The organism is Paenibacillus barengoltzii G22, assembly GCF_000403375.2.
GTDB lineage: Bacteria > Bacillota > Bacilli > Paenibacillales > Paenibacillaceae > Fontibacillus > Fontibacillus barengoltzii.
Genome location: NZ_KE159653.1, coordinates 1,030,617 through 1,244,538, shown reverse-complemented (window position 1 = coordinate 1,244,538; position 213,922 = coordinate 1,030,617). Strand labels below are relative to the sequence as shown.

172 protein-coding genes, 1 pseudogene and 2 riboswitches (1 of these 175 running past the window's edge) are annotated in these 213,922 nt (G+C 52.9%); of the genes and pseudogenes, 117 read left to right on the top strand and 56 right to left on the bottom strand.

Annotated elements, in window-relative coordinates:
• Positions 1-140: 140 nt before the first annotated feature.
• The 3 genes from glgP to C812_RS13935 all read right to left on the bottom strand — a co-directional run bounded on the left by glgP (position 141) and on the right by C812_RS13935 (position 3,548).
• Positions 141-1,757, bottom strand: a complete 1,617-nt coding sequence (glgP, locus tag C812_RS13945; protein WP_016313296.1) for an alpha-glucan family phosphorylase — start codon at positions 1,755-1,757, stop codon at positions 141-143.
• 182 nt (positions 1,758-1,939) lie between these two features.
• Positions 1,940-2,533 (bottom strand): SLOG family protein, encoded by a 594-nt coding sequence (locus C812_RS13940; RefSeq protein WP_016313295.1) that lies wholly within the window; start codon positions 2,531-2,533, stop codon positions 1,940-1,942.
• A gap of 502 nt (positions 2,534-3,035) precedes the next feature.
• Positions 3,036-3,548, bottom strand: coding sequence for a hypothetical protein (locus tag C812_RS13935; protein WP_016313293.1), 513 nt, complete (start codon positions 3,546-3,548; stop codon positions 3,036-3,038).
• Positions 3,549-3,704: 156 nt separating this feature from the next.
• Between C812_RS13935 and C812_RS13930 the strand changes: the two genes are divergently transcribed.
• Together C812_RS13930 and C812_RS21545 are read left to right on the top strand one after the other, a co-directional pair.
• Positions 3,705-4,691, top strand: coding sequence for a Gfo/Idh/MocA family protein (locus C812_RS13930; RefSeq protein ID WP_016313292.1), 987 nt, complete (start codon positions 3,705-3,707; stop codon positions 4,689-4,691).
• A 22-nt stretch (positions 4,692-4,713) separates the two neighbouring features.
• On the top strand, positions 4,714-5,883 hold the full coding sequence (locus C812_RS21545; RefSeq protein ID WP_016313291.1) for an SEC-C metal-binding domain-containing protein: 1,170 nt from the start codon (positions 4,714-4,716) through the stop codon (positions 5,881-5,883).
• Positions 5,884-5,959: 76 nt separating this feature from the next.
• Here the strand turns inward: C812_RS21545 and C812_RS13920 are convergent, their stop codons facing one another.
• Positions 5,960-8,266 (bottom strand): helix-turn-helix domain-containing protein, encoded by a 2,307-nt coding sequence (locus C812_RS13920; RefSeq protein WP_016313290.1) that lies wholly within the window; start codon positions 8,264-8,266, stop codon positions 5,960-5,962.
• Between the two features lie 357 nt (positions 8,267-8,623).
• Between C812_RS13920 and C812_RS13915 the strand changes: the two genes are divergently transcribed.
• From C812_RS13915 to C812_RS13885, 8 genes are all read left to right on the top strand, one after another.
• Positions 8,624-9,586, top strand: coding sequence for an ABC transporter permease (locus C812_RS13915; RefSeq protein ID WP_016313289.1), 963 nt, complete (start codon positions 8,624-8,626; stop codon positions 9,584-9,586).
• A gap of 18 nt (positions 9,587-9,604) precedes the next feature.
• Complete coding sequence (locus C812_RS13910) at positions 9,605-10,510, top strand: carbohydrate ABC transporter permease (RefSeq protein ID WP_016313288.1); 906 nt, start codon at positions 9,605-9,607, stop codon at positions 10,508-10,510.
• A gap of 40 nt (positions 10,511-10,550) precedes the next feature.
• The gene (locus C812_RS13905; protein ID WP_016313287.1) at positions 10,551-12,200 is read left to right on the top strand and encodes an extracellular solute-binding protein; all 1,650 of its coding nucleotides are present in this window, start codon (positions 10,551-10,553) and stop codon (positions 12,198-12,200) included.
• Between the two features lie 66 nt (positions 12,201-12,266).
• Positions 12,267-13,706: an alpha-L-fucosidase gene (locus C812_RS13900; RefSeq protein WP_016313286.1), complete on the top strand. Its 1,440-nt coding sequence runs from the start codon at positions 12,267-12,269 to the stop codon at positions 13,704-13,706.
• A gap of 58 nt (positions 13,707-13,764) precedes the next feature.
• Entirely contained in the window at positions 13,765-13,896 is a 132-nt protein-coding gene (locus C812_RS22960) for a hypothetical protein (protein WP_279626226.1), read from the top strand.
• A 91-nt stretch (positions 13,897-13,987) separates the two neighbouring features.
• Positions 13,988-15,034, top strand: coding sequence for a carbohydrate-binding family 9-like protein (locus C812_RS13895; protein ID WP_157274728.1), 1,047 nt, complete (start codon positions 13,988-13,990; stop codon positions 15,032-15,034).
• A 6-nt stretch (positions 15,035-15,040) separates the two neighbouring features.
• Complete coding sequence (locus tag C812_RS13890; protein WP_016313284.1) at positions 15,041-17,671, top strand: transglutaminase domain-containing protein; 2,631 nt, start codon at positions 15,041-15,043, stop codon at positions 17,669-17,671.
• 65 nt (positions 17,672-17,736) lie between these two features.
• Complete coding sequence (locus C812_RS13885; RefSeq protein ID WP_016313283.1) at positions 17,737-18,774, top strand: glycoside hydrolase family 18 protein; 1,038 nt, start codon at positions 17,737-17,739, stop codon at positions 18,772-18,774.
• A 188-nt stretch (positions 18,775-18,962) separates the two neighbouring features.
• Here C812_RS13885 and C812_RS13880 read toward each other — a convergent pair whose 3' ends face one another.
• Positions 18,963-19,187 carry a hypothetical protein gene (locus C812_RS13880; protein WP_016313282.1) on the bottom strand — a complete coding sequence of 75 codons (225 nt, stop codon included), beginning with the start codon at positions 19,185-19,187 and terminating at the stop codon, positions 18,963-18,965.
• Positions 19,188-19,369: 182 nt separating this feature from the next.
• On the opposite strand from C812_RS13880, the gene C812_RS22870 reads away from it, so the two are divergent.
• The gene (locus C812_RS22870; RefSeq protein ID WP_009224658.1) at positions 19,370-19,714 is read left to right on the top strand and encodes a DUF1492 domain-containing protein; all 345 of its coding nucleotides are present in this window, start codon (positions 19,370-19,372) and stop codon (positions 19,712-19,714) included.
• Positions 19,663-19,887, top strand: a complete 225-nt coding sequence (locus C812_RS13870) for a hypothetical protein (protein WP_016313281.1) — start codon at positions 19,663-19,665, stop codon at positions 19,885-19,887. The genes C812_RS22870 and C812_RS13870 overlap by 52 nt, the downstream gene beginning before the upstream one ends.
• Before the next feature lie 153 nt (positions 19,888-20,040).
• Here the strand turns inward: C812_RS13870 and C812_RS13865 are convergent, their stop codons facing one another.
• Genes C812_RS13865 through C812_RS13855 form a run of 3 tightly spaced genes read right to left on the bottom strand, consistent with a single transcriptional unit; the run spans position 20,041 to position 21,661 of the window.
• Positions 20,041-20,634 (bottom strand): DUF4825 domain-containing protein, encoded by a 594-nt coding sequence (locus C812_RS13865; protein ID WP_016313280.1) that lies wholly within the window; start codon positions 20,632-20,634, stop codon positions 20,041-20,043.
• Entirely contained in the window at positions 20,631-21,308 is a 678-nt protein-coding gene (locus C812_RS13860; RefSeq protein ID WP_016313279.1) for a permease prefix domain 1-containing protein, read from the bottom strand. Before C812_RS13860 ends, C812_RS13865 begins: the two co-directional genes overlap by 4 nt.
• Positions 21,305-21,661: a PadR family transcriptional regulator gene (locus C812_RS13855; protein WP_016313278.1), complete on the bottom strand. Its 357-nt coding sequence runs from the start codon at positions 21,659-21,661 to the stop codon at positions 21,305-21,307. Before C812_RS13855 ends, C812_RS13860 begins: the two co-directional genes overlap by 4 nt.
• 425 nt (positions 21,662-22,086) lie before the next feature.
• Here C812_RS13855 and C812_RS13850 point away from each other — a divergent pair, with 425 nt between their 5' ends.
• The 7 genes from C812_RS13850 (at position 22,087) to C812_RS13820 (ending at position 31,245) form a co-directional block, all read left to right on the top strand.
• Positions 22,087-22,626 (top strand): DUF6273 domain-containing protein, encoded by a 540-nt coding sequence (locus C812_RS13850; protein WP_244268320.1) that lies wholly within the window; start codon positions 22,087-22,089, stop codon positions 22,624-22,626.
• A 622-nt stretch (positions 22,627-23,248) separates the two neighbouring features.
• Positions 23,249-24,277 carry a LacI family DNA-binding transcriptional regulator gene (locus C812_RS13845; protein ID WP_016313275.1) on the top strand — a complete coding sequence of 343 codons (1,029 nt, stop codon included), beginning with the start codon at positions 23,249-23,251 and terminating at the stop codon, positions 24,275-24,277.
• Between the two features lie 352 nt (positions 24,278-24,629).
• Positions 24,630-26,051 carry an ABC transporter substrate-binding protein gene (locus tag C812_RS13840; protein ID WP_036625185.1) on the top strand — a complete coding sequence of 474 codons (1,422 nt, stop codon included), beginning with the start codon at positions 24,630-24,632 and terminating at the stop codon, positions 26,049-26,051.
• A 149-nt stretch (positions 26,052-26,200) separates the two neighbouring features.
• Positions 26,201-27,286 (top strand): carbohydrate ABC transporter permease, encoded by a 1,086-nt coding sequence (locus C812_RS13835; protein ID WP_416285459.1) that lies wholly within the window; start codon positions 26,201-26,203, stop codon positions 27,284-27,286.
• The gene (locus C812_RS13830) at positions 27,286-28,383 is read left to right on the top strand and encodes a carbohydrate ABC transporter permease (protein WP_016313272.1); all 1,098 of its coding nucleotides are present in this window, start codon (positions 27,286-27,288) and stop codon (positions 28,381-28,383) included. The genes C812_RS13835 and C812_RS13830 overlap by 1 nt, the downstream gene beginning before the upstream one ends.
• Entirely contained in the window at positions 28,380-30,785 is a 2,406-nt protein-coding gene (locus C812_RS13825) for a glycoside hydrolase family 65 protein (protein ID WP_016313271.1), read from the top strand. Before C812_RS13830 ends, C812_RS13825 begins: the two co-directional genes overlap by 4 nt.
• Before the next feature lie 268 nt (positions 30,786-31,053).
• Positions 31,054-31,245, top strand: coding sequence for a hypothetical protein (locus C812_RS13820; RefSeq protein WP_016313270.1), 192 nt, complete (start codon positions 31,054-31,056; stop codon positions 31,243-31,245).
• Between the two features lie 139 nt (positions 31,246-31,384).
• On the opposite strand, the gene C812_RS13815 is transcribed toward C812_RS13820, so the two are convergent.
• The 4 genes from C812_RS13815 to C812_RS13800 all read right to left on the bottom strand — a co-directional run bounded on the left by C812_RS13815 (position 31,385) and on the right by C812_RS13800 (position 36,054).
• Entirely contained in the window at positions 31,385-32,416 is a 1,032-nt protein-coding gene (locus C812_RS13815; protein WP_016313269.1) for a Gfo/Idh/MocA family protein, read from the bottom strand.
• A gap of 19 nt (positions 32,417-32,435) precedes the next feature.
• On the bottom strand, positions 32,436-33,545 hold the full coding sequence (locus tag C812_RS13810; RefSeq protein ID WP_016313268.1) for a Gfo/Idh/MocA family protein: 1,110 nt from the start codon (positions 33,543-33,545) through the stop codon (positions 32,436-32,438).
• A gap of 8 nt (positions 33,546-33,553) precedes the next feature.
• Positions 33,554-34,402: a sugar phosphate isomerase/epimerase family protein gene (locus tag C812_RS13805; RefSeq protein WP_016313267.1), complete on the bottom strand. Its 849-nt coding sequence runs from the start codon at positions 34,400-34,402 to the stop codon at positions 33,554-33,556.
• A gap of 485 nt (positions 34,403-34,887) precedes the next feature.
• Positions 34,888-36,054, bottom strand: a complete 1,167-nt coding sequence (locus C812_RS13800) for a Gfo/Idh/MocA family protein (RefSeq protein WP_016313266.1) — start codon at positions 36,052-36,054, stop codon at positions 34,888-34,890.
• A 222-nt stretch (positions 36,055-36,276) separates the two neighbouring features.
• Here C812_RS13800 and C812_RS13795 point away from each other — a divergent pair, with 222 nt between their 5' ends.
• From C812_RS13795 to C812_RS13785, 3 genes are all read left to right on the top strand, one after another.
• Entirely contained in the window at positions 36,277-37,104 is an 828-nt protein-coding gene (locus C812_RS13795; RefSeq protein ID WP_016313265.1) for an AraC family transcriptional regulator, read from the top strand.
• A 113-nt stretch (positions 37,105-37,217) separates the two neighbouring features.
• Positions 37,218-38,093, top strand: a complete 876-nt coding sequence (locus C812_RS13790; RefSeq protein WP_016313264.1) for an AraC family transcriptional regulator — start codon at positions 37,218-37,220, stop codon at positions 38,091-38,093.
• A gap of 101 nt (positions 38,094-38,194) precedes the next feature.
• On the top strand, positions 38,195-38,683 hold the full coding sequence (locus tag C812_RS13785; RefSeq protein WP_016313263.1) for a low molecular weight protein-tyrosine-phosphatase: 489 nt from the start codon (positions 38,195-38,197) through the stop codon (positions 38,681-38,683).
• 102 nt (positions 38,684-38,785) lie between these two features.
• Here the strand turns inward: C812_RS13785 and C812_RS13780 are convergent, their stop codons facing one another.
• Positions 38,786-39,679 carry a carbohydrate ABC transporter permease gene (locus tag C812_RS13780; protein ID WP_016313262.1) on the bottom strand — a complete coding sequence of 298 codons (894 nt, stop codon included), beginning with the start codon at positions 39,677-39,679 and terminating at the stop codon, positions 38,786-38,788.
• Between the two features lie 21 nt (positions 39,680-39,700).
• On the bottom strand, positions 39,701-40,687 hold the full coding sequence (locus C812_RS13775) for an ABC transporter permease (protein WP_425270085.1): 987 nt from the start codon (positions 40,685-40,687) through the stop codon (positions 39,701-39,703).
• Positions 40,688-40,941: 254 nt separating this feature from the next.
• Here C812_RS13775 and C812_RS13770 point away from each other — a divergent pair, with 254 nt between their 5' ends.
• From C812_RS13770 to C812_RS13750, 5 genes are all read left to right on the top strand, one after another.
• On the top strand, positions 40,942-42,549 hold the full coding sequence (locus C812_RS13770; RefSeq protein ID WP_016313260.1) for a response regulator transcription factor: 1,608 nt from the start codon (positions 40,942-40,944) through the stop codon (positions 42,547-42,549).
• The gene (locus C812_RS13765; protein ID WP_016313259.1) at positions 42,527-44,353 is read left to right on the top strand and encodes a cache domain-containing sensor histidine kinase; all 1,827 of its coding nucleotides are present in this window, start codon (positions 42,527-42,529) and stop codon (positions 44,351-44,353) included. Before C812_RS13770 ends, C812_RS13765 begins: the two co-directional genes overlap by 23 nt.
• A gap of 148 nt (positions 44,354-44,501) precedes the next feature.
• The gene (locus C812_RS13760) at positions 44,502-46,139 is read left to right on the top strand and encodes an ABC transporter substrate-binding protein (RefSeq protein WP_016313258.1); all 1,638 of its coding nucleotides are present in this window, start codon (positions 44,502-44,504) and stop codon (positions 46,137-46,139) included.
• A 171-nt stretch (positions 46,140-46,310) separates the two neighbouring features.
• Complete coding sequence (locus tag C812_RS13755; protein WP_016313257.1) at positions 46,311-48,410, top strand: alpha-galactosidase; 2,100 nt, start codon at positions 46,311-46,313, stop codon at positions 48,408-48,410.
• A gap of 2 nt (positions 48,411-48,412) precedes the next feature.
• Entirely contained in the window at positions 48,413-50,521 is a 2,109-nt protein-coding gene (locus C812_RS13750; protein WP_016313256.1) for an alpha-galactosidase, read from the top strand.
• Positions 50,522-50,741: 220 nt separating this feature from the next.
• Here the strand turns inward: C812_RS13750 and C812_RS13745 are convergent, their stop codons facing one another.
• Positions 50,742-56,225 (bottom strand): S8 family serine peptidase, encoded by a 5,484-nt coding sequence (locus tag C812_RS13745; protein ID WP_016313255.1) that lies wholly within the window; start codon positions 56,223-56,225, stop codon positions 50,742-50,744.
• A 486-nt stretch (positions 56,226-56,711) separates the two neighbouring features.
• A riboswitch (glycine riboswitch) is annotated at positions 56,712-56,837 on the top strand.
• Between the two features lie 164 nt (positions 56,838-57,001).
• On the opposite strand from C812_RS13745, the gene sdaAB reads away from it, so the two are divergent.
• Both sdaAB and sdaAA read left to right on the top strand, forming a co-directional pair.
• A complete protein-coding gene (gene sdaAB, locus C812_RS13740) occupies positions 57,002-57,673 on the top strand; it encodes an L-serine ammonia-lyase, iron-sulfur-dependent subunit beta (protein ID WP_016313254.1) in 672 nt (223 codons plus the stop codon).
• 17 nt (positions 57,674-57,690) lie between these two features.
• On the top strand, positions 57,691-58,572 hold the full coding sequence (gene sdaAA, locus C812_RS13735) for an L-serine ammonia-lyase, iron-sulfur-dependent, subunit alpha (protein WP_016313253.1): 882 nt from the start codon (positions 57,691-57,693) through the stop codon (positions 58,570-58,572).
• Between the two features lie 143 nt (positions 58,573-58,715).
• Here the strand turns inward: sdaAA and C812_RS13730 are convergent, their stop codons facing one another.
• Entirely contained in the window at positions 58,716-60,122 is a 1,407-nt protein-coding gene (locus tag C812_RS13730) for an MFS transporter (protein ID WP_016313252.1), read from the bottom strand.
• 139 nt (positions 60,123-60,261) lie between these two features.
• On the opposite strand from C812_RS13730, the gene C812_RS13725 reads away from it, so the two are divergent.
• The 9 genes from C812_RS13725 to C812_RS13685 all read left to right on the top strand — a co-directional run bounded on the left by C812_RS13725 (position 60,262) and on the right by C812_RS13685 (position 69,025).
• Positions 60,262-60,600: an ArsR/SmtB family transcription factor gene (locus tag C812_RS13725; protein ID WP_016313251.1), complete on the top strand. Its 339-nt coding sequence runs from the start codon at positions 60,262-60,264 to the stop codon at positions 60,598-60,600.
• 75 nt (positions 60,601-60,675) lie between these two features.
• On the top strand, positions 60,676-61,440 hold the full coding sequence (locus C812_RS13720; protein ID WP_016313250.1) for an SDR family NAD(P)-dependent oxidoreductase: 765 nt from the start codon (positions 60,676-60,678) through the stop codon (positions 61,438-61,440).
• Between the two features lie 41 nt (positions 61,441-61,481).
• Entirely contained in the window at positions 61,482-62,363 is an 882-nt protein-coding gene (locus C812_RS13715; protein WP_016313249.1) for a nucleotidyltransferase domain-containing protein, read from the top strand.
• Between the two features lie 170 nt (positions 62,364-62,533).
• Positions 62,534-63,298, top strand: a complete 765-nt coding sequence (locus C812_RS13710) for a methionine ABC transporter ATP-binding protein (RefSeq protein ID WP_085278450.1) — start codon at positions 62,534-62,536, stop codon at positions 63,296-63,298.
• 17 nt (positions 63,299-63,315) lie between these two features.
• Positions 63,316-63,984 (top strand): methionine ABC transporter permease, encoded by a 669-nt coding sequence (locus tag C812_RS13705; RefSeq protein WP_036625446.1) that lies wholly within the window; start codon positions 63,316-63,318, stop codon positions 63,982-63,984.
• A 17-nt stretch (positions 63,985-64,001) separates the two neighbouring features.
• Positions 64,002-64,871, top strand: coding sequence for a MetQ/NlpA family ABC transporter substrate-binding protein (locus tag C812_RS13700; protein WP_016313246.1), 870 nt, complete (start codon positions 64,002-64,004; stop codon positions 64,869-64,871).
• Between the two features lie 108 nt (positions 64,872-64,979).
• The gene (locus tag C812_RS13695; protein ID WP_016313245.1) at positions 64,980-66,266 is read left to right on the top strand and encodes a glycoside hydrolase family 18 protein; all 1,287 of its coding nucleotides are present in this window, start codon (positions 64,980-64,982) and stop codon (positions 66,264-66,266) included.
• Between the two features lie 106 nt (positions 66,267-66,372).
• Positions 66,373-66,529: riboswitch (FMN riboswitch) on the top strand.
• Between the two features lie 135 nt (positions 66,530-66,664).
• Complete coding sequence (locus tag C812_RS13690; RefSeq protein WP_244268319.1) at positions 66,665-67,681, top strand: DMT family transporter; 1,017 nt, start codon at positions 66,665-66,667, stop codon at positions 67,679-67,681.
• 168 nt (positions 67,682-67,849) lie between these two features.
• Entirely contained in the window at positions 67,850-69,025 is a 1,176-nt protein-coding gene (locus C812_RS13685; RefSeq protein WP_016313243.1) for a GGDEF domain-containing protein, read from the top strand.
• Between the two features lie 57 nt (positions 69,026-69,082).
• Here C812_RS13685 and C812_RS13680 read toward each other — a convergent pair whose 3' ends face one another.
• Positions 69,083-71,218, bottom strand: a complete 2,136-nt coding sequence (locus C812_RS13680; protein ID WP_016313242.1) for a glycoside hydrolase family 52 protein — start codon at positions 71,216-71,218, stop codon at positions 69,083-69,085.
• Between the two features lie 156 nt (positions 71,219-71,374).
• Here C812_RS13680 and C812_RS13675 point away from each other — a divergent pair, with 156 nt between their 5' ends.
• On the top strand, positions 71,375-72,409 hold the full coding sequence (locus C812_RS13675) for an AraC family transcriptional regulator (RefSeq protein WP_016313241.1): 1,035 nt from the start codon (positions 71,375-71,377) through the stop codon (positions 72,407-72,409).
• A 42-nt stretch (positions 72,410-72,451) separates the two neighbouring features.
• Positions 72,452-74,161 carry an alpha/beta fold hydrolase gene (locus C812_RS21540; protein WP_016313240.1) on the top strand — a complete coding sequence of 570 codons (1,710 nt, stop codon included), beginning with the start codon at positions 72,452-72,454 and terminating at the stop codon, positions 74,159-74,161.
• Between the two features lie 637 nt (positions 74,162-74,798).
• On the opposite strand, the gene C812_RS13665 is transcribed toward C812_RS21540, so the two are convergent.
• Positions 74,799-75,725 (bottom strand): transposase, encoded by a 927-nt coding sequence (locus C812_RS13665; RefSeq protein ID WP_016313239.1) that lies wholly within the window; start codon positions 75,723-75,725, stop codon positions 74,799-74,801.
• Positions 75,726-76,237: 512 nt separating this feature from the next.
• Here C812_RS13665 and C812_RS13660 point away from each other — a divergent pair.
• From C812_RS13660 to C812_RS13650, 3 genes are all read left to right on the top strand, one after another.
• The gene (locus tag C812_RS13660) at positions 76,238-77,023 is read left to right on the top strand and encodes an amino acid ABC transporter substrate-binding protein (protein ID WP_016313237.1); all 786 of its coding nucleotides are present in this window, start codon (positions 76,238-76,240) and stop codon (positions 77,021-77,023) included.
• A gap of 86 nt (positions 77,024-77,109) precedes the next feature.
• A complete protein-coding gene (locus C812_RS13655; RefSeq protein WP_016313236.1) occupies positions 77,110-77,769 on the top strand; it encodes an amino acid ABC transporter permease in 660 nt (219 codons plus the stop codon).
• A gap of 12 nt (positions 77,770-77,781) precedes the next feature.
• On the top strand, positions 77,782-78,531 hold the full coding sequence (locus C812_RS13650) for an amino acid ABC transporter ATP-binding protein (RefSeq protein ID WP_016313235.1): 750 nt from the start codon (positions 77,782-77,784) through the stop codon (positions 78,529-78,531).
• A gap of 80 nt (positions 78,532-78,611) precedes the next feature.
• On the opposite strand, the gene C812_RS13645 is transcribed toward C812_RS13650, so the two are convergent.
• Positions 78,612-80,423, bottom strand: coding sequence for a stalk domain-containing protein (locus C812_RS13645; RefSeq protein ID WP_016313234.1), 1,812 nt, complete (start codon positions 80,421-80,423; stop codon positions 78,612-78,614).
• A gap of 184 nt (positions 80,424-80,607) precedes the next feature.
• Between C812_RS13645 and C812_RS13640 the strand changes: the two genes are divergently transcribed.
• Positions 80,608-81,786 (top strand): SGNH/GDSL hydrolase family protein, encoded by a 1,179-nt coding sequence (locus C812_RS13640; RefSeq protein ID WP_016313233.1) that lies wholly within the window; start codon positions 80,608-80,610, stop codon positions 81,784-81,786.
• Between the two features lies 1 nt (position 81,787).
• The gene (locus C812_RS13635) at positions 81,788-83,794 is read left to right on the top strand and encodes a GTP-binding protein (RefSeq protein WP_016313232.1); all 2,007 of its coding nucleotides are present in this window, start codon (positions 81,788-81,790) and stop codon (positions 83,792-83,794) included.
• A gap of 18 nt (positions 83,795-83,812) precedes the next feature.
• Here the strand turns inward: C812_RS13635 and C812_RS13630 are convergent, their stop codons facing one another.
• The 4 genes from C812_RS13630 to C812_RS13615 all read right to left on the bottom strand — a co-directional run bounded on the left by C812_RS13630 (position 83,813) and on the right by C812_RS13615 (position 88,367).
• On the bottom strand, positions 83,813-84,916 hold the full coding sequence (locus C812_RS13630) for a Ger(x)C family spore germination protein (RefSeq protein WP_016313231.1): 1,104 nt from the start codon (positions 84,914-84,916) through the stop codon (positions 83,813-83,815).
• Entirely contained in the window at positions 84,909-85,991 is a 1,083-nt protein-coding gene (locus tag C812_RS13625) for a GerAB/ArcD/ProY family transporter (protein ID WP_016313230.1), read from the bottom strand. The genes C812_RS13630 and C812_RS13625 overlap by 8 nt, the downstream gene beginning before the upstream one ends.
• Before the next feature lie 9 nt (positions 85,992-86,000).
• Entirely contained in the window at positions 86,001-87,467 is a 1,467-nt protein-coding gene (locus C812_RS13620; RefSeq protein ID WP_036625439.1) for a spore germination protein, read from the bottom strand.
• Between the two features lie 177 nt (positions 87,468-87,644).
• On the bottom strand, positions 87,645-88,367 hold the full coding sequence (locus C812_RS13615) for an HAD family hydrolase (RefSeq protein WP_016313228.1): 723 nt from the start codon (positions 88,365-88,367) through the stop codon (positions 87,645-87,647).
• Positions 88,368-88,568: 201 nt separating this feature from the next.
• On the opposite strand from C812_RS13615, the gene C812_RS13610 reads away from it, so the two are divergent.
• From C812_RS13610 to C812_RS13600, 3 genes are all read left to right on the top strand, one after another.
• Entirely contained in the window at positions 88,569-90,326 is a 1,758-nt protein-coding gene (locus C812_RS13610) for a sensor histidine kinase (protein WP_016313227.1), read from the top strand.
• Positions 90,323-91,120: a response regulator transcription factor gene (locus C812_RS13605; protein ID WP_016313226.1), complete on the top strand. Its 798-nt coding sequence runs from the start codon at positions 90,323-90,325 to the stop codon at positions 91,118-91,120. The genes C812_RS13610 and C812_RS13605 overlap by 4 nt, the downstream gene beginning before the upstream one ends.
• A 137-nt stretch (positions 91,121-91,257) precedes the next feature.
• A complete protein-coding gene (locus C812_RS13600; protein WP_016313225.1) occupies positions 91,258-92,589 on the top strand; it encodes an extracellular solute-binding protein in 1,332 nt (443 codons plus the stop codon).
• Positions 92,590-92,650: 61 nt separating this feature from the next.
• Here the strand turns inward: C812_RS13600 and C812_RS13595 are convergent, their stop codons facing one another.
• Positions 92,651-93,574, bottom strand: a complete 924-nt coding sequence (locus C812_RS13595; RefSeq protein WP_016313224.1) for an AEC family transporter — start codon at positions 93,572-93,574, stop codon at positions 92,651-92,653.
• 226 nt (positions 93,575-93,800) lie between these two features.
• Between C812_RS13595 and C812_RS13590 the strand changes: the two genes are divergently transcribed.
• A complete protein-coding gene (locus tag C812_RS13590; RefSeq protein ID WP_016313223.1) occupies positions 93,801-94,661 on the top strand; it encodes a GNAT family N-acetyltransferase in 861 nt (286 codons plus the stop codon).
• Between the two features lie 4 nt (positions 94,662-94,665).
• On the opposite strand, the gene C812_RS13585 is transcribed toward C812_RS13590, so the two are convergent.
• Both C812_RS13585 and C812_RS13580 read right to left on the bottom strand, forming a co-directional pair.
• Positions 94,666-95,127, bottom strand: a complete 462-nt coding sequence (locus C812_RS13585; protein ID WP_016313222.1) for a threonine/serine exporter family protein — start codon at positions 95,125-95,127, stop codon at positions 94,666-94,668.
• 28 nt (positions 95,128-95,155) lie between these two features.
• Positions 95,156-95,914 (bottom strand): threonine/serine exporter family protein, encoded by a 759-nt coding sequence (locus tag C812_RS13580; protein WP_016313221.1) that lies wholly within the window; start codon positions 95,912-95,914, stop codon positions 95,156-95,158.
• Positions 95,915-96,106: 192 nt separating this feature from the next.
• Here C812_RS13580 and C812_RS13575 point away from each other — a divergent pair, with 192 nt between their 5' ends.
• Both C812_RS13575 and C812_RS13570 read left to right on the top strand, forming a co-directional pair.
• Entirely contained in the window at positions 96,107-97,171 is a 1,065-nt protein-coding gene (locus C812_RS13575; RefSeq protein WP_016313220.1) for a GGDEF domain-containing protein, read from the top strand.
• An 82-nt stretch (positions 97,172-97,253) separates the two neighbouring features.
• Entirely contained in the window at positions 97,254-99,239 is a 1,986-nt protein-coding gene (locus C812_RS13570; protein ID WP_016313219.1) for a methyl-accepting chemotaxis protein, read from the top strand.
• A 58-nt stretch (positions 99,240-99,297) separates the two neighbouring features.
• Here the strand turns inward: C812_RS13570 and C812_RS13565 are convergent, their stop codons facing one another.
• Positions 99,298-99,594: a hypothetical protein gene (locus C812_RS13565; protein WP_016313218.1), complete on the bottom strand. Its 297-nt coding sequence runs from the start codon at positions 99,592-99,594 to the stop codon at positions 99,298-99,300.
• 248 nt (positions 99,595-99,842) lie between these two features.
• Here C812_RS13565 and C812_RS13560 point away from each other — a divergent pair, with 248 nt between their 5' ends.
• The 6 genes from C812_RS13560 (at position 99,843) to C812_RS13535 (ending at position 110,500) form a co-directional block, all read left to right on the top strand.
• Positions 99,843-100,847: a LacI family DNA-binding transcriptional regulator gene (locus C812_RS13560; RefSeq protein ID WP_016313217.1), complete on the top strand. Its 1,005-nt coding sequence runs from the start codon at positions 99,843-99,845 to the stop codon at positions 100,845-100,847.
• Between the two features lie 158 nt (positions 100,848-101,005).
• Entirely contained in the window at positions 101,006-102,349 is a 1,344-nt protein-coding gene (locus C812_RS13555) for a glycoside hydrolase family 30 protein (RefSeq protein WP_016313216.1), read from the top strand.
• 36 nt (positions 102,350-102,385) lie between these two features.
• Entirely contained in the window at positions 102,386-105,619 is a 3,234-nt protein-coding gene (locus C812_RS13550) for a hypothetical protein (protein WP_016313215.1), read from the top strand.
• Positions 105,620-105,752: 133 nt separating this feature from the next.
• A complete protein-coding gene (locus C812_RS13545; protein ID WP_016313214.1) occupies positions 105,753-106,904 on the top strand; it encodes a winged helix-turn-helix domain-containing protein in 1,152 nt (383 codons plus the stop codon).
• Between the two features lie 88 nt (positions 106,905-106,992).
• Positions 106,993-108,120 carry an MFS transporter gene (locus C812_RS13540; protein ID WP_016313213.1) on the top strand — a complete coding sequence of 376 codons (1,128 nt, stop codon included), beginning with the start codon at positions 106,993-106,995 and terminating at the stop codon, positions 108,118-108,120.
• 460 nt (positions 108,121-108,580) lie between these two features.
• Positions 108,581-110,500, top strand: coding sequence for a sensor histidine kinase (locus tag C812_RS13535; RefSeq protein WP_016313212.1), 1,920 nt, complete (start codon positions 108,581-108,583; stop codon positions 110,498-110,500).
• Between the two features lie 43 nt (positions 110,501-110,543).
• On the opposite strand, the gene C812_RS13530 is transcribed toward C812_RS13535, so the two are convergent.
• From C812_RS13530 to ytaF, 3 genes are all read right to left on the bottom strand, one after another.
• The gene (locus C812_RS13530) at positions 110,544-110,789 is read right to left on the bottom strand and encodes an NHLP leader peptide family RiPP precursor (protein ID WP_009226249.1); all 246 of its coding nucleotides are present in this window, start codon (positions 110,787-110,789) and stop codon (positions 110,544-110,546) included.
• Between the two features lie 97 nt (positions 110,790-110,886).
• On the bottom strand, positions 110,887-111,828 hold the full coding sequence (locus C812_RS13525; RefSeq protein WP_016313211.1) for a hypothetical protein: 942 nt from the start codon (positions 111,826-111,828) through the stop codon (positions 110,887-110,889).
• Positions 111,829-111,956: 128 nt separating this feature from the next.
• Positions 111,957-112,574 (bottom strand): sporulation membrane protein YtaF, encoded by a 618-nt coding sequence (gene ytaF, locus C812_RS13520; RefSeq protein ID WP_009226251.1) that lies wholly within the window; start codon positions 112,572-112,574, stop codon positions 111,957-111,959.
• Between the two features lie 160 nt (positions 112,575-112,734).
• On the opposite strand from ytaF, the gene C812_RS13515 reads away from it, so the two are divergent.
• Complete coding sequence (locus C812_RS13515) at positions 112,735-112,962, top strand: twin-arginine translocase TatA/TatE family subunit (RefSeq protein ID WP_009226252.1); 228 nt, start codon at positions 112,735-112,737, stop codon at positions 112,960-112,962.
• Positions 112,963-113,101: 139 nt separating this feature from the next.
• Here the strand turns inward: C812_RS13515 and C812_RS13510 are convergent, their stop codons facing one another.
• Positions 113,102-114,061, bottom strand: coding sequence for an MraY family glycosyltransferase (locus tag C812_RS13510; protein WP_028539018.1), 960 nt, complete (start codon positions 114,059-114,061; stop codon positions 113,102-113,104).
• A 201-nt stretch (positions 114,062-114,262) separates the two neighbouring features.
• On the opposite strand from C812_RS13510, the gene C812_RS13505 reads away from it, so the two are divergent.
• Both C812_RS13505 and C812_RS13500 read left to right on the top strand, forming a co-directional pair.
• Positions 114,263-114,643 (top strand): DivIVA domain-containing protein, encoded by a 381-nt coding sequence (locus C812_RS13505; RefSeq protein WP_016313209.1) that lies wholly within the window; start codon positions 114,263-114,265, stop codon positions 114,641-114,643.
• 257 nt (positions 114,644-114,900) lie between these two features.
• Positions 114,901-115,365 (top strand): Dps family protein, encoded by a 465-nt coding sequence (locus tag C812_RS13500; protein WP_016313208.1) that lies wholly within the window; start codon positions 114,901-114,903, stop codon positions 115,363-115,365.
• A 68-nt stretch (positions 115,366-115,433) separates the two neighbouring features.
• Here the strand turns inward: C812_RS13500 and C812_RS13495 are convergent, their stop codons facing one another.
• Positions 115,434-117,131, bottom strand: coding sequence for a methyl-accepting chemotaxis protein (locus C812_RS13495; protein ID WP_016313207.1), 1,698 nt, complete (start codon positions 117,129-117,131; stop codon positions 115,434-115,436).
• Between the two features lie 155 nt (positions 117,132-117,286).
• Here C812_RS13495 and thpR point away from each other — a divergent pair, with 155 nt between their 5' ends.
• Entirely contained in the window at positions 117,287-117,856 is a 570-nt protein-coding gene (thpR, locus tag C812_RS13490; RefSeq protein ID WP_016313206.1) for an RNA 2',3'-cyclic phosphodiesterase, read from the top strand.
• Here the strand turns inward: thpR and C812_RS13485 are convergent.
• Complete coding sequence (locus C812_RS13485) at positions 117,853-119,034, bottom strand: MGDG synthase family glycosyltransferase (RefSeq protein ID WP_016313205.1); 1,182 nt, start codon at positions 119,032-119,034, stop codon at positions 117,853-117,855. The genes thpR and C812_RS13485 overlap by 4 nt on opposite strands.
• A 319-nt stretch (positions 119,035-119,353) precedes the next feature.
• Between C812_RS13485 and C812_RS13480 the strand changes: the two genes are divergently transcribed.
• From C812_RS13480 to C812_RS13450, 7 genes are all read left to right on the top strand, one after another.
• Positions 119,354-119,941, top strand: a complete 588-nt coding sequence (locus C812_RS13480) for a TetR/AcrR family transcriptional regulator (RefSeq protein WP_016313204.1) — start codon at positions 119,354-119,356, stop codon at positions 119,939-119,941.
• A gap of 55 nt (positions 119,942-119,996) precedes the next feature.
• Positions 119,997-122,186, top strand: coding sequence for a YhgE/Pip domain-containing protein (locus C812_RS13475; protein ID WP_016313203.1), 2,190 nt, complete (start codon positions 119,997-119,999; stop codon positions 122,184-122,186).
• A gap of 508 nt (positions 122,187-122,694) precedes the next feature.
• Entirely contained in the window at positions 122,695-127,293 is a 4,599-nt protein-coding gene (gltB, locus tag C812_RS13470) for a glutamate synthase large subunit (RefSeq protein ID WP_036625437.1), read from the top strand.
• 235 nt (positions 127,294-127,528) lie between these two features.
• The gene (locus C812_RS13465; RefSeq protein ID WP_036625435.1) at positions 127,529-129,247 is read left to right on the top strand and encodes an ABC transporter ATP-binding protein; all 1,719 of its coding nucleotides are present in this window, start codon (positions 127,529-127,531) and stop codon (positions 129,245-129,247) included.
• Positions 129,244-131,115 carry an ABC transporter ATP-binding protein gene (locus C812_RS13460; RefSeq protein ID WP_016313200.1) on the top strand — a complete coding sequence of 624 codons (1,872 nt, stop codon included), beginning with the start codon at positions 129,244-129,246 and terminating at the stop codon, positions 131,113-131,115. Before C812_RS13465 ends, C812_RS13460 begins: the two co-directional genes overlap by 4 nt.
• A 266-nt stretch (positions 131,116-131,381) precedes the next feature.
• Positions 131,382-132,296, top strand: coding sequence for an ABC transporter ATP-binding protein (locus tag C812_RS13455; protein ID WP_016313199.1), 915 nt, complete (start codon positions 131,382-131,384; stop codon positions 132,294-132,296).
• Positions 132,289-133,059 (top strand): ABC transporter permease, encoded by a 771-nt coding sequence (locus C812_RS13450; RefSeq protein WP_016313198.1) that lies wholly within the window; start codon positions 132,289-132,291, stop codon positions 133,057-133,059. Before C812_RS13455 ends, C812_RS13450 begins: the two co-directional genes overlap by 8 nt.
• Positions 133,060-133,154: 95 nt before the next feature.
• On the opposite strand, the gene C812_RS13445 is transcribed toward C812_RS13450, so the two are convergent.
• Both C812_RS13445 and C812_RS13440 read right to left on the bottom strand, forming a co-directional pair.
• Positions 133,155-133,568 (bottom strand): bactofilin family protein, encoded by a 414-nt coding sequence (locus C812_RS13445; RefSeq protein ID WP_016313197.1) that lies wholly within the window; start codon positions 133,566-133,568, stop codon positions 133,155-133,157.
• 32 nt (positions 133,569-133,600) lie between these two features.
• On the bottom strand, positions 133,601-134,599 hold the full coding sequence (locus tag C812_RS13440) for a M23 family metallopeptidase (protein ID WP_016313196.1): 999 nt from the start codon (positions 134,597-134,599) through the stop codon (positions 133,601-133,603).
• Between the two features lie 181 nt (positions 134,600-134,780).
• Here C812_RS13440 and cls point away from each other — a divergent pair, with 181 nt between their 5' ends.
• Complete coding sequence (gene cls, locus C812_RS13435) at positions 134,781-136,211, top strand: cardiolipin synthase (protein ID WP_016313195.1); 1,431 nt, start codon at positions 134,781-134,783, stop codon at positions 136,209-136,211.
• Between the two features lie 34 nt (positions 136,212-136,245).
• On the opposite strand, the gene ligD is transcribed toward cls, so the two are convergent.
• Complete coding sequence (ligD, locus tag C812_RS13430) at positions 136,246-137,145, bottom strand: non-homologous end-joining DNA ligase (RefSeq protein ID WP_016313194.1); 900 nt, start codon at positions 137,143-137,145, stop codon at positions 136,246-136,248.
• A 212-nt stretch (positions 137,146-137,357) separates the two neighbouring features.
• Between ligD and C812_RS13425 the strand changes: the two genes are divergently transcribed.
• The gene (locus tag C812_RS13425) at positions 137,358-138,305 is read left to right on the top strand and encodes an ATP-dependent DNA ligase (protein WP_016313193.1); all 948 of its coding nucleotides are present in this window, start codon (positions 137,358-137,360) and stop codon (positions 138,303-138,305) included.
• A gap of 49 nt (positions 138,306-138,354) precedes the next feature.
• Here the strand turns inward: C812_RS13425 and ku are convergent, their stop codons facing one another.
• The gene (ku, locus tag C812_RS13420; RefSeq protein WP_016313192.1) at positions 138,355-139,332 is read right to left on the bottom strand and encodes a non-homologous end joining protein Ku; all 978 of its coding nucleotides are present in this window, start codon (positions 139,330-139,332) and stop codon (positions 138,355-138,357) included.
• Between the two features lie 696 nt (positions 139,333-140,028).
• Here ku and tsaE point away from each other — a divergent pair.
• From tsaE to tsaD, 4 genes are read left to right on the top strand one after another with little or no spacing between them, the layout of a single operon-like run.
• Positions 140,029-140,529, top strand: a complete 501-nt coding sequence (tsaE, locus tag C812_RS13415; RefSeq protein WP_036625433.1) for a tRNA (adenosine(37)-N6)-threonylcarbamoyltransferase complex ATPase subunit type 1 TsaE — start codon at positions 140,029-140,031, stop codon at positions 140,527-140,529.
• Positions 140,526-141,386: a tRNA (adenosine(37)-N6)-threonylcarbamoyltransferase complex dimerization subunit type 1 TsaB gene (tsaB, locus tag C812_RS13410; RefSeq protein ID WP_016313190.1), complete on the top strand. Its 861-nt coding sequence runs from the start codon at positions 140,526-140,528 to the stop codon at positions 141,384-141,386. The genes tsaE and tsaB overlap by 4 nt, the downstream gene beginning before the upstream one ends.
• A gap of 18 nt (positions 141,387-141,404) precedes the next feature.
• Positions 141,405-141,911, top strand: coding sequence for a ribosomal protein S18-alanine N-acetyltransferase (gene rimI, locus C812_RS13405; RefSeq protein WP_036625180.1), 507 nt, complete (start codon positions 141,405-141,407; stop codon positions 141,909-141,911).
• Positions 141,905-142,945 carry a tRNA (adenosine(37)-N6)-threonylcarbamoyltransferase complex transferase subunit TsaD gene (gene tsaD, locus C812_RS13400; protein WP_016313188.1) on the top strand — a complete coding sequence of 347 codons (1,041 nt, stop codon included), beginning with the start codon at positions 141,905-141,907 and terminating at the stop codon, positions 142,943-142,945. Before rimI ends, tsaD begins: the two co-directional genes overlap by 7 nt.
• A 71-nt stretch (positions 142,946-143,016) precedes the next feature.
• Here tsaD and C812_RS13395 read toward each other — a convergent pair whose 3' ends face one another.
• Together C812_RS13395 and C812_RS13390 are read right to left on the bottom strand one after the other, a co-directional pair.
• Entirely contained in the window at positions 143,017-143,502 is a 486-nt protein-coding gene (locus tag C812_RS13395; RefSeq protein WP_016313187.1) for a bactofilin family protein, read from the bottom strand.
• Positions 143,503-143,505: 3 nt separating this feature from the next.
• Positions 143,506-144,525: a M23 family metallopeptidase gene (locus C812_RS13390; RefSeq protein WP_016313186.1), complete on the bottom strand. Its 1,020-nt coding sequence runs from the start codon at positions 144,523-144,525 to the stop codon at positions 143,506-143,508.
• 220 nt (positions 144,526-144,745) lie between these two features.
• Here C812_RS13390 and C812_RS13385 point away from each other — a divergent pair, with 220 nt between their 5' ends.
• The 4 genes from C812_RS13385 to C812_RS13370 all read left to right on the top strand — a co-directional run bounded on the left by C812_RS13385 (position 144,746) and on the right by C812_RS13370 (position 147,976).
• Positions 144,746-145,840 (top strand): ParM/StbA family protein, encoded by a 1,095-nt coding sequence (locus C812_RS13385; protein WP_016313185.1) that lies wholly within the window; start codon positions 144,746-144,748, stop codon positions 145,838-145,840.
• Between the two features lie 296 nt (positions 145,841-146,136).
• On the top strand, positions 146,137-146,550 hold the full coding sequence (locus C812_RS13380) for a DUF6157 family protein (RefSeq protein ID WP_016313184.1): 414 nt from the start codon (positions 146,137-146,139) through the stop codon (positions 146,548-146,550).
• A gap of 46 nt (positions 146,551-146,596) precedes the next feature.
• Complete coding sequence (locus tag C812_RS13375) at positions 146,597-147,145, top strand: pyridoxamine 5'-phosphate oxidase family protein (RefSeq protein WP_016313183.1); 549 nt, start codon at positions 146,597-146,599, stop codon at positions 147,143-147,145.
• Between the two features lie 21 nt (positions 147,146-147,166).
• The gene (locus C812_RS13370) at positions 147,167-147,976 is read left to right on the top strand and encodes an AAC(3) family N-acetyltransferase (protein ID WP_016313182.1); all 810 of its coding nucleotides are present in this window, start codon (positions 147,167-147,169) and stop codon (positions 147,974-147,976) included.
• Between the two features lie 15 nt (positions 147,977-147,991).
• Here the strand turns inward: C812_RS13370 and C812_RS13365 are convergent, their stop codons facing one another.
• Complete coding sequence (locus C812_RS13365; protein WP_016313181.1) at positions 147,992-148,345, bottom strand: winged helix-turn-helix transcriptional regulator; 354 nt, start codon at positions 148,343-148,345, stop codon at positions 147,992-147,994.
• A gap of 254 nt (positions 148,346-148,599) precedes the next feature.
• Here C812_RS13365 and C812_RS13360 point away from each other — a divergent pair, with 254 nt between their 5' ends.
• The gene (locus C812_RS13360) at positions 148,600-149,139 is read left to right on the top strand and encodes an NAD(P)H-dependent oxidoreductase (RefSeq protein WP_016313180.1); all 540 of its coding nucleotides are present in this window, start codon (positions 148,600-148,602) and stop codon (positions 149,137-149,139) included.
• 101 nt (positions 149,140-149,240) lie between these two features.
• Here the strand turns inward: C812_RS13360 and C812_RS13355 are convergent, their stop codons facing one another.
• From C812_RS13355 to C812_RS13340, 4 genes are all read right to left on the bottom strand, one after another.
• Entirely contained in the window at positions 149,241-149,591 is a 351-nt protein-coding gene (locus C812_RS13355) for a rhodanese-like domain-containing protein (RefSeq protein WP_016313179.1), read from the bottom strand.
• Positions 149,592-149,639: 48 nt separating this feature from the next.
• Positions 149,640-150,584: a cysteine synthase A gene (gene cysK / locus C812_RS13350; RefSeq protein WP_016313178.1), complete on the bottom strand. Its 945-nt coding sequence runs from the start codon at positions 150,582-150,584 to the stop codon at positions 149,640-149,642.
• A 161-nt stretch (positions 150,585-150,745) separates the two neighbouring features.
• Positions 150,746-151,627 (bottom strand): hypothetical protein, encoded by an 882-nt coding sequence (locus C812_RS13345; protein ID WP_016313177.1) that lies wholly within the window; start codon positions 151,625-151,627, stop codon positions 150,746-150,748.
• A gap of 547 nt (positions 151,628-152,174) precedes the next feature.
• Positions 152,175-154,142 carry an ABC-F family ATP-binding cassette domain-containing protein gene (locus tag C812_RS13340; protein WP_016313176.1) on the bottom strand — a complete coding sequence of 656 codons (1,968 nt, stop codon included), beginning with the start codon at positions 154,140-154,142 and terminating at the stop codon, positions 152,175-152,177.
• A 264-nt stretch (positions 154,143-154,406) separates the two neighbouring features.
• Here C812_RS13340 and C812_RS13335 point away from each other — a divergent pair, with 264 nt between their 5' ends.
• The 11 genes from C812_RS13335 (at position 154,407) to C812_RS13285 (ending at position 165,841) form a co-directional block, all read left to right on the top strand.
• The gene (locus tag C812_RS13335) at positions 154,407-155,084 is read left to right on the top strand and encodes a 5-formyltetrahydrofolate cyclo-ligase (RefSeq protein ID WP_016313175.1); all 678 of its coding nucleotides are present in this window, start codon (positions 154,407-154,409) and stop codon (positions 155,082-155,084) included.
• Positions 155,071-155,535: a cyclic pyranopterin monophosphate synthase MoaC gene (gene moaC / locus C812_RS13330; RefSeq protein WP_036625173.1), complete on the top strand. Its 465-nt coding sequence runs from the start codon at positions 155,071-155,073 to the stop codon at positions 155,533-155,535. The genes C812_RS13335 and moaC overlap by 14 nt, the downstream gene beginning before the upstream one ends.
• Positions 155,536-155,670: 135 nt before the next feature.
• On the top strand, positions 155,671-156,156 hold the full coding sequence (locus C812_RS13325; protein WP_009226288.1) for a MogA/MoaB family molybdenum cofactor biosynthesis protein: 486 nt from the start codon (positions 155,671-155,673) through the stop codon (positions 156,154-156,156).
• Positions 156,157-156,324: 168 nt separating this feature from the next.
• Positions 156,325-156,546 (top strand): twin-arginine translocase TatA/TatE family subunit, encoded by a 222-nt coding sequence (locus tag C812_RS13320; RefSeq protein WP_016313173.1) that lies wholly within the window; start codon positions 156,325-156,327, stop codon positions 156,544-156,546.
• 107 nt (positions 156,547-156,653) lie between these two features.
• The gene (tatC, locus tag C812_RS13315) at positions 156,654-157,412 is read left to right on the top strand and encodes a twin-arginine translocase subunit TatC (RefSeq protein WP_016313172.1); all 759 of its coding nucleotides are present in this window, start codon (positions 156,654-156,656) and stop codon (positions 157,410-157,412) included.
• Positions 157,413-159,099: 1,687 nt separating this feature from the next.
• Positions 159,100-159,381: a co-chaperone GroES gene (gene groES / locus C812_RS13310; protein ID WP_016313170.1), complete on the top strand. Its 282-nt coding sequence runs from the start codon at positions 159,100-159,102 to the stop codon at positions 159,379-159,381.
• A 57-nt stretch (positions 159,382-159,438) separates the two neighbouring features.
• Positions 159,439-161,058: a chaperonin GroEL gene (groL, locus tag C812_RS13305; protein WP_016313169.1), complete on the top strand. Its 1,620-nt coding sequence runs from the start codon at positions 159,439-159,441 to the stop codon at positions 161,056-161,058.
• Positions 161,059-161,300: 242 nt separating this feature from the next.
• On the top strand, positions 161,301-162,290 hold the full coding sequence (locus C812_RS13300; RefSeq protein WP_016313168.1) for a Gfo/Idh/MocA family protein: 990 nt from the start codon (positions 161,301-161,303) through the stop codon (positions 162,288-162,290).
• Between the two features lie 38 nt (positions 162,291-162,328).
• Positions 162,329-163,363 (top strand): AraC family transcriptional regulator, encoded by a 1,035-nt coding sequence (locus C812_RS13295; RefSeq protein ID WP_016313167.1) that lies wholly within the window; start codon positions 162,329-162,331, stop codon positions 163,361-163,363.
• Positions 163,360-164,448, top strand: a complete 1,089-nt coding sequence (locus tag C812_RS13290; protein WP_016313166.1) for a Gfo/Idh/MocA family protein — start codon at positions 163,360-163,362, stop codon at positions 164,446-164,448. Before C812_RS13295 ends, C812_RS13290 begins: the two co-directional genes overlap by 4 nt.
• A 421-nt stretch (positions 164,449-164,869) precedes the next feature.
• On the top strand, positions 164,870-165,841 hold the full coding sequence (locus tag C812_RS13285) for an ABC transporter permease (protein ID WP_016313165.1): 972 nt from the start codon (positions 164,870-164,872) through the stop codon (positions 165,839-165,841).
• On the opposite strand, the gene C812_RS13280 is transcribed toward C812_RS13285, so the two are convergent.
• Positions 165,842-167,464, bottom strand: coding sequence for a response regulator (locus tag C812_RS13280; RefSeq protein WP_016313164.1), 1,623 nt, complete (start codon positions 167,462-167,464; stop codon positions 165,842-165,844).
• A 53-nt stretch (positions 167,465-167,517) separates the two neighbouring features.
• Positions 167,518-169,347, bottom strand: coding sequence for a cache domain-containing sensor histidine kinase (locus C812_RS13275; RefSeq protein ID WP_016313163.1), 1,830 nt, complete (start codon positions 169,345-169,347; stop codon positions 167,518-167,520).
• Between the two features lie 223 nt (positions 169,348-169,570).
• Between C812_RS13275 and C812_RS13270 the strand changes: the two genes are divergently transcribed.
• The 6 genes from C812_RS13270 to C812_RS13245 all read left to right on the top strand — a co-directional run bounded on the left by C812_RS13270 (position 169,571) and on the right by C812_RS13245 (position 177,732).
• On the top strand, positions 169,571-170,914 hold the full coding sequence (locus tag C812_RS13270; protein ID WP_036625428.1) for an ABC transporter substrate-binding protein: 1,344 nt from the start codon (positions 169,571-169,573) through the stop codon (positions 170,912-170,914).
• Positions 170,915-171,013: 99 nt separating this feature from the next.
• Positions 171,014-171,952: a carbohydrate ABC transporter permease gene (locus C812_RS13265; protein ID WP_009226434.1), complete on the top strand. Its 939-nt coding sequence runs from the start codon at positions 171,014-171,016 to the stop codon at positions 171,950-171,952.
• A 12-nt stretch (positions 171,953-171,964) separates the two neighbouring features.
• A complete protein-coding gene (locus C812_RS13260; RefSeq protein WP_016313161.1) occupies positions 171,965-172,804 on the top strand; it encodes a carbohydrate ABC transporter permease in 840 nt (279 codons plus the stop codon).
• Positions 172,805-172,838: 34 nt separating this feature from the next.
• The gene (locus C812_RS13255) at positions 172,839-174,704 is read left to right on the top strand and encodes a DUF2264 domain-containing protein (protein ID WP_016313160.1); all 1,866 of its coding nucleotides are present in this window, start codon (positions 172,839-172,841) and stop codon (positions 174,702-174,704) included.
• Between the two features lie 42 nt (positions 174,705-174,746).
• Positions 174,747-176,567 carry a heparinase II/III domain-containing protein gene (locus tag C812_RS13250; RefSeq protein ID WP_016313159.1) on the top strand — a complete coding sequence of 607 codons (1,821 nt, stop codon included), beginning with the start codon at positions 174,747-174,749 and terminating at the stop codon, positions 176,565-176,567.
• Between the two features lie 22 nt (positions 176,568-176,589).
• Entirely contained in the window at positions 176,590-177,732 is a 1,143-nt protein-coding gene (locus C812_RS13245; protein WP_016313158.1) for a glycoside hydrolase family 88 protein, read from the top strand.
• 102 nt (positions 177,733-177,834) lie between these two features.
• Here C812_RS13245 and C812_RS13240 read toward each other — a convergent pair whose 3' ends face one another.
• Complete coding sequence (locus C812_RS13240; protein WP_016313157.1) at positions 177,835-178,725, bottom strand: helix-turn-helix transcriptional regulator; 891 nt, start codon at positions 178,723-178,725, stop codon at positions 177,835-177,837.
• 115 nt (positions 178,726-178,840) lie between these two features.
• On the opposite strand from C812_RS13240, the gene C812_RS13235 reads away from it, so the two are divergent.
• The 12 genes from C812_RS13235 (at position 178,841) to C812_RS13180 (ending at position 196,244) form a co-directional block, all read left to right on the top strand.
• Positions 178,841-181,294: a glycoside hydrolase family 31 protein gene (locus tag C812_RS13235; protein ID WP_016313156.1), complete on the top strand. Its 2,454-nt coding sequence runs from the start codon at positions 178,841-178,843 to the stop codon at positions 181,292-181,294.
• Positions 181,291-182,712: a family 43 glycosylhydrolase gene (locus C812_RS13230; protein WP_016313155.1), complete on the top strand. Its 1,422-nt coding sequence runs from the start codon at positions 181,291-181,293 to the stop codon at positions 182,710-182,712. Before C812_RS13235 ends, C812_RS13230 begins: the two co-directional genes overlap by 4 nt.
• Before the next feature lie 151 nt (positions 182,713-182,863).
• Positions 182,864-183,847 carry an ABC transporter permease gene (locus tag C812_RS13225; RefSeq protein WP_016313154.1) on the top strand — a complete coding sequence of 328 codons (984 nt, stop codon included), beginning with the start codon at positions 182,864-182,866 and terminating at the stop codon, positions 183,845-183,847.
• Positions 183,848-183,863: 16 nt separating this feature from the next.
• A complete protein-coding gene (locus C812_RS13220) occupies positions 183,864-184,745 on the top strand; it encodes a carbohydrate ABC transporter permease (RefSeq protein ID WP_016313153.1) in 882 nt (293 codons plus the stop codon).
• A 63-nt stretch (positions 184,746-184,808) separates the two neighbouring features.
• Complete coding sequence (locus C812_RS13215) at positions 184,809-186,380, top strand: extracellular solute-binding protein (RefSeq protein WP_016313152.1); 1,572 nt, start codon at positions 184,809-184,811, stop codon at positions 186,378-186,380.
• Positions 186,381-186,513: 133 nt separating this feature from the next.
• Complete coding sequence (locus C812_RS13210) at positions 186,514-188,265, top strand: sensor histidine kinase (protein ID WP_016313151.1); 1,752 nt, start codon at positions 186,514-186,516, stop codon at positions 188,263-188,265.
• Positions 188,246-188,986 (top strand): response regulator transcription factor, encoded by a 741-nt coding sequence (locus C812_RS13205; RefSeq protein WP_016313150.1) that lies wholly within the window; start codon positions 188,246-188,248, stop codon positions 188,984-188,986. Before C812_RS13210 ends, C812_RS13205 begins: the two co-directional genes overlap by 20 nt.
• Complete coding sequence (locus tag C812_RS13200; protein ID WP_016313149.1) at positions 188,983-191,079, top strand: glycoside hydrolase family 36 protein; 2,097 nt, start codon at positions 188,983-188,985, stop codon at positions 191,077-191,079. The genes C812_RS13205 and C812_RS13200 overlap by 4 nt, the downstream gene beginning before the upstream one ends.
• Before the next feature lie 33 nt (positions 191,080-191,112).
• Positions 191,113-191,958 (top strand): amidohydrolase family protein, encoded by an 846-nt coding sequence (locus tag C812_RS13195; protein WP_016313148.1) that lies wholly within the window; start codon positions 191,113-191,115, stop codon positions 191,956-191,958.
• A gap of 4 nt (positions 191,959-191,962) precedes the next feature.
• Positions 191,963-192,928, top strand: coding sequence for an aldo/keto reductase (locus C812_RS13190; protein WP_016313147.1), 966 nt, complete (start codon positions 191,963-191,965; stop codon positions 192,926-192,928).
• Positions 192,925-193,944 carry a zinc-binding alcohol dehydrogenase family protein gene (locus C812_RS13185; protein WP_036625160.1) on the top strand — a complete coding sequence of 340 codons (1,020 nt, stop codon included), beginning with the start codon at positions 192,925-192,927 and terminating at the stop codon, positions 193,942-193,944. Before C812_RS13190 ends, C812_RS13185 begins: the two co-directional genes overlap by 4 nt.
• A 44-nt stretch (positions 193,945-193,988) precedes the next feature.
• Complete coding sequence (locus C812_RS13180; protein WP_016313145.1) at positions 193,989-196,244, top strand: glycoside hydrolase family 95 protein; 2,256 nt, start codon at positions 193,989-193,991, stop codon at positions 196,242-196,244.
• 89 nt (positions 196,245-196,333) lie between these two features.
• Here the strand turns inward: C812_RS13180 and C812_RS13175 are convergent, their stop codons facing one another.
• Complete coding sequence (locus C812_RS13175) at positions 196,334-197,239, bottom strand: ArsR/SmtB family transcription factor (protein WP_016313144.1); 906 nt, start codon at positions 197,237-197,239, stop codon at positions 196,334-196,336.
• A 187-nt stretch (positions 197,240-197,426) separates the two neighbouring features.
• Here C812_RS13175 and C812_RS13170 point away from each other — a divergent pair, with 187 nt between their 5' ends.
• Together C812_RS13170 and C812_RS13165 are read left to right on the top strand one after the other, a co-directional pair.
• Positions 197,427-198,923 carry an alpha-N-arabinofuranosidase gene (locus C812_RS13170; RefSeq protein ID WP_016313143.1) on the top strand — a complete coding sequence of 499 codons (1,497 nt, stop codon included), beginning with the start codon at positions 197,427-197,429 and terminating at the stop codon, positions 198,921-198,923.
• Positions 198,924-198,929: 6 nt separating this feature from the next.
• Positions 198,930-199,202, top strand: a complete 273-nt coding sequence (locus C812_RS13165; protein ID WP_016313142.1) for a DUF6171 family protein — start codon at positions 198,930-198,932, stop codon at positions 199,200-199,202.
• A gap of 85 nt (positions 199,203-199,287) precedes the next feature.
• Here the strand turns inward: C812_RS13165 and C812_RS13160 are convergent, their stop codons facing one another.
• The gene (locus C812_RS13160; protein ID WP_016313141.1) at positions 199,288-199,959 is read right to left on the bottom strand and encodes an SOS response-associated peptidase; all 672 of its coding nucleotides are present in this window, start codon (positions 199,957-199,959) and stop codon (positions 199,288-199,290) included.
• Between the two features lie 472 nt (positions 199,960-200,431).
• Here C812_RS13160 and C812_RS13155 point away from each other — a divergent pair, with 472 nt between their 5' ends.
• From C812_RS13155 to C812_RS13145, 3 genes are all read left to right on the top strand, one after another.
• A complete protein-coding gene (locus C812_RS13155; protein WP_016313140.1) occupies positions 200,432-201,517 on the top strand; it encodes a stalk domain-containing protein in 1,086 nt (361 codons plus the stop codon).
• A 145-nt stretch (positions 201,518-201,662) separates the two neighbouring features.
• Positions 201,663-202,460, top strand: coding sequence for a patatin-like phospholipase family protein (locus C812_RS13150; protein WP_016313139.1), 798 nt, complete (start codon positions 201,663-201,665; stop codon positions 202,458-202,460).
• A gap of 36 nt (positions 202,461-202,496) precedes the next feature.
• Positions 202,497-202,940 (top strand): ASCH domain-containing protein, encoded by a 444-nt coding sequence (locus tag C812_RS13145; RefSeq protein WP_244268318.1) that lies wholly within the window; start codon positions 202,497-202,499, stop codon positions 202,938-202,940.
• A gap of 4 nt (positions 202,941-202,944) precedes the next feature.
• Here the strand turns inward: C812_RS13145 and C812_RS21910 are convergent, their stop codons facing one another.
• The 4 genes and pseudogenes from C812_RS21910 to C812_RS13130 form a co-directional block, all read right to left on the bottom strand.
• Positions 202,945-203,121, bottom strand: a complete 177-nt coding sequence (locus tag C812_RS21910) for a YjfB family protein (RefSeq protein ID WP_016313137.1) — start codon at positions 203,119-203,121, stop codon at positions 202,945-202,947.
• A 246-nt stretch (positions 203,122-203,367) separates the two neighbouring features.
• Positions 203,368-204,309: a glycine betaine ABC transporter substrate-binding protein gene (locus C812_RS13140; RefSeq protein ID WP_016313136.1), complete on the bottom strand. Its 942-nt coding sequence runs from the start codon at positions 204,307-204,309 to the stop codon at positions 203,368-203,370.
• Between the two features lie 15 nt (positions 204,310-204,324).
• Positions 204,325-205,156: pseudogene (locus C812_RS13135) on the bottom strand (ABC transporter permease); the annotation flags it as partial.
• Positions 205,116-206,363 carry a quaternary amine ABC transporter ATP-binding protein gene (locus tag C812_RS13130; RefSeq protein WP_016313134.1) on the bottom strand — a complete coding sequence of 416 codons (1,248 nt, stop codon included), beginning with the start codon at positions 206,361-206,363 and terminating at the stop codon, positions 205,116-205,118. The gene C812_RS13130 and the pseudogene C812_RS13135, both read right to left, overlap by 41 nt.
• Positions 206,364-206,710: 347 nt before the next feature.
• Between C812_RS13130 and C812_RS13125 the strand changes: the two genes are divergently transcribed.
• The gene (locus C812_RS13125) at positions 206,711-207,268 is read left to right on the top strand and encodes a GbsR/MarR family transcriptional regulator (RefSeq protein WP_016313133.1); all 558 of its coding nucleotides are present in this window, start codon (positions 206,711-206,713) and stop codon (positions 207,266-207,268) included.
• A 75-nt stretch (positions 207,269-207,343) separates the two neighbouring features.
• On the opposite strand, the gene C812_RS13120 is transcribed toward C812_RS13125, so the two are convergent.
• The 3 genes from C812_RS13120 to C812_RS13110 all read right to left on the bottom strand — a co-directional run bounded on the left by C812_RS13120 (position 207,344) and on the right by C812_RS13110 (position 211,619).
• Positions 207,344-209,809 (bottom strand): alpha/beta hydrolase family protein, encoded by a 2,466-nt coding sequence (locus C812_RS13120; RefSeq protein WP_016313132.1) that lies wholly within the window; start codon positions 209,807-209,809, stop codon positions 207,344-207,346.
• A gap of 251 nt (positions 209,810-210,060) precedes the next feature.
• Positions 210,061-210,306, bottom strand: a complete 246-nt coding sequence (locus tag C812_RS13115) for a hypothetical protein (RefSeq protein WP_036625158.1) — start codon at positions 210,304-210,306, stop codon at positions 210,061-210,063.
• Entirely contained in the window at positions 210,264-211,619 is a 1,356-nt protein-coding gene (locus C812_RS13110; RefSeq protein ID WP_016313131.1) for an amino acid permease, read from the bottom strand. The genes C812_RS13115 and C812_RS13110 overlap by 43 nt, the downstream gene beginning before the upstream one ends.
• 252 nt (positions 211,620-211,871) lie before the next feature.
• Here C812_RS13110 and C812_RS13105 point away from each other — a divergent pair, with 252 nt between their 5' ends.
• From C812_RS13105 to C812_RS13095, 3 genes are all read left to right on the top strand, one after another.
• A complete protein-coding gene (locus tag C812_RS13105; protein ID WP_127576765.1) occupies positions 211,872-212,807 on the top strand; it encodes an ABC transporter permease in 936 nt (311 codons plus the stop codon).
• Positions 212,808-212,826: 19 nt separating this feature from the next.
• Positions 212,827-213,720 (top strand): carbohydrate ABC transporter permease, encoded by an 894-nt coding sequence (locus C812_RS13100; protein WP_016313129.1) that lies wholly within the window; start codon positions 212,827-212,829, stop codon positions 213,718-213,720.
• Between the two features lie 82 nt (positions 213,721-213,802).
• Positions 213,803-213,922: the 5' end (the start) of an extracellular solute-binding protein gene (locus C812_RS13095; protein ID WP_016313128.1), read on the top strand. The gene runs 1,572 nt beyond the window's last position; only the first 120 of its 1,692 coding nucleotides appear in the window; the start codon lies at positions 213,803-213,805; the stop codon falls past the right edge of the window.

The window sequence follows — 213,922 nt, the reverse complement described above, 5'->3', positions numbered from 1 at the left end:
CATCATCCACCGGCAGCCTCCGCGGCTCTCACCACGTTAGCACATCATCCACCCGCAGCCTCCGTTGCTCTCGCCACGCTCACGCATCATTCACCCGTAGCATCTGCCCCTCTCGCCGCGCTTACCACCGCGTTCGCCTTTCACCGCATATACAGCTTCTGGTAATACTCTTTCAGCATCCGCTTGGTGGAGAATGCCTCGCGGGTCGTTTCGATGCTGCGCCTCATCATCTGCACCCAGCGGGGGCGGTCCTTGTAGTAGGTTGGCACGACCCGGTTGAACAGCGTGTCGTAGAGCGCTGCGCTGTCATGCCGGTCCAGCTCGTTCGGGTCGGCTGACTCGAAGCCGTCGCCGATCTGCCAGCCGTTCTCGCCGTCCAAGCAGGCTTCCGGCCACCAGCCGTCAAGGGTCGAGCAGTTCAGCACGCCGTTGATGGCGGCTTTCATGCCCGAGGTGCCGCTCGCTTCCAGCGGCCGGCGCGGGTTGTTGAGCCAAACGTCCGCGCCGCGGGTCAGTTTGGCGCCGATCGTCATATCGTAGTTTTCCAGGAACACGACGCTGCCCGGATACCGTTTCATCATTGCCACCAGGTTGCTGACGATCCGCTTGCCCGTTTCATCATTCGGATGAGCTTTGCCGGAGAAGACGAGCTGGATCCGTCCTGATTCAAGATAAGGAGAGATCAGGTCCGGCCGGGAAAAGATCAGGTCGCTGCGTTTATACGGTGCAGCCCGGCGCGAGAACCCGATCAGCAGCCGCTCCGGGTTCAGCTCCACTCCCGAGCGCTCGCGGATCAAATCGATCAGCTCGCGCTTTAACTCCATGTGGACGGCCCATAGATCGCCGCCCTCGTCATAAGCGCGGAGCATCCGCGGATCGGACCACGTCGGCAAGTGGATCGCGTTGGTGATCCCGATGATCTCTGAGCGACCAGCCACGTCCTTCCACATGCGGTTTGCGGTCTCCGCATGCAAGGCGGCTACCGCATTGGAACGGCGTGCGAGCCGCAGACCAGCAACGGTCATGTTAAACGGGTTGCCGCCAATCCGCTCCATCTGGTCGCGGCTTAACCCGTTGTAGGCAGACATCGTCTCCAGCAGATCCAGCCCATGGGCTTCATTGCCTTCCTTAACCGGCGTATGCGTCGTAAAGACGACGGATTCACGGGTATTCCGCCAAGCCGATTCGAAGGTGAATCCGGCTTGCATTTTTTCGCGAATCAGCTCCGTGGCGGCCAAGACCGCATGCCCCTCGTTGAAATGGTACACCTCTACCGGGATGTTCAGTGCGCGAAGCGCCTTTACGCCTCCGATACCCAGCACAATTTCCTGGGCAATTCTTTCCTCACCGAAGCCGCCGCCATACAAGCGGGCGGTAATCCAGCCGTTCCTGCTGCCCGGGAGGTCGGTATCAAGTAAATAGAGCGGATTATTGCCAAACTGTTCGGTTTTCCACACTTTGCAAGGAACTTCGGTATTTTTGATCGTCACCGTGACGGTAATGCCGGTGTCCTCCAGAAATTCATACTCATGATCGGTAAACGTATCGTAAGGCCGTCCATTCTCACCGATTCGCTGGTCGGTATATCCTTGCTTCCACTTGATTCCAATGCCGACGAGGGGAGCGCTGATGTCTCTGGCTCCTTTGATGAAATCGCCGGCGAGGATGCCTAGTCCTCCCGCATACATTTTAAAATCGGAATGAAGACCGTACTCCATGCTGAAATAAGCAACGGTAGGGAGTTGCCTTTCGCCCATGGGAATACCTCCTTTGATATGCAAACGTCGTGTTGCACTGAAAGCGATTTACGCTATTAGTGTAGTCCGAAGGCGGGCGGAAGGTGACTGAAGGGGGCGCTTAAGCGCGTGAGAGCGAGAGGGAGGCGGCGGGAGTAGAGGGCTGCTGAATGCTTTACTATCCGGCAATGCATCCAATCATATTAAGCAGGACCCAAATCATCCGGGGACAGATCGCTGTCAACGTAAGCCCGATCCTGTTCTTCGTTGGCGATCGCTTGAATTTCTTCGGAGCCGATGTTGATGTAGACGTAACCGTCCTGGGCTTGCTTCTTTAAGGCTCGTTCCTTAAAATATTTCGGACTTGCCTCGCCCGCCTCCTCATCATAAACGAGCAGAATGCCGTCAGTCTTGCGGAACAGCAGCTCGTCCCGGCCCGTAAACTGCCAAGGACCAAGGTATCCCTCCTTACTTGCGGCTGCGTAATGGTCGACCTGGCGCAGAATTTGCGAATAGTAGTCCTTTTTCTCGTCGCTCCATTTCTCTTCTTGACGGCTGTAGGCGGTGATGATCGAGCATTTCAGCTGAGGATACCGCTTCTTCAACTCAATAACAGCTTCGCAAGCCCACAGATCCACGCCGTATTGGCCAGGGGTAATGACCCATTCTAACCCTTCTTCGAGCAAGGGAATGAGGCGATTGATCATCGCTTGGCGGATATAGGGAATGCCAGGATGCTTCTGGTTGAAGATACCGAGCTCATGGGCGCGGTAACCGGTGACAAGCAGATTTTTCAAATTAATAACTCCTTAACATAAGTTGATCCTAGTGCCGATCACGGCCACGTAACGTATTATACCTTGCTTTTCTTAACCGGCAAAAACAAAAACACCGCTTCGCGCAGGAGGAAGACCTCACTGGCTCGGCGGTAGATGTTTGACATTCACCATATACGGGATCAGGCAGGTCGCCCAAGCCCATGGCAGCGGTTACAAGAAGCGTGACGAATTAACCGTGAATCGAGAGTAGGGTAAACACGGTGTAGAACACCGCATAAAAAACACCTAATCCTACAATCCATAGAAAAGCGTTGCCTTTCAATTTCTCCGGTTGCCACATGAGGATTCGCTCCTTTACGTTACACTGGACTTACAAATGTGAACAAATTGTGTCTGACTTAATTATTGAACATTTTGTGTCAAAAATCAAACAATTTATTGAACAAATTCAATTTTTTTTTGAAAATCAACAAAAAACCATGCCCCGTAGGGCATGGTCGGTCATTTGAGTTTTCTGTTATTATCCTTTAAATGGAGAAAAGCCTTCCTCCGCCAAATACTCCCCGGCTTCCTCACGGGTTTCGAAAGCCATCTCCAGGCTTAATCCGGAGTAGATATACCACAAATCATCCTCATATTTGAGTGTCAGCTTCTCGCCTTTGTTATTCACCCAGATCCCCCCGGTTGAGGTGTTGTGCGAGGAACCGTCTGTCGCTCCCGAGTGAGCAGGGGATGAAACGCTGTCTTCGTCCTTTCGGGCGGACAAAGAGGCAATGGACGCTTCGACCAGGCGACGTAACTCCGGCTCTGCCATGTCCCGGATATTTACGAATCCTTTGGCATCGGTCTCATACCCGTCCAGCAGCCCGGCGTATACAAAACCGTTCCCGTTGGGGTGCAGGTGGTAGACGACGGTTTTTTTATCATAAACGCTGCCTTCATAGTGGAAATTTACCCGGCCCAGCGATACGTTTCTTTGCTCCAACTCAGGGAATGATTTGAAAATTTCCAGTTTCTGATCAAATGTCAGCATGCGGCCCAACCTCTCAATTGGCGATATTACGGGGCTTGTCCTTCCCGCGTCTATTGATTATAGCATATCGGACTCTCCAATTCGTGCCGTTTCCCGATTGGGGGGTTAGCAGGTATAATGGATGGAAGATGAATCGAGCAAAGGAGGAAGGAATGAATGGGAGAGGCGACGATCAAGTGGGGAATTTTAGCGGCCGGGGGAATTGCCGGATCGTTTGCGGGGGACTTGGCGCATGCGAGCAACGGCGAAGCTTATGCCATCGGTTCGAGAAATTTGGAGAAGGCCAAGGCGTTTGCTGAGAAATTTGGGATTCCTAAAGCGTATGGAAGCTATGAGGAACTGGTCGCCGACCCCGAGGTCGATGCCGTCTATGTCGCTACACCCCATCCTTATCATAAGGAAAATGTGTTGATGGCACTGCGCGCGGGAAAGGCCGTCTTATGCGAGAAGCCGTTTACGGTTAATGCTGCCGAATTGGAAGAACTGGTTGCCTATGCCCGTGAACACAAGCTGTTCTTGATGGAAGCGATGTGGACGCGATTCCTGCCGGTCATCCGCCGGGTGCGGGAATGGCTGGCGGCTGGACGGATCGGCGAAGTGCGCATGGTGAAGGCGGACTTTGGTTTTCGCGCGGGCTGGGATCCGGCCGGAAGGCTGCTGAACCCCGAGCTTGGCGGCGGGGCGCTGCTGGACGCCGGGATCTACCCGGTTTCCTTTGCGTCGATGGTGCTGGGACCGCACCCGCAAACCATTCAGAGTACGGCGCATATCGGGGAAACTGGGGTCGATGAGCACTTCTCCGTATTGTTGACCTATGAAAATGGGGCTGTCGCTTCTTTGAACGGCGCCGTACGGTTGGCGATCGGCAACGATGCTTATATTCATGGAACGAACGGCAAGATTTACATTCCTGGGTTCCTTAATGCGACCACGGCCACGTTGTATGTCGAGGGGGAAGAGCCTGAGACCGTAACCGATGATCGGACTTTTCGAGGTTATGCCTATGAGGCGGAAGCCGTCGGTCAGGCCCTGAACGCCGGGTTGACTGAAAACAGCGACATTTCGCTCGATGAATCGCTGGCCATCCTGCGCTTGATGGATCAGATTCGCGGGCAATGGGGGCTGAAATATCCGTTTGAATGAAATGAAGAAGGAGTAGTTTTAGATGACTGATCAGACGAACCAACTGCTAGAGGAGAACAATATTAAGCATGCGATGATTGGCGAGGTGATGCATCGACTTACGGACATCTTGCCGAGCCTGACCAAGACCCGGCTGGCTGCATTGGCTGCCGTGTATAGTGTCTCGGGCCGCTCGAAGATGAAGAAGGAGGAGCTGGCTGCTGCCGTTCAAGCAAGCATTGAACATCCCGAATCGCTGGAGGTCGCTTTATTAAATAGCAGACCAAAGGAATGGGAGCTGTTCACCTCGGTGTTGGATGGATCCTATCAACCAAACAACGCAACACCTTTCGGATACTATTATTACTTCCTGGATCGCGGCTTGCTGTTTACGTTTTTCAGCGAGAACCAGTTGCACCTGGTGATTCCCGATGAAGTGAAGGCGGCCTTCCGGAAGCTGGATCAACCGGCTTTCCGGCAGGCGCTGGAACGAAGCCATCGGATCTACAATTACTTGATGGCGGCGATTAATCTGTATGGAATCATCGAACCCGTGAAGCTGACGGAGATCTATAACAAGCAGAACAGCCAGGCGTCCATTACGGAAGAGGAATTGCTTCAACAGCTGAACCAATTTCTGCTACGGACGGATCAGTATTTTGAGCTTCGTCAGGGCTATATCGCCTCTTTGGATATGGAAGACAAGGAGTTTGAAGATCTTCAGGGGAAAGTGCAAGGCAAACCTTACTATGTACCGGAGGCGCATGAGCTGCTGAAATATGCGGATCAAGACTATTTTGAAATGACTCCGCAACTGACGGCGTTGCGGGAGTTTGTGACGAAGGAGTTTCATTTGGATGCGGAAAGCGCCGAGTATTTAGTGGACGACATTCAGCTCGGTTGTTCGATGGAAGCCTCCTTGCAGGACCTGATCTATGAATTCGAGCGTCGCGATCTGAGCTTTGCGTCGCAGAAGCAGGCACAGCAAGCGGTAGCGCTCATTGGCGACGTATATGATCACACCCGGATGTGGTCCAATGCTGGACACACGTTGGACGAGCTGCGCCGGATGCAGAATCCTTCCGGAAGCTCACTAGAAACACCTTCCATTCGCGGATATGTCGTGAAGCAAGCCCGATCGAACAAGATCGGCCGCAACGAACCGTGCCCTTGCGGAAGCGGTTTGAAGTACAAGAAATGCTGCGGGAAATAAAATACAAGCGTCAATACAAGAAGGCTGCCTAAGCACTCAAGCTCAGGCAGCCTTCTTTACATTTGGGAACACTGTTTTATCCGACATCAACGGATTCCGAAATTGCTGGTTCGCTGGATTCCACCTGGGAGTACAGCTTGCGGTACTGACCAGGAGTTAAGCCGGTTTCCTTCTTAAACTTGCGGATGAAGTTAGGCGTATCGAGGTAGCCGACCCGCTGAATAATGTCCTTCAGTGGATCGTTGGTGGACGTCAGATCGTTCATCACCGCCATCATCCGTTTTTGCCAAATATATTGGACGAAATTGATCCCCATCTGGTCTTTGAAGGAGCGGCTGAAATGGGATACCGAAATCGAATATTTGCAGGAGATGGCCTCCAGACTTAACGAGTGATCCATATAATTGCTGTCGATGTAAGCGATAATTCGATCCATCAGGGAATGTTCTTCTTTGCGTTCGTTATGCAGCGCCAACTCGCAAATCCGTGAAGCAAGACTAAGGAAATGACGCTCTAATTCTTGCAGAGAATTAAACGCATCAGAGCTTGGAATTTCGTAGGTCCAATCGCGAATCTCCATCTCCATGCCTGTTCGCAGAATCGTATTCAGGATGTCAAAGCTGATGCAACGCTTCATCTCGACGGACAGCTCCGGATTTTGCAATACCTTCATCGACTCGCCGATCGTTTGGGCGGCCACCTCGTAGCTGCCTTGCTTTAAGCTTTGGGACAGCTTCAGCAGCTCGTTCTTTGGTACCCAAGACGTTTCTCCTGCCACATGGGACAGTTTTTCGAAGTAGGTGATGCTGCCGTGCCCGGTAAACATCCGCGATTCAAACGCCGAGCAGGCTTCAATAAACGATTGGTTCAGTTGATCGGGATCGTTGTAATAAGTACCTACACCGATAGCGGGGTCGATCCTGAACTGCTCCAGCAGATTATCGTGGATGCGGTGGACGATCCGGCGGAATTGGTCGGGACCAGACATGGATTCAAGCTTGTCAAAGCCAACGATCAGAGCGATTTGTCTAGGCTTTGGCAGCTCCACGCTGTAAAGGCACGCGCTGTATTCAGGAATTTCCGCCTTCGCCAGCCGCCCGATCATCTCCTGCCAATCGTGGCTGTTCAGACGGCTCTTCGCCGCTTCATCCCGGCCGATCACCATGGCGAAATAATGAGCTTTGTTCAGATTGATCTCCAGCGAGTTTAACAGCTCCGGCATCAGGCTGCGGGCGTTCCCGTATTTGAGAAGCATCAATAGAAAATGATTGCGTGCATACGGCTCCTGCAGATCGGCACGCGAGCTGTATTCCTGCAGCGCTGTACGGATGCGGTCCAGTTCGTTGCCCGCTTTGCGCGGTTTGGCCTCCAGTACGCCGGGTTTCGATTTGGAATCGGCAAACTTGACGAGGTCAAGAATCGGATGAAGCTGACGCCGCGCCAAGATGAGAGCCGCCAAGGTGCCGACGACGGTCAGCACAGCCAGCAGCAGGGCCATTAAGCTGCGCAAGTGCATTACGCTGTCAAGGAATTGCGAGCTTGGCATCAAGGTGACATACTCCCAGCCGTTGGTATCTGATTTGACCGAAACCACGGAATGCGATACCCCGCCTAATTCGATGCTGTGGATCCCTGTTGAAAGCGCAACCAATTGTTGCAGGTCCGATCCCTGAAGCGGCTGATCTTGATTGTTCTTGGATGCCATGACACGACCATGGTTATCAAAAATATAAGAAGAGCCTTCATAGTTGCCAAGAATCGTATCAATCAGTCGGGTCATTTCCGTTTTAGGGATCAAGTACATTAAGGTCCCGTGCGGGTTCGGGTTGTTAGGTGTAATCGGAACGAGATAAGCCAACACCGACTGTTGGATCGTTCCGTTCTGGTTCAGCATCTCGGTGGAGTGAATGACAGGAAACTTGGTGGAATTCAATTCCTCAACCAGTGCTGGACCGTCCCAGTTCAGAAAATGATAATGATCGTGGAAAACATCCAGACTTGTCATCCCGGCGGTGGAATATATCCTCTCATCGCCATGGAAGTATAGGAACATTTCCCCGATGATTGGGCTGGTCGCCTTGTAATTTTTGAGCGCATTAATCGCCTCTAAGCTGTAATACGGGTCATGCACGCGATAACGGGCCAGTTGATCGTCATAGGCAACCCGCGAAGCGATATCGCTGAGCTGCTGGACATGGCTGTCCACGATCGTCTTGGCCTGCGTCAACTGGTTCAGATGGGATTGTTCGATTTCGGAGCGGAGATTGCGGACCGCGCTGTTATAGATGAAGACCGATAACAATGCAAGTGGAACCAGCAGCATGAACAAGTAAGACCAGGTGTATTTTTGAAAAAGCTTAGACTTGAAGTAATTCAGCTTCACGTTACGTCTGCCCCCTCACCCGCTCTATTTATTTTTTTATATAAAATGTAAAGGAGTTTGCCGAATAACGCAAGGGAGGAAAGTAGCGGGACCCGCTGATGTTAACATGTTATTTTTGCTTGGCAATACTTGCTCTCTGGCTTTTTTCGGCGTAGATCGCGGAATGGGCCGCAAAAAAATACACATTTCAGCCATTCATTCAGGACAAGTATGTGTTAAGTTAATTTACATGAAAAGATATGAAAATCAATCAATTTGTTAAATTTGCCACGGCGATTTGTGGTCGCGAAGTAAAATGACATATTTACGAATGCTCGGCGCCCCGATTACACTTCAGAAAAAAAGGAGGAGTCGCCGATGCAGAAAAGCGCACCAACCGCGATCGACACCAGGCCTATAACCCAAATCGCAACCAAAAGAAAACTCAGGACAAAAATCCTCCGGAATTGGCAATTGTACATTTTTATCGCACCTGCATTATTAAGTATTTTGATCTTTAGCTACGTGCCGATGTACGGGATTCAAATCGCTTTTAAAAACTTTATTCCCGTAAACGGAATTTTGGGCAGTCCATGGGTGGGCTTCGATCACTTTGTCCGTTTCTTTAATTCTTATTATTTCTGGGATCTGCTGTGGAACACGCTGGGGATCAGCTTGTACGGGCTGGCGGTCGGGTTCCCGCTCCCGATTATTCTAGCGTTAGCATTTAACGAAGTGAAGGACGGCTTCTTCAAAAGAACGGTTCAGACCGTAACCTATGCACCACACTTTATCTCGATGGTTGTTATGGCGGGGATGATCATTACGTTCCTGACGCCTTCCACAGGGATGATCGTGAACTTGATTGAAGCGTTTGGCATTAAGCCTCCAGATTTCTTGTCCGATCCTCGCTGGTTCAAAACTGTATATGTGTTGTCTGACGTATGGCAAGGAACCGGCTGGGGCACGATCATTTACTTAGCCGCATTAACCGGGGTTGATCCGGGGCTTCATGAAGCGGCGATTCTGGATGGGGCATCGCGTATGCAGCGGATTCGGTACATCAATATTCCGGCGATTCTGCCCACCATTACAATCCTGATGATTCTGAATATGGGGAGTCTGCTCGGCGTTGGGTTCGAGAAAATCCTGTTGCTGCAAAACCCGCTGAACATGGAATCCTCCGACGTCATCTCGACGTTCGTCTACCGGTCAGGCTTGCTGGATGCGCAGTACAGCTTCTCCACGGCGGTTGGCTTGTTCAACTCGGTTGTTAACGCGATATTACTTGTCACCGTCAATCAGATCGTTCGGCGCGTCAGTGAAAACAGCCTATGGTAGAAGAAAGGAGTGGGACATGTGGTATCGGCAATTAAGGAAACTCGGCGAGATCGTATTTTTCTAGCATGTAACTATCTGTTTTTGTTCCTGGCGCTGGTCATCGTCGCCTATCCGATCATTTACATCATCAGCGCCTCTGTCAGTACCCCGAAATACGTCTCTTCCGGGGAAATGTGGTTATGGCCGATGGGCCTTACCTTTGAAGGATATGAACGGGTGTTCCGGGATCCGCAAATCTGGACCGGCTACGGGAACACCATTCTCTATACCGTTGTAGGTACGCTGGTCAACCTGGCGGTGACCATCCCGGCCGCCTATGCGCTCAGTCGGAAAGATTTTGTTGGGCGGAATCTGTTTATGGGGATTTTTATGGTCACGATGTTCTTCAGCGGTGGTTTGGTACCGACCTATTTGCTCATTAAGGATTTGGGCATGGTCAACACGATGTGGGCTTTAATCCTACCGGGGGCCACCTCCGTTTGGAATTTGATTGTATGCCGGACGTTCTTCCAATCCAATATCCCCAAAGAGCTCCAGGAGGCCGCAGAAATCGATGGATGCAGTAACTTCCGGCTGTTCTTTCAAATTGTGTTGCCTTTGTCGACTTCGATTATTGCAGTAATGGCCTTGTTCTTCGGGGTAGGTCATTGGAACAGCTACTTTTCAGCCATGATTTACTTGAATGATGATGCAAAATATCCGCTTCAGCTTGTGCTGCGGCAAATTCTGGTCCTGCAGGAGATGTCGGCGCAGACCGGTTCGATTGATGCTGCTACTGCCACCGCCTTGAATAACCGGGCGGAAGTGGCCGCACTGGTTAAATACGCAGTGATTATTGTAGCGACGCTGCCGGTCATTGTCGTATATCCGTTCCTGCAACGCTATTTTGTGCAAGGTGTCATGATCGGTTCCGTTAAGGGATGATCTTGCCATACATTTAAATATTCAAAAGGAGGATTCATTCATGCAGAAGCTAAAAAGACGTGGAGCGCTAGCTTTAAGCTTGCTCCTGCTGGCCTCGTTGCTGGCAGCCTGCGGTTCGTCCGGCAATTCGGGCAACACGGCAAGTAATTCAGGGAATGGGGCGAACTCGGGAACGAACGCTGCCACTTCCGAACAATCGGAAGAAGTGAAGGGCGTTAAGAAAGAGGGATTCCCTATCGTCGATGAGCCGCTTACGCTGACGATGCTGGCTCCGGATGCCGGGATGGCGGATTGGAGCACGATGCCCGTAGTCCAAGAGATGGAAAAGCTGTCGGGGATCAAAGTGGAATTCCAAACGGCTCCTATCGATAGCTTCAGTACGAAGAAAAACCTGGTGTTCGCCAGCGGCGACCTGCCAGATGCGCTGTACGCAGCAGACATTACCCCTGCGGAACAAGTCACCTATGGCAGCCAAGGGATTCTGATTCCTCTGGAGGATCTGATCGACAACTACGCTCCTAACTTGAAGAAGATCCTCGATGAGAACCCAGACATTCGTAAGAACATTACGACGACGGATGGACATATTTATGCCCTGCCGTTCATTGATACCGCAGCAGTATGGTATCGCGGTCCGATGTGGTATAACGGTAAATTCTTGAAGGCGTTAAATGCGGAAGAGCCTAAGACCACGGAAGAGCTCTACACCTATCTGAAACGGGTGAAGGAAGAGGATCCGAACGGGAACGGCAAAGCGGATGAAATCCCGCTCTCGTCCGTAAAACTGGACGACCTGCGGATGTTCTTCTTCGGGTTCTGGGGGATGTATGACACGACCATCTATGCCGATAAGGAAGGCAAAGTGCATTATGCACGACAAGAAGAAGGCTATAAAGAGTATTTGACCTTTATGAACCGCCTGTGGAAGGAAGAACTGCTGGATCACGAGACGTTCTCGCAAACCGATGATCAGAAGAAAGCCAAAGGGAAAAATAACCAGGTTGCTCTGTTCAGCGACTATCATCCATATTTCACGCTCGGCGGGGAGCCAAGTGATGAGCATCCGCTGATGACTCCGGTAGCAAGTGATATTGCAGGTACGCCGGTTTATGGTAAGCATCCGGGCATGTCGGCCAACGGAACCTTCGCGATTACGAAGAGCAACCCGAATCCGGCAGCGACGATGCGTTGGATCGATTATCAATACAGCTATGAAGGCTCCACTTTGTGGACGCAAGGTCCTGAAGGACTGTTGTGGCAGTACAAGGATAAAGAGAACAAAGTGAAGGAATGGTTGCCGGTACCGGATGGCAAAGACCGTGAAGAGTATCGCGGAACGATTACACCAAACTACGGTATTTTGACACCGGGCGTCAACCTGAGCGAATTGACGAATGGCCTCAAGACAGAATTTGACGAATGGATTGAAAAACAAACGCAAGAGAAGCTGGCTCCGATCGGCAAACCGCCGTTCCCGAACGCCTTCCTGACGACCGATGAGCAATCCGAGGTGTCTGCGTTGCTTTCTGACTTGAATACGTATGTAACGCAAATGGAAGCGAAGTTCGTTACGGGCCAAGAATCGCTTGATAACTGGGATAAATACATCAGCCAGCTGAAGAAAATGGGCAGCGATCGCGTTGCCGAAGTATACCAAGCGGCTTATGACCGTTGGAATCAAGCCAGCTAAGCCAATGGCAGATATGGTAGCAAGTTCAAATCAATAAATCTATCGGACCGAGACAAGGAGGCATCCATGAGCGAGAAGGAAATCGCGTATCAGGAGCCGTCGGCCGAGCCGCAGAAGGCGCCCTCCGAGGCGCCTTTTGCAGCTGAACCGGCTGTGGAGCAAGGTGTGCACAATTACAGCAGTGAACAAAACTGGGTGAGACCGGAAGATCCGCTCCTCCTCGAGCGGCTGGAATGGTTCCAGGATCAGAAGCTGGGCCTGATGATGCACTGGGGGCCGTACTCCCAGCTTGGCCTGGTGGAGTCCTGGGCGCTCAGCGATGAGGACGGAGACTGGTCTCGCAACGACATTGACTGGATTGATGACATGGAACGGTTCAAACAAGAATATTTTGATTTGAATCGTACGTTTAATCCGATCCGATTTCAGCCCGAGTTATGGGCCAAAGCGGCAGCGGATGGCGGGTTCAAGTATTTAACGTTTACGACCAAGCATCATGACGGATTTTGCATGTGGGACACCCATACCACCAACTACCGGATCACCGGGCCGGATTGTCCGTTCCATATGCACCGTTATGCGGATATTTGCCGGGTGCTGTTCGATGCGTTTCGTGCCGAAGGATTGGCGATCTCCGCTTATTTCTCCAAAGCGGATTGGCATACGCCGTATTACTGGGCACCGGGCATGGAACGGGGCAGCAGAATGTGGCGCGGACCTTCGTATGACCCGAAGCAGTACCCTTGGCTGTGGGAGCAATTCGTTCAGTTTACCCATGCGCAAATCATGGAGCTGATGACGCGGTATGGCCGCATCGATATGTTATGGCTGGACGCCGGGTGGGTAAATGCCCGCCGCAATCAGGACATTCGACTCGGCGAAGTGGTGGAGAAGGCACGGCAAATCCAACCTTGGTTGTTGACCGCGGACCGCACGGTGGGCGGGCCATACGAGAACCTGATCACCCCCGAGCAAACTGTGCCGGAGCGGCCGCTCACCGTTCCTTGGGAGAGCTGCATCACGATGGGGCATTCCTTCTCGTTCAGCTTTAACGACAGCTATAAATCTGTCCGCGAACTGGTGCATCTGCTCGTCGAAATCGTCGCCAAAGGCGGCAATCTGGCGCTTAACGTCGGGCCGCAGCCGGACGGAAGGCTGCCGAAGCCGGCGCTGGAACGAATGAAAGGGTTAGGCGAGTGGCTGAAGGTGTACGGCGAAGCCATTTACGGGACACGGATCTGTGAGCCGTATGCTTCCGGGAACATTTACTTCACTCGCAAGGGAGAGACAAGATACGCCTTGATGCTGGTGCAAGAAGGCGCGGAGATCATTCCGGAGGAAGTGCTTCTGCCGCTTTCCGCTTCCGGCATAAACCGAATTGACCTGGTCTGCGGCGCCGAAGCCTTGGACTTCCGCCCATCTGCGGAGGACGGCGTGGCGGTGCGCTTACCCGATGCCGCGCGGCAAGGGGAGACCCCGATCGCGATCGTGCTGCGCATTCGGTGATTCGCGGGGGGGCTTTTTGCCTCTCTAGACGCTGCGCGCGCGAGGGAGGGAAGCCGCCTTGCGAGATTTGCGTCGTAACGGACCTGAAAGACCTTATTTGCTGGAAAAGATGTCAATCCACAATGTAACGGACTGGAGAGCCGTTATCCGCTTGGAATGGGCTGAATTGATGGTCCAAACCGCCAAATAAGGTCGACTGGGTCCGTTAGATGCTGATAACTGGGATTTTCATCGAAATAACGGCGCTGAGGTCCGTTAGCGTAAGGAGGGAGAAAACGATGGTGAATTACAGCGAGGTGCCTGAACCTTCAATCGAATTTGCACCCAAAACCTATATCTGCAAGCGGGCCGCCGGGCCGCTTGTCCTGGACGGACGGATCGACAAGCCGTTCTGGGACGCCGCGGCATGGACGGACGACTTCGTGGATATCGAAGGCGATGTACGGCCCAAGCCAAGCAAACGGACGCGGGCGAAAATGCTGTGGGATGACGAATATTTCTACGTGGCAGCCGAAATGGAAGAGGACGAAATTTGGGCGACGCTGACGGAACGAGATTCGGTGATTTTCCATGACAACGACTTTGAAATCTTTATCGATCCAGATGGCGACAGCCACCTGTATTATGAATTTGAAATCAACGCCCTGAATACAGTATGGGATTTGTTATTGGTCAAGCCTTACCGGGACGGTGGACCGCCGGTGAACGGCTGGGACATTCACGGACTGCGCACGGCTGTATATATCGATGGGAAGTTAAACGATCCGACGGCACAGAATCGACGGTGGAGCGTGGAGGTAGCCCTCCCGTGGGCCGCGCTGCGCGAATGTGCGCCGGAGGGGCGTCCGCCGATGCCGGGGGAGTTCTGGCGGGTGAATTTTTCCCGGGTCGAATGGCGAGTCGAGGTGCAAGACGGCCGCTACGTCAAGCAAATCAACCCGGAGACCGGGAAGCCTTACCCCGAGGACAACTGGGTATGGTCTCCGCAGGGCATCATTAACATGCATTATCCCGAGCTGTGGGGGTATGTGGTTTTTGCGGACGAGGGAGCCGATGCGGGTGATGGATCTAAGGCTTTCCCGCTGCCGCAGGACGAATATATCAAATGGGAGCTGCGCCGGTTGTATTATCGCCAGCGAAGCTATTATGCCCGTCATGGCCGTTTTACGACGGAACTTACAGAGCTCGTAAGTGCGGAAGAAAAGGATGTGCTGCGCATTCAGCCGACGGTTGAGGCCGCGAGCAGAAGATTTGAGATTTCCGCGCCAGCATCGGACGGCAAGGGGATCTATTATATCCGGGAAGACGGAAAACTGTGGAAGGAGTGAGCATGGATGAGCGTGGAGACACCGGTGTTTTCGTTAAGTGAACAGGAGCTGGAGCAGATGGAACGCAAGTTTGCGGACATCCGAAAGCTCGCCCAGGGCCGGGAGAAGGAGTTGTTTGGCGTTTTTGACGGCCCGTTAACGGCTGAAGAGACGTGGGCATTAAAATTTCTGTATGTGCATATGCCGCTGAACGATTTGGCCGATTATGACGGCACGTTTTTCTTAACTCATGTTCGTCAGGCGCTGGCTATCCGTAAGCAGGTACCTTGGGGCGACCGGGTGCCGGACTACCTGTTCTTGCATTTCGTGCTTCCGGTCAGAGTGAACACCGAGAACCTCGAGGATTTCCGTGACGTCATTTATGCGGAACTGGGACCGCGGACGGCAGGATTATCGATGGCGGAGGCGATTCTCGAGGCGAATTATTGGTGTCATGAAAAAGCGACCTACATCGGCAGCGACTTGCGCACGTTGTCGCCGATCGGAATGATTCGCAACGCACGCGGGCGCTGTGGCGAGGAATCCACGCTGGCGGTTGCGGCGTTGCGCAGCATCGGCATTCCGGCGCGGCAGTGCTACACGCCGCGTTGGGCGCACTGCGACGATAATCACGCTTGGGTCGAGGCATGGGCAGACGGCAAATGGCATTATATCGGCGCTTGCGAGCCGGAGGCGCGTCTGGACCAAGGTTGGTTCAGCGGTCCGGCACGACGGGCGATGCTGGTGCATACCCGCGTCCCGGCCACCTATACTGGGCCGGAGGAAATTACCGTCAAGAGCGGCCCGTATGCCGAGCTGAACCTGCTGGCGAATTACGCGCCAACCCGGACCATCGCCGTGGAGGTGCGGGAGACGGACGGCACGCCGGCGGTTGGGGCTAAGGTGCAGTTCCAACTGTACAACTATGCCGAGCTCTTCCCGCTGGCTGAGCTGATCACGGATGAGCATGGCGAAGTTCGGTTCACGACCGGTTACGGGGATCTGATCGTTCGGGCCGTGCGTGACGGGGCTTGGGGGCAGCGGAAGATCCGAATCGCGGACGGTGACCGGTTCGAGGTCGTATTAAGCAAAGCGGTTGGAGAGCAGCCGGTTGACAGCGAGGATTTCGAGCTGGTGCCTCCGCCGGAGTTGGACGGTCCGGAGTCTGAACCGCTCCCTGTGGAAAAGTTACAGCGGCATGAAGAACGCGTGGCCGAAGGGGCTGCCTTGCGCCGGGCATATGAAGAGACGTTCTTGACAGAGGAAGATGCCAAACAACTCGCTGCCCAGCTTGAGCTGCCGGCCGACCGGGTATGGAAAGTGCTGGAGCCTGCTCGCGGCAACAGCCGGGAAATCGCTGCTTTCCTGGAGGAGCGCGTTCCGGAACATGGTGAATGGCCGCTGCTTCTGCTCGAAAGCCTGCGGGAGAAAGATTTAACCGATACGATGCGCGAGACGCTGACTGACCACTTAACCGGATCGTTGCCGTGGAAGGATTCGTACGATCGGGAGTTGTTCGTTACGTACGTGATGTGCCCGCGCGTTTTGTTTGAGATGATCACCCCTTACCGGACGGCGCTGCAGTCTCAATTTACCGAAGCAGAGATCGAAGCTTATCAAGCCGATCCTTCCCGACTTGTTCAGTTCCTGAATGAAGGCTGGAAGGTGCATATGGGGCCGGGGAACCTGCGCGGCAAAGCAGGACCTCTTGGCACATTCCAGCTGCGGATTGCGGATCAAGGCGCGCTGGACATTCTGTTCGTCGCATTATGCCGGAGCCTTGGCATTCCGGCAAGGCTGCATCCGAACGAGTTGAAGCCACAGTATTATGCGGCGGGTACTTGGGTGGATGCAGCAATCGGAAGCGTACCCGAAGAACAGGCTGCGGACGCTGATGTCCGTACCGGCCAGCTGGTGCTTCGGCGCGAAGCGGATGGCGAAACAGACGCACCAAACGCCTCTTATATGGAGAACTTCACGATCGCGCGGTTGGAAAATGGGTTCTATAAAACGCTGCTGTACCCGCACGGCAAATCCGATGTGTACGATACAGCGTTTGATGTTGAGCCGGGCGATTACCGGATTACCTCGGGCGTGCGGCTGAAGGACGGCACTGTGCTGGGACGGCTGACGTACTTCCGGGTGGCGGAGCAAGAGCAGACTGAGGTGACGCTGACCTTCCCAGCCCCATCACGGCATATCCCGGTGTACGGATCGCCGGATCCCAAGACGCCGCTATGGAAAGCCGATGGGACAGAGACAACGCTGGGGGCGCTGTGCCAAGGTCCGCGCGGCGCCATGATCGCTTGGTTGGAGCCGGAGCGGGAGCCATCGAAGCATCTGCTGCGTGAAACAGGAGAACTCGCGGAAACGTTTGACGCTTTGGGAATCCCGGTTGTTTTTGTCCTTGGGCGTGAGGAGGACTCACCGGCTCCTGCCATCCCTGAAGCTGCTGCAGGATTGCCGAATCGCGCGGTGTTTGCCGGCGATCCCGGTCACAGGGCGCTGCGCCGGTTCACGGATGCCGGCATCCGGTTAGGGAGCGGAGGGTTCCCGCACCTATTTGTCCTGGACCCAGAAGGGAACGTCCGTTACGTGCAATCGGGTTATAAGCCGGGAAGCGGCAAGGAAGCACTTCAAATTTTAAGCGATTTGTAACTGTGTATGAGACGATTAACTCAGGTTGGCGCGGGCGGCCGCGCCAGCCAAGGGAGGAGCACCAAATGAGCCGGAACTATGTGGTGGCGGGCTACGTTAGCGATCGCCACCTCCCTGAACTGAAGAAGGAAGAACTGAAGAAGCTGACCCATATCAACATCGCCTTTGGCCATGTACGTGAAGACCGGATTCAAACGGGACATCTGCAAAACTTAAAATTATTGCCCGAACTCAAACGGGAGAATCCTGACCTGACGATCCTGCTGTCTGTTGGCGGCTGGAGCGCCGGCGGCTTCTCGGAGGCTGCTTCAACGGAAGCCGGGCGGCAGGCCATGGCCGAGTCGGCGGTTCGCGCCGTTACGGAATATGCGCTTGACGGGGTCGACCTGGATTGGGAGTACCCTTGCTATGCCGAGGCGGGGATTGCCGCCAGCCCGGACGACAAGGCGAATTTTACGTTGCTGCTGCGGACGATGAGGGAGGCGCTCGATCGGCAAGGCGAACGGGATGGCCGCCGCTATTGGCTGACAATTGCTGCCGGAGCAGACCAATATTATATTGACGGTACGGAAATGGCCGAGGTCCAGCGTTACCTCGATTTTGTCCAGTTGATGACGTACGACATGCGCGGCGGTTTCCAGACGTTGACCGGGCATCACACCAACCTGTACACCGGAACCGGGGACCTCTTCCGCATCAGCGTTGACGCCTCGGTGAACCTGTTTGTTCGGGCCGGGGTGCCTAAGGAGAAAATCGTCATCGGCGCAGCGTTTTATTCGCGTATGTGGAAGGACGTACCGAACGTGAACCGCGGGTTGTATCAAATGTCCCCTGGATCGGGCGGGTACGGCCCAGATTTTACGGAATTAGCCGCTGAGTATATCGATCGCAACGGATTTGTCCGTTACTGGGATGAGGAAGTGAAAGCGCCGTATCTGTTCGACGGCCAAACGTTTATCTCCTATGACGATGAAATGTCGATTCGCTGCAAATGCGATTATGTGAAGGCCCAAGATTTGGCCGGCGTGATGTTCTGGGAGTATGGCTGCGATCGGACGCACCGGCTGCTTGATGCCCTGTACCAAGGGTTACAATCATCGTAAGGGACAATCCTGAACGTTTCCAGCCCGCAAAAAGCCTCATGCTTCGTGAACCTTGAACCAAAAGGATCGCGAGCAGCATGGGGCTTTTTGTGATGACATCAAACGTTCTAACTTTGCCGGGCCCGTCATAGATATAAATAGGGGTGTTTTTACCCGCAACTGCGGTACAACCTTAGGCCTGAGGATTTTCACAGTTTCCTAGATTCTTTACTGCTGGAGGCTCCTGAGGTCTGTCGATCTTCGCCCAGAATATCATCCAGCCGCTGTACTTCTTCGGAGAGAGCCTGCAAGGAAGCCTCGATGTTGCCCAATTTATCGCCAACGGTTTGCAGCACATATTTGATCAGGATGAAGCAAAGTGTGACAGGAAAGCCAACATTCGCAACCAACGACACAATATCTGCAACCTGCATAATGGGTACCTCCTTGAACTTTTTATTGGGCCCTTCACTATATGGGGAAAAAAAGTTCGTCTTAGTACAACCAAATTCTAGAAAAAATGTTATAATCATTACTACTTATATAATTATGGTTGTATAACCCCCTTGAAAATTTCCCTATACATAGAAGATGAAAATGAAAGGGGGAGGTAGTTTTGAAGGAACAACATACCGTGTACGAGCAATATCGGAAAGAAGTTTATCGTATTGCATGGAGGGTTCAATACAGAGCGAGAGTCGTCAGAAAACGGGAATGTTCATTCAATGGAGTCGAGCCGGCCGTAACCTGCTTCACCTCATCTTCTGATAACAAAATTGTTGTGAGACAGCTGATCAATGCGCTTCCTTCTACGACGGGAAAAACGATCATCTCCAAAATCTATTTACAGGACAAAACGGAGGGGGAAGTCGCCCGCGAGTTGAATATGAGTCAGCAAGGGGTGAACAAATGGAAACGAAAGATGATCAAAGAGTTATCCCGGATGATGAAGAGTTCCTGAGTTTGCTTCAAAAAGCAAGGGATAACGATCCCGATGCGACGTTAAAGTTAATCGAGCTGTTTAAAGGCGATATTGTGCATATAAGCAAGTATATTCATATGTCCGAAGAGGACGCCGTTTCCGACATCATTCTCGAGTTCCTGGAGATGATTAAGAGGCGGGAAGAGAAGTAATGAGTATACCTCAGAAAGTCGGTCAGGAAGTTCACTCCTGATCGACTTTTTATTTTTTTGAGATCTGGTTGTGAATGCGGCATCCGATTTTCCCTTATAGATGAGTGTGTTTAGAAGGGCTTTATGAGAGAAAAGCATTGGGAGAAGGAAGCGTTAAACCGATAGAGTCTCAGACTCATGAAACAGTTCCTGAAATGCTTGCCGCGTGTATTCCCGATCTGTCAGCTTGTTTTGCACCGCAGCTTGCCATGTGGCAGAGTTGGTGGTTAAAGAAGAAAACTGATCAACGCCGTACCAGTGCAGCAGTTCTTCACGCGTTACACGGTAGGCCGCTGAACCTTGGTTGAAAATCACAGCCTCCAGGTTATCGATATAAGCAAAAGCTGCCGTGGCGCTGTATAAATACGCGCGATCGCGATCGGCTTCCGCCATCGGCACCGAAAAATCCAGATTCACTTGCACCGTGAACTCATCTGGATCAAGGGCAAAAGAACGAATGGGTCCCACCGGGAGTGACTGAAAAAGTCCGGATACCTTGGCCGCATTGCCCATGTAAGGCGTCGCGAAAGAGGCTGTACGGGTAATGTCATGGGTTAACGGATTGTTTTGCGCTTCGTTGTAGAGCGCCTCCTGCTGATCCTGGCGGGGAAGTGCCACGCCTTCTACCACACCTAAGCATACGAATCCGGCGATGAGCAGAACGAAAATTCCGATGTTCCAACGTTTGATGCTTTGTCTTGTTGTCATGCTTCCCAATCACCTACTTCATGTTTTGTCATTAACGAAGCGCTGAGCTGGAACGCCAGCGGAATCCAAATCGTGAGAAACGGCTTGGCGTATTGAATGCCCAGTTGTGCAAACTGATACGGACCGCCGATCTTCACTTGATAGCCATACCAGATATTGCTCCCGAACCGGAGGGCGGTAATCGCAAGCAAGGTAATCAGAATGAACAGGCCCCACAGCAGCCACACGATCCGGCTTCGCCGCCGGGCCGCCGCGAGATGTCGAGGAGCTGTTACCTCAAGCGCTCGGCCGCGCCATGCAAAATGCAGCACGAGATATAGGAGGCCAAGAACCAGAACGAAGCCCAGAAGGAAGAAACTTAAGGGTGTGCGTTCGATCAAACGTAATGGTATGGTGAAGATCCACAGCATGATGGCTAAAAACAGCGACTTTTGCATCCATTCCAATCGATAACGGTTGACATAGATCAGCGGCTGCTCGTCAATCAGCCCGTCGATGCGGGTGAAGCTGGACGTTGCCGTCCGGACGGCCTGTTCGTAATCCATCCCGCCAGCCATGAGATCGGCGACTTTGGCTTCCAGATTGCTGATGATTTCCTCTTTCATTTCACGATTGCGCCGAGTCGCCGGATAGCCGGCAAATAAACGATCCACGTGGTTATGCAACGAATTCATGATGGGAATCCCTCCTGTTTCTCGATCAGAACGTCGATGATTTCGCGGGACAATTTCCATGCTGCCAAATTGGCTTTGTAAACCTCGACTCCCGCAGGGGTGACATGGTAATATTTGCGCCGACCGCCCAAGCTGCGATCTTCGCCCCAATAGGACTCGATCAACCCCTGGGCCTCCAATCGCTTTAGGCTGGTGTAGAGCGACGGTTCTTTTAATTCGTAACGTCCTTGGCTGATGGAGGAAATGGATTTCATGATCTCATACCCGTAGTTATCTCCCTCTAGCAGGACCCGGAGAATAATGGTATCGATATGGCCGCGGATCAAATCCCGGCTGATGGCGCTGTCGTTCACTTTGGTTCACCTCTTTCGAAACAATGTAATACATATTACTATGTGTGTCAAGGTAGTTGGTGTCAGGTTACTTGGTCACGCGATTGCGGCGTAATGGGCATCTAGGTTACGAGAACCACGAGGTTGCTAATTTTCTAGGGTCGCAGGAAAGCTTGGATTTGGCTTAAGTTACTGTCTTTTTCGTTGTTTCATGGGTTCGTTGTTGCGGCATCCCTGGGAAAATGTTGTAAAATAGATAGACTGATGAGAGGAGGAAAGTTGGTTATGGAGGGGAATCCTCAATCTGCGTCGACGCTGCTAAATCATGACATACAGCCAGGAGAACAGATGACCTTTGGCTCGTATCCCCATTTCATTTCGCCGATGGAACGGTTCAGCCGATCGTATGGCGGGTTCTCCAAAATACGGGCGATGAGTTGTTCTTGTTGAGTGAAGAGATATTGGACTGCAAGCGATATCACGGGAAAAGCAAGGACGTCGCGTGGCGGGATGCCGTCGACATCTCCTGGAGTGACTGCGATTTACGGCAGTGGTTAAACGAGGAGTTTTTCACTATGGTCTTTAGCCCGGAGGAGCAAGCATTGATCAAGCGGACTTGTTGTACAGATAACGGGGAAGGCTGCCCGGACACGGAGGACAATGTGTTTCTGTTGAGTGTTCCAGAGGTCAAGGCTTTCATCGCAAGCCTTGGCAAGGCCTGGCTGACTACTGTAGGGACGGATTATGCGAAATTGAAGAAGCCTGACGGCTGCAGTCTTTACGTCTATGACAAAGGCGAAGAAGCCAATTATGTGCTGCGAAACGGCCAGAAGCTGGGCTGTTCCTGGTGGTGGCTGTGCACGCAGGGCAATCAACCTTCGCGCGCTCACTTTATCGGTCCGGGCGCCAGCATCCGCAGTTATGCCAACGTCAGTCTAGCACGGGATGGGGTGCGGCCTGCGGTGAAGTTGAGTATGTTCAAGTAGACTGGCGTTAGTTTGATCACTGGCGGCTGGCAAAAAGACTTAACGGAACATACTGCCCTATTTGGCATGACTGCAGCTGTTTGGAACTTCTAACGGAATCAGATGACGTTATATGGCTCGAATCGGCTAGTACGGGGGGATTTTATGTCCAATAACGGCCTCGCGTTCCGTTAGAACGGGAAATGGTGCGGGAAATGAACTTTAGCGTCATCTGGTTCCGTTAGAACACACACGAGGGAGATCCGACAGCCCTAGGAATGGAATCCCGAATACACTGCAATTGACCCATCCGTTGGGAAAACGCTCATTGGGGAGTGCTAGTGCTAACAGCACCAGCCGGACTCAACGGGATAATGGCGAGAGAAGGGCGGACGTACAGTTGGTGGATTCAACGGGATAATGGTGAGAGAAGGAGCGGACGTACAGTTGGTGGATTCAACGGGATAATGGTGAGAGAAGGAGCGGACGTACGGATGGTGAATTCAACGGGATAATGGTGGAAAAGGGGCAGTACAGGCTTTGGTCCCCCTAGGATTGTAAGCGCTTCAAAAAAACTCTTGTCATCCCCAAAGTCCCTTGTTATAATCGCATTGAAAAGCTTTTCAAACCGAGGATGCCAACGATGAACAAAAACAAAAGCAAACCAACGATCCGTGATGTTGCTAAAAAGGCGGGGGTCTCCATCAGTACGGTTTCGCGCGTCATGAACGCGCCGGCTACAGTGGTGGAGAGCAAGCGAAAGCGCGTGCTGGCGGCGATCCAGGAATTGAATTACCAGCCGAACGCTTTTGCCCGCGGACTGATTTACAAGAAGTCTTTTACCTTAGGATTGTTAATTCCCGATATTGAGAACATGTATTACGCGGGAATGATCCGGGGAATGCAGGATGCCTGCAACAAGCTGGGGTACAGCCTGATGATCTGCAACACGGACCGTGATAAGGAGCGGATGTTGTCGTATATCGATACGTTTCATGAGAAGCAGGTGGATGGGATCGTATTTGCAAGCGACAAAATGTTTCCGGAGTACTACGAGAAACTGATCGGTTGCCGCATCCCTTGTGTCATGGTGTCATCCCATTCGGACGAATACGATATTCCGTGCGTCGAAGTTGACGACGAGGCTGCAGCTTATGACGCAGCCGTTTACCTTATCGAGCTTGGTCATCGCCAAATCGGTATGATTGGCTTTAATCACAACAATTCCATTTCTGGCCCGCCGCGATTCGCCGGGTTTGTTCGGGCCATGAAGGAATACGGACTGACATCGAATATTGAACACGTGAAATTTGCCAGTCACTATTTTGAGCATGCGTATCAGGCGGCACACGAGCTGTTTACTGAGCATCCTGATTTGACCGCGGTGTTCTGCGTAGCCGACGAATTTGCCATGGGGACGATTTCGTATCTTCGAGACCGACACATTCTCGTCCCGGGGCAGGTGTCCGTCATTGGCTTTGACAATCACCGAATGGCAAGCATGTATATCCCTAAGCTGACCACGATATCCCAACCTATCTATGATCTTGGCCACCGTGCCGCAGAGAAGCTGCATGAACTGCTAACTACCGGGAGTGTGGCGGTGCCCAGAGAGATTCTCCAACACAAGCTGATCGTCAGAGAATCCTCGCGGGAAAGAGCCACGATTTAACCAAGTAATTACACACACAACGCAACAAACACACAACGTTACAACATACTCAGAACGCAATACAACTCACACATCGCAACACAACACACGTAATAGAAACTACTCACACATTCCAACACCATCACCATGAACAATAGTTGAACAGAATTATGAAAAGCTTTTCAAAAAAACGGAACATTCCGGCTGGGCAGGTCATACATTTATACCAAAATGAAAACGGATACATTCCTATTTTTATCGTTGCTTGTTGTTGAAAGGCTTGATTAAGGGGGTGATTCGCCGAAAGCGAATAAGGGTCAGTCAGACCTAAGATGGTTGTTCCTAAATCATATCGAAGGGGATGAAAGGGTCAATGAAAAAAAGATCAAAATGGAGTTCTTTATTGCTCGTGAGCGGGTTATCGTTCACACTTCTCCTCAGCGCCTGCGGCGGAGGGAACAATGCGGCAAACAATGAACCGGCAGCTCCGGCGAATACGGGGACCACGGGACAGAACACAAATGATACTGCCGCAACCAATGACAGTTCTTCCACTGGCTCTCCGCTCGAGCTGGCGTTGAAAGGTGAATATAAAGGGACGAAAGTGACGATGTTTGGCCCGTTCGTAGATGCTGACCAAGTGAAGTTCGAGACCAGCATCAAAGAGTTCGAAGAGAAAACAGGGATCGATATTCAATACGAGGGCTCCAAAGAGTTCGAAGCGACCATTAACGTCCGTGTAGACGGCGGCAACGCCCCTGACATCGCGGACTTCCCGCAACCGGGTCTGCTGGCTGCCGTGGCCAAGACCGGTAAGGTCATCGATCTGAACAACATTCTCGATCAGGAGAAGCTGAAGGCGAACTACAACCAAAGCTGGCTCGACATGGCGACGATGGAAGATAAGGATGGCAAGCAAATCATGGCGGGCGTTTGGAACCGCAGTAACGTAAAGAGCCTGGTATGGTATCCGAAGAAGCAATTTGAGGAAGCGGGTTATACCATTCCACAAACTTGGGATGAGCTGATGGCACTGACCGAGCAAATCGCTAAGGACGGCGACACCGCTTGGGGGATCGGTATCGAAAGCGGTGCGGCGACAGGCTGGCCGGCTACCGACTGGGTAGAAGACATCATGCTCCGCACGACTTCGCCGGAAAACTATGATAAATGGGTTAGCGGCGAACTGCCGTTCACTTCCCCTGAAGTGAAGCATGCTGTTGAAGTGATGTCAGAAATCTGGATGAATCCAGATTACGTATACGGCGGCACGAAGTCGATCGTCACGACCGCATTTGGGGATTCGGCGTTGCCGATGTTCGACAACCCGCCGAAAATTTGGCTGCATCGTCAAGCGAACTTTATCACCAGCTTCTTCCCGGAAACGGCGAAGATCGATGAAGACTACGACTGGTTCTACCTGCCGCCGATCGACGAGCAATACGGGAAGCCGGTGCTGGTAGCTGGCGATATCTACGCGATGTTCAACGATCGTCCTGAGGTTCGTGCGGTTATGGAATTCTTTACAACGGGTGAATCGATCAAATCGTGGGTACAATCCGGCGGCGTGATCGCTCCGATGAACGATGCTTCGCTTGACTGGTATACTTCCGAAGCCGATCGTCGTATGGCTCAACTTGTGCAAGAAGCGACGACGCTGCGTTTTGACGGCTCTGACCTGATGCCGGGTAAAGTAGGTGCCGGTACCTTCTGGAAAGGCATGACCGACTACGTGAGCGGTACGTCCACACTGGATGAAGCGTTGGCGCAAATTCAGGAAGGCTGGAACAACTAAGTCAATTCTGAACTGCGATCTAAACGATAACTGAAGCACCGCGGAGGGGCGCGCGAGCCGAAACGTGGGTTCCGGCACACACGCCCCTTCCTTTTTCATCCATTAAGCTGGTTCAAGATGTAACGCTCACAAACCATTTAGGAGGGGTCATGATGAGTTCAGAGGCCAAGCGAATCGTCAGCCTGAGGGCCGTGCTCTTCACCCTGATCGTTCTGGTTGCGAATGCTGCCGGACACGGCCTGATCTTCCGCTTCTTCCGCGACTCGACGCTGAATCCGCTGCTGACTGCGATCTTCGCTGTTTTATGGGGCGTGCTCGGCGTGTACTTGCTATTTTATACCTTTAACTGGGCGGTGGAGCAGTATCCGGAGCAAGTGCGTCGGAAGGTGTTGCCGTATATTTTCATCGGTCCGGCCGTAATTTTGCTGGGCTGGCTGCTGGTGCTGCCAGCCGTTCGGACGTTGTATTTGAGCTTCTTTAACGCTTCATCGGAGAAATTCGTTGGGCTCGCCAACTATGCGGCGATCTTTACCGATAAGCTGATGGGAACGGCGCTGCGCAACAACCTGTTGTGGGTATTCCTCGGCACGCTTGCTTGCGTCGCGCTTGGGCTGCTGATTGCCATCCTTGCTGACCGCAGCAGCTACGAGAAGATTGCCAAGTCGATTATTTTTATGCCGATGGCGATCTCGTTTGTGGCCGCAGGTGTCATCTGGAAGTTCGTTTATTATTATCAGCCCGGCGACCAGCAAATTGGTCTGCTTAACGCTATCGTCACTGCTTTCGGAGGAGAAGCGCAAGCCTGGACCAGCATGCTGCAGCCGTGGAACAACCTGTTTCTAATTCTGATCCTGATCTGGATGCAAACCGGGTTCGCCATGGTGATTTTCTCTGCGGCGATCAAAGGCGTCCCGGAGGATATTTTGGAAGCGGCGCGTGTAGACGGGGCCGGTGAGATTAAAATCTTTTTCCAGATCATCATCCCGTATATCTCAGTGACGATCTTGACGGTGACGACAACCATCATCGTGTTTACGCTCAAAATTTTCGACGTAGTCATGGTCATGACTGGCGGACAATACGGGACCGAAGTAGTGGCCACGCAGTTCTATCGGCAATTCTTCATGTACCGTAACTTCGGGTACGGGTCCACGCTGGCGATCGTCTTGCTGATTGCTGTCACACCGGTCATCTTCTTTAATCTGCGGCAGATCCGCAAGCAGGGGGGATTCTAATGGCGGGTACGAAATTGCGTAAGCGCAAACGCGGTAAAACGATCGTTAATCTCGTTCTCGGCCTCATCTGCTTGGTGTGGCTCATCCCGACGCTGGGATTGCTGATCTCATCTTTCCGTCCGGCGGCAGACATCTTGCAAACCGGTTGGTGGAACGTGTTCCCGCACAAGGCATGGACGAACGCGGAGACGATTCAGCTTTCCAAAGATATCGATTTGCGTGAACCGATTGAAGTGAACGGGGAAACCTACAGCGACGATGAACTGAAAGCCGGGGTTGTGAAAGACGGACAACGGATGATCTGGGAAAATCGCCGGGCCCGTACGATTAACGTTCAGGAGCAGGGCTGGGAGTTCAAACCAGCGTTGACGTTGGAGAATTATAAAAACGTGCTGTCCGGTAAGGAATACAAGCTGAAGCTCGCCGACGGCAGCGAATCGATTCAGAGAGGGACCGGGTTGTCCCAGGCATTCTGGAACACGCTGACGATCGCCGTTCCGGCCACGGTGATTCCGGTGCTAATCGCTTCATTTGCCGCCTATGCGTTTGCTTGGCTGAGATTCCCTGGCCGCAAAACCCTGTTTGTGGTGATCATCGCGATGCTGGTGATTCCGCTGCAGGTTGCGCTGATCCCGGTGCTGAAGGATTATACTGCGCTGGGCTTAAACGGCAGCTACTTGGGGATCTGGCTGGCGCATACCGCCTTTGGTTTGCCGCTTGTCACGTACTTTATGTATAACTTCATCAGCCAGCTGCCCAAAGATTTGTTTGAGTCAGCCTTTATCGATGGCGCGAACCATTTTACGATCTTCTCCCGGCTGATCCTGCCGTTGTCAGTGCCGGCACTCGCTTCGATCGGGATCTTCCAGTTCCTGTGGGTCTGGAACGACTATCTGGTATCGCTGATCTTTATCGGCAACCAGCCAAGCGTACAGGTGATGTCGATGAAGATCGCCGATCTCGTAGGTTCAAGAGGCAACGATTGGCATTTGCTGACGTCCGCTGCATTTATTTCAATGCTGATGCCGCTCGCGATCTTCTTCCTCCTGCAAAAGTACTTTGTTAGAGGGCTTATGGGAGGCTCGGTGAAAGGATGAACGAGCAGTCAAATGAGCATACGGAGAATCTGTCTCTCGATCCGGGGTGGAATCTGATCGAGGAGGCTTACGACGAGAAAGACAATCAGCGCATGGAGAGCTTGTTTTCCTTAGGCAATGGATATTTTGGAATGCGCGGTTATTTTGAGGAGGGGTACCACGGTAAGAAAGGAGCCTCGGTGCGGGGCAACTATGTGAACGGATTTTATGATACCGCACCGATCCATTATCCGGAGGGGGCGTACGGGTATCCGACCGAAGGCCAGGCAATGCTGAATGTGACGGACGCCGGGATTATCCGGCTGACTGTGGAGGGCGAATCTTTTCATCTGAACCAGGGACAGGTGCTGGTTTACCGAAGAGTGTTGGATATGCAAAACGGTGTGTTGCACAGGCTGGTGGAATGGGAATCCCCAGCCGGGCACCGCGTGCGGATTGAGATCCGCCGCCTGGTGTCGTTAACTCATCGGCACCTGGCGGCGATCCGCTATGAGGTGACGGCGCTGAACTTCGCCGGCACCGTCTCGATCTGCTCGGCGATGGACGGAGACATCGCCGAGGCGGAAGGGGCGGCGGACCGGGGCGGGGACCCCCGCCTGGGGGCGCGCCGCACGGAGCCCAGCCTCCTGTTCGAGGAGGCGGGGAGCGACGGGCGCGGCGGCGGCTGGCTGAAGCAGCGCACGCGGCGCAGCCGCTTCGCGCTGCTGACGGCGGTGAGCCACCAGCTGGAGCTGCCGCCGTCAGCCGCGTTCGGCCTGTCGGAGCAGCAAGACGGGCCGTGGTTTTCGGTGCAGTACGACGTGTCGCTGCGCCAAGGGGAGAAGGTGTCGCTGAGCAAGTTCATCAGCGTTCATACGTCCCGGGATACCCGGGAGGAAGAGCTGCGGATGCGAAGCGCGGAAGAGCTGCGCTTGGCCGTCAGCCGCGGCTTTGACGGACTGGCCAAGGAGCAGCGCGCTTACCTGGACGCGTTCTGGCACCGCGCCGACGTGGAAATTGCTGGTGATCCCGCGCTCCAGCAGGGGCTGCGGTTTAACGCGTTTGGCCTGCTGCAGTCGGCCGGTCGCGACGGCAGAACCAGCATGGCCGCGAAGGGGCTCACCGGCGAAGGGTACGAAGGGCATTATTTCTGGGATACCGAAATGTACGTACTGCCCTTCTTCACCTTCACGACGCCGGAGATCGGCCGGGCCTTGCTGGAGTTCCGCTACCGCACGCTGGAGCAAGCGCGGCAGCGGGCGCAGGTGATGTCGCAGCGGGGCGCGCTGTATCCGTGGCGAACGATCGGCGGCGAAGAGAACTCTGCCTATTTCCCGGCAGGCACCGCCCAGGCGCATATCAACGCCGATATCGCGTACGGCATCCGCCAATACGTCCAGGCGACGGGGGACGAGGATTTTCTCGTGCGCCAAGGCGCGGAAATCTTGTTCGAGACGTCGCGATTCTGGGTGGATCTGGGCCATTATAACCAGGCCCGTGGCGGCGCCTTCTGCATCGACGGCGTGACCGGGCCGGATGAGTATACCGCGTTGGTGAACAACAACGCCTATACAAATCTTATGGCCCGCGAGCACCTGCGCTATGCCTGTGAGACGGCGAAGCTGCTGCGCGAGCGATACCCTATGGAATACGCCCGGCTGGCGCGGGAGATCGGTCTTACCGAGGAGGAACTCTGCGAGTGGCAGCGGGCGGCGGACAAGATGTACGTCCCGTATGATTCGGAATTGGGGATATACGCGCAGGATGATACATTTTTGTCCAAGCAGAAATGGGATTTCGCTGGCACGCCACCCGAAAAATACCCATTGATGCTCCACTATCACCCGCTTGTGATTTACCGCCATCAGGTGCTGAAGCAGGCGGATCTGGTGATGGTGTTGTTTTTGCTGAGCGAGCAGTTTTCGACCGAGGAGAAAATCCGCAACTATCGGTATTACGAACCGCTGACCACGCATGATTCGTCGCTGTCGCCATGCATCCATAGCATCGTTGCCGCCGAGATTGGCGATCTGAAGGCGGCATACGACTACTTCAGCCGGACGGTGCGGATGGATCTCGATGACGTGAACGGCAATGCCAAAGACGGCTTGCATACCGCAGCGATGGCGGGTTCATGGATGGCGGTGGTGAACGGGTTTGGTGGGATGCGGTTAGTTGGCGACGAGCTCAGCTTTAAGCCGGTGTTGCCACCGCAATGGAGCAGCTGCCGGTTTAAAGTGATGCATCGGGGGCAGCTGCTGGAGGTGTTCTTCGACCGGGAGCAGGTCGTGTACACCCTGCGCGAAGGAGAGGGGCTTGTGATTCGGCACGAAGGAGAACCGATGTCGATTCACTCCGGAGAAGCTGTTCGACGTACGTTGGCGGCGAATCATCCCTCCTCTGGCGGCCACCTGGTCAGTTAACGGAGCGTCAAATCTACCGATTGAATTCGGCATTTAGCTCAATAAAATCGCTGGCGTGTGGAAACGCCGTGAACATAAGCGACCCCTTTGCATAAAACAAAGGTGGCCGCTTTTATTTTGCATGGCAGAAGGGAGGAAAAAAGAACTTAAGGTGTTTTGTACCCTGACGCAGCGATAACTGCGGCGTTATGATAGGGAATGATCAAGCTGGAAGGGTTGATCCAATGTTGGAGATCTTTAACTCATGATGAATAGGAGGTGGAGCACGATGTATCTCAACAATTTAGACATTGCGAAGCAGCATATTCGGGACCTTAGTCAGGAGTTGGATCGTTGCTTGCTGGCTGAGCAAATCCGGCGCAGGGAGCGGGAGAAGCCCAAAAATGAGCGGACCAAAGTCCCCATAGGTTTCAACTCGGTACTGGTTACCATCCTCACCAGGATGAGAAAGCGGCTGTAACCCCGAGTCCTCCCTCCGGCAAGTCCCCCATTTTAGGAAAGGCCGCCCCTCGTAAGGAACGGTCCTTCGCTTCGCAACGTTTTTATCTAATTATCCGTTGGTGTATGTCGTAAGTTCCCGGTTCTGACGTTACTAGTGTTCATCTGGATTTCCGCGTCCGAGAGGATTGATATAGCTCTGTGATGAGCCGCAGCGACTTGAGGCCTTCTTCGCCGTCAATCGCAAAGCGAGTTCCTGTTCGGACGCGGTCGTAAAAGTCGGCAATTAACAACCGATGGCTGGAGCCCCAGTAGGATTTACCGATGATTTGTCCTGAGTCATTCAGGTTCGTCGGCGGTTCGCACACCAGGCTCTCCCGACCGCCCTGGGTTAAATACAGGCAATCGTCCCGCTGCCGCAGCGTGCCGCCTTCAAACACCAGCTCCAGTTCAACCGGGGAATTGGTGAGATACGCGTTGGTGGCGTAAAACAACCCGCGAACACCGTTCGCAAACAGGAGTCGGGCATGCGCCGTATCCTCCACTTCGATCACATCCCCAAGGGCGTCGGCGGTGACGCTGCCCTGGATGGAGAGAACTTCACCGCCGAACCATTGGAGCAGGTCAAGCGTATGGATCGCCTGGTTGATCAACACACCGCCGCCTTCCGTCGACCAGCGGCCTCGCCATGGGCTGTCGGTGTAATAGGCTTCGTCCCGCTGCCAGGTGACGATGCCCTTCAGACAGATGAGCCGGCCCAGCGTGTTTGATTCCAGGAATTCGCGGATTTTTTGGGACGAGGCATTATAACGATTCTGAAAAACAACGCCCAGCTGCGCCTCGCTGCGCCGAGCTTCTGCCACCAGGTTCTCCGCCGCTTGCAAAGCATGGGCGAGCGGTTTTTCCGTCAGCACATGTTTGCCGGCGCGGAGCAGCTGCGTCGCCATTTCCGCATGCAGGTGGTGAGGTGTACAGAGGTGGACGACTTGAATATCGTCACGTTCCAGCAAGCTCAGGTAATCACTTGCAGCTTCACAGGAAAATGTCGCTGCGGCCTGCTCTGCCTTGGCGGGATCGCGGTCGACAACCATTTTCAGCTTCACGCCGTCAAGTTGCTGTAACGCCTCGGCATGCAGCGGGAAAATCGCACCGCAGCCAATAATTGCCGCACCGATCGGTTCTTGCATCGTCATCGTAAGGTCCCTTCCTGTCCTAGTAAGATGAGGTGACACGAAGTGCCTGCTGCTGAGCTTTCAGACACAGCTCTGCGGCTTTGAAGGCGTGCTCCTGGGTCATGGCATTTTCCGTGCGGTTCAAGCAATCCAGAATCAGCTCGCCAAAGAACGGATAGCCGACTTGCCCGCGGACGGCAAAATGCTGCTCCCCGTCCTGATTCACCAGGTAGACATGGTCGCCTTCCGCATCCCGGGCCAGGTCGACGTATTTGCGCAGCTCGATATATCCTTCGGTGCCCAAGATGAACGTCCGCCCGTCTCCCCAGGTGCTGAGGCCGTCCGGGGTAAACCAGTCCACGCGAAAATATTGCGTCGCCCCGTTATCCCCAACCAATGTCGCGTCGCCGAAATCCTCCAGCTCGGGGTATTCGGGATGGTGGTAGTTGGCTACCTTGCTGTGCAGCACTTGGGCATCCTTGCACCCGGTGTAGAACAGAAACTGTTCGATTTGATGGCTGCCGATGTCGCAAAGGATTCCTCCATATTTTTCCTTCTGAAAAAACCACTCCGGCCGCGAACCCGCATTCAGCCGGTGCGGACCAAACCCGGTTACCTGCAGTACGCGCCCAATTGCCCCTTGCTGTACGAGCTGACCGGCATACACGGCGGATTCCACGTGGAGGCGTTCGCTGTAATAGACCATATATTTGCGTCCGGTTTCGCGTACCTTCTGACGCGCCGCTTCCAGCTGGTCCAGGCGGGTGAACGGGGTCTTATCGGTAAAATAATCCTTCCCGGCGTCCATCACCCTGAGCCCGAGCGGACCACGTTCCGACGGCACCGCTGCTGCAGCGACGAGCCGCACTTCGGGGTCGGAGAGGATCTGCTCTAGACTGTCTGCCCGGGCAGCTTGCGGGTACTGCTCCACGAACGCTTGGACTTTGGCCGGGTCGGGATCGTACACCCACTTTAAGGTCGCACCGGCTTCGATCAAGCCGCCGGTCATGCCGTAAATATGCCCGTGATCGAGGTGCACCGCAGCAAAGATGAATTCACCGGGTTTCACGACGGCATTGGGACGTCCCTTTGGCGCATAGTTCATTCCGTCTTTCGCTTGAAAAGAAGGTTTCTGTTGTCGTGCATTCATCGTTAGCCTTACATCCTTTCGTGGATAAACTCGGCAAACTGGCGGAGCATTTCCTTCGATTCGTAGTGGCCGCTGAAATCCTCGATTCCGAGGTAGCCGTCGTAGCCAACGGATTTCAGGTCTTGGAGCAGGCGGCGGTAATCGACCACGCCGTCCGCCAGAGGTGACCACTCGCAGCGCCATGCCTCAGTGCCGTCCTCGCGTTTGCCGGTTTGCGACCAGGCGGCGTTTTTGACGTGAACATGGGCGAGATAGGGACCCAGCAGCTCCAGTCCCATTTTGAACTGCTCATACCCTTCGTGTACCATGTTGCCCGGATCGTACAGGACGCCGATCTGATCGGGATTGCAATGGCTGACCAGACGATAGGCCAGACTGGCGCTCGGTGCGATCGTCAGATGATGCGTTTCCACAACCCCTTTGACACCGTATTGCTTAGCTAGGCGCTCCGCTTCCTTCAGGTAGCGCACGGTTTTTTCGTACAACTCGGGATAGGGGATGGTGCCGTCATATCCGGCCGCGCCGACGCGGATCATTTTGGCGCCGAGCAGACGGGCGACAGAGAACACCCGCTCCGTCTCCTCCAGATCCAGCGAGTTTAAATAAGGTGTGATGCTGGCGACCTCCAGTCCTTCCGCTTCGGTGATCCGTTTGAAACGGAGCAGCTGCTCTTCGGAAGAAGACGGGGCGATCGAGCACAGATTGTTGCGCCAGTACGAGGGTTTTTCGCCAGCGACTTCGGCGGGAACCTCCTTGAAACGCCACTCTACGCCGTGGAGCCCGGCTTCGCGCGCGGCCTGCACCAGCTCCTCCGGCGTCAAATCCGGGGTGGATACGGTAAATACGGACAATTTCATGGACTATCGCTCCTCCTTGAAAATCCTGATTGCTTGCTCGTTTGTTGGTTAACGATGGCGGACGGCTGAACTACTTACTTAAACTTAATAAGGGAAAAAAATGGCCTTATTTTGCGTTTGCGGAACGGATGCGGGGAAATAAGGGACTTTTTTGTTCTTATTTCCATCGGAACGGGCGCTAAGCGGGCAAAATTAGCTTGTTTCCGAAAAATAAGGCCATAATTTACCCTTATTCCAGCTCAACAGGCAGAATTGGAGCAAATAGAGGAAAAAAAGTCCGCTATTTGCTCGGAAGGCGGCCTCCCAGGCAGGTTTCCGCCGCAAAAGTGCGTGTTGCTGACGTGCTATGGCACAGTCGTGCGGCCCCGGAGCGTTCCGGGCATATCCCACATTGCACATCCGCGCTATCTTAGTGAGAGTCCGGCACGCCAATTACGTTCCAGCGCCACTTTACTGCGTCCGAACCCGCCCCCACCCGCACCGCCTTAGTGCGTACCCGACACGTCCAGCACCTTGCCGCTGCCGCCTTCCTTGCGGAACGAGGAGGTGCGGATCTTCTCCTGGAGCTTGGTGTAGAACAGATCCTCGTCCAGCGGCAGCTCCACCCAGTCATCCGTCCAGGCCGACAGGTGCATGGCGTTGGAGAGCGTCAGGCCGAGGATGCCTTCCTCACCAGGGGCAAGCAACTTCTCACCGTGCAGCAACGCGTTCGTGAAGTTCTGCAATATCCCTTTATGCTGCGTGCCATCGCCGCCGCTCACCGGGATTTCGCATTTCCAGCATTCCGGCTGACCGAAACCGCCGGTATATTCCGCGTTAAACTTCGGCTCAGGCACGCGCAACCGCCAGAACGTGAGCTTGCCATCCTCCACGACGATTTTGCCGTTGTCGCCGGTCAACTCGAAGCGGTTCGTCCCCGGGGCTTCGCCAGTTGTGGTGACGAACAGACCGGTGGCGCCGTTTTCGTATTCCACATAGGCGGTCACATCGTCCTCGACTTCGATATTGCGGTATTTGCCGAAGTGGCAAAACGCACGCACCCGCTTCGGCATCATCCCGGTCGTCCACTGCCAAAGATCAAGCTGGTGCGGGTCCTGATTCAGCAGCACGCCGCCGCCTTCTCCAGCCCAAGTGGCGCGCCAACCGCCGGAGTCGTAATAGCTTTGCGAGCGGTACCAGTTCGTGATGATCCAGTTCGTGCGGCGGATCGTCCCCAGCTCCCCGGACAATACAAGGTCACGCAGCTTTGCGTACAGCGGATTCGTACGCTGATTGTACATAATGCCGAACTGCTTCCCAGACTTCGCCGCCGCTTCATTCATCTCGCGAACCGCTTTGGTATACACGCCGGCGGGCTTCTCCACCAGCACATGGTAACCGCTCTCAAAAGCTTGCACCGCCAGTGTCGGATGATCATAATGCGGCGTAGCGATCAGCACGGTATCCATCGCGACCGAAGCAAACAGCGCTTCCGGGGTATCGAAGGTCAGTACCGTCTCCGGCAGATGCTCCTTCGCCCACTTCAAGCGGTCGGGGTTCGTGTCGCATACGGCGGTCAATTCCGCCCCCCGAATCTCGCCGCTGCTGAGGTTGAGTGCATGGGACGTTCCCATATTGCCGATGCCAATGATCGCGAAACGTACTTTGTCCATGTAATCCTCCCTTTTACCTTCATTAAACTCCTGTTCTATCAGCTTCTAGGTAGTCCTGTCGCTCTTAGCTTAGCTTGAATCGGAAGGGTTGAGAATGGCACGAATTAAGGCGGTTTTGCACAAAATTAAGGTGTATTCGATAAATAACGCTGATACAATAGGATAAGAATCTTTCGAATTGAAAGGGCTTACAGAGAGGCGGAGGGGAGGAGGAAGAAGACGATGAATGAAATAGACCAGTTGGCCGGGCGTTTGCCCGAGAGCTTAACCGTCACCGTGACGCATGCGCAGCTGAGAAGCGGCTTTCCTGGTTGGAACCGGACGGAGCTGGCCCCCAGCTTTAATCGGCTGTATTTTATCGCGGAGGGGGAAGGGTCAGTCATCATCAACGGGGAGACGTATTATCCCCGGCCAGGGCAGCTGATGATCATGCCGGCGGGAAGCAGTCAAACGACGTTTACGAACCCGGAAAATCCTTATACCCGATATTTCTGTCACTTCGATGCTCAGGTGGGGGAATGGCCGCTGTTTCATGCCAGCAGCAAGTTGTATATCAGCGATGCCGGCAATCCCGAGGAGGTCCAAGCGACCTTCGAGGAGCTCATTCACCAGTTTCAGTCCGGAGGGCCCTTTGCCGGGTTGCGGATGCAAGCTTGTCTGCTGAATCTGCTGGCCTGCTGCCTGGAGGAAGGCGGTTATCATGATTATTTGAAGGACTATATGCAGTTTACAGAACGAAACAAGCTGAACGACGTGTTGAGATATATCCAGGAGCATCTGCACGAGCCGATCGAAATCGAGACTTTGGCTGACTTGGTGCATTTGCATCCGAACTATTTTATTCCTTATTTCAAAAAAATCATGGGAGTCACCCCGATGCACTATGTGCAGCGCAAACGGATGGAGGAAGCCAAACGGCTGTTGACCTATACGGATGACAGCATCGCCGACATCGCTGACCGGCTGGGTATGCAGCTAGCGCATTTTTCCCGCCAGTTTAAGAGTCATGCCGGGATATCACCAACGGCTTATCGGGCTTGCACGCGGTAATCTACTTCGTTACCCGGCATCGACAACCCAGATCCCCTGCAAAGTTGGTGCACGGAAAGTCGGAAGAGCTCGGAGAACTCTTAGTATGATGAGAATCAGAGGAGGTGCAAACGATGGATACGCTTAAAAATATGAACGATGCGCTAGGATACATCGAGCGGAATTTGACGGAGGAGATCGATTATGGAGAGGTTGCCCGAATCGCGGTTTGTTCGGAGTACCATTTTAAACGGATGTTCTCGTTCCTGGCCGGGATTCCGCTGACGGAATATATCCGCCGTCGTCGATTAACGCTGGCTGCTTTCGAGCTGCAGCAAGGGCCGGTGCGGGTCATCGACCTCGCGGTGAAGTATGGCTACGGTTCCGCGGATGCTTTTACCCGAGCGTTTCAAGCCATGCATGGCATCACGCCGTCGGAGGCCAGAGATCCGGGAGCGCCGCTAAAAGCTTATCCTCGGATGTCCTTCCAACTCACCATACAAGGAGGAAACGAAATGAATTATCGGATCGTAGATAAGGATGCTTTTCGGATCGTTGGTCTGCATAAGCGGGTGCCGATCCAATTTCACGGGGTGAACCCGCATATCGCAGAAATGGCACAGCAGTTAACCCCGGAGAAGATTGCTGAGTTGAAAGGGTTGTCCAATATCGAACCAACCGGGATCGTCAATGCATCGATCAATTTCTCGGATGGACGCATGGAGGAGCAAGGGGAACTGGATCATTATTTGGGTGTGGCGACAACGCAGCTTGGCCCGGACGGCTATGCTTCGCTGGAGGTGGCTGCTTCGACGTGGGCGGTATTCACTGCCGTCGGCCCGTTCCCGGAGACGCTGCAGAACGTTTGGGGACGGATTTATTCCGAGTGGTTCCCGTCTGCTCATTACGAATTGGCCGAAGGACCGGAGCTTCTATGGAACGAGAGCCCGGACACGTCGCTATCCAATTACCGAAGCGAAATCTGGATTCCCGTGGCACGCAAAAGCTGAAGCTTCGACCGAGCTGCGGTTGTCCTTCGGCTTAACCTATAGTACTATCTGCTAAGAGAGTGTTGAACAGATAGGCTATACAGGAAGGAAGAAGGAGAACCATGGATAACGAGAAAAGCAAAGTGGGAGTGTTGTTTGTATGCCTGGGGAACATTTGCCGTTCGCCCATGGCGGAAGCCGTCTTTCGGCATCTGGTGAACGAAGCCGGATACAGCGAACGATTTGTGATCGATTCGGCGGGAACCGGTAACTGGCATACAGGCAATCCTCCGCATCACGGCACGCGCCGCATTTTGGATCAGTACGGCATTTCCTATGAAGGGCTGAAAGCGCGGCAGGTGGCGCAGGACGATTTTGCCAAATTCGACTATATCATTGCGATGGATAACCAGAACGAACGCGATTTGAAGGCGCTGGCCCGTAAGGCCGATGCCCGGATCGTGAAGCTCCTGGATCTGGTGCCGGACTCGCAGTTGAAGGAGGTTCCCGATCCGTATTACACCGGGAACTTTGAAGAGGTTTATGGCCTAGTGCAGAAGGGCTGCCGTGCTTTGCTGGAGTTGATCCGGCAGGAGCACGCCCTCGGTTAAACCGGCCGAGGCAGGCCCAGATTAACCTAAACTTCAGAGCCCATCCCAAGACACATAACCCGTCCGGCAAACCGCCGCGACGGGTTTCTTCATTAAATATAGTTAGCTTTTGATCGCGCCCATCATAATCCCTTTGACGAAATATTTTTGCACGAACGGGTACACCATGATGATCGGCAGCGTCGCTACCATCGTAACCGCCATCCGGATGCTTTCGCTGGAGACCGGGATGCGTTTGGCGTTTTGCGCCAGTTGCTGGGCATCGGTCATCATCGCGCCGGTCTGGAACTGGTTCAGGATCTTGACCAGAACCGCCTGCAGCGTCTTGAGCTCCGGTTTATACGTATAGATGTAGGAATCGTACCAAGCGTTCCAGTGGCCGATGGCCAGGAACAAGCCGATGGTCGCCAGCACCGGGACGCACAGCGGGAGCACGATGCGAACGAACACCTGCAAATCGTTGGCGCCGTCGATTTTGGCGGATTCCTCGATTTCACCGGGCAGCTGCTCGATGAAGGTACGTACGAGGATCATCAGGAACACTCCGATCAGCCCCGGGAAAATAAACACCCAAAACGAATCAATTAACCCCAACGCCTTGATCACCATATACGTTGGAATCAAGCCGCCCCCAAAGTACATCGTAAACACAAAGAAGAACGAAAAATACTTCCAGCCAAGCAAATACCGTTTGCTTAAAGAGTAAGCCAGCATGGAGATGCAAATGATCGACACCGCGGTCCCGATCACCGTTCGCAGCGCCGTCACCTGCAGCGCACTCCAGATTTCAGGGTTGCGGAAGATCGTAATATAGCTGGCGGTCGTAAACTCCCGCGGCCAGAAATACAGGTTGCCGCGCAGCGAGTCCGTTGCGTCATTCAGCGAGATGATGAGTATGTTCCAGAACGGATAGAACGTGACGAGAAAAATGCACGTCAGGAACAGGTACAAGGCCGCGTCAAACAGATGCTCGGTCAGCGTTTTTTGGTTTTTCATGCAGTTCCCTCCATGCCAGGTTCAGAATAAGGACTGGCCGTTGATTTTTTTCGCGATTTGGTTAACGATCACCACGATAATAAAAGCGACCACCGAGCTGAACATGCCGACAGCGGAAGCGTAAGAGAACATTCCGTTCTGGATCCCGTAGCGGAACGAATAGGTGGAGAGCACGTCAGAATAATCCTTCGTCAGATCGTTCCCGAGCAGAAAGTGCTGGTCAAACCCAGCGTTCAGAATGCCGCCCATAGCCAGAATCAGCAGGATGACAATCGTCGCCTTCAGATGCGGGAATGTGATATAGCGGATTTGCTTAAACCGGTTGGCCCCATCCACCTTGGCCGCTTCGTACAATTCCGGGTTGATCGAAGAGATCGCTGCCAAATACATGATCGAGCTGTAGCCCATATCCTTCCAAGTATTGCCCAAGGCAACAATCCACCAGAAATACTTCCCGTTCTGCAGGAACAGGATGCTCTCATCGGTGAGATGGAAGAACTTCAGCAACGCGTTCACGGCACCATCCGAAGACAGCAGCGTTACGATAATGTTGGCCGCGATAACCCAGGAGATGAAATACGGCAAATAGGATGACGTTTGCACGATTTTTTTGAATTGGACGTTCTTGATTTCGTTAATCGCCAGCGCGATCAGGATTGGCATCGGGAATGAGAACAGGAGTGTGATTAACGTCGAAGCCAATGTGTTGCGCATGATGATCAGGAAATCGCCATTATTGAAAAAATAACGAAACCACTGCAGGCCTACGAATTCACTGTGGAACAGACTGTACCAGAAACGGCCGAGCGTGGGCTGGTAGTTCACGAACGACATATACAACCCGGCCATTGGCGCATAAGCGAACAGGATCGCCCAGATCAGCGCCGGCAGCATGAGGAGAAACAGGTATTTTTGTTGTTTGAAGACGGGCCAAACTTTCCGGCGCGGGAGGTTTAGGTCCGTGCCTTCACGAAGCTTCAAGTCGGTTTGCATAGCGGCACCTCGCATTGGTTTTCTAGTTCAAGTTCAAGTCAGGACGTCCAGCCTATGGCTTACAAAAATTATAAGACTCCCGAAAAATCCATGTCGATAAAGCAAAACATCGAATCATGCTTGAAAATAACTTTCATGCGTAAGGAGGATTCAGCTCCCGGAGATGTAAGCGCTATAATTGAAGTGGACGCACGAAGTCATAAGTTGATAGAACCGTCTCCCAGGACGGTCATCGGGCGTAGAAAGACAAACGAAGGGGGCTTGCGGACATGTACAGCATTTTTCTGGTGGACGACGAGGAATTGGAATTGGAAATGATGCGGGACATCATCCGTTGGGAAGAGATGGGGATTTACGTCGCTGGCGTCGGCATCAATGGGAAGGACGCTCAGGAGAAAATCCAAGCCATCCAGCCCGACATCGTGCTGACAGACGTTCAGATGCCCTTCATGGACGGCCTGGAGTTGGCCAAGTGGGTCAGGGAGCAGTATGACTGGATGCAGATCGTGTTTCTGACCGGTCATGACGAGTTTAGTTACGTGAAATCAGCCTTGCACGTCGGAGCAGTAGGTTATTTGCTGAAGCCGCTGGATCTGGAGGAAATTTCCGGCGTGATTGCGCAGGTGAAGCAAAAGTGCGAAGAGGTGCGTTTAAAATATAAATCGGTCCAGATGACCAAAGCCAAGTTGTTGAAGGAGCTGCTTCACGAAAAATCTCTAGTTCGGCAGGAGCAACTCGCCGTCGAGCTAGGAAAGTTGGAACGGGGGAGGGGAGCATCCGCTCCTTCCTACACACTGGCGCTCTGCAGTGTGGACCGCTGCGCAAGCGGAAGTATCAACCGCGGGGAGAACGACGTCAGAGGGGAGGCGGGGTCGTTGGAAACGGCGATCTCCCGTCTGCCGGAAGTGTTGGAGGATTATTTTCACGCGATTCGTAAAGACGCGATGGTGGCTACGCTGCAGGAAGGGGAGCTGGCGATCTTTATCGCAGCTGAACCTGAGAGAGGAAGCCAACCCGCTATGACACGAGAGCAGTGGGGGACACTGCAACAGACGGTCCGAGGATTGCTGAGGCTGTCAGTCACGCTCGCCATCAGCAACGAAGCAGCCGAACTTGCCGGTATCGCTCAGCTGTATGAACGGGTGTGCAGCTTAAGGGACGAACGCTTCTTCCTTGGGCCGGGGCAGATTTTATTTGTCGGTGACGTCAAACCGGGATACCGTTATGGAGAGCTGCCGCCCTTCTCAGAGCAGGCGTGGATGGAGGTGCTGCAGCAACAGCGCAGTGAAGAGGCAGAAGCGATCTTGCGTGATTATCTCATGAACGTTCGCCAGCTGCGGATCGATAAATCGCTTGTGTACGAGTGGGCGATCGATTTGTTGGACCGCTTGGAGGAACAGATTCACACTCCGAGCCTAAATTGCCAAGCCGAGCCGGTCAAACGTGCCGCCTTGTATCAATCGGTGTACGACTGCCAGACGTTGCAGGAGATTGAAGCGGCGATTTGGCGGGCGGCAGCCCATTACTTGGAGCTGCTGATGGAGCGGTCCACGGACAAGAACGCCAAGCTGGTACATCAGGTCTGCCAGATCATCGACAATACGTATCATGAGCCGATCACAATTCAAAGCTTGTCCAGCCAAGTGTATTTGTCACCGAACTATCTGCGCTCGATTTTCCGGGACAAAACCGGGATGACGATTCATGACTATCTGACTCGCATCCGCCTGGAGAAAGCCAAGGAGATGCTGGCAGATCCATCGCTGAAGGTACAGGATATCGCCCAGAAAATCGGTTACGAGAGCACGTCCTACTTCATTTCCTTATTCGTGAAAAACCAAGGAGTCACGCCAAATGAATATCGAAAAAATCTCTAAAAGGACGAAAGGCATGAACCCGATCACTCGGCGATTGTTCCCGTTCAGGCACCATTGGTTTACTAACCTTCGGCTGCGCAATAAGCTGTTTATTATTTTCCTTCTCGTGTCCTTTATCCCGTGCTCCGTGCTGATTTATTATTCCTACACTTCTACGCGGGACACGATTACGGAGCAGACGTACGCTTCGTTAAGCGGGACGTTAAATCAGATCAATACGAACTTGGAGAACCGGCTGGGGTATTACGAGCAGCTGACCAATATTTTGTATATGGATGCACAGCTGCGGAATTACCTGTCCAATGATTATGAGCAGGCTTTTTATTATATTGATGCCTTTCGCTATATCAATCGGACGATGTCCTCCATGATGATTTCCAATTCTAATCTTCAGGGCATTACCATTTACATCGATAACAAGACGCTCTATTCCGATAAGCAATACATCCGCTACACCGAGGAGCTCCCGGAAAGGGTGAAGCAGCAGGCGCTGGACGCGGCCGGAAGTCCGGTCTACACCCATATCGAAGATCCGCAGACCGGCACGTCCTATGTCACACTGGCCCGTTCGCTGAGCTACTTCAGCTTATCGCAACCGTATGGCATTCTAACGATCAATATCGACGACAAGGAAATCTATTCCCTGATCGAAAAAGAGAACGTCAACAAGAGCGTCTACATCATCGACGAGACCGGTCGCGTGATCAGTTCCGGTGATGCGGCGATGAAGGGCAATCAGCTGTTCGACCTCTATCCGATTCAAGGGGATATAACGTTGTCCAGCGGGAAGTTCGATAAGCGGATCGACGGACAGGAGTTGTTTTTTACCTACAAAAAGTTACGTAACGGATGGACGACGGTCATCACCGTTCCCTATGACGAGCTGCTCGCCAATACGAATAAGGCGACCAAACGAATTGTCTGGATATCAGTCACTGTGATTGCGGTTGCCGCTCTGCTTATTTTTGTGACGGCCAAGGTAATTACGAAACGGATCGAGGGGCTGCTGCAGCAAATCCGCAAGGTAGAGCGGGGGAACTTCCAGGTGCAACGCATGCCGATGGGCAACGATGAGATCGGGCAGCTGTCGTACGCATTCCAGAAGATGGCGGCGCGTATTCAGGAACTGATTAATGAGGTATACGTGAAGGAAATCGCGGTCAAGGATTCGGAGCTGACGACGCTGCAGGCGCAGATTAATCCGCATTTTTTATACAATACGTTGTCCTCGATCTCTTCGCTGGCATTGAAGGAAGGCAGCATGCAGGTGTACCAGATGGTTAACCATTTATCGAAATATTATCGAATCTCGTTGAACAAGGGCAAACGGGTGGTGTTGCTGGAACAAGAAATCCAGTTGGTCAAAAACTACGTTTCCATCCAGGCGATTCGGTTCCGCGGGATGCTGCATATGCACTACGATTTGGACGAGTCGTTGTTTAACCGCACGGTGATCAAGTTGATTTTGCAGCCATTTATCGAGAACTGCATCAATCACGCGATTTGGAGTGAGTCTGGCATCAACATTATCGTCAAGCTCAAGGCGGAAGGAGAAGATCTTCTGCTGCAGGTCATTGACGACGGCCAAGGCATGACCCGCAAGCGGCTGGAGGAGGCGTTTAACAAAGCGAGCAATCAATCCGGCTATGGGATCAAAAATGTGGATGACCGGATCAAACTGGCTTATGGGGAGCGATACGGGGTGGTAATTTTCAGCCGGCTTGGCATCGGGACGAATGTGACGATCCGCCTGCCGCTGAACCCCAATGCGTCCGAGCTGGAAACGCGGCTGAATATAGGCTGATATAGGGGTTCTAACGGAGGGAAGTCGATGAAAGTCGTTTTCCATTATGAATAGTAACTTTACGTTATAGATATCCCGGGGGGCGCTTTTTACAATTGAGGTGAGCTTGAGGTCCAAGCGCAAAAGTTCAAGAGAGGGGTTTACGCGAATGAAGAAAAAGCTGCTATTCATGGTATCCTCTATGTTGGTCCTGGCCTTGCTCGCAGGCTGCGGGTCCGGGAACACCCCGTCGGCGGGAGGCAATTCTCCTGCGGCGAGCGGAACAACCGGAGAGGCACCGGCGGATGACAAGTCGCCGATCACGCTGACGTTGTTTGACCAGAACACCGGGGATCCATTTACAAACCCTGTAGCGAAAGCGATTACAGAAAAAACGGGCGTGACGGTAGAAATCCAGCAGCCCACCGGGAATCCAGCGGAGAAGCTGAACCTGATGCTGGCAAGTAACGATTTGCCGGACATCGTGCTGATGAGCCGCGGAAGCGACATCATGAACAAGTATATCTCCTCGGGAGCCGTGATCCCGCTGGACGATCTGATCGAGCAATACGGCCCGAACATCAAGAAGATGTATGGGGATACGCTGAAGAAGACGCGCAGTGCGGACGGGAAGAACTACTATCTGGCTAACTGGTACGGTCTGGAGCAGTATCCGGTATTCGGCTTCCTGATGCGGATGGATTTGATGAAGGAGCTGGGTGTTGGGGATAAGGTGAACAACGGCGAGCCGTTTACCGCCGAAGAGTTCGAGAACCTGCTAAAGGCGTTTAAGGAGAAGTACCCAACAATCGATGGCAAGGAAACCATTCCGATGACGTTAAATGGCGACAACATGAGCGGGGTCACCGGTACGTTTAAAGGAATGTATGGCATTATGCCGTATTACGAGAAAGACGGCAAGCTGCTGAAGGATATCCGCGATCCGCGGTATTTGGAAATGATGAAATATATGAACTCATTGTATCGCCAACGTCTACTCGACAAAGAGTGGGTAACGATGAAGACGAAGCAGTATGAACAGAAGCTGGCAGCTGGGAACGTTTTTGCTACCGCGGATGCAGGTTGGAACGTAGGCGGAGCCAACGGTCTGTTGAAGGCAGATGCTCCGGACCCCGCGAAGGCGGAGGAAAGACAGTTCTATCAATATAAAGTGCTGGCACCGGGCATCGGACCAGACCAAACGACGTACGGGCCAAAGAGCTCGCTTGGTTGGGACGGCATCTCCATCACCAAGACGAACAAGGACCCGGTTCGCACGATCAAGTTCCTGGATTTCCTCGCCAGCGAGGAAGGGCAGTATTTGATGATGTGGGGCGTGGAAGGCGAGCATTGGGATATGAAGGACGGCAAGCACGTGCCGCGTCAAGAAGTACTGGACGCCTTCAAGAAGGATTGGGCAGAAGCCTCCCGCACGACCGGGATCCGCAAATGGACTTGGACGATCAAGAACGGACCGGGCTCTGACGGCACGCCATATGACTTGATTGGCCGTGGGATGAGCGATCCGACGACGGATCTGGCGATCAAGAACTTGGCGGATACGTCGTTTGATACGGCGCCTTACGATAGCCTTGGCCCGGACGGTGGCACACCGGAAGCCATTATGGAGACGAAGGTGAACGAGACGATTAACGAGTACTTCCTGAAGATGGCCTTGGCTCCTAGCGAGCAAGACGTGGTGACGTTGTACGACACCATGATGAAGCAAGTGGAGGCTGCTGGCCTATCGAAACTGGAAGATGTGTATAACAAGAAGTATCAAGAACGTATGGAACTGTGGAAATAAGACGATGTGACTGAAGCGGCGGGGGAATGGGTTCCTCCGCTGCTTTGTTTTTGAACGAAGCTGCTAATCAAAAAAGGCATATCCCGCTATCAATCGGAACATCGTTGCATGGAACCTCATAAGGTTCGACCTTATAATGGGGGCGAATAAGCGGAGAAAGGGTGGGGTTGAATGACGATTAACGGAACGATCACGGAAAAAGTCCGCTTCTGGGTGGAATCAGATACGCTTAAATTTTTGGATAACGGGCTTGGTCGCTTAAGCTTTGATTTGGCTGGCGGCACCTTTGCCTGGACCTGCCGCGAAGCGCTGGTGTGGCACGAGATTCGCAGCGCGTTTCGGTGGCAGGGGAGGGAATACCATACCGGCCTGTATGAGCGCCATGAAGTGATCGGGGAGCCGAAGGAGCTTAGCGATGCGTTTGGATGCGGCCTGCAGGTGGGGATTCGTCACGAAAAACCGGGGTTGCCGATCGTGGAGCAGTATTTTTCCCTTTATGAGCAGCAACCTTTCTTCTTGATCCGGGTTGTTGTGGCAGCTGAAGGCGGACTAAAGTTAAACCGGATTGTGGTGCTGCAGTCCGCCAAGCTGAGTATCGAAAACGCTCCCTCGCGTCACGAGGCGTCTGGGGAGGATCAACTGCATGCTCTTCGCATCCCTTACGACAACGATAAATGGGTGCGTTACATTGCACAGCCGTTGCCTTGGGAGACAGAAAGCTATGAAGCGGCCGCGTTGTTTTATCCGGGCAGCCGGCGGGGCTTTGTGACGGGCTCGGTGTCCCACGACGTTTGGAAGACGGGCATCCGCATCCGAAGTGAACGAGCTGGCAGGCTGGATGAATTCGAGCTGTATGCCGGGGCAGCCGGCGTGATGACACGGGATACGCAGCCGCACGGGTATGTGCACGGGCCGCGGGTCGAATCCCCGCTGGTGTTCGCGGGATATTATGACGATTACCGCGAGGGGCTGGAGGCATATGGCCAAGCCAACGCGGCGGTTGAGCCACCGCTGAAGTGGGAAGGCGGCGTACCGTTTGGCTGGAACAGCTGGTCGGCGGCAATGAGCACGTTGGATTACGAGCTGTATACGTCAACCAGTGATTTTCTGAGAGGTGAAGTGCAGCCGCTGGGATTTGAGAGCGGAGAGACACTCTACATCAACTTCGATGCCTTCTGGGATCGGCTGACGGCAGAAGAGATGGCGGATGCACTGCGCCGGGTGCGGGAGAATGGACATAAGCCGGGAACGTATTGGACGCCGTTTGCCTTCTGGGGCAGTCCTGAGCAATTCAGCCGGGAAGTGGAGGGCACGGGCGGCAAGTATACGTACGGTGAGATCTTGCTTCGCGATGCGGAAGGGGAAATCGTGGCCGATATCGCCGGCGGTCTGGCGATTGATCCCACACATCCGGGGGCGTTGCAGCGGATCGATTGGTTTACGGAGAAGATCATTCGCGAAGGCTTCGAATACGTGAAGCTCGACTTCATGGCGCACGGGGCGCTGGAAGGGAAGCATTATGACCCTGCGATCACGACCGGCATCGCGGCTTACCGCCACGGCTTATCCTATTTGGCATCAAAGCTGTCGCCGGAGGCGGTTGGACGGCCATTTTTTATCAATCTGTCGATTGCGCCGCTGTTTCCGTACGCTTTTGCCCATAGCCGCCGCATTTCCTGCGATGTGTTTGGACAGATCGGAGATACGGAATATTTGCTCAACTCGTTGACTTACGGCTGGTGGATGAATGGCTGCTTGTACCGATTTAACGATCCAGACCACACGGTACTCTACAAAAGCTTCAATCAGGACGAGACTGGCTGGCATGAAGGGCGGAGCCGCCTGACGGCATCGGTCATTGCCGGAACACTGCTATTGCTTGGCGATGACTTCCGCAAGGAAGGCGCCGCAGAACGTGCCAAGGCTTGGCTGGGCAATCGCGCGGTGATGGACATCGCCCGATTGGGGCAAACTTTCCGGCCGTTGGAAGGGGGCTTTGGTGATCGGGCAGCTGATGTGTTTGTGTTGGAGGTTCCTGCTTCAAATCCTGAGGGCGGAGATGCGTGGTATATGGCCGTGTTTAACTTTGATGGGACGAAGGGGGCTCGGAAGACGGTATCTCTATCGCGTGCGGGTCTGAATCCGAAGGTGCTGTACCGGGTTGATGATTTGTGGGAAGGTACGGAACAGGAAACTGCGGGCGAGCTGGTTGTCGACCTGAAGCCGGCGGAAGCCAAACTATTTAAACTCACTCAGCGGACGGTGATCTGAATATGGCAATTTGGGTGGATGAACAACATCAGATTTTTGCATTGCAAACGAACGGCAGCTCTTATGTATTTGGCTTGAATGAGAAAGGCAGACTGCAGCATCTATATTGGGGAGCGCCGATCGATCCGATCGAGGCGTTGCCGCTGTTGAGAACGCGGGGGCATAGCTCCTTCGACGCGGAGATTGAACGGGAAACGGAGGAGTACAGCTTCTGGGGCGGTGTAGGATATGTTGAACCGTCGCTAAAAGTGACTTGGCCGGATGGGGTGCGGGATTTTTGCCCGAAGTATGCGGGGTACCGGGTCGATCAGCCAAACGGGAAAGATACGCTGACGCTTACCTTTCAAGATGAGGTGTATCCGTTTGAGGTTCGCTTGAGCTATGTGGTGATTCCTGAACATGATGTGCTGGAGCGGTCCGCCAGCTTTGTGAATTTGGGCGGTGAACCGGTGCTGTTGGAGACGATGCAATCGGCTGCTTGGACGATGCCGGTGTTGCGGGACTATCGGTTGACGCATGTCACAGGGAAGTGGGCGGGCGAGTTCCAACTGCGACGTACCTTCTTATCCGAAGGCAAAAAAGTCCTGGAATCGCGCCGCGGCTTCACCGACGGCCATGCGAATCCGTGGTTTGCCGTTGATGACGGGACGGCGGCGGAGGATCGCGGCGATGTATGGTTCGGGGCGCTGGCATGGAGCGGCAACTGGAAAATCGTCGCCGAACAAACTGCATTTCGTCACGTTCGCGTAATCGGAGGCATCCACGATTTCGACAGTGCGTGGTTACTTGGCCCCGGCGAGACGTTTACCGCACCGATGTTTGTCGGCGGGTATAGCGCCGCCGGGTTCGGCGAGATGAGCCGCAAGCTGCATCGCTATCAACACGATTACGTGCTGCCGAGCCGAGAGCCGCGCAAGGTGCTATACAATTCGTGGGAAGCGACGTACTTCGATGTGAACGTGCAGGACCAAATGGCTTTAGCGGAGCGCGCGGCCAAGCTTGGTGTGGAGCTGTTCGTCGTTGACGACGGCTGGTTTGGGGCGCGCAACCATGATCGCGCCGGGCTGGGCGACTGGGTCGTCAACCGGGAGAAGTTCCCGAACGGGCTGAGCGAGCTGATCGATCGGGTACATGAGCTGGGCATGGACTTCGGGATCTGGGTGGAGCCGGAAGCGGTGAACCCGGACAGCGACCTGTACCGGAGTCATCCGGATTGGGTGTACCATTTTCCGACTCGGGGAAGGACGGAGCTGCGCAACCAGCTGCTCTTAAACATCTCCAAGCCGGAGGTCAAAAACTACATCCTGGAGTTCATGACTGATCTGCTTAGCCAACACCAAATCAAGTTCATTAAATGGGACATGAACCGGACGGTGACGGAGCCAGGGATGAAGGATCATCCGCTGAATCGCCAGAAGGAGATTTGGATTCGGCACGTGCAAAGCCTATATGAGATCTGGGCCGAGCTGCGCCGGCGGTTCCCGCACGTGGAGTTTGAGACTTGTGCGGGCGGGGGCTCGCGGATTGATCTTGGCATTTTCCAATATGCGGATCAGTCTTGGACCAGCGATAATACAGATGCCTTCGACCGGCTGAGCATCCAGGAGGGTTTCTCCTATGTGTATGCGCCGAAGATGATGACCTGCTGGGTGACGGAGTCCCCTACCGGGATGAACCGCCGCGTGCTGTCGTTGCCGTACCGGTTCCACAGCGCGATGATGGGAACGCTGGGCATCGGCGCGAACCTCAACCATTGGAGCGAAGCGGAGCTGCAGGAGGCCGCCGGATTTGTCCAGCTTTACAAAACGATCCGCCCACTGGTGCAGTTCGGCGACCAGTACCGGCTGAATGCGCTGAGCCACCTGGGGGTGACGGCGGTTCAGTACGTGGACGCCGCTCGCGGGGATAGCGTGCTGCTGGCGTTCCTGCATTCGCAACGGCTGGGCGACTGCCTGCCTCGCTTGCGTCTGCAAGGCCTTGCGCCGGACAAAACCTACGCCATCGAAGGGGTGTCCGGCGCCTGGAGCGGCCGCAGCCTGATGCAAATCGGCATCGAGTTGCCCCTGCGCGGCGACTTCGACAGCGTGCTGTACCGGATTCGCGAAGCGTAACGTTGGCGTTCGCCCCCACAGTTTTTGTCTAACGGTAAAAAAAGTCCCTTATTTCTGGTTCCACTTAGGGAATCGAGGAAATAAGGGGGGAGGCTGTTGATTCGGTTAGATAAACTGAATCCAATGTGAGAACAGGGCAATACCCTTCCTAGTAAAAAAATCAGCCCCAAGCGGCACAAACCGCTTGGGGCTGATTTGCTTTCAGATCGTGTCCAAGGAATTACCGGATCACGATTTTGTGAACCACGCTGCTTACCGCGCCGGCGTTATCAGTCACCGTCAAAGTGACGGTGTACGATCCAGCAGTGGAGAAGCGGTGTTTGACTTTGGGGCCGAGCCCAGTGCTGCCGTCGCCAAACGACCAACTGTAGCGGACGATGCGACCGTCGGCATCCGAGGAGGCTGCTCCGTCAAAATCGACTTGCTTATTTTTGGCTGCACGGTCTACCGCATGGATGACGGCAACCGGCGAGACGTTCGGGGGGTTATCGGGGCTTTCCCCTGGATCCCCACCTGGATTCTCGCCTGGATCTTCTCCCGGATCTTCACCCGATGCGCTGACGAACAAGCGGCCCGGTGCCTGGAAGTCGCCGCTGTTTCCAGCCGCATCTTGGACAGTAACAACGATCACGCCGCCTTCCAAGACAAGCGAGGCAGGTGTCGTGTACGTTCCTTCATAGTGACCTGGCTCCGTTTCCGTCAACGGAATCCCGTTGCTCGAACCGCCTAATATCGATAGCGGCAATTCGATGTGGAACGAAGCCGTCAGCCCTGGAACGCTGTCAAAGGAGACCGTCAGCGCTTCACCTGCGGTTAAATGAACATCCTCTGCCGGTGTCAGATTCGTGATCTCCGGCAGCTCGGTATCTACGTAGACCGTCCGAGTGACTGTCGTTTCGTTTCCGGCATGGTCCGTCGCGGTCACGGTGATCAGATTCTCACCGGCGTTAATCAGCATACGATATGCGAACGCGCCGCTGCCTTCCAGCGGAACCTCTTGCCCGTTGACGGTCAACTTGTTGATGAACTCATCGAACGCAGAACCCGTCACATTCAATACTTCTGAATTGGTTCGGAAGCCGTCCACAGGTGAAACGACTTCAAGTTCCGGAGCAACAGTATCCAGTGTAATTATGGCTGGCAGTGAACGATCGGTTGCTTTCCCGTTCACGAGGACTTCGGCAGTCAACTCATTGGCTCCGTCATGAAGCTCGATCGGCAGACTGAATTGCCCGTTTTCAACTGTTGTTGTTCCTGCCAGCTCGGTGCCGTTGTACACCTTCACCTCAGCGCCGTTCGCCATAGAGGTTCCGGTTACGGTAAAGGCGGCTTGATTCGTATAAGATCCATCCTCCGGAGACGTAATCACTGGTGCATGCACCGGATAACGAACGACGGCGCGAATCATAAAGTTGCCTTGTGATTGATCAACCAAGCTCCACACCCCGTTGATGCGATTCCAGCTGCGACCGGCGTTCGGGCTGGATTCGTCCGCTCCAATCCCCGGAGCACTGGTTCCGGCTAAGGTTTGAATGTAGACGATGTAGAAGTCGCCTTCAACTGTAACCGGTTCTGGCAGCTCCAGCACGGTCCATTCATCATTACGCAAAGCAGTGCCATCAAAAGGACCGGCGATTTGCTGGCCTGGTGCTCCGTCCGGGCCGGAGGCATCGTAAACGGCGTATTGGATTTCGGTTCCGCCCGGAACCGGCCATTCCGTATTCATGAAACGGATCAATGCACCGGTGACTTGCACCGCGCCGGCTTCCGGCGTCATGCGTACCGCCCAAGCGTTGTCTGCTTTGTTGAAGACCCACGCATTTTCCAGTGTGCCGTCATCGTAGGCGATTTCGCCAGGCAAGCCCACAAACGGCTTAAGTGCCAGCGAGCCGTCAGCAGTTCCGTTCGGCGGTACCGTAACCGTTAACGTATCGCCGTAATAATCGGCTGCAATTACCGACAACGTATAGGTCCCTTCCAGAAGTTCTAAGGAGAAGCTGCCATCAGCCCCGGTGATTTGTGGTGCAACCATCGCATCTTCAAGTACGGATACTGTTGCACCTTCGATTGGCTCGCCTGTACGTTCATCCGTGATCGTGCCGGTGAGCGTGCCTTTCGGAATCGGCTGCAAAGTGAAGTTCGCCTTGGCGTTCACCTGATCGGCGATGGTCACATTTGCCGTTTGCGGATAATAGCCGTAGGCTTCCGCTTTCAGCGTGTAATCCCCAGCCATATGATTTAAGCTGTAACGTCCGGTGGCTGGATCGGTTTTGACAGAACGACCGGTTTCCACCACCGTCACGGTTGCGCTGGCCGGCAGGCTGCTGATGCCGATGTCACCAGATGGCTTCGCTTCCTTCACTAGTCGTTCGAATTCAGCCTTACTTGTGCGCGTCAGTTTGTAGGCTGGTCCGGATTTTACAACCTTGTCCATTTTCGTTCCAGTGTTGCCAAGCACATTGCTTGTCACCTGATCTTCAGGTGTATTCACATTCAGCACCTGAACATTGTCGATGTACCAGCCGGCTCTCACAACGCTGCCGTCTGTATTTAATCGGAAACGAACCTGTACCTGTTCTCCGACGTAATCCTCGAGATCGTAATAAGCAGTGCTCCAAACCTTGCCCTCGGTGTTATGCGAAAATCTCCCCAGCTCGTGCCATGTCGCTCCGCCGTCGGAGCTGGCTTCCACATAACCGTAATCAAAGTTGGTCTCAATTTCAAACCAATGATCAAACACAAGGGTTGCATTATCGACGGTACTCAAATCGATCGTTGGGGAGACAAGCGAAGCATTTGTTCCATTCTCATAATAGTTGTCGAGATCAGTTCCCCATACGTTTGGCTCAGATACAGCGCTGGTCGGACCGGGATCCATCGGAGTGCCGCGTTCCCATTTGTCCCCTGCGCCGCTGTGCGTCCAGCCGTTATCGCTGTCGCCGTCAAAGTTGTCGCTGAAAATGGTAATCGGATGAACAACGTTGATCTCCAATTCTTCCGACTTGGCGCTTTCATTACCGCTGTAGTCCGTTGCGGTGACCGCATAATAATACGTTTGGTCCGTTTCGGTTGTGGTGTCGGTATATTCCGTCGAAGACGTTGTAATGAGCTCTTCATAACCGGATCCTGAAGTTGTGGAACGGTATACGGTGTACTCTTTTACGTCCTCATCAACGGAAGGAGACCAGGTCAGTTCAACGCTGCCAACGAAGGTGGCGGAGCCGCTCAGATCTGTAGGAGCTGCAGGAGCAGAGTCATCAGGCAATTGCAGGGAGAGATCATCCAGATACCACCCTGCTTTCTGCACGACACCGTCACTCGTTAAGCCAAATTGCAAGTACACTTGCTGACCGGCATAGTCGCGCAGATCCAGATATTGCGTTTCCCAGCCGTTGCTCGTTCCTGTATATTCTGCCACCGGTACAAAGGCATAATCGGTATCCAAGGTTGCCATGTACAACGTACCGACATCAAATTCTTCCTCAAGATCGTACCAATGTTTGAAAGAGAGGATGGCCCCTTCCGGGCTGTCGGTTAAATCAATTGGAGGTGCCAGCAGATAGGAATTGGCAAGGGGTTCATAACTGTCGGTTAGATTGGTAGCGTACACCTTGTCACCGGAATAAGCACTGCCCGGTCCGCTGACCGGTGTTCCCCAAGCCCAGGTATTCCCGGCTCCGCCGGACATAAACCCAGAGATATCCGTTTCGAAATCCTGCAGATAACCGGGCACAACACCGGCGGATACGGTCACGGAGTAAGGGGCGCTGTCAAACCCGTTGTTACCGTAGTCGTTCACCCGAATGTAGTAGTCGAGCCCGGCCGTACTAATTAGGAAAGAGGGGATCGTTGCTTCATATACCCCGTCTTTTTCGTTCCCCGACACTCGTACAGCTGGAATGTATACATAATGGCTGGTTCCGGCTTCTTTGGCGTAAAATTCAACGGATGTGACGGCAACATCATCGCTTACTTGAGCGGATAACGTCACATCGAAGCCTTCATATATTAAAGTAGGCGGTGTATGTGTCAGCACCGGTTCCTCTAAATCCTCCCCTGCCGTGATCACACGACCTGAGACCGTACCGATGCCTTGCAGCACGGAGCCTACGGCATCCAACGCATTAACGATACCACTTCCATATCCGTTGTTAGGCGTCGTCGGATATTCGCTGTCCGTACGTGGTGTAGCCGTGCTGGTCAGAATTTCTTCCAACTGGTCTACTGTGAGCGAGTGGTTCGCCTGCAGCAGCAAGGCCGCGATGGCTGTCGTATGCGGACCTGCCATCGAGGTGCCGTTCCAGCCGCCCTGATAAGCTCCGCCAGGAACAGAGGAACGAATGTTAACACCTGGCGCGGAAACCTCCGGTTTAATTTCATCGTAAGGGGAAGGTCCACGCAAAGAGAAATCCGCTAAATTCCCGTTGATGTCCGTAGCGCCGGTAGCGAACGCTTCTGGATAGTTCGCTGGCGCAGCTACCGAACCCGGACCGCCGGGGTTATCAAAATCGGTGTTGCCCGCCGAGAACTCAGGGAAGATTTGCGCGCTTCTCCAAGCTTGTACGATCGGGCGGAACCATTCATCGATGCCGGGACCGCCTCCCCAGGAGTTGTTCACCACGTCAGGAGCGAGCTCCGGATGCAGATTCCCTTCGGCATCCACTGGCGCGAGCAGCCATTGGCCGCCATCCAGGATGATGTCATCCGTTGTGGTAGGATTAAAAATCCGGACAGCGATCCATTTTGCACCAGGCGCGACGCCGATCTGGTTCGAGCCGTCTGGCTCCGAACCAACCATCGTTCCCATGGTGTGCGTACCGTGGCCATGGGAATCGGCAGGCAGCGGAGCGTGGCTGTGCGGATCATACCAGCTGAGCTCGGGATCCACGATATTGCCCGAAGCATCCAGTCCGCGCCATTTGCTTCTTAAGGCCGGGTGGTTGTAATCCACGCCGGTATCGAGGTTGGCGACCACGATGCCGGTGCCATCGATGCCCATGTTCCACACCTCAGGGGCGTTGATTTGGGCAATATTCCATTCAACGCTGCTTGGGTTAACGTCCTTGGTCGCTTGCTTTGAATCGCCCAGTGAAGTGGAGACCTCGTCGGCCGGTTTCACAGCAGGCATCTTTACGGCAGGCTCTACAGCCGCATCTTTATCGATTTCAACCTTTTGCAGATGTCGTTCTTCATTCGGCAGAATTTTCTCCACTTCGGGGAAAAGGGCGATTCGCTCCAGCACTTCTTTGGAGCTTGTCACGGCCATGGCATTTACGATAAAGTAGCTTTTGTAGTCTTTCACCTCTCCGGATTGCTGGGCTTTCCGCAAGTATTCCTCCAGCTTATATTGGGTGCGGGAGGCCGTTTCGCGCAAAGCGCTGACAACGGAAGTCCGTACGGACAGCTTCGCGGCGGAAGGAGTCGATTTCTCCAGCTGGGCTTTCTGAAGAGCCAGCTTGGCGACCGAGTTGGTATCGGTCTGCTCCTTGAGTTTGACGAGGTAGGTGACGAAGTCGTCTTGCTTAAACTGGGACTGCAATTTAGCGTCGATTTTGGCTTCGGCCACTTGGGGCGCGGACGATCTCAAGCTGCTTTGTCCCGATACGCTGCTGCTGCTGGCGGAAGCGACGGGAACGAGAGTTAACGCAAGAAGGATCGACATGCCAAGCGAGAAAGGTTTGCGAAATCTCTTGAGACTTATCAACTTCTTCACTCCCTTTGATTAAGTTTTAAGCCCAACATTCATCCTGTGACGGTCGTCCGGAGTAACAAGAGCTGAGTCCGGACGCATGACGACTGACAAAAAATGAATCAATTGCCTCTTGGTTACATCACCTCCTTTATGTAAAATAGTGGAATCAGGCGTAGTAAACCATGGAAGATGTGAGTTGAAACCAATGGTGTGGAGTGAATCGTTAGGTTAGCAGGGGTCATAGTGTGAAGAAAAGTTAACATGGAATGAACCTTATTTCTCAACATTTCATAAAATAAGGTAATATCTGGGGTTGTTACGGACAGTATATATCTGCAAAATCAGGCGTACAAGTGGCTGGATGTGTAAAATATACATATTTTCTCATAAAAATAGGAAAAAATAACTAGAATTTGATGCAAATTATCGGATTTTATGTGAGTTATCTTGACATCTTGCTAACTTCGGTTTACATTAAGCACAAATTCATATTGGCGAATGAGGATGATGGGAGAGTCCGCGGGCTGAACCGAAGAGGGAACCGGCTTAGCGGCACCGAAGGAGCAAGGGTCGGTCCTGCAGCCGGCAGCCGAATCTCTCAGGTACAAGGACCATGATCGGACGCCACTCTGGAGAGAGCGAACAGCCACCCAAGAGGTACATGGATCTCGGATGTTAGGTTTGGACCGGGACCATTAAACTTTCAGGTAACGGGGACAGAGCGAAAGGCAGCAGCCTTTTTGTTCTGTCTCTTTTTCGTCATATAAAAATGATGGGGAGATGTAGCGATGCGATTTAAAAGCGTATTTTCAATTATTGGTCCAGCGATGATTGGGCCTTCCAGTTCACATACGGCCGGTGCTGTACGGATTGGACGATTTGCCCGTCAGCTGCTCGGAACCGCGCCGGTCAAGGCGGAGATTTGCTTTTACGGCTCCTTTGCTGAGACGTACAGTGGACACGGAACCGATCTGGCCATCGTTGGCGGCATACTGGATTACCGAACGGACGATGAGCGAATCCGCCAGTCGATACAGAATGCTGAACAGCAGGGGATTGAAGTGGTGTTTACCACTGGAGTCCTGCCTGGGGCTCATCCGAATACGGTAAAAATAAAACTGACCTGCCAAGACGGAAGTTCTATCGAGGTCATGGGGGCATCCATCGGCGGAGGGACCATCGTTATTCGCAATATTAACGGTTTTGAGGTGAAATGCTCAGGCGAGCTGCCAACGCTGGTCATCTCCCACGCGGACCGACAAGGAGTGTTGGCAGGAATTACGGCTTTGTTCAGCCGGGAGAATGTGAATATCGGCTACATTATTACCGATCGGAAAGGGCGGACTGCCGAGGCGCTGACGGTTGTGGAGGCCGACTCGTCCATTCCGCCGGAATTAGTGGAGGCGATCCGTGCGTTGGAGCATGTCAGCCAAGTGTCCTACATTGATCTGACGAAGTAAAACGAGGAGGGAGCACGATGCGTTTTAAAAATTTGCGTGAGCTGGTTGAACTTTGTGAACGGGAATCCAAGACGATCTCCAGCATCATGATTCAGGATCAGGTGGAAGAGAGCGGGCAAACGGAGGAAGAAATTGTGGCTGCCATGAACGAGTACTACCAAATCATGAAAACGGCGGTACATAAAGGGCTGACCGAGGACATCGTCTCCACAAGCGGGCTGACTGGCGGCGATGCCAAAAGGGTCGAAGCCTACCGCAATCGCAGTGAGGCTTCGGTTGGTGACATCGCATGTCAGGCCATGGCTTATGCGCTGGCCGTCTCCGAGGTGAACGCCTCGATGGGGCGCATCGTCGCTACGCCGACGGCGGGCTCCTGCGGCATCATCCCTGGCGTGTTCGTCAGCGCCCAAGAGCGCTTCGGATGGGAGGATGAGCATCTCGTGCGCGGGCTGTTTTGCGCTGGAGCCATCGGTTATGTGATCGCCAACAACTCGTTTATTTCCGGCGCGGAAGGCGGCTGCCAGGCAGAGGTTGGATCGGCGATCGGAATGGCGGCCGGGGCGATGGTCGAGCTGCGCGGCGGGACGCCGGAACAGGCGGTGCACGCCGTTGGCCTCGCGCTCAAGAACACGCTGGGCCTGATCTGCGATCCTGTTGGCGGCCTGGTCGAAATCCCTTGCATCGTTCGCAACGGCTTTGGAGCGGTCAATGCGCTGGCTGCCGCTGATATGGCCTTGGCCGGTGTGCGCAGCGCGATCCCGTCGGATGAAGTGATCGACGTGATGCTGGAGGTCGGCTCAGCGATGCCTAGCCGCCACCGCGAAACCGCGCAAGGAGGGCTGGCGCAAACGCCAACCGGCCGTAAGATCATGAAGGAGCTGCGCAGTCGGAAGAAGTGATTGTGTACCCCTTATCTTCAACTTAACGCCGCTGCTGCACTGGATATTGCGGAACTGGATTGCGAAAAAAACAAAACCCCTGCGGGGCATCGATAGGATCGCCTATGGAATGCTCCCTCAGGGGTTGTATGAGTTTTATCGGGTTATGCTTCCAAAGAGGTACTTTGTTGCGGACTTATTTTAACAGTAACGCTGCGCAAATAGACGAACGACGAGACGAGTGCAAGCAGCGCGATCACCATCAAGCCCCAGAAAATGTTCGAGTAAGCCGTGGACAACGGCAAACCGTGCTGCCATTCCATTGCGCTGGATGCCATGGCGACGCTGAAAGCACCGCTAAAGAATTGCAACAGCTGGTAAAGGCCCATTCCCGAACCTACCTGAGATGCCGGAAGAACACGGGAGATTTCATTGGATACACTGCTCGAGATTATCGTAAATCCAAGGCTCATCAGAATATAGATAAACAGGATGGCGAGCCATGATTGCCCGCTGAACAACGCGAACAAAACCATAGAGATCAATACGAGCAGCGGAACGTACCGCAGGATCATACCGTTCCCGTGACGGTCTATGATTGAACCTACCTTGCGGGAAGCCACCGTCGCGAGGATCGAACCCGGGAAGATGATCAGACCGGCATGGCTGGCAGTTAATTCGAAGTGATGCACTAAAATTTGCGGCAGCAAAAACAAGGTGGCAAAGCTGGCCAAATACGACGCGATCCCTACGATCGACAATGCTAAATATGACCCGTTACGAAATAAAGCGGGCGAAACAAACGGATCTGCGACGGTGCGTATGCGCCAGACGAACAGCGCTAGCGCAACTGCGCCAATGGCGAGTGCCAACCAGGAATGCTGTGTCAAGTACATCAGCAAACCTGTTGTTCCCACAGCGACGAATATTGCACCAAGAGTGTCAAACGATCCCCGTACGGGTTGTTCTTTTGGAATATACCGAAGAAACAGCGGTACCAGAATCAGAGTTAACGCCGTGATGATAAACAGGTATCTCCAGCCAAAATATTCGACAATCGCGCCGCCGGCAACGGGCCCCAGACCAAGACCCAGTGATACGGCCGACATGATCATAGCCATCGCTTTGCCACGCCGCTCGACGGGAACGTAACGGGATAATGTAACCAGGGATAACGATATGACTGCTCCTGCACCAGATGCTTGCACGATGCGAACAACGAGCACGATCCAGAAGTTGGGGCTGAACAACCCGGTAATGGCGGCAAGACCCAGTGTCGTAAGTCCAATTGCCAGTAATCGCCGAATCGGCAGGAAATCGGAAAGCCGGCTGAATGTGATCGACGAGATGGCGAACATAATCGAATAGCCGGTGACGATTAGTGACGAAGTGGCCGCTGACATTTGGAACGTATTGGTGATGTCCGGCAGCGCCAAGTTAAACATCGCTGTATTCATGATGACCAGAACGACAGCGAAAGCAAGCAACACTGTCAGCAGCCCTTCGCGTTGGAGTGCTTCCGAAGAAGTGGGAGTTCCGGAAGATTGAGGACCGGTGGTAGTGTTACGCATGATTTTTACCTCCACTCTTATCTTTGTTCTATTGTTCTAATATAATCGAACGTTTGAAATATAACACGCCTTATCTTATGATGTAAAGAGGGGAGAATAAAATTCATCACGAAATTTAGTAATAAAGGAGTTTTTCCTTATGAAAGTTCTATACCACCCCGAACGGGATGATATTCAATTGTCTTCCGTATTATATGCGTTAAGTGACCCGATTCGGCTTAGCGTCGTGGCGGAAATGCGGCGTTCCGGCGAACGGCCATGTAATTATTTCGAGGTTCCAATCGCGAAATCAACGTTGTCTCACCATATCCGGACACTGCGGGAAGCCGGTGTCATCACGACTCGAATCCAAGGGACACAGCGGTTTATATCGGTGCGGGAAGAGGATTTGGAAGCCCGCTTTCCCGGGTTGTTGAATTCGATCCTGGAGGCTTATGAGAAAACCCAATCGCAGGAGCAATGCGCCGAATCGGAGTAAGATGTTCTTATTTAAGATGTTCTTATTAAAGTAGAGACTTGAGTGAGAAATCGAAGCCAAAGGGGAGCTTACCTTATGTTAAATCTGGATCTCTCAGGACAAATTGCGCTGATTACCGGAGCGACTGGGCAGTTAGGTCGGGTGATCACCCGGACATTGTCCGATTGCGGAGCAAAGGTAGTTATTCATTATGTGAATAACGAAGCCAAAGCCCGGGAATTATTTCAAGAGATCACTGCGACCGGAAGAGAGGCCTTGATCGTACAAGGCGACATTACGAAGGAAGCGGATATCCAAGCAATCCAAGCGAAGGTTACGGCGGAACTTGGCGATCCGGACATCGTTGTTGCCAATGCCGTGGTGCAATATAACTGGACTTCGGTTCTGAAGCAACCAGCGGAAGACTACGTGAGCCAGTTTGAATCCTGTGTTCTGCAGAGTGTGTTCCTGGCCAAGGCATTTATTCCTGCGATGATGGACAAAAGAAAGGGGCGCTTTATCGGAATTAATACCGAGTGCGCTATGCAGAACTTCCCCAACCAGTCGGCGTATACGGCAGGGAAAAGAGGCATGGACGGCGTTTACCGCGTCCTGGCTAAAGAGGTTGGGGAGTACGGGATAACCGTAAATCAGGTCGCCCCGGGCTGGACGATCAGCGATCGCGACCGTGAACTGACGGATCGGAATGATACAGCTTATATTACTGGAGTTCCGCTGAAGCGGCGGGGAGAAGATCAAGATATTGCCAATGCGGTGGCGTTCCTGGCTTCTGATTTAGCTGGTTTTATCACAGGAGCGTACCTCCCGGTGACCGGTGGAAATGTGATGCCGGCTATTTAGGCCATGGCTAAGTGAGGCTGGATAAGAAGGAGGCGCGCAAGGTGGAATCGGCGGAAGGAAGCTACTCGTTGATCCAGAGCCATTTACGACAGATGGAGATGGCGGAGCGGGTGCGGATTTTGTATGCCTGCGAAGCGGGCAGCCGGGCCTGGGGTACTGCGTCTCCTGCCAGCGACTACGACGTCAGGTTCATTTATGTGCGGCCGGTGGAGTGGTATTTGTCGCTCCGAGAAAAAAGGGACGTCATCGAGTATGGCCCAACGGGAGAAACAGAAGAACGAGCCACTGGCGTTGATTCACTTGGTCCGGCTCAGTTGGGGAACGCCTGCAGCCTTGACCTTGCGGGTTGGGATCTGCGCAAGGCTCTGTCGCTGCTTGGGAAGGGTAACCCGTCTTTGTTCGAGTGGCTGTCTGCTCCTATTGTTTATACCGAAGCCTACTCCTTAAAGGAACGGTTGCAGTCGCTCGCAGAACGTGCTTTCTCTGCCAAAGCGGCGATGTACCATTACTTGCATATGGCGAAGCAAAATTGGCGCCCCCAGCACCTCGGCAAGCAAGCTGCCCCAAAGGCATACCTTTCGGTACTCCGGCCTGTGTTGGCTTGTGCTTGGATCGAGCGCTATAGCAGCCCGCCGCCAATGAGCATAGAGTTGCTGCTTGAAGCTGCATTACCGGACTTGGACGGCGGGATCCGCGAAGAGATCGACCTGCTGCTGGAATTGAAGCGAAGCGGAGCCCACCCAGAGTCCGAGTCCCGTCTTTCGCGTTTGGACGGTTATTTAACCGGTCGAATAGAAGGATACGAGCGGCTCGCATCGATCTTGGAGCCCCCGAGTCGAAATAGGGGCTCGGCTTTGTCTGAAATGCTGGATGAAATGTTCATTTCCGTTCTGCAGGAAGTGTGGAAGATGAGAATAAGGTAAGAACCACTCAAAGGACCGCTGAGGCGGTTCTTTCTTTTTTCTCTTTTATAATAAACATCAAAAATTAGTGACACAGATGCATACATGGTCTATAATCAACGGAAGAAAGCACAATGTAACAGAATAAAAAAATAAGTAATACAGTCACTGGAGTGAGAGGGGGGACGCTTATCATCACGTTGGAGCATGTCAGCAAAACGTACAGCTTGCAAAACGGGCAATTTGAAGCGTTGCGCAATGTCTCCCTGCAGATCCCGGAAGGCACCATCCACGGCATTATCGGACCTAGCGGAGCAGGGAAATCGACGTTGCTGCGAATGATGAATGCTCTGGAGCTGCCGGATCAAGGGAAAGTGACAGTTCTGGGCCAGGAGCTCACTGCGCTCCCTGAAACAGCGCGGCGTGAGGTGCGGCGCTCGATCGGCATGATTTTTCAACAGTTCCACTTGCTGAATAACCGGACGGTCAGCGGGAACGTATCGGTTCCGCTGGAGCTTGCCGGATTACCGAAGAAGGAGCGCGCCGAACGCGTGGGGGAATGTCTGCGTTTCGTTGGCCTGGAGGACAAGGCTGACCAATATCCGGCATCCCTCAGCGGGGGACAGAAGCAGCGGGTAGCCATTGCCCGGGCGTTGGCAAGTCAGCCTAGCATCCTGCTGTGCGATGAGCCGACCTCCTCGCTTGATCCGAAAACCACAGCAGAGATTCTCGAGGTGCTGCTGCATATCCATCGGACCTTAGGGGTGACGATCGTGATCGTCACGCATGAGATGGACGTGGTGCGCAGCATTTGCCAAGGGGTTTCGGTGATGGAAGAGGGGCGGATCACCGATGCGTTTACGCTTCAGCGGAATGAGGCGGAAGTTGGCACTGCTGGAAGAACCGGTTACCACGCCTCGTACCGGGAGCAGTTGCTTGGCGGGATGGAGGTGTAAAGGCGTTGGATTTTCTCATGATGATGTGGGAGGGCTTCGTTCAGTACCGCAGTCAAATTGGCGAAGCGATCGGCGAGACCTTCATGATGGTTGGGATCGCGTTGCTGGCAGCCTTACTAATTGGCTTACCGCTGGGAACAGCATTGTATCTGAACGGTAAAGGCCAGTTATATGAGCACTCCCTGAGGTACGCTCTGCTGAACGGGATCGTGAACGTCGTTCGTTCCTTTCCGTTCCTGTTGCTGGTGGTGTTTATGATTCCGCTCACCCGCCTGATCGTGGGTACGGCGATCGGAACGCTGGCTGCCTCGATTCCGCTGGCCGTTGTGGCCATTGCCATCTATGCGCGATTCGTTGAGCAATCGCTGTTGGAGGTGCCGCGCGGCGTTATTGAATCGGCCCGGTCGATGGGGGCGTCCAAGCTGCAGATCATCACGAAATTTTTGTATGTTGAAGCCCGTTCCGGCCTGGTGCTGGGATTAACCTCCTCGACGATCAGCTTCATTTCCTATTCGACGGTGATGGGTGTGGTTGGCGGCGGAGGGGTTGGCGATTTTGCCATCCGTTACGGTTATCAACGGTTCGAAACCGAGCTGATGGCTGTGGTGATTGTGCTGATGGTTATTTTGGTACAAGGAATTCAATTTATAGGAAATGCGTTGTCCCGATGGTTGGATAAACGCTGACAATGGAGGGAGAAACCATGCTAAAAACAGGAAAATGGATCATGTCGCTCGTAGTTCTGATGTTGGTGCTGAGCGCTTGCGGCAATAACAGCAATACCTCGAATAACGGAACAGGTGTGGAAGCACCGGCAGCGGCAGAGACGGAGACGACAGAGAACGGAACTACAGAAACCACACTGAAAGTAGCTTCGCTGATTCCACCGATGACGGACATTCTGGAACTGATCAAACCGCAGCTGAAGGAAGAGGGCATCAACCTGGAAGTTGTGATCTTGTCGGACAATGTGCAGCCCAATGATGCACTGGCGAACAAGGAAGTGGATGCGAACTTCTTCCAGCATGTCCCTTGGATGGAGGAGTACAATAAAAACAAAAACGCGAACCTCGTACCGGTTCAGCCGGTGTATCATGCGGTATACGGCGCTTATTCCAAACGGTATAAATCGATGGAAGAGCTCCCGGATGGAGCAACGATTGTTATCGCCAATGACGCGTCTAACGGTGGACGCTCCCTTGACATGCTGGACAAAGCCGGCGTGATTAAATTGAAGGAAGGCGTAGGGATTAACGGGACTGTTGCAGATATCGTAGAGAACAAACATAACTATAAATTCGAGGAAGTTGACCTGCTCATGTTGGCCCGGATGCTGGACGATGCCGATTTGGTGCTGATGACACCGGCTTATGCCAGCCCGCTGGGACTTACACCGAAGAAGGATGCTTTGCTGACGGAAACCATCGAATCGGCATTTGCCATCACTTTGGTGGCTCGTGAGGATAACCGCGATTCCGAGCCGATTCAGAAGCTGGCAAAGGCGATTTCTAGTCCAGAGGTCAAGCAGTTCCTCGAGGACAACTACGACGAGATTGCGCTTCCGGCGTTTTAATTTAGTGCCCTGGCACGAATCTTGGTATAGTACCTGCTGATCGGAATAGGTCAAACTTCCCTCCTCATAGGATGATGTTAGCATGATCCATATGGAGGAGGGGAGTCGATGCAGGTTCATATCGTCCAGCCGGGGCAAACGACATATCGTATCGCACAATCCTATGGCATACCTTATGAAGATATCGTTGAAGCTAATGAATTGCCGAATCCGGAGAGGCTCGTGGTTGGACAAACCTTGGTCATCCCGAACGTCGGCAACTATTATTGGGTCCGGCCTGGGGACAGCTTATGGTCGATCGCTCAACGATTTGGATTAAGTTATCATGAGTTGGCCCGCGTGAATGCCATCAGCGTAGATCAACCCCTTTCGATCGGGTTTCGGCTGTACATTCCGCCGCGGCCGCGAAGAAGAGCGGAGTTTAACGCTTATGTAGAGCCGCGCGGCGGAACGGTCTCTGCAGCGCTGGAGGAAAGTGCGCGGGAAACCGCGCGATATCTGACCTACCTGGCTCCGTTCAGCTTCCTAGCGCAACGGGACGGCTCGCTTCGAGAGCCGCCGCTCAATCAGTTTCCGGAAATTGCTCGGTCAAACCGGGTTGTCCTGATGATGGTGATCACGAATCAGGAGAACGACCAGTTTAGCGATGAGCTTGGCCGGATCTTGCTCAATGATATCCCGATTCAAGATCGGTTTCTGGACAACATCGTCACGACCGCAAACCGATACGGATTTCGGGATATTCATTTCGATTTCGAGTTTTTGCGGCCCGAAGACCGCGAGGCATACAACGCCTTCTTGCGTAAAGCCAAAGCGCGATTCGCGGAGCAGGGCTGGCTGATGTCGACTGCTTTAGCGCCAAAGACCAGTGCCGATCAGAAAGGCAAATGGTATGAAGGGCATGATTACCGGGCCCACGGTGAAATCGCCGATTTTGTTGTGATCATGACCTATGAATGGGGCTACAGCGGTGGACCGGCTCAGGCAGTGTCGCCGATTGGTCCTGTCCGCCGGGTACTTGAATATGCGCTGACGGAAATGCCGGGCTCCAAGATCATGATGGGGCAAAACCTATACGGGTATGACTGGACGTTGCCATTTGTGGAGGGAAGCTCCGCAAGGGCGATTAGTCCGCAGCAGGCGATTCAAATTGCCGCGCGGCATGGCGTCGCCATTCAATACAGCGAGCGGGATCAGGCACCTTTTTTCCAATATTGGGATGCGGAAGGTCGGGAGCATGAAGTTTGGTTTGAGGATGCTCGCTCGATTCAAGCGAAGTTTGACCTGATCAAGGAGTTAGGGCTGCGCGGAATGAGTTATTGGAAGCTGGGTTTAAGTTTTCCGCAAAATTGGCTGTTGCTTGAAGACAATTTCGAGGTGGTCAAACGGGGATAACTTTGATTGATTGGGACGCGAGTAAACTTTGTGATTTTTGTAACAGAGACACTTGACAGCCTGCGGTATGATAGAAGCAACTTAAGTAATCCAAAATTAAATGAATAGAGATCTTCGGGGTAGGGTGAAATTCCCGACCGGCGGTGAGGTTTCGTCAAGAGGAAACCGCAGCCCGCGACTCGCGGATGGCTTTCATAGCCTGAAGTGACTGACTTGGTGAGAATCCAAGGCCGACGGTATAGTCCGGATGGGAGGAGATCAATGAAGCTTAAAGTTTGAATCAGGGACCTGTCATGGTCGCCTGCCAAGCTTATTTGGTCAGCCCTCGCAAAGCCTTCAGGAAGGTCGATGCGGGGGTTTTCTACGTAGACCCTCTATTCAAGAAGGGGACAGACACCATGGAGAAAGTCAAAGTAAGCAGTGGTATGCAATTCTCAGCTGGAGTGAATGCAGGAGCGCTTGCCGGCGCATCCGGTCCGATTCAACATTCGCCGAGAACGGCTCAAGCCCGCAAATCGCGCAGCGGTTTCTGGCTTGTCGTGTTGGGGGCAGCCTTGTGGGGCGTTGACCCGTTGTTTCGGGTCATCCTGCTGAAGTCGCTCACCTCGGCGCAAATCGTACTGATTGAGCATCTGATTATTGCGCTTTTTGCCATCCCGGTCTTATGGAAAAATCGCTCTGAGCTTAAAGGGCTAGGTTGGCGTCAAGGAGGCGCGCTGCTATTCATTTCGTGGGGCGGTTCGGCGATTGCCACGATTCTGTTTACGTTAGCTTTGTCGAGCGGAGATCTGAACGCCGTCCTGTTGCTGCAAAAAATGCAGCCGCTGTTTGCCATCCTGCTGGCCGGATTGCTGCTTAAGGAGAAACTGCCGCGCTACTTTTTCGGATATTTGCTTATTGCGTTGCTGGGCACGTATCTGCTGACCTTCGGTTTTACGATGCCGATTGGGCATTGGAGCGATTTCGTGCAGCTCGGCAGCCTGCTCTCGTTAGGGGCAGCCGCCTTGTGGGGCGGATCCACAGTGATGGGGCGGTTGATGGTAGGAACGATGAAATATGAGACAGTGACATCGTTGCGGTTTATTTTGGCGTTGCCGCTGTTGCTGGCGATCACTTGGAATGAAGGGGCTGCATGGAGCCTGCCGACCGGCACCTCGCAAATTGCTGCATTTTCCCTCAATATGCTTGGACAAGCGTTGTTGCCAGGCCTGCTAAGCTTGCTCGTCTATTACAAGGGGCTGACCACAACCAAAGCGTCGGTCGCTACTCTGGCGGAGCTGAGCTTCCCAATGGTTGGCGTTCTGATTAATTGGATTGCGTTCCAGCAATTGATTACAGTCGCCCAAGCCTGTGGGTTCGTGCTGATATGGGGCACGTTATTCCTGATCTCCCGTCAGGGAGATACTAACCAATAATTTTAATAATCGATGAAATAGCGGGGATCTCCTCCTGTCTGACAGGAAGGAAATCCTCGTTTTTTTTTCATTCTCTGCATCCTCTTTGGCGAAATTTGTTATATGATAAGAAAAAGTATCAAATAAGGATGAAGATTATTTCGTGGGATGGAGACGGTGGAAAGCTTCATGTTGGATCTAAAATTAGATATGGGAACGGAATTCGTATTGCTCGTATTGGGCCATCTTCTGACCATCATTCTCTTTAGTGCATACAAGTTCCGTAATTCCAAACAGTCAGTGATGGACGTGTTTTATGCCGCCAAATGGCTGCAGGCTGTAACCTGGGGTTTGTTTATATTATCGGAAAATACATCGGGCATAGCCGTGCTCACAGCGGCGAATTTGTTTTTACTGCTGGGGGCTGCCTTTGAAATGGTTGCATTGCTGCAAGTGACTGACGGATTTAGCACCAAAGCGAGGAGGTTCTACGTATATTGGACCGCAGCGGGTATGACAGCCTACCTGCTGGTTGTTCTCCTGCATAATACCGCTTCACTTCGCATTGCTGTCGTCTCCCTCTCTATCGCGGTGATGCTGGCGATTCCTGCCGTTCGGTTAGTGACATCGTCATTGAATTCCTCATTGTCCCAGCTGATAGGTTACATGTACCTCACAATCGCGATTGTCTTGACCGCTCGCACCCCGCTGGCTTTCTTCAGTCTCGGATTGGTGGACATGATGAACCCCGGCGTCTATCAAACGTTAACCTTCCTGGCTTTGTATGCGCTTTTAATGCTGGGGAACATGGGCTTCTTCCTTCTCTCCAAGGAGCGGACGGACCGGGAGTTGATGAGATTGGCCAGCTATGACGATCTGACTGGTGCGTTGAACCGGCGGGCCTTTATGCACCATACCCAGCAGACCTTGCGGCAATGCCGGAGGGTGGGGATCCCGGCCTCGTTTATTCTGATCGATGTGGACCATTTTAAGACGATTAATGACTCCTTTGGTCATCATATCGGAGACGAGCTGCTGCAGGAATTCGCCGGGAAGGTCCATCCCTGGCTGCGGGAGGGGGATTTGTTTGGTCGGTATGGCGGAGACGAATTCGCTATCTTCCTTCCGGGAGCGGACGAGCAGGCCTCGGATGAGTTCGCTGAAAATCTGCGTGCCGCCGTGCTGGAGAGTCAGAGAAATCACGGACGCCTGGACACTAGACCCGAGTATACCATCAGCATTGGTGTGGTCACTGTTCCCGCAGGCTCGGATGTGCCGTTGCAGGAGTTGTTTAAATCCAGCGATGAAGCCTTGTATCAAGCCAAGCATGCTGGCCGTAACCAGGCCGCACGCAGCGGAGCGTAACAGCGAAAGGCCGGGCCCATAAGGGACCGGCCTTTTTTTGGTTGTGTGCAAGCGGGATCAGTTCTCGTCCAGCCACAAAATTGCTGTAACCCCGCGCGGATAATACCGACTTCCGCAGATGACACCGGCCATCATCTGGTCGCTCCAGCTCCAGTAGGCATTCTTCTCGGAAGTCAGCCAGCCCACATGTGCTGCATCGGCAGCTTGACCTCGTTCGTCCCACGGAAGACCCAAGATCCGGCGGGCGATGAACTGGCAGAGATAAATTTTACTTAGCCAGGAGTTGTTGCTCGTTGAGGACAACTTCCAACCGCCGTCCTCGAACAGGCAGATGCCCGGCTGCAGCACTGTGTTCAGGTGCGTGGACAGCGCTGCGATATATGCGCCGAATCGACCGTTTGGATCCAGCGCTTCTTCGCAGCCGGTGTAGAGCGGGTAGATAAGACCCTCGATCGCAGGGATGATCTTCGAGTCATTGTTCTCTTGAATGACCGCTGGAATGTAACCGCCCGGCAGCATATGAGAAGTAATCGTGGCGGCGCACAAATCGGCTTGGCGTCCTGCCAGCGCAGCCGCCGTTTCGCGGCCATTGTCGCGAAGCAGCTTCTCTAAGGCAACGTACGCTGCCCAGCTCTTGCCGGCCAAATAAATGTTATTCCGCGCTTGCCCCAGCGAGACGTCCAGACTGTCATAGGTGGTGATTTCCGCTCCGCCCATTGTACGGGAGCTGTCGAGGCCCATAATGCCGGTACGCTGCGACGGATCAGGATGGTCGCGGTTTACCATGCTTTCCAGGCATTGCTCCAGAATCGGCAGGTTCTGCTTCAACCATTCGCGATCGTTCGTTTGATGGACGTAAACGGTGGCGCTTAACACCCAGTTGACGAGTTGCTCCTGCGTCATGTGAGAGAAGCAGTCGTCGAGCGCATGCAGCTCATAAGACGAATAGCCAGGAAGGGTAAACGAGTTCTTTACGCCCATGTCATGCGTGAAGCTGATGCCGCCAGGATATTCGGTTGAATCTCCCGGAAACCGCACCGTATCCCGGTAGCTGTAGCGGCTGGTGTAGAAATCGAGTTCGTTTTTAACCGTCCATGGATTCATTTTGATCTCGTAAAACAACTGGTCAACCAGCAAATCAAACGTATTCATCATCCGGTATTCGCCTTCATTGACGATCCAGAGCGGCTTGCCCTCATGCTCTAGCAGCTCCGTGGAACCGTAATAGCTGCGGATGGCATGTGCAAGCATAAACTTCTGATCCTCGCTTAGCTTAGCGTCGTTCACTAGCGCGTCGCCTTGGCGGGCAACCTCCAGCTTACGGTCAAATTGTGCTAACGCATACTCGGCTACTTCTTCGATGTTCGCGAAATACCGCGTATAGTAGTAGGATGCATCTATCCCTGTTGTGACGTAACCGGCGCGGTAGAAGCAAAGTGCAAAGCGGTAAGTGGCTTTCTCGCCAGCCGGTGTCTCCATAAGCAGTGCGCCCACGGGGCCAAGGCCAAACCGGAGATTTTCCGGAACCTTTGGTTTGAGAATCGATTCCATCGTAAAAAAGCCAGCGCTGGTAATCCGCGGATCGCTCGCCGCAATGGCGGTATGGCGGCCTTGTCCAATGCCGCAAATGCGGCCGCTCGTCACGTCCTCCAGGCGGCGAATGGCGCTGACAGGGTCGTTGTTTTGCATACCAAAGAAGGCTTTGCGCGTCGACGTTCCCCGGGTATTGTCCACCGTGATCTCGGCAAGCACGGCCGGCATCAGCGCGAAACGCAGCTGCTCTTCCGTTGCTGTCTCGGGATCAGGTACGCCTTCAAACGGGGAGATTAAGCGGAACGTCAAATCGCCGGCTTGCCATTCGTCGATGGCTGCCCCAAATCGGCGGACGATTTCATTCCGATTGTACGGCAGGATGAGACCGCCCTCTACTTGCTGAACGGAATGTCGCTCGCTGGAGCCTGAATTGCTCTCTTCGGTCGTGTAACGATTACGCTCGTCCAGACCTTCGCCAAAGAACGGGAAAGCGCGGTAATGCTCTTGCCCATCGTCCTGCAGGCCAATATAGATGTTTTGGTTCGGCGGGCTGGCCATTTCTAGGTCGAAGCCGCCGCTTTGGCCGGGATAACCTAATGTAAAGCTGGCAAACGCTCCCATCGGAGAGTGATGCGCGTTAAAAAATATATTTTTACCCAAGTTAATTACCTCCTGTTCAATTCACAGCGGTTATGCTAGTTTTGATTATAACAAGGCTTTTGGGGAACGCCCATGTCCAAACCGCCGATCGATTTATCCAAAACGTGCACGGCGGTGAGGCAGGGAAAGCGATTAAAGAGAAGCGGAGGGATAAGGGTGGCTAGAGAACATCAGGTTACCGAATATATGCTGCCAAATATGGATTCGACGTTTAAGCTCTTTGCCGCGCATTTGCGAACGGTCACGCCGGAGTGGTCGTATCCGCGCCACAGCCACCCGCTGTTCGAGGTGAACTTGCTGCTGGCAGGCAGTCAAGAGATGATCGTCGGCGGTAAACGTTATGTGCAGCAGCCCGGCGATTTTCTGCTGCTGCGCCCCGAGGACATGCACGAAAGCCGGGCGCTGGGAACAGAGTCGATGACGTATTATTGCTTGCATTTTAACGTCGATGAGCCCGTGCTTCGCGAGCTGCTGTGCCGCGGCGAGAATCCGCTCTACACCGCAGACGGACCGCTGGCCCAAATTATTCGGCCAAGCTTGGACAAGCTCATCGCGCTTACTTCGGACGGGTCAGGTACGAAGGTGGCGGACAAGATGCGGACGATGGCTGCGCTGTTCGAGCTGTTTGCAGGGCTGAGCGAAGGGTTGGCCAAACAGGACGCCGGCGCGCCAAGCAGCCGGATGAACCGGATCGCGGCGGAGATCGCCGCCGCGCTGGAGCGCAGCGTCGAGGAGCCGGGGGCGGCGTGGAACGTGTCAACATTAGGGAACGCAAGCACCATAAGCAGCAGTTCCAGAAACAGCAGTTCCAGCATCACCGGCGAAAAGGGTATCAGCAGTAATGTTAGTCGCGGTAGTGTCTCCCGTGATGAAGGCTCCTCCGGTCGTCGATCCGTCGACGTTCTGGACGCCGATCGATCACGCGAGACTGTCGCGGCGGTCACTGCCGGACTTGGGTACAGCGCGTCCTCCTGCAATCGGATTTTCCGCAGCGTGTACGGGATGTCGCCGCGCCAGTATTTATCGGCGCTGAAGCTTAAGAAGGCCAAGCTGCTGCTGTTGGAGCCGGAGTTATCGGTGGAAGCCGTTTCGATACGACTTGGTTACAAGGATATTGCCCATTTCAGCCGTCAGTTTAAACGCTGGACTGGAGAATCACCCGGCAAGTTTAGAGCGCGGTTTCATATTTAACTTGAAGTCATATCCATTTTATTTTGAAAGGGGCTTGCTGTTTTGATCACTAAAAATGAAAGCGCTGACTTGTTAGCGGTACCGCGAAGCAAGCGAATTGTCTTTTTTGGCGACAGCATTACGGAGAACGGTACGTATATCCGGAACTTGGAGGCTTTTTTCCTGAAGCATCTGCCGGAACACCGACTGGAGTGGATCAATTTGGGGGTCAGCAGCGAGACTGTAGCGGGAACCAGCGAAAAAGATCACCCCTTCCCCCGTCCCTGCGTGCATGAGCGCCTGGAGCGCGCTTTGGCCGAAACCCGGCCGGATTGGGTGTTTATTTGCTACGGAATGAACGACGGAATTTATCATCCGTTTGGGGAGGCGCGTTTTGAAGCCTACCGCGATGGGTTGCGTCAAGCTGTGGAACAGGTGCAAAGCGTCGGAGCCCGCGTCATCCTGATGACGCCGCCGCCATTTGATGTTGCTTCGATTGGCGGAGAGGCGCTGCCAGACGGGAAGGATATGAATGAATACTCGTTTGAGCGACCGTATGTCAAATATAACGAAGTCTTGGAACGCTACGCAGCTTGGGTGCAGCAGTACGGCGAAGCAGAAGGGCTGACGGTGGTAGATCTCCGCCGCCCGTTGAGTGAACTGATTCGTAAACGTCGTGAGGCGGACGCGGGTTATCGTTACGGCGATGGCATCCATCCGAACGAAGACGGGCATTGGGTAATCGCCCAGACGATCCTGAGCCGTGTGTTCCATTTGGAGCTGGAGCGGATACCGGCCTGGGCTGAGGTCGACGGGGGCGACAGCGAGTTTATCCGGCTCGTCGGCCAGCGGCGAGCCGTGCTGAATGCGGCGTGGCGAGAGCATGTCGGGCACACGAACCCGAACAAGCTGGAGACACCGCCGCTGGCGGAGGCGCTGCAGCAGGCGGAGGCACTGCTGCCAGCAATCGAGCGCGCCGCTGCGCTGGAAGGCGGCACAGAGAGCGCGGAGGTGCGCGAATGGATGGGGTTCGCGCGCACCGACTTCTACTTCGGCGGCCGCGAATGCGTGGTAGTTGCTCCGCGGGAGGCCGCGCCCGGCCGGCCTTGGGTTTGGCGGAGCGAATTCTTCGGCGCCTTCGCGGACGCCGACCTGGCCCTGCTCGAGCAAGGCTGGCACGTGGCCTACTGCCGGCTGAGCCACCTCTACGGCTGCCCGTACGCCTCCGGGCAGATGGAAGCATTTCGCGCCTGGCTGACCGCGAAATATGAGCTCGCCCCGAAGCCGGTGTTGTTCGGCTTCAGCCGGGGCGGCCTGTACGCGCTGCGGTACGCCGCGCTGTACCCTGACCACGTCGCGGCGCTGTATCTTGACGCGCCGGTGGTGGACATCCGCAGCTGGCCGGGGGGCCAGGGTGCGGGTCGGGGCGCGCCGGAGGAGTGGCACGACTGCTTGGCGGTGTATGACATCGCCAAGTCAGCAGCCACTCCGGCGGAGGCCAACCGGCTCGCCGGCGAGGAGACGGATCGCCTGCTCGCGGGGCTCACCGCACCGGCCAGCGCTGGCGTGCCGGTGCTGCTCATCTCCGGCGACGCCGATCTCGACGTGCCGTTTGAGGAGAACGGGGCGGTGCTTGAGCGCACCTACCGGGCACATGGCGGATCGGTGATGACCATCCTTAAGCCAGGCGGGGGCCACCACCCGCACAGCTTGCCCGATGTCACGCCGATTGTGCAGTTTGTCCTTTCTTCGGCTGCGAACCGAGTACAATAGCTGCCTATAGACCGTCCGATGGATATCGGACGGTTTTTTGCTTCGAATTGGAAGACTTCTTCCTTTGGGGGGAGGGGAACCTAGTCTTTCCGCGTTCTTTTCAACGATTATCCCGTTGCATCAGGAAATGGAAACAAGAGAAAGAAAGTGTGATATGCAAAATTGAAGCAAGATGCCGGTAAACCGATAAGTACGGATATGTGCAAGAGGGAGGAATACGTTCTCGTCCTCCTTTTTAACGATTATCCCGTTGAATCAGCCGGTGGAGAATGTGAAGGAAGTAGGGGGCAGAAAGTAGCATCCAAGTAATATCCAAGTGTAGTAGTATGCAAGATCAGTAATAAAAAAGTGATGTGAGAAAACCGATGGGTAGGAACATTTGAGCTACAACTCACTGAGTTAATATAGATTAGATTGTGAAAAAAACGATAAATTGAACTTGGGTATAGCTTAAATCGGTTGAGCTGAAAGGGAAAATACTGAATAAGAAGCGGAAATGCTGAAATTGGTATAGCTGTAAATGAGTCGATTAACTGTGTTCGAAAGTCAAGGTAGGGGCGATTTCATGTTGTTTGGCATTCCGATCAGCATTCTTTCTTTTCTCAATAAAAATCGCATAGTACCTCAGTTAGCAGCCTCACGCTGCACCTGCAAGGAACGGCTTCCGCTGGCGTGCGTTCAGACCATGGGCGATTAACTGGCGGTAAGGGATGGCAGGAATGGACAAGCACATTTGCAGCAGGTTTTGGCGCATCTCTTCCTCGGAACAAGTCATGCGCAGGTAACGGCGGACGGTGTACTCATTCAAATACGCCTGCAAATGCGTTATTCCCAGCGAGACATACGTGCGTCGGATCGAGTCTCTTGCTTGTCTCACGACTTTCCGCAAGGGCAGATACATCCGATAAGCGAAAGGAAACCACCGCTTGGTTGAGGTATGTTGTCCATCGACATACTTGTTGATGAATGTCTCAAGATCGCTCCGGTCAGCCTGTTGCTCGCCCCCTCCTCTTTTGTGCGGAATCAGTTGAATCTTCACTTGCTCGGGTTCACCAGTCTCCGTGACCGTGCAGCCGGCAACAACCGCGGTGGCATAAGGCTGACAAGCTGGATGAAAGCGTTTGGTATCCGTCCCATACTGATCGCGGCTTACCTTTACTTCTCCAGAGAGCAAGACCTTCGCCTCACATTCGCCAAGGGTATGACGGATTTTGTGCAGCATGAGCCAAGCGGTCTTGTAGGTCACTTGGATTACCTGACTCAACCGCAGCGCCGAGATGCCATCCGGGAGCAGAAACAGCTCCAGTGCTTGGAACCACTTCACCAAAGGCAAATGGGTTCTTTCAAAAATGGTGCCGACCAAAGGAGAGGCTTGATAGCCACATTTTCCGCATTCAAATAAAGGAATATGTCGAGTGGACAGACGGGTGCACTCGGTATAAGCACAGCGCGGGCAGATGAAGCCATTTGGCCATTTCATCGCGATAATTGCCTCGATACAGTCGGCCTCGCTTTGAAAACGGCTGCTGATAGATTTAAGCTCCATGCTCGTACCTAATTCCATGTCCGATCCCTCCAATTGAAGTTCCTCTAGTTCACTGAATGCGTACGTGTGTTCCCTTTTTTCTCATTATAGCAAACATACGTTCTTGTAGCAACTAAAAAATCCCAAATCTTCACGAAAAATGTGGATGTTCAGATCACTGTGCAGCTTTAGTTTAATCTCCTTGATCGATTCGCCAATCCTGAATCAAAGGGATAATCGTGCAAAAGGTGGGACTGGGGGAAGAAGCCTCTCCTCCTAATCTATTAATCAGTCATGGGTTCGAGCAGGATGGGTTCAGGATGGGTTCATGCGTTCAAGTTTTCGTGTGGTCAAGTGTGGTCAAGTCAGTCAAGCGGTCGTGAAAATTGTTCGAAGACCTGTCACATTACTTCGGGAGTTTCTGGCAAACGGATGGGATTCTATCGACTCTTTTCTGGTAGTATGGTATTATGATAGTCTGATAACGTATTAGCGAACTAAAGCGGTGTTTTGAGTTGAGCTAATAGTATTACTCAGGGGGAGAGAGATAGATGAAAGTTAATAGAAAAATGGTTTTGATGAGCCTAGTGATGGCTCTGGTGTTAACGATGCTGGCCGGGTGTTCGGGGTCAGGAGCGGGGAAAGAGGATAATCAGCTGGTGATCGGCATTGACGATAAGTTCGCACCGATGGGCTTCCGCGATGAAAATAACGAGATTGTGGGCTTCGATATTGATTACGCTAAAGCGGCGGCGGAGAAAATGGGAATGGAAGCCACGTTCCAGCCGATCGACTGGTCGGCTAAGGAATCTGAGTTAAACAGCGGACGGATCGATCTGATCTGGAACGGATATACGATTACGGAGGAGCGCAAGGGCAAGGTCCTCTTTACGAAGCCTTATTTGAAAAATAGCCAAGTGGTCGTAACGCTGGCCGATTCGGAAATTACTCAGCTGAGTGATCTAGCTGGCAAGACAGTGGGCCTGCAGGCGTTGTCCTCCGCAGCGGATGCGCTGGATGCAGCTCCGATCAAGAGCGAGATCAAAACGATCTCGGAGTTCCCGGACAACGTACTTGCTCTTACGGATCTCAAAACGAAACGGCTTGATGCGGTCGTAATCGACGAAGTTGTGGCGAGATACTACATGGCGAAAGAAGAAGGTACGTTTAAGCTGCTGGATGAGTCGCTGGCGCCTGAAGAATACGGCATCGGCGTGAAGAAAGGCAACGAGGAGCTGCTGAACAAGCTGCAGAAAGCGCTCGACGAGCTGAACCAGGACGGTACCGCTTCGGAAATTTCGAAGAAATGGTTTGGCGAAGATAAAGTGCTGAAGTAGATACGAAAGCGTAGAAACCGGATTGCTTCGGAATCCGGTTTTTTGCTGATTAAGTTAAAATTCAAGATGTTCCGAGGAGAGCGATCATGAGTCTGGAGTATTTGTTAAGTATCCTAGGGCCGATGCTGGAAGGAACGAAAACGACGATTTGGCTGTTTCTGCTGGCCATTGTGACCTCGATTCCGCTGGGCTTCGCCTTTACCTTTATGGTTCGCAGCCGAATCAAGCCGGTCGCTTGGTTTGCCGGAGCTTATATTTACGTCATGCGCGGTACGCCGTTGCTGCTGCAAATGCTGTTCGTTTGCTTTGGGCTGCCGGTTATCCCGGGTATCGGCGAGTACCTCGTCATGGATCGGTTTGTTGCTGCTTGCGTTGCTTTTACGCTGAATTACGCGGCGTACTTCGCCGAGATCTTCCGGGGCGGCTTGCTGGCGATTGACAAAGGACAATATGAAGCCGCAAAGGTGCTAGGGCTTAGCCGCTGGCAGACGACAACGCGAATCGTGTTGCCGCAGATGCTGCGCATCGCGCTGCCCGCTGTCTCCAATGAGTCGATTACGCTGATCAAGGATACAGCGCTGCTTTATGCAGTGGCTGTTCCCGAGCTGCTGCATTTCGCGCAAACTGCCGTCAACCGGGATTTTACGATCGTACCTTTTGTACTTGCAGGCGTGTTATATCTGTTGATGACATTGGTGTTGACCGTGCTGTTTAAGGCGTTGGAACGGAAGTTCAAATTTGAGTAAAGGGCTGGAATCATGGATCAAGCAATCGTTCAAGTCGAGCATTTACGTAAATCGTTTGGCCACCTGGAGGTGCTGAAAAACATTTCCTTTAATGTCGCTGCGAGCGAAGTGCTGGCGGTGATTGGGCCGTCCGGATCGGGCAAGAGCACGATGCTGCGCGCCTTGGCCCATCTTGAGGAAATTGATGGGGGGACGATCCGGATTGGCGGGGAGCCGCTGGTTGACAATGGGCGGTATGCCGGCAGCGCCAAGCTCAAGGAAATTGCTACCCGCATGGGCATGGTGTTCCAGCATTTTAATCTGTTCCCGCACCTTACGGTGCGCGGGAACCTGGAGCTCGCGCCTAAGCTGGTAAAAAGGCAGCCGTCTGCCGACATCCGCGCTAAAGCGACGGAGTTGCTGGAGAAAGTGGGGCTCTCCGATAAAGCGGAGGTCTATCCGTCTAACTTGTCCGGGGGGCAAAAGCAACGGGTTGCCATCGCCCGGGCCCTGATGATGAACCCGGAGATCCTGCTGTTCGACGAGCCGACCTCTGCGCTGGATCCTGAGTTGACGGGCGAGGTACTGCAGGTGATGAAGCAGCTCGCCGAAGAGCGGATGACGATGATTGTCGTCACGCATGAGATGGGTTTTGCGCGGGAGGTAGCCGACCGCGTGATGTTTATGGCGGACGGGGAGATTATCGAGTCCGGCCCGCCGGAGCAGCTGTTTGGTGCGCCGCAGCATGAGCGTACGCGGTCCTTTTTGCAGCGGGTGCTGTGATCACTAAATTCAAAAACGGCGGCAGCCTCGGAACTTCAACTACGAAGTTTGAGGCTGCCGCCGTTTTTTACCACCCTATTTTATTTCACCGAGTAAACCCCTTCTTTGTAAATCAACGTATAAATCATGCCCGAGTCGGTCAGAACGTACTGGTCCACGGCATCCTTGGACAAGCGACGTTGTTTCCCGTCGGCAGCAATATGGTATATGCCGGGCTCATAACCGTGGGATACGTAGTAGACACCGGACTTACTGACCTCAAAGGTCGTATCAGCCGTCGCACCGGGCGCCAGAGCAGCCAGTCTCTTCTCTTGACCTGTTGCTGGGTCAAACCGGAATAACTCCATGTCCGTGCCGCTGGCGGACGTATAATAAAATACGTTCTCATACATCCGGATCTGGGAAATGTTCCGTGACGACAAGGCAACGGCGGGCTTTCCGCCATTTAACCCGGTGCGCATCAAGTGACCCGAGCTGTCTTCTAGATAATACAGTTGCTCGCCAATCACCCAGAATTGGCTTGCGCCCGCGGCCAGCTTCACATGCGCCCGGCCGGTTGTATCGATCTGGTACACGGAGTTCGGATCCTTCGGATCGCTGTCATTAAAGCCGATCGTATAAAGGGCTCCGTTTTTCAGCACCAACGAGGAATCGGTTCTGTACCCGACCCCGCCGTTTTCTTCCACCGAACGGGCCACGCCGTAGGCATATCCGGGCTCTCCGAGCAATTCCTTCTCTCCGGTTGTCATGTTAAACCGGCTCAAGTTGTTCGCCACTTCCGTCATAAACCGGAAATCGGTATAGTACAGGGCTTCCCGGTCTGAGGCAAGACCGGCCAAACTTTTCGCCGACAAGACCTCCTGCAATGCTCCGTTCTTCACCCGGTACAACATGTCCCCGCCCATCGTTAAATCGCCGACATGCAGGTTAACAAATAGTTCGTTATCTGATTTCCATACATCCGTCAGCCAGCCATCCTCCGGCCGCCAATCGCCGAGCGTGGCGATTTTTTCGGCCTGTTGCTTTTTAAGGTCATAGGCGTACAGGTACGCTTGATTCTTCACCGTGGACACGTAGTAGAAAAGATCGCCGATCCGTTTTCCCGAATGGAACACCGGTGTACCGGGTACCTGAACTCGCGTCGCTTGGTTGCTTCCCGATTTCCGGAAAAGCTGCTCCTCTACGGAAGCGCCGTTGTTCAGGTATACGGTCTTCATGTAATAGACGTCGGTTCCATACTGCGTCAACGGGGTCGCTATCTTCTCGTAGTCCACCCGTTTCCGCCGATCGGTCAGCTGTGTTTTAATCGAGTCTTTGACTGCTAGCGTATCCGGGTGCTTCAGGTTAATCGGCGTATCGCCGATCAGAATCAACCCGTCCAGCCAAGCGATCTGCTTGCCAAGTGCAGTCGCGGCATCCCTCAGAGGCAACATAACCCGCCCGCCGATTTTTTGCGGCGGCACGTCGAGCTTCACCGATTCATCGTTAACAAGCATGGTCTTGCTGTTCACTTTGAATTTGACCGTTCGCTTGAGTGTTACGTTCCGGAGGACCACATCGTCCGGTGTCTTCGCGTTCCAGACGACTTCCCAATACCCTTGGTTGGCCCCGGTGGTATGCTCGGCCAAGTATCCCATCAGACGAATAGGCACGAGGACGCGCCCGTTACGCTGGACGACTTCATAATCTCCGCTAATATCTGTCTTCTGTCCTTGCAAAAACGCTTTGCTTTGATAGTCGTAAGGAATGATCGCCAGCTCGTTGAACGCCTCTTTCAGCGAACTGCTGCTGCTTCCTTGGACTGGGCTGCTAGCTTTCTCAGCGGCATGAACTCCGGCTGTTCCCAGCCCTAGACATGCTGTTAATAGCAGCAACATGATTTTCTTCTTCAATACGAAACTCTCCCTTCAATAAACCAGACACAAGATGTCATCTAATGACTAGACGCTTCAACTCTTGTAAAAGTTGCTATGTCAAAAGCTGGCGCAATTAGGAGGTAACGCGAGCATTTTTGACAACCCTGTTGTAGAATCAAAAAGAAGCCGTTTACACCAGCAGGATGGAGGAACCTACGAAATGATAGATCAATATGCATCGGCCACCGTCGTTTCGACGGCATGCAATTATATCATGGAGCGTCCGGACAAGTTCACTCATACCTACCGGACCTATATTAAATTAAGAGAAAACGGAGCACAAGAACTCCGATTCTGGCATAGCAATGCCATCGATTCCACATGGGATAACGGTTCGGTTGCCCGCGGTGGGGAATATGGCGGACAGTGGCGAATCGAAGCTGCCTACGTCGGGGACGGCGGCTTGGAACCGCAGGGTTCGGTCGTGCCCGGTTCACAGGTACGCGTTACGTTTGACGGCGGCAACGAAGTCAAAGCGGTCGCCCCCGGGGAGTTGTTTTGGAGCGATCCGGTCAAGATCGACCTGCCGGAAGGCCATCTGCTGGCGTTTACTTGGACGATTTCAACGGAGTCGGGAGGCAAAACGGTTCCCTACAATACCGAGCAGATGTTAGTAATGGCGTTTGATGCGCCGGGAGCATGTGCGGATCAAGCTGCTGCCGATGGCTTTGTGCAGTCGGAGAATCTGCTGGTCATGCCTGCACTGATTGCCAGCGCAAAGCCGGTGCAGCAACGCCTCATCTTCCTTGGTGATTCGATTACGCAAGGCGTAAGGACTCGCCGGGACGGTTACGAGTATTGGGCGGCGCGAATTGCCGATGGCTTAGGCAATGATTATGCTGTATGGAACCTTGGCTCCGGCTGGGCACGAGCCTACGATGCTGCCGCCGATCGGGCCTGGCTGAACAAGGTGAAGCTGGGGCAGGCTCCAGGGACGAACACCCAAATCATCCTGGCGCTTGGGGTTAACGATATCGATATCGGCGCCCGTACTTCAGAGGAGCTGCTGGCCGACCTGACGACCATCGTTTCCTTACTTCGCCAAAACGATCCGACTACGGAAATAATCCTGTTCACCGTTCCGCCATTTAATTTCAGCGAAGAGCGGGAACAGGTCTGGCGGCGGGTCAATGATCATATCCGCTCCGCCTCGCTTCCGGGCGTTGACCGCGTCTTTGACATGGCCGTTCATCTGTCCCAGCCCGCGCCGCAGGATCACCGGCTGCGTCCGGAATTCATGAGCTCGGAGTACGATCCCCATCCGAATGGAGCGGCAGGCAAGGTCGTGGCCGACGCATTCTTGGCGTGGTACTTCAGTGATGATGAACGGGAGCGCTGAGATGATGAGCACCCCTCTTCTGAATGTAGGGATCTTTGCCCATGTCGATGCGGGCAAGACAACGACGACGGAACATATTTTGTATACCAGCGGGCGGATTCGGACGCCGGGCCGTGTGGATGACGGCACCGCGCTGACGGACTCGCTGGAAGTTGAACGCCAGCGCGGGATTTCCGTTCGTGCGGCGATGACGAATTTTACTTGGAAAGGTACGCAGGTGAACTTGATTGATACGCCGGGCCACGTCGATTTCCTGTCCGAAGTGGAGCGTTCGCTGCGCGTGATGGATTGCGCGGTGCTGGTGATCTCCGCCGTAGAAGGCGTTCAGGCCCAAACGGAAATGATCTGGAACGCGCTTCTTAAGCTGCGAATTCCAACGATTCTATTCGTCAACAAAATGGACCGGGTTGGCGCGGACCCTGATGCGGTGCTGGCGCAAGCACGCAAATATCTGTCCCCGGACATCGTTCCAGTCCAGCATCCGCTGGGGATGTGGCAGGATTATCAAGGAGCGGCGGATTTGTGGAGCGCGGGAGGTGAAGCGGCGGCGGCTGATGCGGGAAGTCTTGAGGCGTTCACGGCGGCGCGGAGCGGCTTGATCGAAGCGTTGGCCGAGCGAGACGAGGCGTTGCTCGAGGCCTACCTTAGCGGGGAGGATGTCGCGGAGGAACGCTGGGAACGCTGTGCGGAGGAGCAAGCGAGATCTGCCCGAATCTATCCGCTGCTGTACGGGGCGGCGACGAAGGGAATGGGTATCGCTGAGCTGCTGGATGCCATGGTGCGCTACTTCCCTCCGGCGGAAGGGGATCCGGAGGCCCCGCCCTCCGGCGTCGTGTTCAAGATCGAACGCGACAAGACGATGGGCCGGATGGCTTATGTTCGCCTTTATGAGGGCAGCCTCCGCAATCGCGATACCGTGTACAACTATACGCAGAACCTCAGCGAGAAGGTGACACAGATCCGCAAAATCGACGGAACACGTTCGGAAGATATCGGTCTGCTGCGGGCAGGCGATATCGCGGCCGTCTGCGGCTTATCCCACGTCCGGATCGGCGATGTACTGGGGCGGCCGGATGCAGTGCCGGCTGAAGCGAAGCTGGCCGTTCCGCTGCTTACGGTACAGGCTCATCCAGCCAACGAAGCAGAATACCGCGCCGTAGCGGAAGCGCTGCAGGAGCTGTCCGACGAAGATCCGCTGCTGGACGTGCAATGGCTGCAGGAAGAACGAGAGCTGCACGTAAAGGTGATGGGGCCGATCCAGCTGGAAGTGTTAAGCAGCGTCATGGAATCCCGTTACGGCTTGAAGGTGACCTTTGGGAAGCCATCGGTCATTTATAAAGAAACACCGAAGCAAGCCGGGGAAGGGTTCATCGCTTATACGATGCCGAAGCCGTGCTGGGCGATCCTGCGATTCCAGATCGAGCCCGGACCTCGGGGAAGCGGCTTGGTCTACGAAGCCCGGGTGCGGGACGAGGATCTGCTGCCGCAATATCAGAACGAGGTGGCGCGCCGTGTTCCTGAGGCGTTGCAGCAAGGGCTGTATGGCTGGGAGGTTACTGATCTGAAGGTGACGTTGGTCTATGGCCAGCATCACGTATGGCATACCCATCCGCTGGATTTTGCTGTCGCCACGCCGATGGGAATTATGAATGGGCTGGCGAATACCGGGACCCAATTGCTGGAGCCTATTTTGCATGTCCGCATCGTTGTCCCCGAAGAGAATGCCGGTCGGGTAATGAATGACCTCGTGCAGATGCGCGGCCGGTTCGAGCCGCCTCAGCTGCAAGGAGAACGAGTGCTGATTGAAGGGCATGTACCGCTCTCGACTTCGCTGGATTATCCCATTGAACTTAGCTCGTACACCAAGGGACGCAGCACCTTTGCTTCCTCCTTTGCCGGCTATGAACCGTGCCCGCCGGATGTGCACGCCGAGCGGGTTCGGCGAGGGGTTAATCCGTTAGATCAGGCGAAATATATTCTCAGTGTGCGCAAAGCACTGCAAGGGTAGTTCATCAACAGGTTCATCTTAGTCGAAATAGGAACCGAATTGCTTAATGTAGAAGGAACAATGGACCTTGACCGGAAGCTGGCTGAACATCTCATGCCAATCGGTCTTTTTCCACTCATCATAACTCATGCTGTTGCGCACATATTTCCCGAGCCCAATCCCGTCGGTGCGGTGGCGTTGCATGGTCTTGATCACCCGCAGCGCTTCCGAAACGATATGTTCGCTGACCAGCTTTTCAACCTTTGCCCGTTCAGAGGTGCTTAGTTTTGCATTGCCAATGTACTCATCCACACTTCCATAGATCTTCAAATAAATATTCGCTTCATAATCGCCGGACGTGTTCTTCGTAATCACGATCCGGCGTTTGCTTTTTACCGCCTTGACGGAAATCGCCTTCAAGTCGGGATGCTCCGTCGTCAGGGTAAACTCGCCCTCTTGCAGGTTCGAATACAACAGCATGAACAGGTAAACGTCTTCCCACGGCAGCTTCGCAATCATTCGATCATCCCGCATCAAGGCGATGCCGCTGATGGTAATATCCTTCTCCTTCTCCAGGACTAAGGCGGCAATTGGATCCTCCCCGTCATCGAAGTAATCGCGGGTAAATTCGTACAACGAGGTTCGGGGGAGCGATTGTATTGAGTATTCTTTTTGCAACAGCTTGTTGATATAGTTCGCCGTCTTGGTATGCCGCGGATATTCTTGGCTGATGATCTTCCCGGCATCTCCCTCGACGACGACCATTGAAGTTCGGATGGAAATGCTGGGATCGCGCAGAAACGTATCTAAATACGACCAGAAGCCGCGGCGGGCTAACTCCTCACCGATCAAAAAGGTGCGAATTTGTCCGCTGGCAATGATTCGGCTGGTCCGCAACGACAAGGCCTCCCTCGCTTGCTTTGGACTTGAAGCGATCGTTGACAGCAATTCGTCGGTCGTTTTGCCATCCCGGGCGTATTGCGAAACCAGCGGAATGCTGACCGTAGCCTTAATCTTATTCTCGGGAGCCGCATCAAAAGCGGCCGTTTCAATATAACCAACTCGTTCCAGAATCCGCTGGTCCTGGCTGCAGCCGGTGAGTACAAGGATGAGAACGGCAGCGAGCAGAAATCGTCTAAGCATGCTTCTTCAACCTCCTTTGCATGAGTAGAAGCACAATCAGCAGCAACGGGAGCCCGAAGGCAACACCTATCTGTACAAAGGTGAAATAGCTGGACCAAGACTCTACGACGATTAAGGTATTGGGGATCATCCCTACAAGGATGGTTGCAACCATGGAAACGAAGACGATCACCTTCCAGGGGATTTGGGGAAAGACCTGCGCCAACGCCTCCTGACCGGCCCAATAGTACATGCCTGCCGTCTGCACGATTGAGAACAAGAACAGGCTGAAGAGAAAGTTCTGGATGCGTTCAATGAACGGAAACCGTAAATAAGCATACATATCGAGGATCGGAAACGACGAATGGACCAGAGCGTGATGACCGAAGAAGCCGTAAGCCATAATCGAAACGAGCAGATACACGAACATGGTAATTCCGTTTCCTAGATGGATATATTTCAACCATTTTTTGTTTTTTTCCGCATAGGGAAAAAGAAACAGGCACAACTCGTATCCCAAAAACGCGCCGTACAGGTTGTTCAGCCCCTCGTACATATCCGCTCCTTCCTTAAGCCAAAAAGGAGTAAAGCGGGAGAGATCAAACTCATGGACGAAGAGTACGATCAGCGGAATTTGCAACAGCAGGAGCAGCGAGAAGATGACATTCGCTTTAGACATGGTATAGATCCCTTTAGTAATGTAGAGAACCACCAGCACGTCCACGAAGGTTTTGAGAATGAGGTCAGAGGTCGCCGGAAAGATCAGCATCTGATATATCAAAGCGTATTGCTTGATGACAAGGCAACCGATCATGCTGAATAACCCCCATAACAGCACATATAGAGGGATTAGCAGGAATCGCGGCAGTGAAGCGCTGAGAATGTCAAATATTGATTGGCCTCGGCCCATTCGGTACACCGCAGAGATCAGCATAATGTTCAGCGTCACCAGCACGAACATAGGAAGGATCATCAGCCAGCCGTTGGTCCCGAAATCGTGGGCCGTGAGGCGCGGCAGAGTGAACAGGACGGCACCGCTTTGGGTATTGAACACCATCAGGGCGATATGGAAGCGATTGAGTTTTTCCCGTTCCACTGGAGTCACCTATTTCTTCATTTTGTTGGACGTTTTGTTGGGAGTACGGGATTGCGTTGGGCGTTTGGACAACATCCAGAAGGGGCCCCGGATAAAGGTATCCTTCCAATCGCCCGGTTTAATCGGCGCGAGCGGAAGGGTGTACGGCGCACCTAAGCTGGTCAGCTTGGACAGATGGATAATCACCAGCCCGAGGCCGAACATAAATCCGAAGTTCCCGAGCATCCCGGATAAGATGATCAGCAAGAATCGAATCAGTCGAATCGAACCGCTCATCGTGTAGCTGGGAATGACGAAGGAAGCGATGGCGGACATTGCAACGGCAATGATCAGAATGTTACTGGTAAACCCGGCTTCCACCGCTGCAGTACCGATCACGATACCGCCAACGATACCGATCGTTTGCCCGATTTTGGTAGGCAGACGAACCCCAGCTTCTCGCAGCAACTCCAAGGTTGTTTCCATCATCAGCGCCTCCAGGACGGGAGGGAAGGGGACGCGGCTGCGCGATTCAGACATCGAAGCGAGCAAATTTTGCGGAATCATCTCGTAATGGTACGTTGTGATTGATACATACATCGAAGTTAAGGTGAGCGTAAGAATAAAGGCGACATAGCGCAACAGTCGAAGAAACGTCCCCACAGCCCAGCGGCTGTAATAGTCGTCAGGGGAGGTAAAAAATTCAAATACGGTTGTAGGCCCAATGATGACCGACGGGCTCTGGTCCAAGAGCACAAGCACCCGACCTTCGTTCAACTTGGATACGGCAACGTCAGGCCGCTCCGAGCTCAGATAAAGAGGGAAAATGGTGGCAGGGTAGTCTTCGATCATCTGTAAAAACATGCTGCCATCCAAAACACCGCTGTACTCGATGCCCTGAATCCGCTCCGACATCCGATTGACGAAGTCCATATTGGCAAATCCGTCGATATAAAGCATACATACCTTCGTTTTGAACACTTCGCCGACTTCAAATTGTACAACTTTCAGACGATTGCTCTTCAGCCTGCGGCGGATAATGGACAGATTGGTATCCAGCGATTCATTAAAGGCATCATGCGGGCCGACGATGACAGATTCCGTTTCAGACTGCTCGATGGATCGGACGTCGGGACCGTAAGCCGAAATTAAATAAACCCCCTGAGGTACAAATAGAGCGGCTTCGCCCTCCAAAATCCCTTGAATCACGTTCTTCGTTTCTTCTTCGCGCACGAACTGGGATTGCTGCAAGAGAGCTCCCAGTTCCTCCCTTTGAATATTTTCCAGCGGAATGATCACGTTGTTGATAAACTTGTGGTTGTCGACTAAATGATCAAAGTAGATAATGTCAGCCTGGATGGACGGATACGACCGATGCGATAGATCGGAACACCCGTTAAATTCCTCCAACACCCGCTCCAAAGTGAGCGGACCAGGGGCTTGAGGCTCAGTAAGATGTGATGTTTGTTGCTCTGGTTTATGCTTTACCATCGTCATGATAGTTTTCAATAATCGGGAGTTCAAGGCGCAATTCCTCCAACTGAGGTATTTTCTTCTATTGTGTGTAGCATTGATCGAACTATGCAGATTTTGACGGGATGGGTTGCAGAACAAGTGCAAAAAAAAGAATACTGCGATGGTTCGCAGCATTCTATGTATGGTTATTCTATGGATTCACTTCAGCAACAGCCGGGATAATTCAGCATAACTGATAACCGGGGTATGGGGGAGATGCGGATCTGATTCGGGCTGGATGCCGCGGTGATTAAACCAAATGGAGTGCCAGCCGGCGCCGGCCGCTCCCACGACATCGTTACGCCAGGAATCTCCGATATACCAGCACTGATCCGGTGCCATCTCCAGCTTCCCGGCAATCAGATTAAACAAGCGTGCATCCGGTTTCGTTAAACCTACCGCGCCTGAGATGAAGACCCGTTCGGCAGAAATCAGCCGATCGACCCCGAGTGCCCGGATTTTTCGCCATTGGTGGTCCGGCGGCCCGTTCGTAATGATTCCGACAACAGCGCCGCGCGCCTTAAGTTCGCCGATCAGCTCCAGCGCTCCGGAGAACGGCCGAATGTCAAATTGACGGCTTAGGTAAGCGGCCTGTACCGCTGCGGCTTGATCGGTTGTCAGCGAAAGCCCAAACTCCCCTAAGGAACGTACGAAACGTTCGGTGCGCATTGATTCCAACTCATGTCCGTGGGTGGGCGTCCCCCCGACTTGGGCAGAGAGATAATCGCTGTAATAACGCATTCGGTGGTACGCTGATTCATAGGGGAAGTCCGGCCCGGTGTGCAGGATTTCTTCCAGTGCCTCGCGAAAAGGCTGCAGGTGGTCGTATAACGTATCATCTACGTCAAAAAAGATCGCGCGGTTTGAAGTCATTGCGTTCATTGTGATGATCCCCTTCTCTTTACCAGCCGCAGTAGAAAACCGCGGCCTTTTCCTATAAAATGCTTATGTATTGTCCTGGCTGCGGGAGCCGTCGCCTTCCCATTATACGTGACAATTTCGAAAAATCCATAGTTCGACCGGTCCTTTTCGGATATGATGGGATCGGACTGTATACTTTGGGTGGAAAGGTTTGGAGCGGACGTGAAAAAGCCGAAACGATGGTTTACCTTAAGAAATCAAATCTTCATCAGTTTTATGCTGCTGATGATTTTTGTCCTGGGCATCGCCAGCGTACTCACTTATTATCGGATGTCCGCGCTGCTGCAAACCAATGCGGAGAAGCATATCAGTCAAACCGCGATGCAGGCTAATGGTCGATTGGATGCACTGATTGCCCAGATCAATACGCTGACCACGCAGGTCGCCACCGATGCTTACGTTCAGAGGCTGCTGCTCGCTGAGGTGCAAGGGAAGGAGACGCCCTTTAGTTCGCGCCAATCGCTGCTGCCGCTGTTTAGTGACTATCAGGCTTATGTGACCGGCATCAAGTCGCTGGAATTATATACCAATGATTACCGCCGTTTGTTCCCGCTGAACGAAACCCAGTTGATTGACACGATCGACTCGGAATGGATTAATGCAGCGAATTGGGGCAAAGGTTCGCTTGTCTGGATCGGGATCGATCCGCGCGATCCGTCCACCGTGCTGGCACTGCGCCGGGTGAGCTTGCTCGACCGCTGGTTTTCATCCGGGGGATATTTGATGGTGCGGCTCGATCGGACTTATTTTCAAATTCATGATCAGATCGACGAGGATGTGGGGGAGTATATTCTGCTGGTCGACGGGAATCAACGTCCGGTGGCAACCAACTTCAGCTTCCCTGCGGAAGAATTAAATGTGAAGGAACTGCTGAGCAACGAGGGGAAAAATATCACCATCGGCGAACAGAAGTTTATCGAGGTCAAGCAAGCCTCTAAAGCAACCGGGTGGACGCTGGTCTTCTTCACACCCATGAGCTACGTCACCAGCGGGATTTCCGCGCTGCGCACAGCTGTCCTCGCTTCGGGAGCCATCGGGGTGCTGCTGTTCCTGATCATGTCGCTGTCGCTGTCGACGATGATTACCCGCCCGATCTTCCGGCTCATCAAGGCGATGCGCGGGGCGAGATTCGGGGTGCTTCAGCGGAACCCGATGTTCTCAAGCACGATGGAAATTAACGAGCTGAACAATTCCTATAACCAAATGGTCGATAATATGAACGAATTGATCCGCGTCGTTTATGAGAAGGAGCTTCTGCAGAGCCGAACCGAATTAAAAGCGCTGCAGGCTCAGATCAATCCTCATTTCCTGTTTAATACGCTGGAGGCCTTCTATTGGTCACTGGAGGATAAGGGAGAGGAGGAGTTGGCCAACCTGGTCGTCGGCATGTCCAGCTTGTTCCGGTACATTATCAGCAGTCCCAACCAGGACGAGTGGGTGACGATTGAGGACGAGCTGGAGCATGTGGAACGTTATCTGCAGCTGATGGATATTCGGCTTGCAGAACGCTTAACCTGGTCCATTGATGCCGGCGAATTCCGCCACGTGAAAATTCCTAAGCTTCTGATTCAGCCGCTCGTGGAAAACGCGATTTGGCATGGGGTTGAAAAGCAACTCGGCCAGGGCAAAGTAAGCGTATGTGTTGAACCCTCAAACAAGGAAGGGTACTTAAAAATCACTGTGCAGGACAACGGTCCCGGCATGGATGAGGAGACGTTAAGCGGCTTAATGCAAGCGATGGAAGGCGGGCCTTCCATCTCCTCGAAGGGGACAGGCGTCGGGATTGTGAATGTACACCGGCGGTTGCGTTTGTATTATGATGAGCAAGGGAAGAAGCACGGTTTGCAAGTAACCAGCCGCCCGGGCGAAGGAACGTCCGTGAGCTTTGAAATACCTAGTGATTACGGGGGAACGGTATGAAGCAGACAAAAACCATACTTGTGGTGGAAGATGAACCGAGAACAAGACAGGGCTTTACGAAAACATTGGAAGCCTGGTCTGCCGGTCGATACCGGATCGAGGCAGCGGACAGCGGACAGGCGGCGCTGGCTTGGCTTGAACACAATGTCGCTCACCTGCTCATCACGGACATCCGCATGCCTGGCATCAGCGGGCTGGAGTTGATTGAGATGCAGCAACGCCATAAGCATTTCAAGCCGGTGGCGATCATCATTTCGGGTTATGCGGAATTCGAATATGCGCAAAAAGCGATGCAGCTCGGCGTCGTTAATTACTTGCTGAAGCCAGTGGACAAGCATAAGCTGGTTCAAGCCGTAGAGCAGGCGCTGCGGGTAGAGGACGACCGGCATCGGATCGAAACGATGGAGAAACTGGTGGATCCACGGTTGCTGGAGACCAAGGATACGGATACGCAATATACGCCTCAGGTCCAGGAGGCATTGAACTACCTGGACGAACATTTGCACGAGCCGATTACGATGCGTCAGGTGGCCGATCATCTGCATCTGAATCCAAGTTACTTTAGCGTGCTGTTCAAAGAGCAGACCGAGCTTACCTTCAGCGAATATATCACCCGATTGCGGGTGCTCCGTGCCAAGGAGCTGCTGCTAAGGACAACGATGTCCGTTGGGGAGATTGCGGAGCGTGTCGGTTATCAAAGCGACAAGTACTTTATCAAGGTGTTCAAAAATTACGAAGGAATGAGTCCCAGCAAATACCGCAGCCAGACGAAAGAGACGGAAGATGACGCTTAAGCCTTGACCATTTTGTCACAGATCTTTGCGGCGAAATGGGGGTTCAGCTTCGCGTGCTATGGAAGCGGAATCATCAACGTGATAAACTTGGATTGAAGCGGTTACACGAATAGCCGAGATAATTAGGGGGCTAAAGCATGTCCAACCAGAAAACAGCATCCATTCTGTGGATTGCGCTTCTCCTGTTGTTGGGACTTACCGGTTGCGTAGGCGACAAGGTGGCAGGAGGGGGCGGGGCGGATGACCATGAAGCATCGGCGGCCAGTGCGAAGGTCACGATCCAATTCATGCATCTGTGGCCGGCAGGTTCCTCTCCGCAGCAAAATAAACTGGTAAATGAGATCATTGACCAATATCAATCCGAGCATCCGAATATCACCATACAGCAAGAAGTGATGGAAAATGAGCAATACAAAAACAAACTAAAAATACTGTCTGCGGCGAACGAACTGCCTGACGTTGGTGTCACTTGGGCGGCGGGTTTCATGGACCCTTACGTGAAGGGAGATCTGTTTGCCCCGCTTGATGATGTGTTGGAACGCGGTTTGAAGGACCAATTCGTACCGGGGGCCACTGATGCCTATGCGGTACAGGGCAAAACGTACGGCTTGCCGATCGAACTGAACATCTCACCGATTTATTATAATAAGGCAATTTTTGATAAATACAATTTGGAAGTGCCGCAGACCTACGATCAGTTCCTGGACGTGATTCACACGCTGAACATCAAAGGGGTCACCCCCATCGCGCTGGGGAACCGGGATCGTTGGACGGGCTCGATCTGGTATATGTACCTGGCCGACCGGATCGGCGGACCGGAAACGCTGAAGCAGGCCATCGATCGCACGGGCAGCTTCGAGAATCCAGCGTTGATTCAGGCGGCGGCTGAAATTCAGAAGCTGGTGGATATGAACGCTTTTAATAAAGGCTTTAACGGATTGTCTAATGAGGAAGGCAAAACGGTCTTCATGAAGGAACAGGCCGCCATGTTCTTGGCGGGAACCTGGGAGGTGCCTAACTTTACGAGTAACCCGGACGTCCCTCAGCAATTTAAAGACAATGTCGGGTTCTTCAAGTTCCCGACCTTTACCGGCGGTAAAGGGGACATTAACAGCTGGGTAGGCGGACCTGGGGGCGGCTTGTTCGTTGCAGAGAACTCCAAGGTCAAAGACGAAGCGAAGAAGTTCGTGGAGTATTTCATTAGCAAGTGGGGAGCTGATTCGGTAAGTACGGCCGGGGTCGTTCCGGCAACGAAGGTGGATACGACAGTTTCGGATCTGCCCAAACTCTACATTGATCTGTTGGATGAGCTGAACAATGCCAGCAACCTGACCTTATTTGCCGACGTCCAAATGAAAGGGAACGCGGCCCAGACGCACTTAAATATGATCCAAGCCTTGTTCGGTAAAGCGGTGACGCCGGAGCAATTCGTGAAGGAGCATGAAGCCGCATTGAAGCAAGATGAATAAAGAATCCGGGCTTAAAGCAAGAACCTTCCGCCAATTGGCGCAAGGTTCTTATTTTTGGGGACTAGCCGACGTATTTAGATAGGGAGATCAGCGCCGTCATCGTAATGATGTTCAGCAGTGTGGAGATCAGCACGGTTTGTGAGGCGAAATCGGGTTCGTTGTCGTACTCCTCCGCCAGGATGGTGCTGTTAACGCCGGTTGGCATACCGGAAGCGATCAACAGGGCTTGGGCCGGAATTCCTTTGAGGCCCAGCACCCACACCAAGATGAATCCGATCACCGGGCCAATCAACAGACGCAGAGCGACGCTCACATAGACATCAATCCGGTCGAGCCGCAACGGATATTTGACAATTTGGGCGCCAAGCGTCAATAGGGCGATGGCTACCATCGAGTCGGCGATATAGCCAAGCGGCTTAGACACAAAATAAGGGATCGGCCATTGAAGCAAGTGCAGCGCCATCCCAAGCACCAAGGCGTAAGGTACCGGCATCTTGAGAAACCCGATCAACGCGGCCTTCAGCGTACCGCCGGATTTGGCCCGTTGCACGGACATCACGCCGTAGGTGAACGTGACCAGGCTCTGGAACGTCATGACCAGCGCTTGAACGGAAGTAGCCAACGGATCGCCTTTAAAGGCCAGCTGATTAATCGGCAATCCGTAATTGCCGGAGTTGTCGAGGATCAAGCTGTTGGTGAAGGCGGCCCGCATGCCAGGTCTAAACTTCAGACGCCAGCTGACGAGCCGGCTGACCCCATAGAGCAGCAGGACGTACAAAACGTAAAATGCTGTCACGCTTCCCAGCAGCTCGGCGGACATCTCCGATTCGTACATGCTGACGAAGACGACGGCAGGCGTCACGAAGTAGAAGTTGATTTTGGCCAGTGTATACAAATCAAGCTTAAAGGCTCGTTGCATCAAGGCGCCTAATCCAATGAGGATAAAAATAGGCAAAACGACATCTAATACAATCTCGCCGATCATCTCTTGCTGTTCACTTCTTTCTGATGCGCTAATCTAGAATTAGACGCGGATCTGGAATCGAATACCGTTTAATGGCAGTCGCTAGTTATTATAACACGCCTGCCGCTGTGTAGAAGATGCAAATTGATCTGCTGCTGCAGGTAGGTTATCATAGCCCCCGCTTGAGCGGATAAAGACTTGTAGTACAAAATGAATGAAGTGAGAACGTGAAAAGGAGAAAGCGCCTATGATGACTCCTTCCAGACAACCTCATCCTGTTCTTCGCGATGTGGAACGATTGATTCAACTGGAGATGGAGATGACGAAGTTTAATAACGAACGTTCTTTGTATTTGAAGGAATCTCATTTTACAGTGACACAAGTCGGCGGGACGACGCTGCTGTCTGACGAGTTGTCCCCGCTATCAAGTTATTACAATCGCGTGATTGGCTTTGGCCCTGCCGATTTGGAGCGGCTGCCGGAGATTCTTGGGAAGTATGCTGCCTCTGGTATCGATCCTTGCTTTGACCTGAGCCCGGACCGGCAAACCAGCGAAGTGGCGGAGGCGTTGGCCGCTGAAGGCTTCGTGCCGAGGCTTCAGCTCGCTTTTCTCAAGCATGAGTTCGATAAGGAAAACTTCGGATTAGAGTCTTCGGAACGAGCTCAATCGAGGGAAGGAATTCACATGGCTCGGGTCTCTAACGAAGCAGAGGCTCTTGCTTTTATCCAGTTGATCGAGCGATCACGAGGCGGGGACGGTTCATCGCTGGACGAAGGAATGGTGAAGCGGAAGATCCGGTATTACTATCGGGACGATTTTCGAAATTACGTTGCCTCTCTTGGAGGAGAGCCGGCAGGAATGGGGTCTTTGTTTGTGCGCGGCGATACCGGGTATTTAGCCAACGATTATACGTTCCCGGCGTACCGGAATCGCGGTATCCAAACATCGCTGATTCGGCATCGGCTGCAAACGGCGAGGAAGCTCGGACTGAAACGGGTTTACACCGATGTGGAGTTTGCTTCGGTCAGCCATGCGAACATGTTGAAGTGCGGTTTTGAGCTGGTGTATATGAATATGTTTTGGATGAAAACGGCGCTGCCGCGATAAGCGGTTAGCGCCGTTTTAAGGTTTGGCTGTTCGCTTGCCGCGGGATCCGCCGAATTAAGAGCTGGCCGAGCACTTCAGACAAGACAAGCCCTATCGCGATCGAACCGGATAGGAGGAAGGCCTTGGCGGCGAGCTCCACAGCCAAATTGTATTCATTCTCCACGAACCGCCGCATCGCATCATACGCGAGCCCGCCCGGAACCAAAGGGATAATCCCGGCTACGCTGAAGATAATGACCGGCTTCTTGTAAACGCGGGCAAACAGCTGGCTCAAGACGCCAACCAAGAACGTAGCCGCAACGGTTGAAAATACGCTCTCCATCCTTGGCTCCAGCAGGATGTAGACGAGCCAGCCAAGCATACCGGACAGGCCGCATTGGAGCAGCGTTCGTTTGGGGGCGTTGAAGAGGATGCCAAAAGCCCCTGAAGCGATAAAACTAATTAGCAGATGAACGAGTATGTACATTGGACGATAGGTCCCCTTTAAGTGCGATTTAAATCAAAGTGAAGACGACGGCAATCCCGGCTCCAATGGCAAAGGCGGTAAGAAAAGCCTCCGCTCCCCGGGATAACCCGGACACGAGATGCCCAGCCATCAGGTCCCGGACTGCATTGGTGATCAGCAGTCCCGGCACGAGCGGCATCACCGAACCGATAATGATTTTATCCAAGTCCCGGCCTAGCGATATCTGCACGAACCCCGTGGCCAACAGACCGATGATCAGTGCTGCGGTAAACTCGGCGAAAAATTTCACCTTCACCAGCCGATGGAACAGCAGATACGCGGCAAATCCTACTCCGCCGCACAATAAGCCTGGCAGGAAATCTTCCGCCTGGCCGCGGAACATCAAGGTGAAGCAGCCGCTGGACAAGGCCGCAGCCGCCATTTGCAGCGGCATCGGATAAGCGTGCTTCTCCGACTCAATCTCGCGGAGCAAGGCATGAGCTTCTGCTGCTGTGATATCCCCGCTGTGCAGCTTCCGGGAGATGTCGTTCACTGCAGACACTTTCTGCAGGTCGGTCGTCCGCTCCACGATGCGGATCAGCTTGGCAGATTCCGTTTCGCCGGATTGAAAGACGATCCCCGTCGGGGTCACATAACTATGCGAGCCGGAGAGTCCCAGTGCATCGGCCATCCGAGTCATCGTATCCTCCACGCGATACGTTTCCGCTCCGCTCTGAAGCATGATTTTTCCCGCCAATAGACACACCTGTACAGGCTCCTGTCCTTGGACCGCAGCCATGTCATTCATTACCGTCACCCTTTCAACAATCTGACGTCATTATATCATGACCCGCAGGGCAGAAAAACGCAGTCGACAGAAGGTGTCTAAAGATGTCGAATAAAATCGAAAAATAGTAGAAATATCTTATTTTTGTCGCTTTAATATGTTATGCTAGCACTACTTACATAATGCTTTATATACATCTGAGAGGAACATTTGATGCTGCAAAGCTTACTGAATAATTTAACACTGCTGACGACGGGAATCCTTTTTGGACATATAGTAAAAAGCGCCTTAACCGAACGCCTGCAAAAGGCGTTAGGGACACGGCTCGCACTGGGCATTGTTTCTGGGCTGTTGGGCGTGCTTCTGATGCATTACCATTTTCAGATCTCCAGGCATATAGTGGTCGATTTCAGGCAGTTGCCCATCCTGATCTCCGTTTATTTAGGAGGCGGCATTTCGGGAGCGATTACGACGCTGTTGATCATGATTTATCGGTTGTTTCTGCATGAGTTCGGAACGCACGCTGTGATCGCTGCCTTGAATTCGCCGGTGACGTTTCTCATTGGGGTTCTCTTCTTGCGCAAGGAAAAGACAACGATGCCGCGTCTCTTCCTGGTGCTTGGGTTAAGTTCGGTGAGTATGGTGGTGATCGCTTGGATTCTGTACGACGGCTTTCCCTATTTGGAGATGGGGTTATATTTGCCTCTGTTCTTTATTGCGGGTGTGATCGCATTTTCCATTCTGCATTATCTCCGGAACAAGGACGACTCCATTCGTAAGATGAGGGAAGCGGCGAACCGAGATTTCTTGACGAGCTTATACAATTCTCGGGCTTTTGCAAAGAAAATGGAGCAAAAAATCGCGGCCGCCCAGCGCGACAACATTCCGTTCACTCTGCTAATCATCGACATTGACTACTTCAAGCGTGTCAATGATCAGTATGGTCACCTGGCGGGCGATGCTGTACTGCTGCAAATCGCTGATGTAATGCGAGAGACGTTCTCACAGCGAGATCACATTGCCCGCAAGGGCGGCGAGGAATTCGTGATTTTGGTAGATCGTTGCGATGCGGACCAAATCAAAGTGATTGCCGAACGATTGCGCCGCAATGTGGAGAACCATCTTTTTGTTTTGCCGGATGGGGAGAAATTAAAGCTAACGATCTCGGGAGGAAGTGCAACCTATCCGAATGTTGATGAGGTGGAGTTATTCCTCAAGGCAGATCAGGCACTTTATCGAGCGAAGGAGGCAGGACGAAACCGGGTATACGTGACATAGACCATGCGCTAAGTAAGCATTACCTTACCTGTTCAAGGCGGATTCCAATGACTATTGAAGCGATTTTAGGGGGCATATCATCGTGAGTCGACAGTTATCATTTTCCATTCGTCAAAAGCTCATCATCACGTTTGTGATCATCCTGCTAGTTCCGAGCCTGGTGATCTCAAGTACAACCTATTGGAAAGCAAGTGATTACATCGAAGAGGAGATCATGTACAGCGCGGCAGAAAGCGTGTCAACGGCAAATTCGTTGATCACAAATGAGATTGAGAGCGTAGGATCGGATCTGGATTATTTCGTGAACGAACTTGGGCTCGAAACGGCATCTGTTGAGGCGGACCTGGCGTCGGGTGGAACGGCGGTGAAGAATCGACTTAGTCAGTACTTGGGCTTGCATAAAGAAGTTATTAATATCTATGTTGGAACTAATCAAGGCGGGATGTTGCTTGGTAAAGATGAGGAATTGCCAGCTGATTATGACCCGAGAACGCGGGATTGGTATAAGCTGGCGATGGACAGCTCCAAGGCCGTGGTTACACCCGTCTATCTCTCTGCTGACGGGAATACCGTCGTATCCGTTGCGAAGAAGCTTCGGGATGGGAAAGGCGTTCTTTCACTCGACCTGAACTTAACCAGCATCTCCAATCTGGCAAGCATGAAAGTAGGAGAAGAAGGATACATCCTGATTCTCGACAATACCAAGAATGTGATTGTGAATCCGAAGGGCGGCCTCGGAGAAGCAGCGGATGATACCATTGCAGCTCCAATGTTCGCAGCGGATGAGGGAACCTTCGAATACGGCATGGACGGCCAAAAATATAAAATGAAGTTCCTGACCAATGAACTGACGGGATGGAAAATTGGCGGAACGATGAATAAAGACGAGGTGACCCAGCAAACGGCAGCCATTCGCAATACGTCCATCCTTGTTGTCGTCCTTTCGATAGTTGGAGGAGCCCTCCTGATCATCTTTAATATCCGTTCGGTTCTGCTTCCGATCCGTAAATTAAATCGGGCGACTGCGATCCTTGGCCAAGGCGACCTGACGGAAAAGTTGGATGGATTTAACCGGGATGAAATCGGAGAACTTGCCGCTAACTTCCAGAAGATGGTTGATAGTTTGCGTGAAATGGTTGAAGGAGTCCGGGAGATGACCGATAACGTTTCCGCTTCAGCGGAGCAACTCTCCGCTGGATCCGAGCAGACCACGAAGGCGATTGAACATGTGACAGTAGCGATCCAGGACGTTGCTGCCGGCAGCGAGCAGCAGATGCAAAGCGTAGAACGCGGCGCAACCAGCGTAAATACGATGGTTCAGCAGGTGGAATACGTATCCGGCAATATGCAGCTAATTAATCGGACAATGGCAGGAATGGCCAACTCAGCTCAAGAAGGAACCCAACTGGTGGAAGGCGCCGAACATAAGATCCGTGACGTTGAACAAACGGTTACGAAGCTGACAGACATCACCAACTCATTAAACCAACGTGCGGAGCAAATTGGCGGCATCGCGGCTGTGATGGCGGAGATTGCACAGAAGACGAACCTGCTGTCGCTGAACGCGGCAATCGAAGCGTCGCGAGCCGGGGAAGAAGGTCGCGGCTTTGCGGTAGTTGCGAGCGAAATTCGCAAGCTGGCCGAAGGCTCAAGCCATTCGGCAGACCAAATCCGCGAATTGATCACCCGCATTCAGGACGAGATGAATCATGCGGCGGCTGCGATGATCGACATTCAGCATAAAGTAACCGAAGGCCGGGAAGCCGTTGATTTGTCGGGACAATCGTTTATTGCGATCAGCCAATCGGTGATGAATGCGGCGGAAGCCGTCGAAGCTGCTGCTGCCACGATGCAGGAGGTTGCAGGGGAAAGTGAGGCCGCCCGAGATGCGATTGAGCAAATTCGCATGCTTTCGGAGCAGACTGCGGGCAACACCCAAACGATCTCTGCGGCGGCAGAAGAACAGCTGGCGTCTGTGGAGGAAAGCTCTTCCTCCTCGGCGGATTTAAGCCGGATGGCTGAACAGCTGCAGGCTTTGGTAGGTAAGTTTAAAGTTTATAAAGATTAACGTGATTAGGTTGAAGAAGCCTTCCATAGGACATGGAAGGCTTCTTACGTTGTGTGGTTTATTCGGTTTCGTCGCCATCAAAGCCGTTAAGTAAATCGGTGCCGTGCATGGCATCTGGATCGGGAGCGACCGGGTCGACGGGACTGTCCTTCTGGATCGCGTCCGCATCGGGTACATCAGGAAACGGATCATCTTCGCTGTTGACCGTACCTTTAGGTTCACTGATGCCTTGGACAATTCGCGTATCGTGCGGCAGCAAGTCATCGAAGGGAATGTCATTCTCCGGGCGATACTCCTGAAGCAGCTTGTAACGTTCATATTCGAAGTCCGCGGAGTTTTTGTTGTCATCGTCCATATCAGATCAGCGCCTTTCCTATTCAAAGTTGTGATTCCCCCAAAAGTTTGCCCCAAAATAATTCAGCAAATCCGGCAAATTTAACTCAATCACAAGGTTCAGGACATTCCTGAGCCTTGTGATTTTTTTTTCTGACCAATAGGACTCATAACGCTTGATATGGTTGACTTCCAGCGCCCCTGCGGCTACAATGGCCTGTGAATCCGGTTTCGAGCTCTGCTTGGATCCGGGCAGAGGAGATGAGAACGTTGATCACGATCTATGATATTGCACAAAAGACCGGCTTTTCGCCTACGACCGTATCTAAGGTGTTTAATGGATATTCCGATGTCAGTGAGAAGACGCGCCGCAAAATTTTAGATGCTGCGGACGAGCTTGGCTACTTGCCCAATGCTCACGCCCGTTCGCTGACCACCAAACGCTCTTGGACGATTGGCGTGCTGTTTATTGAGCCTTCCGGTGCGGGTATCCTGCATCCGTTTTTTGGCGGCGTGATCGAAGGCTTCAAGCGGGTGGCTACTTCTAAGGGATACGATCTGATGTTTCTTTCCAAGGATATCGGCGGCAAGAAAAGCAGTTATCTGGAACACTGTAAAATCCGCGGCATTGACGGCGTGGTTGTGGTGCTGCCGGATGCTACCGATCCGTATTATCAGGAGTTGCTCGAGTCGGATATTCCTTGCGTGCTGTTGGATCAGGAATCTTCCGTCAAGAGTACGGTGTACTCGGACAATATAGAAGGCGCCCGTCAGGCCGTGAAATATTTGCATTCCCTGGGTCACCGGAAGATCGCGCATATCGGCGGCGGTCCAACCTTCGCTGGTGAGCAGCGGTTAAACGGATTTCGGCAAGCGATGCAAGAGCTAGGGCTGACGATTCATCCGCAGCATATCGTACAAGGAAGCTACGACTATACCGTAGAGAGCGGCAGCAAAGCGATGGAGGAGCTATTGCAGGCGGACGAGCGGCCAACAGCTGTGTTTGCAGCCGGCGACAATTTGGCAGTCGGGGCCATGATAGCGATCAAGCGGCACGGTTTGCGCGTGCCTGAAGATATTTCGCTGCTAGGTTTTGACGATATAGAAATGGCGAAATATCTAACTCCTGCGTTAACGACGGTACGACAAAATACAGATGTACTTGGCAGCAGGGCGGCTGACATGTTAATCTATTCGATAGAAGGCGGGGAAGACGTGCAACAAGGCGTCATCCCGGTAGAGCTGGTTATTCGCGATTCTTGCCGATCGCTGTAAACCGCTCGGCCTCTATTTTTTTACAAGAGATCGAAACCGGTTTCGTTCCTTGTATTTCTTCAATTTATTGAAGATCGGCGCGCTTTTCCGGTACTGCTCTTGTTGATTTTGAAATCGATTACAGAAACACCAAATCAAAAACCAAGGAGAGGATTACGATGGCAAAATGGGTGAAAGTGCTCACTTCGCGTGATTCCGCCGACCGCTTGCAGCCGCAAGGGGAAGTGGCGGTTCAATCCAGCGCAGCAGCTGGCACGGAACAGAAGCTGAAGGTTCTGCCGGAGCAGACCTACCAAACGGTGATGGGATTTGGCGGTGCGTTCACCGAAGCGGCCGCTTATACGTTGTCTCGGATCAGCCCGCAGAAACGGGAAGAAGTGATCCGCAAGTATTTCGATCCGCAGGAGGGGCTGGGATATACGCTGGGTCGCGTGCACATCCACAGCTGCGACTTCGCGCTGGAGAACTACACGTATATCGAGGATGGCGATGTGGAATTGAAAACGTTCGATATTTCCCGCGATCACAAATGGGTGATTCCGTTCGTTCATGATGCGGCGAAAGTTGCCGGGAAGAACATCACCATACTGGCCTCTCCTTGGAGCCCTCCGGCTTGGATGAAAACGAACGGCGATATGAATCACGGCGGTCAGCTGAAGCCGGAATATCGCGAGGTGTGGGCGTTGTATTATACGAAGTTCATCAAAGCTTATCACGAGGCTGGCATCCCGATCTGGGGCATCACGGTACAAAATGAACCGGCGGCGGTGCAAACCTGGGATTCCTGTATTTACAGCGGCGAGGAAGAACGTGATTTCGTACGGGATTACCTGGGTCCGGTGATGCACCGGGAAGGCCTGTCGGACGTCCATATTCTCATCTGGGACCACAATCGGGATATTATGGTTGAGCGTGCCTCTGCCGTACTAAGCGATCCCGAAGCGGCGAAATACGTATGGGGCACCGGCTTCCACTGGTACGTCAGCGAAGCGTTCGAGAACGTTGGCAAAGTGCATGAGCTGTTCCCCGACAAGCATCTTCTGTTCACGGAAGGCTGTCAGGAAGGTGGCGTAAAGCTTGGCGAGTGGTTCACCGGCGAACGCTACGGCCGGAACATTATCGGTGACTTGAACCATTGGAATGAAGGGTTCTTGGATTGGAATTTGGTGTTGGATGAAACGGGCGGTCCGAACCATGTAGGCAACCTATGTGATGCGCCCATCATCGCGGATACGACAACCGATACCCTTCACTACAACAGCTCGTACTACTACATCGGGCATTTCAGTAAATATATCAAACCGGGAGCTGCCCGCATTGGCTTGGAAGCCCAAGCTCCGGACTTGCTGGCTACTGCGTTCCGTAATCCAGACGGCAGCATCGCGGTTGTCGTGCAGAACGAAAGTGATGTAGCGCAGCCGTTTGCCCTGGAGTTCGGCGGTGAGGCTGCAAGCGAAACGTTGCCGGCGCATTCGATTGCGACATATATCATCCAAGGCTAGTTACATCCTTATTTAATGAACGGAGGGATAGTCCTTATGTCGAATTATTCTTTTGAGGGAAATGCGTTCGTGATCGAGCAGTTTGACCGGGCGAAACCGTTCTCCAGCTTCCTTCCCGGCCTTGCCGGCATGAAGGGGATTCCGATGTGGACGTTTTATGTGAACCGGGGGCAGTCGGTCTGCAGCTTTGGGATCCGGGACAAAAACAGCCCGATCATGGAATTCTCCCCGGCCAGCATTACGTATCAATCGGTTGCGATGAAAGGCTTCCGGACGTTTATCAAAACCGCAGGGAAAGCGGGGATCTATGAGCCGTTCCAAAGTGCCTTTCCTGATGCGTCAGCCGTTCGCCGTATGCACATTTTAACCAATGAGCTGACGATTGAGGAAACCCATGAAGCGCAGGGGCTGCGGGTGAAGGTAAGTTATTTTCAGGTTCCTAATGATGATTATGCGGCACTGGTCCGTCAGGTGGAGGTCACGAATATTTCCGGAACGCCGGTGCAGCTGGAAATGCTGGATGGGATGCCGGAGATTCTTCCGTATGGGGTAGAGAACGCCGGCTACAAGGAAATCGGGAATCTGCTGCGCAGCTGGATGGAGGTCGACAATATCGAGAATGGGATTCCGTTCTATCGGGTCCGTTCCAGCACCCATGATGAGGCCGAAGTGAGCGAGGTGCAAAGCGGACATTTCTACCTCACCTTTGGAGAAGACGGGAAGCTGCTGCAGACGATAGCCGACATTGCGGTTATTTTCGGCGATAATACGTCGCTGGCGTATCCCGACCGTTTTGCCGAGCAGCCGCTGGCCGCATTAACGGCGGCACCGCAGTATTGCACCAATAAGGTGCCTTGCGGATTTTCGGCATTCGCTGCCGAGCTTGCCCCCGGCGAAAGCCGCCGCATTTACACGTTGATCGGGCATATCGAAAGCGTGGAACGGTTAAATCGCAAAGCGGCCGAGATTGCCAGCCCGGCTTACATTGCCCGCAAGCATGCAGAGGCCAGCCAGTTAACCGAGGATTTGACTGCAGACATCGCCACGAAGACAGCTCTGCCGCTGTTTGATGCCTACTGCCGGCAGAGCTATCTGGACAATTTTCTGCGCGGCGGGTATCCGTTTATTTTCGAAAATGGCCGGGAAGGGTTCGTGGTTCACCTGTATTCCCGGAAGCACGGTGATTTGGAGCGGGACTATAACTTCTTCTCGATCGCCCCGGAATATTATTCGCAGGGCAACGGCAATTTCCGCGATGCCAACCAAAACCGGCGCAACGATGTCTATTTTCATCCTCGGGTTGGAACGTTTAATATCCGCACGTTCTTCAGCCTGATACAGGCAGATGGTTATAATCCGCTAGGCGTGGAAGGCACTACCTTCCGAGTTCCGGCTGAACGGGCGGAGGATCTATCTGCCTTCCTGGAGAAGGCGGCGGCCGATCATCGAGAGGAGCTGGCTGCTCTGTGCTTGGGATCGTTTACTCCGGGCAAGCTGATTTCGCTCGTGAATCATCGTGGCATAAGGCTGCTTGTAGAGGAGAATGAGCTGTTGACCGGCGTGCTATCGCTCGCTGAACAGCAAATTGAAGCCTCCTTTGGAGAAGGCTACTGGACGGACCATTGGACTTACAATATGGACTTGATTGACAATTATCTTGATATTTTTCCAGATCGTAAAGAACAGCTGCTGTTTGGAGAACGGGAGTATACGTACTTCGACAGTCCGGCCCGCGTCCTGCCGCGCAGTGAGAAATATGTTATCAGCGGCGGTAAAGTACGCCAATACGGCTCGCTGGTGCACGATGAAGAGAAGATGGCCCAATTCGGCCTGACACTCAAGAGCACCAACTGGCTAAAAACCGAACACGGCCGCGGTGAAATTTACCAAACGACCTTGTTCGTCAAGCTGTTGTCGCTGGGACTGGTCAAATTTGCCACCTTAGATCCGTTTGGCATGGGCGTGGAGATGGAAGCGAACAAGCCGGGATGGAACGATGCGATGAACGGCTTGCCTGGGCTGTTTGGCTCGGGGATGAGCGAAACCTTTGAGTTAAAGCGGCTGCTGAAGTTCGTTCAGGAAGTTTGTACTGAAGCTGTAGCCGCTGGCAACGACCTAGTCGTGCAAGTGCCCGAGGAAGTTGCTGCGCTGCTCAGCGAAGTGGAAAGGCTGCTGGAAGCGCGTTTGGCAGGGAGCCTGGAGGCGTTTGACTATTGGGATCAGGTGACGACGGCGCGTGAGAAATACCGGGATGCTATTCGTTTCGGGATCAGCGGGACGGAATCTCCGCTGGAGCTTCAGGCGATCGGCCGGCTGGCGGATCGCATGCTGGAGCAGATCGAGCGCGGCATCCGGGAGGCGATCCGACTGGGCGGCGGCGTGACACCTACGTATTTCGCCTACGAAGCGGCGGAATTTGAGCCGGTGACTGATGCCCAAGGAAACCCGGTGATCAGCGGATACGGTCTGCCGAAGGCGGTCGTGAAGAAATTTACCGTGCGCCCGCTGCCGCATTTCCTGGAAGGTCCTGCTCGATGGTTGAAGACGGTTGAGGACCCTAACGAAGCCAAGCGGACTTATGAGCAAATTCGCCGCAGCGACTTGTTCGACACCCAGCTTCAAATGTATAAAACCTCCGTCAGCCTAGATACGGAGACCCATGAGATCGGCCGCATTCGCGCCTTTACGCCGGGGTGGCTGGAACGGGAATCGGTGTTCCTGCATATGAGCTATAAGTACTTACTGGCGCTGCTTAAGAGCGGTTTGACCGAGGAGTTCTTCTCCGAGCTTCGCACCTCGTTAATTCCGTTCCTCGATCCGGCAGTGTATGGCCGCAGCACGCTGGAGAACTCCTCCTTTATCGCGACGAGCGTAAATCCGGATCCGGATACCCATGGCCGCGGGTATGTCGCCCGGCTTAGCGGATCCACCGCCGAGTTCCTCAGCATGTGGATGACGATGATGGCGGGGAAACGGATCTTCCGCCTGCATGAAGGCAAGCTCCGGCTTGCGCTGAATCCGCGCCTGCCCGGTTGGCTCTTTGATGCGCAAGGCGAGGTGTCGTTCCGCTTCCTGGGTACGACGGAGGTCATCTACCGGAACCCGCAGAAGAAGGACACTTATGGCCCGAATGCTGCAGTGATTCGCCGGTTGATGGTGCAGAAGCACGATGGATCGGAGCTTGCGGTAGACGGTGCTGTCATCGATGGCGAGTTGGCCGAGGAGATCCGCACCGGCACGGTGCGTCGGATTGTAGCAGAATTAGTCTAGCGAGAGATCATTGAGGTTCAAGGAAACTCCGGATGAGCGCGAGGTAACGATGCCTTGCGTTTGTCCGGCGTCTTTTTTATGCGTGTAGATGGTATAATTAGGTCATCATTTACGGGGAAGGCAGGAACCAGCGATGCATCTAGACATCAACAGCGATCGATTCGAGATTACCGCAGAGGGGCTTACGGTGGAGCTGTTACCGAAGGAGTTCGCGCTGTTTCAGTTCTTGTACCGTAACGTGGGCCGGACATTTACCCGAGAGCAACTGCTGGACAAGGTGTGGCCTCTGGAATACCCGGTCGAACGTACGGTGGACGACCATATCTACCGGCTTCGCAAAAAGCTAAAGCCTATCCATGGGCTGGAGATCAGGACCGTTCGGGGCTTAGGCTACAGCCTGGTGCTTCCGGTTCCTCATCCCGCAGAGGGAGTCATTCCAACCTTAGCGGACCCGGAGCTGCATGAGACGATGCGAGCGCTTTTCAGTAAATACCAGCTCTATGGCCAAGGGCGTTCGATGCTGACGCTGGCGCGCCAACAGGATGTGCTGGGTTATCAACTGGACCCGTTCTATTCGGTGTACATTCAGTTTGTTCAAGGCGATTTGGACTGGCTCTTAAATAAGAGCGAAGCCCCTTTGCGGGACCGCTTGTTCTACTTGCTGGTGTTCTTCTGCCTGACAAAGAGTCCGGAGCAGACCTTGCCGGTATGCGAGCGCGTGCTTGCCCTGAAGTTGCTGCCGCCCCCTTATCATAGGGAGATGGAGATTCTGACGATTTTGGACGTCTATACGCTGGCCGGTGAGCCGAACAAAGCGCTGGAACGCGTGAGCTTCAGCTATCGCGTCATCGCGGAGTTGAAATATGACAGCTTCATCCCGCAAATCACGATCGCTGAGATGCTGGCTCATGTGGTGGCAGGATCACCGGAGCCCCAAATTGCGAAGCTGGCGGATGCCGTAGAAAATGGGATGTTGAACGAGAAACCCTTCTTAAGAGAGATCGGCAGTTATAGGGTGGTAAAAGGGTTGTGGCTACAGCGGAAAGGGGAATCGACGGAGGCGGAAAAGCAGCTGGACGAAGGGCTGACGGTGCTGGATCGGTCTGGCTTCGTGCCGCTTCGATTACACTCCCTATACCGAATCGTGAATGTTTTCGCCATGTTCCCGCCCCCCTTAGCGTTGCAGCAAAAATACCTGGAATTATACAACCTAGAACTGGATCGGATAGGCGTCACCCGCTTGTCGGCTGGGCTCGATGCGGTCATCCGTGAACAGTTAGCTTGATCTGGAAAGTCGCTCTGATATTCTTCTGACATTCCTCCGCTACATTGATCTTAGTTGATACGAAACTAGGTTGGTTGGAGGAATAATCATGACAGGTAATGTACAGGCCGGGCCTGCGGGTCTGCTTCGCAACAAAACTTTTACGCGCGTTTATGCGGCATATACGGCGGCGACATTTGGCGATTGGTTTGACATGCTGGCGATTCAGGTGCTGGTGGGATACCGCTGGGAGGCTGGACCGCTTATGCTAGCGCTGATCCCCGTAGCCAACGCTCTACCCAGTGTCCTGCTTGGGTCCTTTGCCGGCGTGGTCGCCGACCGGATCCATCAGTTGAAGCTGATGCGACTTTGCGATCTGCTGACAGCGGCACTCACCCTGATGATTCTGCTCTCTCCGAACATGCTGTGGTTGCTTCCGGTGTTAACGTTGCGCGCAACTCTCTCTACCTTTATAATTCCCGCCCAGCAATCATTGACGCGCAGTATCGTTCGGGAAGATCAGCTATTTCAAGCGACCTCGCTGAACGGCTTCGTCAACCAGGGCTCTAAAATCGCCGGTCCGCTGCTTGGCGGCTTCGCACTAGCCCTGTTAACCCCCGAATGGTGCATTCTACTGAATGTTTGCTTTCGGATGTTTTCATTGCTGATCCTGCTCACGATCAAAAAGGCGGAAGTTGAATTCCAGAAGGCCGGACGAAATCCTGGTCGATCTTCCTCCTCGGCTCTGGAAACGGTTGAAGATACGTCCCTCCGTACCATGTGGATCGAAGGCTTACGTTTTATCCTGAAAACCCGGCTTTTACTAGTAACTCTTCTGTTTGGTTTTGTCGCGACGGCAGCGATCCAAATGATCGATTTTCAATTCACCAGCCTATTTCGGGAAATTGCCCCTCTGAAGGAGGCTTATCTCAGTTGGATGGTTGCTGCGGCGGGAATGGGTGCTGTGCTGATCATAGCGGTGCTTAACCGTTGGAATAAGGGGGCGGCGGGTTACGCATGGAAATTCAGTGCCGGATACGGGCTGATTGGAATGGCCGTCGGCGGTCTGGGCCTGCTTCCCACGGGGAGTGCGGCAGTTCCCATCCTGTTGCTGGGATTTGGATTAGGCGTCGGCAATGGGGTGGTGGTCGTCACGTTTAATTACTGCTTGCAGAAAGAAACGCCAGCGGACATGGTCGGCCGTGTCTTTGGTATCCAAACCTCCCTTTGGGCTTAGTGATGCTCGTAGCTCCTTTACTCGGAGGACTTCTGGTCGAATGGATCGGACCAGGCCGATCTTTCATATACTTAGGTGGAGTCATCGCAGCGCTTGGCTTGTTGGTGCTCACGTTGGGGAAAGTACTGTGGCGTTCGGAAGAAGTGTCCGTTGTGCAAAGTGACGCGAACCGAGCAATAGAGGGAATATAGATCTGTTCGCCGGAAGGCGAACATTGTAACGCAGGAGACAGCTCCTGCGTTTTTTTTGATAGAAAATTAAAACTATTCATAGATAAAACTAGCTATCCACGGTAAAATAACTGTGGCACGTCTCTTCTAAAAAAAATTATCACTATTTCCATAAATTGAAGGTTATTGCGAGATTTTAATCGAATGGTATAAAGTAGCCCTGCTCAGATCCTTTCGAACTGAGGCGCGTCAACCGGGTTAACACTTTAGAATATCTCCAGAGGTGTCTAATGAAGTCTTTGATCAAAGGATTTGTCGTCTTGTTTGTCATATTCATTGCTGCATTTTACGGTATTATTTTTCGAAATTCGAGTGCAGTGGGCTCGGAGGTACAGCAAATTAGAAACTGGCAGGTCACTTGGACGGATCAGTTGGATCCCAATCCGAGCAAGGAATGGCTAGAGGCACTGGACGGCTGGACGAGTGTAAGCGCGGGAGAAGAGAGCCCGGTGAAGCCGGAGAAGGGTAGTGTTCAGTGGATCAAAATCATCCTTCCTCAAATCACCGAAAATTCCCAGGTCGTATTGATCGATAAAATATATGGTAAACACATTACGGTAAATTTGGACGGAGCGAAAGTATTCGAATCCCAGCGCAAGTTTAACTTTAGTATCAATAGTGTGCTGGTACCGGTATCTCCACAAAATTCGGGTCAGACGCTGTATATCGGCGTATCCTCAACGACAAATACCATCGGGATCTTTGATCCGATTCGGATCGGAAATAACCAGGAATTGATCAAGAGCTTTGTACGCGGCAACATCACCGACTTAATTTTGGGCAGCACGCTGATCTTCATCTCGGTAATTATGTTGTTCTGTTCGGTTTTCCTGAAATATGTGAACATGCCGATGTGGTTCTCGCTGTGCGCGGTTATTTTCTCCAGCGGCTTGCTTGTGCTGACGTATTCTCCGTTTGTTTTTTGGCTGTTTGACTATACGACGGCGGGCAGAATACTGGTGGTCATGTTTGACTTGGCTTTATTTATTCTGCTTCCTTCGTTTATCTTTTTCTTTGAGAAAATCTTTGGTCCTGGTTATTTTGCTTTAATTCGGCGCTCGCGCAAAGTGTTTGTGGCCTTCTCCGCGCTTTGCATCCTGTTGCTGTTAGCCAACGAGTTGTCCGGTAATCGTTACTATGATATCTATAAGCTCATTACGACTCAATTTGCCGGTTATCTGATTATCGCGCAGTTTCTGATCTTGGCGGGCATTTTAACCGTTTATGTGGCGAAAGGGAACAAAGAGGCTCTGATCTTTCTGGCCGGGGTCCTCTCGTTTACGCTGCTATCCGCAGGTGAATTGATTTGGTATTACTTTTACGACGGATACTATAAGCTATTTTTGTGGAAATTAGGTATCGTGTGCTTCCTGACCTCGTTGATTATCATTCTGGGCCGAAGATTTGCAGAGAATCACAGGCAAGTCGTGGAATACTCCAAGCAGTTGGAGATGTTTAATAACGAGCTGCAGCGTTCGGAGAAGATGGAGATCATCAGCGAATTAGCCGCCTCGGTCGCCCATGAGGTCCGCAATCCGTTGCAGGTGACCCGAGGTTTTTTGCAATTGCTAGTTGAGAAGCAGCAGAATTCGGACAAGGTGTATTTAAGCATGGCGTTGGAAGAGCTGGATCGCGCTTCGGCGATTATTACGGACTTCCTCACGTTTGCCAAGCCGGAAGGCGGCAAGGTAACGACGCTGAACGTGCTGGAGGAATTTATTCATATCGAAGGGATCTTGATCCCTCTGGCAAACCTGCAGGGGGGCAAGATCACAGTTCATATTCCTAAAAATCTATATGTGCGCGGCAATTCTTCTAAATTTAAGCAAGCATTTATTAATATCATCAAGAATAGCATCGAAGCGCTTCGGGGCGAAGGGGACATCCAAATTTGGAGCTATGAAGAAAACGATAATGTGGTGATCCATATCAAGGACAACGGCGAGGGGATGGACGAAGAAGTACTGGCTCGCCTGGGTGAGCCATATTTCTCTAACAAAACGAAGGGCACAGGCCTAGGTTTGATGGTGACGTTCCGGATTATAGAAGTAATGAACGGTCAAATTCATTTTACGAGCAAAAAAGGAGCAGGGACCGAAGTCGTTATCCGCTTCCCTTCCGTTCAAGTGGAGGAGTATGCTTTGGGATAAGTCGTTCGGCCCCTGCTCGGGTGCTAGCGAAGATCGTAAGGGGTTATTCGCCCCAGATTCCTGCTGGTTTAATTTTGCTCATGACAACTTTCTCCGGTTGAGGCGGCAATACGACGTAAAATTCGTCGGTGCTTTCCTCGACCGCTTTAATTTTGATGTGATCCGGGAGAACTACACCTAGTGCCTCCTGGATCGCAGCTTTCGGGTCGGCAAGCAGCTTCGCTTTGAAGCTAGGATCTTGCCAAGCTTTTTCCACAACTTGCGTTTGAAGGAGCGCTCCTGATGTCATAAGATCACCCTTTCTCAGTAAAAATAGTTATATTTTCCTTATTACTATAACATGGAATTCGCCAGAACGCTAGGATAGGATCTTCTGATTGCTAGGTTTAGATCTTCTGATTCGCCAACCAATAGGCTAAACCGCCCTGGGCTAGCAAACTTCGCTCATCTTTTAAACTTTCAGCTCCTTGGCGGAGATTGGTTCTGAGATAATCGTGGAACTCGTGCAGGTGCGTTAGACCCGGGGCGTTTGCCTCTAATATCGCTGCGTTCTGATCCGTTCGTTCGGCAAAAATGAACAGGATATCCCGAACATGCAACGCGTGTTTGACTTCATCCGGTGTAGGTCTGCGATCGGAAGGAATCTGCAGTTCATGCTGTACAACGGAAATCAGAGAATTATAGCTTCCTTCTCGCAAATCCTTCTCCCAATCCTCCCAATCATCCAGCATCTGCAGCGTCACCAGCACGGCATCCACGGCAGATTCGAAAGGAGCAATCAGTTGGTCGTGTTCGGTCAGGAGCAGCATGCCCGCCACCGACAGCTTCACAGGGGAGGCTTTATGCGCAATACGAACCGGATTGTCTTGGAAGAAGTCATGTTGATTTTCTAGCAAGACGGCTTCTGCCCATTCGGCAGTATACTTCCGGTAATAACTCCAAAACGGGGATTCGGAAGTAAACAAGGCGGCGTAAATCCGAGAAAATTCAAGCTGAAGCAAATTCGCCAGCGGCAACCTCCACTTGTCCCCCGCCTCTGGATTGTCCATCACTTCATCGATTAAATGGTAATGCAGCATGACCAAGATCATGGCTGCGGTCAACTCGCGGCTAAGCTCTGGCTTGGCACCGGCAGCCTCCTGCATCCAGAATGGAAGTAAATAGCATATGTAGTTCTGGGAGCCAGACTTTTTTAACGCGTGAAATTTCCCCAAATAATTGAGAGCATGTCCTCGGAATTCTTCCGGCAGCTCGGATAGAACCTTCTCAGTTTGATCGAAAGCCGCCTCTAAATCTTTTTCATAGCTATGAAACCAATTCCAGTTCACAAATCGAACCTCCTTTATAGGAACCATCCTCTTCATTATATAGGAAAATTTGTAGACAAGGTAGTTTGCTAGAAACTCTTGCAAAGCCCCTTAGGATGCGAGGGGCTTTGCCTTATCTTTAGTAAAGGTTAGAAAAGTTGATGAATGCCGATGAGAATTAACAGCAGACCGGAAATGACGGTGGCCCGATTCCCAAATTTCTCTGCGGCGACCTTCTCGGCCAGACCGGCGCATGCGGCCAGCAACAGGTAGCTGAACAAACCAACGGACAGCGAAGTATACCAGATGTTCAGTTGGGTGATACCGGCATTAAAGCCGCCGGCCAGCGCATTCATGGCTAAAGCGATCCCGAGGACAATCGATTCGCCAAGACTGATGGATTTGGAGCTGTCTTTATCTGCTTCTTCAGGATTGCGCAGCAGGCGGGTCAGCGGATTGACATCATCCTCTTCCTGAATCGAAATGTTCTTCTTCTCCAGAAATGGCTGCAACAGCACCCATACACCAACCCCAACGATCACAATCGTTCCGAGCAACTGTCCGATCCAGGGATGGACCCACGAGGATAACCAGCTTCCGAAATAACCCGACACCAGAGTGGCCAAAAAGGAAATGGCGGCGATGGCCAGATTGGAATACCAAGGAATGCGGATTTTTCGTACTCCATAGGCGATACCGACTCCCGCATTATCCAAGTTGGACGCGAGTCCAATGGCGATGACGGCCAACAGACTGTAAGAACCCATGATGTTCGCTCCTTTGCAATACATGATGACACAGCATATGCCCAGAAGAGGGAAATGGTTTATGGCCTAGCATCATCTTGTTTGCTGAGACACCCGGAACGGTTGATAAAGGGTTTCCATTGTATTCAAGAAAGTAGTATAATGTCCACAAGGATACTCGATGGGAGTGATAAATGTGCTTGAAAACTTGTTGCGTCCGTCTCACTTGCTGCTTCTAGTTATCGCAGCATTGTTGTTATTTGGTCCCAGCAAGCTGCCGGAATTAGGGCGCAGCTTTGGCACGATGCTCAAGGAGTTTAAGAGAGGCGCACGTGGGGACATTCTCGAAGACGAGCAGCCGCAGAAAGCGGAAGTTCAACCCGCTGCAGATACGAATAAATCATCCTGATGCCATTAACAAAGACCCTGTTTGGGGTCTTTTTTTGTGGGGGATTCCGTACAATACAAAGCGCGTGCTACCGGGAAGAACCGGGCACGCGCTTTTGGGTTGGAACGACTAGAAGGCCGTTCGCTTTCATTTCGTTTCGTTAGACTTGCAACAGCAGCAGAATGATGGACGACAGTCCCAGACAGGTGCTGATCAGGTACAGGAACATAACCACCTGCTTCTGATTTAATCCGGCCCGAAGCAACCGATAATGGACTTGGCTGGCATCGGCGACGTAAGGTGATTTTCCTTGCAGCATCCGTTTGATCACGACAAACAGATTATCGAAAATCGGTACGCCAAGGGCCAGCACCGGAATAAACAGGGACAGGACGGTAGCCTGCTTGAATGCGCCGTCCAATGCGATTACCGCAAGCATAAACCCAAGGAACGTAGCTCCCGCATCGCCCATAAAGACTTTGGCTGGCGGTTTATTGTACCGCAGGTAGGCCAGCGTCACCCCGATCAAGGCAACCGAAAGCATCGCCGAGTTGGTCTGCCCTTTGGTTAATGCCACTACAAACAGCGTCACGGCCGAGATCGCGGATAATCCTCCGGCCAAACCGTCCAGTCCGTCCGAGAAATTGATGACGGTGGTGACGCCAAAGATCCAGAGAATCGTTAAGATAAACTGGAGCCATGCCGGCAGCAGGACATAGTCGCCGCTAAAGGGATTCACGAAGCCGCTGAAGGTGATGCCGGATGCATAAACGAGCACCGCAGCAGACACTTGAACGATCAGTTTAGGCAGTGCCGGAAAGTCTTTGCCTTTCGTTTTGTACCAGTCGTCGACGGTCCCAATGGCCAGCAATAGCACTCCGCCTGCAAACAATGCTCCCGTCTCCCAGGAGAAGTTGCGCGTGAACAGCAGGTATGCAACAAAGAATCCGGCAAATATCGCATAGCTGGCTGTAAGCGGAATTGGCTGACGATGGATCTTGCGTTCGACGTCCGCTCGGGGTTTGTCCACGAAATCCAGACGGAAGGCCAACTTGCCGAGCGGGGGAATCAGAAAATACACGATCAGAAACGATAACAGAAAAGTACATAAGTATAAAATCGCTACTCACCACCAGATGTTAGACTCAGGCTATTGACTATTATAAAAAGAAAACGGGACAATGTCGAATACTTGTATCACCCGCATCCTAACGTGGAGATGAACGAAAGGGCAATAATGTGGTACATTAGAGTAGATACGACTGCTTTTGCAGATTAACTGCGCTGGATAACCTTTTAGGCAGGTACGGAGGGATTTGGAATGCAAGACGATTACGCGCGCAAGCTGGAAGACCAGAAAAGCTTGTTTCGACAATTAGGAATCAAGCTGGATGCGCTCTCCATTCACGAAAAAGATTTTGACGCCAAAATGCGGGGCTACGATAAGGAGGAAGTTGACCGCTTCCTCGATGACATTATCGTTGATTATGAACGCTTCTACGATATTATTACCGATCTGCTGGACAAATATAAAGAAATCCAGCGTCGGCAAGCGTATTGGGAAGAGGAGAAGAAGGCTTTGGCCCGCAGACCTTCCTTCGACATGGAAAATGCGGTGGACCGCAGACTGGTGGAGGACGGCATTCGCCAAGTGGAACGAAGCCTGGAGCAATTTAAGCTGCATTTGCGCGGCGAGCGGTAAATGGAGTTGAACCGAACCGGAGAATACTACCGGTTCGTTTTTTTTTTGCATAGGTAAGGGAAAAGAGGTACAGAATAAACCTGATGTTGGTTGGTATTTCATGCAATATTCATGAAAATGATGGTTGCATATCTAAAAGTGGAGTGGTATGATATAAACAAGATTTAGATTTAGTCTAAATTTAATTTAGTTCAAGTTTTAGGTAACTGTCACAATGGTACGTTAAATATTTCATATGTTGAATGGAGGAATTCACAATGGCAAACCAAACCTTAACCCAAGCAAATCAAGAACTTCAGAAACAACTGAACCTGCAAATCGCAAACTGGACGGTCCTGTATACGAAGCTGCACAATTTCCACTGGTTTGTAAAAGGTCCGAACTTCTTTACACTTCATGAGAAATTCGAAGCCCTTTATGACGAAGCGGCTGGTTATATTGATGATATTGCTGAACGATTGTTGGCCATTGGCGGCACCCCGATTGCAACTTTGCGTGAAGCCCTAGCGACGGCCAGCATCACCGAAGCCAGCGGCAAGGAAAGTGCTGAAGAAATGGTAGCAGCCGTCGTGGCGGACTTTGCAAAATTGGACAGCGAGCTGAAGGAAGGCATGGAAGCGGCAGAAAGAGCAGAAGATGAAGCAACAAGTGATCTGTTGCTCGGTATCGTCTCCTCGCTGGAGAAACATCGTTGGATGCTGAACGCTTACCTCGGCAAATAAGTTCTTGCCGAATACATGAAAGACCTTGCCCAGCAAGATGGCTTGCTGGGCAAGGTCTTTTTTAGCAATTACATGACTTTAAAACGTTCGATCATGGAATGAAGCCGCTCCGCTAGGCTGGACAGGAAGCTGGCGGAAGCATCAACCTCTTCCATCGCAGCCAACTGTTGTTGGGAGAATGAAGACATCTCCTGTGCGCTGACTGCAGTCTGGCCGGCGAACTTCACGATATCGTCAATCGACTTCACCAGTCGTTGTGAGTTGTTTGACAGGAGCCGAACCGCTTCGCTGATATCCGCAATCGATGCAGCGGTAATTTCTGTTGAAGCTGCGATGTCACTAAAGGAAGCTCCAGCGCTGCTCACGAGCTCGACGCCTCGCTTCGTTTCACGGACGGTCTCATCCATTGCACTGCTGGTGAGCTCAACCTGCCCAACGATGTGGGTGATCAGCTCACTGATTTGCTGCGCCGAGGCAGCGGAACGTTCCGCCAGCTTGCGGACCGAGGAGGCAACGACGGCAAATCCGCTGCCGTATTCTCCCGCGCGGGCTGCTTCGATTGAAGCATTTAACGCGAGAAGGTTAGTTTCAGCGGCGATGTCGGTCATAATGTCCAGGATGCTCTGCACTTCTTTGGAGCGGCTGCCCAGCTCCTCAACAATCGCAGAGAGATGAATGATTTTGGCTTCCATGGTGGACATCTGTGCTACGCTGGACTGGATGGCTTGCTCCCCTTGGTTGGATGCATCGGAGACCTGCTGCGCCGATGCTAAGACGCCTTCGGCATGGCGAGCAATCTGACCAATCCGTTCGGACATGTCATGCAGCATGGTTGCCCCGGTTTCCAGGTTCGTGAGCTGCCGCTCCGACCCGTCGGCAAGGGATTGGGTGATTTCTGCCGCATGTTCACCCGCTTTTCCAATTTGCTGTGCACTCGCGGAGAGCTGCTCAGAGGAGGAGGCCACATGCATCGAAGTTCCGTTCACCTCGGTGATCAACTCCCGCAGGCTACTAACCATTTTCGCAAAATTTTGAGTTAATTTGCCGATCTCGTCCTTACCTTGACGCACGTTAGTCTGCACAGTCAAATCGCCCTCGGCAACCCGTTCTACCTGCCGGGACAACGTTTCCAGCGGCCGAATCATCCGGTGGATAAAGAAGTACACAAATACAACTGCGGCGAGCAGGACGACGATGCCGATGATGAATGGCAGGAGCAGAATGTCACGAGTTCTCTCGCCGATGATCGAGGCGTCGAAGTTAATGACCATAAGACCGATGATCTCTTCGTTAGGGTCATGATTTTTGAAGATCGGGCCGTAACCGGTGAGCAGCTTTACGCCATCATAAGAATAGACCTTGGTGTATACAGGATGCTTCATCTCAAGAATCATATTCCGGTCCTGCTCATTGAAATAAAAAGCGTCTCCTGCTTGGTACCCACGGCTTTTGAGATTCTGGTCGGCCGCAAGAATGGTGCCGTCCAGGGACATCAAGAACACTTCCTTAAATAACGATTTATGCTCTACCGTCCAGTTTAATTGTTCCTCCAGCTCCGCAAGGCCGCTGCGGTCACCGGAGGCAAGACGGGAAACCGCTTCCGGATCCACCAGGCCGGTGGTAATATTAGCACAGCCGACCGTTTCAATACCGACGGATGTCTCGACCTCACGATACGACGTCTGATAAGCAAATATCCCGATGAGTGAACCAACTAAAAGCAGTAGTCCGATCAGGACAGAGGTGATTTTTTGAGCGAAACTCATGTTCCATCTCCTATCTCCCAAGCTTGAAGAGTGTATATGCTAGCAGCACTAAGACACATTATATAGAGAATAAATGTGCTGGATGTAACTAATCGCACGTTGGCGTGTCGAATTAAGTAAAAAATTGAGAAAAAAATCACAAAAGGTGACGAATCATGTCAATTAACGAAGATAAATGGAGATTATTTATCGCTGTCCCTCTTCCGCCAGAGATCAAGCAGAAGCTGGAGACGTGGTGCAGCGAGCAAAAAACGAGGTTGGATTTCAAAAAGTGGGTACACACGGAAGACTACCATATTACCGTGCAATTTCTGGGTGATACAGCTCCGGGGCGTTTGGATGAGCTGCTGGCGGCTTTGACGCGGGCAGCAAAAGGGATCATCGGGCCGTTGGAAATGGAAGCGACGGGGATTGGCACCTTTGGACGTCCGACAAGTCCCAGTGTGTTATGGGCTGGCGTCCGAGGTGATGTAGCCGGGCTGGAGAGTCTGCATAGCCGGGTGACGTCGGAGAACCGGGCACTTGGCTTTGTGCCGGAGGAAAGACGTTTCAGTCCGCATATTACGTTGGCCCGGAAATTTCGGGAAGGGGCCAGATTAGATCCTGCAGCGTTGCAGACCCAACCGGATTTCGGCCGCTGGACGGCCGATCGTCTGGTCATTTATCGTACGCATATGCATAAGCGTCCGATGTATGAGGCGGTTGGATCTGCGCTGCTGACTTAGTTGGCCTGCTGCTCAGCAGGGCTGGCCGTCTGCAGGCGTATGCGGACCGGAGCGGCAGCCTGATACAGCAGATGAAGCACGGCTTCGGCGCAGCGTTCGGGCTGATAACCGGGGTGCTGCAAGGCAGGCTCCGGCCAAGGTTGAAGATTCGAAGCGTGCTGATGGCGAATGTTATCAAACCACTCGTCCAACACGTCCGGTGAGGTTAGCTCCGCCCCATAGCCGTGTTGCACGAAGTATTCGCGATTCTTCTCCTCTTGACCTGGAATCGACTCAAAGAACAACATTGGGATGCCTTTGGCCATTCCCTCGGTGCAAGTCATTCCGCCGGGTTTGGTAATCAGAAGGTCAGAGGCATCCATCCATTTGCCGATTTGCCGCGTGAACCCAATCACCTTCATGTTTGGATGGTGAAACGTTGGATGTGCACGCAGTCGAGCAGCAAGCTTCTCGTTGCTGCCGGTGCAGCAGACAACTTGAATGTCCTCTCGCCAAGCCGCTAGTTTGTCCAGTAGCTCCTCACGAAGCAACAATCCCCAACCCCCGCCCATGACGAGGGCTGTAGGCATATTTTTTAACCCTAATTCTTCCCGGGCGGACGCCTTCTCTTGCTTGCTCCAGAAATCCGGGTGCACAGGAATGCCCGTCACCTGTACCTTGGTGGGAGCGACTCCGCGTTGGACAAGCAAAGCTTTGACCTCAGGTGCGGAGACGAGGTACCGATCCACGCCGGGACTCATCCAGGAACCGTGGGCATCGTAATCTGTGATGAGCGTGCACAGCGGCACATTCACATCTGAATTAAGCTTCAGGTAGGACACGATAGCGCTGGGAATCGGATGCGTGCAGACGATCAGGTCGGGCTGAAGCTGCGCGATTACTTCGGCTGCATGAGTATAGAACATTTTATGCAAAGCCAGGCGAGCAAACTTGCCAACCGGCTTCTCGTATTTGTGCTTATAAAACAGGCCTACCAGTGCAGGACTCGTATTCACCGTCATCCGATATGCGGATAGGATAAGCGGTGCGACTGTCGGATTCAGAAACGAGCCCAGCTCCATCACTTTCGTCTGGATTTGCGGGTTCTTCCGCTTTAATCCGGCTGCCAGCGCGTGTCCGGCCTGGGTATGTCCACTTCCAAAACCTTCCGATAGGATCAACACTCTTCTTTTTCGCATGAGGATATCACCTGCTTCTTCTATATAGATCGTTCCGATTCATGGCTTCCTAATACTAAGTTTATGTTGATTATATTCCGGATTAAAGAGGCTCGAGACGGGTCGATCCACTGGACCTAGGTCGGGGAGAATCAGAGCCAACGGGATATGGAACAAGCTGGTGAAAGTGAATGAAACATTCTGAAAAAAACATCTTGCATTTCTATAGCAAGTGGAGTAAAGTATGAATTGACCAAATGACCAAAAATGAATTTCAGTCATTTTTTTGGCCAGGAAATGTGTTTCCATTATTCATTCCAAGCGCAGGGAGGTGACATGGATGGCTGTAGTAGATCGCCGTAAGCTCGTTATCGAAGCAGCTGAAAAGTCCTTTGCTTTATTTGGCTACAAAGCGACGACAATGGATCAAGTGGCGAAAATAGCAAATGTGGCGAAAGGAACAATCTACACCTTCTTCACGAACAAAGAAGAACTGTTCGATGAAATTCTGCGTTCCGTCATTACGGAGATGAAGCGGGTGATCGAGCCGGAGATTGATGAGGAGAAGCCCTTCTTTGAGAATTTGCACCGGGCGATGGATGCACTGCTGGGATTTCGCCGTGAGCATGAGCTGCTCATTAAGTTGTCCCAAGAGGTTCGTGACTTCGGCACCCCGAAAGCCAAGGAGGGATTGGAGCAAATCGAAAACGCGATTCTGGAATATCTGGAGCGTCATCTGTCCCGGGCAGCTGAGCGGGAGGAGATTCGCTCGTATGATCCCAAGCTGCTCGCTTTCGTCGTGTTTAAGCTCTATATCGCGTTAACCTCGGACTGGAACAAGAATAATCCGCCTTTGAGCAAAGAGCAAATCAAGGAGTTTATCCACGATTTTCTAGCTGGAGGCTTGCTTCTGCCAAGGGAAGTTTAAAGGAATTACATTTAACTATTAGAGAAAGAAGCCACCAAGGGGAGAGAAAGCAAAAATGAAATCATTAAGTGTATTTTTCAAGGATATGGGGGCCACCTTTAAGAATCCTAAAGTGTTGATCCCGATTCTTGTAGTGCTGTTCATTCCCGTACTGTATAGCGGCATGTTCCTGACGGCCTTCTGGGATCCGTACGGGAAGATGAACGAGCTGCCGGTAGCGGTGGTGAACGAGGATGTAGGCGCACAATACGAAGGGAAAGACCTTAAGGTCGGCGAGGACCTCGTTACTGAACTAAAGAAGAGTGACGATTTCCAATGGAAGTTCGTCACCCGTGAGCAAGCGGAAACTGGAATGAAGAATAATGAGTATTACATGACGATCATCATTCCGGACAATTTCTCTTCACAAGCGACCACATTGATGGATGAAAATCCTTCGCCGGCTCAATTGATCTTCGAGCCAAACGAAGGTTACAACTTCCTGGCCGCGCAAATCGGCGGTACGGCTGTGAAAGAGATCAAATCCAAGGTGTCCGCCAAAGTGACGGAAGCCTATACGGAGACCTTGTTTGACCAAGTGGAGAAAATTTCGGGCGGTCTCAGCGAGGCCGGCAACGGGGCCAGCACCCTCAACGAGGGAGCGGTGAAGCTCGATGATGGAACCAAGAAGCTGAAAGAAAATTTGGCGAAGCTCGTTGACGGCACGATGAAACTCGAGGACGGCGTTGCTCCGCTGGAGAAAGGTACACAGTCCTTATACCAAGGCATTAATGATGTGAAAGACGGAGCGGGCAGCCTGGCCAGCGGCTTGACGCAGTTGGAAGCTGCCAGCCAACAGCTGGAAGCCGGCGCTAAACAAGCGCATCAAGGCGGTACCCAGCTACAGACAGGGCTTCAATCGTCGCTGGAAGGCGCGAAGAAGCTGGAAGCTGGCTTGACTGCATCTGAACAAGGCAGCGCCCAGTTGCAAACTGGTCTGGAAGCGTCGGTCCAAGGCAGCGAGAAGGTGGCTGCAGGAGCGAACAGCGTGGCGCAAGGTTTAGAGCAGCTGGCCCAAGCGAATCCGGAACTCGCGAAGAACGCAGCGGTTCAGCAGTTGATCGCAGCCAGCAAGCAGGTTGCCCAAGGCAGCGAGCAGCTGCACCAAGGGAATCAACAATTGCTGAAAGGCAGCCAGGACCTGCACAACGCTCAACAGCAGTTGCTGCAAGGCGGGAAGCAATTAACGGCAGGCCAAGAACAGTTGCTGCAAGGCATGACTGAGCTGAACGCCGGACAAGAGAAACTGGCGAGCGGCTTGCAGCAATTTAATGGCAAGCTGTCGGAAGCAACGGCTGGCGGTAAGAAGCTGGCAAGCGGTGCCGGGCAGCTGAGCGCAGGCGCCAAACAACTGCTTGGCGGCGTTGAGCAATTATCTGGCGGCGTAGGTACGTTGGCCGACGGTTCGAAGCAACTGGATGCAGGTGCGGGTGAACTGAAGGACGGCATGACCCAACTGACGGAGGGCTCGGGCGAGCTGGCTTCAAAGCTGACCGATGCCGCAGAACAAACCTCTGGCGTGAAGAAAACCGATGCGCTTGTGAACATGTATGCTCAGCCGATCGAGATCAATGAGCAGAAGGTGAATGAAGTACCTAACTACGGCACGGGCTTTGCTCCATACTTCTTGTCGCTGGGCCTGTTCGTCGGTGCGCTGATCTCGACGCTGGTGGTGCCGGTCAGAGGCAGTTCGGTGGCGGAAGCCAGTGGCTGGAGCCGCTTCGTAAGCCGTACGTTGACTTTTGCCGGCATGAGTCTGCTTCAGTCCTTGCTGGCATCTGCACTGGTTCTTTATGGATTAGGGCTTGAGGTTAAGAGTGTTCCGCTCTTCTATCTCTTCGCCTTTGTTACTAGCTTGTGCTACATGTTGATCATTCAAGCACTTGTCACCTGGATGGAGAACCCGGGACGGTTCTTGGCGATCCTGATGCTGATTTTCCAACTGACGACCAGCGCAGGAACGTTCCCGCTCGAACTGATTCCGAACTGGATGAAAGCCTTCAACCCGATCCTGCCAATGACGTACAGCGTCAAAGGCTTCAAGGCGGTCATCTCCACCGGCGATATGGCGATGGCTTGGGAAAACATTGGTTGGCTGGCCGTGTTTGGCGTTGTATTCCTGGTGTTTACACTGGTGTACTTCCTGCGCCACGAACGCAGTACAGAGCGCAGTCCTGAAGCCAACCTGAGCGTACAGTCGCACTAATCGAATCATAAATATAGAAGATCCGCTCTCTGGATTTCTGGAGGGCGGGTCTTTTTCTGTAGGGGAGATATTCCGGCACCGAGCCTTTTGCAGGATGATCCCGTAATCATCAGTCGAGTTGGGTCGGGACACATTTTATGCGGGGACATAAACTCTATAGTAACTAAGTTCTCGATCGGGTTATGGACGCTATGAGCAACGGATGGCAGGCTCGACTATTTTCTCTGATCAAAAGGGATAATGGTGCAAATAGACAGGCAAAGACAACCATACATCTCCATATGGTGACGCTTTCGTGGCAAAACCGCCCTGCAACGGCCTAAAAGTTCTAATCAATAGTGCAAAATAAAGAGAATATAATGCAAAAACAGATGTGACATTTTCCGTTAGAATAAAAAGAAAGATTGAACCGGGCTTATCCGGCGTAGTCGCAGGACATAGGGACTGATCTATTTCTATTCGCTAACGATGTTTGAACTACCTCTAAATAGAAAGGTTGCGTCAGATGATGAAACATACCGTATTACCTCCCAAGCAGGGACTCTATGATCCCGCTTTCGAAAAAGACGCTTGCGGCATGGGCTTCGTGGCTCATATCAAGGGGAAAGCTTCCCACGATATCGTAAGCCAAGCGTTGACCATGCTAGCGAATATGGAGCACCGGGGCGGCCAAGGCAGCGAGCCGAATTCGGGGGATGGCGCAGGTATTTTACTGCAAATCCCGCACCGTTTTTTTGCCGCTGAAGCAGCTAAGCTTGGATTTACCCTGCCAGAGGCAGGACAGTATGGCGTTGGCATGCTGTTCCTGCCTCATGACGAAGCCGTTCGGACGAAGCAGGAGGAAGAACTCGTGCGCATCGCCGAAGAGGAAGGACAACACGTCCTCGGCTTCCGTACGGTGCCAACTCGCGACGATATGCTGGGTCAATCGGCCAAAGCAGCTAAACCGTTCGTTCGCCAGATTTTTATCGAGCGTTCCGCAGATCTGAAGGAGGATCTGGACTTTGAGCGCAAGCTGTACGTGATCCGGCGCCGGGCTGAACGCGCGATCCGCTATAGCGGCGCAGAGCAGGGGGATGCTTTTTACGTATCCAGCTTGTCGTGCCGGAAGGTGGTCTACAAAGGGATGTTGACCACGGAGCAGGTCGGACAATTCTATCTGGATTTGCGAGACGAGAGATTGGAGTCGGCCATTGCGATGGTTCACTCGCGCTTCAGTACGAATACGTTCCCAAGCTGGGAGCGGGCGCATCCGTACCGCTTTATGATTCATAATGGCGAGATTAATACGCTGCGCGGCAACGTGAACTGGATGCATGCGCGTCAGTCGATGTTTAAGACCGAGAAGTTTGGCGACGATCTGGAGAAAGTAAAACCGATCATCAATCCGGACGGGTCAGATACGGCGATGTTTGACAACACGTTTGAATTCCTGTACTTGAGCGGACGCTCCCTGCCTCACGTAGCGATGATGATGGTGCCTGAGCCATGGGTCGGCCGGGAGGACATGGACCCGGACAAAAAGGCGTTCTATGAATATCACAGCACAATGATGGAGCCATGGGACGGGCCTGCAGCGATGGGCTTTACCGACGGCGTTCAGATCGGGGCGATTTTGGACCGGAACGGCTTGCGCCCATCGCGTTACTACGTGACGAAGGATGACCTGATCGTCCTCTCCTCGGAGGTCGGCGTACTGGATATCCCGGCGGAGAACGTACTCTATAAGGATCGGCTGCGTCCGGGCCGGATGCTGCTAGTCGACACGCAGGAAGGCCGGATTATTTCCGACGAGGAAGTGAAGTCAGCAATCGCGAAGGAGCATCCGTACCGTGAATGGCTGAACGAACATCTCGTTGAGCTGGAAGATCTGCCGGAAGCGAAGGAGCTGCCGCCGGAGAGCCATGAAGACATTGCACGCCGTCAAATGGCATTTGGTTATACGTATGAAGACCTGCGGAAGGTGCTTGAGCCGATGGCCTTAACCGGTCAGGAAAATATCGCTTCGATGGGGTACGACGCGCCGCTTGCCGTCTTGTCCGAACATCCGCAACGACTGTACAACTACTTCAAGCAAATGTTCGCGCAAGTCACCAACCCGCCGATCGATGCGATCCGCGAGGAACTCGTTACCTCGACCGCTACGACGATTGGTCCGGAGCGCAACCTGCTACAACCAGAGCCGGAGAGCTGCCGTCAGATTCGGTTGGATTCGCCAATTTTGTCCAATGAGGACTTCGCCAAAATCCGCCATCTGCACCGGCCAGGCTTCAAGGCGATCACGATTCCGATCCTGTTCCCGGCTGCCGAAGGAGCAGAGGGGCTGCGTAAGGCGTTGGATACGTTATGCGAAGCAGCAGATCGGGTCATCGCCAAAGGCCACAATATTCTGATCTTGTCCGACCGCGGGATGGATGCGGAGAACGCAGCGATACCGGCGCTGTTGGCAGTGTCCTGCTTGCATCACCATTTGATTCGCGAAGAGACGCGGACCAAGGTCAGCCTGCTGTTGGAGTCGGGCGAGCCGCGTGAGGTACACCATTTTGCGTTGCTGCTCGGGTACGGCGTCAGCGCAGTGAATCCGTATCTTGCGTTCGAATCGCTGAAGGATATGATTGCCCAAGGCATGCTGCAAGGCATTTCGCATGAAAAAGCGGTGTACAACTTCATCAAAGCAGCGACCAAAGGGGTCGTCAAAACCTTGTCCAAAATGGGCATCTCGACGATTCAATCGTACCGCGGGGCGCAAATTTTCGAAGCGGTTGGCCTGGAGCCTTCCTTCGTCGATCGTTACTTTACGTGGACGCCGTCGCGGATTGGGGGCATCGGCCTGAAAGAAGTGGCTGCCGAGACGCTCGCCCATCATTTCCGGGCCTTTACTGACAAGGACGGCAACGATAAAGTGCTGGATTCCATCGGAGAATACCAGTGGCGCAGCGGCGGGGAAGAGCATCTGTTCAACCCGCAGACGGTGCATTTGCTGCAACAGGCGGTCCGTACGGGCGATTATAAGCTGTATAAAAAATTCGCTGAGCTGGTGCAAGGCGAGAACAACAAGCATTTGACGCTGCGTTCCTTGCTGGAACTGAAGCCGGTTGGGCCGAAGGTGCCGCTGGAGGAAGTTGAATCGACGGCTTCGATCATGCGCCGCTTCAAGACCGGGGCAATGTCGTTTGGCTCGATCAGCAAAGAAGCGCATGAGACGATTGCGATCGCTATGAACCGCATCGGCGGCAAGAGCAACACCGGCGAAGGCGGCGAGGATCCGGCGCGTTATGTACCGGACGCGAACGGCGATCTGCGCCGCAGCGCGATCAAGCAGGTAGCGTCGGGACGGTTTGGCGTTACGTCGCATTACCTGGTGAACGCCGATGAAATCCAGATCAAGATGGCGCAAGGGGCGAAACCGGGTGAAGGCGGTCAGCTTCCGGGCCGTAAGGTGTATCCATGGGTAGCGGAAGTGCGCGGCTCCACGCCGGGGGTTGGCTTGATTTCACCGCCGCCGCACCATGATATCTATTCGATCGAGGATTTGGCGGAGCTGATCTACGATTTGAAGAACGCCAATCCGCAGGCGCGTATCAACGTGAAGCTGGTGGCTGAGGCCGGCGTCGGAACGATCGCTGCCGGCGTTGCCAAAGGCCGTGCGGACGTCATTCTGATCAGCGGTTATGACGGAGGCACCGGTGCTTCGCCGCAAAGCTCGATCCGCCATGCGGGTCTGCCGTGGGAGCTGGGGTTGGCTGAAACGCATCAGACCCTAATCTTAAACAACCTGCGCGACCGCGTCGTGCTGGAAACCGACGGCAAGATGCTGAACGGTCGCGACCTTGCTGTCGCCGCACTGCTTGGCGCCGAGGAATTTGGCTTCTCGACTGCCCCTCTGGTAGCGGTTGGCTGTATCATGATGCGCGTCTGCCAGCTGGATACATGCCCTGTGGGGGTTGCCACGCAAAATCCGGAGCTGCGTAAAAACTTCACCGGAGATCCGCAACATGTGGTCAACTTTATGACCTTCGTGGCAGAGGATTTGCGCGAATGGATGTCCGAGCTGGGCTTCCGCACGCTGGAAGAGATGATCGGACGTACCGATTGCCTGGATGCGGTGAAGGCGGTGGATCATTGGAAGAAGAAAGGCGTCGACCTCAATTCTCTGCTGCATATGCCGGAGCTTCCGGAGGGAAGCAGCCGCTATTGTACAAGACAGCAGAACCATGGGCTGGAAGAGACATTGGATATGACGAAGCTGCTGCCGCTGGCACTGCCTGCACTGGAGCGCGGCGAAGCCGTCAGCGCCCGGCTGCCGATCTGCAACGTGAACCGGGCAACCGGGACGATTGTGGGCTACGAAGTTACCCGGCGTTATGGACAGCAGGGATTGCCTGAGGATACGATCACGTTCCATTTTGAAGGTTCTGCGGGTCAAAGCTTTGGGGCGTTTATCCCTAAAGGCATGACGCTCACCGTTGAAGGCGATGCTAACGACTACACCGGCAAAGGGCTGTCCGGCGGTAAGGTCATTGTGAAGCCGTCGCCGCGTGCAACGTTTGTTCCTGAGGAGAACATCATCATCGGCAATACATCGTTCTATGGTGCAACCAGCGGGGAGGCTTACATCCGCGGGATTGCCGGAGAACGGTTCGCGGTGCGGAACTCGGGTGCCAACGTTGTCGTTGAAGGTGTCGGCGACCACGGTTGCGAATATATGACCGGCGGACGTGTCGTTATCTTGGGTGAAACTGGCCGGAACTTTGCAGCTGGGATGTCCGGCGGGATCGCCTACGTGCTTGACGAGAGCGGAGACTTTGCAAGCCGTTGTAACTTAGAAATGGTGCTGCTTGAGTCGGTAGAAGATCCGGCGGAGATCGATCAACTGCGCACGCTAATCAGCCGTCACATTCTGTATACGGATAGTGCGGTTGGGCGCCGCGTGTTGGATCGTTGGAACGAGTATCTGCCGAAATTCGTCCGCGTTATTCCGAAGGACTACAAGCGGATGTTAGAACAAATCCGCAAAGTTGAAAATGAAGGGCTGAAGGGTGAAGCCGCGCTGCTGGCCGCATTTGAAGCAAATGCACGCGAGCTGGCCCGTGCCGGCAACAACTAATAAATTTTAGCGATAGCGATGATAGTATGGACCGCCCCGGTTGTCTGAACAAGACAGCGGGGCGGTCTTGTTCAGTATAGAATAAATCGATTGTGCGAACATATGTTTTTGGTGTAATATGATTTGGAGATAATTAGGAAGTGAACGTGGAAGGGGGAGCGACTTTTTGGCTGAACAATCTGTTGCATCGCAAAGCGGCAAACGAAGGACGAGACCTCTCGGGCATTATCGCGAAATGCTGGAGAAATACGTGTTCACGCAACGCAAGCTGCTAATTAAAATGGCTGCGCTGCTGTTGATCTCGATTGCTCTGCAGCTGATCAATCCGCAAGTCATTCGTTATTTTATCGATACCGCCCAAGGGGAAGGAAGCTTGAAACCGTTATATATCGCGGCGGGACTCTTCATCGGTTTCTCTCTGGTTCAGCAGCTCGTATCGGTGTGTGCGTCTTACTTCAGTGAGAACCTGGGCTGGACCACGACGAACAAGCTGCGGGCAGACCTCGTCAGACATTGTCTATCGCTGGATATGTCGTTCCATAAATCGAACACCTCCGGCTCATTGATTGAACGGGTGGATGGGGACGTCAATGCGCTGGCCAACTTCTTCTCCAGCTTCCTGATCCATATGATCGGTAATTTACTGCTGATGACGGGCATCCTGTTGCTGTTGTTCCGTGAAAGCATCTGGATTGGTGCGGCCATGAGCTTGTTTGTCGTTGGCGCTATCTTCATGATTCGGATAATTCGCGAATTTATGGTTCCGGTGTGGACCAAATGGCGCGCCCAAAATGCCGAGCTTTACGGCTTTATCGGCGAACAATTGGAAGGTACCGAGGATACCCGGGCGAATGGAGCTGCCGGTTACGTGCTGGAGCGCTTCTATGCGATGGCACGGCGGATGTTGCCGGTACGCGTTCGCGCATCAGTGGGCTTCGGCATGATGTGGGGGACAACGATTCTCGTATTCGCCCTGGGTAATGCCGCTGCTTTTCTGGTTTGCGCCTGGTTATGGAGACGAGGGGAGCTGACGATCGGTTCGATTTACCTCGTGTTTTATTACACGGAACTGTTGGCTCAGCCAATCGAGAAGATCCGTACTCAGTTGGATGATCTGCAAAAAGCCGACGCCAGCCTGATCCGTGTCCGGGACCTGCTGAATACGAAATCACGGATTACTGACGGTCCAGGTGCACCGTTGCCGAAGGGGCCATTATCCGTAAAAATCGACCGGCTGACGTTCTCGTACGAGGAAGAGGGGGAGCCGACACTGCAGAACATAGATCTGATGCTGAAGCCGGGGGAAACGCTGGGCTTGCTGGGCCGCACCGGCAGCGGCAAATCGACATTGGCACGGCTTTTGCTGCGCTTCTACGATCCACAGCAAGGCAAGATCGAGCTGTCAGGCATCGATATCCGTGAGTGCAAGCTGCACGAGCTGCGGAGCAAGGTGGCGATGGTGACGCAAAATATCGAGATTATGGAAGGCACCGTCCGCGATAACTTGGCTTTGTTTGATGAAAGCATCCGAGATGAGGACATCATCGCCGTGTTAAATGAGCTGGGATTGCAGGAATGGTACGCGGCCTTGCCGGATGGGCTGGATACGGTGCTCTCCTCCGGAGGGGGCAGCCTGTCGGCAGGTGAAGCGCAGCTGCTGGCATTTGCCCGGGTATTCCTGACGAATCCAGGGTTGGTGATTCTGGACGAAGCCAGCTCGCGCCTCGACCCGCTGACCGAACAACGAATCGAGACCGCGATCAACCGGCTGTTGGAGTCGCGGACGTGCATGATGATCGCGCACCGTTTATCGACGGTACAACGCGCCGATCATATCCTTATTCTGGAGAACGGACGAATCGTAGAATATGGACCACGCAAAGAGCTGGCGGCTGATCCAAGCTCTCGATTCAGCCGAATGTTGTCCGTTGGTCTGGAGGAGGTGTTGGCATGAGTACGCGGCATTTTTTCTGGAGATTGCTGCTGAATCGACCGGCGATTTATATCGCGAACCTGCTCTCTTGGACGATCATCCATATGATTCCGCTGCTTCCGGGACTGATTACGAAGGCGTTCTTTGATAACCTAGAAGGCAACGTCAACCTCCCGTTTGGAGTGGAGGGTCTAACGGCGTTGCTGATCGGTGTGGCGCTGGCGCGCATCGCGATGATCGCTGTGGGCTGCTTTACGGACGGCAGCTACCGATTCCGGATCAGCATGCTGCTGCGGCGGAATATGCTGGCCCATGTGCTCCGGGAGCCCGGCGCCAAAGCAATTCCTTGCGCCCCGGGGGAAGCGATCAGCAACTTCCGGGATGACGTGGATCAAGCGGAAGAAGCGATGAGCTGGTCGGTGGATATGTTTGGCCTGATGGGCTTTGTGATCATCTCCAGTTATATTTTGATTTCGATCGATGCGCAGCTGACGTTCTTCGTCTTCGTCCCGCTCATTCTGGTTGTGACCGCGGCGCAAATTGCGACAGCGCGCATTCAGAAGTACCGGGCTGCCAGCCGCACTGCCACGGCGAATGTGACCAGCTCTATCAGCGAGATGTTCGCCAACGTGCAGGCGATTCAAGTCGCTGGAGCGGAAGAGCGGATCGTCCGGCGGTTCGAACGGCTGAGCGATGAGCGGCGGAAGATGATGGTCAAGGACAAGCTGATTACTGAATCGCTGTCCTCTGTGTTTACGAACTCCGTTAACCTCGGCACCGGACTGATTCTGGTGTTGGCCGGCTACAAGATGCGGAGCGGTTCGTTTTCCGTCGGTGACTTGTCACTGTTCATTTATTACTTAACCTTTGTCACGCAGTTGATTTCGAACGTTGGGAACTTTATGACGTTTTATAAGCAGATGGCGATCAGCTTCTCCCGCTTGAAGCACATGCTTCAAGGCGCCCCCGCCAAGTTGTTGACGGCTCCCGCATACATCGGGATCGGCAAGCGGAGAGCGTCCGATGCTGACCACGGGATGAAGAGCGCGGCAACGGCGTTAAGCGGCTCGAGGTTGGAGCCGTCTCTGTCGGAACTCGCATTAGTGCAGGGGGAACCACATCGGATGGCTGCCCATCTGCCGGTGGAGCCGCTGCAGCTGCTGGAGGCAAGGGGACTGACGTATCGCTATCCCGAGACCGGCCGGGGCATCGAGAACATCAGCCTGCGGCTGCCGCGCGGCTCGTTTACGGTCGTGACCGGCATGATCGGCTCCGGCAAAACGACGCTGCTGCGGGCATTGCTCGGCCTCCTGCCGGCGGAAGCCGGGGAGATCCGCTGGAACGGCCGCCTTGTCCGTACGCCGGCTGACTTTTTTGTTCCGCCGCAAAGTGCGTATACGGCGCAAATCCCGCGCCTGTACAGCGACAAGCTGCGGAACAACATCTTGCTCGGGCTGCCAGAGGACGAGAGCAGCCTGACGCAAGCGCTGCACGTCGCCGTGCTGGAAGACGACGTGGCGCAGCTCGCCCACGGCCTCGACACGATGGTCGGACCGCGCGGGGTCAAGCTCTCCGGCGGCCAGGTCCAGCGGACCGCGGCCGCCCGGATGCTCGTGCGCGAGGCACAGCTGTACGTGTTCGACGACTTGTCGAGCGCACTCGACGTCGAGACCGAACGGAAGCTGTGGGAGCGGTTGTTCCAATCCCGAGGCGAGGCCACCTGCCTCGTGGTGTCCCACCGCAAGGCCGCGCTCTCGCACGCGGACCATATCATCGTGCTGAAGGACGGCACGATTGAAGCCGAAGGCACGGCGGAGCAGTTGCTCGCCACCAGCGCCAGCTTCCGCCAGCTTTGGTACGGCGAGGAGCCGCAGACAGACGGTGCATGAGACGTCCGAATCTAGCTCCAGGCGCTCATTGGTGGTCTGAAGGGCAGCTAGTGGTTATGATGACCCGGGTCAATCCCGGGTCATTTTCGAGTTGATCGCCCGGGTTAATCGTCCGGATGTTTCGCTGGGGCGATGGACCTATGTCAGCTTGCTATCAGTCCCTCATCACTGCCCGGAGCTTTAGCTGACGGAAACCTTATGGTAGAATAGGGGAAATTATCCTGATTGAACGGGATACAGTTCGCAAAGAGAGTGGGGAGTATCCTATGGAGTTGACGCAGGAACCCGTCGTACGCATGCGGGACGTCACCAAGCGCATCGGCAGTAAGACGCTGATCGATCGATTAACGCTGGACATCCCGAGAGGACAAGTGTACGGCTTCCTGGGGCCTAACGGAGCCGGGAAGACGACGACGATCCGGATGATGGTTGGCCTGATGTCGATATCGGAAGGCGATATTCTGATCGAGGGAGCCAGCATCAAGGAGCGTTTCGAAGAGGCGATTTCGCATGTCGGCGCCATCGTGGAGAACCCGGAGATGTACAAGTTCCTGACCGGGTACCAGAATTTGCTGCATTATGCTCGCATGTCTCCAGGAGTCACGAAAGAACGGATCTGGGAGGCGGTCGAGCGGGTTGGCATGCAGAACCGTATCCATGACAAGGTTAAGACGTATTCGCTGGGCATGCGCCAGCGGCTGGGCGTAGCGCAGGCCATCCTGCATCGGCCGAAGCTGCTGGTGCTGGACGAGCCTACCAACGGGCTCGACCCGCAAGGCATCCGCGAGCTCCGCGATTATCTGCGGGCGCTGGCGCGGGAGGAAGGAACGACCGTGTTTGTCTCCAGCCATTTGCTGTCGGAAATGGAGCTGATGTGCGACACGGTCGCGGTCATTCAGCAGGGACGACTGGTGGATGTCAAGTCCCTGCACCCGGAAGCTGCCGAAGGCCGGGCACTGGAAACGGCCTTCGACGTAAGCGATCCGCAGCGCGCAGCGGCGCTGATCGAAGGCGGACACCTCGAAGGCGGCCGACTAATCGTATCTGCCGACCGGAAAGCAGTGGCGGAGATCAACGCGAAGCTGGTCATGGCGGGCATTGACGTGTACGCCATCCAGGCGGTGACGCGTTCGCTGGAGGATCAATTCTTGGAGCTGACGGGAGGGAAGGACATTGAATAATTTTCTCGCGCTGGTCCAAAACGAAAATATGAAAATTTATCGGCGGGTTCGCACCTGGATCATGTTCGGGCTGCTTGTCTTGCTGACGATCCTGTTTGGGGTGCTGTTCTCGCTGGACGGCGGAAGCCAGCGGATGAGCGCCTGGGATGCGTTGGACCAACTGAGCTTCCTGTATTATCTCGTCAGCATCTATGCGGCTGTGATTGCCGCTGATATCGTAGCCGGCGAGTTCACCTGGGGAACGATCAAGCTGCTGCTGATCCGACCATGGACGCGGACGAAAGTGCTGCTGTCCAAGCTGCTGGCTGTGCTGTTATTTACGTTGGCGATGAGCGCGGTATTTTTCGTCATCGCGCTGGCTGTTTCGTTCCTGATCTTTTCGAATGAGCCGTCGCAATATCTGGGGGACAGCCCCTTAAGCCGGATTCTGGAAAGCCTGCTGTACAGCTATGTTGATCTGCTGGTCATTGCAGCATTTTCGTTTATGCTGTCGACGGTTTTTCGCTCCAGCGGTATCGCGATCGGGCTGTCGATCTTCATCTTGTTTGCAGGCAACATCTTTACGTTGTTGTTCCATCCGTCGCGTTATGCTTGGGCCAAATACTTGCTGTTTACCAATATGGACTTAGGTCAATATCGCGGGGGGCAGGTCGGGCCGGCCGGAATGACGCTGGGCTTCTCTATTACGGTGCTGGCAGTTTACGTCCTGCTGTTCCTGGCGGTGGCTTGGCTTGTATTTAAAAAACGCGACGTAGCGGCGTAAGTTGCGCAAGCTGTATGAGCATCATAAGTAGCACATAAAAGAAGCTCCTGCCTTTCTCATCGGCGGGAGCTTCTTTATCTATCACGGATTCACTTTTAACCTGCTTCAGGGCGTGCTTTCTTGACCTTGCCTTTGCCGCTAGAGGCCGTTGGGGCAGCAGCGGCGGCCACCCGTTCCATTTTGCTCGAACCGTTCAGCAGCCCGCCTTCGACGATGATCAGCTTGGCCACATCCACGTTGCCGTCGATTTGACCGCTGGCCGTAATCGTGAGTTTCCCGGTGGTGGTGATATCACCGACCACTTTGCCAGCGACGATGACATCGGCGCCTTTAATATTGGAGATAGCCTCGCCGGTTTCGCCAATGATGACCTGTCCCTTGCAATCAATTTCTCCGTGAATTTGACCCTCCACACGCAGATTGGACTTGCACTCCAGCTTGCCTTCCACCAAGCTGCCCTGACCGATCAGGGTATCGGTCAGACGAGGGGCTTTCTTGTCTTTGAACATAGCGCTTCATCAACTTCCTTTCCACATGCGGATTACTTCAAATAAGGCATCGGGTCAACGGCTTTGCCGCCCTTGACGATCTCAAAATGCAGATGGGGTCCGGTACTGCGTCCGGTGCTGCCCAAGTTGCCGATGCTGGCCCCCTTCTTCACCTCATCCCCTACGGAAACATCAATGTCGCTGAGATGCATGTACCAGGTTTGCAGGCCGCCCGGGTGCTCAATCACAATGTATTTGCCGTGGGACCCGTCCCGGTCGGCAGTGATGACCTTGCCGGCCGCAGCGGCATACACAGGGTCTCCGACTTTACCGGCAATGTCGATGCCCGCATGAAATGCGGCTCGGCCGGTAAAGGGATCGGTACGGTACCCGAAATTCGAGGTTAGCCGAGTGGACAGCGTGGGCCATTCCGACGGTGTGCCCGAGAGGGAGTATTGGGTCTGCTTCGCTTTTTTCAAGGTGAGCGGAACGTGCTTCTCCATCTCGTCCAGCATTTCGTTCATCGCGGCAAATTCGTCTCGCGTACTCGCTGCGAGTCTCTCAATCTCATTGTCATGCACAGCGATGAACTCACCGCCAACCCCGCTGTCCCCTAGAGCGTCCAGCGTCTCGTCCCAGGACAACGAAGACAGCTTGCCAAGATTCTTCGCATCCCCATCTCCGTATTTATCAATAAATTTCTGCAGCTCGGCTTCAAGCTCGGCTACCCGCTCCATCCGTTCCATCATTTCCTTGGACTGGCTTGATAAGGAGATCACTTCGTTCTGCAAGCGCTGAATCGCTTCATCCTTGTTGGTCACCACCGCTTCAAAGGCCAGGGTTTGCTGCTCAAGCTGATGTTCCAGGCGAGAAACGGTCTGTTCCGAGCGAACTTGCAGGCTGACGATCAGCCCGGAAATGGACAGCAGCGCCAGCAAAGGCACGGCAACGACAAGCGGCTTGGAGACTTGCATCTGTTTGACGGGCCGATTGGCATCCCGAAGGACAAGCAGCGTCATCCGGTTGGGATTCGGTACGCTTACGCTCCTCATGGCATCCCCTCCCTACGCTTCGTTGGTTCTATAACTTATCTATTCCTATGATTCTTAAAACATGTCAAAAAAACGGGTCCTGTCTAATATAAATACGGCGGAATCCGTTAAATTTCGAAACCTAACATGAATAAACCGTAGGCCGGATGGTTAATGATGATGGCAGGGGAGGGTGGAAGGCATGCTCTGGCTGATTGGCATTTTACTTCTTTTTATCGTACACGTTGCATTGATCCTGCTGCTGGAATTCCGCAATCCCGCCAAAGCGGTTGCCTGGATGTTTATCTTGTTTTTGTGCCCACCCTTAGGTCCCGTCCTCTACTATTTCATGGCCCGGGACTATCGGAAGCGCAAAAAACTGCTGCACCGGGGTCCCGTCCCATTCCTTAGCTTACGGATGCTGCTGCGCAATCACTTGGCAAGTCCGGTCCGCTTGCAGGAGATGAGCAACCCGGATATGCATCATCAGGAGCGGCTGTATCAGCTGCTGACGCACCATGCGGCCAATCCGATCACTGGCCGAAATCAAACGCAAGTGTATTCCTCCGGGGAAAAAGCGTTTGGGGCAATGCTGGAGCGGATGGAACAAGCACGAGATCATATTCATCTGGAATTTTATATTTTCCGCAGCGACATGATTGGCTCGGCCTTTGCCGAAGTGATGATCCGGAAAGCCCGGGAAGGGGTCAAGGTCCGGATGATCTGCGATGGTCTGGGAAGCTTTAAGCTGGAGCATGCATTTATTGAGCGGCTTCGGGCAGCCGGGGTGGAGGTCTTCTTCTTTCTGCCGGCCCGAGTGGCTATGCTGAACCGCCGGGTCAATTATCGCAATCATCGGAAAATTCTTGTGGTGGATGGGAAGTTCGGATTCGTAGGCGGATTAAATGTGGGCGACGACTATCTCGGTCTTTATGAAAAAATGGGGTACTGGCGCGACACGCATCTGCAGCTGAATGGAGATTCGGTTTATTATTTGCAGCTCACCTTCCTGGAGGATTGGCTGCTGGCATCGGGGCAGGATCTTGGAGACCTCGCTCTGTTTCCGCCCCATGAAGGGTCTGGTCAGGAGCAGGTGCAGATCTTGACCAGCGGACCCAATTTGCTGCGCAACCCGATTCATGAAATGTGCTTTAATTCGATTGCGGTGGCGAAGCGCCGGATCTGGATCGCTTCGCCCTATTTCATTCCCGACCCCAGCGTATATTCCGCCCTGAAAACGGCGGCATTAAGCGGAATCGAAGTGATCATCCTCATGCCTTACCATTCGGACAGTCGCTTGGTGAAGCTGGCTTCCTTGTCTTACGTGGAGGAGCTGCTCGAGGCCGGGGTCAAGTTCTTTCAGTATACGAAGGGCTTTATTCATGCCAAAGTGATGATCATCGACGATCTGCTCGCTTCGGTCGGGACGGCGAACATGGATATGCGCAGCTTTTTTTATAACTTCGAAATGACAGCGTTGTTGTTGGATCCGGGGACCATCGCTCGGCTGGAGAGCGACTTCAAGCAAGATCTGCTCGATTCGAGCCCAGTGGTGTTGGAGGAATTCGCTCAGCGGCCGCAAGGGCAGAAAATGCTGGAACTGCTGGCACGGCTGCTGTCGCCGTTGTTGTAGCGGTTAGCAGCGATTGCGGCGATAGGTTCCATCGTTAGGCCCGGACAGGAGATTTTAAATGCTGCAAAATCAGCTGAAGGGACTGGGGAGGGACGGTCTCAAGCAAATCTCCCCGCTCCTTCAGGCGTTGACCGATATTCAGCAGGTTAAAATCCGCAGGCCTCGGGTTCTGCCGTACCTCATCCCAGGTCAGCGGGGTCGATACGCTGGCGGCTTCCCGGGCGCGCGGGGTATAGGGAGCTGCCAGCGTTTTGCCGGCGTAATGCTGCAAATAGTCGAAGTAGATTTTGTCGCCGCGGTCTTTTTTGAGCCGTTCAATGGTAAATAGGTGAGGGTGCTTCTCGGTGACGTAGCGGGCGACAAAATGCCCAACCATCCGCAGCTCGTCAAAGGTGATGCCGTATTCGATCGGCACGATGATCTGTACGCCGGTGGCACCTGACGTCTTCGGCACCGATTGCAAGCCCAGAGATGTCAAAATATCTCCAACCAAAGCCGCGGCCTCCATAATCCGCGGTTCGTCCTCCAGTGTGGGGTCGAGGTCGATCATCCATTCGCACGGCAGTTCCTCCCCGACATAATGCAGAGACGGATGAAATTCGATGCAAGCTAGGTTGCCCAGCCACAGCAGCACCGGCAGCCGGTCAAGCACGACATAATTGATGTTCTCATGAACGGCCGTGTGGACGAAGGGCGGGAGCGGTTCGGGGGCATTTTTCTGGTAAAAAAACTTGCCGTGAATGCCGCCGGGATAACGAATCGTCGTCAGCAGACGGTTGCGGCAATATTTCAGCAGGTAAGGCGACAGCTCGGCCAGCTTCTCCAAGTACATTTGCTTGGTGATGCCGGCTTCGGGCCACAATAGCTTGTCCGGGTTAGAGATGGGAATCTCTTCGCCTTCGACGGTAATCGTTCCTTTGATCGTTCGGGGCATAACGGTTCCTCCTTGCTGGAATCGATGAAAGATGTTCGCCTGCTTCGGGTTGTTGATTCTAGGCTTGCCTGAGGGCGAGGAAACTATGAGCGAACGAACGTCCGGAATGGCTCAAGAGAGGCAGGGGCAAACTGGGGAGCAAGCGGCTGTTCGGGTTTGGAGAAGGTAAGAACCAGGATGGGCACATTGGAGCGGGGAGGTGAAGAAGCGGCATGGAATGGAAACCGATCATCCCATTTGAACCGATTCGCAGCGAGTCGATTCCTCAAGGCGAAGAATGGGTGGCCCAGGTCAAATGGGACGGAGTGCGGATGTTAACCTATAATGACGGCCGCGAGGTCAAACTGATCAACCGCAAGGGCAATGATCGAAGTATGCAGTATCCGGAGTTTCTGGATACGCGGGAATTCTGCCGGGCGCATTCGGTTATTCTTGACGGTGAGATGATCGCCCTCTCCGGCGGCAAGCCATCGTTTCATGAGATCATGCGGCGGGACAGCTTGCGGCGAGAGCAGGAGATTCGCTTTGCAGCTCAGCGGATTCCGGCGATCTATATGATCTTCGACATCTTGCATTATGACGGCAAGTGGATAAATGGAGAGCCGTTAACGCATCGCCAACAGCTGTTGCAGGAGCTGGTCATCCCTTCTGAGCGGGTGCAGATCGTCCCCAATGTGGCGGACGGGGAGCTGCTGTTTGACTTGATGAAGCAACGGGGCTGGGAAGGGATTGTATCCAAGCGGCTCGACAGCACCTATGCGTTTGGAGGCAAGGATGCTCGTTGGGTCAAGAAAAAGCTGGCCCGCGACCTGTATGCCGCCATTGGCGGGGTGACCTACCGGGACGGCGGGGTGAACGCCATCTTGTTGGGCTTGTACGACCCAGAGGGACGCTTCATCTACATCGGCCATGCCGGCAGCGGCAAATGGAGGGCGGCGGACTGGCGTGACCTGACTGAAAACGTAAAGCCGCTCATCATCCCGGACCGTCCGTTTGCCAACGTCCCTGAACGCATGAAAGGGGCCGTCTGGATTCAGCCGGCCCTAACGGTAAAGGTGCAGTTCCTGGAGTGGACGCCCGGCGGCACGATGCGCCACCCGATTATCCAAGGATGGGCGAATGTCCCGCCTGAGGCTTGTCATATGGAGCAAAGCGTGTAGTGACGGCTGGCTGGTTCGAGCAACAAGCGGTGACGATGAGGCCTTAGCTCTATTTTGCCTCCGGATTGGTGGTGGTGCGGCGCTTGGGCTTCGGCTTCACGGCAACGGTTGGCGTTACGGTCTCGTGATCCGCCCCGGCCTTTTTGGTCTTTCCTGCAGCGGAGGCGGCTTCGTCCTCGGCCTTGGCTTTTTTGGCGGCGGTCTTCCGCGTCCGCTTGGCTGGAGCCGCAGCGGCGGGACCCGGATCGGTCGCCACCGGCGGCTTGACTGCCTCGATGCTCGCCTGCAGCGCCGCCATGAGGTCGATGACGTTGGTCTCCGGCTTGGCCGGAGCCAAGCTGATTTCCTCGCCGGCGACTTTTTGCTCAATCATTTGTAGTAACCCTTCGCGGTAGTCGTCGGTGTATTTCTCCGGCTCGAATGGGGTGGACAGCTGTTCGATCAACATTTTGGCCATCGTCAGCTCTTTGTCGTTCACTTGAACGTTCTCCGGCAAGTTAGGCACTTGGGAGATCGGGCGGATCTCGTCTGGATAGAAGATCGTTTCGATCGCTAAACACCCTTCCATCACGCGGATGGCAGCTAAGCTGCTTTTGGAGCGGATGGCGATTTTGGCAATCCCGATTTTCCCCGTATCCCGCATCGCTTCAAGCAGCAGTTGATACGCATTCCCTCCGGCTTGATCCGGCGCCAAGTAATACGTCTTCTGAAAATAAATCGGATCGATTTCCTTCAAATCCACGAAATCGATGATCTTGATCGTTTTTTCGGCGTTGGCGGACAACTGCTCCAATTCTTCTTTTTCAAATAGAACGTACTTGCCCTTCTCGTATTCATAACCGCGCGAAATATCTTCCCAATTCACGTCAACGTCGCACGCCGGACAACGCCGTACATACGAAATCGGGCTGCCGCACACTTTATGGATGTATTTCATGGAGATGTCCTTGTCTTCGGTGGCCGAAAACATTTTGACCGGTACATGGACCAGCCCGAAGCTGATCGCTCCTTTCCAGACGGTATGCATCGTGTAAACCCCTTTCTTTGTGCATCCTTCAAAATCGTCGCAGGCAAATTTGCTATTAATCCGTAGTATGGTTTGAAATCTATTTTCTATTTACGTGAGGGGAGTGAATCTTCGTTCCGGTGTTCTGCGGTTGCGGGGGGTGCAGTGGACCGATATAATGAGGACAGGCCTAGCAAGGATTTGAGGCAGCACGAAATGTTGCTGTAACGGATATTGTGGACGTGGTGATGTGGGCAGGTTGCTGGAGCAGATACCATGACTTTCTAACGGACACCAGAGACGTTATATGCCTGCAGGGAAGGAAATCAGGAATCTAACGGACAGGAAAGACCTTATTTGACGGAAATGATCAACTTTTTCTTCCGAAACGTTGGATTAACGCCTTCTGAGTCCGTTAGCGCGGGAAATGTCCGGGAAATCAGCAAATAAGGTCATCTCGGTCCGTTAGTGGAGCAGGGCTGGGGAGCTTGGGTCGGCGTTGCACGATAAAGCTCAGCGTTGCTCAGTGATGCAGCACTGCCCATCATGGTTCAGCAATTCTCAGCGAAGTGTTGTCGAGTGAGTTCGGCTTAAGTCAATCAACTAAGTTCAATTTAGACCAACTGAGCAACTCAGGTGCTCGATTTCGAAGCGTTGTGACTCAAAGGTATGGCAATTTCGTTGGAACGTGATAAAAGGTGGTAAGCTAAAGTGAGCATGGATCAACATAAAGGCAGCATCTCCGCACGGTGGGTCTACGAAGCCGAGGATTTGAAGGGGACGGAGCGGCTGGCGGAAGCGTTGGCGAAGCTGGCCCAGCCGGGAACGGTGATCGCCCTGGACGGGGATCTTGGTGCGGGCAAAACGGCGTTTTCCCAGCTGTTCGCCAAGCACCTCGGCGTGAAGGACACCGTGAACAGTCCGACCTTTACCTTAATTAAGGAGTATGAGGGCAGGCTGCCTTTTTATCATATGGACGTCTATCGGCTGTCGCTGGATGAGGCGGATGAGCTGGGGCTGGATGAGTATTTCTACGGCCACGGTGTAACGCTGGTGGAGTGGGCCAGCTTGATTGAGGAATTGCTCCCGGAGGACAAGCTGCAGATTTACATCGAGACAGTGTCGGCCACGGGACGGCGTATGCATATCAACGTGCAGGGGGCAACCTATGAGCCATGGGTGCCGGCCCTGAAAGAGATTGGAGTATCCGAATCATGAGCGAACATGAAAATATACAGCCATCGCAGCGGCTGTTGACGCTGGACACCGCCACTTCTTCGCTGGCGGTGGCGGTGATGGAGGGCGGCCGCGTGCTGGCCGAACGAACGATCCATGCCGAACGGAACCATTCGGCATATTTGGTCACGGCGATCGGGGATTGCCTGAAGGCGGCAGGGCTCGCCAAGCAGGATCTGGACGGGATCGCCGTCGGGGTGGGGCCAGGCTCCTACACCGGGATCCGGATTGCCGTCACGACCGCCAAGACGTTGGCGTGGTCGTTACGGCTGCCGGTCTACGGCGTCTCGAGCCTGGCCGCCTTGGCGCTGGGCGGCTGGGCCAGCGCCAGCGGGCAAGACGCCGCCGCGCTGGGCGAGCTCGCCGCGCGGCGAAGCGCGCCGGCCGGCTCGGCCCGGCCGGCGGAAGAAGGCCGCCGCGCTGCCGCCGGCGGCCACTGGATCGCGCCGCTGATCGATGCGCGGCGCGGCCAGGCCTATTCGGCGCTGTTCGCTGCACCAGCGCCGGGCGGCCTGCCGGAGCGTCTCGAACCCGACGCGATCCGGCTGATGGACGGGTGGGCCGACGAGCTGAAGCGGCAGCTGGAGCAGCTGCCCGCAGAGGAACGGCCGGCCCGCCTCTGGTTCGTGGGCGAGACCGAGAAGCATGAGGCGGCGATCGCGCCGCTGATCGCCGCCTTCGGCGAGCTCGTCCAGCTCGTGCCTTACGAGCTGGAGGGCGCATGGGTTGGCATCGCCGGCGTGGCGCGCACCGCGCTGCCGGCGGACGATGTCCATGCGCTGGAGCCAAACTATACGCAGCTGGCCGAAGCCGAAGCCAAACGGCTGCGGAACGCTTAAGGCGAGGGGGCGGCGAAGCTGGAACAAGATCTGGAACAAGATATCGTATTCCGCAACATGACGCTCGCAGATTTGCCGGACGTCATGGTGATCGAACATGAATCGTTTACGCTTCCGTGGAGTGAGGAAGCGTTTCGTAACGAGTTAACGCATAACCATTTTGCACGGTATCAAATCATGGAATATCGCGGCGAACCGATTGGATATGCCGGGATGTGGACGATCCTCGATGAGGCCCATATCACGAACATTGCTGTTCGTACCGCTTATCGCGGGCATCATCTCGGGGAGAAGCTGCTGCGTCGGATGATGGACTGGGCCATAGAGCTGGGGATGGTCCGGATGACGCTGGAGGTGCGGGTATCCAATGTTGTTGCCCGCTCACTTTATCAGAAAATGGGCTTTACCCCGGCAGGCGTGCGGAAAGGGTATTATTCCGATAATCATGAAGATGCAATCATAATGTGGTGCGAGCTGCCAAGGTCGCAGTCGGAAACCGGGGAAGGAAGCGAAGGTTTGTGGTGAAGCAAGAGCAAGATGTGTATATTTTGGCGGTGGAGACGAGCTGTGACGAAACCTCAGCCGCCGTGGTGAAGAACGGAACGGAGGTGCTGAGCAACCTGATCGCCAGTCAGATTGAAACGCACCGGGCGTTTGGCGGCGTGGTGCCGGAGGTCGCTTCGCGCAAGCATGTCGAGAGCATTACGCGAATGCTGGAGGAAGCGGTACAGGAGGCGGGGATTGCGCCGGAATCGTTGTCGGCGATCGCCGTGACGGAAGGGCCGGGTTTGGTCGGCGCTCTGCTCGTTGGCATCATGGCAGCCAAGAGCCTCGCGTTCGCCTGGGATAAGCCCCTGATTGGCGTTCATCATATTGCTGGTCACATCTACGCCAACCGCTTGGAGGCAGAGATGGTGTATCCGTCCATGGCGCTCGTAGTATCGGGCGGTCATACCGAGCTGGTGCTGATGGAGCGGGAAGGAAGCTTCCGTCTGCTTGGACGGACGCGCGATGATGCCGTCGGTGAAGCTTACGACAAGGTGGCTCGGGCGCTGGGCTTCCCGTATCCCGGCGGTCCCTTCGTGGACAAGCTGGCTGCGGAGGCGGAGGAAGCCGAAGAGCTGCCGCGGGCTTGGCTGGAGCCGGATTCTTACGATTTCAGCTTAAGCGGACTCAAATCGGCCGTACTGAACGCGGTGAATCAGCACAAAATGCGCGGGGAGGACGGCTACCAAGCAGCGATTGCTCGCGGATTCCAAGAGTCGGTCATCGAAGTGCTGGTGGAAAAAGCGATCCGCGCGGTCAAGGCAACCGGCTCCCGCCAACTGCTGCTCTGCGGGGGCGTCGCTGCGAATCGCGGGCTGCGTGCGGCACTGACCGAGCGCTGTGAGCGCGAAGGCATCGCTTTGTTGATCCCACCGCTGAAGTATTGTACCGACAACGCCGCGATGATTGGCGCTGCCGCCTATTTGAAATGGCGCAGCGCTGAATTTTCCGATCTGGAGCTGAAAGCGGAGCCTTCCCTTTCGCTGGAGGGCTGGTCTGTCAGCCAGGGGTAGGATCAACCGAGCCATCGCAAAACAAAAGGCCGGACAGTTTGTCCAGCCTTTTTCTTATTTGATTCCTGGGATCACCAGGTTTTATAAACGTTGTCGTTTTCCTGTTTGGTGTTATTTTTGGCAGAAGGGGTTGTTTCGGGATTCGCCGTCGCCGTTGTTGCCGCAGTTTCTTTCAATGCGGCGTTGTCGACCTTGTCCGCTCCGCCCATTTTGCTGGTTCCTTCAAACACGCTGCCTTCTTCAATGGAGAGGGAGGAGGCGACCATGTTCCCGAACAGCTTGCCTTTCGATGTGATGGACAGCTTGTTCTTCGCATGGACGTTGCCGTTGACGGTACCGGCGATGATGATATTGCGGGCTAAAATATTGGAATGGACCACGCCCTTCTCCCCAACCGTCACATCTCCTTCGCACTCGATATCGCCGGTGATTTGTCCTTCGATGCGCACGCCGGCATCCGAGCGGATTTTTCCTTCAAAAATACTGCCTTCCCCGATCAGCGTATCTGTCGTGTTTGGGTCCAGCTTCACGGATTTGGTATTATTCCTTAACTTCATGAATTAATCTTCCTCTCCGGGTTTTCTAAGGTAATCGGCCGGGTCGACCGTACTGCCGTTCTTAACGACCTCAATATGCAGATGGGGGCCGGTGCTGCGGCCAGTGGAGCCCAGCTCCGCAATGATGTCGCCTTGTTTGACGGTGTCGCCCACTTTGGTCAATATTTTGCTCAAATGCATATAGTTGGTTTTTAAGCCCGAGGGATGCGAAATCGTAATATAGTTGCCGCGAGCACTGGTGCGTCCGGTTTCAATGACTTTGCCGTTGGCTGCAGCATAAATGGGATCGCCGATACTTCCCCCGATGTCCATACCGGCATGCTTCGTTAACCTCCCGGTAAACGGATCTTCCCGTTCCCCATATTCGGAGGTAATTCGAGTGGATACCGTAGGCCAATAGGTTGGCAAGATCGCCATCAGCGCCTTGTATTCCTCGACGGCTACCTTGGTCTGCTCCAGCCGCTGCTGTAAGCCGGGCATCTCATTTAAGGAGGTCATAATGCTCTCCTTCGTCTCCTGAACGAGATTCGCGATGTCCTGATCGGTCAGCGGAATTGATTCTCCGCCAACTCCGCCTTCGGCAGTGAGAGAGGTCTTCGCTGGAGCGTTGGCAGCGGCTGCGGTTTTGTCCTTCTTTTTGCCGGTGCCGCCGTTCGTAAGCGATTGAAGCTCGGCTTCCAATTGCTCAAGCTCGCTCATCTTCGACTCGATCGATTTCGATTTTTCCGACAGCTCCATCAGTTCGTTTAACAGCCGGTCAATCTCCTGTTCCTTGTTCACGACGGTGTTCCTGAACTGGTTCGACGAATCTGACAACTGGGCTTCTAGCGTCCCGATCCGGTTCGTATGGGTGCGGTTCATCGCATAGAGAACCAGTACCGAAGTGAGCAGCACCGCTGTGGCGGCCAAAACGGCCAGTAAGTAGAACAAGCGAAATTTGAAACGGAACACGGGGCTGGTACCTTCCGGTACAACGAGCAGCGTGTAACGCCGGTTCACGTTCTTTTTGAATCGAAACTTCATTTCTTCCTCCTGATCTTCTTGAGTTGAGCCTGTTATGATGTAGGACCAAGATCATACCTAATTAATGCCAATACAACTATTTCGGCAAATTGTGGCAAATCCCTTTTTCATTTTAAAAAAAATTGTAACTATTTTCACGGGGGAAGCAGGATTTTGTCGAAGGGAAGCGAAAAGAGAAATGATTGGAAATGACTTGTTTCCTATAGGTGAGGAGGTAATTATGATCAGAATTGCCGGAATCGACGTTGGCAATGACAGCGTTAAGGTAGTAGTTGACGGTTCGCAACAACCGATCATTATTCCGAGTATCGTTTCTCCCGGATATGATAGACATGTGCTGCAAGAAGAGGACTCTCCGCTGAAAGCGCTGGATGTTCGAGTCTATAGCCCTAAATTAAAGCGAAACAACCAGCGGTATTTTGTAGGCCTGTTGGCGATGGAGGACCAGGACAACTCGGAGCTGGAGGAAACGGACAACAAGGCGACCAGCGACCAGTCTCTGGTCGTAGCGCTGACCGCGCTAGCCTATGCGGCCCTTGCCGGGCAGACCTATCCGACTACGGGCGCCGGAATCGAAGAGGTGGAATACATCCTGGGCACGGGATTGCCGGTCCGCACGTATGTAGCCTTCCATCAAGCGTTCGAAGAGCGGTTAACCGGGGAGCATGAAGTGACGTTCTTGTCCACGCCGGAGCTGCGGGGGCGCACGGTACGTATTAACATCCGTCGTACGATCGTTTCGGTCGAAGGTGCGGCCGCTTTGTTCCATTTGGCTACCAATGATACGCTTCAAATGCGGAATGAAGAGCTGCAAAACGGCTGCATCGGGATTTGTGAAATCGGCGCTTTGACCACGGACTTCCCGGTGGTGAAGCGGATGAATATCGATAATCAGTTCAGTACTGGCGAACAGTTTGGCCTCGCTACCTATCTGGATTCGATTATTCGCGATGTGGAGGACCAGTTCGGTTATCGCTTCCCGAGCCGTACGAAGCTGATCGGGCGCATTCGCAACCGTGAGTTCGTCATTCAAAGAGTAGGGGAAGGACAAGCGGATATTCGTCCGATCGTGGATATGTATTTCAGCCGGGCGGCGCAGAAGTTGGTGGATCTGATCCGCAAGCGGTGGAAGAAATACCCGGATATCGAGTGCTTCTACGTCCTGGGCGGCGGCGCAGCAGCGTTGAAATCGTACCTGATCGAAGCGGCTGGCCCGATGCGTCTGCGGTTTGAAGAGAACAGTGAGATTCTGAACGTAATGGGTTACTTGAAGCTGGCTAAGAACAAGGCTGGCCAACAACCTAACCCGGCGTAAGAAACAGAGTTTTGTTCCGGCGGTGAAGGGACCGCCGGATTTTTTATGCGAAAAATCGAGTACATTTTGACGTTTTCGGTGATTTTGGCGGAAGATATATGAAAATTCATATAAATTTGACCCCCAAGGAGCCAAAAGCAGAAAATCTGTATGAAAAATCGAATATATTTTGGTTTTTTGCGCTTCGGCACCGTTTTTTATTTGAAAAATCGAGTACAATAGGGCGGAACAGAGGGCATATTCTTTAAATTTCATCCTTCAGGTATAATAAGGAAAAACTGAAGGAGGCGGGAGCCTTGAGCTACAAAAATGCCTTTATTCGCGTATCAGCCGATTGTCCCGTCGACCGCGGGATTGTCCCGGTGTCGACAAGAGCTGCAAAACCAGCCCATCTGATTCAATATGAGCTGCTCTCCCAAGCTCCGTACCGGTACAATCATGAGGAACTGCTGTTCGAGGTCCATATCCGTCACAAGCAGATTCCGGAGACGATCGTTCGGGAACGCCGAGAAGAGATCTGGGAGGAGCTGTTCAGCAAGTCTCACCCCTGCCTGCGGGCTTCGATGCTCCCTAAGAAATATGGCTGGGGTGTTCATTACGATGAGCAAGGGAAGATTGCGATCTATGGCATGGAATCGCCGGAGTACCAACGGTTTGCTGCCTCAACCGAGCTTCAGCAGCTGAATGCAATGAGGTCGAGCCGGAAGTAAACTAGCTATAGTCGGCAAACATTAGAGCCGTTGTGGAGGGATTGGAATGGGGAAAATGTTTGATTCGCTGCTGCCGGAACATGAAGCTTTTATTCACCGGCAGCATCTCTTTTTTGTGGGCTCCGCACCGCTAAGTGCCGAGGGGCATGTGAACCTGTCGCCCAAAGGGTATGATGCGTTGCGGATTCTTTCGCCTAACGAGGTTGCTTATTTGGATTTGACGGGCAGCGGGAACGAGACGGCAGCCCATCTGATGGAGAATGGCCGGATAACGATCATGTTTGCCGCCTTTGAAGGCCAACCGCTGATTTTGCGTTTATATGGTAAAGGCCGGGTGTCTCTACCGGGATCGGAGGAGTGGGATCGGCTTGAGGGACTTTTTCCTAAATTGAATGGAGCACGTCAAATCATTCTGGTGTCCGTCTACGGCGTTCAAACCTCCTGCGGCTTTGGCGTTCCGCTGTTCAGCTATGAAGGGGATCGCGAAACCTTAATCAAATGGGCAGATAACAAAGGCGACACCGGGCTAGCGGATTACCGCCGCCAGAAGAACGCGGTCAGCTTGGACGGCTTGCCGTCGTCTTTTGCGGAATAAAGTATATAGGAGAGATAAAACATGGTGGAGGAAATTCAAGGGGAATTGTACACAGTGGAGACGCTGCGGGCGGATTTGAAGGCGCTGGGCGTAAAGGAAGGCACCACGTTGCTTGTTCATTCCTCGTTTAAATCGTTAGGAAAATGGGTGTGCGGTGGTCCGACGGCGGTTGTGCTCGCTTTGGAGGCAGCGCTTGGGGAGCAAGGCACCTTGGTGATGCCTACCCATTCCAACGACCTTGGCGATCCGTCCCGCTGGCAGAATCCGCCGGTACCTCAGGCATGGTGGGATACGATCCGTGAGCAGATGCCGGCATACGATCCCGATCTGACTCCGCTGTGGTACATGGGCGTCATTCCGGACACCTTTCGTCGGCAGCAAGGTACAATACGCAGCGGTCATCCGCAGGTGTCGTTTGCGGCAAGAGGCCGCGAGGCGCTGAAGATCACCGCCGATCACGGTTTGGAGTATGGGCTCGGTGAGCGCTCGCCGCTGGCGCGAATTTACGAGCTGGGTGGAGAAGTTTTGCTGCTTGGTGTAGGGCACGAAAACAATACGTCGATCCATTTGGCGGAATGTCGGGCGAACTATCCAGGCAAACAGATCTACACGGCTAAGGCCCCGATGCGGGTTCATGGGGAAAGACGCTGGGTAGAGTTTACCGAGCTGGAGTACAATTCGGATGATTTTGAGCGGCTGGGCGCCGACTTTGCGCGGGACACCGGGTTGGTGAAGCAGGGACAAGTTGCCGGGGCCACTGCGCTCCTGATGCCTCAACGGGAGCTGGTGGATTATGCAGTAGGATGGTTGGAGCGCCATCGGATTTCATAAATAGCGGGTAGCGGGTTATTCCGCTTCAAATTGTTTCGTGTATTCGATATGACTGTACCCCCATGCACACATATCGTTCAGAACTGAGCTTAGTGTCCGTCCATGATCGGATAACGAATATTCGACCTTTGGCGGGATTTCCTGGTAGACTTGGCGCACCACAAGCCCTTCCTGCTCCAACTCCCGCAGCTGGCGGGTGAGCATTCCTTGCGTAATCTCCGGGAGCAGTCGGCGCATTTCCCCAAACCGCTTGGTTCCGTCATGCAGCAAAATAAACAGGATCAAAGGCTTCCACTTTCCCCCGATGGCGTGCAGCGTTGCTAAAATCCCTTGGGTACGATGATTGGGTTCTCGAATTTCATCATGCATGTGCTCCGCCTCCACATTATGTTTCATCCTTTGCGTAATGTCACTTTATCAGAGTATCGGGAAATCGAACAGTACGAACATTTTGGGTACTTGGTACGGTAAATCGTACTATGGATAGATTGTCCTTTGGGAGTTAATAGTAGGTTTAGGGTACTTTGTATGAAAAAAGAGCGTACTTTGCAAGCTTCACTTCCTTGCTGATAATAGAGGGTGCAGAATCGCGATGCTGCAAAACCCAAGCAAAGGATGATACGATGAACATTTTGGTGATTGCGGCACACCCTCATTTACATCAGTCTAGAGCCAATCTGGCGCTGATTCAGGAACTTCGCAAACAGGGGGATTTTCATATTCGGGATCTCTATCGGGAATACCCGGCTTGGCACATTGACGTAGAAAAGGAACAACGGATACTGCTCCAATACGCCCGAATTGTGTTCCAGTTCCCGTTTTATTGGTATAGCTGCCCGCCGCTGCTGAAGAAATGGTTTGACGATGTCCTGACTTTCGGCTGGGCTTATGGCCCTGGGGGAGAGAACCTGCTTGGCAAAGAGTTTATGCTCGCCATTACGACTGGCGGAACGGAAGCCAGCTACAGGTCAGGCGGCGATAACTCGTATACGATCAGCGAGTTCTTGCGACCGATCGAAAAGACGTTAACCCGATGCAACGGGATCTTGCTTCCGGCATTTGTGGCTTATGGTGTCAAGCATGCCAGTGCGGCGGAGTTGACCGAAACGGCCGCAAAGTACATGGAATTCATCCGGTCCCCCCGAGCCGTGCTCGTCCATTGATTTTTAAAAAAAGGGGACCGTCCTGAGGAGCTTAGAAGCGCTCTTCGGGACGGTCCCTATAATTTTGGTTGCGGATCATATTCTGCTGGGTATGGCGATGATTAATGTGATGAATTCTCGTCGAATTCGTACTCGACCTCAAGGTCCCAACCCAGCATCCCGCCTAGGAAATTGTGAACCCGTTCAAAGCCCTGCGCCTGCAAGAAACGGGCAACCTCATAGCTGCGTGAACCGCTGCGGCACACAAACACATATTCCTGCTTCGGATCGAGCTCATCCATCCGCTCCGGAATTTCCCCCATTGGGATCAGGGGAATCCCGGGAATATGGCCGGCTTCATACTCGAATGGTTCACGCACGTCGATTACGATGGTCTCGTTGGCGGGATCCTGAAGCAAGGCGTGCAACTCGTCCTTATCGATATGGGAGATGCCTCCGATCATTTGGGGCATGGTATCAGTCCTCTTTTCCATGAGTAGGATAGTAGATTCTTCTTTCGTTTAACCTTCGGCACCTGTCGGCTCGTCAAAAATCCCCATGCTCAAGTATCTCTCTCCGGTATCCGGTGCGATGCATAACACGCGTTTGCCTGGGCCTAACCGTCTGGCCAATTGGATCCCCGCCCAGACCGATGCCCCGGACGACGGTCCAACTAAGAGCCCTTCGCGAGCGGCCAAGCGCCGCGTCGTTTCCAGGGCATCCTCATCGCTGACTTGGACGATCTCATCATAGATGGCGGTATTCAGCACAGGCGGGATAAACCCGGGACTGGTTCCCACCAGCTTGTGCGGGCCCGGTTCTCCGCCGGACAGCACTGGAGATCCTTGCGGCTCAACGACGGTGATATGGAGGTTCGGGATTTGACTCCGTAAATATTCCCCGGTTCCGGTAATCGTGCCGCCTGTGCCAGCCGTGGCGACAAACCCGTCGAGACGGCCTTCCATTTGCTGCACGATCTCCGGCCCGGTCGTCAGCCGGTGGATGTCCGGATTTGCCGGGTTTTGGAACTGCTGCGGCATAAAGCTGCCGGGGATCTGGGCGAGCAGCTCTTTGGCTTTGGCAATCGCCCCGGGCATCCGCTGTGCTGCAGGCGTGAGCACGACCTCAGCTCCGTATGCCTCCAGCAGGCGAATCCGTTCCTTCGTCATGTTGTCCGGCATGACCAGAATGATCCGGTACCCCTTGGCTGCGGCGTTCATCGCCAGCCCAATCCCCGTATTCCCGCTGGTCGGCTCGATAATCGTAGCGCCGGGGGCGAGCAGGCCTGCTTGTTCAGCCGTCCGCAGCATATGGGCAGCCGCCCGGTCCTTGACGCTTCCGCTCGGATTAGCAAACTCCAGCTTGACGTAGACGTCTGCTTCGTGCGGTGAGACGAGCCGGTTTAATTTGACGACCGGAGTCTCGCCGATCAGCTCGGTGACGTTTTGGACTGTTTTACGAGTCATGGCGGTTTGGCCCCTATCTCTAAAATTTAAAGTTATTTTATTATTCTACTCGGGAACCTCCTATGGTTTCAAGCAAGCGCCTTTTTAGAGCAGAATAAAGCCGGGTAACCCAACGTATGGGGCCCGGCAGATTCGGATAGAGTTAGATTGAAGTGTTCGCTTTACCAAGTGGATAAAGCGGTCCGTTTCCAAGTGTCTTTGGCCACGCAGATGTATATATAGTTCTCATCCCAAGCGATATCTCCAGGATTCCCCGGGGCCTTGGAGGAAGCCGGAGTGTGGGATTCGCGAATACGGATGCGATCCCCTTGGATATCCAAGGCGCTTTGTGGGTCGTCTGTGCCGATGCCAACTTGGCCGTTCTCCCGTTTGACCGTAAGCGCGCTGTCGATCGCTTCTCCTTCGTCCGAGTAACGGATCAGGTTAAAATCTGCTCCAACGTTATTGCCGCTAAGCTCAGCGCTGTTGGCGCGCAGGCTCCAAAGCGGAGTCGTGGCATTATCCTTGCCGGTGACGGCGAATTGTACGTCCCGATTGCCTTCGCCGGCTACCCGCAAAATCCCATCCATGACGTTGAAGTTGGACGAATGGGTACGAATCTCCGCAACGTCGGTATCATAAGGAATCTCCAGGCGGGTAAACAGCTGATCTTTATATTCCCCAGTCGGCGACATCGTGGTTTCAATCGAAATATGCTTATGGTCATGTTGTTCCGGATTGTTCGCTTTATCATGCGAGATAATCGCGGTTTTGTCTTTGCCTTGCTCATCGGCCCAGGCGATAGCCGGTTTGGCGCGGTCTCCTGTCCATTGCAGACGAATCAGGTCGGACAGATGACCTTCACTTTCGATCCATTGCTTATTCGTTGACAGATGAAGCCGTTCATTTTCCGGAAGGGCCAGCCCTCCGCCAGGCAGCTTGGATTCCGTAAAAGGGGATGTCGTGGAAGAAGCGCCTTTAGATGTGCCAAGCATTTGGCATCCTCCCACAAAGATGAGGCTGACGCCTAGTGCGGCGATTGAAGCGCATTTGACAAATTTCATTCCATTCTCTCCTTTTCGGTGAATATTTGACGGCGTATGTGTTTTTTCGGCCGCAACTCTATTAGAGATCATAAAGATTTTAAAATGGGCAGGGCAATAGGCATTTCGAATGGTTTCAAAGGGCGCGAAGCGGAGATGATGGCGAAATGGAAGAAAAATGGGAGGGAAGCATCAGAAGCTTGGGATGGTTGGGAAGCAAAGCATGAGCTTGGAGAAAGTTGAGGAGATAGACCTAAGACGAAAGTTTTGTCAAGCTGTGGACAAGGTTATCCACAGCTTGTTAGCTATCTTTGTGAAAATTAAATGAAAGCGCGGTGTGTCGGTCGATGAATCTGGTTTCAGAAAACAATAAGTTATGTTTTCAGAAAATTGTGGATAATGTGAATAATTTAGTGGATAAAACTAGCATGCGACAAAAAACGACGATATCCCCGTGAAAAAACGGCCCAGCGGGCCGTTTTGAAGTATCAACGATTCTGCATAATGGGGATAAAGTTGTGAATAACTTGAACGAGAAAAAATGAACTTTTGCTGAAAATTTGTGAGCCTATCCCTCGGCCAGCGCTTCCCATTCCTCGTAAGCGGAGGAAAGCTGTTCTTTCCGGCGGTCAATCCCGTCCTGCCGCTCTTGGACTGCGGTATAATCCTGATACACCTCAGGAAGGGCCAGCTCGTTTTCGAGTTCGGCGATTTCATCCTCCAACTTGGAGATCAACGCCTCCAACTGCTCGATGCGGCGTTGGCGGTTTCGTTCCTCCCGTTTGGCCTGCTTATCGGCTTCATAGGAAGCAGCACTGGATTTGGCGGCAGGTGCCTCCAGCTCGGCCTGCTTCTGAGCGGAATTTACGGACACCTTCGCAGTTCCATTTGTTGCCTGATCGGCGGCGAGTTCAGCCAGCTCTTGTTTTTTCGCCAAATAATCATCATAATTACCCAGGAAATGTTCTGCCCCGTTCGGATGCAATTCGACAATCCGCTCAGCCATCTTGTTCAGGAAATAACGGTCATGGGATATGAACAGGAGCGTTCCGTCGTATTCAATTAATGCGGACTCCAGCACTTCCTTGCTGAATAGGTCTAAATGGTTGGTCGGTTCGTCCAGAATCAGGACGTTGGCTTTTAGCAACATTAGCTTGGCCAGCGCCACCCGAGCTTTCTCACCGCCGCTTAACGCCGCCACTTTCTTGAGCACGTCGTCACCGCTGAACAGGAAATTGCCCAGCACGCTGCGAATTCGGGCTTCTTCGATATGTGGAAATGCGCTCCACACTTCCTCCAATACGGTGTTGGCCGGGTTCAGATGCGTTTGCTCCTGGTCGTAATAGCCAATCTTGACCTTAGCTCCCCAGGTAATGGTCCCATCTGTTGGCTTCAGCTCGCCAGTCAGAATTTTTAATAAGGTAGATTTCCCGATCCCGTTTGGTCCGATCAAAGCAACGGTTTCTCCGCGGTACAGGTCGAAGTTGACGTCTTGGAACAGCGGTTTGGACTTGTCCGCAAACGCGTAGGACAGGCCGTTGACGTGCAGTACTTCTTTCCCCGTCATCACTTCGGCTTCGAAGGAGAAGCTTGCGCGTTTTGGGTCGCCGAGCGGACGATCGAGGACTTCCATCTTCTCTAACGCCTTGCGCCGGCTTTGCGCCCGTTTCGTTGTGGAAGCTCGAACGATGTTCTTCTGAATAAATGCTTCCATCCGGGCGATTTCATCCTGTTGTTTCTCATATTGCTTCAGCTGGCTTTCGTATTCCGCCGCCTTCAACTCGATATACCGGCTGTAGTTGCCAGTGTAGCGGCGCGATTGATGGCGTTCAATCTCTACGATGGCTGTGACGAGCCGATCTAAGAAATAACGGTCATGTGAGACGACTAGCAGGGCGCCGGAATAATTGCGCAAATAATCTTCAAGCCAGGTTAACGTTGCGATATCGAGGTGGTTGGTTGGTTCGTCCAACATCAGCAGGTCAGGGGCCTGAAGCAGGATTCGGGCAAGAGCGAGCCGGGTCTTCTGTCCGCCGCTTAATGTTGCGATAGGCGTGTCCGGCGGAAAATCGCCAAATCCCATGCCGTGCAGTACCATCCGGATGCGAGTTTCCATTTCATAGCCGCCGTGGTCTTTGAACCAGTCGGATTTCAGCGCATAGCGGTCAAGCAATTCCTGATGCGCTTTCTCATCCCGGGCCAGCTCCGGATCAGCAATCTGTTCTTCCATTCGGCGCAGCTCACGTTCCGTTTCGATGAGCGGGGCGAACACCGCCAGCATCTCTTCCCAGATGGTGCGATCCGATTGCAATCCGCTGTTTTGCGCTAGGTATCCGATCGTAGTTTCTTTGGCTTTGAAAATTTGTCCCCCATCATAAGAAAGCTCGCCGGCTAAAATTTGCAGAAACGTCGATTTGCCCGCACCGTTGACGCCTACAAGACCGATCCGGTCCCGTTCAAGCACCTGAAGGTTTATGCCTTCCAGCACGGGGGTCACGCCGTATAATTTTGTAATGTTCGAAGCTTGAAGCAGCATAACGGTTTCGATCCTCCAAAAAAAGATTTGCAGTCCGTGCATGATAAATGTGATAGATTTGGTGAAACACGTACCTTCAGTGTACATGAAACCAACGCGAAATGCATCGCTGATTGCTTGAAAGTTCAGCTTTTGCAAAGCGGATGCATTAGTTTTCATTTTGATATAACAATGATACACTTAGGAAGAGATCAGCCGGGTTCGTCCAAGCCACTTGAACGAAGGCCGGCTAATGGAAGGCAGGAGCGGAAAGGGAGGTTTCATATGGAGCCAGCGGATGCCAAAAAAGAGCTGCGCCAGCGGATGTTGGCGGTTCGCGCCGAAATCCCGGAAGCTTCCCGTACGGAACAATCCTTGGCCGCCAGCCGAATGGCGGAGCTGGAGGTACTGAGCCCCTTGCGGTCGCAGCGCGGCGGGAAGTTAAACGTATTCTGCTACGTTTCTTTCCGGGATGAGCCGAATACGCTGGCCTTCATGGACAGATGCCAGGCCCAAGGAGACCGGTTGCTTGTGCCGAAGATTGGTGCGCAGCGCAGCCTAACGTTGCATGAGGTGACCGGAATGGCTGACTTAGTGCCAGGTACCTGGGGGATTCTGGAGCCGGCTTCGCATACGGTCATCTGGCCTCCCGAGCGCTATCCCGAGATCGATGTGATTGTGGTTCCGGGGCTGGCTTTTGATCTGAAGGGAGGGCGCATCGGATTTGGCGGCGGGTATTACGATCGCCTGATCGACGAATTGGCTCGCTGCAGCGGCGGCTTAAACCAGGTTGTCCTCGGCGCCCTCGCCCTGGAAGAGCTGATCCTGCCGGAGGCGATCCCGATGGAATCACATGACTTCCGCCTGGATCTGCTGTTTACGGCAAAAGGAACGATTTATATGAAGGAAAGTAGTGATAAGCTTGGCAAACTCGGAATCAGGGCAAGGCATGACGCATTTTAATGAACAAGGACGCGCCCGGATGGTGGATATTTCCGGGAAATCTGCAACCGTTCGCGTTGCCGTGGCAGAGACGAAAATCACCATGCTCCCACCCACCCTCGAGGCGATTAAGGAAGGTCGGATTGGCAAAGGGGATGTGCTCGCCGTCGCCCAGGTCGCTGGGATTCAAGGGGCCAAACGGACGTCCGATTGGATTCCGATGTGTCACCCGCTGGCGCTCACCGGAGTCAACATTACGTTTGGCGACAACGGACGGGACGAGCTGTATATTGAAGCCACGGTGAAGACGGAAGGCAAGACCGGCGTGGAGATGGAGGCGCTCACTGCGGTGTCGGCTGCGGCGCTGACCGTGTATGACATGTGCAAAGCGCTGCAAAAGGACATGGTTATCGGTCCGACGCTGCTGCGTTCGAAATCCGGCGGCAAGAGCGGAGATTATGTGCGTTCGTAATATTTGCGGCGGCTGTTAGATTTTGATATAGATAAAGAAGATAAGTTTGCAGTTGAAAATCAGCATGAATCGACATGATCCGGCATTACGTTGGACTTCAAAGGGAGTTCCTATATGGATGAGGAGGGTGACTTCATGGTTTGGAAAACAGCGATCCTTACCGCCAGCGACAAAGGAGCAAGGGGAGAACGTGAAGATACGAGCGCCCAAGTAATCCGTGAGCTGGTGGAGGAAGAATTGGGCGGCGAGATCGTGGAATACCGGATTGTCCCCGATGAACCGGATGAAATTATCGCCGCATTGATTGAAATGACCGATTATTTTCACGCTGATTTGGTATTAACAACGGGGGGGACGGAGCTGGCGATTCGGGACGTGACGCCGGAAGCCACAAGACGGGTGATCGAACGTGAAGTGCCCGGGATGGCAGAGGCCATGCGGTACCGATTAATGCAGAAGAACCCTGCGGCGATGTTGTTCCGGGGAATCGTGGGCATTCGCGGACGGACGCTGATTGTGAACTTGCCGGGAACGCCTAAAGGAGTGCATGAAAATTTGGCAGCGATCATGGATCAACTGCCGGAAGCGCTGCTGATGGTAACGGGACAATTCCGTTTATAGTTCGATGTTCTGTTCGTTACACAATTCCGGGACTTATTTTTCTACTACTTCGCGAAGTTGTTAAAGAAATAGACTGTAACTGTGATATTCGTTATGGTATGATGTGGGCGAGTGATTTTTATTGGAAGACCTTGTCGATTTCAATGCTGTAACGAAAGGAGAATTCCCATGGGCGCAGGCGGATTTTTGTTGATTGTGATCGCGGCGTTGCTGTTATTTGGTCCAAATAAATTACCTGATCTGGGGCGGGCGGTTGGACGCACGTTCCGTGAATTCAAGGAGGCTACCCGGGATATCGTTGATGATCAGCCGGAAGCCAGAAGAGCGGAGCCTGCACCGCAACCACAGGTAGAGGGTCCCAAACCGGACGACCGCCGTCTTCCCGAATAATCGGGAGCAGCCAATCAGTTGCATAGACGTAACCTTGATCCCTTCCTTAGCGGAGGGATTTTGCTTGAGATGGGAAGGGAAGCCCGGCGGGGAAAGGAGAACCTGAGATGTCGGAGAAAGACAAAGCGCAAAGTCTCGTAGATCATTTAACCGAATTGCGGCGACGATTGGTAGCGGTTTGCATCGTGTTTGTCGTGGTGCTGGTGGCGGCTTTTTTCGTCGTTGATCCGATCTATCACTTCTTGACGAGAAACGCCCTATCCGGCGTGACCATCGAGTTGAACGCGTTTTCGTTCTGGGACGGCGTTGGCGTGTATATGAAAATTGCGATGCTGGTTGCCTTTGGGATCACGCTGCCCTTTACGTTGTACCAGGTATGGGCGTTTGTCAGCCCCGGCTTGAAGCCCCAGGAACGCCGAGCGACCGCGAGGTATATCCCGTATGTGTTCGTCTTTTTCCTGGCAGGTCTGGCCTTTGGTTATTATGTGGTATTCCCGCTGGCGATGACGTTCACCGGTTCATTAAACAAAGAGCTGGGACTCGTCGAGACCTACGGAATGGCGGACTATTTTAAATTTCTGACCAATATCGTGCTGCCGATTTCGTTGTTGTTCGAGCTGCCGTTGATCATTTTGTTTTTGACGCAGCTGCGAATCTTAACGCCGATGCGGCTGAAGAAGATGCGCCGGGTCGCGTATTTCGCACTGGTGGTTATCTCGGTGATGATCACGCCGGCGGATTTGTTCTCTGCCTTTCTCGTGCTGATCCCGCTGATTCTGCTTTATGAGCTGAGCGTGCTCTTGTCCAAACGGGTATATGCGAAGCAACAGGCGGCGGATGCGGCACGGGCGGAAATGTATAAATGAAAGAACGCGCCTTTGCGTAAGCGGGGCGCGTTTTTCTTTGGGCCGGGCAGGGCTTGGCTTGGTGGGCGAGTGCTGTGTGGGCGGCGCTAGTGGAGGGGGAGTCGCCGCCCGGGTGAGTTGTCCGCCCTTTGCCTTGAGTGGAACGAAGGGGGAGTTGTAGGCAAAGGGCCCCAAGGCGGATGTAAACTCTGTACGGCGACTTCCCCCTCTTTTGTGCGGCCCAAGTAGCGGCACGCCAGGCATAGACGCAGGCGAAAAACCGCGTGCCCTGCCACTGCCAAGGCGGGTTTTGGGCGAGTGGCGTGAGGGCCGCGGTAGTGGAGGGGGGCGCCGCCCGGGCGCGCGAGAAAGCCCTGTAGCCTGAGCGAGCCGCTGCCATGTAAGCGAGTCGATCTCGCGGTGAGAGGAGGCTGCTGACTCGGTGAGGGAACTTGTGTGCGTTGATGAGCTCCGGCGAACATCGTTGAGGCGAAGCAGCTCGCTAACGCTTGCCAGCAACGCTATTGGGCCCAAAACGGGGACGTTGAGAATCTAACGCTTATGAGCGAGCTTATTTGCCCGTTTCACCTTCGAAACGGGGCCCTTTGGAGTAAATAAGCTCGCTGGCAAGCGTTAGAAAAGAAATTCCCCTCATTTGGCCCGAATAAGCGCTGTGGCAAGCGTTAGCCGGAACAGATCACGGCGCCCGGCGGGTTAGGAGCAGGTAAGCGCAGTCAGGCGCAGTGGCGAAGCTGCGCGCTAACGCTTGCCAGCAACGCTATTGGGCCCAAAACGGGGGCGATGAGAATCTAACGCTGATGAGAGAGCTTATTTGCCTGTTTCACCTTCGAAACGGGGCCCTTTGGAGTAAATAAGCTCGCTGGCAAGCGTTAGAAAAGAAATCCCCCTCATTTGGCCCGAATAAGCGCTGTGGCAAGCGTTAGCCGGAACAGATCACGGCGCCCGGCGGGTAGGAGCAGGTAAGCGCAGTTAGGCGCAACTAGAACAGTAAAAGTAACTTGCGCGGCGGTAGCGTAATGAGTTGGCAATTGGGAACTCGCGGAGTAACTAAAATAATCGGCATCAGAGTCATTTGCGGAACAACAACAGAAGAACTGCAGGAATAGTGACAGAAGTGACTGTGGCAGTTGCAGTGACTGTGGCAGTTGCAGTGAGTATTGGCAGTGACAGTGACTGTGACTGTGGCAATAACAGCAACAACAGTGGTAACAGTAGTAACAGTAGTAACAGCAACAACAGCAACAACAGCCGAGACACCTGCAGCCACAGCGAACCTGCGCTCCAACGCTTGCCAGCTACGCTATTTCGTCTAAAACAGGGGGTGTTGTGCATCCTTAACCCTTGAAGAGGCTGCAAACTAGCCCTTTTCGCCTCCCTAAACTCCCCAAGATGGACGTGAACTTTGTACGGTGATCTCCCCTCTTTTTTGCGGCCCAATCCCCCGGCACCAGGCCCGCAGACCATGCTCGTCCATTCCTTCGGAATATTTATCCATGTGCAAGGATACAATGGGAAGGGCGCGCTATAATCCTATGAAACCAAGAAAAAAATTTGTACAAAGGAACTTGAAATCTATTCGCAACTTGAGTAATATAAAAGTGGTTGTTAGCACTTGGGATGATCGAGTGCTAATATTAATGACAACATCTACACATAACACCACATATTTAAAGGAGGCTGTTTTTTCATGATCAAACCTTTAGGTGAACGCGTTCTCGTGCAACCGATCGAGCAAGAGGAGACAACGGCATTTGGCATCGTGCTTCCAGACACAGCCAAAGAAAAACCACAGGAAGGTAAAGTCATCGCCGTTGGCAGCGGAACTTTGAAAGATGGCGTCCGCGTTCCGTTGGAAGTGAAAGAAGGAGACCGCGTTATTTTCTCCAAATATGCTGGCACTGAAGTGAAATACGAAGGCAAAGAATACTTGATTATGAAAGAAAGCGACATCCACGCGATCATCGGCTAATCCGCCGATTCGTATCTGAACGAATATCTACACAACTATATGGGAGGTAATTGAACAATGGCAAAAGAGATTAAATTCAGTGAAGACGCCCGCCACGCGATGCTTCGTGGGGTTGACGCTTTGGCAAACGCAGTAAAAGTAACGCTCGGTCCTAAAGGCCGCAACGTTGTACTGGAGAAGAAATTCGGCAGCCCGCTCATCACGAATGACGGCGTAACGATCGCAAAGGAAATCGAACTGGAAAACGCCTTTGAAAACATGGGTGCTCAGCTCGTTAAAGAAGTTGCGACGAAAACCAATGATGTAGCCGGTGACGGTACGACAACGGCAACGGTTCTGGCGCAAGCCCTGATCCGTGAAGGTCTGAAGAACGTTACTGCCGGCGCTAGCCCAATCGGCCTGCGTAAAGGGATCGACAAAGCGGTTCGCGCTGCAGTCGAAGAACTGAAGAAGATCTCCAAAACGATCGAAGGCAAACAATCGATCGCTCAAGTTGCTGCAATCTCCGCGGCTGACGAAGAAGTTGGCGAACTGATCGCTGAAGCGATGGAGAAAGTAGGTAAAGACGGCGTAATCACGGTTGAAGAATCCCGTGGCTTTGCAACGGAGCTTGAAGTGGTTGAAGGGATGCAATTCGACCGCGGTTATGTATCTCCTTACATGATTACAGATACGGACAAAATGGAAGCCGTACTTGAAAATCCATACATCCTGATCACCGACAAGAAGATCAGCAGCACGCAAGAAATCCTGCCAATTCTGGAGAAAATCGTACAACAATCCAGACCGCTGCTTATCATTGCTGAGGACATCGAAGGCGAAGCTCAAGCCATGCTGATCGTGAACAAACTGCGTGGTACGTTCAGCGCGGTAGCTGTTAAGGCTCCTGGCTTCGGCGACCGTCGTGAAGCGATGCTGCAAGATATCGCTGCTCTGACTGGCGGCCAAGTGATCACAGAGAAACTTGGTCTGGATCTGAAGAGCACGACGATCGAGCAATTGGGTAACGCTCGTCAAGTTATCGTTACGAAAGAAAATACGACCATCGTGGACGGCAGCGGTGACAAAGCCGACATCGATGCTCGCGTGAACCAAATCCGTGCGCAACTGGAAGAAACGACTTCCGAGTTCGACAAAGAAAAACTGCAAGAACGTCTGGCTAAACTGGCTGGCGGCGTAGCCGTTATCAAAGTTGGTGCAGCTACGGAAACTGAACTGAAAGAACGCAAACTGCGCATCGAAGACGCACTGAACGCTACGCGTGCAGCTGTTGAAGAAGGTATCGTTTCCGGCGGTGGCGTAGCCCTCGTGAACGTATACAATGCAGTAGCTGCGGTTGAAGCAACTGGCGACGAAAAAACGGGCGTTAACATCGTGCTTCGCGCTCTGGAAGAGCCAGTTCGTACGATCGCTGCAAACGCTGGCGAAGAAGGCTCCGTTATCGTGGATCGCCTGAAGAAAGAACCAGTTGGCATCGGCTACAATGCGGCTACTGGCGAATGGGTGAACATGATCGAAGCAGGTATCGTTGACCCTGCGAAAGTAACTCGTTCCGCATTGCAACACGCAGCTTCCGTTGCAGGCCTGTTCCTGACAACTGAAGCCGTGATCGCGGACAAACCAGAACCAGAAAAACCAGCTGCTCCAGACATGGGCGGTATGGGCGGCATGATGTAAGATAGGCTTTAAAGTCTAGCCTAAAGAGGTCTCTCTTTTGAGAGGCCTCTTTTTTTGTCTTCTTATAATATGCAAATGGACGCTCCGTGTAGATTACAGCGGGATCCAATCCACGATTATCACCATGTCGTCAATTTATAGTTCAAATGGCACGAAAACTCATTATAATGGCTATAAAAGTTGTGTAATCTGTCTATGTTGTCGTATATTTTAAGTCAAACGCCAAGGAGGCTTACTAACAAATGATTCGCATTGGCAAAATCAGCTATTGGCACGTTCATGCAGAAGATTACACGAAGCAGGCACTAGAGCATCCCGAGACAGAGCTGGCCGCGATTTGGGATGAACTTCCCGAACGCGGGCAAGCCAAAGCGGCGCAGTACGGAGTACCGTACTATGCTTCGCTGGATGAGATGCTCGCGCAGGACGACATCGACGCGGTTATTGTGGATGCACCAACGAATATGCACCGCGACGTCATGGTGAAGGCGGCGGAGGCAGGTAAGCATATTTTCACGGAGAAAGTTATCGCCCCTACGGCTAAGGAAGTTTCGGATATACTCGCTGCGGTTCGGAAAGCGGGCGTGAAGCTGATGGTTTCGCTGCCGCGCCTGTATGACGGCTACACGCAGACGATTGATCGGGTGCTCCAAGGCGGTAAGCTCGGCAAGCTGACGATGGCGCGGGTGCGGCTGTCGCATAACGGCGCGACGGCGAACTGGCTGCCTGAACATTTCTTCTCGAAGGAGCAATGTGGCGGCGGTGCCCTTATCGACTTGGGCTGCCATCCGATGTACCTGGTGCGGCGTTTCTTGGGGATGCCAGAGAGTGTAAGTGCGAATTTCGGCTATGTGACAGGGAAGGAAGTTGAAGACAACGCCGTAGCCATTCTGCGTTATGCGGAAGGGGCGATTGGCATCGTTGAAGCGGGCTTTGTGAACAGCCACTCGCCGTTCTCCATCGAGCTCCACGGAACGGAAGGCACGCTGTTGTACGGATTCCCGGATGAAGTTCCAGTCGTTCGTTACAACGGCGGCAGCGAACAGTGGGAGAAGCTGGAACTGGATGACCGATTACCTTATGCATTCAGCCAATGGGTGGAACATATCAAACTAGGCACCGAGGCGACGGACAATATCGCAGCGGCTGTGGATCTGACTAAACTCATGGAAGCATCGAATCGCTCGGTAGCGGAAGGCCGGCCGATCCGGATCGACGAACTGGCTGAATAATCATCAAGGATGACCATTGAAGGAAAAGAGGGATCAAGATGCGGGCAGATCATCGCGAATCGACAGGGAAGAAGCCGACTGACCGTAAAACGGCGGGGAGCGCGAGTCCTTTTCCGTACGCCAGAATGGCGGAAAGACAGGATGCACTCGACCGGCTGGAGCTGCAATTCCGCTGGGGGGATTACGGCATTCGCGTGCTGCGCTGCCATCTGGCCTCGTTTCCTCCTGGACATATCATTCAGTTTCATAAGCACTCGGGCTATGAATTTCATTATATTCCGAAAGGTAAAGGCAAAGTCATTCTCGTCGACCAGACCTATGATCTCCACGAGGGGATGTTCTATTTGACCGGACCGGATCTGGTGCATTACCAGGAGTCAGACCCGGAAGATCCGATGTATGAGCTATGCCTTCATCTAGAGATCGAGCCGCTGGAGGCGGACAGCCAACCTGGCGGCTGGGGAGACGAGTTGGAGGCAGCGGAGGCGGAGGAGTGTATCACCTCGTTGGATCGATTGCCTGTTGCACCGGTCGTTGATCGGTTCCACGCGATGAGTGGTTTTTTGGAAGCGTATCGTATTTTGGAGGAACAACCGATTGGCTTCTACACGCTGCTGAAGCAGGAAATCGTGCAGATTTTGCTGCGCACCGTTCGCGTGCTGGACCGGGCCGATGACAGAACGGGAATTCCTGAGCGGGATATGAGCTTCCATCGCTACAAGTTGGCCACGCAATATATTCAGGACAACGAGAGCATGCCGATCTCGCTGGAACAGGTTGCAGAAGCCATCGGGATCAGCCCGCGGCAGCTTCAGCGGATCTTCCGAAGTGAAGGGCGGACGACGTTCCGCGATTATTTGGAGCATACGCGGCTGACCGCGATCTGTTCGGACCTGCTCCTGACGGACAAAGCGATTGAGGAGATCGCCATTGCCCACGGTTTCGCGAATCCAAACTATCTGTACCCAGTGTTCAAGAGCAAGTATGAAGTAACGCCAAGCGCGTACCGCAAAATGCATGCGGGCGAGCATTCGGCGCCCCATTCCAAACGAGAGAAGGAAGCGAGCATATGAGTAAACATGTACGTATCGGCATTATCGGAAGCGGCGGAATTGCCAAAGCCCACGTATCGGCTTACCGGAAGCTTCCGTTCGTAGAGATCGTGGCAGTCGCCGACGTGATTCCCGGCAAAGCCGCGGATTTCGTGGAGGCGCTGCAATTGGACGGAGCGGCAGCCTATGACGGCCATCGCAAGCTGCTCGAGCAAGAGCTGGACGCCGTCAGCATCTGTACGCCAAACGTCTCACATCACGAGACAACGGTGGATTCGCTGAAGGCAGGCAAGCAAGTGTTGTTGGAAAAACCGATGTCCGTCACGTTGGCCGAGGCGCTGGAGATGACGCAAGTGGCCCGCGACACCGGCAACATGTTGACGATCGGGTTCCAGCCCCGCTATGACCCGAATATGAAGCTGTTGCAGGAAATTGTGCAATCCGGTCGGTTAGGCAAGGTCTATTACGCCGAGACGGGCGGCGGCCGCCGGCGTGGAATGCCGGGAGGCACGTTTATCAGCAAGAAGCTGGCTGGGGCCGGGGCGATGGCGGATATCGGCTGCTACTCATTGGATATGGCGTTAAATACGCTGGGTTATCCTCGCCCGCTCACGGTATCTGCTTTTACGTCGAACCATTTCGGCCGCAATCCGCTTTACCATCCCGAAGCATCCAAGTTTGAAGTGGAGGATTTCGGTGTGGCGATGGTTCGCTTCGAGAACGATCTAGTGTTGCAGTTCAAAATCTCCTGGGCCATGCACATGGACACATTAGGCGCAACGATGTTCCTCGGTACCGATGCGGGACTCAAGGTTACACCGGCAGGCAGCGGTCCTTGGTCCGGTGTATGGGACGGTGCGGTAGGATCGGTTACGCTGTACCACGACGAATACGGTCGGAATACTCAGACGCCGATTCCACTTATCGAGCACAAACTGAACTTGTTCGATGAGAAGGTCCGGGACTTTGCTGAAGCGGTGCGCGACGGTCGTCCTGCGCCAATCCCCGGCGAGCAGATTTTGATCCAACAAGCGATCATCGACGGCGTGCTGCGTTCCGCTGAAGCGGGGCGCGAGGTGTCTGTAGAACTCCCGCGGAATGATTAATCTTTCATCTATATTCGTTTTATCTCAACAGCCCCTGCGCTTCATGGCAGGGGCTGTTTATGCGATGTCGCAGAAAATGAGGGGGAATGCAGGATTCAACCGGCTTCATGTTGAATAATATAAGGAATCTCATGGAAAAGGTGGGATATTTAAGATAACACAGCCATTCTAACTATGGGAAGTATTCTGACATAATCACGATGGAGTTGTGAAGAGAAAAAGACGCAGTGAGGCAATGCAAATAACCTATTAATCAACAAATTTTGCTTTAGTGCTGGTTTTACATCGTCTTTGGAACTCTCTTTCATCTAACATATTATGAAAACTTTGAAAATTTAACACTTGATTTACAAAAATAAATGCCATATTTCAAATGATCTATGTTAGAATAAGTGACAAATTGGGGTTCGGGAGGATGCAAATGTGGACTTATCTGATTCGTCGAGCTATTCAATCGGTGTTTGTGTTATTTATCGTTATGAGCGTTTGTTTTTGTGCGATGCGCCTGATGCCAGGGAATATGTGGACCCTTAGCATTGGGATGACCGAAGAGCAAATTCAATATGCGAACGAACAGAAGCATCTCTTTGGTCTGGACTTGCCGATCTACCAGCAATATTTCCGGTGGGTCAATGACCTTCTGCGTGGAAACTTTGGTCTGGATTATTATCACACACCGATTAGTAGTTATATCTGGGGATATTTCTGGAATAGCTTTTACTTATTGGGTACGTCATTTCTCATTGCTTTGCTGATTGCCATACCGTGGGGCATTTATAACAGTAAACGACAAGATGGGCTGTCGGATAAACTAGGTCTGATCCTAAGCCTGGTTGGTTACAGCATTCCTGTGTTTGTGTTGGGGCACTGGCTGCAGGAGATCTTTGCCTTCAAATTGTTCTGGTTCCCGCCAAGCAGCATGCATGCTCCAAACAAAAAAGGGGACTGGGTTGATCTTATCTACCACATGGTTCTCCCCGTGGCCACAGTTACGATCGGACTGATTGCTTATTATATGAAAATGGTTCGCACCAGCATGATTGAGGTGCTGCCTTCCGAATTTCTGAGTCTGGCCCGCGCGAAAGGGGCCTCGGAACGAAGAGTCACCTATCGACATGCATTAAGAGTCGCTGTAGTCCCCGTCATTACCATCATCATGCTGGATTTGCCGACCCTGATATCGGGTGCCGCGGTGGTCGAGAATGTTTTTAACTGGGGAGGTATAGGAAGCTTGGCGGTATTTTCCGCGCAATCCCGGAACTATCCCGTGTTGCTCATGATCATCTTAATCATCTCTGCATTTGTGGTGGTTGCCAACTTTCTGGCTGACCTGCTCTATACAATTGTCGATCCTCGGGTGAAGATTCATCGAAAAAGCGTTCTGCGGCGTTGATCAGCTGGAAGGCAGCGAGCTGTTCATGCGCTGAATAAATTCCCGCGGCGATATGCCTTCTACTTTTTTGAACACTTTGCTGAAATAAAACGCACTTTCATACCCCAGCTTCTGCGAAATTTCATAAATGCGGCCTTCACCGCGAACCATCATTTCCTTAGCGGCTGCGATTTTAGTCTCCGTGACATATTCCACGAAATTGATTTTGGCCGTTTTGGAGAAGAGATGGCTTAAGTAATTGGGGCTGAAGTTAAAAACATCCGCCACCTGATTTAAGGACAGCTTACTGTTCAAGTTCCGCTTCACATAGTCCTGCACGTTCCGCACGATTTGCTCCTTGTAACTTTGCTTGCGGGAAGACAGGATTTCGCAGCAACCGTCCCGGAATTGCACGAGCCAATCGATCACGCCTTGGGTTGTTTGCTTTTTATAGATCGCGCGATACCCCTCCGGCTCATTCTCGAAAATTTGCTCAACCACGTTCTCGCCGTCTGCCAGCAAAGAGGTGGCCATATATAAAATATTGCAAGCCGCATCGGTAGCGGGTACAACTAACTCCGGCCGGCCATTAAACCGATCAATGAGATTCGTGATCATGGTGTGCAATGCGTGGGTATCCAGTTCTTCAAAGGCGCGGCGGATCTCCGAACGGGAGACGATGGCATCGACTCCTGGGGAAGCGAGATTCTCCGCTTCGCTCTGGGTGAAGAAGACAAACGATTGCTGATCGAGGGCAAACGGCAACGCCCGCCGGGCAGCCAGGTAGCTTTCATGCAGCAGGTACGGGTCCTCCACGGCATTCCCAACCGCGCCGATGATTTTTACATTGAAATAGGAATGGAGCACCTCTGCCATATGGTGCAGGAGCTCCTCCACATCCGGCATCCAGTGGGTCGGATCTGGATCTGACAGAGGCAGCACAATTGCAAAGTTCCGCAAATCCAGGCTGGTTACGAAGCAGGGGCGCGACGAGGCGAGTGTATCCTTAGCCATCTGCACCGTGCTGGAGCACAAAGCGACCAGCTTATCCCCGCGCGGAGGGACGCTCTCCGGTCCCTGAATCCGGCAGGAGCAGACGAGGTGGGCAGGAGCGGATAAATCCAGCTCAAGATCGTCTCGTTGCAACAGGAACTGATTTTTGTTCTCGAACAGCTGATTAAACAGCCGGATAAAAAATTTATCGCGCAGCGCATGTAAATTGCTGCGGTACAGCATACTCGGGTAACTCTCCACGGTTTGGTATTCCCCCAACATGGCAACGGCCTTCTGGACGGATTCGGCCAGGATCTGCGGGGTTAGCTCCAGCTTGACTAAATAATCCGCTGCCTGAAGATGAATGGCGCGACGTGCGTATTCAAATTCCTCATAGCTCGTTAAGAAGATGAAGAGCGGTATCCGGCCATATTTGTCGCGTACGGATTCAGCGACCTGCAGACCGGTTTTGACCGGCATCTTAATGTCGGAAATGACCAGGTCAGGACGCAACGATTCGATCATTTCCTCTGCCTGAGCACCGTTGTGGGCGATGCCCACGATTTCGATCTGATAATCTTCCCATTTGAGCATGGACTGCAGGCCGATACAGACGAGTGCCTCATCATCGGCAATCAGCATTTTAATCATACGATCACTTCCTCCCGTGGTTTACGATAGCGACAAGTTGTCAAAGTTGGAGGTCAAGACTTCCGGCAGGGCAACAGCAAATGCATTCTCGTAAATTCGTTCAACTTGCTTTCGATCGAGAGGCCGTATCGATCCCCAAAGGTCAGACGCAGCCGATCGTGTACGCTGCGGAGCCCGATATTTTCGAACAGGCCTTTGGAGCCGGGTTCTTCTTGCTTGGACAAAATCGCCTCAATTTGGGCTTCACTCATTCCCACGCCGTTATCCTCAATCGTAATCCGCATGTCATACCCGCTCTTGGCCACAGACACCGTGATGTTGCCGCGCCCCTTCGGTTCGATTCCATGAAAAATCGCATTCTCCACCAGCGGCTGCAGTGTAAAGCGGGGAACCAGACTGGAAAGGAGCTCCTCGTTATCAATGATTTGATCCATCGTAATCGTGCCGCCGTAGCGATATTTCTGAATGAGGAAATAGTCATTCATCAGGCTAAGCTCTTCCTGCAGCGGAACCAACTTGCGTTGATCTTTGGCGATGCTGCGCAGCAGCCGCGATAAGGAGGTGACCATATCTGCGATACCCGTAGCGTTCTGAATCGTAGCCATCCATCTTATCGAGTTCAGGGTATTATAGAGAAAATGAGGACTGATCTGGCTTTGCAGCATGCGATATTCCAGTTCCTGCTTCTGCTTCTCGTCCGCGACACGAGATTCCATCAGCGTCAAAATATCCTGGGACAACCGATTGATGCCGCGTCCCACATCCCCGAGCTCGCTGTTCCATTCAATATTCCGGTCGATAAAGAAATTACCTTGCGCGATCTTATCGATCCGTTTGCGCAGCTTCTCTACGGGCAGGCTGATGGTGCGGGTTAAATACAACATAATAAATCCGCTTAATGCCAGCACCAGCACAGAAACGCCAATCATTAGCAGCAGCCAAGCGTTGAGCTGTGGAGCAAATTGCTTCTTGTCCAGCGTCTGGGCGAGTCTGACGCCTTCCCGCACCGGATAGGACACCGAGATGAGGCGTTCCCCGTCCTGCTCCATCCATTCGAGCTTGGTGAGCGCCCCGGTGGCTTCACTTTGATCATACGGCAACAATGTGTAAGGGCTTTCGATTTCCTGCACTTTGTCCCCTTCGATCCGGTACGTTTGGCTGCCAAGGGAGAGCAGCAATTCCGAGCCCTCCGGCAGACTGTAGCCTTTAAGCTTATCGGTGATCACGGAGGTGTTCGCCAGAAGATAGACCGTCCCAATGCGTGCAGCCCGTTCACCGTAAATTGGCAGAACGATGGGGATGCCGCTGGAGCGGGAGAACGGGTCCTGGATCACGCGCTCCCAAGCTTCCTTCGCATCTGGGACCAGACCGGGAAGCTGGGTTATATTATGAATATTCAACGGAACTGAAGCGCTTCCAGAATTGTCGACCTGAATGAACTTATCTTGGTGATCCGTGATGATCAGGCGTCGCACGTAGCTGTTGGACCGGTTCACCCGGAAGTCCTCCTGCATTGACAAGAAGGCATTCAGCCGATCTTTGGCGCTGGCTTCCGGTGAGATAAAATAGTCCTGAATCAGCTGATTGGTAGGCGAGTTCGTACTGCTGGTCAAAGCCAAAGTATACAAGTTATTTAAATCTTGATCGATGATATGAGAGACGAGCTGCAGGTTAAATTCTGTCGCCTGAATGGTGGTTTTGCGTTGAAAATACGAGATCAGCTCGTAGCTGAAAAAAGACAGAATTCCTGCGATCAGCAAGGCAAACACGGTCATGATCAGGATAATCCGGCTTTTGATAGTGGCTTTTCTTGCGCGCGTGTCGATCACCTCATCCGGTGTAAGATCAATGCGAGTTTTAACCGATATAGATAACAATAACATGAGTTGACATCATCGGTAGCGGTAAGGTTCATAAACAACCATTTTTACATCTTTTGAGTATGATTTTACAGCTTTTCATTCGTTTCTTGAAGAACCAAATAGAAAAGTGTAGGAAAAGAACGTAAAAATGTATGCCCTTTCATTTTAGATTTCGATACCATGAACCTAAGGATTCGGCGCTGCCGATCTGCAAGTTCAAAACAGGAGGAAAAGGGGTTTGAAGATGAGACGAAAGAAAATATTCGGTATTACCTTGGCGGCCGTTCTTCTTATAGGTCTGCTGGCAGGTTGTTCCGGCAACAACGGAAACTCAGGCAAAGCGAATACCACAGAGCCTCAAACGAACAATTCTGCAAGCGTTTCCAACGAGACGAGCGATAAGCCGGTCACACTGAAATGGGCGCTGTGGGATTGGGAAGCCACTGCTTACTACCAGCCTTTGATCGACGCTTATAAGAAAGACCATCCGAACGTAACGATCGAATATGTTGACCTTGGCTCTACCGACTACATGACGATGCTCAGTACGCAGCTCTCCGGTGGTGCTGACCTGGATATTCTGACCATCAAGGACATCCCGGGCTACGTCAACCTGGTGAAGCAGAACCATCTGGAACCGCTGAAGAGCTTCATTGACACTCAAGGCATTGATACTTCCCTCTATGGCGGAACGGTAGAACAAATTCAAATGAACGGCGATGTGTTCGCACTGCCTTTCCGCAGTGACTTCTGGGTCGTTTACTATAACAAGGACCTGTTTGACAAAGCCGGAGTTCCTTATCCTACCAACGATATGACACTGGATCAATACGACGAGTTAGCCCGGAAAATGACGTCCGGCAGCGGCTCGGAAAAAGTATACGGCGCGCACTACCACACTTGGCGCAGTGCAGTACAGTTGTTCGGCATCCTGGACGGCAAGAACAGCATCGTGGATGGAAATTATCAATTTTTGAAACCAATTTACGAACGAATCCTGAAACAGCAAGACGACGGCATCGTGATGGACTACGCTACGTTAAAAACCTCCAGCACTCACTATTCCGGCGTATTCTACAATAACTCCGTTGCGATGATGAACATGGGCAGCTGGTTTATCGCCACGCAAATTGATAAGGTGAAGAGCGGTGAATCCCAAGCTACCAACTGGGGGATCGTGAAATATCCGCATCCGGACGGCGTACCTGCCGGAACAACGCTGGGGACCATTACTTCACTGGCTGTAAACCAAAAGTCCGCTAACAAAGAAGCCGCTTTAGATTTCTTGAAATTCGTTACCGGTGAAGAAGGTGCAGCAGTGATCGCATCCACAGGTACGATTCCGGCGATCAAGAACGATGAAGTGGTCAGCTCCATCGCTTCCATGGACGGCTTCCCAACGGACGAGAACAGCAAAGCAGCTCTCACGACCGAGAGAACTTATCTGGAAATGCCGCTGCATGAGAAGAGTGCGGACATCGAGGTCGTCCTGAACGAAGCACACGACAACATCATGACGAAAAATGCGACCATCGACGAAGGATTGGCAGATATGGAGAAACGGGTGCAAGAGGTACTTAATAACTAATCTGATCTCGCATGAGATTTCGATGCTGCCAGGGGCGGGCCTTATGAGCCCGTCTTTTTTTCCCAATGCTCTAGCACAAGTTGGTTTGGAGGAGAAATCATGCAGAATGAACCCGTGTTAGGAACCAAAGCAGTTAAAAGAAGCGCGTTGTCTAAGAACGTCAAAGATCATTTGGTGGCGTACAGCTTCATTGCCCCCAACTTCATCGGCTTTGCCGTGTTTACGCTGGTGCCGATGGTTTATGCGTTTGTACTCGCTTTTGTGAAATGGGACGGGGCTAACCCGATGGAGTACGTGGGATTGCGTAACTTCTCTCGTCTGTTGCAGGACAGCACCTTTCACAAAGCGTTCTGGAACACCATTATTTATACGATTGGCGTGGTGCCGTTAACGATGGTTTGTGCGCTGGCGCTGGCGATCCTGCTCAATCAGAAGCTGTTTGGCCGCAACTTTATGCGGACCGTGTTCTTCTTCCCCTATGTCGCTTCACTGGTTGCCGTGGCAGCCGTTTGGAATTTCGTGTTCAGCCCCACGATGGGGCCGGTGAACAATCTGCTGCACTCGATTACCGGCATCCCCATTGAGGATTTGCCTCGCTGGGCGGCAGATAAAGATTGGGCAATGTTTACGGTCATTCTTTTTACAGTATGGAAAAATATGGGTTATTACATGGTCATTTATTTGGCAGGTTTGCAGGGAGTAAATCCCGAGCTGTATGAAGCTGCCGAGCTGGACGGGGCGGGGCCATGGAAAAGATTCGTCAACGTGACGATCCCGCAGCTGGCACCTACTACGTTCTTTGTCTTGATGATTCTGATCATCAACTCGTTTAAAGTGTACGACATCTTTATCAACTTGTTCGCCGGTGCCGATAATCAGCTGAACAATTCGACCCGGGTACTTGTCTATCAAATCTATAATACCGCGTTCCGCTCGCTGGATTACGGGTACGCCAGCGCCATGGCGATCGTGCTGTTCCTGCTCGTTCTGGGGATTACGCTCATTCAATTCCAGGGCGAGAAGAAGTACGGACAATAGGAGGATGCAAAAATGACAGGAGCTAACAAACAAGTCAAAACCGTTGCCAAGATTTTTGCGTACCTGGTACTCGCGGTCGTTGTACTATGCATGCTTGTTCCTTACGCGTGGATGCTGTCGTCCTCGCTGAAATTAAATAAGGATGTATTCTCGTTCCCGATGCAGTGGATCCCGGATGCTCCAAGATGGCAGAACTACGTGGAGATCTGGACGCGGATCCCGCTCGGCCGGTTTATATACAACACCGCGAAGCTTTCGGTGATCGTTACTTTGCTTCAACTGCTGACTTCCAGCTTTGCGGCATATGCGTTCTCGAAGCTGCGGTTCAAAGGGAGACACGCGTTGTTTCTCGGCTATATTGCGACTATTGCCATTCCGTGGCAAGCGTATATGGTTCCGCAGTTTATCATGATGCGTTCCATGGGGCTAAACAACACCCATCTTGCGATTATTTTTCTGCAGGCGTTCTCGGCCTTTGGCGTGTTCTTGATGCGTCAGTTCTATCAAGGCATTCCGGATGAACTCTGCGAAGCAGCACGGATTGACGGACTAAACGAATACGGGATCTGGGCGAAAATCATGCTTCCGCTTTCGAAGCCGGCGCTGTCCACGTTGACGATCTTCACGTTCGTGAATACATGGAACGATTTCCTCGGGCCGATGATTTACTTGACCAAGACGGAGCTCAAAACGATCCAAATCGGGCTGCGAATGTTCATTACGCAATATTCCGCTGAATATGGGTTAATTATGGCCGCCAGCGTCATTTCGATCATTCCGGTGCTGATCGTCTTCCTCGCGCTGCAAAAATATTTTGTCCAAGGTGTGGCCTCGTCCGGAATCAAAGGGTAATCAATGGTAGTCTCGGAAGAAAGGAGCTGAAGTAATGAATAGTTTGACCGTTAATGCCCCGCTCCAAACGCGCAGCGACATGGTGAACGTGTTGGAAGAACTGGTGCATCCCCTACGGCCGTTCTATAGTAAAGGCGGCGCCCGGCTTGGGCTTGGCAAGAGCGGGGTATCCTACCCGGCGGCTGTAGCGGAGATGGAAGGGTTCTCTCGGGTGCTGTGGGGATTAGTACCGTTGCTTGCGGGCGGCGGCAGCAGTGAGTTATGGGACGTTGTTCTGGACGGCATCCGCTGCGGCACGAACCCGGAGCATCCGGAGTATTGGGGCGAGGTCGGCGATTATGATCAACGGCTCGTGGAGATGGCGGTTTTTGGCTACGCGCTGGCATTGATCCCGGAACACATTTGGGAACCGCTTCACCCGGAGGAACGTGATCGGCTGTACCGCTGGCTGAATCAGATAAATCAGCACCCCTGTCACGATTGCAATTGGTTGTTCTTTAACGTGCTGGTGAATGTGGGCTTCCGTAAAGTTGGCTTGCCTTACGATGCGGAGCAGCTGGAGCGAAATCTAAACCGGCTGGACGTATTCTATCTGGAAGATGGCTGGTACAGCGACGGCGTTGGGGGACACAGCGATTATTACGTCCCGTTTGCATTTCACTATTACGGGCTGCTTTACGCACGGATCATGGAACAGGAAGATCCGCGGCGTGCGCAAGTGTATAAAGAGCGGGCCGCGATGTTCGCAGGCGAGTTTCTCGCTTGGTTCGCCCCGGACGGTGCCGCGCTGCCGTACGGACGCAGCTTAACCTACCGCTTCGCCCAATCCGCCTTTTGGAGCGCACTGGCCTATGCGGGTGTAGACGTGCTGCCGATGGGGGTAATCAAAGGTCTGGTGCTGCGCAATCTGCGCTGGTGGTTAAGTCAGCCCATGCGCAGTTCCGATGGGCTGCTCACCGTGGGCTATGCCTATCCGAACCTGGTGATGGCGGAGAACTACAATTCGCCTGGTTCGCCGTACTGGTCGCTGAAAGCGTTCCTGCCGCTGGCCTTGCCGGAGGACCATCCGTTCTGGACGGCGGAGGAGCTGCCGCTGCCGGAGCTGCCGGCGCTGAAGGTCCAGCGCCCGGCACATCTCGTGCTGGCCCGTGATCCTGCGTCCGGCCACGTAGTAGCCTTCAACACCGGTCATCGCGGCACGAACGAGCATACTCATACCTCGGCAAAATACGAGAAGTTCGTGTATTCCACCGGGTTTGGGTTCAGCGTACCGCGCGCGGAGTGGGGATTGTCCCAAGGTGCGTTTGATTCCATGCTGGCACTCAGCGAACGCGGGGAGAACCTGTACCGGGTAAGACGCCGCAATCAGAAGACATCGATTCAGGATAACGTGCTGTATGCGGTATGGAAGCCTTGGTCGAACGTGGAGGTGCACACCTGGATCGTTGCCGGACTCCCCTGGCATGTGCGGATTCATCGCATCGAGACGAAGCGAGCGCTGGATATCGCGGAAGGAGGATTCGCGCTGGGGGTGGAGACGGAGCTCGCGGAGTGGATAGAGGGAGAACGGACAGGGGGGCTGGAAGCTGGTCGGATCGCAGCCGGAGCCGCCAGTCCCGTTGGAGCCAGCGGGGTGCAAAGTCTGCTTGGCTTCGAATCAGCCGAGCTGATTCGCCCGAACGCCAATACGAACGTTCTATACCCTCGCACTGTTCTTCCCACGCTCCTTGCTTCCCTGGAGCCGGGGGTTCATCTGCTTGCCTCTGCGGTTTACGGCGATCCGTCGCCGGGAGCCAAATGGCAGCCGGTGGCGCCTGAAGCGTTAAACCTTACGATTGGGGAGCGGGCGATTGTGATCACAACCTGCTCCGGCAATGACATCCGGATTGGTTTAGCTTAGTCAACGCCGCCGTTTTGGGCTGCGGTGGAAGGAGGAAAACGGATGACCGTTCGCGAGGGCTGGGAGCAGCTGGCCGAAAGTCTTATCCCTTTGAAGGCAGAGGATTATTATCCGCCCGGCGGCGGGCTGGCGTTTTGGACATCGTTGCGTGAAGCGTCGGAGGCTCAGGTCGAGCTTGAAGTGATCCGCAGTGAAGGGGAACGGCTGCTAAAGTTCCCGGCGGAAGAGCTGACTTATTCGCTGTTTTCATTATTTGCCGTTCAGGGCTCGCGGCTGGAGTATGAACGGGTGTATTTTGAGAAGCGACGGCGGCTGAACACCTTCGCCTTTCTGTCGCTGCTTGAACCGGAGTCGGCGGTTTACGAAGCGGCGCTGCGGGATGCCGTCTGGGCGATCTGCAGCGAATTTACTTGGTGCTTGCCCGCACATGTGGAGGCGAAGCGTCCGGTCTCCGAGACCATCGACCTGTTCTCGGCGGAGACGGGGTTTGCGTTGGCGGAGTTATCTTTGCTGATGGGCTCTCGTCTGCCGGAGCTGCTGCGGGTACGGATCGCCGAACTGGTGGATGAACGACTGTTCCAGCCTTTTCTGGAGAAAGGCCCTTACCACTGGGAGGAGCTGACGAACAACTGGTCGGCGGTTTGCGCCGGCTCGATTGGTTCGGCTGCGCTGCTGCTGATGACCGAACCGCGCGATTACGCCCGGCTGGCTCGGATCTTAGAGAAAACCGAGCGCAGTATGGGCTTCTATCTGCAGGGATTCGGCGAGGATGGGTGTTGTCCGGAAGGGCTGGGCTACTGGAACTATGGGTTTGGCTACTTTGTGTATTATGCTGACCTGCTGTTAAAGCGAAGCCGGGGGCAGCGGGATTGGTTCAGCGAGGACAAGGTGCGGCGAATTGCCGAGTTCCAGCAGAAGTGTTTTCTAGGCGGCCGGCTAGTCGCCAACTTCTCTGACGCGCTGCCGTACGGGAGCGTCCAGCCCGGGCTGTCGCATTACCTTGCGGAGCGGTATGCGGAAGTCGAGGCTCCGCCTGTCTTGCTCTATGCGGATTACCGCGAGGATCACTGCAGCCGCTGGGCGCCGGCGCTGCGCAACCTGATCTGGCGGGACCGCACTGCGGCAGGCCCGGCGGAGTGGAGAGACGGCGACTTTTGGTTTGAAGACGCCGGCTGGCTGATCTCGCGAATTACTGCCGCGGGGGATACGTTTGGTTTTGCCGCAAAAGGCGGGCACAACGGCGAATCGCATAACCACAACGACCTGGGCCATTTCATGCTGGCGGGCGGAGGCGCGTTTTTCCTGTCCGATCTCGGGTGCGGGGAGTATACGCGGGATTACTTTGGCGAGGGCAGGTATCGTTATGACTGTAACGGCTCACAAGGGCATTCCGTGCCGATCATCAACGGCTGCGTGCAGCGGGAGGGACAGGAAAGGGCAGCGTCGAAGCTTCGCTGCGACATGACTGCGGAGGCATGCGAGTTTGCCTTGGAGTTGTCCAGCGCCTATGAGGATGATAATCTGCAGTCTTTTAACCGAAGTTGGATTTGGAACAAGACGGAGCTGCCCAGCTTAACGCTTCGAGACGACTTTCGCTTTACAGAAGCGCCAGAAAGTCTGGTTGAGCGGTTCGTGAGCCCAATTCAGCCGGAGATGACCCGCCCGGGGCAGCTTCGCCTTCACCGCGGCCAGTTTGTGCTGGAACTGTACTATGACCCAGATCAACTGGAGGCGGAGATGGAGGAACGGACCTACCGGGATCATCACGGGAAGGATGCGGTATGGTACGCATTAGATTTTCGGGTGAAGCAACCGGATGTGGGAATTGGCGTTGATTTTCTTTTTAAATTCGCGCGGCAATAAGGAAAATGGAGGACGAGATCATATGCATATCGGAAACGAAAGGGCATGGGTGGAAGCGGCCTGGACGAAGTCGTTGGACAAAACGTTGCGAAACACGGCGAGAATTGGCTCGGGATTTCCCCACGCCAGCAAGGGCGGGGTCTACGATCTGGCTGAGCCGGCCTGGTGGACGGCGGGGTTCTGGCCGGGGCTGCTGTGGCTGCTGTATGAAGGAAGCGGCCGGGAGGAATTGAAAGCGCTGGCACAAGCATGCGAAGCCAAGCTGGATGAGGTGCTGGACGGTTACGTGCGGCTGGATCACGATTTGGGATTCATGTGGACGCTGACCAGCATCGCTTCCTATAAGCTGACGGGGAATGAAACCTCACGGCTGCGGGCACTGAAGGCGGCGAACTATTTGGCGGCGCGCTTTAACCTGAAGGGGCGTTACATTCGAGCCTGGAATCCGTGGACGGAAGGGGAGCGGAACGAAGGCTGGGCAATCATCGATTGTTGCATGAACCTGCCGCTCTTGTTCTGGGCATCCCGGGAGAGCGGCGATCCCCGGTTCGCGCATGTTGCCGAAGCGCATTTGGACACCGTGCTCCATCATTTTGTCCGCAATGACGGCTCGGTCTATCATATCGTGGTCTTCGATCCGGTCACGGGCGAGCGGATTGGACCGCAAGGCGGTCAAGGTTACGCGCCGGAGTCGGCCTGGTCGCGCGGGGCTGCCTGGGCGATTTACGGCTTGACGCTGGGCTTCCACCATACCGACAAGCCGGAGTATCTGTCCGCTGCGCAGCGGGTCGCGGATTTCTTCCTTGATCAACTGCCGGATGATCAGGTGCCGGCTTGGGATTTCCGCGCGCCGGAAGAGCTGCGCGAGCTGCGGGATTCATCCGCCGGTGCCTGCGCAGCTAGCGGGCTGTTGCTGCTGGCAGAGAAGCTTGGCGGTGAGGGAACAGCTGCCGCGAAGTATCGCGAAGCCGGTGAACGCATCCTGAAGTCGCTGTACGAAAATTACGGCGCATGGGACGACCCGGGGGAAGAAGGGTTGATCCTGCACGGGACGAGCAACTACCCGCAAGGGACGAACATCGATGTTCCGCTGATCTACGGCGATTATTTCTTTGTGGAAGGGCTCGCCCGGCTGAAGAGCGGCGGGCCGACGTACTGGGAATAGGGGAAGTATCGGGTTCAAGTGAAGCTAGAATGATGCTAAGCTCTGATCAAAGGATGGGATCAGAGCTTTTGTCATGATCAGAGCATGAGTGATAGGTGAAGGCTATAACCCGGATGCATAGGAAGCTTTGTATTCAGAAGGTGTCATATTCATATATAACTTGAACCATTTCGAAAAGTAACTTACATGCTGGTATCCTGACTCCAAGGCAGCCTCAAGCACGTTATATCTCCCTGTGCGCAGCAATTCTGCAGCTTTATTGATACGGATAAAATTGACGTACTCCATCGGTCTCATCCCCGTTTGCGTCTTAAAAAAGGTGCAAAAGTGAGAACGGCTCAGGGAGACGGCAGCCGCAAGCTGATCCAAGTCGAGTTTTTCGTGGGAATGCTCTTCAATATAAGTCAATACTTTCTTAATTTGCTCGTTGTCTTTACGTCTATGGGGATATCCGAGAGCATCATTTTTCTCTATGAGTCCGTACCGGCGAAGATCGGCAATCAGCAGCAGGAGAATGCCTTTCACAGCCAACTCGTAGGCAGGCAGCGGATGCTCAAAGCGAAGTATGAGTTGCCGGATGTACTCCAACAATTCAGACGGTGTCCCTCTAGAAGAGGACAACAAGAGGGGGAATTTCTCGGTTCCTTGAAGGATAGGCCTGAGAAATAGCTGCTGAATCCGATCGTTTTGATAGGAGGACAGCCAGGACAATTTGAAAACAATCGAATAATAGCATACAGCCTCATGGTCGTTCACTCCCGAATGCAGCTCGCCCGGATGAACAATGAGCGCTTCCCCCTGACAAAGGGCTAACTCGTGGTTTTCGATGCGAAACGTTGCGGAACCCTGAGCCAAATAGATGATTTCCATTTCATTATGCCAATGAACGGGGAGAATGGAATGGGCTCCTGCGGGATGCTCTACCCTGTAAATGTGCATTGGAAATTCGGGAACCCCATGCAGTTTATCTTCCCGGTAACGATGCTCGTACATGGATACCCTCCTTAGGATCGTAATATTGTGATATAAAAACCGGATTATCTGCTAGATGATCCAAGAAAATCAATAATATCATTATATTAAAGCAAATCTATAAGGAAAGGTAGCGATGATTCTGAAGCTGACTCGATGGCAGGCCGAAGCAAATGGAATTCGATTGGACACTACTAATGGAATCATGCAAGTCGTCTTTTGTACACCGAGAATTGCTCGAATTCGTTATACCTTGGATTCGGATTTTAGCAGGAAACCGAGCTTCATGACGGTGGAGCGCTCGCAGAGTAGCAATGTGCAATTTAAGATCATAGACCACTCAGACGATCTGGAAATCACCACAGAGCTGCTTACGATCCGAGTAAACAAAACAACTTGTGCATTTAGCTATTGGGAGGCCGGCGGCAGACTGCTGACGAAGGAGCCGCCCCGAGGTGGAAAAACGCTTGAACGTACCGATGTCTACCGCACGATTTTTGATGTCTCAGCCGGTGAAGTTGCAACGGATCGCGGGGCAGACGGGTTCCGTGCACGTGCAGAGGGAAGCAACCAAATTTTTGACAGGACCGCCTACCATACGAAACTTGAGTTCGAATGGCAGGAGGACGAAGCGCTGTACGGACTTGGTTCACATGAAGAGGGCATGATGAATCTTCGAGGCAAACATCAATATTTGTACCAACAAAATATGAAGGCGGTTGTTCCAGCCCTAATCTCTACCCGAGGGTATGGTGTCCTGATGGACAGCTATTCTTTAATGAGTTTTCACGACGATTCCTTTGGGTCGTACATATGGACTGATGTGGACGATGAAATGGATTTCTATTTTATCTACGGTCCGGAATTTGATCAAATCATCGAGGGGATTCGTCATTTGACAGGAGACGCACCTATGCTGCCCAAATGGGCATACGGTTACATCCAATCGAAGGAGCGCTACATATCCCAAGAAGAGTTGATCGATATCGCACGGGAATATCGAGAGAGAGAGCTGCCGATTGATGGGATCGTCCTGGATTGGCAGTCCTGGACAGGAGAGCTATGGGGGCAAAAGACATTGGATCCGCAGCGCTTTCCAGACCCTTCGGAAATGATGCGGCAGTTGCATTCGTTACACGTCAAGCTGATGGTATCGATCTGGCCGATTATGAAAGAAGGGGGCGATAACCATCGAGAGATGAGCGAGCATGGATATCTGCTGGGAAATCAGGCCACTTATGATGCGTTCACAGATGGAGCCCGACGATTATATTGGGAGCAGGTTCATGCGGGGCTATTCTCCCATGGAGTCGATGCATGGTGGTGTGACTGCACTGAACCGTTTGAAGCGGATTGGACAGGACAGGTCAAGCCGGAGCCTGAACAGCGAATGCTGATCAATACGGCTGAAGCGAAGCGTTATCTTGATCCGGAATATATCAATGCTTACTCATTGCTGCATTCCAAAGGAATTTATGAAGGTCAACGCTCTGTAACCGATCATAAACGCGTAGTGAATTTAACGCGCTCTGCCTATGCAGGCCAGCATCGCTACGGCACGATCACTTGGTCAGGAGATATATCCGCCAATTGGGAGACCTTGAGGAAACAGATTGCAGATGGACTTAACTTTTGTGTGACCGGGTCACCCTACTGGACGATGGATATTGGTGCATTTTTCGTTCGGAACCAAGAGAATCTCTGGTTCTGGAACGGCGATTACAACGAGGGAGTTGCGGATTTGGGATACCGCGAGCTGTATGTCCGCTGGTTCCAATTTGGAGCCTTTCTCCCGATCTTCCGCTCCCATGGGACGGACACGCCTAGAGAGATCTGGCGATTTGGTGAACCAGGGGATCTCTTCTACGAAGCATTGGTCAAATATTTGAAGCTTCGTTATAGGCTGATGCCTTATATTTACTCGCTTGCGGGGGCGGTGGCACACCGGTGCTATACGATGTATCGAGTACTCGCTTTTGATTATCGGGAAGATCCGAGAGTACATGATATCGATGACCAGTTCTTGTTTGGACCTGCCTTTCTTGTTGCGCCTGTGACAACCGCGATGTATTATGGACCCAATTCCCGTAAGCTTCACGATGTGAGGAAGATGCGACAAGTCTACCTGCCGAGTGGAGGTTGGTATGATTTTTGGACCGATGAACATCTTGAGGGCGGGAAGACGATCGATGCGAAAGCGGATTTGGATACGCTTCCACTCTTCGTGCGCGCCGGATCCATCATTCCCATGGGGCCAGATGTCCAACACACGGGGGAACAACCGGAAGCGATGCTTCTGCTGAAAGTATATCCCGGCCAAGATGGAAGTTTTACGCTCTACGAAGATGAGGGGGACACCTATCATTACGAGAATGGCGCTTATTCGATGATCGAGATGAGCTGGGACGATACGAACCGCAGATTGACGATAGGGCAACGCATCGGCAGCTTTCCAGGGATGCCGGAGCACAGACAGTTCATGGTGGAAATTGCCGGGAGAGCGGGTCAAATCGTCGTTTCTTATCAAGGAACCCCAGTCGTCGTTCAGGCGACCGAATTCAAAGTTCAAGGGAGAGATGAAGTGTTATGAAAAAACAAGGACTAAACCCCTACCTCCCATCCTGGGAGTATATCCCGGACGGAGAACCGTATGTCTTTGGCGACCGAGTTTACGTTTATGGATCGCATGATCGTTTTAACGGCCATGTGTTTTGTTTAAACGATTATGTATGTTGGTCCGCCCCCGTGGACGACTTGAGCGACTGGCGCTATGAAGGCGTGATTTACAAGAAAACCGATGACCCTTTAAATCCGGATGGGCGGATGAACCTGTTTGCGCCGGACGTCACGCGTGGACCGGATGGGCGTTATTATCTCTATTATGTTCTCGACAAGGTTTCCGTCGTTTCCGTTGCCGTCTGTGACACTCCTGCCGGAAAATATGAGTTTTACGGGTATGTCCATTATGCCGACGGCCAACGGTTAGGGGAAAGAGCAGGCGATGAACCGCAGTTTGATCCAGGTGTGTTGACGGAAGGCGATCGGACTTATTTGTACACCGGTTTCTGCGCTATTGGTGATCGATCAAGACATGGAGCCATGGCGACGGTACTTGGGCCGGACATGCTGACGATCGTGGAAGAGCCGGTATTTGTGGCGCCAAGCGAGCCTTACAGCCAGGGCACCGGATTTGAAGGACATGAATTCTTTGAAGCGCCTTCGATCCGCAAAAGAGGGGACACTTACTACTTCATATACTCTTCAATCGTGATGCACGAGTTGTGTTATGCAACCAGCAAATCCCCGACCAGCGGCTTTGTCTACCAAGGCGTGATCATCAGCAATAACGATCTGCATATCGATACCTACAAACCGGCGGAGAAGCCGATGTATTACGGCGGAAATAACCACGGAAGCATCGAGCAAATTGGCGATAAGTGGTATATCTTTTATCACCGTCATACCAATGGTACGGCGTACTGCCGACAAGGCTGCATCGAACCGATTGTCTTCCGGGAGGATGGGACAATCCCGCAGGCGGAAATGACATCTTGCGGCCCCAATGGAGGGCCGTTGCTCGGACAAGGGGAATATCCTGCTTATCTAGCATGCAATCTGTTCTGTAAGGATGAAGCGGTGTATACTGGCGGTTTTGGTTCGGGGGCATGGTTGGACAGCCGATTCCCCAAGATTACTCAGGATGGGAAAGATGGGGATGAAGAGGTCGGTTATATCGCCAATATGACGGATTCTGCCACGGCTGGCTTCAAGTACTTTCATTGCCAAGGGATCAAGAAGGTGAAAATCAAAGTACGGGGATACTCCAAGGGTGTCTTTGAAATCAAGACGGCTTGGGACGGCCCTGTTCTCGGAGAAATTCCGATTCAGTTTGCAAATATTTGGACGGAGTACTCCGCTGACATCCGTATTCCTGACGGTGTGCAGGCGTTGTATTTCACCTTTAAAGGTGAAGGAAGTGCAAGCTTCGCCTCCTTTACCCTTGAGTAATGAGCTAAATACTCCTTTCTGTTAACAGGAAGGAGTATTTTTTATCATCGGATAAGAGATAGATATTAAAAAATGACAACGCTTTCTTAAAAATGTTGGCTTACTCTGTCCCTTCGTCAGGGAGTAACCTATTAACAAGGGAGGGACACAAATGGATGTAGATACACAATTGGCAGGACCGACCGGAATAAACAAGAAGGCATCACAATTTTGGAAGCGTTTTAAAAAGCAAAAGGTCCTGCATCTTTTCGTTGGGCTGGGCATGATTTTTTTGCTGATATTCTCGTATACCCCGATGTTCGGCATCATCATGGCATTCAAGAATTATTCGATCTCCACAGGCATCAAAGGAATATTTACAAGTGAGTGGATTGGTCTTCAGCATTTTAGCGAATTCGTCAACGATTATCAGTTTGGCAACATTGTAAGGAATACGCTGGTCTTGAGTTTCTTGAAGGTCATATTTGCTTTTCCGGCTCCGATCCTCTTGGCTATCTTGTTAAACGAGGCAAAAAATCTTGGATTTAAGCGGGTTGTCCAAACCGTTAGTTACTTGCCGCACTTCATCTCTTGGGTCGTTGTTGTCGGGATTTCCTTTGCTTTGTTATCTACAGATGTTGGAATGGTCAACAAGGTGCTGTTGTCCCTCGGATTGATTGACAAGCCATTAGATATACTTACCAATCCCAATTATTTCTGGGGCTTGGCGGTGACTACGGCCGTGTGGAAAGAAATGGGGTGGTGGACGATCATTTTCTTGGCAGCCATCGCAGGCATTAATCCCGCTTTGTATGAAGCCGCGCAAATTGATGGCGCCGGAAGGTTGGCGCGTATTCGCCATATTACCTTCCCGGGGATGAAAGGAACGATCGTTGTCGTACTCATTCTTACCATCGGAAGTATTCTAGGCGGGGGATTAGTTGGATCCAACTTCGAGCAAGCTTATCTGTTCGGAAATAGTATTAACAATCCCACATCCGAAATCGTACAAACCTACGCATTTAAAGTCGGGTTAAAAGATGGACGGTTTTCCTACGCCGCAGCTATTGATTTGATCCAATCCGTTATCTCGGTCGTTCTGATCTTCTCTAGTAACTTCATCGCGAAGCGAACGTCCGGATCAAGTCTATTCTAGAAGGGAGAGGAAGACATTGACGCTAAGTCAAAGACAAAAAGACCGGATAATGGATACCGTAGTAAACCTCATCTTATTCATCATCATGCTATGCATGCTTTATCCGTTCTATTACGTTCTGATCCTCTCATTCAACAAGGGGACCGATTCGCTTCTGGGAGGGGTGTATCTTTGGCCTCGAACGTTCACTTTGGAGAACTACTCCCAATTCTTGAGCGATCCTCATTGGTACCAGGCTTTTCTAGTGACGATTGCAAGAACGTTATCAGGTACCATATTAGGTGTTTTATTCACTTGTCTAGTTGCTTATGGTCTCTCTCATCGAGATTTGCTTCTTCATAAATTCTATTTCACCGTGATCATCTTCGCGATGTACTTCTCGGGCGGCCTTATTCCTTATTATGTGGTTCTTCGCTCGGTTGGATTGTTGAATTCCTTTGGCGTGTACATTATTCCGTCCATGTTAAGTACTTTTTTTCTACTCATCGCGATCTCGTTTTTTCGTGAAATTCCTGGAGAACTCAAAGAATCGGCTCATATTGATGGTGCGAACGAATTCGTGATCTATTATCGGATCATTCTTCCCGTATCGAAGCCGCTGATCGCCACCATGGCGTTGTTTATGGGGGTGGGCCAATGGAATTCCTGGCTTGACTCTGCGTACTTCGTTCAATCGGAAGAATTACGGACCCTTGCCTTCCGCATGATGGAAGTCATCAACAGAAGTAATGCGCCGATGGACGCAATCGCCGTGGCTAACAGCGCGTCGGCGGGTGTCACGAGTTACTCCCTACAGGTTGCCGCCATGGTCATCTCTATCGCACCTATTGTTTGCGTTTATCCATTCCTGCAAAAGTTTTTTATTCAAGGTATCATGCTTGGTTCTGTGAAGGGTTGATTAATCCAATTGATATTAAAGCTTTGGCTTTAATATAAACTACAAGCTTGGAGGGGTGTTTAGATGAAAAAGAACAGGGGCAAGAGATTTACACTATTATCGCTGACCTTTGTGTTGGTCATCGCTTTGCTGTCTGCATGCGGTGGTGGTAAAGAGAATAGCAGCAGTCAGCAAGAAGGTGGTTCTACCAATACATCGTCATCTGCGAAGTCTGATGAAGTCACAGAGCTTTCATTATTTATTGATGCATCATGGTATCCAGTCAAAGAATGGAAGGGACCGATAGCTGAGAAAATCACGGAAAAAACAGGAGTCAAACTGAAAGTAACCGTTGCTACGGACGATAAGCAACTTCCGCTGATGATTTCTTCCGGCGACCTCCCGGATCTCGTCTTTACTTATGCCAATATTGACCGGATGTCGGATTCGAAGCTCTCCTATCCGTGGAACGAGCTGATCGAGAAATATGCGCCGGATTTCCAAATTGATAAAACTCGTATTGCCATCCATACCATGGATGATGGCAATTTCTATACTGTGCGCAACTCCTTTGCGACTCAGGAGGAAATGGAACAGAACAAATACGCCATCGGCAGCGACGGAAACCCTGGTATTGCTGTTCGCGAGGATATCCTGCAAGAGCTTGGCAATCCGCCGATTAACTCGTTGGATGATTTCGTCAAAGTACTAGGTATGGTTAAAGAGAAGTACCCTGACATGGTCCCTCTCATTATGGATAAGGACTGGCTCGAGCAATATTTCCTGCAACAGTTTGGCGTCGAGGCGCTGTTGGATGGATGGTATGAACGTGACGGCAAAGTGGATTATGCCATCAGACAACCGGAGATGCTGGAATTCTTCAAATTTATGAACAGCCTTTATCGAAATGGGTATATTCTCGCTGAAAACTATACCTATACGAATGATCAGCTTGATGATGAATACGCCCTGAATGGAAAGGCATTTGCTCATAGTCATACCGTTAGTGTAGCGGACGCGGATAATATTAAAGCCCAAAATAATGGGAAACCGTACAAGTTCAAAATGTTGCCAAGCGCTTTGTCAGAAAATGCGAAAATCGTCAGTACGGGACTTGGCTTTGCGGGTACCTTTATTACCAAGAAAAACAAAGATCCAGAAAAATCGATCAAATTCCTTCAATATTTAGCCAGCGACGAAGGCAAGAAATTAACGATGTTTGGTATCGAAGGTGAGCATTGGACTTGGAATGAAGAAGGATACCCGGACTTGAAGTATGACCCATCGGACGCAGATTTCATTAATAGCAACGGGATCAAGTGGTGGTACTTGTACAACGATGGCGTCATGGAGGGATTGCAAAGCTATGTTCCAGGTACCCAAAAGACGCAAGCCTTAATGGAACGAAAAGAGATTACGATCTACAAACCTCAAATTGGATTGATCCAAACGCAACCGGATTCCAAGGAGAAGACAACGAAAACCAAAATAGACGAGATGATCAAGAACGAAAAAGTGAAGATTTACCTCGCCAATTCCGAAGAGGAAGCCGTGGCTAATTATCAGAACATGATAAAAACGGCTGAATCGATGGGACTTCAGGAACTAGTAGATTGGGCGAATGAAATCTATCAGAAGAAAAAGGATTTGTTCTAATAAAGTGAGCTTTCGGTAGGGACTTTACGTCCCTACCGCACTTTTATCTGCTGCAGGCTTCTTCCTGAAATGAAATGCTCATGGTAAGGTAACATTACAGTGCAGTTTCATTGCGTGAGGGGAGAATGGGGCCATGAGCATCATGCGTAAGATGATCTTCGGTTATGTGATTCTGATCTTTATTCCGGTCATTGTCTTTGGTTACCTATACTATTCTCAAATCTATAACAACTTGACGAAGCAATTTGTTGAAAGCCGACAGAAAATATTAGAGCAGGCTTATGCCAATCTCAAAATGGATTTTACCCGTATTCAATCCGTGCAACGAATGCTCCAATACAACCCGTATGTCACAGACTATTTGGATGGGGCATATCAGACGGATGCCGAAAACGTCTATGTTTTTCTACGTTATATCCGTCCGTTATATACCCAGTTGTTTTTTGCCCATCCGGAAATCAAATCGATTGAGATCTACAATATGAAGGACGCTGTGTTCCCCATTCCGGATCATTTTTTGGACCGATCCCAACTCGACCCGCAGAGGGAGGAGATTGTCCGCGACTTGAAGGCGGGGAGCGGGATATGGGTCTTTGCTGATTCGAATACGTCGGAGTTAATCTATTATCAATATTTATACAATACTCAATACACGGAGAGGATCGGACTTCTGGAGATGCGGGTCAGCAGCCGCCTCATTGCGGATTTTTATAAAGGGGCAGGTGTTGAAGGGAACTGGGCAGCCGTACTCCTCCCCACGGAAGGCGAACCGCGAATTGCGAACATGGGTGGAATCAATTTCAACGAGAAGACATTGCGGCAATTACAAGCAGAGGAGAGTCCGTTCTCGATTGATCGGAAGACGATCATCAACCAACTTGAAATAGATGAGCTTGGGGTTCGCCTGTTTGTCATTGGGGAAGTTCACAGCGTATTTCAATCCATCAAGCAGAGAGAGCAAGTCATGGTGATGATCATTGTACTGCTGCTGCTTGTGTTGTCAGTGACTTATTATATGCTGGCTACCAACATTACCAAGCGCATTTTAAGATTGGCTCGACATATGCGCAACTTAGATGATGAAAATCTGAAGCAGCGTATGATCAAGCATGATCGGCTTATCTCCAATGATGAGATTGGATTCTTGACGGAAACGTACAATACGATGCTCCAGCGGATGGATGAACTGATTAACAATGTTCATCGTGCTGAGCTACGAAATAAAGAAGCCGCTTACAAAGTGCTGCAAGCTCAAATTAAACCGCATTTTCTCTACAATACGCTGGAAACGATTCGAATGATTGCTGAGTCCAACAATGACAAGGAAGTAGCCGATATTTCCTTTTGGTTCGGGCGGTTGATGCGTTATAGTCTAACGTCCGAGCAAGATGTAACCGTTCTCGAGAAGGAAATCGAAATGGTCACCTTCTATCTCAACATTCATCAAATGCGATTGCAAAGCAGGCTAACTTACGAGATTGATGTCGCTGTCAACGCAGACTCCATCGCTTGCCCCCGGTTTATTTTACAGCCGTTGATCGAGAATAGCGTTATCCATGGGGCTTCCGCTATTATACGCCCAGTACACATCCGTCTTCATGCCAGCGAGGACGAACGGGAGATACGGATCGTTGTTCAGGATAACGGGAATGGAATTTCTGCGGAGAAGTTAGCTGTCATACAGTCTCGGCTATCAGGTCATCACGTGGCAACAGAAGCTCAGTCCGAAGGAGGCGTGGGGCTTATGAACGTGAATGAGAGAATCAAGTCTTTCTTTGGCGGTGATTCAAGGATCGAGATCTCGAGTGAACCGGGAAAAGGGACGAGTCTCTGGATCTTCATCACGAAAAGGATGGAGGCTAACGATGAGAATATTGACGGTTGATGATGAACCATTGATTCTAAACGGACTAGTCAAGATCATCCGGGAAGCTGCGCCTTCAGGGACTGAAGTGCGAGAAGCGCTAAATGCGTATGAAGCGCTTGCGTTAATGAAGGACTTTGTGCCGGATGTTACGATAACCGATCTTAACATGCCTGAGAAAAATGGATTTGAGCTTATTGAGGAAGCCAAACAGAGCGGATGGTGCGATCGTTTTATTATTCTAACAGGCTACGATGAATTTGAATACGTACGTAAGGCGCTGCGTGCCGGAGTGGTAGATTACCTGCTTAAACCGATTGACAAAATTGAAATCGCTTCATTACTGGAGCGTGTCCAGGGAGAACTGCCAAGTGATTTTGATGCGGAATACACTTGCCATGCCCAACGTATTCTGACGTACATGAAAACGCACTTCAGGAAGGATCTTTCACTTGACCATCTAGCGGATATGATGAATCTTCACCCGAACTATATCAGCAGTTTGTTCAAAAAAGAAACCGGCCACACCTTCGTGAATTATCTGAATATGCTCCGGATTAAAGAGGCTCAGAAGCTGCTCTTAGCACAGCGTGACCTTCCGGTTTGTGCCATTGGGCAACAGGTCGGATATGATAACAAGCATTACTTTACGAAGGTGTTCAAGAAATATACAGGTACGACGCCGGGCGCCTATCGAAATAGCGAGAACTTGAGTGCTATTGAAGGGGGGATGGAATCGTGATTTGGAAAGATCATACATTCGGAGATATGATTGCGCGCTATGTGAAAGATGAACATACGGAGCAAGTGGGGTTAATGTTATTACCGCAAACTACAGTATCGCAGGTATGCCCTAAGAAATTTAAGATCGATTCATTAGTGCAACTCAAATTTATCGGAGATGCGTATCCTGGTGCTTTTGCTCATGGTCATTCCATGCGAGGCAGCGGGACGATCGACGGGCTGAAGTTTGGAGAGATCCGTGAAATTGGGCGCGACGACGGCACAACCGTCGTTACTGAATGGCGCAGCTCCAATTCATGCAGAATCGAACATCATTTACTCCATTATGAGGGATATCACGCGTTGGAATCTTACACGGTCATCCGGAACGACAGCGAGGTGCCCGTGACCTTAGAAATGCTCTCCTCCTTCTCGATAACAGGACTCACTCCGTTTGCAGAAGATGATGCTCCTGAAACTCTCTTTCTTCATCGTTTATTAAGCTCATGGTCTGCGGAAGGACGTCTCGTGTCCAGCGCCATTGAAGATTTGAATCTTGAACCGGCTTGGGCACCGTTTGGAACAAGATGCCTGCGATTCGGCCAAGTAGGTTCCATGCCAGTACGTGGATATTTCCCGGTTGCATTTATGGAAGATACCGGTTCCGGCGTAACCTGGGGCGTTCAAATCGCTCATCCTGCCTCTTGGCAGATCGAAGTCGGAAGAACAGACCAGGCTTTATCAATGTCGGGTGGATTGGCGGACAGAGAATTTGGCCATTGGACCAAGACGCTCGAACCAGGTGAGACGTTTCAAACCCCCAGTGCTTATCTTACAACCGTAGCAGGCGGTGTGGACCGTGCTGCCGCGCGATTAACCGGGATTCAAGCCCGTTCACTACTCCATGGTCCGGCTGTGGAAGAAGATTTACCGATTATCTTTAACGAGTATTGCACAACCTGGGGCTCCCCGACAGCCGAAAATCTTCATCAAATAGCCGAACAACTCAAAGATAAAGGGATTCGTTATCTTGTGATCGACAGCGGCTGGTATAAGAAAGAAGGAACGAACTGGTACAACAGTATGGGGGATTGGGATATCAGCCCCATCGCATTTCCCGAAGGATTCAAGCCCACTGTCGAACATATTCGAAAATGCGGGATGATTCCCGGGATCTGGTTCGAGATCGAGGTATGTGGTGCGGAGTCCACGGCATTCCATTGGGTGGATCATCTTCTTAAACGTGATGGCTTGCCGATTACGACGGGGGGGCGGCGGTTCTGGGACTTCCGAGATCCCTTTGTCTTTGCCTATTTGAAAGAGAAAGTGATTGGTCTCATCAAACAACATGGCTTCGGATATCTGAAAATCGACTATAACGATAGCCTCGGGATCGGTTGTGACGGTGCAGAATCGCTTGGTGAAGGATTGCGTCAGCAGATGCAGGCAGTCCAGGACTTCTTCCGGTTAATCAAACAGGAAGTGCCGGATCTTGTCATTGAAAATTGTGCCTCTGGTGGACACCGTCTGGAGCCTACCATGGTTGGATTAACAAGCATGTCGTCCTTCTCGGATGCACACGAATGTGAGGAAATCCCGATCATTGCGGCAAATATGCATAGAGTGATTTTACCGAGACAAAGTCAAATCTGGGCTGTGCTCAGGAAAAATGACAGTTTGCAGCGATTGGTATACTCGCTCGCCAGTACAATGCTTGGCAGAATGTGCTTATCCGGCGACATTCATGAGTTGAATCCGGAACAGTGGAGTAAGGTAGATGAGGCGATTTCCTTCTATAAGCTCGTATCTCCAATCATTAAGGAAGGAACGACGAATCGTTTCGGACCTCGGGTGCCCAGCTATCGCCATCCTCGAGGATGGCAAGGGATCACACGCACCTCTGCAGACGGATCTCAATTGATGGCGGTCATTCATACCTTTGGAGGCGACAATCCGGAATTGATCAGACTTCCGCTTCCTGGAGCTGGGCACTACCAAATCAAGCAGGTCTTTTCGGATGGAAACGCGGATGTCAACGTGGAGGGCAGCGAGCTCATTTGTCGTTTAAGTCAACCCTTTTCTGCCGTCTGTTTGCTTCTTACAGAAATGTAATCCGACGTGGAATGAAAGGAATGAGGTGATGAAATGCGTATTGATGCGCACCAGCATTTCTGGAAGATCGATCGCGGCGATTATGGCTGGATCACACCAGAACTGCCGATCCTTTACCGTGATTTTTTGCCCACCGATCTTGAACCGTCTTTGCATAAGCATCAAATTGATAAGACTATTTTGGTCCAGGCGGCCCCAACTGTGGAGGAAACTGAATTTATTCTTCAATTAAGTGAAACCGCTGATTTTATCGCGGGCGTCGTGGGCTGGCTGGATCTTGAGGCGCCGTCTTACAGGGAGCAATATGAACGCTTTGCCCAACATCCTAAATGTATAGGATTTCGTGTGATGATACAGGACATGGAGGACCCGAACACCATATTATCACCCGCTTATCTTGAAGCGCTCTCTTATTTTGCGGATCAGGATGTGCCTATTGATTTACTGGTCCTTTCTCACCAATTGCCGCAGCTTGTTCAATTGCTGGAGCGGGTTCCGCATCTTCGAGGAGTTGTGGATCATTTGGCGAAGCCGCTCATCGCTTCAGGGGAAATCGAGCCGTGGAGAAGCCAAATGGCTGAAATTGCGAAGCATACAAACATCTACTGCAAGCTCTCTGGTATGGTGACGGAGGCGAACCGAGAATTCTGGAAGAAAGAAGATTTTACCGCATATGTCAATGAAGTTCTCGATTTATTCGGCCCAGAACGTATCATGTTCGGCAGCGATTGGCCGGTCTGTCTCCTGGCAGCGACCTATGATGAGGTGGTGGACTTGTTCCGGTATACCGTGCGGGATCGGCTGACACCGGAAGAGACTGAAGCGGTCTTTGGCGGCAACGCTGCGAAATTTTACAAGTTGTTATCCATGGGAGGGTGACGCGATGCAATACCGGAAGTTGGGAAAGACGGGGTTGGACGTATCGGCGTTAAGTTTTGGAGCTTCTTCGCTTGGGGGAGTATTTCGAGACATTCAGAAGGAGGAGGGGATCCGCACAGTTCATACCGCTATCGATATGGGAATCAACTTGATTGACGTTTCTCCCTATTACGGCTTGACTCAAGCGGAAACGGTGCTGGGGGAAGCGCTGAGATCGGTTCCTCGGGACCGTTATGTGTTGTCCACCAAAGCAGGGCGTTATGGACAAGACGCGTTTGATTTTTCGGCGAATCGGGTGATTCAAAGTGCGGAGGAAAGCATGCGGCGCCTTGGGACGGACTATCTCGACATCCTGTTGCTGCATGACATCGAATTTGGTTCGGTAAAGCAAGTGCTGGAGGAAGGGATTCCCGCACTCGAACAGCTGAAGCAATCCGGGAAAATTCGCTTCTTTGGCGTATCAGGGCTGCCTTTGAATATTTTTAATATGGTGTTGTCCCATACGACGTTGGACGTGATTTTATCGTACTGTCATTATTCCTTGAACGACTCTACGCTGCTAGAACTGCTTCCACTGCTGGAACAGCAAGACGTTGGTTTGATCAATGCTTCGCCGTTAGCTATGGGATTGCTGAGCAATCGGGATGTGCCGGAATGGCATCCTGCGAGCGAGGAGATCAAAGCGGTATGCCGACGTGCTGCTGAGTTTTGCCGAAGTCAAGGTACGGATATCGCCAAGCTGGCCATTCAGTATTCGACGGCAAATGAACGCATCACGACGACGCTGGTTAGTACGGCAAATCCGGAAAATATTCGCAACAACATTATGTGGACGGAAGAACCCCTGGATGAATCCTTGCTGAAGGAGGTTCTGGAGATCCTGAAGCCAATTGACGGTAAAACTTGGTCAAGCGGGAGCCCGGAATGGGGCGGAGAGCCTGCACATCAGAACGGGGGGCGAACTTCATGAAGGGGATCATCTGCGAAGATATCGGACGGTTCGTTGTTCGAGAAGACCTTCCGGAGCCGCAAATCGGGGAAGGGGAGGCGATTGTGAAGATCCGTAGAGTGGGGATTTGCGGAACCGATCTGCATGCGTACCGGGGGAACCAGCCTTATTTTACGTATCCGCGGATATTAGGGCATGAGTTGTCAGGAACGATCGAGCACATTGGGGAGAATCGGGAAGGGTTTCGAGCCGGGGATCAGGTAAGTGTAATTCCGTACCTTCATTGCGGCCAATGTCGTGCCTGTCGCAGCGGCAAAACGAACTGCTGCCAACAAATGAAGGTGCTTGGCGTTCATATTGACGGCGGAATGCGGGAAAGAGTGGCAGTCCCGATATCACATCTGATTCGAACGGAAGGACTAACGTTGGATCAGTCCGCGATGCTGGAACCGCTTGCGATTGGCGCTCACGCCGTCAGACGTTCAGGACTAAAGGCAGGCGATGAAGTGCTGGTCATCGGTGCTGGTCCGATCGGGTTAGGCGTTATGGCCATGGCTGGTTATGCCGGTGCGAAGGTGATTGCGATGGATGTGAACGAAGAACGTCTTGAGTTTTGCAAGGTGTGGGCAAAAGCTGAACATACCGTAAATGCGCTGCAGGCACCAAAGGAATGGTTAGCTAACCATACAGATGGCAGTTTCCCAACCTTTGTGATCGATGCTACCGGGAATGCTGCGTCCATGGAAAGCGCCTTTGGACTTGTCGGCCATGGTGGAACCTTAACATTTGTCGGATTGGTAAAAAACACGATCACCTTCAACGATTCCGATTTTCACGCGCGCGAAATGACCGTACAGGGCAGTCGAAATGCGACGAGAGAGGACTTTGTGCGCGTGCTTGCGGCGGTGTCAGAAGGCAGCATCGACATCGGCTCTTATATCACCCACCGTTGTGCATTTGAAGAGATGATAGATCATTTCGAGAAATGGCTCCAGCCTGAATCCGGGGTGATTAAAGCACTGGTGGAGCTGAAATAACCGGATGAAGCACTTTCGCACATTCTGCGGACGGGAGGAAGAGCATGACGAGCATGGCTAGTACGGAACAGAAGGACCGATTGTGGTACGGTAAGCCCGCCTTAGAATGGAACGAGGCTTTACCTATCGGCAACGGCAGACTAGGTGCAATGATTTTTGGAGGTATAGCGGAGGAGAAGCTGCAGCTTAACGAGGATTCCGTATGGTACGGGGGGCCTCGCAATCGAAATAATGAGGATGCTTTGCCTCATTTGCCTGAAGTTCGCAGGTTGATTCTGGAAGGGCAACTTCAGAAGGCTGAAGAACTGGCGGCGATGACGATGGCCGGAACGCCGGAAGCGCAGCGACACTATTTGCCGCTTGGGGATTTACTCCTTTCTTTCGGTCATCATGGGGAGCATGCCGAGGACTATGTACGGGAGCTGGATTTGGAGCACGGGGTAGCCCGGGTTAGCTATCGAATTGGCGGGGTGCGATATACCCGTGAGATGTTTGCCAGTTATCCGGATCAGGCGATCATCATTCGGGTGTCCGCGGACAAGGAGGCGGCTGTATCACTCAAAGCCCGATTTAATCGCCGGGAATGGCGATATTTGGAGCAGACAGCCAAATGGGAGAAAAACGGGTTAGTGATGCGAGGGGAGTGCGGTGGTAAAGGAGGCAGCTCCTTTTGCGCTGTATTGAAGGCGCTTCCCGAAGGCGGGACTTGCCGGACTTTGGGAGAATATTTGTTAGTGGAAGGGGCCGCCGCGATCACTCTGCTGCTCGCGGCGGGTACAACGTTCCGCCAGCCCGATCCGGAGCTTTCCTGCAAACAACAGTTGAATGAACTGAGTCGGTTCACTTATCCGGAGTTGCGAGTCCGGCATATCGCAAATTATCAGGAACTGTATGGGCGAGTGAATCTGGAGCTTCCGGAGAGCCCGGAACTTCAAGCACTGCCTACCGATGAGAGGCTGGAACGTCTCCGGAAGGGGGGAGAGGACCATGGACTGATCGCTACCTATTTCCAATTTGGACGTTATTTGCTGATCTCCTCCAGTCGGCCTGGATCTTTGCCAGCTAACCTCCAGGGTATCTGGAACGACAGCTTCACCCCGCCTTGGGACAGCAAGTTCACGATTAATATCAACACCCAAATGAACTACTGGCTGGCTGAAAATTGCAACTTGGCTGAATGTCATGAACCGCTGTTCGAACTGATTGAACGGATGAGAGAGCCCGGACGGGTGACAGCCCGCACGATGTATGGCTGCCGCGGATTCACGGCGCATCACAATACAGATATCTGGGCTGACACCGCACCGCAGGACACGTACCTTCCAGCTTCTTTCTGGCCAATGGGCGCCGCTTGGTTGTGCCTGCATTTATGGGAGCATTACCGGTTCAGCCAAGATGCCTCCTTTCTGGAGCGTTCCTATGAGACGATGAAGGAAGCGGCGTTGTTTCTGCTCGATTATTTAGTTGAAGACGAAGAAGGGCGTCTGATCACCTGTCCTTCGGTCTCGCCGGAGAACAGCTATAAGCTGCCGAGCGGGGAGACGGGTGTACTCTGCTCCGGGGCTTCAATGGACTTCCAGATTATTGAAGCGCTGTTTGAAGCTTGCATCCGCAGTTCGGAAATCCTTGGACGGGACGAGGCGTTTCGCGAGGAACTTGTTGCTACACTGAAGCGGCTGCCTGAGCCGCAAATTGGCAAATATGGACAAATTCAAGAGTGGATGGAGGATTACGAGGAACTGGAGCCAGGGCATCGTCATATTTCCCATCTATTCGCCCTTTATCCGGGTGAAGGCTTTAGCGTGGATCGGACACCGGAACTTGCTGCGGCTGCAAGGAAGACGTTGGAACGCAGATTAGCTCATGGCGGAGGACACACGGGTTGGAGTCGGGCATGGATCATTAACTTCTGGGCCAGACTGCGAGATGGCTCGAAGGCCTTTGAAAATGTAAAAGAGTTGCTTAAACACTCCACTTTACCTAACCTGTTCGACAATCATCCTCCGTTTCAGATTGATGGGAACTTCGGTGGAACCGCAGGGATTGCCGAGATGCTGTTGCAAAGTCATGAAGGAGTCATTCAATTATTACCTGCGTTGCCTGAGGCTTGGAATGAGGGGAAGGTTAGCGGACTTCGGGCTCGGGGAGGATTTACAGTTGACTTTACTTGGGCAGCGGGCAAAGTGACGGAAGCACAGGTCACGTGTTCTGTAACAGGGACATGTCGTTTGGTTGCCCCTGGTCTTGAACCTGTGACATTTGCAGGGGAGGCAGGACGAACTTACGTATTTCGGCAATAAAGCGAAGGGCGAATAAGGTGATGCTCCGGCGGGTGGATCACGAGCTGCCGGAGCATCAACATCCATGAGGGGGATATTGGGATATGATGTTATTCCACATAAAACACTTCTGCGCTTGGATGCTCACCATAGTTCCCGAAGCCCTTGCCGAATAACGTCAAACCGCCTGGATAACGGGCGTCCGGCTCCACGGATAGACGCAGCGTCCATTGCTTCTGCCGAATGTCAATGTCGTGAAGGGTGACGTCGGACATCTTCAAGCCGTCCATATATGTCCCGTCCGTTGTAATGCGCAGACGCTTCAGCAGGCCATATTGATTCGCCTGTCTTGGCCACCACTCAGGGGTATATTTTCCAGGCAGCTCTCCGTAATCGCCAGGGCTCGTCCAGATGCCCAAAACCTTGCCGTTCAAGGTAAACGTAATATCCGAAGGATAATCGTCCTTGGTTCCGGGAGCTTCGGACGCGATTTCCATCGTAAAGACCAGCTCCTCGGGCTTCTGGGAAGACAGCAAGTAATTAGGGGTTTTGTATTCGATATACCCCGTGCCAAACCAGAGAATCGCAGCATGAATCCGCTCCGGGTCCCAGAAATACCGAGGATCGTCAAAGCTGCCGATGATTTTGTCAGTTGTTGCAATGCCGCAGGTTGGCTCGATGTGAAAATCGGAGTAATGGCCAACGGGGATTTCAACCCGGTGGCTTTTGCGCTCGACTGCCGTTTGGGCAGGAAACTGAATTTCTGCGCCGGAGACAGCGAGTGAACAAATCTTCTGCAAACCGCTCTTGCCAGGCGCCATATGGGTGGCGACGAGACCGCATTCTGACAGCTTGCGCACATGCATGGTCATAATCGCGCTGGACAGCCCTACGGCTGCGGCTAACTCCTTAATGTTCATCGGGCGGTTGGCTAACAGACGCAGAATATGCAGACGAACCGGGCTTGCCAGTGCCTCATACACGGGCAGCGATTGTTCAGATAAATCAAGCTTCAAGATGCCTTCACCTCACCCGAATTTTAGTTAATCATTATATTAACGAGAATTATATTGTTTGACAAGCATCTTCCATGTAGTTGTAAAATTTGGTAGAATAATTGACGGAGTTATGGTCGTCTGCCTATAATATTAAGTAAGTAGTTATTTAATTAATATTTATATTAACTAAGGAGTGAAATGACAGATGCCACTGCATGGAGTGTTAAACGCCGATTCCGGCAAAGGAACGATTAATCGCAATATTTACGGTCATTTCTCTGAGCATTTAGGTCGCTGTATTTACGAGGGATTTTGGGTTGGAGAGGATTCTCCGATTCCGAATACCAATGGCATTCGCAACGATGTTGTGAAAGCGCTTAAGCAAATCCGAATTCCGGTGCTGCGCTGGCCGGGGGGCTGTTTTGCCGATGAATATCATTGGAAGGACGGCATCGGGCCGAAGGAAGCCCGTAAGCGGATGGTCAATACCCATTGGGGCGGCGTGGTGGAAAATAACCATTTCGGGACCCATGAGTTTATGGAGCTTTGCCGGCAGCTGGGCTGCGAGCCTTACATTAACGGCAACCTGGGCAGCGGAACCGTTCAGGAAATGTCGGAGTGGGTGGAATATCTGACTTTTGACGGCGTATCGCCGATGGCTGAGCTGCGGGCGCAAAACGGACGCAAGGAGCCTTGGAAGGTGACCTACTTCGGCGTTGGCAATGAGAACTGGGGCTGCGGCGGTAACATGCGCCCCGAATATTATGCTGACGAGTATCGCCGGTATCAGACGTACGTCCGTAACTATGGGGATAATCGAATTCACCGGATCGCCTGTGGTCCAAATTCGGACGACTATAATTGGATGGATGTGTTGATGCGGGAAGCCGGACGGTTTATGGACTCCATCACGCTGCACTACTATACGCTGCCCAACGATAATTGGCAGGATAAAGGGGCGGCGACCGGGTTCGACGAGTCTGCCTGGTTTGCCACGTTGCGAAAAGCCCTTCGCATGGATGAGCTCATCACTCGCCACCGCACGATCATGGATAAATACGATCCGGAGGGCCGAGTCGGCTTGATTGTGGATGAATGGGGAACCTGGTACAACGTGGAGCCGGGGACCAATCCTGGATTTTTGTATCAGCAAAATACGATGCGCGATGCGCTTGTCGCCGGACTTACACTGAACATCTTCCACAAACATAACGAGCGCGTACGGATGGCGAACATCGCTCAAACCGTCAACGTGCTTCAGGCCGTCATCCTCACGGAAGGCGAGAAAATGATCTTGACGCCAACGTACCATGTGTTCGATATGTATAAGGTTCACCAGGACGCTGAGCTGCTGGATCTGTCGCTGGAAACAGGCAGCTACAAGCTGGAAGACAGCGAGATTCCGGCGGTGACGGCTACCGCATCGCGGGATGCAGAAGGCAAAATCCATCTCAGCTTCTGTAACCTGCAGCCTCATGCGAATACACAGGTGACGATCGACATCCGGGGCTTGGCCGGCAACAGCTTGGTGGTGACTGGCACCACATTAACCGGCGATTCGATTGACGCCCATAATACGTTTGCGCAGCCTGAAGTCGTGAAGCCGCAGCCGTTTGAAGCATTTAAACTGGATGGCGGTAAGCTGACGGTTGATTTGCCGGCGAAATCGGTGACGACGCTGAAATTGGCTGCGAGGGGATAACGTTACATGGCGGATACCTCATGCAAAGCGTGCCGGGACGATTACCGGGTGACGGAGGAGCAGATCCAACGTTTGCTGAAAACGACGGCGTTTGCGCCCGAACGCAGGGTGAGTGAGGTGCAGTATCAGGACAGACTTCGCGCATGCGAAGCGTGTCCGAAGCTGATGGACGGGATGACTTGCACAGTCTGCGGTTGTATCATTCCAGTAATCGCCTGGCTCAAGGAACGGCATTGTCCGCTGCCGGGCGGAGGATTGTGGGCGAGCATTGAGGCGTAATAGGAAAGGCTTCGACTTTATGGCAGCAGGGTGATTCCTTGCTTGTGCATAAAGGCGAAGCCTTTTTTGTTTGGATGGAGTCCAGTTATTTCGCTTCCTCCAACAGTTCCTTTGTATTGTTGCGCACGTTCCCGACGGCAGACGAGACCGGGTACGCCCGCATTTTCGCGGCATCGTAAGGTTGCAGCAGCTTTAGCAGCGAGCCCGTATCCGTGTTGTCCCGGGCCAGCCATTCGGCTTCATGCGCAGGTTGCAGGATCACGGGCATCCGGTTGTGGATCTCGGCCATCAGGGAGTTGGGCTCCGTGGTGATGATCGTACAGGTCGCCAGCTTGTTGCCTTGCGGATCGGTCCAAATGTCATACAGACCGGCGAAGGCGAAGGGGCTGCCGTCTTTCATGACGATCCGATACGGCTGCTTGCCTCCGGCCCGCTGCTGCCATTCGTAGAATCCGTCGGCAGGGATGAGGCAGCGCCGGGTCGTCAGCAGCTTTCGAAACGCCGGTTTGTCTGGAAGCGACTCAGCGCGGGCGTTGATCATGCTGGCACCGATCTTGTCCTCCTTCGCCCAGGAAGGCACCAGGCCCCAGCGCAGCTCACCCAGCCGGTTGCCCTGCTTGCCTTCAATAATGGCGGGGATGAACTGCATCGGGGCTACATTATAGTTTGGGGCGAATTTCGCCAGCCGATTTTCCATGATGAGATACCGGACAATCAGCTCGTCCAGAGGAAGTGTAATCGTAAAGCGGCCGCACATAAGGAGACCTCCATCGTAAGGATCTATTTGTGCTATTCAAGTTCTTCGGACTCGTTTCGCAAGACGTATTTGGATGTAATCATTGTAATCGATTTGCCTGCGGGCCTGCCAGTCACACTTGAAGTACGCTGCTCATTGGTTAAGTCGCTTATTACGTCCATTTAAAAGCAAAAGTGCAGTTCATTTTCCCAAAAAGCGGGTTATCAGGCAACTTAAATGTAAAAGTACATTTCATTTTGGTGTATTTGAGCAATTTCCCGGACGTTTCGCGGTAATGGACTGCATTTTTACAGCTAAATGAGGTCAAAAAGCGCGTTTGGGCTGAGTTCACCTGCACTATTACATCTCGCAAACTTTTGTTTGTTTAAAATTCACAACTCAGACGCAACTTTTCCAACTTCTGCTTCGTTTATCCAGTGTTATCAAGTTCGAAGAAAAGAAATACAACCCACACCAGAAAGGATCTTGAACCATGAATCAACGCAAACGCACCACATGGATGAACTTCACGTTAGCTGCTGCCATTCTAGCTGCCCCTTTGGCCGTGTCGTTCCCGGCTCAGTCGGCGGAAGCTGCAACGAAAGCCAAATATACAGTGTCTCCTCAGAATTTTAGCATTGCTGGAGTCCAAACCACGATCAAAACCATCAATCTGGAAGGCACCACGTATATCGCCCTGCGGGATTTGAGCAATGGTCTTGGGCTGGGCATCGATTTCGATAAAGCTGCCCAGGTGGCGAAGGTGACCGGCAAGAATCGATTGCTGGAGATCAATTTAAAGGCTTCTTCTTTTAAACTAAACGACCAGCTCCTATGGGGGCCGCAGCTTGTGGTTCAAGATAACACGACCTATTTGCCGCTGCGTTTTATTCTTGAACAAATGGGATATGTAGTTGGTTATGATTCTGCTACGAAGTTAATTGCCCTTCAAGGCATTCAAGAGAACGAGGTGAAGATTAGCGCGAAGGCGATTGCAGCAGAGGGGAACGGGAAGGCGCTGCGGGTGTACTATCCGGTCCTTTCCGGACTGGCTGACAGCGGCGCTCAAGAGAAAATCAATGCCTTCCTTAAAAAAGAGGCGGATCAGCATGTTGCTGCGGCGGCGAAGGAAGTTGGTCTTGCTGTAAAAGAAAATGATCAAACGATCGACAAGAACTCGAGCGCATCGAACCGTCAGCTCAGCGTGGATGGCCGCTTTACGGTGACTTATAACGAGAAAGGTCGTCTGAGCCTTTATGTCGATTACTATGTGGACTTTGGCGGGGCGCATGGTGTGACTTCCCGTGTACCGTACACCTTCGATCTCTCGACTGGCAATGTGCTGACCTTGAAAGAAGTCGCAAACAACGCGAATTATGTATCGATCATAAACAGCAAGATTAAGGAGCAAATCAAAGAACGCAAGCTGGAACTAATTACCCCGTTTGAAACGATTGAAGCGGATCGCGACTTTTTCCTGAACCGGAACGGGGTGGTTGTTTACTTTACGCAATATGAATATACACCTTATGCGGCGGGAATGCCGGAATTTGTTATTCCTTATTCAGCCTTTCAATAATTACTTCAGTTGAAGCAGGTTTTCGTTCAGCCTCGGGTCGATGCCTTTATCGATTCGGGGCTGTCGTGTTTAACCGGAAGGAACTTCCGCCTATGCTAAAGAATATGTATTTTTAGTAAAACGACGACAAGCGGGGAGATCATCCATGGAACAAGTGGGTTTGGTGTTAGGCGGCGGAGCCGTGCGGGGACTCGCTCATCTGGGCGTGTTGAAGGCGTTCGAACGGCATGGAATCCCGGTGGACGCGATCGTTGGCACGAGCATGGGCGGTGCGATCGGAGGCCTGTATGCGGCAGGTATTCCTGCAAAGGACATCGAGGATTTGTTATATCACACGCCCAAATACCGGCTGATGGATCTAGGCATTCGCCAACGCGGGCTAATCGGCGGGAACAAAATCTACCAAACCGTCAACGATCTTTTGCGACAACATGGGAAGGATGGGCTAAAGATCGAGGATTTCCCCATTCGATTTAAGGCGGTTGCTGTGGATTTGATGCAAGGCAAGCAGGTGATTTTGGATAAGGGCGATTTAGGGACGGCACTGCGGGCAACGACGGCGTTCCCAGGGGTATTTGCGCCACTGGTACGAGAGGAACAAGTGTTGGTTGACGGCGGGGTGCTTAACAATTTGCCCGTACAGGAGCTGAAGCGGAAGGACGTAGGGCTGATTATTGCGGTGGATGTGACGCGCGAGCATGAGAAGAAGCCGCCCCGCAATATGATTGAGGTCGTGTATCGCTCCTACAGTTTGATGACCGCTGAACGGAAGCATACCAGCCTGCGGCTGGCGGATATCGTCATCCGACCGGATGTGGGGCATGTGTCTGCGTTTGATTTCTCCAAAATGGCTGATTGCATCAAGGCAGGAGAAGAAGCGGCCGAGGGCATGATGGTTGAGCTCAAGGCAGAGGTAAAGCGAGTAAAGCCGGACTTCACTTGAAGATGATAGGATTTGACAGAGGATCATAGAACGGAAATGGGGGATTTAATGCGCTGCATCACGATACGACAGCCATGGGCAACATTGATTGCGATTGGGGATAAACGGTTGGAAACGAGAAGCTGGAGAACGAATTACCGCGGGGAGCTTGGCATTCACGCTGGCAAGCAAGTGGATCGGAAGGCTTGTGAGACGGAGCCGATTCGATCTCTCTTAGCGGAGCACGGATATCGAACTGTTGATCAATTGCCGATGGGTGCAATCGTAGCGGTTTGTCGGCTGAATGACTGCCTCCCTGTCGTGCAAAACGACGGGCGAACCGCATGGTTGGAGGCAGGGGAGCGACGCTTGGAAGCCGCAGGGCAAGAATACCGATTTGGCGATTATGCGCTGGGACGATACGCTTGGGAACTAACGGAATTACGCCGGCTCAGAGAGCCGATTCCTGCCCTGGGCAAACAAGGCTTATGGAACCGTTGATAGGTTATACTTTCAGATCTAAGTGCTTGCCAAGCGTCGGATGCTGGCTTTGGGACATCATTTGTACGAGATTTTGACCTTGAATTTCAGCCTGATCCTTAGCCATACTTAACACACGGATGCTTACGGCTTGGGAAAGCGCGCTTTGGCTCATGGCCGTAGACAATGCTGCAATATCCATTTTGTCACCTCCTGGGAATTATATCGGTAAACGGACTTCAATTGATAATGAATTTTAAGCTGATCTTCAGGTTTCTGTAATGTTCCTTTAAGATACGGGTGCTATTCTTTAGATACTCCCTCTTCTTTAATTGATATAGATATGAAGAAGCCACCCCGTACCAGGGGTGGCTTCTTCCGTTACAGCGGGAAATCATAGAAAAATCGTTTAAAAAGGTCTTTGTGTTCCGTTACGTTAGAAGAACCATTACTTCAAGTCTTCGATCGAGTTGATGTCCATGTAGGTTGGAACGACCAGGCCGGTTTTGACGCCGGTCATGTTTGCGCCGAGATCCTCGACTTGTTCGCCGTATTTATCCCAATAATCCGCATGGGTGAGCGGGAGCCAAGCGGCTGCAGTTGCATCAACGTCACCGCTGGCGACACCAGTCCACATTGGACCTGCCTCGACTTGGAGGGACTCGACGTCATAACCCAGCTTGCTTTCGAGGACATACTCGAGCAGGTTGGTGCTGGCGATTTCCGAATCCCAAGCGACGTAACTCAACTTGAATTTGTCGCCGTCCACCGGTGTCAATCCTTCGGTCCAGCTATCCACGCGGTCGGCATGGCTGTCTGCCCAGGCTTTGGCCGCTTCCGCCGGATCCTGACCTTCTTGGATCGCCGTCATGATCTCGCCCATTTCATCGGAAGTCCACTCGAAGCGATCGAGGAACTCATAGGCAGTCGGATGGTCTTCCTTCAAACCTTTCCGTGCCAGCGTGTGAATTTCTTCAGCTTCCCCGTAGACCTTTTGCGGATCCTCCAAATATTTCAGATCATATTTGGCGAACATCCAGTGCGGGGTCCAGCCGGTAACGATGATAGGTTTTTCGGATTTTACCGCTTTGTCCAGCATCGCCGTCATGGCAGCGCCGGAGCCTTCAATCAGCTTCCAGCCATCAAGGCCGTAAGTTTCAATCGCTTGGCTTGTCGCCTTCATAATTCCGGCACCAGGGTCAATCCCGATGATTTCGTAGTTGACGGACTCACCGACGGCAGCGGCATTTCCGCCATCATTTGCCGAAGGCTCCGGTGTGTTGTTCGCACTGCCGGCTGTGGTATTGTTCGCTTGCCCGCAGGCAGACAACGCCAACATGCCCACTAATCCTGCCAGTACCATGAACTTCCTTGTCTTCTTCAATTTCATCTCAATCTCCCCTTTGTGTTTTGGATTTAAACAGGTTTTGCGTAAAACGGTCGAGCACGATGGCTAGGACAACCACGGCCAATCCGGCTTCAAAGCCTTGCCCGATTTTAAGCTGGGTAACCGCCCGATAAACGGTGGCCCCAATGCCTTGCGCCCCGATCATGGAGGCGATGACGACCATCGACAACGACAGCATGATCGTCTGGTTCACTCCGGCCATCAACGTGGGCATAGCGAGCGGCAGCTCGACCTTAAACAGCTTCTGCCAAGCCGTGGAACCAAAGGCGTTCGCCGCTTCTGTCAACTCGCCGTTCACTTGCTTGATTCCAAGATAGGTAAGCCGAATCGTCGGCGGGATCGCGAAGATCACCGAGGCGATAACCCCAGGGACAACCCCGAGGCTAAAGAAGGTTACCGCTGGCAGCAGATAAACGAACGCCGGCATCGTCTGCATAAAATCCAGCAACGGTGAGATGATCCGATGGACCATTTTGCTATAGGCGCACCAGATCCCGATCGGAATGCCAAACAGGATCGAGATCAAGCCGGAAGTGATCACCAGGCCTAAGGTGTTCATGGTCTCGGTCCAATAGCCAAGGTTGTCGATCAGCAGGAACCCGATCACGGTGAACAAGGCCAACTGCCATTTTCCGATGAAATAAGCGATGATTCCAACGATGGCAATAAACAGCAGCGGATGCGGCAGCAGGAACAATCCGGCGAAAAAGTTAACGATCGTTTCAATCGTTGTGGACAATCCGTCGAAAAATCCTCCAAGCGTCCGCTCCATGGCATCCACCAGCGATTCAATCCACTCGGCTAGCGGCAATTTCGGGATGAATTCCATCTGGGCGCACCTCCTCCTTCAGTTCATGATGTTCTCCGGCGAGGGCTCCCAGTACGGCACCGCGTACGATGACGCCCAGCAAACGATCCTGCTCGTCAACGACGGCCAGCGGCACCTTGGAAGAGCTTGTGACTTCAAACAGGTCACTTAGCACGGTATCCGGAGCCACGCGAGGGGCGTCTGTAATCAGAATTTCTTCCAGGCCAATCCCGGACTTAGCAGCACGGGAGGCGTCTTCGGCTGTAATGACGCCCAGCAGGCGTTTGCCCCGGCCGATGACGAACAGGTTGGAGATGCCTCGTTCACGCATCAGTTCAAGCGCGACGCGGGGACCTTTATCCAACGTAACGGTTTCCGGTCGACGCATGACGCGGGCTGCGGTCAGCACCTTGGACAGGTCGACGTCCTCAATGAACCGTTCTACATATCGGTTGGCCGGGTTCATCAGCATTTCTTCCGGCGTGCCGATTTGGACGAGCGCGCCATCCTTCATCAGTGCGATCCGGTCGCCAAGACGCAGAGCCTCATCCAAATCATGTGTAATGAAGACGATCGTTTTCTTCATCTTCTCCTGCAGCTCAAGCAGCTCATCTTGCATGTCACGACGAATGAGCGGGTCGAGAGCACTGAACGCTTCGTCCATCAACAGGATTTCCGGGTCATTGGCCAGCGCACGGGCCAGGCCAACCCGCTGCTGCATACCGCCGCTCAGCTGATCCGGCATCTTTTGCTCCCAGCCTTGTAAGCCGACGAGCTCGAGGGCCTGCATCGCTTTATCGCGGCGTTCTTTTTTGGCCACTTTCTGAATTTCCAGTCCGTATTCCACATTCTGCAGGACCGTGCGATGCGGGAATAAAGCAAACTTCTGGAACACCATGCTGATCGATTTACGCCGTACTTCGCGCAGTTCAGCTTTGTTCATTTTGCGGAGATCCCGTCCATGCAGCAGAATTTCCCCCGCAGTAGGTTCGATCAAACGATTCAACATCCGAACCAGTGTCGATTTGCCGCTCCCCGACAAGCCCATAATGACGAAAATTTCACCTTCATGGATGTCCAAGCTGACTTGGCCAACGCCGACAGTTACGCCTTTTTCCTTGAGCAGACGTTCTTTGGTATAGCCCTGCTTCAGCAATGGAATGGCCTGCTCAGCATGGGGACCAAATAACTTGCTAACATCTCGGACTTGTAATATTGGTTGATTCATAGATTCACTCCTTTTCTATAGCTTGAAGTTCCCCCTTCGATCTCGGCTTCGCTTAGAAAAATGCCCAGCGAGGCAATATCGCCATCAATCCGTGAGGTAAGTGTAACAAATGGAATGAAAATTACGCAAAGATGAAAACCGTACGTAAGGAACGTACAGAAAAAACTGAACATAACGAATCAACAGATAGCTCCGATATCCTCCCAAATGCTCCCTAAGCTGCTTCTTTACTTTTGGGGTTGACTTTCTTAAGATAGAATAAGCGTTGAGCCGCAAAGAGCTTAAGCTGTGCGGGCGACGCGTTCACAGCGGAGGTTGTTTTTGCATATGAATAGGAGGTTGCAAGCATGAGCTTGGACCAGCTCACCGATGAGCAACAGGCTTTATTAATGAAGGTACGCAAACGCGTAATTGAGGCGATCGGCCGAAACATGGACTTGTACGGGATCTCTTTGTCTACAGGGCACTTGTACGGGCTGCTGTTCTTTGCTGACAAGCCGATGACTTTGGACGAGATGGGCAAGGAAATGAAAATGAGCAAAACCAGCATGAGTACGGGCGTCCGCACGTTGCTGGATCTCAAAATGGTCAATAAAGTGTGGGAGAAAGGCTCCCGCAAGGACTTATATGAAGTGGAATATGACTGGTACCAGACGTTTACGGACTTCTTCGCGATTAAATGGAGAAAAGCGGTGGAGAGCAATATCCTTGTGCTGCGTAGGTCCATTGATGAATTAACGAAGGTGATGGCGGTGGAGGAGGACGAGCCGCTTCGCAACGTATTGGAAGAAGACATCCGTAAGATGAAAGAATCTGTGAAATATTACGAATGGCTGGACCGTCTGATCGACGCGATGGAAAGCGGAGAGATCTATAAGCTGGTCCCCAAGGAAACCGAATCCTGATAAAAAATATAACGCTTATTCCCAAGCACGTTGGCATTTGCGCAGCGTGGGGAATAAGCGTTTTTTTTTTGCGTATCAGTAGACTCCGATGTCATCCAGCATCAGCTTGGCAGCGCCGCCGTTCAGATAGAAGGTCAGGCGCTGGATCCCCGTGTTTGGATCGAAGCTGGGGTTGGCAGCCGCAAAGTCTGCTAGGTCGAGACGATATGTCTGGTAGACCGCTTCGGTTGGATGCTTGTATTTGCCTCCTGACAGGTGGCGTTCCAGCCAGGGATGGATCGTAAATGAAGTGACAGGCAGCGGTTCGATCTCCATAAACCTCTTGAGCGGCAGGCGGACAGAGGTGCTGTTGCCGTCGGTCAGCTCCACCTCAACCTTGACGGAACCGGAAGCTAGAGCGGCATCCGGGGTTTGCTCATCCGCCAGCTCGAAGCTGCGGTCGGTGAGTGAAAAGGCGAGCTCCTCCGGCGGGCCGCCGGTTGGGAGGGGAGCACCTTGTTCCCAGCTTAACGTATAAGCGGACGGGTCGTTGCTGCTAGACTTACGCTCCAGCACGATTCCCCGGGACGGCTTGGTGCCGTTTTGCCGGTTCTTCGCCTCTTCTTCCTTCCAGGTGAGGTTGCTCCCCGATGCTTTCCCGCCTCCGGGAAGACTTAACCGGTTGAAATCTTCATCGTAGCGGGCCCAAGCAGTAAACGTGCTGCTCTCGAAACGATTGTAATACACTGTGTCCGGGAGCCAGGCTAAGCCAGTTCGGTAATCCTGCAACAGCGGAAGATAGCGGCTGTGTCCTGAATCGGTAGTTGTAGCCGAAGCGAGGCCGGAAGCGTTACTCCCCGTTGCCGTACCGTGCAGCGTTTCCTCGAAGAAAGCCGAGATGTACACCTTCGCGATGCTCCGCTGTTCGGAAGGAGACAGCATCCCGTTTCGGCTGAGCAGAATGCCCTTCGGATAACTGACGTCCCGACCGCCCCAGCTGCTGTTGAACTGGCTATGGTTGGCGTCCCCGATGTACAGCGAAGCTTTGAACCGATCCGTTCCCGGCGAAAAACTCGTGCGCATGTACTGCCGGTCGCCGTCGAAGTCGCTGACATCGCCATCCCGTGCGCCTTGCAATGTCAAATAGCTGACATCCTTAAGCTGGGTGTATTTTCCGTCTACCTTTTTGTCGGTGGGGGCGATCGCTGCAACCGCTTGAATCTGGACGTCCTCTAAGCTCGATATCAGCTCCGCGTCGTCCGCGAACCAATCTTTGTAATCCGCAGCCATCGCCACCGCTTGCCCGCCGCGGGAATGGCCCGCCAGTCCGATGCGGGTGAAGTCGATTTTGTGATATAACGGGTTACCAGGTTCGTCGGCAAAAACGCCAATCTGCTGCAAATGCTTCAGCAAAATCCAGGCTCGAACCTTCATATCGTTATCGGGAATTCCCGTCCATACGGAGTAATTCAAGAAGTTCTCATCGACGGATACGACGGTAAACCCTCGGCTGGCCAACAGTTCTCCCAGATAAGCGTATCCGTCATCGGAGAAATCCTCCATGAGGTGATTCCCGTGAACGATCAGCACGAGCGGGTACCGAGTATGGCTATCGGTAGCGCTGTTCCCTAGGTTGGTGTGGTCCTGTTCCTCTGCTGCGACAGGCATCCAGACTCTCCCGTTCAGCGGCAGTGCTCGCTGATTAAATCCCCAATAGGCGGTCCGGTAGATGGACCACTTCTTAATGTAGGCGGAGGCATCCACCGTCCCGGAGGTGATGTCGACCGCTTCCCCGTATTCGGGCTGCCAAGCGTCGTTCCCGCTGCCGTAGGTGAAGGTCGACACCTCATAAGGCCCGGGTTCAGCGGGGCTGTCTAGCAGCTCGGCCAAGCTTGGCACGGCCGCTGAACTGGCGGCGGCGTCGCTGCTTGCGACGTCGCGCGCCTTGTCACCATCGGCTTCGCCGGCTTCCCAGATCCCGGCGCTTTGCACGCCTTGATAGGCCGGCACGGCGGAGCCGCTCCCGGGACTCGCCGCGAACGGCCAGATCGCGGCGATGGCCGCCAGCAGCGCCGCCATGAGGGAGGCTGCGGCTTTATGGCGCCGCCGCAGCCTCCGGCTGGCGAGCGTTCCTGCCAACAGCCCGGCGGAGATGCCCGCCAGGCTGATCACCGCGGCGATGACCAACGCCGCGGGCAGCGCAACTTCGTTAGAGTAGAAAATAACGAAGCTCGCGGCAAAATCAAACAAGACCGCCCCTGTAAACAGGCGGGGGATCGGCAGGCCGATCAAAGCCAGCAGCAGTGCGGTGATGTGGGCGGTCAGGTACAGGCCCAGCGTTCCTGCGAGCAGGAACAGCAGCAGATCGACCGGACTCCCCAGCCCGGTCGGCATCCCGAGCGCCAGTAGGCCAAACGCGAACATGCCGGCCCCCCAGGGGCCGGCAATGGCGAATCGCCAAAAGGCGGTATCGTATCGGTAAGCGTTCCGGATACGGCGAGCGATCCGGTAACGCAGCGTCGGCTTGCTCAGTAAAAGTTCAGTAACCACCTGAATTTCCATGGCTTCCCCCAAAATCTCGTAGTCTCTCCCTTCCTTTATTGTAACATGGGCCAAGGACCGGGAGAAACAGGGGAAAACAGGGGCCGAATTAGCAAGTTCAGCTTGATCAGATGCTCGATGCCCTACCGAACCAAGCCGCTATTGATGACCCGCTACACCACTTTTGCAGGATTATCCCGTTCCATCAGTGAAGTCTGAGTGATCTTCAGGAAGTCCGAAAGGCGCGTTAGGCTAGTGATGTTCGCAGGTCATCAGTTCGAAGAGACCCATTTGGCCGAGCAGAAGTCTACAAAACCAAGCTGATTCGGCTGACCCAGCGGGATAATGCTGTAAAAAACGTCAGCCTCAGCCCCACCAAGCCGCTGATCCAGCGGGATAATGCCGTAAAAGGGCCAGCACGAGCCCATCAAGCCGCTGACCCAGCGGGATAATCCTGTAAAGGCCAGCTCCAGCGCTACTGCTGACTCTGGCCCGAGCGCGGACGGAAACGGACCCATGACCAGACGATCAGCAGGAGCAGCACCGCCAGACAGGTGCCGATGCTGATACGGTTCTGCGTGTCGAACAGGAACAGCAGCGCAATGACGACGAGACCGATCACCGTCAACAGTGTAATATAGGGGAATCCCCAGACTTTAAAGCTAGGCGCTTTCGGATAACGCTTGCGCAGCTTTAATTGGGACAAGCAGATCGTGATCCAGACGAGCAGCACGACAAAGCCGGGGACCGCCATCAAGAGACGGAACAAACCTGCCTGATTAAAGACGGCCAGCATGGAGCCGAGGATCAGGACAACTCCGCAAAGAATCAAGCTGTTCACCGGCACGCCCTTGGCGGAAATCCGCGCCAGCTTCGCCGGAGCTTCCCCGCCGGCAGCCATCGAATGGAGCATTCTGGTCGCGCCATAGATGCCGGAATTCGCGGCGGACAAGACTGCCGTAATCAGAATGAAGTTCATCAGATGCGCTGCCCCCTGTAAGCCCGCCGAGGACAGTACCTGCACGAACGGGCTGGTCTGCTCGCTGAGACTGTTCCAGGGAATCAGTCCGCAAATGATCAGAATCGGTAACGTGTAAAACAGCACCACGCGCAAAATAAAGCTTTTGACCACCCGGGGCAATACTTTCTCCGCATCCTTGGCTTCCGACAAGGTTAATCCGATCAGCTCAGAGCCGCCGTAGGAGAACATCACGACCAGGAGCGCTGAGAAGATCGCCGTCCATCCATTCGGGAAAAAGCCGCCGTAATCCCGGTAATTGTGCGGGAACGGAGCACTCGTTCCAGGGAGAAGGCCAAACAGCATGGCTGCGCCTAGGAGAATAAAGACGATGATCATCGCGATCTTAATCCCAGCCAGCCAAAATTCAAACTCACCGTAACCGGCCACGCTCATTCGATTGATGGCCAGAATAAAGGCGGCGCTGGCTAGACTGAGCACCCAAAGCGGGACGTCCGGCAGCCAGAACTGCAGGAAACTGCCGGCGGCAATCACTTCGATCACGCATACGGCCAGCCACATGAAGCAGTACATCCAGCCCAAAATGAAAGAGATGCGTTCGCCAAAAGCTTCCCGGATGAAGTCCTTCATGTTGCGGCCGGGATACACTGTCGCCATCTCGGCAATGGCACCCATGACGACCAGCAGCAGTAAGCCGGCAAAGGCATAAGAAAAAATCACGCCAGGTCCAGCCAGGCTGACGGTCTCAGAGCTCCCTTTGAAGATCCCGGTGCCAATGACACCGCCCATGGCCATAAAGCTGATGTGGCGGGGCAGCAATTTTTTCTGCAAAGTTGAGGAATCAGATTTCACGTGAACAAAGCCCCCTAAATCTAAGTTGAATCCACTAGTTGGATAAGCAATACGGACTTTATCTTACACCAATTCGCCCGATGGAGGAAATGACATCATACCCGGTTGAATAGTATCACATTTCGTTGATTGGTCAGATAGGCAGGGGCCGGCAGCCAATATACAATAATTTTCAAGATAAAAACAGCGTAAAGGGGAGAAGCATCTATGGCCCGATTATCCACGGATCGGGAAATGCAGCCCGAACCCGTCATGCCGCAAGTGCCTTATCCAAGAAGGAAGAGTGGGCTCGAGCGTTTTATTCGGCAAATTGATCTGCAGTTGATGGTCCTCCCGGCGCTTGCCCTCATCTTCGTGTTTAGTTATATCCCGATGTATGGCGTTTTGATCGCCTTTCAGGACTACAAGATCGGGCACAGCTTTACGGGGAGTCCGTGGGTGGGCTGGAAGCATTTCGCTTACTTCTTTAACTCGCCGGATTTTTACACGGTGATGCGCAATACGATCGTCATTAGCCTGCTGAAATTTCTGATTGGATTTCCGGCACCGATCCTGTTGGCCTTAATGCTGAACGAAGTGCGGAAAATGGTCTTCAAACGAGTTGTTCAGACGATTACGTATCTGCCGCATTTTATGTCCTGGGTTATTCTCGGCGGTCTAGTTGCTTCGATGCTCGCCACGGATAACGGGAGCTTAAACATGCTGCTGGAGCGGTTGAATCTGATTCAGGAACCGATTAACTTCCTGTCACTGCCCGAATACTTCTGGACCATTTTGATCACGACCAATGTATGGAAAGAAATCGGTTTTGGCTCGATTGTCTACTTGGCGGCGATTGCCGGGGTAGATCCCCATACCTATGAGGCGGCTTCGATTGATGGGGCCAGCCGCTTTAAACAGATTTATTTGATAACGCTTCCATCGATTATGCCGGTCATTTCGATCTTTATGATTCTGGCGATCGGCAATTTGCTGAGCGCCGGCTTTGAAGATATCCTCGTGTTGGCCGTGAACCCGGCGCTGCGAGATGTCTCTGACGTCATCGATACGTACGTGATCCGGGTGGGGATCAACAATTACCGCTATTCCTATGCTACCGCCGTTGGGTTGTTTAAAGCGGTCGTCAGCGTCGGGCTGTTGACCATCGCGAACTACGTAGCCCGCCGATCCGGCAACAGCTTATGGTAATCAGGAGGAGGTGTCCGCGATGTATAACAGCAGAGGCGACCGGGTCATGGTTGCTTTCATTTACGTCTTCTTAACCGTTTTTTCCCTCTCCACGTTATATCCGTTCCTGAATGCCATTGCTATCTCGCTGAACGAAGGGCTGGATACCGCAAAAGGCGGGATTACCCTCTGGCCGCGCTCCTTCACCCTGGAAAATTACGAGGTCGTCTTCCAGGATGAACGGCTGATGTCGGGATTTATCATCTCCGTCCTTCGGACCGTCGTCGGCACGGTCAGCGCCATCTTGGCCACGGCGATCTTCGCTTATGGGATGACCAAGCGCGAGCTGATGGGACGTAAATTTTATATGCTGATGTGTATTTTTACGATGTATTTTTCCGGCGGATTGATTCCAACGTTTCTGTTGATCCGGAATCTGGGGATGTTTAACTCCTTCTGGGTATATATCATTCCTTCGCTCATTGGGGTCTGGAATATGATCATCTTTCGTACCTTCTTCCAAGGGCTGCCCCAAGGCTTAGAGGAATCGGCCAAAATCGACGGCTGCGGCAATTGGGGCACCTTGTTCCGCATCGTGCTGCCGCTGTCGGGACCGGTCATTGCAACGTTATCGCTCTTTACCGCGGTTGGTCACTGGAACGAGTGGTTTATCGCCAGCATCTACATTTCGAAGGAGGAGCTGCTGCCGATTCAGACGATTTTGAAGCAGATTCTCGCCTCCAACATCGTCTCCGAGCAGACCGCGAACCTGGATGCGGCGGCACAAGCCCATATGGCGCAGGCCAAAACCGTCACCAGCAAATCGCTGTCGATGGCCACCATGATGGTCGCAACGATCCCGATCGTTCTCGTCTATCCGTTTGTGCAGAAGTATTTTGTCAAAGGGGTGCTGGTGGGGTCTTTAAAGGAGTAGTTGAATGAACTGCAGGCGGCGTTTAGGGCAGATGGTTCTGCTTTGAACATAAAAATGAAAGTCGAAAGGGGATAACAGTCGTATGAAAAAGCGGGGAATACGGTTCAGCCAACTGATGATCATCTTTATGGCAGTTGCCTTCATCCTGGCCGGATGTTCCGGCGGCGGGGACAACAGCGCGAGTGGCGGTAATTCTGCCGAA

What these genes read in the sequence shown, in the direction of transcription:
- C812_RS13900 (WP_016313286.1), top strand. Translation starts at nt 12,267, where the DNA reads ATGAGCGAGAAGGAAATCGCGTATCAGGAGCCGTCGGCCGAGCCGCAG.
- C812_RS13205 (WP_016313150.1), top strand. Translation starts at nt 188,246, where the DNA reads ATGAGAATATTGACGGTTGATGATGAACCATTGATTCTAAACGGACTA.
- C812_RS13585 (WP_016313222.1), bottom strand. Translation starts at nt 95,127, where the DNA reads ATGTACATACTCGTTCATCTGCTAATTAGTTTTATCGCTTCAGGGGCT.
- ytaF (WP_009226251.1), bottom strand. Translation starts at nt 112,574, where the DNA reads ATGGGTTCTTACAGTCTGTTGGCCGTCATCGCCATTGGACTCGCGTCC.
- C812_RS13865 (WP_016313280.1), bottom strand. Translation starts at nt 20,634, where the DNA reads ATGACAACAAGACAAAGCATCAAACGTTGGAACATCGGAATTTTCGTT.
- C812_RS13575 (WP_016313220.1), top strand. Translation starts at nt 96,107, where the DNA reads ATGCTGCAAAGCTTACTGAATAATTTAACACTGCTGACGACGGGAATC.
- C812_RS13195 (WP_016313148.1), top strand. Translation starts at nt 191,113, where the DNA reads ATGCGTATTGATGCGCACCAGCATTTCTGGAAGATCGATCGCGGCGAT.
- C812_RS13695 (WP_016313245.1), top strand. Translation starts at nt 64,980, where the DNA reads ATGCAGGTTCATATCGTCCAGCCGGGGCAAACGACATATCGTATCGCA.
- C812_RS13590 (WP_016313223.1), top strand. Translation starts at nt 93,801, where the DNA reads ATGATGACTCCTTCCAGACAACCTCATCCTGTTCTTCGCGATGTGGAA.
- cysK (WP_016313178.1), bottom strand. Translation starts at nt 150,584, where the DNA reads ATGACTCGTAAAACAGTCCAAAACGTCACCGAGCTGATCGGCGAGACT.
- gltB (WP_036625437.1), top strand. Translation starts at nt 122,695, where the DNA reads ATGAAACATACCGTATTACCTCCCAAGCAGGGACTCTATGATCCCGCT.
- C812_RS13905 (WP_016313287.1), top strand. Translation starts at nt 10,551, where the DNA reads ATGCAGAAGCTAAAAAGACGTGGAGCGCTAGCTTTAAGCTTGCTCCTG.
- C812_RS13165 (WP_016313142.1), top strand. Translation starts at nt 198,930, where the DNA reads ATGGCGGATACCTCATGCAAAGCGTGCCGGGACGATTACCGGGTGACG.
- C812_RS13445 (WP_016313197.1), bottom strand. Translation starts at nt 133,568, where the DNA reads ATGTTCAAAGACAAGAAAGCCCCTCGTCTGACCGATACCCTGATCGGT.
- C812_RS13620 (WP_036625439.1), bottom strand. Translation starts at nt 87,467, where the DNA reads ATGACGATGGTAAAGCATAAACCAGAGCAACAAACATCACATCTTACT.
- C812_RS13580 (WP_016313221.1), bottom strand. Translation starts at nt 95,914, where the DNA reads ATGAATGACATGGCTGCGGTCCAAGGACAGGAGCCTGTACAGGTGTGT.
- glgP (WP_016313296.1), bottom strand. Translation starts at nt 1,757, where the DNA reads ATGGGCGAAAGGCAACTCCCTACCGTTGCTTATTTCAGCATGGAGTAC.
- C812_RS13240 (WP_016313157.1), bottom strand. Translation starts at nt 178,725, where the DNA reads ATGTACGAGCATCGTTACCGGGAAGATAAACTGCATGGGGTTCCCGAA.
- moaC (WP_036625173.1), top strand. Translation starts at nt 155,071, where the DNA reads ATGACGCATTTTAATGAACAAGGACGCGCCCGGATGGTGGATATTTCC.
- C812_RS13225 (WP_016313154.1), top strand. Translation starts at nt 182,864, where the DNA reads ATGGATGTAGATACACAATTGGCAGGACCGACCGGAATAAACAAGAAG.
- C812_RS13780 (WP_016313262.1), bottom strand. Translation starts at nt 39,679, where the DNA reads ATGAAAAACCAAAAAACGCTGACCGAGCATCTGTTTGACGCGGCCTTG.
- C812_RS13890 (WP_016313284.1), top strand. Translation starts at nt 15,041, where the DNA reads ATGAGCGTGGAGACACCGGTGTTTTCGTTAAGTGAACAGGAGCTGGAG.
- C812_RS13750 (WP_016313256.1), top strand. Translation starts at nt 48,413, where the DNA reads ATGGCAATTTGGGTGGATGAACAACATCAGATTTTTGCATTGCAAACG.
- C812_RS13185 (WP_036625160.1), top strand. Translation starts at nt 192,925, where the DNA reads ATGAAGGGGATCATCTGCGAAGATATCGGACGGTTCGTTGTTCGAGAA.
- C812_RS13125 (WP_016313133.1), top strand. Translation starts at nt 206,711, where the DNA reads ATGAGCTTGGACCAGCTCACCGATGAGCAACAGGCTTTATTAATGAAG.
- thpR (WP_016313206.1), top strand. Translation starts at nt 117,287, where the DNA reads ATGTCAATTAACGAAGATAAATGGAGATTATTTATCGCTGTCCCTCTT.
- C812_RS13215 (WP_016313152.1), top strand. Translation starts at nt 184,809, where the DNA reads ATGAAAAAGAACAGGGGCAAGAGATTTACACTATTATCGCTGACCTTT.
- C812_RS13105 (WP_127576765.1), top strand. Translation starts at nt 211,872, where the DNA reads ATGCCGCAAGTGCCTTATCCAAGAAGGAAGAGTGGGCTCGAGCGTTTT.
- C812_RS13150 (WP_016313139.1), top strand. Translation starts at nt 201,663, where the DNA reads ATGGAACAAGTGGGTTTGGTGTTAGGCGGCGGAGCCGTGCGGGGACTC.
- C812_RS13785 (WP_016313263.1), top strand. Translation starts at nt 38,195, where the DNA reads ATGGATAACGAGAAAAGCAAAGTGGGAGTGTTGTTTGTATGCCTGGGG.
- cls (WP_016313195.1), top strand. Translation starts at nt 134,781, where the DNA reads ATGCTCTGGCTGATTGGCATTTTACTTCTTTTTATCGTACACGTTGCA.
- C812_RS13500 (WP_016313208.1), top strand. Translation starts at nt 114,901, where the DNA reads ATGGCAAACCAAACCTTAACCCAAGCAAATCAAGAACTTCAGAAACAA.
- C812_RS13880 (WP_016313282.1), bottom strand. Translation starts at nt 19,187, where the DNA reads ATGCAGGTTGCAGATATTGTGTCGTTGGTTGCGAATGTTGGCTTTCCT.
- groES (WP_016313170.1), top strand. Translation starts at nt 159,100, where the DNA reads ATGATCAAACCTTTAGGTGAACGCGTTCTCGTGCAACCGATCGAGCAA.
- C812_RS13870 (WP_016313281.1), top strand. Translation starts at nt 19,663, where the DNA reads ATGGAAACGAAAGATGATCAAAGAGTTATCCCGGATGATGAAGAGTTC.
- C812_RS13120 (WP_016313132.1), bottom strand. Translation starts at nt 209,809, where the DNA reads ATGGAAATTCAGGTGGTTACTGAACTTTTACTGAGCAAGCCGACGCTG.
- C812_RS13640 (WP_016313233.1), top strand. Translation starts at nt 80,608, where the DNA reads ATGATAGATCAATATGCATCGGCCACCGTCGTTTCGACGGCATGCAAT.
- C812_RS13235 (WP_016313156.1), top strand. Translation starts at nt 178,841, where the DNA reads ATGATTCTGAAGCTGACTCGATGGCAGGCCGAAGCAAATGGAATTCGA.
- C812_RS13805 (WP_016313267.1), bottom strand. Translation starts at nt 34,402, where the DNA reads ATGAAATTGTCCGTATTTACCGTATCCACCCCGGATTTGACGCCGGAG.
- C812_RS13280 (WP_016313164.1), bottom strand. Translation starts at nt 167,464, where the DNA reads ATGATTAAAATGCTGATTGCCGATGATGAGGCACTCGTCTGTATCGGC.
- C812_RS13155 (WP_016313140.1), top strand. Translation starts at nt 200,432, where the DNA reads ATGAATCAACGCAAACGCACCACATGGATGAACTTCACGTTAGCTGCT.
- C812_RS13845 (WP_016313275.1), top strand. Translation starts at nt 23,249, where the DNA reads ATGAACAAAAACAAAAGCAAACCAACGATCCGTGATGTTGCTAAAAAG.
- C812_RS13395 (WP_016313187.1), bottom strand. Translation starts at nt 143,502, where the DNA reads ATGAAGTTAAGGAATAATACCAAATCCGTGAAGCTGGACCCAAACACG.
- tsaB (WP_016313190.1), top strand. Translation starts at nt 140,526, where the DNA reads ATGAGCGAACATGAAAATATACAGCCATCGCAGCGGCTGTTGACGCTG.
- C812_RS13130 (WP_016313134.1), bottom strand. Translation starts at nt 206,363, where the DNA reads ATGAATCAACCAATATTACAAGTCCGAGATGTTAGCAAGTTATTTGGT.
- C812_RS13255 (WP_016313160.1), top strand. Translation starts at nt 172,839, where the DNA reads ATGAATAGTTTGACCGTTAATGCCCCGCTCCAAACGCGCAGCGACATG.
- C812_RS13540 (WP_016313213.1), top strand. Translation starts at nt 106,993, where the DNA reads ATGACAGGTAATGTACAGGCCGGGCCTGCGGGTCTGCTTCGCAACAAA.
- C812_RS13860 (WP_016313279.1), bottom strand. Translation starts at nt 21,308, where the DNA reads ATGAATTCGTTGCATAACCACGTGGATCGTTTATTTGCCGGCTATCCG.
- C812_RS13630 (WP_016313231.1), bottom strand. Translation starts at nt 84,916, where the DNA reads ATGCTTAGACGATTTCTGCTCGCTGCCGTTCTCATCCTTGTACTCACC.
- C812_RS13605 (WP_016313226.1), top strand. Translation starts at nt 90,323, where the DNA reads ATGAAGCAGACAAAAACCATACTTGTGGTGGAAGATGAACCGAGAACA.
- C812_RS13550 (WP_016313215.1), top strand. Translation starts at nt 102,386, where the DNA reads ATGTCGAATTATTCTTTTGAGGGAAATGCGTTCGTGATCGAGCAGTTT.
- C812_RS13285 (WP_016313165.1), top strand. Translation starts at nt 164,870, where the DNA reads ATGTGGACTTATCTGATTCGTCGAGCTATTCAATCGGTGTTTGTGTTA.
- C812_RS13485 (WP_016313205.1), bottom strand. Translation starts at nt 119,034, where the DNA reads ATGCGAAAAAGAAGAGTGTTGATCCTATCGGAAGGTTTTGGAAGTGGA.
- C812_RS13390 (WP_016313186.1), bottom strand. Translation starts at nt 144,525, where the DNA reads ATGAAGTTTCGATTCAAAAAGAACGTGAACCGGCGTTACACGCTGCTC.
- C812_RS13365 (WP_016313181.1), bottom strand. Translation starts at nt 148,345, where the DNA reads ATGCATGATGAAATTCGAGAACCCAATCATCGTACCCAAGGGATTTTA.
- tatC (WP_016313172.1), top strand. Translation starts at nt 156,654, where the DNA reads ATGTCGGAGAAAGACAAAGCGCAAAGTCTCGTAGATCATTTAACCGAA.
- C812_RS13700 (WP_016313246.1), top strand. Translation starts at nt 64,002, where the DNA reads ATGCTAAAAACAGGAAAATGGATCATGTCGCTCGTAGTTCTGATGTTG.
- sdaAB (WP_016313254.1), top strand. Translation starts at nt 57,002, where the DNA reads ATGCGATTTAAAAGCGTATTTTCAATTATTGGTCCAGCGATGATTGGG.
- C812_RS13565 (WP_016313218.1), bottom strand. Translation starts at nt 99,594, where the DNA reads ATGGACGATGACAACAAAAACTCCGCGGACTTCGAATATGAACGTTAC.
- C812_RS13825 (WP_016313271.1), top strand. Translation starts at nt 28,380, where the DNA reads ATGAACGAGCAGTCAAATGAGCATACGGAGAATCTGTCTCTCGATCCG.
- C812_RS13660 (WP_016313237.1), top strand. Translation starts at nt 76,238, where the DNA reads ATGAAAGTTAATAGAAAAATGGTTTTGATGAGCCTAGTGATGGCTCTG.
- C812_RS13170 (WP_016313143.1), top strand. Translation starts at nt 197,427, where the DNA reads ATGCCACTGCATGGAGTGTTAAACGCCGATTCCGGCAAAGGAACGATT.
- C812_RS13300 (WP_016313168.1), top strand. Translation starts at nt 161,301, where the DNA reads ATGATTCGCATTGGCAAAATCAGCTATTGGCACGTTCATGCAGAAGAT.
- C812_RS13325 (WP_009226288.1), top strand. Translation starts at nt 155,671, where the DNA reads ATGGTTTGGAAAACAGCGATCCTTACCGCCAGCGACAAAGGAGCAAGG.
- C812_RS13260 (WP_016313161.1), top strand. Translation starts at nt 171,965, where the DNA reads ATGACAGGAGCTAACAAACAAGTCAAAACCGTTGCCAAGATTTTTGCG.
- C812_RS13370 (WP_016313182.1), top strand. Translation starts at nt 147,167, where the DNA reads ATGGTGGAGGAAATTCAAGGGGAATTGTACACAGTGGAGACGCTGCGG.
- C812_RS13815 (WP_016313269.1), bottom strand. Translation starts at nt 32,416, where the DNA reads ATGACGATGCAAGAACCGATCGGTGCGGCAATTATTGGCTGCGGTGCG.
- C812_RS13270 (WP_036625428.1), top strand. Translation starts at nt 169,571, where the DNA reads ATGAGACGAAAGAAAATATTCGGTATTACCTTGGCGGCCGTTCTTCTT.
- C812_RS13720 (WP_016313250.1), top strand. Translation starts at nt 60,676, where the DNA reads ATGTTAAATCTGGATCTCTCAGGACAAATTGCGCTGATTACCGGAGCG.
- C812_RS13685 (WP_016313243.1), top strand. Translation starts at nt 67,850, where the DNA reads ATGTTGGATCTAAAATTAGATATGGGAACGGAATTCGTATTGCTCGTA.
- C812_RS13665 (WP_016313239.1), bottom strand. Translation starts at nt 75,725, where the DNA reads ATGGAATTAGGTACGAGCATGGAGCTTAAATCTATCAGCAGCCGTTTT.
- C812_RS13755 (WP_016313257.1), top strand. Translation starts at nt 46,311, where the DNA reads ATGACGATTAACGGAACGATCACGGAAAAAGTCCGCTTCTGGGTGGAA.
- C812_RS13820 (WP_016313270.1), top strand. Translation starts at nt 31,054, where the DNA reads ATGTATCTCAACAATTTAGACATTGCGAAGCAGCATATTCGGGACCTT.
- C812_RS13545 (WP_016313214.1), top strand. Translation starts at nt 105,753, where the DNA reads ATGCATCTAGACATCAACAGCGATCGATTCGAGATTACCGCAGAGGGG.
- C812_RS13810 (WP_016313268.1), bottom strand. Translation starts at nt 33,545, where the DNA reads ATGAATGCACGACAACAGAAACCTTCTTTTCAAGCGAAAGACGGAATG.
- C812_RS13760 (WP_016313258.1), top strand. Translation starts at nt 44,502, where the DNA reads ATGAAGAAAAAGCTGCTATTCATGGTATCCTCTATGTTGGTCCTGGCC.
- C812_RS13690 (WP_244268319.1), top strand. Translation starts at nt 66,665, where the DNA reads ATGGAGAAAGTCAAAGTAAGCAGTGGTATGCAATTCTCAGCTGGAGTG.
- C812_RS13930 (WP_016313292.1), top strand. Translation starts at nt 3,705, where the DNA reads ATGGGAGAGGCGACGATCAAGTGGGGAATTTTAGCGGCCGGGGGAATT.
- C812_RS13320 (WP_016313173.1), top strand. Translation starts at nt 156,325, where the DNA reads ATGGGCGCAGGCGGATTTTTGTTGATTGTGATCGCGGCGTTGCTGTTA.
- C812_RS13935 (WP_016313293.1), bottom strand. Translation starts at nt 3,548, where the DNA reads ATGCTGACATTTGATCAGAAACTGGAAATTTTCAAATCATTCCCTGAG.
- C812_RS13655 (WP_016313236.1), top strand. Translation starts at nt 77,110, where the DNA reads ATGAGTCTGGAGTATTTGTTAAGTATCCTAGGGCCGATGCTGGAAGGA.
- C812_RS13290 (WP_016313166.1), top strand. Translation starts at nt 163,360, where the DNA reads ATGAGTAAACATGTACGTATCGGCATTATCGGAAGCGGCGGAATTGCC.
- C812_RS13275 (WP_016313163.1), bottom strand. Translation starts at nt 169,347, where the DNA reads ATGTTATTGTTATCTATATCGGTTAAAACTCGCATTGATCTTACACCG.
- C812_RS13530 (WP_009226249.1), bottom strand. Translation starts at nt 110,789, where the DNA reads ATGACATCAGGAGCGCTCCTTCAAACGCAAGTTGTGGAAAAAGCTTGG.
- C812_RS13250 (WP_016313159.1), top strand. Translation starts at nt 174,747, where the DNA reads ATGACCGTTCGCGAGGGCTGGGAGCAGCTGGCCGAAAGTCTTATCCCT.
- C812_RS13460 (WP_016313200.1), top strand. Translation starts at nt 129,244, where the DNA reads ATGAGTACGCGGCATTTTTTCTGGAGATTGCTGCTGAATCGACCGGCG.
- C812_RS21545 (WP_016313291.1), top strand. Translation starts at nt 4,714, where the DNA reads ATGACTGATCAGACGAACCAACTGCTAGAGGAGAACAATATTAAGCAT.
- ligD (WP_016313194.1), bottom strand. Translation starts at nt 137,145, where the DNA reads ATGCCCCGAACGATCAAAGGAACGATTACCGTCGAAGGCGAAGAGATT.
- C812_RS13775 (WP_425270085.1), bottom strand. Translation starts at nt 40,687, where the DNA reads ATGCGAGGTGCCGCTATGCAAACCGACTTGAAGCTTCGTGAAGGCACG.
- C812_RS13770 (WP_016313260.1), top strand. Translation starts at nt 40,942, where the DNA reads ATGTACAGCATTTTTCTGGTGGACGACGAGGAATTGGAATTGGAAATG.
- C812_RS13140 (WP_016313136.1), bottom strand. Translation starts at nt 204,309, where the DNA reads ATGAAATTGAAGAAGACAAGGAAGTTCATGGTACTGGCAGGATTAGTG.
- C812_RS13595 (WP_016313224.1), bottom strand. Translation starts at nt 93,574, where the DNA reads ATGATCGGCGAGATTGTATTAGATGTCGTTTTGCCTATTTTTATCCTC.
- C812_RS13505 (WP_016313209.1), top strand. Translation starts at nt 114,263, where the DNA reads ATGCAAGACGATTACGCGCGCAAGCTGGAAGACCAGAAAAGCTTGTTT.
- C812_RS13725 (WP_016313251.1), top strand. Translation starts at nt 60,262, where the DNA reads ATGAAAGTTCTATACCACCCCGAACGGGATGATATTCAATTGTCTTCC.
- C812_RS13635 (WP_016313232.1), top strand. Translation starts at nt 81,788, where the DNA reads ATGATGAGCACCCCTCTTCTGAATGTAGGGATCTTTGCCCATGTCGAT.
- C812_RS13480 (WP_016313204.1), top strand. Translation starts at nt 119,354, where the DNA reads ATGGCTGTAGTAGATCGCCGTAAGCTCGTTATCGAAGCAGCTGAAAAG.
- C812_RS13705 (WP_036625446.1), top strand. Translation starts at nt 63,316, where the DNA reads ATGATGATGTGGGAGGGCTTCGTTCAGTACCGCAGTCAAATTGGCGAA.
- C812_RS13145 (WP_244268318.1), top strand. Translation starts at nt 202,497, where the DNA reads ATGGGGGATTTAATGCGCTGCATCACGATACGACAGCCATGGGCAACA.
- C812_RS13355 (WP_016313179.1), bottom strand. Translation starts at nt 149,591, where the DNA reads ATGCCCCAAATGATCGGAGGCATCTCCCATATCGATAAGGACGAGTTG.
- groL (WP_016313169.1), top strand. Translation starts at nt 159,439, where the DNA reads ATGGCAAAAGAGATTAAATTCAGTGAAGACGCCCGCCACGCGATGCTT.
- C812_RS13265 (WP_009226434.1), top strand. Translation starts at nt 171,014, where the DNA reads ATGCAGAATGAACCCGTGTTAGGAACCAAAGCAGTTAAAAGAAGCGCG.
- C812_RS13360 (WP_016313180.1), top strand. Translation starts at nt 148,600, where the DNA reads ATGAACATTTTGGTGATTGCGGCACACCCTCATTTACATCAGTCTAGA.
- C812_RS13765 (WP_016313259.1), top strand. Translation starts at nt 42,527, where the DNA reads ATGAATATCGAAAAAATCTCTAAAAGGACGAAAGGCATGAACCCGATC.
- C812_RS13600 (WP_016313225.1), top strand. Translation starts at nt 91,258, where the DNA reads ATGTCCAACCAGAAAACAGCATCCATTCTGTGGATTGCGCTTCTCCTG.
- C812_RS13295 (WP_016313167.1), top strand. Translation starts at nt 162,329, where the DNA reads ATGCGGGCAGATCATCGCGAATCGACAGGGAAGAAGCCGACTGACCGT.
- C812_RS13115 (WP_036625158.1), bottom strand. Translation starts at nt 210,306, where the DNA reads ATGGGTCCGTTTCCGTCCGCGCTCGGGCCAGAGTCAGCAGTAGCGCTG.
- C812_RS13160 (WP_016313141.1), bottom strand. Translation starts at nt 199,959, where the DNA reads ATGTGCGGCCGCTTTACGATTACACTTCCTCTGGACGAGCTGATTGTC.
- C812_RS13210 (WP_016313151.1), top strand. Translation starts at nt 186,514, where the DNA reads ATGAGCATCATGCGTAAGATGATCTTCGGTTATGTGATTCTGATCTTT.
- C812_RS13190 (WP_016313147.1), top strand. Translation starts at nt 191,963, where the DNA reads ATGCAATACCGGAAGTTGGGAAAGACGGGGTTGGACGTATCGGCGTTA.
- C812_RS13840 (WP_036625185.1), top strand. Translation starts at nt 24,630, where the DNA reads ATGAAAAAAAGATCAAAATGGAGTTCTTTATTGCTCGTGAGCGGGTTA.
- C812_RS13495 (WP_016313207.1), bottom strand. Translation starts at nt 117,131, where the DNA reads ATGAGTTTCGCTCAAAAAATCACCTCTGTCCTGATCGGACTACTGCTT.
- C812_RS13230 (WP_016313155.1), top strand. Translation starts at nt 181,291, where the DNA reads ATGAAAAAACAAGGACTAAACCCCTACCTCCCATCCTGGGAGTATATC.
- C812_RS13100 (WP_016313129.1), top strand. Translation starts at nt 212,827, where the DNA reads ATGTATAACAGCAGAGGCGACCGGGTCATGGTTGCTTTCATTTACGTC.
- C812_RS13455 (WP_016313199.1), top strand. Translation starts at nt 131,382, where the DNA reads ATGGAGTTGACGCAGGAACCCGTCGTACGCATGCGGGACGTCACCAAG.
- C812_RS13475 (WP_016313203.1), top strand. Translation starts at nt 119,997, where the DNA reads ATGAAATCATTAAGTGTATTTTTCAAGGATATGGGGGCCACCTTTAAG.
- C812_RS13385 (WP_016313185.1), top strand. Translation starts at nt 144,746, where the DNA reads ATGATCAGAATTGCCGGAATCGACGTTGGCAATGACAGCGTTAAGGTA.
- C812_RS13790 (WP_016313264.1), top strand. Translation starts at nt 37,218, where the DNA reads ATGGATACGCTTAAAAATATGAACGATGCGCTAGGATACATCGAGCGG.
- C812_RS21910 (WP_016313137.1), bottom strand. Translation starts at nt 203,121, where the DNA reads ATGGATATTGCAGCATTGTCTACGGCCATGAGCCAAAGCGCGCTTTCC.
- C812_RS13915 (WP_016313289.1), top strand. Translation starts at nt 8,624, where the DNA reads ATGCAGAAAAGCGCACCAACCGCGATCGACACCAGGCCTATAACCCAA.
- C812_RS13885 (WP_016313283.1), top strand. Translation starts at nt 17,737, where the DNA reads ATGAGCCGGAACTATGTGGTGGCGGGCTACGTTAGCGATCGCCACCTC.
- C812_RS13555 (WP_016313216.1), top strand. Translation starts at nt 101,006, where the DNA reads ATGGCAAAATGGGTGAAAGTGCTCACTTCGCGTGATTCCGCCGACCGC.
- C812_RS13425 (WP_016313193.1), top strand. Translation starts at nt 137,358, where the DNA reads ATGGAATGGAAACCGATCATCCCATTTGAACCGATTCGCAGCGAGTCG.
- C812_RS13650 (WP_016313235.1), top strand. Translation starts at nt 77,782, where the DNA reads ATGGATCAAGCAATCGTTCAAGTCGAGCATTTACGTAAATCGTTTGGC.
- C812_RS13830 (WP_016313272.1), top strand. Translation starts at nt 27,286, where the DNA reads ATGGCGGGTACGAAATTGCGTAAGCGCAAACGCGGTAAAACGATCGTT.
- C812_RS13340 (WP_016313176.1), bottom strand. Translation starts at nt 154,142, where the DNA reads ATGCTGCTTCAAGCTTCGAACATTACAAAATTATACGGCGTGACCCCC.
- C812_RS13245 (WP_016313158.1), top strand. Translation starts at nt 176,590, where the DNA reads ATGCATATCGGAAACGAAAGGGCATGGGTGGAAGCGGCCTGGACGAAG.
- C812_RS13375 (WP_016313183.1), top strand. Translation starts at nt 146,597, where the DNA reads ATGGGGAAAATGTTTGATTCGCTGCTGCCGGAACATGAAGCTTTTATT.
- C812_RS13180 (WP_016313145.1), top strand. Translation starts at nt 193,989, where the DNA reads ATGACGAGCATGGCTAGTACGGAACAGAAGGACCGATTGTGGTACGGT.
- C812_RS13465 (WP_036625435.1), top strand. Translation starts at nt 127,529, where the DNA reads ATGCTGGAGAAATACGTGTTCACGCAACGCAAGCTGCTAATTAAAATG.
- C812_RS13800 (WP_016313266.1), bottom strand. Translation starts at nt 36,054, where the DNA reads ATGGACAAAGTACGTTTCGCGATCATTGGCATCGGCAATATGGGAACG.
- C812_RS13795 (WP_016313265.1), top strand. Translation starts at nt 36,277, where the DNA reads ATGAATGAAATAGACCAGTTGGCCGGGCGTTTGCCCGAGAGCTTAACC.
- C812_RS13345 (WP_016313177.1), bottom strand. Translation starts at nt 151,627, where the DNA reads ATGAAATTTGTCAAATGCGCTTCAATCGCCGCACTAGGCGTCAGCCTC.
- C812_RS13335 (WP_016313175.1), top strand. Translation starts at nt 154,407, where the DNA reads ATGGAGCCAGCGGATGCCAAAAAAGAGCTGCGCCAGCGGATGTTGGCG.
- C812_RS13440 (WP_016313196.1), bottom strand. Translation starts at nt 134,599, where the DNA reads ATGAGGAGCGTAAGCGTACCGAATCCCAACCGGATGACGCTGCTTGTC.
- C812_RS13730 (WP_016313252.1), bottom strand. Translation starts at nt 60,122, where the DNA reads ATGCGTAACACTACCACCGGTCCTCAATCTTCCGGAACTCCCACTTCT.
- C812_RS13835 (WP_416285459.1), top strand. Translation starts at nt 26,201, where the DNA reads ATGATGAGTTCAGAGGCCAAGCGAATCGTCAGCCTGAGGGCCGTGCTC.
- C812_RS13515 (WP_009226252.1), top strand. Translation starts at nt 112,735, where the DNA reads ATGGGAGTGATAAATGTGCTTGAAAACTTGTTGCGTCCGTCTCACTTG.
- sdaAA (WP_016313253.1), top strand. Translation starts at nt 57,691, where the DNA reads ATGCGTTTTAAAAATTTGCGTGAGCTGGTTGAACTTTGTGAACGGGAA.
- C812_RS13615 (WP_016313228.1), bottom strand. Translation starts at nt 88,367, where the DNA reads ATGAACGCAATGACTTCAAACCGCGCGATCTTTTTTGACGTAGATGAT.
- C812_RS13535 (WP_016313212.1), top strand. Translation starts at nt 108,581, where the DNA reads ATGAAGTCTTTGATCAAAGGATTTGTCGTCTTGTTTGTCATATTCATT.
- ku (WP_016313192.1), bottom strand. Translation starts at nt 139,332, where the DNA reads ATGCATACCGTCTGGAAAGGAGCGATCAGCTTCGGGCTGGTCCATGTA.
- tsaE (WP_036625433.1), top strand. Translation starts at nt 140,029, where the DNA reads ATGGATCAACATAAAGGCAGCATCTCCGCACGGTGGGTCTACGAAGCC.